Genomic DNA, 223737 nt, shown 5'->3' on the forward strand with positions numbered 1-223737 from the left:
GCTGGTCGGTGCCGCGCAGGATTCCATGAGCGATGAAATCGTGACGCGGTTGGCGGGCATGGCCAGCAATGCCATGTGCCTGCTCGACCGGGCTACCCGCACCGGCGTCATGGAGCGGATGGTGACGGTGGCGGAAAAGATGGATCAGGAGCATATCCTGACCGATTTCCTCCGCTGTCTGGCCGGGGCTACGGAAGAAGCGGCCCATGCCCCTCTTCCCAAAGGCGGCCTCACCGGACTCTGGGAACTGATAAAACAACCGGAAACCCAGCAAACCATCCAGTTCCTCATGCTCCTCGGTAAACACTTCCGATCCTGCCGACTCAAACACTGAGGCCCCACCTCAACCATTCCTTTTTAAAAGCGTTCTACTCGCCCCGCTTGTAGCTCCCTGATCTTCCGGGGGCTTTTTTTGTAGCTCCGCATGTCGGATGGCTGTAAACTAGGCTCACCGTGCCAGAAATATCATTGAGTGCGCGTTGCTGTTCAGATTGGGGCAGATCGGCCCCACGGCCGGGTCGATCTTCCGGAAGAAGTCGAAAGCTGGAGTATCCGCCAATAATGAATAATATACATTGGGATAAGATTTACACCGAGAAAGCATCGACCACGGTGAGTTGGTACTGTGACCATGATGAGACATCGTTACGACTGCTGGATGAGATGGATTTGAAACCACAAGACGCGATTATCGATGTCGGTGGTGGCGCTTCCACATGGGTCGATGACTTGATTGGGCGCGGATTTTCCAGAATCTCCATACTTGATCTCTCCGCTGCCGCACTGGCCGTGACCCAACAACGTCTTGGGAAGTATCCGGGCACCGTGAAGTGGATCGCCGGGGATGTGCTGGAAACGCCCCTGCCGCAAGCAAACTTCTCTTTATGGCATGACCGCGCAGTTTTTCATTTCCTGACGGACAAAAAACAGCGCCAACGCTACGTTCAGGTATTGAGCGACGCCTTAAAGCCAGGCGGCCATGTCATCATAGCCACCTTCGCAGAAGACGGGCCTACCCAATGCAGCGAACTTCCAGTGTGCCGTTATAGCCCTGAACAATTGCATTCTGAGTTTGGAACATTATTTACGCTTATTTCCCATGATCACGTGATACACCGCACCCCGGCAGGGAAAACCCAAGCTTTTACGTATTGCCATTTTCAGATCATTTGAAGCACCTGACCATGCCCTGATCTTTGCAAGGCAGGCCATACCTTTTGGATGCCAATTGTCATATATATGACATGCCACGTTCATCGTACTGTCACATTTCGTCTGTATGCTTAGGTGTTACATCCTACACGGATTGTTGTTTCTTTTTTTATACCGTTGCCGGTCAGCGGATCACTCTACTGGGATATTGGCACCTTACCGCTGCTCTGGGCGTTACCCATAGCGGTGATTCTTTGGTCGTCGGTCATGGCCACCCTGTTCTTCCGGCCCGAGCGGTTACGCTCCCTGGTTGAAACGCAGGAGACACGACTCGATGCGCAAACGCACGATCAACCTGCCAAAACGCGCTGGTCTGTCTCCCGGAATTGGCGGGCGTTGGCCCGATGGACACCACAGACGTGGAGAAACCCGCTTGTTTTGTACCCCATGGGGGTTCCCAGCGTCCTTCTGATAGGGACGGCGGGGGTGCTGCTGACGTTACTCACTTCGGTGATCGGCAGACAAATGACGCATCCCGAACTCTCTGCCGTTTTTATGCATCATGCCGTTATTCTGAGTGTGAGTATGGGCAGGACATTAACCGTTTTGCTCGTCAGTGCGGCGAACAGTCATTGGATTCAGCAGGACGCAGACTGGCGAACGGTTTTCCTGACCGGGCTATGGGGAAGCAAAACGCGATTCTGCCAGCAAGCCATGCGCCATCATGCACGTCAGAGCACCTTATTGGCCGGAGTGCTTGCGCTAACGATACTCGCCCTATCGACTTCGCTTCTGTCGTTACAGATTTTACAGGGCATAGCGCTCATGGCATTTCTATTTACGACGACACTCTGGTTGAGCTACGCCTTTTTCTTCGCCTATATGTTTGGCTTGCGCATTGCCGCTCGAAAAAAGATCATCCAATCGCTGGCGTTCGGATTATCCTACCTTCCGGTAAACCTCGGCCTGCTAGCGCTGCTGCAGTCATCAACCGGTTTCATGCTTTGGTTCCTGGGACTTTGCATGCCCTTGTTACTGCTTATCTGGGTGTTTTCCACCCATCGGCAGGCAGTATGCAAAATGGGGCGGGAAGACTGGATGCTTAATGCCACCGCTTAAGGGCATTTGCATTTTTCATTGGCTTGGCGACTGCCGGTCCAATTTTAAAGACGGCCGCGACACCGGACTCACCTCCTACCCAAAGGCGCTGCCTCACAGTATCAAGTGACAATACATGGCGCCGGTGGTTGGCAAAGCCGGAGGTGGATGACTGCCATTTCCTGACATAGGCGCGGGCCCTGGCCGGCCACGCCCTCGGCTGATATCACCGAGGCACATATCAGCGTCAGAAAAGCGGAGAGGGTCCCCACTGAGCAGAATGGTAGAAAACGGCATGGATTGTAGAAAAAGAAGGCAGGGAAAAATGTCCTAATCCTTTTGATTTATTGGTCGGGGCGAGAGGATTTGAACCTCCGACCACCTGAACCCCATTCGGTTACTCAAAATCCTATACAATAATAATTTCATTACGCATTCTCACAATTTGCTTGCTAATACCGTCTTTTGGAGAAGATTTGTAACATGTTGTTATTATTTGTGTTTATAGACATCGGTTAGCCGCATATTAGATGCCCTATAGTGGGTGAACGGTGAATCTACCTGTTTCGTATGATTCCCACAATGCCCGCTATAACCCCGACATGATACGCAAACCGATGAGGCTTTCCGTGAAAAACTACCTTGGATATCGTTTTTTCCCTTGGATCATGCCACCTCTGGTAATATCTGCCCTACTCCTCACCGGCTGCGCCCGCATGCATCCCGCAGAAACGGTTACCATGGCTGCATCTCCCATCAATCCGCCCCTAAATCGTGCCGCTGACAAGGTGGCGGATGCCTGGCACGTGTTGGCCGTAGAGAACGCCGCCGTGCATCCCCCGCTGGGCGGCTCGCCAGCATTGCCTCCCGCCTTGTCCCGCACCGTGCCCATCGCCTGGACCGGGCCGATCGCCCCACTGGTTCACAAGCTCTCCGCCTTCGCCGGTTATCATCTGCATATACAGGGAAGGACGCCACCGGCGGATATCATCGTCCATCTCTCGGGATCCCATACCCTGTTCGATGATTTCCGGGAAGCCGCCGTACAGGCCGGGAGCCGCGCGGATCTCACCGTCAACGCTACCACGCGAACCGTGGTGCTGCGCTACCTGGGGAGTTGAGCCATGTGGACCTTGCCGCAATTGGAACACCTGCGTCCGACCACCGCGCTGGCCGCGCACGCAGCCTCCCCCTTGCATTTGGAGCGCAAGGCGCTGGCACAGGAAGCGGAAACCTTTGGTGCGCAGGGCGGGCTCGCTGCGGAAACGCATATCATCAACCAGGTGCTGAACACCCAAAGCAAACGCCTCGATCAGGTCTTCAATTTCGCGCCACTGGTGGAAAAAGGCGGCATCCTGCCGCCCGTCATCATCCAGGGCAGCCGGCAGGCGCACTATGCGCCCAACGTGATCCGCATCGCCGATGCCGTCTACCTGATCGTCCGGCCTGCCTCCTTTCATTCCGTGACCCCTACCTGGCGATCCTCTCTCCTGCGCCATTTTCGGCAACCCTCCCTGCAGGACATTCCACCGGCCTTGTTGCCCCACACTACGGCACAGCGGGTGATCTGGACGCGAGCCGCCGCCCGGGGATGGGCCGCGGGACTGCAGGAAGCGCATATCCTGTACCGGGAGGACCTGGCCCGGCTGACCATGGACCTGACTGGCATGATCCGCTATCAGCGGCTGCTCCTGGAGGGCAAAGTCGCTCAACCGGTGGTCGCCGTCGCCCACCTCGGCGTGGAACGCGGTCAACGCCTGGATGGCGTACCGCAACGGATGGCCGTGGGGGTTGCCGAGCACCGCATTACCCGCCCCGCCGGTTTCCAGACGCCCCGCCACTGGCGAGTCTTGCCGAGATGAGCATTGCCCTGGCGGAGGAAACCTTTCCAGGTGTGCGCATGGCGCCGCCGGAAGTGCGCTTTCCCATCATCCGCAAAGAGGAACACATCCTCCAGTTCCTGGTCGGGCTGACCAGGGGGTCCCTAGCGGGCTTCTCGGATGTCGACTTCCTCACCGGCATGCCGCCCATGGTCATGCAGCATGGCCGACGCTACCTGCTGGATCGCGAGGTGGACGCCCGCGATACCGAAGTGCTGGTGGAAGCCTTTTACACCAATGGCTGGGGAACGCTACAAAAAACCCGGCGGGGTATCCGAACCCTCTTTACGGTCCCTGCCCAGGATGCGGAGGGCAATGCCGTCTTCCTCCGCTTCCGGGTCAGCGTGGTCCTGGTGCGCGTCCCGCGCTCCCCCAACAATACCTCCATGGGCGTGCAAATCTCGCTGCGCGCCATCGCGGACAAGCCACCGGCCTGGCAGGAACTGGATCTGCCGGAGGTGCTGATCCGCAACTGCTTCTTCCGGGATGGCATCGTGCTGGTCACCGGTCCGACGGGCAGCGGCAAGAGTTCCACCCTAGCCGCCATGATCCGCTTTGCCCTGGAAGAAGCACCAGAATTGATCGATCACAAGTTCGTCACCCTGGAGGCCCCGATCGAGTTCGTGTATGACCATCCGCGCGTCAGCCAGTCCCAGGTGCCGGAGCACATCGAGAGTTTTGCCCAGGGGGTGGTCGAGGCCATGGTGCGGCGGCCCAACGTCATTCTGGTCGGCGAAGCCAAGGATCAGGAAACGATCCGCGCCGCCAGCGAGGCCGCCATGACGGGGCACCAGGTATTCACGACCGTCCACACCACGGGTGTGGCCAATGCCGTGGGCCGCATGATCCAGCGTTTTGATGGCGCCGAAGCGCGGAGCATGGCCGCCGATCTGCTGGAGTCCCTGCGCCTGGTGCTCTCGCAACGGCTGGTGAGCACCCCCAACGGACACCTGCAGGCAGTGCGCGAATGGCTGTTCCTGGATAGCGCCATGCGTATCCGGCTGCTCCGCACCCCGTTGGAACAGTTGACCGCCGCGATCACCGACGAATTGCAGGCCCATGGCCACAGCTTCGCGCAGGATGCCGATGCATTGCTGGCGGGGCAACGAATCACCCCGGAGGCCCATGCCTGGGTCATGAGTGGCTATGCTTGATGCACCCATTTTCGATTCACCATAGTCGTGTCCCATCGAGATATCGTAACGAGGAGATCGCCATGAACGAGAAAGCACCAGAACAGACCCAGGAGAACCAAGAAACCACGGTCGAGTTGACGCCGGAGCAACAGGGATGGCAGGAGATCAGTGCGCAAGAGATCGATGAGACAGGCATCGACCCCTGGCACCCTGGCATGGGAGAGGATGACCTCACCGCAGTAGACCAGGACGGCCACCCCATCCGCGCGCAGTAATGGAGGCATGCATGTACGGGAAACACCTGGTCCTCGCCGCCGGCATTGCGGCCCTCGCCGGGTGTGCCGCTCATCATCATCTGGGTCCCTACGGCGGCCATAGCACAAGCTGGTATGCCCATCATGTCCATCGCGCGGAACTCGAGAACAAATGGTGCGACGACATCACCGCAACGCGCCAGGAGATCGGCTACGTCAAGAACAACTGCACGCGCTCCTATCTGGGATGGGGGGATTACATGCACCAGCACCATCTGCAGATTTACAACGACACCATGGGGTAAACTCTGCCAATCAACAAGCCCTTGGGACAGGAGGTTTTCATGAAAATGCGTCCATTCGCATGGATCGCCATCGTTGCGCTCCCCTTGGGGGGCTGCGCCAACAACCCCTATGCCAGCAACGCCACTACCGCGGACACGGGCGGCGGCGCCCTCCTGGGCGCGTTGACCGGGGCGGTGATCGGTAATCAGACGGGCGCGCCCCTGGCGGGTGCCGCCATTGGCGCCGGCGTGGGCGGTCTGGCCGGGTATGCCGTGGGGCATAGCGGAAGCCAGCAGCGGCAATACCAACAGCCGCAGCCAGGATATTACGCACCGCCGGCGAATACGCCTTGCCCGCCGGGCTATACCTGTGTCCCCACGGCCCCGCAATACCAGCAGCCCTGCCCGCCCTGGTATAACTGCATACCGAGCAACTAAAGGATCTATCGCATGAAAGATTTTGAAACCGAGCGATGTCCCGATCCGGTAGACGCGGCATCCAATAACGAGATGGAAGCCGTCGCCACCGCGCTCAGGAATCGCACGATCGAAGCCCAGCAATCGCGGGAAGCTCCGGATGAGGACGAGCAGGGCAATCGCTATTGCCTGGATTGCGGAGAGACCATTCCGCCGGCGCGCGTGGAGGCAATCGCAGCGGTACGCTGCGTGCATTGCGCCTCCCTGCGCGAAAGGCAAGGCCGGGTCGGGCGGCAAAAAGGCGGCGCGGGGCGATCTTTTGGCGAGGAGATGTAGTGCTCTTCATCGAAGCCCCACACCGACTCCGATCATTCAGGTCATCGAGGATCCCCGCCACATGATCGTGTCTGCCGCCGCGGCGGGCGGCCACCCTTTATCAATGCGCCATCAGGCTAAAACCCCCCTTTTCAAGGGGGGGATAAAGCGGCGCTTGGCTTTTGAGCCCTCAATGGGCGATAAAGCCAATGCTTTGCGGTGTGGAAGCCCCGTCCTTCCCGCTCTCAAGAGCGGCAGCCGCAGGCTGAGGGCGGGGAGGACGTCCACCCTGTCCCTACCCAAAAGCCGCTGTCACGGCGGCAACCCAACCACCCAAGCATTCATAAGGAGCATCTTTCTCGCCATGTTACCCGTTTGCGGTAAAAACGTTCTCGCCTTCATCGCTTTTTCGTTCGCTGTTACCGCCAGCTCGATGACCAATGCGAACGCCGGGCTGTTCGGCCACATCATCGAACATGCCGCTGCCTATGCGGCCGGCGGGGTGGCCGCGCACGAAGTGGAAAGGCATCTGGATCAGCGCAACCAGGGTGATCGGACCAATGCCGGCGGGGTCGCAGCGGAAGGCCGCTATGCCGTGGTGTTCCCCTTATCAGAGGCGGAGCCCAATCCCAGACTGACCCCGGGTGCCCTCAACCCGGCGGTGACTCAGGCGAATATCCGCGAAACCATTTGCCGGCGCGGCGGCTATACCAAATCCATTCGCCCTCCCGAGGATTACACGGAAAAACTGAAGCGCGAGGGCATCAGGCAATACGGCTATACCGATCACCGGTTGCGGGACTATGAGGAGGATCATCTCATCAGTCTGGAAATCGGCGGCTCTCCGGATTCCCCCCGGAACCTCTGGCCGGAACCGCATCATGTCATCGGCGGCTGGGGAAGCTACACCAAGGACAAGCTGGAAAACCGCCTGCATGCGCTGGTCTGTCATGGCCAAATCAGCCTGGCCACCGCCCAGCGTGACATCGCCACCCACTGGATTGCCGCCTACAAACAATATGTGGGCCCCCAACCGGACCAGACGCGCAGCCATCATGGTGGATACCAGTAACGCAATGTGCGCCCTATCCGCCGTTTTCCCCGGAGGCTACCTTCCCATTGCGTCGGACCTGCCGTCAGACGGGACGTCCGACTAGACCCCATTCCGTAAGACCGTCCGACAACCCCCTATAACCCTGCTGACCATCTGATGCAGGGAGTATGACAATGCTGGATGAAGACAGCGACGAGATAGCCAATTTCTGGCGCTTCGCCTCACAGGATCCCAAGCTCTGGCAGCTCGACGGCAACGGCTTCTGGCCGATCCTGCTAATGCTCTTTCCCCCGCACGCAATCACCTTCTGGATCGGCTTGATCACCATCGCGGCCTTGTTCGTCCTGCGCCACTTCGGCTACGGCGCCCAGGCCGCGGGGCGGCGGATCGTCCGCTTCATCGTTGGGAATCTGCGTCCCAGGGGCAACGGATGAGCCTGGATAATCGCCTGACGCTGCGCATCACGGACACCCACCTGAAACGGGCCATCCGGGAACTGGAGTGCAGCGGCAAGGAGCGATCCCAACCCACCCAGCAATTCATGAAAACCGGACTGCTCGACCTGCTGCTCCGGCAACCGTTCCTGCTGGCCATCCAGGAAAGTGACCAGGAAGTCCGCGCCATCCTCACCCGCGTCCTCTGCGATAGCCGTTGCCTGGAAGTCCCGCTGCTTCCGGCCCCGGCGGACAGGCCGCAACCGGTTCTCCGGCCATTGGCCGGATCCATCATCGGCGGGCCGGCATCGAAGGGCTTGGTTGAAAAACCGTTCCTGGCGTCCCCCGCCATCCAGCCGGCACCGCCACCTCCGGAACGGAATAGGCTGGCATCCGCCCCTGACGAAGCTACGGGGAATCCAGCGGCCAGGAATTCGGATTCCGCGTCATTATCACAGCAAGCACCGTCGGCAACCTCCAGCAGGGCCCAGCAAAAAAAGACCTCGGAGTCATCCGAAAGCCTCAGAAGTAAAATTGACAAGGCTCGTGAACTACAGCGTTTGCTCGGGTCCGGCCTCCAGAATCAGACCCCATCCAACCAAGAGGATTAACCCATGAGCATAACCTTGTTTTCCTGTGATGACGGCTTTGGCGACATCAAAATTTTGCATGGAGATCCCGGCCACCGGTTCCGCCACACCCTGCCCTCCCGGGCACAATCCGGAGACTGGTATCAAGCGGGATTGGGCACCACGGCGGAAGAAAGCGCCGTTTATGAGACGGAGGGCGGCACCTTCACGGTGGGCGAGTCGCTCCAGGCGGAAGACACCCGCTTTTCGGATTATGCGGTGTCTCCCCTGAATCGGGTGCTGGTCGCCCACGCCTTGCACCACGCCGGGGCACGGGCACCTTTCGCCCTGGCCGTAGGGCTTCCTCTGAGAGACTACTTTCGCGCCAATGGCACACCCAACGAAGGACGCATTATCGCCAAGCGGCAGAATCACCTGACCCCGGTGCGCCTGCGCACCATCGACGGTCCCGTGGATCTGCCCGTACCCCAGATAGTGCATATCCTGCCCCAATCCCTGGTCGTCGCCATGAGCGCCGACATCGGGGACGAGGAGGACGCGCCGGTGGCGGTCGTGGATATCGGCTCGCGGACCACGGACATCACGGTGATGCAGCAAGGACGCGTGGATTTCACACGCTGCGGCACCTTGCCGGATCTCGGGGTGGCGGCCGCGATCGACCGGTTCCAGGGAGCCGTCGAGGATGCCACCGGCCAGCGGCTGACCCGCAACGTGGCCCAGAATGCCCTCATCCACCGCAAGCCCATCAAGCTCTATGGCCAGGCGGTCGCGGTGGATATCGTGAACCAGGCGCGGGCCAAGGCCATCCAGGCCATTGCCGCCAGCATGACCCATGGCGTCGAACAGCAGGCCCGCACCTTGGCGGATTGCGCGGCGGTGATCCTGATCGGTGGCGGGGCGTATCTGTTTGCAGACGCCTTCCCCTGGCCCCATGCCCGGGCGCATGTCGATCCGGTCTTTGCCAATGCCGACGCCTGGCATGTGCTGCTGGAGGCGCAGAACCCATGAGCGATCTCGGCCCTCAGGAGTCCGCCACCCTGCCCGGCCTGGCGGATGAGTTGCAGCAGCATGTTCGCGGCCTCTTCGAGATCGATCGGGAAGAGCGGCTCCTGCACCACCGGCTCCTGAAGGAGGATTTCGTTCGGCGATTGCAAGAGGCCGCGCACGCCGTGGAAAAGGTACTCCAGCAACTGGGCGATACCGACGCCGACCCGCTCAAAACGCTCCTGGAGTCTCTGGGGAAAGCCGTCGCCCACGCCAACGCGCTGGACACCAAACTGAACCAGCTCAAAGAGGAGATAGACCACCTCCAGCGGGATCTCCCCGAGGCGGCCAAATCCGTGCGTCAGTTTCAGGTGCTGGCGGAAGAAATCAAGGTGCGCCTGGAGCATCTCACCCAGGCGCAGAACCAGCACACCCAGGCCACCCAGGGGGTGACCGGCAGGGTGTTCCTGGGCGCGCTCCTGGGCAGCGGCATTGCCGCTTTGGGAGGGGTTTTTCTGATGTATTACCTTCAGGTCCATGGCCATTGACGGAGGATTCCATGAGTGACCCATCCGCAGCATTACATCGGACCGCCGCGGCACCCGATCAGCAAGCCGCATCCGGCCTGACGGCCACCATGCGCCGCCTGCAGGAGATCGAGAAGAAAACCGAGATCCAGACAGCGGTATTGGCCACGCTGGATGACCGCTTGCGCGGCGTACTGACGATTACCAGCGAAATCAGCCAGGCCATCATCGGAATCCTGGAGAAACTCCACGAAAAGGGCGTGCGGCAATATCAAGCGGCACTGGACCAGCTCCCGCAGAAAATACGGGAAGTCACCGGCAGCGATGCCCTCGATCGTCTGACCGACACTATCAAGGCCCTCGAGGCACCGGTTGAGGCGCTCCAGGCCGCAGCGGAGAGCCCGGAGTGGATGAAAAAAATCCAGTCGATGGCGGAACGCATGGGCCGATTGGAGACGATGGGAAACCGGCAATCTGCCGAACTCGCCGATATCAAAGTGAAGTTGCAAGGCAGTCAGAAAGCCATTGACGGGCTGTACAACGTTGTCATTGGTATCGCGGAAAAAATTGATCGGGGGCACGACCATCTCCCCGCATAGGAAATGGTCAACTGCGTGAGGAGGAACCCTATCATGCCGACACCCGCATGGATGACCGAAACCAAATGGGCCGTGAAAGACCGCTGGCTCGATGTCCTGCCCCGCCTGGGGATCGACTCCAAATGTCTGTGTAATCGCCATGGCCCCTGCCCGGGTTGCGGAGGCACGGATCGCTTTCGCTTCGACCCCAAGGAAAAGGGCGGCACTTTCTATTGCTCCCAGGGCGGGAGCGAGCTACTGAAGGGAGACGGCTTCTCTCTCCTGGAACACGTCCATGGCTGGAACTTCAAGCACGCCATGGAAGAAGTGGCCCGCGTGCTTGGCACCCTGCCAGTGGATTACGATCTCGCTCCGGCGCAGCGCGCAGCACCTGCCCAATCTGCCAAAACTTCGGCAAAGTCTTCCTGGAGTGAGAAGGACCAAAAGGAAGCCACGGAACGCGCGCGCAAGACGGTCGCCAATCTCTGGCGGCAAACCTTGCCTTTGCGCGAATGTCCGCAGGCCATGGCCTATTTCGAGAATCGGCACATCCCCTTTGGACTCATAGCCGACGCTCAGGACCTCCGCGCGATACCGGACCTGGGCTACTGGATCCAGGGGAAGGACGGCAAACCCCGGCAGATCGGTTCGTTCCCCGCCCTGATCGCCGTATGCCGAGGCCCCAACCACCAGGTCCTGGCCCTGCATCGGACCTGGATGCAGCCGGATGGCAGCGGCAAGCTCATTCTGCCGGACCCGGAGCGGCCCAATGTCTTGCTGGACCCACGCAAACTCACCACCCCCATCGTCCGCAAGGTTCCCTTGCACATCGTACTGCGACCAATGACGACCGATGGCGTGCTGGGGGTCGGCGAGGGCATCGAGACCGCGCTTGCCGCGTCCTTCCTGCACAATGGCGTAGCCGTCCATGCCACGGTCAACAGCGGCAATATGGGCGGGAGAACGATCGACGATCGCCCGGACCGCATTCTGGGTGGTTATACGCCGCCGCAGAGCTGCAGCAGGCTGATGGTTTTCGCAGATCCGGACTCCGCCGGCCTGGAGGCTGCAGGGCGGCTGCAACGCCGCATGCAACTCACGCGCAAGGAAATGGCCGTGGAGATCCGCACGCCCCGCATCGATGGCGACTGGAACGACGTCCTGGATCTCGCCGCGCAGCAATTTCCGCAACGCATCGATGACCGGCGCCGGGGCATGGGCCTGGAACCCGGCCCGAGCCTGCCCGTCATCGTGCCGGAGATTCTGCGACCCGCCCACCCCCGGGAATCTATTCACCAAGCATCCCCGGCCACGCACACCCCTGGCAGAAGACGGTGATGGAAGGAGTGGCGATGAAGCTGCGAGCCAAACAGACTTAACTCATGTGCCATGTCTGGGTCAACATTTACCTCTTGCTTGTCAACCCAATTCACAGATGTCCCCTTTTGAGCAAAGCAGAAATGTCCCCTTGGGGTGTCGTCATGGTGTGGATCCGGAGGGAGGAGTTGTCGAGGAATAACGCCGCCAGGGGGGCTGGAGCGGGGACGGCAGGCGGCAGAGGAAAGGTTCCCGTTAGCTCACCCAATTTTCCAACTGCAACCCCTCGACCCGGCTAAACTCCTGAGTGTTGTTGGTAACCAGTACCAGATTCTCGCTGAGTGCATGCGCTGCAATCCAGAGGTCGTTATTGCCGATAGGCTTTCCCATTTTTTCCAGTCTTGCGCGGATTTGCCCATAGTGCTGGCCCGCAACCACTGGTATTTCCAGAACCTGAATGCTGGATCGAAGCTGGTCAAGGACCTTTAGCGCTTTGTCCCGCACCTGGCTTTTTTCCGCACCGTACATCAGTTCTCCGAATGTCACTACCGACATACCCACCTCGACTGCCCGGTGTTGAGCGAAACGTGCTCGCACCTCAGGAGGATGGTGCTTGGTGATATAGATACAGATATTGGTGTCCAGAAGGTATCCCTGCGACATCACAGCCCTTCGCGTTGTTGCGGGATAGTATCTTGCCGGCCCTCTGCCAGGAAATCATCGGGCAAGCTGACCAACAGATCAAATATTTCTGACGCGTCGCCCGCGCGCTCGCGCAACACTATCTCGTCACCACGTCGGAAGATAGCAACCTCCTCCGTACGAAAACGGAACTCTTTGGGCAGCCTGACGGCTTGGCTATTCCCAGACATGAATACGCGCGCTTTGGTCATGATCGCATCCCTCACCTTCACCTACCGGATATACGTAGAGTATATATTGTCGCCTGGCGTGGCGCCATGGAAGGCGACAATAGTGGGCGGATCCCCAGCACATTGAGAGTGGAAGGTAGATCTGGCATGGGTCCGACAGTGCGTCAGGCAGCATGGCGAACCACGGGTTGACAGAGGAGAGGATCGTCTGACACTCCTGTCCGACTTGAGGGGGAGGACGTCGGACGATATGTCTGACAGCCGTCGGACAGAGCGTCAGACCTACCGTCAGACAGTCTGTCAGACGCATTTTTTGCTCTTTTTTCTCACCACACCTGACGCACCAGAGGTGCAGTTTTTGGACCCGGTCCAAGCAAGCAAGGCGTCAGATGCTTCGCAGCTTTCCCAAGTGCCATAGAAAATCGACACCGCCACCATTGGTATCTACCGTGCTTATCCGGTTGTCACAGACACCCACTAGATGTAGTAAGCCGTGATTTTTCTGAACCGCCCCGGGTTTCGTGGAGGCCATTTGGTTTAAGTGCAGGCCGTTAATTCGGTCTGTTCGGCGAGTTGCCGATAGTAGTTTGCCTCAGCTTCTGCCGGAGGGATATAGCCGATGGGTTCGAGCAGCCTGACATGGTTGAACCACGCCACCCATTCGAGGGTCGCCAGTTCCACCGCTTCCCGTGTCTTCCACGGGCCGCGCCTATGAATCAGTTCCGCCTTGTACAGCCCATTGATCGTCTCGGCCAGGGCGTTGTCATAGCTGTCGCCCTTACTGCCCACGGAGGGTTCAACACCCGCTTCGGCGAGACGCTCGCTGTAGCGGATGCTGACGTACTGCGAGCCCCGGTCTGAGTGATGCACGAGGCTGCCATCGCATTCGGGCTGACGGGCGTAGAGCGCCTGCTCCAGTGCGTCCAGCACGAAGTCCGTCGTCATGCTTCGACTCACTCGCCAGCCAACGATGCGCCGGGCGAACACGTCGATCACGAAGGCCACATACAGCCAGCCCTGCCAGGTCGAAAGTAGAGTAAGAGACGGGGCGTAGTCGAAACTATTTCCCCGCCTCTCCTCCCCGAACCGGACTTGCACCTCTCAGCGCATCCGGCTCTCCGTTCAAGTGTTGCTCATAGCAAAGGCGACATCATTATATCTCGACTCGATGGTACAGCGTATCTCGTCGCGCATGATGTACGGATTTTCCGAGGGATTACGCCATGTAAAGCGACCTTTTCGACTGGTAACCAGGCGCCGAAGCGCCACCGCCCCATACCATCCCCGACTATTCTGGCCCTGCATCACCCAGGTCTTAGCCCGCCCTGGCTCCGGCGCCCGGATATGGTCACGCATCAGCGACCTAAAACCTCGCCGATATTTTCGCGCGAGCCAATGACCGAATTTCCAGAAGACGACGCGGTCCAGACGGCTAAACAGGGTCGCAGTGTAGTCGGTGTATTGGTAAAAGGCAGCCCAACCGACAAGTTGCCGATTCAGGCTTTCCACCAGATCCATCCGGTTCATGCTGTAATTGCCCGACAGTTGTTTGGTTAACCGCGCGGCAAAACCCCGATACTTCTCCCACGGAATGGTCGTCACAGGCCGCATGCGGCCGCGTGGTCCGCGCTTGCGGATAATTCGGTGGCCAAGAAAGACGAAGCCATCGTTCACATGCGTTATATGGGTCTTTTCCATATTCAGCGTGAGCTTCAATCCGCCTTCGAGGAATTCCCGGCATGCCTCACGTATGGTTTCGGCATGCGCCCGAGTTCCCTTGACCACGATGACAAAGTCATCTGCATACCGACAGTAGGACACCGCTGGTTTCCACTGCCGGTTCTCTCTCGCAGCGATAGGCCGTTGCTTGAGAATGCCGAAGTTCCACGCCCACCGGTCCTTCCGCACTTTCTTGTTCAGATAGTTCGCTTCCATCCACACATCGAATTCATGCAGCATGATGTTGGATAATAGCGGCGAGATGACACCGCCTTGCGGAACGCCTTCACTGGCAGCACGAAATAAACCGCGATCAACGCACCCTGCTTTGATGAACTTCCAGAGCAGGGCAAGGAAGCGCTGATCGGCAATCCGTTTGCGGATTCCCTTCATTAACAAACGATGGTGAACCGTGTCGAAGTAGCTGGCGAGGTCGCCCTCGATAACCCAGCGTCCAACGGTACTCTGCTCGTCACCGTCCTGTAATTGAAGCTTCACCGTGCGGATCGCGTGATGTACGCTTCGGGCCGGTCTGAAGCCATACGAGGCCGGGTGGAAGTCGCTCTCCCAGATCGGCTCCATCGCCATCAGCATGGCCCGTTGCACGATGCGATCCCTGAGACTCGGGATGCCGAGCGGTCTGAGCTTGCCGTTTGCTTTGGGGATATATACGCGCCGTGCCGGTAGCGGGCTATAGGTGCCCATCATCAGCTCTTCGCGTATCGTCGTCAGCTCCTGCTGGAGGTTTCTCTCCATCATGCGCTTATCGACCCCATCCACACCCGGTGTGCGGGCTCCGCTGGAGGCCAGCGTAATGCGAGCCGCTTCACTCAGCCAATCCTGGCCAGCAATCAGTCTCAGGAGTCGATTGAACTTGCGCCCTTTGTTCTCCGTCGACCATATCGCCAGTTTGCTTTGCATTTCACTGATTATCAAAGGTCTTCACCTCACTATGATCAGTTAATCTACCCAGCAAACCACTTCAACTGCCCCCCTTCGCCATGTGACCGGCTTTCCCGGCCTCGGACTACTACGGGGGCTCCGCCAGCCTGCACAGCATCGGGGACACACTCCCTTGGCATCTATGCAGACCTTCCCCAGTTCACATGTTGGACTCAACGCATGGGTGAGGTTGCCTGTCGCAGTCTTTATCCTTGCTTGCCGCAAGTCGTCGCGGGCACCACGGTCTAGCTGCGTGCTCACCGTGGTTCCGTGCTGTCCGGCATACATATCCAGCCAGCATTCGCATCGCCGAGACCTACGTGTACCCAGCGACAGCCCGCGCCCTGCCTGATAAGCGGTGTAGGCAGTGGTGACATTTCAACCCTCAGATGCGTGTAAACAGGTTCGTGTTCCTCAACCGTCCCATGCTCAGCCTAGAGGCTCATCTTGGCGTAACCGCTTCGCCGCAAGCCCCGTTTCCCACGGACTTCGTCACCTTGCCAGTGTCAGCAAGTCACCGCCGCTTCGGCTCACTTCCTCTCGCAGCAGAGAAAGGGCATACCCAGGTGCTACAATACCAATTACACTGGTTCTGCATTCCAAACATGCTCAAGCAGCTTTACCCCCAAAAGGGCGGGCTACGCTGGCTGGGCGTACCATAGGTGAAATCCGAGACCCAGAGCTGGTTCGGCCGATCCGCCTTGAACTGGCGGTTCACCCGATCCAGCGGGCACGGTTGTTTGGAGTCGGGTACCGTCGTGCGCACGCTTTTACCCCGCACCGCGCCGCGCAATCCTAGGCGGTTCATCAGGCGCTCGACGGTGCAGCGCGCGACCTCGGTGCCTTCGCGCTGCATCTGCCGCCAGACCTTGTCCGCGCCGTAGACCTGAAGATTGGCCTGCCAGACGCGTTCGATCTTGGGTATCAATACATCGTCGCGTTGCGCACGCGCACAACGCAGTGCGGGATTGCACTGGCGTGCGGCATGAAGCCGGTAGCCCGACGGGGCGATCTGCAAGACATGGCAGATCGGCTCGACCCCGAAAGCATCACGATGCATATCGACGAAGGTGTTCATGACTTCAGACGGCGGTCGAGCTCCGCCTGGGCAAAAAACGCACTTGCCAACTTCAGGATTTCGTTGGCACGGCGCAATTCCTTGACCTCACGCTCCAGCGCCTTGATACGTTCACGCTCTTCGCTGGTGACGCCGTCGCGCAATCCGGTATCGACTTCATGCCGTTTAACCCATTCATGCAAGGTATGGGGCGAACAGCCGATCTTAGGAGCAATAGACTCCACCGCCGCCCAGGGCGAGGAATACTCGCCGCGGTGTTCCTGCACCATGCGCACCGCGCGTTCGCGAACTTCAGGGGAATATTTGGGTGTTTTAGCTTTGTTCATCATGGCTCCATTCTCTTGGAAAAAGGAGCCTCCTCAAAATCCGGGGCGGTTCATTCTGCGTAGAGCTCGGTATCTACAATGGCACGATACAGTGTGTACAAGGCGCATTAAAGATGCGAACTACAGCCACGCTTGATGATGCACTCACCGGCGAAATCGCTGTTAATTGGGTGAGGCATCTGCTGCGTGGCAGTTTCCTGCTCGCTGCAGCGACGCTATGCCGGTTTACGGACAAATGTTGAATGAATGCGCCTAGGCCCATATGATTCAATCACTTTGGGCAAAGACATGCGCGCAGAATGCCGGCATACAATCTTGGCATCCGCTGGTGCTGCATGTCCTCGATGTTGCGGCGACTGCTGACGCAATTCTTCAAAGAGAACCAGAAAGCACGCGGAACCGATTGGCGCAAACCTTGGGGCTGGATTGGCGCAAGGCGCGCCCTTGGCTGCTTTTGCTGGTTTCCTGCCACGACCTCGGCAAAGCCTGCCCTGGCTTTCAGTGCAAGTGGCAAAACATCTCCGGGCTGGATGCTGGCCCCAGCCCCGACACCACAATCAACCATGCATTTGTCAGCCAACTTGAACTGCGTGATATGCTTGTCGAAACGGGCTGGCCGGAAGCACTGGCGGATTTGGCGGCGGATGCGGTGGGCTGTCACCACGGAGAGCGCGCTAAGCCGACGACGCTGGCTGCTCTGGAAGGCAACCGCCGGGCGCTTGGCAAGTCTCAGTGGCACGAAGCCCGCAGGGCCATTTTCGACGCTTTGCTGCAAGTCTTCGCGCCAACCGAACCGCCAACTAAACCCACTCTGACTGGTCCCGATTTTATGTTGATCGCCGGATTGACCAGCTTTGCCGATTGGATCGGCTCGATCGAGATGCATTTTCCCTTCGGTGAGTCCGAGGATTGCGGCGATCTGTCACGCTGGTTCCAGACACGGCGCGATCACCACGCCGAAGCAGCGCTCAATACGACGGGCTGGATGCCGCGGCTACCGCTGGTTGCGTCGTACAGCGCCTTTGGCGAGGTGTTCGGCTTCCCAGCGCGGCCCTTGCAGCAGGCAGTGGTCGAAGCACTGCCTAATATCTGGCAGCCCGCGATCACTGTGTGTCGCACTGCCCACCAAGGCGACGGGCAACGCCATGTTCCGGCGACTGCTCAAGTTCCTACGCAGTCAGAACTGCGAGCGCCCGATCGACCTGCAATTGCTGCACGGCCCAGATGCGGTAGCGTTTCTCGCCGACCATGGCGATGGCCTCGTCTTTGCGCTCCTCCAGGCGGCGGCGTTCCCAGTGGATGAGGGTCTGGGCGTAGTGGGGGCGGAGGTTTTCCACGTCCAGGACTTCCAGGTGTTGGCCGGCCATTTCGCGGACCACCCGCCAGAGGTGGGGGATCTCGCCGTCGGGAAAGACGTATTTGTCAATGAAATCGCTGCCTTGGTGATGGCCGTTCTCGTCATCCTGTTGCGGGGCGGTAATGCCGTGGTTCATGGCCCAACCACCCTCCTTGAGCACCCGGCGGATGACCCCGAAGTACTCCCCCAGCTTGGTCCGCCCCACATGCTCGAACATGCCCACGGAACTGACCTTGTCGAAGGCCCCTTCCTCGGGGATGTCGCGATAGTCCTGGAGACGGATCTCCACCCGGTCGGCGAGCCCTTCCCGTTCCATGCGTTCCCGGGCATAGGCGAACTGTTCTTCGCTGAGGGTCACGCCCACCCCGTGGATACCGTAATTCCGCGCCGCCCAGGAGAGTAGCCCACCCCAGCCGCAGCCGATGTCCAGCAGCCGCTCACCGGGTTGCAAGTGGAGTTTGCGGCAGATGTGATCCAGCTTCTGTTCCTGGGCCTGATGAATGTCCTCGCTGCCGGTTTTGAAATAGCCGCAGGAATAGACCATGTTGCGATCCAGCCAGAGGCCGTAAAAATCGTTGGAGACGTCGTAATGGTAGCGGATGGCCTCGGCGTCGCGGGCCTTGCTGTGGGCCTGGGCCCAGCCCCAGCGGGAGAGAAAGCCCTTCCCTCCGGCGGATTTCTTGCCGGGAAAGGCGTCGCTCACCGCCTCGGCTACGGCGGGGAGGTCCTGATAGCGTCCCTCCATGCCGACGTCGCCTTCCACATAGGCCTCCCCCAGCACATCCAGGGCGCTGCCCATGACCATCCGCGACAGGATTCTGGCCGAATGGATGTGCATGGTCACCAGCGGCGTGGGCGAAAAGGCATATTCATGTCCGTCCCAGAAGACGATGCGCAGCGGAATGGCGGGTCCCTGGAGATGTTTTTTCAGATGATCCAGAAAAGTACTACGCAAATCTTTCACGGATAGCTCCTCCTGCTTGAGTGAAGACGGAGTTCCGAACCGCTAATCCTTCGCTGGCTGGGTTGGGTAATTCAAGGTTCCCAGCCAATGGTGTCCGCCATCCCCTTGCCTACTCATTTCCCCAGATGGTTCCGCTTTTCAAGATATTCATCACGCTCAATTTCGCCGCGCGCATAGCGCTCACCCAGGAGCTTGAGGGCGGCACTCCCACTGTCATTCATGCCGCTCCTGCACCCATGGCGATGCCAGCAGACAAAAGCCATGCGTGTCAGGAACGCGAGGCCGAACACCACCCCCACGATAGCCAGCAGGCACAGCAGTCCCCAAAACAATCCGAAACCGCCCATCATATCAGGACCGTAATAGCCGGGGCCCCAAGCACCCATCATGCCCGAGCCATAGTAGAAAGGTACGGCCGGCCCCCACGGTGCCGTCGGCGCTTGGCCCGACGCGGTGGCGGCGACCGTTTGCGCCAAGGCCAATATCGGCGCCATCATTAAGCCCATGGCCGTAGCGGCCATGGGGATTCCCTTTTTTCGCTGTAATGCACCCATGCTGTTCATCAGCAGATCTCCTGTCGCAGGAACGCCTTTTCCCACTGCAAGTATAGTTGCAGAGTCGCTGTGATGCTTTCGCTATGAAACGTAAGCCCAGTTACAAAATTTGGATGGCCTTGGGCAGGAAAGAAGCAGAGCGGGCGGGCCATAGTCGCCTTCGAGGGATAGGCAGTGGAAGTTCCATAGTTTGCCAACAATACCGAGAAGTTGGTGCATTATGGCTATGGGATGTGAGACTATGATTGGATAGAAAACCCGGAAACGGGCCGACAGAACCCGAGTTCGGCCATACGCAGTATTCCCATGCGCCTTGGGAAGGTGGTCTTGGGTTCAGCTCTTTTGTGTTTTCTTCGGCAGCCCGCTGAAAAAAATCGGGCATGCGCTGATAGGACAACTTAGAAAAGGGCTTTCTGAAGCTTCGGTGTTGGCGGATGATTTGCAGCATATGGGAAGGCAAGGACAGGAAAGGCGTTTTCACGAGGCAAGTTGTCAAGGGAAAGCGGACATGAACAGCAAGGGACCATCATCGGCCGAACAGTTCTCCATTCGCGATCTGCACCGCCTGAGCCACATTCTCGGGGTCGGGGTGAAGCTGGGATGGAGGCATTATGTGGATCAGTTACACCTTCAGGGGTACCTTCCCCATAGACATGTGGAAACAATATCGCCAACGCTGAGCGATGCCCAGCGTCTACGCCTAGGCTTGGAAGAACTCGGCCCCACTTTTGTTAAGTTCGGCCAGATGTTGAGCATTCGCCGAGATCTGTTCCCGGATACGGTGATCCAAGAGCTGCAAAAGCTCCAGGACCATGTTGCGCCATTCCCCGCAGAGCAGGCGCATCGTCTCATCGAAGCCGAGCTGGGCCAACCCGTATTGCAGCTATACGCCACCTTTGATGACACACCCTTGGCTGCTGCTTCCATCGCCCAAGTGCATATCGCCACCCTTCCCGATGGTACCGCAGTGGTCGTCAAGATCCAGAGACCGGACATTGAACTATTGATCAAAACAGATCTGGAGATCCTTTTCCTCCTCGCCCGTCTGCTCTACCAGCACATCCCCGAGAGTCGCCGTTTCGATCCCATTGGCCTCGTCGAAGAATTTGCCGAGACGGCGACCCGGGAACTGGATTTCCGACGGGAAGGCCACAACGCGGATCTATTCCGTGAGAAATTCGCCGACGATCTCTCCCTTTACGTCCCCGAAGTGTTCTGGAAGCTGTCCAGCCGTCGCATTCTGACCATGGAGCACAGCCCTGGCCATCACCTCAGCGCCGACTACCCGTCCGAACCAGCCGAACGCCAACGCCTTGCCGAAAATCTGGTGCAGCTCTATCTGGTGCAGGTTTACGAGCACGGTTTCTTCCATGGCGATCCTCACCCGGGAAACCTTTTCCTCCTGCCGGATGGGCGCTGGTGTTTCCACGATTTCGGTATCGTCGGCCGTCTTTCTTCCCGAGATCGGGAAGACCTGAGCCAACTCTTTTTGGCCGTCATTGCCCGAGATCCCGAATGGGTGGCCGACGCCTATCTGGCGATGGGCGGCGCTGCTCCCGGCGCGGATCGGGCCGCGTTCACACGGGATATGGGTGAAGCTTTGGAGCAGTACTATGCCGTGGCGGCGGATCAGGCACCTTCCTTCGCTGAAATCGTGAACCAGTTCAGCCGCTTGGGCCAGCGTTACCAACTCCGAGTACTGCGTCAGTTCTTGCTGGCTTTCAAGGCTTTCATCATGGTGGAGTCGGTAGCGCGCGATCTGGACACCCGTTTCAACATGCTTGCCACCTTACAGGCATTTACGCCGCATTTGCTTGCCCGGCAATTCCTCCCCGATATGACAGAAGCCCTTCCCGGCACCTACCGGGCGCTCTTCACTTTGCGCCGGACCCTGACAGGATTGCCTGTGTCACTCACCCGTGTATTACAGCAGTTGACCAAGGGGGAACTAACGGTAACGGTTGCCAATGCCCCTATGGACGAGATCCCGCAACACCTTGATCGCGCCAGCAACCGTCTCAGCCTGAGCCTGATCATTTCCGCCGTCATTATCGGGTCATCCCTGGTCATGGCCTTCCACACCGGTCCCCACTACTTGGGGATTCCTCTTCTGGGCCTCATCGGCTACTCGGTAGCCAGCGCACTCGGCCTGTGGTGGGTGACAGCGATCCTGCGCTCGGGGAAGTTCTGATCAGTGACATGCTGGCTGCTTGCCGATCCATGCGCTAGGCGGTGAGCCGAACCTTCTGAAGGAGCTTGGCGTTGATGGAGACGATCACGGTGGAAACGGACATCAGGGCCGCCCCCACCGCCGGGGAAAGCACCAGGCCAATGCTGTAAGCTACCCCGGCAGCAAGGGGGATCGCCACGATGTTGTAGCCGGCGCCCCACCACAGGTTCTGGACCATCTTGCGATAGGTGGCGCGGGAAAGTTCCAGGATGGCCACCACGTCCCGGGGATCGGAGCGGACCAGCACGATGTCCGCCGACTCGATGGCGACGTCCGTGCCTGCCCCGATGGCGATCCCGACGTCCGCCTCCACCAGGGCGGGCGCATCGTTGACACCGTCGCCAACCATGGCCACGCGCAACCCCCGCGCCTGCACTGCCTTGATCTTCTCCGCCTTTTGATCCGGCAGCACTTCGGCGAAATAATCGTCAAGCCCCATTTCCTGGGCCACCCAGCGGGCCACCGCTTCCGAGTCCCCGGTCAGCATCATCACCTGCACGCCCATCCCCTTCAGCCGTGTGAGGGCTTCCCGCGACTCCGCTCGAATGATATCGGCCAGCGCGACCGCCCCCGCCGGTTTCTCATCGACGAGCAGGTATACCACCGTTTTGCCCTGGGATGCCAAGGCCCCGATCCGTTCATCGCTGACATCGAGGCCATGCTCCTTGAGATAGCCGGGGCTTACGACCTTCACATTGCGCCCATTTACGACGGCTTGTGCACCCTTGCCGGGGATGGCCTTGAATTCCTTGGGAGGCTCGAAGCTGATGCCCCGCTCTTTGGCATCTGCCACGATGCCGGCGGCGATGGGATGCTCCGACTGACTTTCGAGGGCTGCGGCAAGCCGCACGACCTCATCTTCGGCGTATCCGCCCAGCACGACCACGTCCGTGACGCCAAACCGACCCTCCGTCAAGGTCCCGGTTTTATCGAACACCACCGCCTGCAGTTGGCGCGCCCGCTCAAAAGCGGACCGGTCCCGGATAAGCAGCCCATGCTGCGCCGCCATGGCGGTGGACACGGCGACGACCAGTGGAATCGCCAGGCCCAAGGAATGGGGACAGGCAATCACCATCACCGTCACCATGCGGGCCAGAGCGAACTCGAATGGCTGCCCAAGGACCAGCCAAGTGGCAAGGGTAAGCCCCCCGACGCTCAATGCGGTAAGGGTCAGCATCAGGGCCGCGCGGTCGGCCAGGTCCTGGGTCCGGGAGCGAGACTCCTGCGCCCGGCGCACCATCTCGATGACTTGTGAAAGATAGGTTTCACTGCCGGTCTTGTGGACCTCGACGGTGATACTGGACTCCCCGTTGACCGAACCGCCGATGACTTCGTCACCGCCGCCCTTCTCCACGGGCTGGCTTTCGCCGGTGAGCATGGCCTGATTGACGGTGGTTCGCCCTTCGACGATACGCCCGTCCGTAGGAATTTTTTCGCCGGGCTTCACCAATACCTGGTCGCCGCGCTGCAGATCCACCACCGGCACATCTTTCATACCCTCCGGGGCCACGAGATGGGCCTCGGAAGGCATCATCTGCACCAGTTTTTCCAGTGCACCAGAAGCCCCCATGACCGATTTCATCTCAATCCAGTGGCCGACCAGCATCACATCGATCAGCGTGGCGAGTTCCCAGAAGAACACCTCGCCCTGCACCCCGAACACGACGGCGCTCGAGTAAAAATAAGCCACGCTGATAGCCAGGGCGATCAGTGTCATCATGGCTGGCTTGCGAGTTTCGAGCTCGGCAAACAGCCCCTTTAGGAAGGGCCAACCGCCGTAGAAATAAACCCCGCTCGATAGCACGAAAAGCACATAGGACGATCCCGCAAAGGCAAGAGCAGCCTCCAGCCCCAGCAGATGCTGGATAAGCGGCGACAAAAAAAGGATAGGGATCGTCAGGGCCAGCGATACCCAAAACCGTCGCCGGAAATCGGCGATCATGGCGGCATGGTTGTGACCGCCGTGCGCACTGGGATGAGAGGTACCCATCCCATGTTCCTGATGTCCCGAATGGTCCATAGAATCCTCTCTATTTTACCGCCGCAAGAGCCTACAACGCCGGTTGCCGACCTTGGCCCTTAACCAACGAGACAAGCTTTCCACCGCTGCCCCACCTGTTGGTAGCGCATCCGGACCAGCTTCGGCGGATGGGGAAGCGCTATTGTTCCAGGTCGCGGCGCCTTTCCAGGTACTCATCCCTTCCAATTTCCCCACGAGCATAGCGCTCGTGGAGTACATCCAGCGCGGTGGTTTTCTCGCCACCCCGACTCCCGCGACCTGGCAAGAGCCGCACCAGCGACACGATGCTGGCAACAATGGCAAAAATCAGCAAGAGGCAAAGCAAACCCCAAAACAGGATCATGAATACCGACCCGGCCCAATCGTAACCATTGCCAAAACCACCCATCATGTAAGGCCACATTTTCTGTTCCTCGTCGTTCACTCGCTACGCTACGGACCCAGAACAAACACTCGTCGATGACCAGATCATTCAACGCCACTTCAGTGTAGCAGGCTGTGTCCACATTATTCCATTTTCTTTCAGGCTACCCAATGGGTAGAAAAAGTCGTGAATAAGGGGCGCACCAGAAAGGGCGAGATGCGCGGCGATCAGTCGCAGCAGCATTGACATTTGATGATCGTTGAGTTGTGATAGCCCGACTAACGTCTCGAGATTGGGGTACTGTGCGCGTTTTTCGCCCGTTCGTTCGCCGGATAGCCTTTATGGCCCTGCTTCTACTGCTGCCTTGGATATTGGCACCCGTAGACGCTGCCTCGGCGCCGTGTGCTCTGTCGATGACAGGGATGTCCGCGCACGGCACACAAATACCGCGTTGCGAGCAGGCCCTCGGCGCTCCGGCCCAGCAAGGCACCTGTCTGACTGCCTGCTGCCACCACGACATGACGCTGGTGGCGGAGGGCGCCCGCAACATCACCCCCGCCATGTCGGCCCTCGCCGTTTCCGTTGCGTCCTGGATTACCCTCCCTTCTCCTAAGCCCATTCCCCACTTTCTCCGCGTTGCGGTCCAGACTACTCTTCCCCCACTCTCTGCAGTTCGTTTTCTCATTTAGCCTCCCGCCTGAATCCGTAGCCCCGCGCGCATAGGCGCGCCGGACAGGAAATTCGCGTCTTCGGCCCTAATTCGGGCCGCATGTGGAGACTATATGACCGATGTGAAAAGAAGTTCTGGAAATAAATATTTTCTAAAGTGGATTGCGGCCATTCGCAGGGACACAGGGCTACTCTCCCTTCCCATCATGCTGATGATGGTGTTCAGCCCTTATGCCAATGCCGCCCCATTAAGCCTACAGGATGCGGAGGCGATTGCCCTGGGGCAAAATCCTGGTCTCGGCGCCCTGACCCAAAAGATTGCGGAACTACGGCACAAGGCCGTGGCGGTAGCCCAGCTACCCGATCCGCACCTCGCCCTCGGCGCCGTGAACCTGCCCCTCAACAGCTTCTCCATGAACCAGCAACAGATGAGCATGCTGAGCGTGGGCCTGAGCCAGACTTTTCCCTCCTTTGGCAAACTGGGGCTGGAAGGACAGCAGGCGGGGATCGAGGCCCAGGCGGCCGCCGACACCCTGCGCGGCCAGTCCGCCGAGCTGGTGTTGCTGCTGCGCCGCGCCTGGCTGCAAGCCCTCTATGCCGACGATGCCGTGGCAACGGTCCGGTATCAGGAACAGTTACAGGCAGAGAGTGTGCAAGCGGCGCTGGCGCTCTACCGGTCCGCTCAGGGGTCCCAGGCCGATGTGCTCCGCGCCCAACTGGCGCGTGACAGCCTGGCCAATGATATCAGCAAGTTGCAAGCGGAGCGGGCAAGCGATCTCGCGCAAATCGCCCAGATCCTGAATCTGCCGGAACCGCCGTCCATAGAGCATCAATGGCCAAACCTGCCACCCCCGCCCACCCTGGCTCAGGCGGAAGCCCGCCTCTCCGGCCAACCCCTCCTGCGCGCCGCCCAGGCACAAACCCGCGCGGCGCAAATGGGCGTGCAGGTAGCCAAACGTGGCTATTGGCCGGAAGTCACGGTCAGTGTCGATTATGGTCAGGATTTCTACCCCGGCAGCCCCAACTGGCTGTCAGCGGGGGTTGACCTGAGCCTGCCCATCTTCCCGGGAGACCGCCAGGATCAGGACGTTGCCGCCGCCCGGGCCAAGGCCTTGCAGGCGCAATATCGCTACGACGATCAGCATCTGGCCCTGACCCAGCAGGCGCGCGCCACCTTCGCCCGCTACGCAGCCCTCAAGACCGAGTTGGAGCGTACCGACCAACGCCTGCTGCCTACCGCACGGGATGCCTTTTCCGCGACGCTCGCGGCCTACTCGGTGGGACGTGCCGAACTGAGCGCGGTGCTGCGTACCCAGAAGGACGTGCTGGACTACGCCCTGACCCGCCTGCAATACCGCCGCGACCTGGCCCTCAGCGCCGCAGAACTGGATTTCCTCACCACCGAAGGGGGAGCACAACCATGAAGTCACGCCACTGGATCATCGGTGCCGGCTTACTCGTCCTTGGCGTAGCCCTTGGGGCGGGTGCGGTGTGGTGGCTGCGGGTCCCCGCCGCCGCGCCTAGCGCCAACTCCACTGCAACCCATTCTCCGAAAAGCACGCCCAAGGGACGGCATATCCTCTACTGGGCTGCCCCCATGGACCCCAAGATTCATTCGGATCACCCGATGAAGGACAGCATGGGTATGCCTTATATACCGGTGTATGCCTCCAGTCCGAGCGCGCAAAAGGCGTCCGGCCTCAGCATCGATCCGCGCCTGGCGCAAAACCTGGGGGTGCGTCTCGTGGATGTCCAGCACCGTCAGATGGGCCACGCCATCCACACCGTGGGCACCGTGGCGATGGACGAGAATCGTGTCTATTCCGTCACTCCACGTTTCTCCGGTTGGGTGACACGCTTGAACGTCCGTGCCGTGGGCGACCCGGTGCAGCGCGGCCAGGTGCTCGCCGAGGTGTATTCTCCCGAGCTGTATAGTGCCCAACAGGAATATCTCATTGCCCGCCGCCAGGGCGGGACGACGGAAGACCCCGCACTGCTGGCGGCAGCCAGGGCAAAATTACGACGGCTGGGCATGCCGGAAGACCAGATCGCGGCGCTCGCCCGGCACGGCACAGCGGAGCGGGACGTGCCGCTCCTGGCGCCCGCTTCCGGGGTGGTCGAGACCCTCGATGTGCGCCAGGGTGGCTATGTCTCGCCGCAAACGAATCTCTATGAAATCGCCAATCTCGACCGGGTCTGGGTCAATGTGGCACTCTACTCCTATCAGTTGCCCTGGGTACGGATCGGCAACCCCGTGCGCCTGCATCTGCCAGCCTATCCCGGCAAATCCTGGGAGGGACGCCTGAACTTTCTCTACCCGACCCTCGACCCCAAAAACCGGACGGTGACGGCCCGGCTGAGTTTTCCCAATCCGGGCGGAAACCTGCGCCCCGGCATGTACGCCGACGCCACTATTTTAGCCAGCCCCGAGGAGACCCTGGCGGTACCCAGCAGCGCCGTACTGCGTACCGCTCAGGGGGATTACGTGATGCTGGGTGAGAGTAACGGGCATTTTCTGCCGGTGGAGGTCGCTCTGGGGGCGGAGGCCGACGGCTGGATTGCCATCGACAAGGGCCTTAAGGCGGGGGATCGGGTGGTGGAGAGCGCGCAGTTCCTGCTCTATTCCGAGTCTCAGTTCCAGTCCGTCAAGGCCCGTATGCTGGGGGGCAACACGGCGCCCACCAAGAGTGCCATGCCGGGCAGTGGAAATTCCCGGTCGCAGAACAGTGGCCTGACTCAGGGCCGGGAGCCCCCGGCGCCGGCCGCTCCCGCCGGGGATGCCGGTGCCCCACCGACGCCACCGGCCTCATCCGGTCCGGGCGCCATGGCCGGGATGAACATGGATCAGGGAGGTCAATCCCATGATTAGAGCGATCATGCGTTGGTGTATGGAAAACCGCTTGCTGGTCATGATCGCCGTCCTAGTGTTGATCGTCGGCGGTACGTTGGCGGTGATCAATATTCCCCTGGAGGCTATCCCCGACATCTCGCCCACCCAGGTCATCGTCAAGACCTCCTACCCTGGTCAGGCTCCGCAGATCGTTCAGGATCAGGTGACCTATCCCCTGGAGACCACCCTGCAGGAGGTACCCGGTGCCCAAGCCGTGCGCGGCTACTCCATGTTCGGGGACTCCTATGTCTATGTCCTCTTCAAAGGGGGCACCAGCATCTATCAGGCCCGCAACCTGGTACTCCAATACCTGAGCCAGGTGCAGTCCAAGCTGCCGCCGGGGATCACCCCGGCCCTGGGGCCGAACAGTTCGGGGGTGGACTGGATCTTTGAGTATGCCCTCACCGACCCCGGCGGGACCTTGAATCTGGCCCAGCTCACCACCTTGCAGAACTGGTTCCTCAAGTACGAACTGCAGGGCATCTCCGGCGTTGCGGAGGTGGCCACGCTAGGGGGCATGGTGCAAGAATACCAGGTGGTGGTGGATCCGCAGAAACTTCTCGCCTACCACCTGACCCTGCCGGCGGTGGAGGCCGCCATTCGGGCGGCTAACGGGGAGACCAGCGGCTCGGTGGTGGACATGGGAGACGCCAGCTATATCGTCCGCACCTCGGGCTATATCCATTCCCTGAAAGACCTGCAAGATGCGGCGCTGGCCGTACGCAACGATGTGCCCATTACGCTGCGGGAGGTGGCCCGGGTGCAGTTGGGTCCACAATTGCCCAATGGCGTCGCCGAACTCGACGGTAAGGGTCAGGTGGTGGGCGGTATCGTGATGATGAACCAGGGTGGCAACGCCTATGCCCTCATCCACCAGATCGAGCGCAAGCTGAAGGACATCCAGCCCTCCCTGCCCAAGGGCGTGCAGGTCGTCACGACCTATAGCCAGGCCCCGCTCATCCAGCGCAGCATTCATACCCTGACCGGCAAGCTGCTGGAAGAATCCCTGGCAGTGGCACTCATCTCCCTGCTCTTCCTGCTGCGCGCGCGTTCGGCGCTGGTGGCCCTCGTCGCTCTGCCGCTGGGCATACTGGCCGCCATCCTCATCATGTGGGCCATGGGTGTCCCCGCCAACATCATGTCCCTGGGCGGCATCGCCATTGCCATCGGCGTGATGATGGATGCCCCCGTGGTCATGATCGAAAACATGCACAAGCATTTGGAACACAACCCCGGTGGCGACCCCTGGGCGGCGGCGATGGCGGCGGCGGAGGAGGTCGGTCCGGCACTGTTCTTCTCGCTGATTATCATCGCTGTTTCCTTCCTGCCGGTCTTCGCCTTGGGTGGCGAGGAGGGCAAGCTCTTCGCGCCGCTCGCCTTCACCAAGACCTTCTCCATCGCCGCCGCCGCCATCCTTTCCATAACCGTGGTGCCCATTCTCATGGCCTGGTTCATCCGCGGCCGCATCCGCCCGGAAAACAAAAATCCCCTGAATCGGGTCCTGGCTTTCCTCTACCGTCCGGTCATCCACGCTGTCCTGCGCGCCCCCTGGATCATTTTGGTCCTTGCCCTGCTGCTCACAGCCACCCTTTACTACCCCTGGAAGCGCCTGGGGTCGGAGTTTATGCCCCCCCTGAACGAGGGGACGCTGCTCTACATGCCGGTCACCCAGGACCCGGCGGTTTCCATCGGTGAGGCAGCCACGCTCCTGCAGCAGACCGACCGCATCCTCAAGACCTTCCCCGAGGTGAAAACGGTCTTTGGCGAGGCGGGCAGGGCCCAGACGGCGACGGACCAATCGCCCCTGTCCATGTTCGATACGGTGGTGAATTTAAAGAATCCCGACCAGTGGCCAGCCGGGATGACGATGCACAAGCTGCAAAGCAAGATGAACAAGGCCCTGCGGATCCCTGGCCTGTCGAATATCTGGACACAACCGCTCAAGGGACGGGTGGATATGCTGACTACCGGCCTCCAGACACCGTTAGGCATTAAAATCGGGGGAACGGATCTTGATACCCTGAACCGCCTGGGGCAGGAACTCCAGACCGTCCTGCGCAAGGTACCCGGCACCCAGAGCGCCTATGCTGCTCGGGTCACCGGCGGCCGCTACATCGTCATCCACACCGATCGCGCCAAGGCCGCCCGGTATGGCCTTTCGGTGGCGGATGTGAACCGTCTCGTGGAAACGGCCATCGGTGGCAAGGTCCTGACCACCGCAGTACAAGGGCTGGAACGCTTCCCGGTGGATCTCCGTTACCCCCGGGAACTGCGCCAATCCCTGTCCACCCTGATGGAAAGCCGCATCGCCGCTCCCGATGGTGCCCAGATCCCTCTGGCCCAGGTGGCCGATCTCCGGATCGAGGGCGGGCCTGCCATGCTTACCAGCGACAACAGTCGCCTGAACAGTTGGATCTATATTGACCCGAAGCCCGGCACCAACATCGGTGCCTATGTGCCCCGTGCCAAAGCAGCCATTGCGAAAGCCGTCCATCTCCCAGGCGGTTATACTGTCTCCTGGGTAGGCCAGTATCAGGTCATGGAGCAGGCCGCCAAGCGCCTGGAACTGGTCATTCCTGCGGTGATTCTGCTGATCGCCCTGCTCCTCTACTTCAATTTCAAAAACTGGGTGGAGGTGACCATCATCCTGCTCACCCTGCCCCTGTCCCTGGTGGGCGGTTTCTGGCTCGTCTACTGGCTCGGCTACAAACTCTCGGTGGCCGTGGCGGTGGGTTTCATTGCCCTGGCGGGCGTGGCGGCGGAATTCGGGGTGGTGATGCTCCTCTACCTGGATCAGGCCCTCATTCGGCGGCAGGCCCGTGATGCTTTGCAGACCTGGCATGACCTTCGGCTTGCCGTCATCGAGGGAACCATGCTGCGTCTACGGCCCCTGGCCATGACCTTGACCCTGGTGGTGGGTGGCCTCTTACCCATCATGTTCAGTCATGGCGCCGGTGCCGATGTGATGAAGCGCATTGCCGCCCCCATGGTGGGCGGCATGTTCAGCGCCGCGTTACTGGCGCTGCTGGTGATCCCTGCCCTTTACGCCCTGTGGCAGAAGCGGCGATTGGGCCTACGATGATGAGACTACGGATGAGGAGGAAGTAATGATGTTGGCAACGGACACCCGCTATATCCTGCACCCTGTTTGGGACCCGCTGCTGCGAGCACTGCATTGGTGGATGGCGCTTGCCATGATGGCGCAATTCACCTCAGGCGCTACCCTCCTGGCCTTGGGTAACGACATGTCTGACACCCTGATGGGGAAGATCGACATCATCCATTATGTCGGCGGCTATGCTTTCGCCGCCGGGCTGGTGGTGCGCATCATCTGGCTCTTTGTCGGCCCGCCGACGGCGCGCTGGCGCGACCTCCTGCCCCTGACATCAGCCCAGCGCCGCATCTGGCGGGAAACCCTCTCCTGCTATCTGAGCGGCTTCCGCCGCCCGATTTCCCCTTATCAGGGGCATAACGCTTTTGCCGGTCCTGCCTATCTCGCCTTTTTCCTGATTGCCGTGGTGCAGATCGCCTTGGGTATCAGCCTCTCACTCATGCCGGATAGTGAAGCGATGAACTCCCCGTTGATGGTGATGCATGAATGGGGTTTCTTTCTGTTGCTTGCCTTCGTCATTGTCCATGTGGTGCTCGTGATGGCGCACGAGATCGCGGGCCGCCACGGTTTGATATCTGCCATGATCCACGGCCACAAGGGATTCACCGAGTCGGAACACCAAGCCCTTCATGCCGATTGGGACGCTGCGCTCAGTGTCCAGGCTGACCCGAGCGGCGGGACGGAAGGGCTGGACGATATTACTTCAAATAACGGAGATGACACGAAAACCAGGCATGAGTGATAAATAGGCGAGTGGTACGGACGCGCAATTTCGCCGTGGGCGGAAAGGAGGGACACCGGAAATTGTTGCCATAACCAAGTGTTTAAACTTTGATAAACGAACAGTTCACCAATAGCAAGGAGACAAACATGAAACGTTTTTATTTCACCCTCATCCTGGCGTGTTCGGCGGCGGTCACGCTTCCGACATATGCGGCCACGGGCAACATGCCGGGCATGGACAATATGCGCACCGTGTCGGGCCAAGCGACCCAGGCCCAAACCTTCATGGGGCATGGCAAAATCAACAGCATCAATCCTGATGCGAACATGGTCAACATTGCCATGGGCCCCGTCAAGGCCCTTGGTTGGCCCAGTATGTCAATGAATTTCCTGCTCCAGAACACGGCTATGCTCAACGGCTACAAGGCCGGAGAAGTGGTGAATTTCAGTTTCGCAAAAGATACCGCCGGGGGGTACGTCATCACCAGGATCACGCCGGTCAAACAATGAAAACACGGAGTAACCCTGTAACCCGGCCAAGTCGGCCCCTCGGGAAACGGCACTGGCATATTATCGAGTCATATCATCCACTGGATCGCTACTAAATTTATCTGAATCAATACAGGAGGATTCACCTTGACACTGGGAGCATCTCACCAGGAGATATGCAAAGAAAGTCAGATCATGGCAATCGGACTTCGCCATGCTGCCCTACGGGGGTTTATGATGACGATCCTTTTAACCGCGCCATTATCTGTCTATGCACGCGAATATCATGCGCCAACCAATCCGAGGTATGAAACAAAAATACTGACAGACAAAGCAGAATATTTAACGTACACCATGATTGTAGAGATCAAGGATGGTCGCTGGAAGGAAGTCGTTAAGGACGCCCAAAAAGTTGCCGAGATCGGTAAGCAAATACAGGCAATAAACGCTTATTGATCTGGCCGCGGGTGCCATCAGAACTTCGTGACAGGCAGGAGCGCTAGCATCTACCGGCCGGATGGCTTGGTGTAACGGGATGACGCTTTTGTGGGGGACGGTCGGGCGGAAACACACTGGACGGGCACGGACTACTTGCGGTACTACTGCAGAACCGCAAGTTCACCGTCATCAGGTAAAGGCTGCTGGGGATCCGACCAGCCGTGCGTTGCGGCTTGTTGGCGTAAGGCGCCTAACTTCTTGCGCCCCATGAGTCCAGAACGGGTAATCACCACATCTCCCTGGCGCATCTGCACCAGGATTTGGCGAATCGTAAACATCTCAAACCTCCGATTACTCATGGTCACCTCCCAAAAGCTGGGAGGATAACCGATCCAAGGAAGTTCAAGACCCTGCTGAAGCACCATGTGGGTGGCACCATTACGCCGACTACGATTTGGCTCCATATTGCCGATCCGTGACACCCCTTGCGAGGATGTTCTGTGCCGCATTCACATCGGCGTGCGCCTCATGCCCGCAGTGCAGACAATGGAACTCGGCTTGTGTCTGGCGATTCCCGGCATCCACCACACCGCAAACCGGACGTCCATCCCATTGCTTACTCTCTGGTGGCATTTCTACTTTGACGAGCCATTCGAAATCATTGACACTCTTTAGCACGCATAATGCGACACCCGCATCCTGCAGGCCCAGGCGAACCAGGAGCCCTTCCTGGACACCTTCTCCATGATCTTGCAGGATGAACTCGACCGGCGCCGATCAAGCCTGATGGAGCGCCGTTACCACAAGTCCGGCCTGGACGAACGCGCCACGCTGACCGACTTCGACTGGCGCTTCAATCCAAAATTGCCCCGTCAGGCCTGCTTCGAACTGCACACCCTCAAGTTTATCGCCGAAGGTCAAAACGCCCTGATCATCGGCAAGCCTGGCACCGGCAAGAGCCACATCGCCAAGGCCGTGGCCTACCAGGCGACCCTGCAAGGCCACGACGTGCGGTATCTGGAGGCCGACGGCATCTTCGCGCGATACGCGCTGGACAGCGGCGCCGATCAGGAGCACCAGCTGCGTCCATTGCTCAACGCCGACCTGGTGGTGCTTGACGACCTGTTCCTGGCTAGGCGTATCAGCGACAGCACTGGCGAGTTGTTGCAAACGCTGATCCACCAGCGCTACAAACTGCGGCGCAGCATCGTCGTGACCTCGAACCGTGTGGTACAGGATTGGGGCAAATACCTGGGAGACAACACGATGGCCACCACCATTCTCGATCGATTGATGCACCGATCGCATTTGCTTGAGTTCGAAGGCAAAAGCTATCGGCTCAAAGAGGCTGTCACGCGACTTGCACAAAACCCCTCAGTCAACTGATAATCTACACGTCCTGCCTGGGGGATTTTGGGTGACCAAAGGTGGGGGATTTTGAAGTGGCCAACGGGGTCCAGCCGGGACACCGGTTGATCCGATATGGGCCGTACCGCATAGTGCGCCATCCTTCTTATACTGGCGCACTGTTGTGTTTTTCCGGGCTGGCTTTGTCCGTAGGCTACTGGGGCACCACCCTCATTATTCTGGTGCCCGTCATTTCGGCCTACCTCTGGCGAATCGCCAAGGAGGAACGCATTCTGACGAATGCCTTCGGAGTTGCCTATCAGGAATATTGCGATCGCACCTACCGGCTCGTTCCTGGGGTCATTTAGCGGTTCCGCATGCAGCCTGCTCCGGCGGATAGCCAGGGCTCCGCCAAAGTCTTCCATAACCCATTGATTCGTCTTATTCCCAGGCACTTCGGATTCACTACAACCTGATGAATACATGGAGGATTCAACGCCGGTCATCGCAAATACCATAGAAATGCGGGAATAAATTCAACCAACCAAAGAGATAGGCGTAAACTTGCCGTAGCCCTGACACTGACCACCTCAGTCGCTCTCAGACTGAACAGTCACCAATAAGGTACCATTGCAGCAACTGGGTGGCTCAATAAATCAGCCTTAACCCCAGAGCTTGGCCGCCATCAGCAGTATGATGATTGCCATCATCACTTTGACCCACAGCTCACCACGCCGACTCATCGTAAGCCCCGTAGCCAACCGTGCGCCTATCATGCCGCCCATGGCGATGACCAAGCCGAGTCTCCAGTGAACTTGCCCCATCCAGGCGAAGATAAGGATAGTAGGCAATGTGTACAACGCGACAATAAGAGTTTTGTAAGCATTCACTTGCGCTATATTCTTGGTGAGCAAATGGCGCAGGGCAAAGATGAAGAGGAAGTCGATACCGAGCTGCATAAAGCCACCGTAAAAGCCCAGCCCCAGCATGGTGGGATACAGCCATGGCGACACCACGCCATCGGAACGTTCAGATTTTTCTGTGGCCTTCGTTGAAAAAAACAGGCTGACCGTCCCCCGGTGTCAGGGTAGTTGTCGCCTCTCTGAAATGGAGTAAGGCATAGACCGGGGGCGGAAAGTTGGTCGATATGAAGCATTATTCAGTAGAACGTAAGGCCGCCGTACTCCGGAAGATGTTGCCGCCCTTGAACCTGTCTGTAGCGGAGTTGGCCCAGCAGGAAGGCATTTCTGACGGGACGCTCTATCATTGGCGCAAGCAGGCAATGGCGGGGGGCGACATGAGTGCGGTGAGCAAGAGGAAGTCCGAAGGCTGGTCTGCCGAGTCCAAGTTGGCGGCGGTGGTGGAGACGGCACTGCTGTCGGAGGTGGAGTTGAGCCAGTATTGCCGGGAGAAGGGACTGTATCCCGAGCAGGTAAAGGCATGGAAGCAGGCCTGCCTCGTTGGGCAGCAGACAGCCTCACAGCGGCAGCAGACGGAGGGTGCCCAAGCCCGCGCGGACCAGAAACGGATCCATGAGCTGGAGCGGGAACTGTGTCGCAAAGACAAGGCCTTAGCCGAGGCAGCAGCGATATTGATCTTGCGAAAAAAATTGAACGCCCTCTGGGGGGACGACGCCGGGGAGAATTAACCCCGGTCCCGGAGCGGCAACAGTTGGTCGCATGGATACAGGAAGCTGCTGACGGTGGAGCCAGCCGGTCGCGGGCCTGCGCAGAAGCAGGCTTATCATTACGCACCGTCCAGCGATGGACAGAGGAGTCGGGAGTGGTGAAGGCAGATGCTCGCACGACGGTCGAACGACCGGCACCCAACAACAAACTCAGTGAGATTGAGGTGCAGGCGGTATTGGACGCCTGCCACCGCCCAGATACCGCACACCTGCCACCGACCCAGATTGTGCCGCGGCTGGCAGATGTGGGGGTTTATCTGGCATCCGAATCCACCTTCTACCGGATCCTCAAGGCCGAAGGTATGGACGCACGACGGGGTCGTGCACACCCTCCCCGTAAGGTGAAGTTACCCACCACCCATACGGCCACCGCAGCCAACACCGTCTGGTCTTGGGATATCACGTACTTGCCGTCGCCGGTGCGTGGGCAGTACTACTACCTCTACCTCTTTGAGGACCTTTACAGCCGCAAGGCGGTGGCCTGGGAGGTCCATACAGAGGAGAGCGGCGACCATGCCGCTGCGCTCATCCAGAGGGGCTTTACGGCGGAGCAATGCTGGCGGCAGCCATTGGTCTTGCACTCCGATAATGGCGCCCCGATGAAATCATCCACCCTACTGGCCAAGCTCTATGATCTGGGGATCACCCCATCCCGGGGCCGACCACGGGTTAGTAACGACAATCCGTATTCAGAGTCGCTGTTCCGGACGCTGAAATACTGCCCACAGTGGCCGGAGAGCGGCTTTGCGAGCCTTGATGCTGCCCGGATCTGGGTGCGTGACTTTATCGCCTGGTACAACCATGAGCATCGTCACAGCCGCATTCGCTTCGTCACCCCCGCCCAGCGTCACCGGGGCGAGGATCATGCACTGCTGGCGAAACGTCATGCGCTCTATGAGGCGGCTAAGGCGAGAAACCCTGCGCGCTGGTCAGGCGGCACACGAAATTGGACACCCGTCGGTGCGGTAGATTTGAACCCGCAACGGCAGGATAAAAAGGCTGCTTAAAAAATGGGTGACGCGACAACTACCTTGACAGACGCCGCCGTGCTGAACGCCAATACGATCACCATAATGCGCTGAAACCAGAAATTGCCGATACGAACACCTGCAATAGCCCCGAGTATGGCTCCTGGCAGGGTCCACAGAGCCAGTTTCACCCCTTTTTTCAAATCCACCAAGTTATGGTGGTAGAAGGTGCGAGCGGCGGTGAAGTTTTCCAAAAGGATGCCAATGCGGTTGGTGCCATTTGCGGTGATGGGGTCGAGGCCCACGAAGATGAGTATCGGTAGGGTCAACATGGATCCAGCACCAGCCAGGACGTTGATAAACCCGGCCCCTACCCCGACAGAAAACAAGACAGGGAGGAGCCACCATTCCGTAGTTAGCGATGGTGTAAGCAAATGTCAGCCTTGGATAGCGTTGACGTAAAGGCCATGATACAGGCTCTGTTTAAACGGAACATAGAGCCATTAAATTCGTTAGTGTCTGCACGGCTACAAATACCGAAGATAAAAAATGAATATTCGTTCAAATGCTTCTTTTACCAAAATCAAATTCTTCGAACGTCGCGGAAAGATATTTCGAAATGGGGGCCTACCATCCTCCGATCTGTGTAGCCACATGGCGTCATTTTTCATGTCCAGTATACAGGAAAGCTCCTGTCTATAAAGATTCACTGGTCCCTTACCACTTAAAACCGCTTTCATATTTTTTGCCGCCGCGCGAGCTCGGAGTTGAGCCATATGGGCTTGATGCGGCACCCATGGCGGTGGGTTTTCGTGATTGGCACAATCTCCTGCGGCAAAAACATGAGCCAACCCCTTTACCTGTCCATATTTGTTTACGTCAATATGGCCGCCAATGGACATGGGAAGGCATGACTTCTGCACAAGCGTTGGTCCCGTTATTTCAGGCGAATAAAGAACTAAATCAACCTTCCTAAACGTGCCATCCTTATCAATCATCCCTCCATCTAAAAATTCTGCCGGCTCATACCCATCGTCAAGGATAATCCCGCGTTCAAGAAGCCGATCGGTTATTGCACCCTTCTCTCCCGGACTTCTATCTGGAGAGAAGAAATGAATCTCGAAATTATCTCTTACCCCTCTTTCTCTCAATGCGTAGTCCAAGAGGCAGGCGCATTCATACATGGGTCCGGGACGTCCGGCAACGAAACCATCCCTCCGGTTAATCCTGTAGCCGACATATATGATACCACCGCTCAGGGATTCCAGCTTTTTTACAAACCCCTCCATATCATCCGGACCATAACATGGCGAATATGTGTAGTCTTCTGTTCCAGGAATATCGTCTTTCCTAAAGGCCGGCCCTATACCAATAAATAGATAATCATTCTTGTATTCTCCATCGTGGGTAATCACGGTTCGTCCGCCGTCTTGTATGTCGATAACCGTGTCCTCAACAAAGCGAATGTTTCGCCGCCTAAGGAATGGACGAATATCAATGGTGACATCTGCTTTGTTTCGCTTCTTGGTGAGAAATTCTGGAATTGCTGGAAAGTAAATAAACTTACCATTCCCGATGACTGTAATATCGTATTTGGAATATATCCTTCGAAGAAAATATGCGATAATGGGAAAGATTGGGATGACAAGAAAATACCCAATGAAAAATAGAGACGCGAATCCATTGCCTATAATCGTGATTTGTTTTTTCATAAAACGCCCGTTCTAGTTGAAGAAAGTGGAGAATTGCGGGCCTATTTCAGGATGCGAACTGACTATAGCCTGCTTGGCGGACTTTCCGACTGAAATATTTGGGATCATTCAGACGGTTATGGCAAACTGCGGCAAAAAACGTTACGAACCATGGAAATGGGTACAGAACGACCGTAAAAACATATTTTTGATATTTTCGGTCATGCCCGCCAGTTTTGATGGCGGCTTTTCAGCAACCTCCTAGTGTCTTGTAGCGCCAAGGTTTACGAGCGCCTCTGCGTGGTTCGGATTGACAGTAAGCGCCTGCAGAAAAGCGGCTTCGGCTTCCTCTGGACAGCCACGCTGGCGAAGTGTGACCCCAAGATTCACCAGTGCGTCAGGCTGGTCCGGTTTGATAGTAAGGGCCTGTCTGAGAATGGCTTCAGCTTCGTCTAATTGGCCTTGTTTGCTGAGGACTGCACTCAAATTTATCAATGCGTCAGTGTACTCTGGTTTAATGGCAACGGCCTGTCGGAGAATGATTTCTGCTTCGTCCCAACGTCCCTGTTTATTGATTGTGACACCCAAGTTTACCAATGCTTCAGCATTGCCCGGCTGGACAGCGAGCGTTTGTCGGAGGATGGTCTCGGCTTCGTCTAAGCAACGCCCTTGTTTGCTGAGGGCGGCACCTAGGTTCATTAATGCCTCTGGATAATCCGGCTTGAAAGTAAGTGCCTGCCGGAGGAGGGTTTCAGCCTCTTCCCATTGGCCTTCATGGCCAAGTGTGACGCCCAGATTCATTAATGCCTCTGGATAATCCGGTTTGATAGCGAGAACCTTCCTGAGGGTGGTCTCGGCCTCATCCATGCGACCTTGATGGCCCAGCGCAACACCGAGCCTCATTAACGCTTCCAAGTAATCTGGTTTGATAGTCAGGGCTTTTCGGAAAGTGGCTATCGCCTCATCCACGCAGTCTTGGTCGCTGAGTATGGCTCCGAGGTTCATTAACGCTTCCGGGTATGCAGGTTTAATGGAAATAGCCTTCCGGAAGGCTATTTCGGCCTCCGAAAGGCACCCCTTTCCTACAGATATTACGCCCAGTATAAATATACTTTCAGCGTTGTCTGGCATTAAAAGTAAAGCCTTCATAATTGTATGTTCAGCATCCGAGTATCTATTCTGATAAAGTAGCAGAACTGATAAATTATGGAGCGCTGCCACATTGCTTTCATTAACATTAAGAGCCTCAGTGAGAACACGTTCGGCATCCAATAAATTACCTTGCCGACGAAGCACTTCACCTAGCATGGCCATTTCAGTTGATGGGTCATTTTTTATGGAGATCAAATTACGTAAAATGTTTTCAACATCTTGCCAGCATTGTAAATTCAGTGCTTGGTTATAAACACCTTCAAACATCAAGGAAAAGTTTTTGTCAATTGCCAATGACCGTTGCAGGGCGTGACTGGCCTCTTGAGTGCGCCCTGTATTGTAAAGCAATACCAGATAATTAGCCCAGGTTTGCCCATTTTTTGGATCCAAACTCAGCGCCGCCTGAAAAAAATCTAACGCTTCATTGACGCGGCCCGTTTGGCTTGCCAGCACCCCCATATTGCTATTAATCTCAGCAGCGTGATTCGGTTGCTCCACAAGAATGTTTCGGTAAAGCTGTTCGGCCTCTTTCAGCCGACCTGTCTGATGATAGTGCACAGCAAGTGACAGCTTTTGACTTGTGATAACAAGTTTTTGATCTCTCTGTTTGCCGGTTGGTGATGAAGGCATCAGTAGCTCCTTCCTGCTAGTAGACGTGTAGTGTTGTAGCATACCCCACCTCATTGTTGCAAAGGCATGCTACAGATCAACGCTGACTCGCTGCTTCTTAAAATAGAAACCCGGTTTCGACAAGGGCCCTAGCCTGTGTAGGATTATTTCCCTGCGGACCAAAGACGTCGCCCTGGGTGTAACTGCTTGCCTGTACGTAGGAGAACTCGGCGCGGGCGAAGAAGTCGTGATCCTGGTAGGTGGGCGTCATGGTGATGGACCATGCCTTACTGCCAGGCCCATACATCAGGTTGATCGCGCCATCGGTGGCGTTGCCGGTGCTCGCAATGTATTCGGCCCGGGCGGCCAGGGTAATGTGGGGGGTGAGGGCATAACTCGCCAGGAGAGCCGCGCCCCTGGTCCCCGTGCTGCGTCCCACGCCGATAGCGGGGTTGGCGGGTACTTGGGTGTACTGGAGGTAGGGCTGAATCATCCATGGACCCGAGCTATAGGTATAGATCAGGTTGTAGATGTCGCTGTTGTTTTGATAAACCGGGGTAGCGAGCGTGGAATAACCCGTCTGCCCCGCATTGCCCATGCCCACGAAGCTCACGGTGTTGGCGGAGTTGATGGCGTAGGACAGGTCGCCGGAAAGCCAGTTGAAGCGATTGGAATAGAAACCATCACTCCATGCGAGAGAGGCGCTCAACGGCCCTACGCTGTAGTTGACTTGCACCCCGCGATTGACGGCGTTTTCCTGATTCCACAACAAACCGCGCTCGATGTTCATATTCTCAAAGGTGAAGGTGTATTCCGCGCCGATCAGGGTGGGGAGTTTGCCGATCAGCACCGAGAAATCCTTGGTGGGGGCGATCTTCAGATAGGCTTGCGGCAATGCGCCGTAATAATCGCTGGTGGTACTCCCCGTAGAAAGGAACGACGTGCCCAGGGCGGGCATGTTGTAGGCACCGGCCTGGAGGAAGAACTGGATCAACCCGTGCGTCTTCTGGATGAATATCTGGCCATTGCTGATATCGGCGCGGGTGAACCGGTCGCTGGGAACCGGGTTGTCCTGCCAGACGCCCATGCCGCTCATTACGCCGGTGATATCCAGCTTTCCGAGTGGACCGGCATCAAACTGAAAAGGAGACGGCGACTGCAGCGGGCCGGTCATCGCTGGCATCGGCAGGGGCGCGGCTTGGACTGTGTCTGGCACCAGTGCCAATGTGGACAAAAACGCGACAGCAAGAATTGTTGAACACTGTTTGCCACTTATGTGGGGATGCTTTGTGGTGGTGAACGTACGCATTAAGGTTGCTCCTTTTTCGTTAAATGACAGAATGCACTAAGCACGATTTGTGCCATATACAACAATACTGTTTTTCAGAGTTGTTAACCTGCAAAAAACAAAGCTTGGAGATGCTTAGTGATGCCGTTGGCGAACCGACATAGATCAAGAGTGCACCGTTGTGGTGATGAATGCACTATTATGGTGCATCATTCTTGGGCAAAAGAGAAACCACACGGGCAGGCACTCCGGGTATCGTCTACCGGGTAGACGATCGATACGATGCAGATACACGCCATCCGGCGTGTTTCCCAAGGGCGCCAAGAGTGTGCGACAAATATCTGGCGGGAACGGCTGGCGAATGAGCTGTCCAGCCCCGCCAGGGAGCGCTGCGCCACGGGAAAGCGGTACGGCTGCTCGGAATTGTGTACCATGTGGCAGATTGACCAAGACAACCCAGGCAAAAAATAAGTGGGGTATCCATACAAATGCGGCGATGCTAGCATTTTCGGATGGAGAGCCCGAAGCTGCAACGTCGGCCAGTGGCCGGTAAGGATTACCCCAAGAACTACGCAGACTTTCTCTGCTGGTTCCCTGATGATGCCGCTTGCCTCAATTATCTTGACTGGCTCCGTTGGCCGGACGGCTTTTCGTGTCCTGAGTGCTCCGGCAACGCAGGGTGGCGCATGAGCGATAGCCGATGGTGGTGCAAGGCATGTCGGCGCCGTGTATCTGCCACGGCTGGCACCATCTTTCATCACACGAAAACACCCCTTACGGTATGGTTCGCGACCGCCTGGCACATGACTGCGCCGAAGAACGGGGTGTCCGCCAAAACCCTCCATCGCCTTCTTGGATTCGGCTCCTACCAGACTGCCTGGGCGATGCTTCACCGCTTCCGCTCCGCCATTGGTCACGCCGAGCATGATCGACTGTCCGGCGATGTCGAAGTGGATGAGACCATGATTGGCGGCGTTCGGCCTGGGAAGCGCGGCCGCGGGGCTGCTGGCAAGGCCCTTGTCGCGGTGGCGGTTGAACAGACGCAGCCCAAAGGATTTGGCCGGTGCCGAATTCAGGTCATCCCCAATGCCGAAACTGACGCTCTGCGATCCTTTCTCCTGGCTCATGTTGAGCCCGGCTCCACGATCCATACTGACGGACTGGCATCCTATCCAGGAGCAGCCGGGATCGATTACGCCCACCAAAGTACCCCCATCAAGGGTTCCGGCAAAGATGCGCACGAAGTACTCCCAGGAGTGCACCGAGTCGCCGCTCTCGTAAAAAGGTGGCTGATGGGCACCCATCAAGGGTCGATTGGCGCCGACCACTTGCAGGCCTACCTGAATGAATTCGCCTTCCGCTTTAATCGCAGAGGATCGCGTGCCAGGGGAATGCTCTTCTACCGGCTTCTTCAGCAGTCGGTTGCCATGCACCCGATGTCCTTTCGCGACCTCGTGGCCAACCCAAAGCCAAGAAAGGCTGGGCAAGATCGGCCAGTGCCGCCCGGCGTGCGCCGCGCAGCCCCCCCGTCGCTGCATGTGCCGACACCGACAAATCCTTGGCGTAGCTAAATCGCCGCATTTGTATGGATACCCCACAAAAATAATGACTTTCTCCTATGACGCCACGATAGAAAAGCTTCGGCAAACCCCGGCGGGGCGAGAGGCTTCCATGTATGGACCCCTTCGTGACCTGTTTGTCCATGTTCTTGGTTATCCCGCCACGGATATCGATATTGATACCGTCGGCGAAATGGGGCGGCCTGACTTGACGGTCGAGGCGCCTTACGGCTTTGTGGACGCGATGGGACGGGAAGCAAAGATAGGGTGGATAGTTGTGGAGGTCAAAGATGAGCGAGGCTGCTTCAGACACGGATCAGCCCTGCGCCACCGGGCCAAGCGCCGCGACACGTTCGGCCACTGTCTGCGCAACGCGGATCAGGGCCTCCACCAGCGCATCGTCCACATCCAGATCGCCTTCGTATTCGGCCAAGTTGCGCTTGTTGTGCGCCTGATCGAGCACCCGCCATTGCGCGGCTTCCAGCGCGAGCGTGTGCGTCAAGCACTGGAACACCAGATAGCGGTTCTCGGAACGGTAACCACGCCAGCGCAGCGCCGCCAGCGACAAGGCATGCGCCGCGTTGTAGGCCAGATCGAAACGGCTCTCGAGGGAAAGCGCGGCATTCTCCGCATCGCGCAGGCGCACCTGGCCCGAACGAACCAGGCCATCGAACTCCGCCTGTGCCGGCGGTTCAGCCTTGAGCTTGCCGATGCGAACCAGGTTATCCAGCGGCGAGGAGGTCATCGTGGTCTTCCGTCAGTCGGATTGTTTCGCCGGCCAGCACTTTGGTGAGAAAAGGATTATTGCTTGTCTGGCGGCGGCGGAACTCCGCCACGCTATACAAGGTCGGGCTGACGCGGCGGCCAAGCTGCTGCTCCACCGGCGTCAACACCGTATAGACCAGCTCCAGCGTCAGCACGTCGGACACCAGCAACAGATCAATATCGCTGTGGGCCGTGTCGCTGTGGCTGGCCACCGAGCCGTAAACCAGCGCCAAGCGTATCTGGTCGCCAAGCGGCACCAGCGCCGCGCGCAACACTTCCACCGGTCCCAGCGTCTTGGTCACGATGCCGCACAACTCCTGGAAAATTGGCGCCGCCGGATTGGCTTGGTAATGCTTCTGGCTGCCGAGTCGCGTCACCGTCACCAGCCCGCTCTCAACCAGCCGCCGAACCTCGCGCTGCACCGCGCCCGACCCGGCGCCAACCAAGCCGATCAGCTCGTTGGTAAAGAAACTGCGTTCCGGCTGGCCAAACAGCAGCGCCAGCACACGCTGTTGCGTCGCCGAAAACAGCGCATCGGCAAGACCAGTCCGCGCCCGAACAGGTGCGCGCTGCCCGACGGAACGCGGTTTGAGAGGCTTGATTGTGTTTTTTATACCCATTTCGGGCATGTTAATACCCTTTTTGGGTATAAGACAAGGGTTCCAGCCCACTTTATATTCAAGTTTTTTGAGGGGGTTTACCCCCTGACCCTCACGCCACGTGACCGTCAGCATATCCAAAACCATCAATATCTCTGACCGTACCCAGTTGGATATGGTCAGAGTTTCACGCGCTTCTTGGTCGGTGTTGAAGATCTCCGGTACCCCATAACGACGAAGGACCTCTTGCAGGGGCATTCACGCAAAAGCTTCGTGGGGCGGTTGTTGATTTGCTCTGCTACCTGCTGTCACGGGTCGCCAATACATACCGATATCTAACCGGCAGACAGCCCAGCTCCCTATAACCTTCATGTCAACCTACGGAGATCCCTATGCTTTCCATTCACGCCAAAAAAGGCTCCACCGCCGAACACGTCGCCCAGATCGCGGACTACCCCGACGAACAGCTGGAGCAGCGGCCCGAGCAGCAGAACCGTCCGGGGGCCGGCACTGGTGCCATCGAGGATTACTACAGCCAGAGCAACGGCGGCACGCCCAGCATCTGGGTCGGCTCCGGCGCGGAGGCCATTGGCCTGGCTGGCCAAGCCGTGGAACACGAGACCATGACCCGCCTCCTGCAGGGCCTTCATCCCGATGATGGTCGGGCTCTGGTGGACAAGGCTGGCCCGCAGCGCCGCTATGGCTATGACCTGACTTTTTCCGCACCCAAGAGCGTATCGATCGTCTGGGCGGTGGCCGATCGGGATCTCCGCGAGGCCATCGCCGCCGCCCATGACGCGGCCGTGGCACAGGCATTGCGGCACATCGAGACGCATCTGCCGGTCGCCCGCCGCGGACACGCCGGAGAGGAACGCGAGCTCGCGCACCTGATCGCCGGTGTCTATCGCCATGCCAGCAGCCGCGAACAGGATCCGCAGATCCACTCCCACGCCCTGCTCATGAACCTGGCGCAACGGCTGGACGGGACCTGGGGCGCCATCGAATCCTGGGAGCTCTACCGCCACAAGATGGCCCTGGGCGCCCTCTACCGAGCCGTCCTCGCACAACGGCTCCAGGAAATGGGCTTCGGTATCGAGCGGGATGGGGACAGCTTTCGTATCCTGGGGGTTTCCGAGGATGCGGAACGGGAATTTTCCCGGCGACGCCAGCAGATCGAGAAACTTCTGTTGGCGCGCGGGCGCAGCAACGCCGAAGCCGCCGCGTTGGCCACCCTGGATACGCGCCGGCGCAAGGAGGTGATCGACCGGGCCATCCTCGCCGCCGACTGGCGGGAGCGTGCCGCCCATTATGGCCTGAGCGCGGAAACCGTGCAGGCATTGCGCCAGGGCTTGCTCGCCGCTTCCTATGACCGAGCCGCGGTATTGCGGGATCTCACCGCCCATGATTCGACCTTCGAAGAGCGGCACATCTGGCACCGGGTGGCCGTCGCGGCACAGGCCTGCGGCATGGGCTATGACGAGATCCGCGCCGAAGTGGCGCAGCTCCGGCGGGATGCCGAGATCGTTCCCCTGCAAGCCCCCGGACCGGCCCGTTTCACGACCCGGGAGATGCAGGCCATCGAGCGGCGGATGGTCACCGATGCCCAGGCATTGGCCGCCGTGGACTGGCACCTGGTGGACGGCGCCACGGTGCGGCGCGCCATCGAGGAGGCCGACCGGGACGCGCGGCAAAAAGGCTTCTCTCTCTCGGAGGAGCAGCGCCGGGCCATCTGGCATATCACCCACCGGATCGGCGCCCTGCAGATGATCCAGGGCCACGCCGGCGCCGGCAAGACCACCATGCTCGACGCCGCGCGGCGGGCCTGGGAGGCCGCGGGGTTTCGGGTGCACGGCGCCGCCATCGCCAAGAAAGCGGCGCATGGACTTTTCCATGGCGCCAATATCGACAGCCAGTCCCTGGCGGCCCTCCTGCTGTCCCTGAAGCCGGGCGAGGATCCGGTCACCGGGGAACCGATCCCGCCTACGCGCACCTTGGGCGCCAGGGACGTGATCGTCATCGACGAGGCCGGCATGGTCGGTTCCCGCATGATGCAGGCGCTCCTCGCCCAGGTGCGGGCATCCGGCGCCAAGCTGGTCCTGGTCGGCGACATCGCCCAACTCCAGGCCATCGACGCCGGCGGGGCATTCCGGGCGCTCCAGAAAACAGGCACGGATGCCGTGGCCTACCTGAAGGAGAACCTGCGACAGCGGGGAGAAAAAGCGGAGGACATGAAGAAAGTCGTGGCGCTCACCCGTCAGGGCGATGCGGCAAAGGCACTGGAAATCCTTGATCGCCATGGCCTCATCGAAATCGCCGACGGCTGGCCGGAGGCGGCGGCCATGGCCGTCGGGCGATGGGCGAATCTCTACGATGCCGGGCGGCCGCAGGAGGCTTTGCTACTGGCGGCCACCAACGCCGCCACCGAAACCCTCAATGCACTCGCCCGCCATGCGTTGAAGAGCCGGGGCCTGCTCGATGACCGCCCAGCCGTCACCATCACCGTGCGCGACCGCCAGGGCAAGAGCCTCGGCCAGCGCGAGATCGCCCTGGGCGAGCGTCTGGTCTTCCGGGCCAACCGGAACCATGCCGGGATCCTCAACAACGAGGCGGGGACCGTTACCGCGCTCAGCGAGGGCTTTCATGGCCCGGAGATCACCATCCGCAAGGACGACGGCGGCGAGATCACCATCATTCCCGGACAGCCCGTCCCGGAGGGTCGGCCGGAGCGGCAAATCTCGCCAGGGGCGGGCTACGCCCAGATCGAGTACGCCTACGCCGGCACCACCCACCGCAATCAGGGCACCACCGCCGATCACGTCGTGGTCTTCGCCGACGGCAGCATGGAGAGCCGCGAGAAAGCCTACGTGGATCTGTCCCGCATGCGGCACACCACCGCCGTGGTCTTTGCCCGCCCGGACATCGAGAATGACCTGGCGGAACTCGGCATGGAGCCGGAGGTGCAGGGTTTCGATGCCATCAAAAAGATCATTGGCGCCATGAGCCGGTCGCAGCAAAAGGATACCAGCCTGGACTATGCGGGAACCGATAAGCTTGAGCTTGAGCCTGAAACAGGCGCGACAGAACCGACTCTGGCATCCCTGCCGCATCGGGGACGCGCCGCTTTGTGATATCGGGATTGCGGGAGCAGTGGAACGTACAACCCGGCCCAACCGCTCCCGTCACTGCTGATGCTCGACGAACCGTTGCCGGATCACATCGGCGATCTCGTTCTGGGTGGAAAGCGGCAGATGCGTCAGGATAGGCCTCCGCCCAACGCCGGGAAGGCCATCGCGATCAGCAACCAGGCGAGGCAGAACAGGGATATCATTGCGGCCATCGGCGCTGGCGCGAAGCGCCCCCAAGCCACCCGATGCCAGAGCTTGGCAACGAGCCAGCTCAGCGCCCCCGAAACGAGCAGACTCTTGGACGCGGGATGCGGGATGGGGAGCACAAGCCACCTGAAAACCAGCAGCGCGCCCGCCAGCCATAATATCCATGGGTTGTTGCGCAGTATCCATTGTATCATGTCCGTCCCTCCTCCTCCGATCCCGTGCCGTGTTCCGCTCCGGACTACTGCCCGCCCGTCTGGGACGGCTTCCGCCTGGGCCGGAACTGTTGCTGAATGTTCCCCTTCGTTTTCTCGCCACCGCCGTGCGTGTCCTGGGTGGCCTTCTTCCCGCCCCGGTCGCCGCCCGATCCGCCGATCCAGGTCAGAATCCAGGCCGGCAACTCGTGGATGAGACCGAAGGACATGGTGGTGATCACCACCAACAACACAATATATAGTATGGCTTCACCGATCGCGTCAAACAGGCCCATGAAACCGCCCGAGCCATTGACGAAGGTCGAGAGCACCGCCCCGCCGATGGTCCTGTCGAGCAGCCAGGAGGCCCCATACAGGATCCCCGTCCCGGCCATCAGGCCGATGACCATCAACACCGGCGTCAGGACCACCGTATTCAGCATCATCCAGCCCCGGGCGCCCATGCCGACGACCTCGTGCCCTTCCGGACTGGCATGGAATGCCGCCCACAAGGGTGCTGCGAAGACGGCCTCCACAAACAGGATCAACAGACTGATGATGGCCGTGATCCAGATGAAGAACGGAATGAGCGGGATCCATACCGAGAGGAAAACGCCCAGGGCGAACAGCACCTCCGCGAGAGTCTGCAGGAGATTGAGTATCGGCTTGGCCATCTTGGCCGCGGCCCCGGCAACCTGGCTCACCAGCGGGACATCGCCGGTGATGCCGCTCTCGGAACCTTCCGCCGCGCCTTTCGCGCCGTCTCCCGCGATCGCCATGGAAAACGCCTCCTCGCCCGCGGCTTCCAGCAGATAGCCTTCATTCTGGATACCGACCAGCGGATTGACGTTGCGCGGCTCCTTCGCCGCCCAGGTGAGCGACTGGGCGATGCGGTAGTCCAGATAGGTCGCGACACCGCTCAAGCCGCCGGGCGTATGCATGGCGCCCATGCCCGCGGTTCCCGTGTTCTGGGGCGCCAGATAACTGTCGCCGTTGTCCATGATGAAATGGATGAGGCGCACCTGGGAGCTGTGATAGCGCCCGTCGAAGAGCAATCCCCCCAACTCTCCCGGTCCCCCGAGCGTATTGTAGGTGCCGGTGTTGTTGATGGCGTTCTGGGCCACTTCGTTGAGCTTCATCATCCGCCACCACCACTCTCCGGCGGTGGCGAAGCCCTGGCTGTTCACCTTGGCGATAAATCCCTGCTCCACGGGCTTTTCGATGGCATCGATCTCCTGCACGCCTTCGGTCACCAGGGAGTTGGCATAGCTGTCCAGGGCGCTGTCATACGCCGGCACCGAAGGCGTGCCGCCCATCACGATCGCTTGCGCCACCGGATTCAGCTTGCTGGCCAGTTGCGGGACGAGCTGGGCGTTGATCCGGTAAATGGCATTGTCGATCTGGGCGTGGGTGCCGTTCCCGCTGGCGCCCGACGCGTAGGTCACCGATCCGCAGACATCCGCGAAGGGCGCATCGAGCGCGCTGGCGATGGTCATGGACGGCAGGGTCCAGACCTGGGAGGTGTAGGCCGTTGCCCAGGGATGCGCGGTCTGGCCATAGCCGACGGCATCCGCGATGTTGCTCAGGGAGTTCCAGACATCGGCGCTGGCATCGGCGGCGAAATTCGCGCGCGTTTGCTGTTCGACGCCACCGCCGTTCCCGGTCGCGAACGCCGCGACGCCCAACAGCGCGTTCGTCCGGATATTGTAGTTGACGGCGGCTGCGCAGCTTTCCGCCGTCATGATGCCCACCGCCAGGTTCCGGACATGGGATGGACTGACCACGACGCCGCCGATGGGATCCTGGACGATGTATTTGGCCGACAGACTCCAGGCATTGTCGGCGACCCCCACCGCGTTGCCCTCCAGCCAGATCATGATGCCCTGCACCGCCGAATAGCCGCCGTTGAAGACCGGCAGGATCATCGCCACCGCGAGGGCCATGCGGAACGAGATCCACAGGGCCGACCAGCGTTTGCCCATCCACTGCCCTTCGTGCGCGGTCTTGAGGATGCCGACAAAGATCACATAGGCCACCCAGAAGCCGGCGAAGAACAGGACGATCTGGTTGAACCAGCCCAACAGGACCGACACCGGGGTGGTGGTGCCGTTGCCGATGCCGGTGGCGTCGTGGACGATCGGCCCGAGAATCCAGGACAGGGTGTTCATGAACAGGTCCGTGGAGGGCGGCGCCCAATACAGGCTCGCGGCCTGGGTGGGTCCGGAGAGGCCGATCAGGCCGACCAGCAGTAATCCCGGAAACCAGCGCGAACGTTTACCCGGCAATTTCATGCCTCACTGTCCTCGCGGCCGCTGCCCGTGAACCGCTCCATACACCGGGGACTCCGCCGTGGGCGCGGGGGCCGGCGCAGGGCCCAGACCGGGCTCCGGTGCGGGATCCGTGGCCGGCTCCGGTGATGGCCCGGCGGCCGCTTCCGAACCCAGCAGCAGATCCAGCGCCCAGCCCAGATGCAGAATGCCCCCCGTCGGCAGGATGGCCTCCTCGATCAGGCCTTCCGGACCGGATTCGCCGGGCTTCGCCTCTCTCGATGGGGTGTCGCGCGGGTCGTTCTCGTTCATGATGGTCCTCCAGCGGTCGGCAGGATGAGATGGGGAGACAGCGCAAAAGAGCCGATGGCCAGGGCGGCCGGATAGCCGTTGTCGCCGATGCTCGACCCGGCCCCGGGCGGCATCTTGCGCCACACGACGCGCACCGTGGTCTCGTAGGTGTGCGTGACGAAACTTCCGGTCACGCCGCGGCCGACCGTCACCTGCAGGGGAAAGATCACCTGCCAGTAGTACGGCTTCCGCCGTACCGTCACCGGCGCGTCGAACGGCAACGAAGCACCGATCTTCAGGCTGTGCGGGCGATTGCTGACCCGGGCATCCCGCAAAAACGCGCGGTACCGTTGATACGCCTGCGGCGTGAAATCCCGCCGCACGGCCCGCTGCATCGCGTGCCAGCCGAAGGGCCCGCCGATCTCCAGCGCCGTGTTGCTGATGCTATTCTCGGCAAAATCGATGATGGTCCGATCACTGATGGTTTTCGGGATGGGGAGAAGCCCGACAGAGCCTCTCGATGCCGGCGCGGTGATGGCCAACGGCGGGACGGCTTCCGCCTTCTGCCGTTGATCTGGCCAAAGCGCTACCGCGCCCGCGATCACCGCAACCGCGGCGCCTGTGATACCCGTGATCCATACCCATTTTTTCATATCCAATCTCCGTTTACTGAGGCGGGTCACTTTTTATGGAGGTGCATGACCGGCCAGCGCGGGGCTGCCAGCGCGGCCTCGATGACCAGAGCCATCAGCACGACGCCGGCCACGCCAACCGCAAAAACGGGAATCCAGGCGATCGCGTTCATGCAGGCTCCTTCATTGATTGCCGCCGTTGTTGGCGGTGATGCGGTTCATGGTGTTCACCACGGGGCGATATTCGACTTCGGTCTGCTGGGCCAGTTGTGCCGCCTCCAGCGCGGCGAGCTGGGTACGCTCCTGAAAGGCGATGTACTGGTATTGCAGGTTCTGCGCGAGCAGCAGGACGATCTCGCGCTGCAGAGCGGCCCCGGAAAGCTTGGCGATGTCGAGATACCATTGCGGGTTGCCCACTTCTCCCCGGTACTCATAGGCAAAGACCTGATCGAGGGAGGCGTTCTTGGGGAGCTGGACGCCCAGGTGCTGCAGCGATCGATCCAGGGATTGCCCCAGGCCGTGAATAGGCGTGTGCAGCGCTGCGATCTGGCGCAACGTGGTTTGCGCCAGGCTCATGCGCGCGGCATAGGACAGCTTCATGCCCACGGCGGCCTTGCCGGCCGGCGTTTGGTAGGTGTTCTTGTTCAGCACCCGGACCGGCAGGGTGTCGGTCAGGTTGTGAATGAGCGCCGCCCGGGCGATGGCATCCGTTTTGGGATTCTGCGGTGCCTGCAGTCCGTGGGTGCCGAGCAGCGTGGTTCCGGCGATGTCCGCGTTGGGATCCACCGCGGTCGGCTGGTCGCAGATCCCCTCCCCTGCCTCGACCTGGCTGCAAAAATACAGGTTGTGGAGATTCCAGGACTTGTCCGGACCGGCGGTGGCATGCAACACCGTCAGGCCCGCCGCCGCGGATTGCGCCACGGACTGCGCGCCGGAAATGGGATTGCCATCACCAAAGGCCCCGTTCGCACCAGCCACCGAAGACGACAGGCTCTGCGCCGAACTGCCCGAGCACGGGACATTCGCGGGCATCTGGCTGTTCGCCTGCTCCTTGGCCATGGCCTGGGCGGTACTGGCGTTGCGGATGTTGCGGGACAGGGTATAGCCCAGCCAGGAGATGTCGGCGCGGATCTGGTGCCCCAGGGCCTGGATGTTCTGTTGGGAGGCGAAGCCGCCGCCGCCCGTGAAAATGTTGGTGCAGCCGCCGCCTTCCCCGACGGGATAGCACTGTACCTGGCCAGAGACTCCCGACGTGGAGGGGATGTATCGGGAATACGGCGGATTGCCCAGGTAGGTGATGCTCCCGCCCCAGTTGCCAAAACTGGCTCCGCTGTCGGGCACGGGATTCCCCGTTACCGCTCCCGGCGTTCCGGCCCAGGCCAGGGGCATTCCCAGCGCAAGGGCCACCGCCGCCGCTAATAGGGTCTTATTGGAAGAGATTCTGGAAATTCGCATTGCCGGCGCCTCCCTGGGCATCGTTGATGGCAGTCTGGACTGCGGACGGGTTCGTGAGCGCTGTCCATTGCACAGCGGTGGCATTGATGCCGACGGTGCCGCCCGTGCTGCCGCACGCGCTCTGGGCGGAACCGAACAGCGTTTGCAGGAGCTGAACGATCTGGCTGCCGCCGTTCACGTTGCCCAGCAACTGGTCGAGTTCATCGAGCATCGTCCCGTAGTTGCCGAGCTGGTTTTCACAGGCGACGTTCTTGTAGACATGCGTCACGCTGTTGGCCGGGATGGGCTTTTGCGCATCGATCTGGGTCAGGGCCTGCTGCATCGCCGCCGCCTGGGCGGCCTGGCAATTCGCACAGTCACACGCCAGGGCATCGGGCGTGGTGAGCAAAGCCGTCAGAGGCAATATCCAGTACCACCAGTATCCGCGGCGCTTCATGTCCCCGCCTCCGGTTGCAGCTGCAACGCCTTCTCGATCATCCTGGTGATCTCCGGTTGCCGCATCTGCTCGACCTGCCGCAGGATCAACAGGGCGTCCCCTTCGGACTTAGCCACCTCGCGTGCCGCCGCGCTCCCCCCGGCCGGCACGGCGCGCGCCAGCCGCCAGCGTTTCTGAAAATCCAGGGCCACATGGACCGGGGCGTAGGCCGCCAAGGTCTTGAAGTCCCCGCGCCGGTCATCCGGCAGGGATTGCAGCGTGGAAAGGGAATCCGCCAGTACGGCGGGGCCGTCATCGTCCGGCATGTCGGGATGCATCGCTTCCTCCTGGTCAGCAGCCATACTGCTCACAGTAGTCATCATGGAAGACGGGCAATCCGCCGGTGTAGCCCTTTGCAGGGGACGGGCCCTTGGCAGCGAATGATCCTTTCGCAGGGTGCGATCCCTGTGTGGATTGCTGCAGCCTCTGGGTGGATCCCGTGCCCTGCGCGGGCGCATGCTTCGGCAGTGCGGGGCCGATGCGGAAGAAACCTGGTCGGCCGGCGATGCCGGACAGGGCGATTCCGGTGATCGTTCCGCTCCCCGCCACGATCGCGGCTTGTGCGCTCGCGGGACCCATCGCTAGCGCAAAAACCAACGCTATCCCTTTGCCGGGCACGAGCCCCTTGCAGGGGTGCATCTCCTTGCGGGGAGCGAATCGTTTCATTTTCATTACCTCCTGCGGACGGAATGTCTTGCAGAAGTTATAGGGCCGCTACGGGTGAACGAACGAAACCGGCTGTGTCCGACGGGGCGCATGGGGTGTGAGGCCCTATTACCCTTGTCAGATCCCTTTCTGATGGAGACTCCGATGAGCCAAGTCCTGGATCAACTGCGGCTGCACGCCAAAGACCTCACCGGCCGGGAACCCCCGGTCTATCTCGATCGCCTGGAACACCTCCCCGCCTGGCGGGAGGCGCTATCGCTCTGGCCGCAACTGACCAGCGCGGAACGGCAGGACGAAGCGACCCAGAAACTCTTCGCGGCCAGCCCCGATGCCTGGTGGCCGGGGTCGGTGTTGAACCGGTTGAACGAGTGGGACCGGCAACCGGAACATGTCGCCGACAACGCCCTGGTTACCCGCTACGCCGCCCTGGCCGGATCCCTGTCGCATGCAGACCAGTTTGCGGATCTGCGCGATATCCAGCTGCACCGCACCACGGAGATCGCGCCGGAGACGGCGCTTTTTGCCGAACAGGCGCTTGCCCTGGAACATGCCATGACCCAGGGGCGTCCGGACCGCCTGGACCCCGCGCTGGTGGAGAGCGTCGCGGTGCTGCGCCGGGAACGGCAGGACGGTGTCACCCCGGGCGGAGAAGGTAGCGTATTCCAGTTCCGCGGGGACAATGATTACCAGCGGGGCGATTTCGCGCGCTGGTTGGATACGACGCGCGCCTATGAGGCCAGCATGCTCGGCTTGCATCTGATACCGGCCATAGAGACGCCAGGCCCGGAGAAAGCTTCGGCGCCGGCGAATGCCCAGCCTTCCGCCGAAAACCAGGACCATGTGGCGCCCGCGATGAGTGAAGCGGAATGGGAAAGCCTGCAACAGGCATATGCGGGCGAAGATCCCCATACCTCTTCGGCCCCGCCGCTGGACCTCCCCGACGATCAACAGGCCGCCGCGTTGACGGCACAGCGGGATGCTGAGGAAAAGGCGCTGCAAGCCATGGTCGATCCGCGTCCCTTGCCAGAAGATACGCCGCAGAAAACCCTGTCGGAGGCCCCTGTCAAGGGTGCCGTGGATCCAGCGCCAACGCCACCGCCACCGCCCGGTCCCGCCCCTACGACCCAGAATAACCGCCCCGCCGCATCACCAACCGGGAGCGGTCAGGCTCCCGGGCAGCAGCAGCCCCGCGCCCCGGTGCAAGCCCAAACCGTCGTGATGCGCTCCCCGGGACTCCTTGCCCAGATCGCCCAGCGGCTGATTCCTACGAAAGCGGATCACCAAGCCGCGGAGGGCGCCAAGGAACAGGCCAGCCAGGCCGACAAGGCGCGCGAGGCATTCAGTGCCCTACATGAGCACCTGGCCGATTTGAAAACAGAAGGATGGAAACTCTCCCGGCACCCCATGATGGACGTGGTGCGCAAGATGAGCCCGGACGGGCTGGAAAACACGACCGATCAGCAAAAGGCCGCCGTCATCGCGCTCCTGCAGAAGACGCCGGACCTGCGGAAAGGACTTCAGCGGTTGCAGGAACATGCGCTGAAAATAGAGCGACATGTAGATGCCATACAGACCCAGGCTCATCACCTCCCGGAGGCTGAGCGGAGCTCCTGGGAATCCATCACAGAACACCGGCTGCGGGGTGTCGAGGAATCCATCCGGAAGCTGCCTGATCCGGAATCGGGCGGGTCGCTTTGGGATCGCGTGAAAAGCGGATTACGGCGCCTTGGGCAATGGCTGGGACTCGTCGGCACGGAACAGGCCATTGTCGTCAAGCAGGAAGTTGGAGCCGCACCCAGCCCGGCACCTGCCGAAGCGCCTGCGGCCCCCTCCGCTCCACCGCCAACCTACCATCCCGCACCAGGTATGCGGCACTGAATCCATTCCCCGGATAGAGAGGCCATTGGGCAGCCCTCGGGCTGCCTTCTATATTCACTTTGGCTATGTGCAAAAACTGGTTGGAAACCGGCGGCTTTTGAGCCAACGCACCTGCTGCCGCAAAGGTGGCGAAGGTTGGAATAGAGGGACCCGAAGGCGACCGTTTCCAGAAGGCCGGTTGGACCATCGGTGTTGCACTTCATCTTTGAGCGCGCCCATTATAAATGCGTCAGCCTTATGCAGCAGATTTTGGTATGCTTCGGTCATATTGATTTCCAAGGATACCCTACCGTTGGCCTTGATCCCGAAAGATCTCCATTCTCTTGATGCCGATACACGAACTGTCGCAGATGCCATGGCACTGCTCTGGACCTGGCGCCCCCGAACAGCCGTATACGAACTGATCCAGAAGTGGGGCTTAAAAAATCACGCCGGCAAAGCCTTTACGCAGATGGCCGTCAAGGATGCGTGGGAACAGTTCCGACGCGCTGGTCTGCTCGTGGAGCATCCTCGACGTCCAGGCTACGCCCAACTGCATGACAATATACGCGGTCAGGTTTATCGGGAGCTTTTGACGCAACATCCGATTGCTCAGTTGCGCAGCGCCCTCCATCGCAGTGCGAACCATGACCCGAGCCGCAGCCATTACGGCTGGCCGCTGTGGGAAGGTGCAGACACCATCGCCATACTGCGTCTGGCGGTTTTTTCCGGCGCGCCAATCAGCGATTTGGAGGCCATGCAGAAAGAGATCTCCGGACGTAATGACTGGGGCACCATTTTTTATGCGGCGTGCATGGAGGCCTTCGACCCCGTACTGATGGACCGGGTCACTCCGGAATGGCGCTGGCGAATGGCTACGGGCGCCTTGGGTAATCTCTGTCAACGAGTAGATCCGGAACGCTTGCCTTTCTTCCACTGGACCATGGAACAGGTGAAGACCGGACGAGAGGTCATCCCAGGACCGCTACGATTGCAATTGGCCGAGGTGTTGCTCCATCGAGGCGAAATCAGCCAAATGGTAGATGTGCTCAAGCCAATAGAAAAAGATGCTGCGGCCGATGTGCTGCGAGCGGGGATACGCATACAGCAGGGCCAATGGGCTCCGGCGCAGGCCGAAATGGAAGCGGCTGTGAATCCTCCCACGACTAAGCCAGGGCTGTAGTCGTGGGAGGATTCACAGATGTTTTCAGCCTCGGATGACCATGAGCGTTGTTCTCGAAAATTCGCCCGGTGTGGGCATCCCCTTCATTGTCTGCGCTGCGGACCCTTCGGTGCAACCCTCAGCAGTTGAGTCTGCAACGCTTCCCCTTCGATGTCCATGGACACCGGCGCGCCGGCCAGTTTCTCCTTCAGAACCCGCTCTATAGCGGCTAGCAGCGATGCCTCCTCCACCAGAGCATCCGCCGGCATCCCCAGTAACTCTCCCATCACTCGCAGGCCGGAAGACTCCAAGGCCAACTGCCTGTGGATCTTCTCGTTGGATACATTCGTTCCGCCGCCATCGGCCTTCACGATCGATTCGCCGGACGACGGCGCTGGTTTGGGCGCGCGCCCCGCCTCGTGGTCTTGCGCCAGCGCGCCCTCGGAGATCAGGCTGTAATCCGCCATGGAAAGCAGCGGCATCAGATGGTTCAGATGGATCGCCGGAACATCGAAGTCCGGCACGTAGAAAGTATTGATCCAGACCCCGCGCTGGATCTCGCCGCGCTGCGTCTGGATCGTGGCCACGAGCAGGGCCTGCCCATCCCGTTGCGCCTTCACGGTCATGGGATCCAGAAAGGCGTCTTTCTGCAAGGTCGTGCGGTTTTCCTGCACCGGTTGCAGGGCGCCCGGCTGGTACCCGCCCGGCACACCCCGCCAGACCTCGCCGGTGAGCTGCCGTGCGAGATCCAGAGTGTCCGGGTCCTCCAGACCGAGAAACAGCTTGGTCCGGGTCGCGGCCCCGGCGATGGCATCGGCCACGGTCTTGAGCTTGTCCAGCATGTGCTTGTGACTCTGCGCCCCCGGCGCCATGCAGAAACCCAATGACCGCGCCTCCTGAAAGATCACGTCCTCTCCCGGCACCATGTAGGCGGGCTTTTCATCCTCGATGATGTAGTAGGGATGGTCGGCCCTGGTGATGCGCGGCTCGGGATGCTCGCCCACCCGGCGCTCGGTCTTGCTCCCGAGAATGCGCGCCATCATGCCCTTGAGGTTGGCGATGACGATGCGCCCCAGACTTTCCGCGCCCTTTTCGGACTTGCCCAGGGCTGGCAGGATGACCACCACGATGCGCCGGTGCACGGCCACGTCCAGCCAGTCCACTTCCGGATAGGGGGTGGCGGAGATGTAGCCGTACTGGTCGGCGAGCAGACCCAGGCTGTTCACGAGCTGCTGGGCCACATAGCTGTGCTGTTCGCCACGGGAGGCCATCTGCAGCTGCAGTTGGCGGGCCGTCTCCGGATCCACGGCGTCGCCCGACCCCTTGGCCGGTGCCTGGGGATCGAAGCCGCCGGGCAAGGTGCTGAGGTAGGTCAGCACCCCGCCCATCAGGTCCGGGGGCATGCGCGCGTCGCGGGCCAGCTGTTCGAGGGTGGTCAGGTCCAGGTACTTGCGCACCACCTTGGGCGACAGGGGCTCGATGCCCTCCTCCCGCCGCCAGACCAAAGGCGGCATGATCGCGCGGATGAAACTCTCGCAGCGCCCGATCCAGTAGGGATCGGAAGCCTCGTTCTGGTCCTGCAGGGCCATCATCATCTCGGTCAGCGAGGAGGAGTCCCACAGCGCCATGGCGTTGTCGGTGTTGGACATCCGCCGCTGGGGCGTTTTCTCGAACACGTCCCTGCCGCCGGTGGCATAGGAGACCAGCAGGAGATCATCCTCGCGGCCGAAGCGGCGGACGATGGCGTAGTCCTTCTCCCAGGTGGTCAGTTCCCCCTTGCCGTCGATGTTCGTGGCGGCCGAACCCTGCATCAGGGCATTGAAGAGCATGCCATGGAACATCTGCGTCTTGCCCGCGCCGGAAACCCCCACGGGATAGAGATGCGCGCGCAGATCGGGATCCGTCAGCCACACCCCGCCGGATCCGTCCCGAGCCTGGCCGATATAGTAGATGCCCGCAGCCTCTTTCGGATGGCCATAGGGGTCCAGATCCTTGGGATCGGGGCAATGGGCGAAGAACGGGGCCCGTAGCGGCCAGCCGGCGCGATGGACGTGAAACCGGGCCAGTAGAAAGAACAGCACCCCCACCGGGAAGATCAGATCCGCCCAGCCCTCGCCGATGGGACTGGCACAGGCCACCGCCAGCATCAGCAGGATCAGGCTGCCGCCGTGATGGACGAGAAAATCGCGGAACCGGTCCCCGTTGCGGCGGATGTCCACGGCGACCTGGCGCGTCTCCAGATGGGGGGTGGTGCTCACTCGCGCACCTCCTGCAAGGCCGCCCGCAGCCCATGGACGGCAGCGTCGATCTGCGGGTCCAGCAAGGGCACGCCCGCCGCGCATTCCGCGCGGTAATGCGCGAGAATGCCGGCGCCTTCCACATGGCAGCGATGGCCGCGGCCCAGGCTGTTGACGGCATACCAGAGGGGACGGTCCACCGCCTTGAGCCAGAGCAGGTGCGCCGATGGCAGCAGCGCGCGCTCCCCCGCAGCCTCGAACAAGGCCAGAAACTGACAGCGCGCGAACCGATGCCGGACCACCAGGCTGTCCCAGATCCGTCGCTCCGCCGGGGTTGGCGTCCATGCCACCGCCTGCATCCGGACGACGCCACGCAGATCGGCATGGTCATAGGCCAGATTCGCCAGGTCGATCAGTCGTTGGTGGGCCGTTTCGTCGTCGCCGTGGACCTGGGGCAAGAGGGCCGCGACCAATGCCCGCACCGCCACCGGCAGCAGGGCGATATCCGTGGGCCCGAGTTGCGCGATGAGCGCGCGCTCCACCGCCTCGACGGCCATGTGCAGCTTCGCATCGGGATGATCCGCGTCCGGTTCCCAGTAGGCGGCTTGGTGCGCCCGAGCAAAGTCCCAGGGGCGTTGCGCCAGGGCCCAGGGTCCGGCATGCGGGTCCTGCAGATGGATATCGTGATTCCAGACCCTGCCCCAGGGGAAGCGTTCCTTGACCATTTCCACCAGAGACTCGGGGGTATGCACCCGGGTCCTTTGATAGCGGGACCAAAAGAGCCGGATCGCCAGGACGCCCAGGGGAACGGCCAGCACCGGACCAAGTACCGTGCCGACGCGGTGGTTGACCTCCGTAATGGTCGCCCAGTGTACGCGGGACAGGAGATGTTCGCGCTGTACGAGGACCAAATGCTGCTGCAGCGCGACGAAGCGGCCCGGCAGGATGCCGCGAATCATCCAGATCTCGCCCCGCTTCACCCAGTCCCACCAGGTGACCAGGGCGGTATGGCCGACCAGCCAGACCGCCAGGGCCAGGACACCCAGCGCCACGACGATAAAGACCACTTCCCCTCCCGAACCCGTGGTGCCGGCATTCGGGTCATTCGTGGACATGCGGGCCTGCCTCGGGCCGGTCCTCTGGCGACGGCGCGAGCGCACCGCCGTGGTCCGGAATTCCGGCTTCTTCTTGCACCGGTCGCCGCCGGGCCCGGGACAGGAGCCAGATCCCCAGCAACGGCAGGGCGCGGTGTTCCAGGCAATCGATCTGATACAGGCTGTAGAGACCCAGGGCGAGCACCGCGGGCAAGAGGACCAGCGCGAGCGGATGCACCGCGCCCCAGAGGAGCAAGGCGGCGCCCACCACGGCCAGCAGCATCAGCTGGCGGCGGGATCGCCGCAAGCGATCCTCCAGATCCCGCTCGCTCAGGCCTTGCCGCGCGACCACCCGGGCGAAGCGATCGCGGGCGCGTTGGGCATGCTCCCGTCGGCGCAGCAACGCGCGGGTTTCCCCGATGCGCAGCTGGTCCATGGGCGGCACCGCCGCCCGGGCGGCGCGGCTCGTGCCCCGGATGATCCACCAGATCGGCAGCACCCCGGACACCACGCCCGCGACCGTCCCCGCCCCTTTCCAGAAGCCCGTTTTCATCGTGGCCGCCGGGGATATGTGGCGGCCGGCTCCGCCTCGGACTCCGGCGCCGGCGTGATCGCGCTTTCTCCGACCGGCTGCACTCGTACGGCGGGGAGGGCCTCTTCGGGAGGGGGAGACTGGACGGGATCTACCGCCGGCTCGGACAGGCACAGCCGCTCGATCTGTTGCAGACGGTCGAGCAATTGTCGTTTGAGGTCGTAGGCATTGTTGTGCCGGGGTTCCGGGATCAGCAAGGCGCCGGCCGCGACCATGCCGGTGGCCAGCCAGGGCAACAACGCCGGCGGCAGGGCCTCGCAGCCGTTGACCTCCAGACGGTCGAGACCTTCCCGATAGCTGGGCTGGCGCAGATCAAAACCGTGCAGCAGGCCGGCCAGGGTGCCTGCGTCCGGCGTCTGCGCGGCCAATCGCCGCAAGGCCCCCACACTGCTTTCCAGCATCCGCCAGGACAGTTCCAGGAGCAGGCCGGCGACCGCCCCCAGTTCATCCGGGATCAGGGAGGGCGGCATGGCATCCCCTCTCAAGGCATCCGGCGGGGCGGTATATACCCGCGCCATCCCCATCGCCAGACGGGCCACCTGCCGGTTCATGTCCATCAGTAGTGCCTCATGGCAAAGGACTGCCGAACACGGTGGCCATGCGCAGGGCGAGGTCGGCGAGCCGCGCGTCCATGCCCACGCTCATGGCCGGCGCCCGCGCGACTGGACCGGAGGATGCGCCGGGGCAGGCCGTGTTTCGTGCGCCTCCGGCATGCCCCGCTCCGCCTGGGGTTCCTCCGCCGTCCGCAAAGACACCCGGGTTCCCGCCGGAACCAGGGTGGATCCCGTGTCGTCGCCATCCGGATCCCCGAAGCGGATGCGGACCGGATTTTTCAGGCCCACCCGATCGCCCGGGAGCTCGACGGAATGCACGGTCATCCAGTGATTCCCTTCCCGGATCCGGTCACCGGGCTGCAGGTGCTCGACGGAGATTTCCCTCGAATCGCCCAGTTCCCTCTTCGGGCCATGATCCGCCACCTGCAGGATGCCCTCGGGGTTGGGCGTGACCGTGACGGTGTGGCCGATCAGATTCCGTATTTCCGCCTTGTGGCGGGCATCCGGCTCGCGGCCGGAGACCAGCAGGGGCTGTCCCGCGCTCTGGATTTCCAGCACGTTGGTGTCGTGAATGTGGATCAGCTGTCCACTGAGCTCCCCCGCACCTTTCTGTTCCATGTTTCTGTACGGCATCAGGCCAAAGGGAATTGCGGGGGAAGCGAAAACATCCCTGGCGGGGGTGACGCCCAGTTCCGGATTATGGACGCTCAATACCCGGCCATCGCCGCTGATGGACACTTCGATGGGTTTCCCCAGGGACTTGCGCAGATAATCGTCCCCCAGGGAATCCGCCAGGAACGGCTTGCCGATCTCGACGCTGACCGGGCCGAATTCCCGGGTATCCAGCAGCACGGCGTACTTCTCGTAATCCCGCAGCACCCCGGAAATGCCCTGGCGGGGATGCGCCTGAATTTCCAGAACCGGCTTGTCGGGATCGATGGGTTCCTGCCGCACATGATCCTGCAGGTCGGTGCGATGGGTGAGGATGACCTTGTGATGGATCTGCTTGTTCGCTTCGGAATGCGGTCGCAGAAGGACCGGGTCGGTTACGCCGCGCGCGGTTTCGACTGCGGTGAGCACGGCGTGCTCCGCCCGGGCGCGCGAATCGTCCATGCCCATGGTGCGTTCGTAGGCATCGGTCCGCGGATCGATGGCGTCCAGATCCGGCCCTAGTTGGACGGCGCCGGGGATGTGCTCCACCAGATGGTCCGGCAGCGCCGTGGGCATGATGTGGTCCGCCCCGTCCATGCCGGGGGTGCCGTTGGGCCACCGGTAGATGCCCCTCGGCCGTGTCGGTTCGCCGGGCTGGGCGGCGTCGAGCACCACGCCTTCCCGCTCTATGCCGGTCTCGTCCAGGTACCGCACATAATCGCCGCGGGATACTGCCGGGCCTTTGGCTTCCCGGGCAGATTCCGGGGCCTCATAGTGTGGATAGTTCCGGATCGGAGAATCGTCCCCATCATCGACACCACGGGAGATTTCCGGCCAAGTGAATTCCTTGCCCAGGGCCTTTTCCAGGGTGGTGATGAACAGGTGCGCATCCCGATCTTCTTCGAGAAAGACCCGGTTGCCTTTCTGGTACGAATAGATGCTGATCTCACCCTCGATGCCTAGCGCTTGCAGATCCGAACGAGACACTTCCAGCCAGCCATGACCGGCGTCGCTGTGGAAGGTGTACCGATCGCCAGCGTCGATGTCGATGGACAGACGCGGGCCTTCCGACGCTGCGGGGGCCGGTTCCCGGAGACTGCCGGATAGTGTCTGCTGCCCGGGCAGGGTTTTCTGCACCGCTTCGAGCTTTTGCGCGAATTCCGGCGTGACCAGATGATCCACCGCCTGTTGCGCCAGTCGCGCCGTCTCGAAGAGCAGCTTCGGATCGCTCTCCACGGCGGCGCGCAGGCTCCAACCCTTCAGATAGCTGGCCGTCTGCTCCGCATCCTCCGGCGCGATCGGCACATTGAGCCGCCGGGCCAGGAGCAGCATGCCGATCTCGGCCGTCAGCTCCTCGGCCGCATAGGCCTGATCCCGGTCCATGCCCTTCTTCTGGTAAAAGGCCGACCGGTCCAGGGCGGGGCCGGTGCTGTGCACAGCTTCATGCAGCAAGGTGGCATAGAAGGCGGAAGCGTTGGGAAAACGTCCCTCCACGGGCAAATGGATCAGGCGCTCCGATGCGCGAAAAAAGGCGCGATTGCCTGCCCCCCGCTCGATGCGCATGCCCGTTTCGGCGACCCGCTCTTCAAAGAGCGCGCCGGCGCGTTCCGGGGACCAAGTGGCCGGCGGCTTGGCCGCCTCGAGGAGATGCTCCAGCCCATCCGTCTGGGCAATGTTGAAGACGGCATAGGTGCGGGCGAAGAGCCGGGGCGGCGCATCCTCGGTCGCAGACTCCTGCGGTGCGCCCGATTCCGGCGCGTTCTGGTCTTCCTTGGGCCGCCACTCCTTCCAGACGATGATCGGCACGCCCTGCTCCCCGCCGCGGACCTGGCCACCGTGTTCCTGGATCTGTTTGTAGGTCGCAAAGAGCGGCAGATCGTGAGCCATACCCGCGAGAGTCAGAGTAAAGGCATTGCCGCCCTGGTACACGGCTTGCGTGAACGGGTTGTGCGGACGATCCGGCCAGGGCGGCGGGGTCCAGGGCTTGCGCCACGGCGGCAAATCCCCTTCCGCCCAGCGCTTCAGCAGCCAGGAGACGACCTTTTGATAGGATGCATCCTTGGTGTCATGGGGTTTCTGCCGATCATCGCGCATTTGGGTCCTCCTTTCTCACCTGGGCCATGCATACCCAGGGATGGGTGCGATCGCCCGGGATACCGTTTCCTGTTTCATGCCGCATCCTCCGCGCGATATCCCAGCGTGCGCAGGGCCTTGAGCACCCAGTCCCGGTTCCAGGTTTCCAGGACTTCCCTGACCAGCCGGTCCGCCGCCACGCCTTCCACTTCGTCGGCGGAGTTCACCCGCAGGCCCTGCCGCGCGATCCGCTCCAGCAAGTTTTTTGCCGATGCCCCAAAACGGGCGGCCGCCACGGATCGGGCCTCGCCCGGCGTCATGTGGGTCTGCAGCCGGTTCAGTACCGCCCGGTCCTCGGAGGTGGTCGAAAAGGCCCAGAGCCACTCCGGCGGCACCGGGTCCGAGCAAAACAGCCGATAGGGCCCCTCGCGCGTGTCGAACAGCGCCAGGATGGGCGAGCCATGCGGGCCGGGGCCGGTCAGGCGCTTCAGCTCCTGCTCCTCCGCAGCCGTCAGGTGAAAACGCTCGGCCAGCGCGGAGGTGTCGTCCGGCGCCGAGAGGATGAAGCGCGTGGCCACATGCTCGTCGATGAATTCCCCATCGAAATCCAGTACGGATTGACTGGACAGGGCCAGCCGCACGTTGAACTTGCCGCCCTCGCGCGCGTCGCGATCGACGACCCGGCGTACCGCGCGGGCGCCGCCGGTGCGGTGAAACTCGTCGTAGATGACGAATTTCGGATCTTCCCAGGTTTCCCGGATCCGTTCCTCGTGAAACGCCCGGTAGGCGTCCGGCGTTTGCGCGAGATCGTCGGGATGCACATACCAGCTCCCGGTCAACGCCCAGCGTGCCGTGAGATACAGGATGGAGGTGCGCTTTTCGGCGTCCGGCCCGGTGCCGGCGGTGACTTCCGCGAGATCCAGCACGGTCCCGCGCGCCGCCCCGAGATTGAAGGCCGTGGGCGCGTTCAGAATCGGGTAATCGCGCGTGGCTTCCGTGAGGAAACGGGCCATGAGGTCGGCCGCGCCTTCGCGCATGCCCGCGAGCCCCGCCTCCTTGTAGAGCGCGTAGATCTCATCGTCCCGCACCAGGCCGATCAGGTCCTGCAACAATGGCATGGCGTAGCGTTGCGCCGAGATCGCCAGATCGGGACGCCGCTGCTCCAGGGCCAGCCAGTCCACGATCGCCCACCAGCTCGGGCGGCGGGGTAATGCTGCCCGGGCGATGGCGTTCTGGACCATCCGGTCCACCTCCGCCATGCCCTCCCGCTCGGGTTCCCATTCCTTGGGCGTGCCCAGGCGGTTGTGATCGGAAAAGCGCCGGTAGGCCAGGTCGACGAGCGGTCCCGCCATTTCATAGATCCCGGGAGCGGGATCCTTCTGTCCCATGGGCGTGCCCACCATCGCCAGCAGATCGAGCAGAAAGGCGCGATGCAGGGGCAGCGGTTCGCGCATCCCCAGCAGGGTGTCGAAGGGATTGATGGCATGGGCCTCGTCGTTGCGCAGGCGCTGCGACTGCACGAGATAGTCCCGGCGTCCCAGCAGTTCCCGGATCAGGGCGGCCAGCCCCATGCCGCCATACCCCACGTCGAGAAAGGCGAATCGCGGCAGCCGCGCGCGGCCCGGTTCCAGCAGATGGGCCAACAGCAGCAACAGGGCGAGCAGAACACTCTTGCCGGAGCGGGTCGCGGCAAAAATGGCGATATTGAAGTTTTTCTGCAGACTGGAGCCGATGGCGATGGGCAGCGGCTGCCCCTGGGGACCGCGCAGCAGGCAGGGGCCTTCGCTCCAGGGAGAGGCCTGCGAAGCGACCGGGAAGAAAGCGCAGGCATCCGACAGGTTGAGCAGATGGGTGCGCACCGGGCCCTGGGTCATCAGGCCGGGAATGGACGCGAGCCAGGCCGGCAGGGGATCGCCGAATACGTCTTCCACCATCACCCCGCCCCAGGAGCCGATCCGCTGCGCCAGACGCCGGGCCCGCTCGCCCGCTTCCTCCGGGGTTTTGCCCCAGGTGGAAAACATAATTTGCATGGAACAGGCCGGATCACCGGCCTGGGAACGGGCCAGCACATCACGGCGCGACGCATTGATCAGCCGGTTGGCGCCGTTGCTCCAGGTGAGAATCGCCGCGGCGAGGGTCTTGAGTCTGCCGCCGCCACTCCATGGCGCGAGATGGAGGGTATACCGCATGGGGAGATCCGCGGGCAGATGATCGTAGAGATCCCGGAAATCCACCGGGTGCGATGGCCCCAGGGTCATCGCCAGCATGCGCACGTAATGCCCTCCCGCCTGGATGGTCTCGCCCTGGCCGACCCGGGCATAGGGCGGCAGGACTTGCGCCGCGACCTGGGGGATGTGCGGGCCGAAGGGATCGGCCATCAGGGGGGGATGCCCGGCATCATAAATGGTCGCCAGCGCATCCCCCTGTTGCGGGTCGGCGCCGCGATCGGGATCCAGCATCTCCCGCCAGGCGAGCATGGCCTCGCGGGTGTTCATGGGGACGATGCGCAGCCCCAGGCGCTGGGGTCCTACCCCGAGTGCCGCCAGCAGCGCCTCGCAGGCGGCGGCATGGGTGGGAATCAGACCGCCCAAGGCCAGTCCGGGCACCTGCCAGGGACCCCACGCGACTTGTGCTTTTTCGAGCTTCCGGTTCCGGGCCTGCTTCTCCAGTTGGGCGTCATGCGGGGTCAGGATGTTGGGGCCGGTCCAGAGGGCGAGATAGGCGCGCTCCGGCAAGAAATGCCCCTGGAAGCGATCCTTGGGCGGACCGTCGGTGAAGCCCTCCGTGTCCATGCCGATCCGCCGCGCCTGGCGTTCCAGGCCGGAAAACTGCCGCTCCACGACCGGGTGCGCCCAGGCGGGATCCCGGGCCACCGTCCATTGCAGACGATGGCCCGGGGTCAGAAAGAAAGCGGGCAAGGCCCGATAGATGCGCTCCATCCATTCGGAGCCCTCCCCCCGCGCGTACAGGCGGGTGAGCCCTTCTACCCGGAAGAGGCTGACCAGCGCCCCGTCACCGGTGGCGAAACTGGTGTCGTCCTGGACGGAATGCACCGCGAGGTGTTCCGCCAGGGTCGGCATGAGCAGTCCCATGTCAGCGCCTCAACCGTACGGGCCGCCCATCTGGATCTGCTGGACCTGCGCGGAAGAGGCTGACCAGCGCCCCGTCATCGGTGGCGAAACTGGTGTCGTCCTGGACGGAATGCACCGCGAGGTGTTCCGCCAGGGTCGGCATGAGCAGTCCCATGTCAGCGCCTCAACCGTACGGGCCGCCCATCTGGATCTGCTGGACCTGCGCGCCGGTGGTGTTGTGGAAGACGGTGCCCTCGTAGTGATAAGCCAGCGCGGGCAGGCCCATCAGCCCCGCCGCCACCATGGCGTGGGTGGCGACGTGGCTCCACTTGGCATTGCCCTGCCCATGCTGCTTGTGCGCTTCCCAGGCCTTCAGCATCGAGGACCCGCCGAAACCCAAACCACCGACGAAAGTGCCGCCCAGCACCAGATTGACGATATCCTGGAGGACACTGGACGCATTGTTGGCCATGGTGCCGACGTTGCCGCCCAACGCCCAGGCGTCTCCCGTTACCGCCAGGGCCATCAGCCCCGCCCCGATGGCCAGGCGCCGGCGGGCGATGCGCCGGAACTGGCGACGCCCTTCCCCATCCTCCGCCAATCCCACCGAAACCCCATTATGCAACTGCACGGTCCGACGATTGCTTTCCATCACCGATTCTCCTTGCCTGTGTGAAAACGGATTTGTCCCGTGCTGCGGTTATAAGCGAAAGCCGGAGGGGGAAGCGGTCTGACAAGCGGACTGATTCCGTGTCGTCTGACGCGTGCCCGGCGATCCACGAGACATCTTCAAGGGAGGTAATAGGACAGACGGCGGAGGAGGCTCTGTCGGACAAATCGAGGGGGTATGTGACTTCAGACGGCCATCAGGTAATTTCAGGTGAAACGGAGAACGATCCGGCCATCGGACCTTTCTCGATCTACCCGGCGAGATCGTGGCAGCATGACCAAACGCGCAGGGTAGGTCCCTGATTTTCGGCTTGGGGCAAGCAAAAGCCAGTCATGCGCCCACGATACCGAGATGGTTTCACACCTGGCTGGTCGCCGGTTGTTGCGTTACAAAAAAGATATCCTGGCGTCTGATGTCATCGCTACGGGCGCTTCATATCAACGGCGGCAAGGCAGCGTTAACCGGCCATTCATCTGCCACTCTCGACCACTTATCCCGGTTTTCCATTCCGGTGAGCCTCAGTGGCATATGTTCAGCCGTCTTGGAAATCGCTGTCACTCGGCGGGACGAGTTTCATCCTGGGTATTCTGGCCTTGCAGTTACCGTAGATCTGCTTCGCTGTGACTCTGACATAGCGCTGTGCGAGGGGCCAGATGTCGATATATTTTGTCCTGTTCTCAAGAATCTCCGCATGCCCGTTTAAGCGCACACGTGTTATGGTCTGAAAATCGATAAACAGCATACCCACGTGGGGATTGACGAGGATGTTGCCAAAGGAATTGAACAAATTGTTGCCTCGATAATCTGGAAATATCACGGTGTTGGCATCAAGCACTCGAAGTAGAGGTAACTGCTTTCCCGATGCATTAAACTCGCAACCTCGGTAACTGCAATCACACTCGCCCTGAGCGTTTGACGTGGCAAGAAAGAAGAAGGGCAATCCTTCGATGTATTTGGCCAGACCGACAGAAATGGTTTCGTGGAACATGGCATTGAGATTATGCACATTCCAGATACCGTCCACACCGAAGCGGCTTTGGGCTTCGCGTTCGCCGGCATGGAGTAGTTCATCCATAGCCCGGTAGCTAGGCAATATCTTTTCAGAACCGTCTATTTTCATGATCATTTCCTTTTTGTCGAATCGCTCTAAATGAGGCCATCCGTAGCGCCGAAGCACTGCTCTGCGTCCATTTGGCCTCGCAGCGTGGCCTCAGATGATTCAGCCCGTAACCATGCTTCCGCCGCTTCACTGGCCAGTGCATGCTCCGTCTCCGTCCAACTGGACGAATCTGGTCCCACAATCCGGCTCAGGAGAGCCACGGCCTTGAGGGCGATCTCAACATCATTTGGCGAATTCATGGCACCCACCTCCGTGCTTATCCGGTTGTCTCCCAAAATAACGCTCCACCCACATACAAAAGCTGTGCACCAGAAAATGTCGCTACACCACTCACAACCACGTTCCTTTTGAGGATGCATGATCACCCAAGACACGTTGATGCGAGGGTGGGTTGGAATGTCTCTGATTTATCCTTGAGGCACCTACAAGCCGAGCGCGCTCAAACCTGGGTGATCATCGGGTCTTCTGCCCAGCGGCCAGTGATATTGCCGCTCACTCTCCCGGATAGGCAGATCATTGATGCTGGCCAATCGGCGTTGCATCAATCCCATTTCATTGAACTCCCATAACTCATTGCCATAGCTGCGGTACCAGTGACCGGAATCGTCGTGCCACTCATAGGCGAATCGCACGGCCATCCGATGGTCACGAAAACCCCAGAGCTCCTTGATCAGGCGATAGTCCAGTTCCCTGACCCACTTGCGCTCCAGGCAGGCTTTGATCGCCTCCCGTCCCACTGGAAACTCCGCGCGATTACGCCAGACCGTATCTTGGGTATAGGCTTGAACGACCCGTTCAGGATCGCGAGTATTCCAAAGGTCTTCGGCCAACCGCACTTTCAGCAAGGCAGATTCTTCTGAAAATGGGGGAGTCAGCGTATTGCTTTGCATGGTGGGTGCTCTCCTATGTTTCGGGATTACTCAAAGTAGACAGTTCTGTCTACTGCGGGCAATTCTAGACAACATGGAACGATCTGTCTACTATGGCGTAATGGATAGACATTCCAATCCCGCGCTCATGGACCAGACCAAGCTATCTGCGCGTGAGCGCATTCTGCTCACAGCGCACACGCTCTTTTATCGTGAAGGCATTCGCAGCACGGGCGTGGATCGCATCATTGCGGAAGCGGGCGTCACCAAGGTGACCTTTTATCGCCACTTCCCGAGTAAAAACGACCTGATTGTGGCTTTTCTGGATTATCGCCACCGTATATGGATGTCCTGGTTTCAGGATGCACTCCAAAGGCACGGCAACAATCTTCTGGCCATTGCACCGGTTTTACAGGAATGGTTTACCGACCCGGCTTTTAGGGGATGTGCCTTCATCAACGCGCTGGGGGAGATGGGGGGGTCAATGCCCGAAGTCGTGCATAGAGTAAGTCAGCACAAAGCGGAACTGCGCAAAGTGATTGAGGGCCTGCTACCTGGGAATTCTGATCGGGAAGATTTGGCGAGCGCCGTCGCCATGGCTATAGATGGTGCCGTAGTCCGGGCCGAGTGGGGAGAGCCGACAGAAGCGATTCATGTATTCAACCACCTAATAGAGGGCATGTACTGCCTCAAACCGCAGACGTGACGCGCCCATGCCCTATAAGTATTTCGGTGAACAGACCAACTGTTTGATCTGTCACTCCGGTATCTATCGGGCGAAATGAGCCCTCATTGCCGCAGCGATCACATTCATATCGTGATCGCTAATGACGAAAATCCCAAAGCGGAATTGGTAGCCCCAGGTTTGTTTTCCGGCTGAGAACTCCATCCTCCCAAGGATGGGCCGAATAGGGGCTTCTTCGGCAGGGAGCCAGCACACGTCCCGTCGATAGGGTTGGAATCCCCCGCCCAGTTCCACCTGGTAGGGCTCACCATGCTCTACAATGCCAATTGCCGTGAAAGCCTGGAATTTATTCTTACCGCCAAATTCAACGGTTGGCGAATAGTAGGCAACACGATCTCCGGGTTTTATGCGACGAAGGGGTGCCGCTTTACCGTGACAGACTTGCATAAATCCGGCGGCACGTCCGATTCGTACGTGCTCTGCGGATGCCACGGCAACCCAATTGCGACTCACGGCGTCGTGGGCGCGAACACGCGAAGCCGATGCCCATCAGGATCGAGTGCCACGAAAGTATGGCCAAAATCCATATCCGTCGGTTCTTGTTCAATGACCAGTCCACGCTGTGTCCAGTCAGTGAATAGATTACCAACGACATCGCGACTCGATACCGAAAACGCGATTTCCCCGCCACCGCCTGCCGCGGTTGCGGCGGGCTCCACTACGTGTTTCGACCACACCCCCAGCATCACTCCAGAATCCAGTGCGAACATGGCAAAATTCGGCGATGTCTGAATAGGCGGTTTTTTCAATAGACGGGCATAGAAATCGGCGCTGCGCAGCGGATTGTCTACATACAAAATGATAAAATTCGGATCTGGCATGGTTTTCTCTATAGTGTTGGTAGATACCCGAGAAATTTCCTTTCTGCGGGAGTCCAGAGAATACCCACCACAGCTGTCAGATTCTGTCAGTAGTGTTTGCTTACTGCGGAGGGATGCCTTCCATTTCACGCCATGCCTTCAGCAGCGATTGTCGGCGTCGCGGGTAGCGCTGTTCTTCTACGGCAAATGCTGAAATGCGATCCGTCCGGAAGTGCCGGAACCCTTGACGCAGTTCACACCACGCGACGAGGACGCGCACGTGATCAAAGTACCCCAGCGCAAATGGCCAGACAGTCCGTTTGGTTTCTGTCTCCTTGAGATCCCGATAATGGATGGTGACCTTGCGCTCGGTGCGGATCGCCAGGCGGAGTTTAGGCAAGTCGGCCGCGCCCGTAGGGATAGCCTTCCCAGGCCCAACCAGCAGCGCAGAAGCGTCCAGCATATCCCGCAAATCACTGGGTAAAACCGCTGCAATTTTGCTGACAGCACTCCGGGCGGCAGCACCAAGCCGTTCATCTCCACGATCAGCTACCCAGCGAGCCCCAAGGACCAGTGCCTCGATTTCCTCTTCCGAGAACATCAGCGGCGGAAGCATGAAGCCAGGCCGTAGAACGTAGCCCATACCGGGCTCCCCTTCTATGCTTGCGCCTTGTTCCTGTAATGTGGCGATATCTCGGTAAAGTGTGCGCAAACTGATCCCGAGTTCTTCAGCGAGATTCGCCCCGGTAACCGCGAATCGATGCCGGCGCAAAATTTGGATCAGGGTGAGGAGGCGTTGGGCGCGTGACACGAGGGAATTTCCTGTAATTGCTCACTGATAAGAGGCATTGTGCCCGGCGATCCTCTCGAATCCACCTCTAACGCCAGACAATGCTCAGGGGATTTCAGGTGGTCCATCCGCAAGACATTGGCCCCGCAAGCTTCCACAAACGCAGTGTCATGGCTCGCAAACAGCGCCAAACCCTCCAGACCACGTAATCTGATGCGCTGGGCTAAGAATTCTCGGGCATGGTTGTCCAGTCCATTGCTCGGCTCATCCAGCAGCATCACCTGCGGCTCGCCGATCCAGGCCGCGCTGAGCATGAATTTTTTCTGCGTGCCCAGCGACATGGCACCAAAACGGGTCTGCAGGTGCGGGTCCAGTCCGAATTGGGCGACCAATTCCAGAATATCCGATCCGACCTTGGTCTTCTTGGCCATGGCGACGAAATCCAACAGATCACGCCCAGTCATGAAAGGATAAATGGGGCTTTCATCCGGCGCGTAGGACAACCCTTGACGCGCCGGCAATGGTGTCGTCTGGAGGCTGACGTCATTTATCCAGACCTCGCCCGCGTCAGCCGCAATGGCCCCCGACAAGATGCCCAGCAGCGTGGACTTACCGCTGCCGTTCGGCCCCTGCAGGGCATAAACGCCTGGGGCCAGTTCGCCACGGATGTCCTGGAAAATCCGGCGCCAGCCAAAGGACTTGGTGATCCCCTCGAATCGCAACATCGTCTTACTCCTATCGAACCACGGCCATCGCCGCGCCCGACCATGTACCGGCCAGAATGACCCCTAGCAAGACCGCTTGTCGTCCCCCATGCACCAGGGGCAAACGCAGCAAGGCCAATAGGACAAAGTAGGCCAAGACGAGTGCGAGTGTCGTGTCGACAGACGCGTTGAGATAGATAAACATCGGGGCCATCAAAACGGCCAAGGGTAAGGCACCGAAAGCGGCGACAAAAGCCGTATCCTGCAGGGCCCAGAACCTCTTTGGCAGCGGGAGCGCATGGAGATAGGGCTGTACCGGTCGATGTGCGGACTGCAGGATGCGATACAAGCCACTGGCGATCAGCGCGATGGCCGCCATGCCGAGAATGGCTGTGGGCAGGGCGCGAGTATCGAACGCGAACCGCTGCATCAGCCAGTCGGCCGCCAGGGCTAGGGCGAAAACGCTCACCGTGCGCAACACCGTGCCTCCTGGATGCCGCACCCAGAGCGCTTGCGCCTGGATACGCCAGGCTGGAGGCAAGAAGGAGAAAAGTCGCCGTCCACCGGGAAGCGATTGGGTTACTCGACGGCGGACCCACGTCTGGAGACTGGCCTGAAGGGGATGCCGCAAGACGAGAAACGACGCGCCAATCAACAATGTGCCACTCAGAGCAAGCCAGCTTGCCGGATCGACCGGGCGGCTCAGGCTCCAGCTCAGCAGGGCATCAGCCAACCCGAACGTTAAAAGTGCGGCAAGCTGTCGCTCCAGTTCGGCGAGTTCGGCAAGCAGCACCAATCCAGTCAGTCACCACGCATACCGTGGCAACCAGGAAAGGGGTCGCCGTTGCCCCGAGCAAACCAGTTGGCGCGACGGCGAGCAGCGCCACAACGGGGACCAGCAAGAGACTGTTGGCAGGGAGGAGCACCGACAGATCAGCCCGACGCCGCTGATTGACCGAGAGAGGCAGGGATCGCGCATAGGCCATGAACGCGCCACCGTCGATGTGGCGGCGTTGCACCATGACCCAGGCCAGCGCAATCCCCTGGATGGCCACGAGGCGCCACCAGTGCCATAGCACATCGTGGCCAACGTGCAGTACGGCCAACAGGGGATAGCCCAGGCCCATTAACAACTTGCCGATTGGTGTCCCGCCGGGAACCAACGCGCCCGCCAGCACGAATACCTGCCAATGCCGCACCAGCACGCGGCCCGTGGCACTGGCATACCAGCGCAGGCGCAATAAGGTCAGGTGGCGATACATATTCCAGGTTGTTCAAGCGGTCTTGCCGTTGCCATGGCCATGCCTCCTGCTGGCATGCGGTGGTAGGAAAATCATAGTGCAATTCTAGCGGCCAAACCACCGCCCGCTACGCGATCGGCATCGGGATGCCACATTGACAGACCTCGCCGCTGCATTGTCGCGCAATCATTGACAACCAGTTTCCTTATGTGGAAACTAGTTGTCACTCTGTGGGCGGCCATATCACTGACGTCCTCTGGCTGGGAATAACGCGAATTTTGGAAAGGTCCTTATGAACATTCAACAAAACCCGAAGGCCGCCATCTTGACCGAGATCATGCTGGCCGTATTTCGCCTGCAGGGCCGTCTATTGAAGAAAGGCGATGAACTGGTCAAGCCCCTCAATCTCACGAGCGCCAGGTGGCAAGTGATGGGCGCCGTTGCGCTCGCCGGGAAACCCCTCTCCGCACCTCAAATTGCCGAGGCTATGGGGATCACCCGTCAAGGGGCGCAGAAACAACTCAACAAAATGGAAAAGGATGGCTTTTTCGAGCGATGCCCGAATCCATACCACCAGAGCTCCCCCCTCTATGCTCTGACCGATCTGGGCCTCCGCTCCTTTTCTGATGCGATGGCCCTGGAGACGGTCTGGGCTGACGGTCTTGTTACCGACCTTTCCCTGCAACGCCTCCATGAGACCCTGCAAACCCTGAATGTCATCCACGAACAGCTTGATTCCCCTGTACCGAAAAAAGGAGACCGCTGATGAAACCCGTCTTTCATGCCCTTGCAGGGACTACAGCGATGCTCATCATCGCCAGTTTCTGGACCTCCACCCTGGTTTCAGAACTTTTTATGGACCATGCCGCTGTCGCCGCTGTCAAACTGAGCATAGTTTATGGCCTCATCCTGCTAGTGCCTTGCCTTGCCGCTACCGGCGGGTCCGGTTTTGTGCTCGGCAAGTCGCGCAAGGAGCGGCTCTTGGATCAGAAAAGGAAACGTATGCTCATCATCGCCGCCAATGGCTTGCTCGTGATGATTCCATCGGCACTCTTTCTTAACTACAAGGCTGCTGCCGGTGAGTTCGACGTATCATTCTACGCTGTGCAATTTGTGGAATTGACAGTCGGCGCCGTGCAGATCACTCTAATGGGTATGAATTTCCGTGATGGGCTCAGTCTTGCCGCCAAGCAAGACGCGCCAACCTCCTGACATTCAAGTTTTAATAATTTGTTGAGTTGATAGAAAAATTAAATCATGCACCAGAAACCTGCCTTGCGACAATCCCCCGGTCTATGCCTTACTCCATTTCAGAGAGGCGACAACTACCTGACACCGGGGGCGTCCTTGCCTGATTAAAAGCCGAAAGCACTACCCGGCACCCCCACACTCGTTACCTAAAGAGGCAGAAAAGTTCGTCGAGCCAACGAGAATTGACGAATTGAAGGACATCCAAAAGGAAAAATTTGACACTGCCAAGCTCTGTCAAATACTGGTTGAACTTAATCGTGCCTATGCCGGACAATCATTTTTATCCTGCGCCTTCTTGATTCGTTCGGTCATTGATCACGTTCCGCCTATTTTTGGGTTGAATTCATTTACCGAGGTTGCGAACAATTACGCAGGTGGTGGTCGGTCCTTCCGCGAGGCTATGCAACACCTAGAAAACGCCTCCAGAAAGATCGCGGACTCGTTTCTCCATTTGCAAATCCGGGCTGCGGAAAGCATTCCTACCAAGACTCAGGTGGAGTTCCGTGCCGACCTTGACGTTTTACTTGGTGAGGTAATTCGTGTTCTCCGCCCAAAGCCCTAACCTTATTCGTTAAGCTGATGCTGATGCTGTGTATGTAGTTTGTGATTGTAGGTCAATTATTTTCAGGTTCGGATTCATGAAAGTTTCACTATGCGTTCTCGGAAGCTTCCCGTTCTTCATTTTTCCCAGCAATTCATCTGATGCCTTTTCTAGATCTTGAAATAATCTTTCGCAAACCAGTATTAGTCTCCTCGTGTTGTCGTCAAGGTCTTTTATTGTTAAATGTTCGTTACCGTTAACGTCATCGTGAATGTGGGTGAAGGAAATTCCTTTTCCCGGTCGTCCGATATGGGCCATTCCGCATCGCAGATTTTTGTATAGGTCGTGTGGACAATCTTTCTCATTATACTTTCTATATTCTGAAAAGGCATCCAGTTCATTTATTGCTTTTCTGAACCGCTCCCTAGAAAGTCCGCTTTTAAAAAAATCTTCCCTATCAAAACAAGCGCCAAAAAATTCAACCATTGATGACATTATACCAAAGCTTAAGTAATGAAGACCGTCAGTTTGGGTCATCTTTTTTAAATTGTTCTTGACAATTTCAGAGATGAAGTTCTCTATGGTTGCCATATCATGCTATCCCTTCTTTTTTCGTCTGTGTTCAAGACTAAACCCCTAGGAGATTCACATCAAACCAATGACCGCTTCCAGTCTTCAGCCGACGATCAAGTGAGGTGGCCCTGACGATAGTGGACAACTCCGTTTCAAGCGGCCAGCCGTGCGAACATAGTGGGGGCCAGGAAACCAATCCGCGAATGCAGACGTTGGCGGCTGTAGAAAATCTCAATGCACTCCCTAATGGCAGATTCTGCCTGGGCACGGGTCCCGAAGCGATAGTGGCTAGCTTCTCAGCTCGATGAGCGTCTCGCCCTGATTCAGTCTATCCAGCATTTGTGGCCATAGGCGGGCAAAGCCATCAAGCAGTATCTGCCTTCGGCAGTTGGGAGTGCGTAACCAGATAATAGTGGGGCCATCGGGATGTATCGTGCGGAGTATAGCGAAATCTTCATCCTTGTTTATGATGATAGCGCCATCCCGATATGCACGATCCCATATTTCCGGATCAAGAGCGCTGGCGATACCTATGTCGGCAACATGGCAGGCTGGATAACCTTGCGCACTGATCCATCGGGCCAGAGCGGGTGGTAGCTGCGCATCCACTAAAAACTGCATCAGGCCACATAAAGAATGGCGTGGTCCGCTTGCTGCGCAGCGTAATGAAGGCTGGCGGCGATATCTTCGGGCTCTAGGTAGGGGTAATCTTCCAGAATCTCTGCGGTCGTCGCTCCTGCCGCCAAGAGTTCGAAAATGTCCAGTACCCGAATACGCAGCCCTCGAATACAAGGCCGTCCGCCACATTGCTGGGGATTGATAGTGATGCGCTCAAGGTGCATGGTGGCTCCTCCTCATGGCTGCAGCGAAATAGTATAGGCAAATTGGGCAAGTATAACAGCTTCCGGAAACAACCTCATTTCAACTGCCATTATAAATAGTCAACAGCAAAATAAGCCATTGTTTTCATGGAATAGTCTTGGCGTGGCATGACCAGCAGGTAGAGCAGCGCCTACAGGGGTGGTGCTGGAGTAGCTGCATAACGCGAAACGGCTGACGAATTGCAAGGGGCACAGGCAGTATTGCTGCTCCTGGATTTGGAGTTGAGCCTGGAACAGAGCGGATGATGTAGCCATTTCGATTCCCATTTGCGGAATTTAACCCGCGCCGGCAACGACGCCGCGGCAAATAGCATCACTAATAACCGCATAATATACGGTGAATGGCTTGCGCATGCGGAGAATGTGGACCATAATCTCCGCATGAATGGCAGCGATCACACCTACATCTGGCAGGCCAGCGACTGGCCGACTTGGCGCTACGACCTGGCTGTACTGGCCCGGTCGTTGGCCGATGTGAGCCGAGCCCAAGGGCTGCTGATGGGGCGTCTTGCCGATGTCGGCATGGCCTTGCGCGACCAGGCCAGCCTGTCGGTGCTCACCGAAGACGTGATCAAGACCAGCGAAATCGAGGGCGAACGGCTTGATGTCGAGTCCGTGCGTTCGTCCATTGCCCGCCGCCTCGGCGTCGACATCGGTGCTCTGGCGCCGGTAGACCGTCATGTGGAAGGCGTGGTCGAGATGGTGCTCGACGCTACAATCCACTGCAATGCCCCGGTCACATACGATCGGTTGTTCGGCTGGCACGCCGCCCTCTTTCCCACCGGCTACTCTGGCCTTGCCCGGATCAAGGTGGGTGGCTGGCGTGACGACACAGGCGGCCCGATGCAAGTAGTGTCCGGCCCTCCTGGTCGGCAGCGGGTACATTTCGAAGCGCCTCCGGCCGGTCGCCTCGCGTCCGAGATGGATCGCTTTTTCGACTGGGTCAACGCATCGTCCAACGACCCGCCGCTGATCAAAGCGGGACTCGCCCATTTGTGGTTCGTCACATTACACCCATTCGACGACGGCAACGGCCGTATCGCACGCGCCATCGGCGACCTGTTACTGGCGCGAGCCGACGGCAGCCCGCAGCGCTTCTACAGCCTGTCCGCGCAGATCCAGCGAGAACGCAAGGCCTACTACGACATCCTGGAGCGCACCCAAAAGGCGTCGCTCGATGTTACCGAGTGGCTTGCCTGGTTTCTCGACACCCTGCACCGCGCCGTCGACCAGACGCAGCACACCCTCGATGCCGTGCTGACCAAAGCGCGGTTCTGGCAACGCTGGGCCACTACGCCGCTGAATGAGCGCCAGGTGAAGTTACTCAATCGGCTGCTCGATGGCTTCGAAGGCAAGCTCACCAGCAGCAAGTGGGCAATGATCGCCAAATGCTCGCCGGACACGGCGCTACGCGACATCTCCGAACTGCTGGCACGTGGCGTGTTACGGAAATCTGCGGCGGGCGGGCGTAGTACCAGCTACGAGCTGAACGACCCACCGGGGTAACCCACCTTTCAAATGGGCAACGTCAACCCAAAGGTGTGCCCCAGGGCGATGGCCGTACCCACCACATTGGCCGCCAGCGCTCCACCGATGATGTGCACGAAGGCGGTATCCGAGCTCTCCCGCGTGGTGCCGTCGCCGACTCGCTTCAGAATCACCAGCCCGCGAAACACGGCCAGCCAGCCGACGAGCTGCACGAAGTTCTCGATCACCATCACCGCGAGGCCCACGTGCGCGCCGCCCGGACCGGTGTAGGCCAGCGGCGATGGCTGTCCCTGGCTGAAAAAGGTGCCCACGTCATGGAGCACGAACACGGGCATGGCCATCAGCAGAGCCCCCGTCGCGGCGGTGATCGGGATCCGGCTTTTGTGGATCCGCGGGTCATTGCTGACACGGACCATCAAAAAGACGCTGTCCGCCACGAACCAGAGACCGACGACGAAGGAAAGACCCACGGTCAGCACGAACATGGGACCGAGACTCTGGCCCATGTTCCCGATCATCTGGATGGCGGTCAGCATGCGTCTCTCCTCCCGTCAATAGCCGATCGTGCCCTGGCTCGTGATGACCGCGTCCGGAGTGACCCGTAGGATCCGCAGGTCCTCCACTTGGCTCCCCGCCTCGACCACATGGGTCTGCCCGCCGGGCCCCTGGATCCATGCCTCGTTCGCGCCGATGGATTCCACGGACCAGCCGGGCACGCCGTGCCGCTGCGCCGCCGAGGCAAGGGCGATTCTTCGTGGAGGTTCCCGATGCGTGCCGGGCGTGGACCTGGCTTTGGAACGTATTTCCTGATCGACCACCGCCAGCCGTTCATTCGTGTGCCGTTGCGCGGTGGCCAGCACGCGCAGGTCCGCACCGATCCTGGCCATGGCCTGCGCCAGATCCGGCGCGGCCGGAGAGGTGACGGATGCCGTCACCCCGGTGGCCGGGGTCGCGGGCATCGGCGCAGTCTGGACTACGGATACGGTCCCCGCCGCAGTGGGTGCGGAGGCTGTCGGCCATCTTGTCGGCGGGGTGGCCGGAGGCAGCGTGCCGGAAGGCGCGGATCGCACCGCCCGAACGGGGGCAGTAGAGGCGAACGGGTTTGTCGCCGGATGCGGGGTTTTCGGGGCGAAGTCGAACTCCCAGGTGGTAAACCCGATGCCCAGGATCACTACGGCCACGCCACCCACCGCCAGATAGAATTTCATATTGTCATGCATCGAGGTCTCCTGTCATCGTCATAGGGGCACCGCCGTATAACCGCCTGTCGGACGTGCCCATCACGCTGCTGCTACTTCCCTCAGCGGGTTTTCCCCAGAATGCCGTGCACGGCGGTTTCCAGGCGCACCTCCATGCGCTGCCCGCGCCGCGCCGTCATGCCCAGCCGTTCCGCCGCGGCCGCAATGGTCAACTCTTCGCCATAGCGCAGATGCACCCATTCGGCGAGATCGTCCGGCAGACCGCGCATGACCGCCCCGACCCGCTCCGGGCTCCAGTCCACCGCCACGTCCTCGGTCACCGGCGATGCATCGGGATCCCCCTGGTCCCAGTCCTCCAGCGGCACGGTATCCACCTCCTTGCGTCCCCGGAACACGGAAAGCTCTCCGCGCAGTTTCCAGTAACTCCAGGGCGCAAAATGACCCTGCGCGGGATCCCAGCTATGCAACGCAATGGTGACCGCCAGGCCGATGAACTGCTCCGCATCCTCCCGCGGCACCCCCATGGCGCGCGCCTGGCGGGCCGCCCCCGCACAATATCGCCGCATGATGCTCCATAGTTGGTTGCCGGCCGCCGGGTTCCCGGAGCGGGTCGCCATGGCCAGCTGGTCGATGTGATTCAGGTTCTGAAGCGCTTCCATGGTCCCTCCCCTACCCCAAGCCGGCCTTCACCGGCGCCATGAACAGGATCCCGATCCCGCTGCCCGCCTTGACCCGGACCGTGGGCGGGGTGTTGAAACGCTGGGCCATGATCGGCGCGAGCGTCTGCCCCACGTTGCCCACCGCCGACAAGGCGATCTGTCCGTTGCTCAACTGATGCGTGACCACGCCCAGACCGGAGCCGGTGAGATAGGTGTTGGTGTTGGCGGAGTCCAGGGCGTTATTGAGGCCCTGCAGGAGGCTGGCCCCGATCAGCCAGCCATAGCGATAGAGCGTGTGCCGGTTGACCGAGGTCGCGAGCGCCGTGCGTGCCGTCGCCAGGGTGATGGCGTAGGCCCGGATGGATATCGTCTGGTGGTGCAGTGTCAGGGAGGAGAACTGGACCAGGACCCGATCATGCACGCGGGTGAAACCACCCAGCAGGCGGGCGCCGGCGAAACGTCCGGTCTCGATCGTCGCCAGCACCGGTCCGGGCTCCGTGGACTTGATGCTGGTATCCAGCACCGCGAAAGAGATATGCCCGGCATTCACCAGGGTGGGAGCGGCGATGCCCCCTGTCGATGCGGTCACCGCCGTGACCTTGCCGGCCTTGGTTCCCTGGAGCGTGCCGTTGGCCACGAGAACGGCGACGGGCGGCTGCTCCAGCTTGAGGATCGCGGCCACCTCGGCGTTGATCTGATGCGCATCGGGATTCGGCGCGTAGCGCACCGCCGTCATTCCCAACGAATCGACGGGCCGATGATGGATGACCGGGCCGATCGGCCGGGCCGCGCCGGATTGACCCGTGGTGGCTTTGCGGATCGCCCCGACGGTCGGCAGGGAAGAGAGCCCCGCCTGCAAGGCTTTTACCGCCTGTTTCTGGTTGTATTGGTTCAGGTCTGCGTTGTAGACGGGCGTTCCCGGACCACCGGGCGTGTTCCGCATCTGAGCCACCTGGCCACCGGCCGAGATCGGTACCGCCGGGGCACGGGGCCAGAGCAGGATCGTCAGAAACCCGATCACGCCGACACCCAGGGCGGCGCCACCGACGATCAGGGGTCGCCGTGCCGGGTCGCCCAAGGCGCTACGGACCCCATGCAAGATGCCTGGCGCTTTGGCGGTCGCGAACGGATCCAGTGCCGGAACGGTGGACCCTGCAGGAGCAGATGTCCCCGACGGACCTGGCATAGCGATTGTAGGCGTCTGTGGTATCTGCGTTTCATCCACCATGGCGGGAGCCCTCCAGCAAGGGGTTCAAGGTCAAGGTGCGCGCATGGCCATTCTGGCTGACCGTGACCGCTGGCACGTCGGGCAGGACATAGGTGCGTATGCCGGCCGCGCCATCCATGCGCGCCACCCAGGCGGGAGCCAATACCGGCATGGGGGTGCGCAGGAGCAGACGGCGCCCGTGGGAGCCCGTCCATGACCAGGCCGTCACCCTGGGAGGATTGCCGACGACCTGCAAGGGCTGCGCGCCCGCCGGTGGCAGGTCCTGGACCAGCTTCAACAGCACCTGGGTGTAATTCCCATTGGGTACGCCGCTGCCCCCGACAGGCGGCGGCAAGCCCGGTTCGATGGCGTTCACCCGGACACGCACGCTGTAATCCGCCACCATGCCGGAGGGCACCAGGGCCAGGAGCACCGGCTGCGATTCGCCCGCGAGCCAGACCGCGAGGTTGCTTTGGGCGTAGGGCTCCAGGACCGACAGCATCAGGGAATCCCCGGCGAACTGCGCGGCGAAGGCGGCCTTGTCGCCGATGCCCACATGGACGATCGGCCAGGGCCGGCCATAGGCATCGGTGAAGTTCAGCGTCGTGGCGTAACCACTGTGCATCGCGATGGCGGGCGGACTCCCCGCCCCCAGCCGCGCCGTCACGGCGGTGAGTTTGGGTATCACCGCGGCCAATGGCGCCTGCTCGGCCTGACGGTTCCGGTCGATGCGTTGCCGCAGGGAGCGGATATCCCCGCCGGACAGGGGCATGTGCGCCTGCACCGCCTGGTGGAACGCCTGGTTATCGGGCAAGGGGGGCAGCGCCATGACCGTGCCGTTGGGTCCTTTGACGTATTGGATCGTCCGGCCTTGTGCCTGGGCCTGCCGGACTGCCTGATCCTGGGCCGGATCGACCGTTTGCCACTGTCCGGACGTGGGCGATCCCGAAGCGCCGGACGCCGTGGAAGCCGTGGGCGTAGTCACCGGGCTACCCGCGGGCTGACCCAGCAGCGTGTCGGGATTCATCGGCTGGGCGAAAGCCGGAACCACCAGCGATGTACCGGCGAGCAGTACGATGGCGGAGCGGAGGGCATGACGTGTCTGGAACATGTGGATTCCCCTCTATGGGACCAGAAAATTGAAACTCTGGATGGCGACCCCGGCGGGATGGGCCAGATTGTTCACCCGCACCATGGTGATATTCGCCACGAAGTCCTTGCTGTTGATGCCGTTGGAATTCTGGTAGATCAGCCGGATAGGCATCTGGATCTGCCAGCCGTAGTCGCCGTTGGCCAGCACTTGTTGATGCATCACGGCGGGCGCGCCGGTGACCGCCAGCGTCATGTTGAGCCGCCGCTCGCGAACGGCCGCGATATCGCCCGTCTCGACCAGGGTCGCCTGGTAGCTCCGGTAACCGGCCGCCGTGAAGTATTTCACCGCCTGTTGTTCATCCTGGCGCCAATTCACGTAGCTGATGTCGAAGGCGGAGGTCATCCCCTCCTGGGCGCGGGTCAGCACGGCGGAATCGTTCAACAGCGGTTCCCGCAGCGGGACCAGCCGGGTGATGACCCCATTGGGCGAGGTCGCGAAATACACCACCCGCGCCGGACGGGTCGCCACGATGAACAGGGCGATGGCCAGGACGGCGGAGATGCCGGCGAGCACCAGGTTGGCGAGGAACGACAACCGCCACAGCCGCCGCCAGGCCTCGATGCCGATGCCGATCTGTTCCAGGGGGGTGTTCATGGGTGTCCTCCTCCAGAAGCCCGCTCCAGGGGCCGATAAAAATCCTGCTGCGCAAATTTCGCCACCCGCTGCCGGTACTGGTGGTTCCAATGGGGGATCGCGCTGTTGTAATCACCGACGTGCCGCCAGAAGGCGCGGGGATGGGCAAATGCTTGCGCCCGAGACGGATGACCCGCGAGTTTGCGGGCGAGGATCCAGGCGCCTACCGCGACATTCTGGCAGCCGTTGTCGAGGACTTCCGGGCGGGTGATGCCATAGTGGGCGAGCACGGACAGCCACAGGGAGTTGATCCCCATGGGCCCCATGTCGTAGCTGCCGTTGGCGTCGTGCACCGTCTGGCCGACGCGGGTGTCTTCGGTGGCGAGGATGCCGTAGAGGAGACCGACCGGGACGTGGTAACGCTCCGCGGCCGCGGCGACGCAATAGCGGTGAACTGGCGTCAGGGGATACGGTGGCAGCAAGTGGATCATGGCTCAGCCCGCCATCACGTAGACCCGGTGTTGGGTCACGACGATGAGAATCCCGCGGTAGCGGGCGATGTGGTAGAGGGCGACCGAAGCACTCCCCGCCGGCCAGGAAACCGTTGGCAGCATCAAGCCGGGGTGGATACTGATCCGGTGTTCCGGCACCAGGCGCTCGATGGCTGTCCGCAGCGCGCCATGCCCGGCGGGCACCCAGCGGTTCGGATTCCAGCCGTGCAGGTTGTGGGCCAGCACGCCACTCAGCAGGCCCCGGTCCTGCAACGTGGACAGATGGGGGAAAGACGCGGAAGAGACGGCAGACTCGGTAACGGCGGGGACCCTGCCGAGGTCCGGCGCCGTGGGCAGGGTCAGGTGCACCGAGCGGCTTGCCGGTGCCGGGCCGATATAGGTCCAGGCGGCCCAGGCCGGAGTGGCCGCCAGAGCGGTCAGCAACGCGGCCGTCCAGAGGGTGGATGCTTTGGGCTTCATGGTTCGGCGCCCTCCCCTTGCGTTCCCTTGCGCCGAAAACTGGGCCACTGACAGTGCAGCAGCGTGCCCCGATGGCAGAGGCGATCGAAAGCGGCGGAGCCGAGATACTTTTCCAGCTCCGTCAGGGTCTCGTTGCTGAGCAGGATGGTCGGCCGCGCCCGGTAGCGGCTGTCGATGACCCTGAACAGGCTCAGCCGCTCGCTGGGCGAGCCGTGCTGTTTGCCTACTTCGTCCAGGATCAGGAGATCGACCTCCGCAAAGGCCCCGATGACGGCGCTCTCGGACGGGCCATCGCCGTTGCGCCAGGTCGCGCGGATCCGTTCGATGACCTCCCAGACCATGGCTTGCAGGACGGTCCGTCCCTGAGCCAGCAACGCATGCGCGATGGCTGCGGCGAGATGGTTCTTGCCGGTGCCGGGGGGACCCAGGAGGATCAGGGCGCGTCCGTCGGTGTTGGCCGCGAAATCGGCCGCATAGGCCCGGCAGGTCTCCACCACCCGGGCCTGCGCCGGGGTGGATATCCGGAAGCTGGCGAAGTCGCAATCGCGGTAACGCTCCGGGATGGCCGCGCGGTCCAGGAGTGTGGCCAGTTGCCGCTCGGCGCGGCAGCGCGGGCAACCGGCCGGGGTGATGAAGCGCACCGTCCCCTGTTCGTCCACCAGAGACTCGGGGTACCGGCCATGCTGCTCGCAGTGCCGGTACTGCGGATGCCGGTCCGGCAGCAGGGCCACGTTGGATGCCTGCGGCAGGCCATGGCGGCGCAGGATCTCCGTGGCCAGATCCCTCAAGGCAGGAGTCTGGCGTGACGGTTGTGGCGATTTTGGCAGGGTGGACATGACGGCGCTCCTCACAGGGCGATGACCACGTCATCGGGATTCAGGGCGGCAGACGGACTCACCCGCCGCTGCTCGGCGCGCTTCCACAGGGTCCGCAACTGCTCGCAGTGTTTGAGCAGCGCACCGACCGAGTGGCCTTCGCGGCGGTAGTACGGGTCTTCCAGGTCGAGGTAATAGCGGGCGACCGCCGGGGCTTCATCGCCCAGGCGGCGCACCAGATGGGCCAGCTGGCCGTTGATCGTCGAGTTCCGCACCGGGGCGACGCCGTAGCGTTCCTGGTAGGCCGCGCTGTAGGCCGCCCAGGCGGGGGCCGTGGATACCCGTGGTTTGGCGACCTTGGCCTTCGGTTCCGGTGGTGGAGCGGTGTTGCTTAGCGCCACTGGCGGCAGAAGCGGTGTCTGGCAGTGTGGCTCGGTAGGCGGTGGTCCCTGAGTTCGTGAGCCAACGGGTGACGGTGACACCGAAGCGTCAGCTTCGGTGTAAGGCTTTTTATCTTTTATTTTACCGGATACCGGATGTAGGGGGCTCATCCCTTCCAAGGTCTCGGGTGTTGATCGGGGGCTCATCCGGGGGCTCATTTCGCTGGAGGCAACGGATTTATTAGGTTTATGTTGGGTGTCCGTCCGGGTGCTCATGGTCGGGTGCTCATCGGGGGCTGATCGGGGGCTCATCCGCGAGACAGACCTATCCTTGTGCGCGCACGGCAATCGAAAAACGAGTTGCTTGTCATAGGGTAACTGCTCTATGACCCCACACTTTTTCAGGACCTCCAGCGCATGCCGTACCCCGTCCATCGTGATCGTGGCCTGCTCATCACAATGTCTTCCGCGCTGCTCAGGAACCTCCAGTTCTTCCCGGATGGAGCGTCGACTGATGCGGCGTTTCAGGCCGACAATCCTGGTGGTGTAGTCCATATAGGGGCGTATGGCCCGAAAATAGGCCAGCTGAGCAGACCATGGCTGCCCATAGAGCATGTCCAGTTCGTCGTCAGTAATGAGATAGGACGTCATCTTCAATCCTCCAGAATCAACACACCGTTGCATGCGGGCACCGGGGCGAGGGGTAGGCGCAGATGCACCTCACCATTGGGCATCCGGGTCCGCTCGATCAGCCCGCACCGCTCCAGGTCGTCCAGAGCCTCGTCCACCATCTCCCGGGTGATGGCCTGCCGTAGGAAAGGCTGCGCCCCTCGTCGTTTCGCTTGTTCCCGCCGCTTGCGTTCAGCTTTCGTCATCACGCGTCCTCCTGATCCAGTCCAATGAAGCGGGTTTCCAATACCCGCCGCCTTGCTCAAAGAAAAGTTCCAACCGGGACCGCGCTAGTAGCCAGTCGGCCATGTTCATGTCGCCGATCCGCGCCAAAACGGCATCGTCGTCGGGAACAAGACCGTGCTTCTGGGCGTAGAGCAGCAGCAGGAACAGGGCGGCGTGTTCTCCCGGCCGGAAATCGGACGTCTCCGCCATGTACTCCGGGACGGAAATCGCCAGTCCCCGGGGCTTGCTTCCACAGTCCAAAACTTCACGCCCTCCTCCCGTCGATCACGCAACGCCCGGCCTCAATGCGCAGGTGGCGGCCGCCGCGGCTGACCAGTACCGTGCCAGGACTGCCGGGATGCATGGCGCAGGCCTGCATCACGGCGCCACGGGCGGACCGAATAGCATGCGCTCCCACCACCAGTTTCCCGTCCGGCCCCCAGACCGACACATCATCGGCATGGACGGCAATGGTGCGCAGGGCCACCGGCAGCAGCCATCCTCCCGGTCCATAGACCCCATCGACGTTATAGGTGGAAGCCGCCCGGGAAAACGGAGCCGGTGACACGCCCGGCAGATCGCCTTCGCGCCAGAGCCAGGCCATCAGCGGCAGCGACAGCCCTACGGCCACCGCGATGGCCAGGCGCTTGTGGCGGCGCGCGGCCCTGATCCGCACGGCTGGTTCCAGTACGCTCATGACCTGAACTCCTTGCCGACGGGATTGGCGAGGAGGTAGCCGTTGGCCGCGAAGATCCGCAGGAGTTTGGTGCCGGGGGGAAAGAGGTCAGGCACTTGAATGGAATTTATGGATTCCATATAATTTGATTCATGGAGAAACGAAAAGCCCACTACTCCCTGCCAGAGATCAAGGCATCTGTTGCTCACCTTGGAATTGGGGCTTTTACCGCTACCGCTTTGCAGGGACTGGGTCTGATGGGTCTTTCTCCGCCCGACGGCCTGGCCGTTGTGTTGGGCCTGCAACCGGAAATGGAAATGCTGTTCAAAAGCATGACCACTTACGCGGATAGCCAGGTATGGCAGGATGTTTATCACGCCATCTGTCCCAACGGGAAAACGGCCTACATCAAAATCACGTTGCGCCCGGGGACCGTGGTGATTCAGTTCAAGGAGCTTTGACATGACAGAAAAACGCTTTTGCTTGCAGTGCGACGACGGCACGGAACTCGTGCATGAGCGCAAGGACATGATCATTTCCGTGGATGGCTTGACCGTTACCGTACCGGCCATCGCCGGATGGCATTGTCCGGTCTGCGGAGAATGCGAATTTGATGCGGGTGAAGCGCAGCGGTATGCAGACGCGTTGAGCGCGTTGCGCAAGGATGCCGCCACCCGCCAGGGGCAGGCGTTACGCGCAGCGCGTAAACGTCTGCACCTGAGCCAGAAAGATGCCGGACTGCTTTTCGGCGGTGGCGTATCCGCGTTTTCCGAATACGAGCGCGGCAAGACCCAACCCCATAAGTCTACGGTCCTCTTGCTAAAACTGCTCGAAAAGCATCCGGAACTCATGAACGAGATCAGACGGGCGGGATAAGTTCCAAACCTGTCAGGAATAGGGACTCCAAGGTGACGGGTTTGCGGCTGCGCGCTGAAATGGCTCATGGCTGACCCCCTCCCCATCCGTTGCGACGGCAGTCTCCATGGGAACCAGTGGGCAGACACGGGATGCGCCGGGCGCTTACGGTCCTCATTCCTTCCCATCCTTCCGGGTTCGAGCCAGACGAATCAGGCGGCCGCGCACCGTCAATATGTGCGGTTCGGTGCCTGTAGACTGACGGAGGTCCGCTGCGATCCCTGCTGCATCCGCTTCTGTGACCAGACCATGGGTCCAGTCGGGCATCTGGAAGGCCCGACCCTGCGGGGTGCCGTCAGGGTAACCGCAGATCCAAGTCATCGTTTTTCCTTCTCGCGCGGAAGCTTTAGCTGGTGACCAATAACTCCTTGACGCGTCAAGTGCGCCATGAGGTCTTCGATGCGCTTAATCCCTGGGTTGGTGATCTTTCCGTTTGCAAATTTTGTAATCCAGGAATAGCTGATACTCGATTCGCGGGCTATTGCTGCCCAAGAACCTCTTTGGCACTGAAGGATAGTGATAGCTTTGCTATATAGAGAGTTCGTCATGGCCAACAAAGCTAGCACTATATTGCTATCCTCGCAAGCAACATTTTGCTGGCTCATTGTCGTACAGTTCAGACATGGATAAAAGAACCAAGATGGCTATTGCTGAAAACCTAGACAAGCTGATGAAACATCATGGCTTATCACAGAAAGACGTCGAAGGGCGATCAGGCGTATCTCAGCGCACCATAAGCAATATCCTCAACGCTGATGCAGACCCTCGCTACTCGCCTACAATCCATGTCATCGAAAAGCTGGCAGCATCATTTTCCTTGCCTGCTTGGCAACTGCAAGTTCCTGATCTACCAATAGAAGTTCTTACATCTCATAATCTCGCAAAGATTGTGGATGCCTACTCCACGATTGACCAAAATGGTAGAGACATGGTCAGCCGCATCTCTGAGGCAGAGGCTCGTTATAGTAGCCAGAAGAAATCTGACCAGAAAATAAGGTCTCACAAGGCGTAGCCGTCATGTCCTGACGCCCACCCAAAGGAGAGGCGTGGTTTTCTTTCTTTGTTATCTAGCAATATTTTGCTTGACAACCTCGTCATGAAGTAGCAGGTTATTGCTATATCCCGATGAGGGATCGGCAATTTTGCTGCTTAACATGAGGAGCCCACCATGAGGAACCCCCTCACCGAACATCAGTACATCGCCCCGCAGATGGCCTACCGGTGCCGCTCCCTAGAGGGTATCGCCAAAGAGCTGGGCACCAGCGAGGCCCAGGTATACCGCACCTTGCGGCGCATCAGACTGGGAATCCTGCTCGACATCAACTACCCCCAGCCGCCCGTCTTCGAGAATGAACAGCAGATGGAGGCACCCCATGCCCTCCACTAAGCTGCGCCAGCTCACCATCCGCCAGATCCAACTCTTAAAACTGGCCCAGGCCGGATGCAAGACCAGCGTCATCGCTCGCGAACTCGGCATCCAGGAGGGCACCGTCCTCGCCAAACTGCGCGACATCAACCGGGGCGCGCGGCGCGGAATTTATGAAATACCGCCCGAATTGGATATGCCCCTATTCCAGGAGGATGGCCACCATGGCTCGTATTGATCTCAACAAGGACATCAAGGTAGCGGACATGCAGGCGGTGCTTTCCGCGATCCGGTCGGAAGCCGCCGTTCACGGGCTGCGCCTGGAACTCGCACCGGATGAAAACAACGTGTGGATCATTCGCCCGGCGCCGCAGAAGACCGAATCCACAAGCAAAGGAGCCCTGCAATGATGACCACTCAGGAAAGCTGCACCGGGACGATACCGGGAACGGAAGCGCACGAGGTCCAGGACCATCCCATCGCCATGGTGCCCAACAAAGGCGTGGCTACCATCCAGGTGGCGCTATGGGACCGCTTCGCCCCCATCCCGGAGTGCCGGGATATCATGCCGCTGCGCCTTGCGGATCGGCCTGAATACCTGCGCCTCTTTGATTTGATCAAGACCCATGGCGTCACGGACCCCATCAAGGTCACTCCGTTGGAGGACGGGCGTCTCGGTGTGCTGGACGGGTATCTGCGGGTCGTCGCCGCGGAACAGCTCGGCTTGGAGGTGCCCTATGTCATCATCCCCGTGGAAAGCCTCTATGACGCCACGCTGAAAACCGCAGAATTCAACTTCTCCCATCGGCAACTCACTGATTACGAAAAAGTCTGGGTGATCGGGAACCATTATTTGCAGGCCAAGCGGATGCATGGCGGGGATCGAAAAAGTGGGAAACAGGATCAAGTGCTAAATTTAGCACTTGATCCTGGCAACCAGCCTGACGCCGCGAAAACCTGCGAACGGCTGGCGGCCATTTATGGTGTTGGCCAGGCGACCGTCCGCAACTACGCCGACGCCGTCACCCTGATGAACTCCATCGTCAGCGCCCTCACCCTGCATCTGCACATGCCGGAGGAAACGATCCGGCTGCACTTCTTCAATACCAACGCCGATCCGGAGGCCAATGTCGAGCTCGCCACGGTCTTCGCCATCCTGCGCTACCTCAAGGCCCAGGGGAAATTCCAGGAAATGGATCGCTGGGTGAGCTTAGCCGTCCAGCGCTGGGCCAAGGCCGTAGCGCTTTCGCCGGACAGTCTGCCATCGGTCTCCCCCGCCAACTGGGTGGCGGCCACTTGGCATGTCTTGCCGGACGTGATCCCGATGGACGATCCGCAGATGGTGCATGACGTGGAGATCATCACCGGAAGCCGCAGTGATGGCAGGGGTTCCGCATCTTCCATGGGCAGTGGAAGGTCTCCTGGTTCCGGTATCTCCGGAGGGTCGGCCCGCTATGTGAACGTCGCAACGGCCGAAGCCACCGTGATCGATACGGCCGCCCTGGATTACGAAGACGCCTACTGGACCAAGGTCGGCGAGAGGAGCCGCTACTTTTTGGAAAATCTGGCAGAGTTCCAGAGGGCTTTGGGGGAAGTCGTCGATCAGCATCTGCCCGCTTTGATGCGCATGACCCGGGAGATTTACGAGGAATTACAGGACGCCCCGGATCATGCGGAATCCGTGAAGATCGATCTCCGCAGGCCGGCCTGGACATCCATTTCACGCTTCTACAAGGAACTGAACCGGATCAAGAGCGTGGCCCTGACCGGCAGCGATCGCCACCGTGACAGCGCTGTGCAATGGCTCACGCTGTTCCACCAACTGGGGGAACGTTGCCAGGAAAAGATGCCTCGCACGACGAGAGATCTGTTTTGAAGCAATGACACGCTTTTCCCTTAGAACCGCAGGAAAGCTGCAAGGAGATTCCCATGCATCTGGACGAAAAAACCAAAAGCATCATTGAAGACGTACTGAACCGCAAGGCAAAGATCGCCCTGCAGAAGGAGGATATTCGCGAGGACATCAAGGTCGTTGCCGAGCGGATGGGAGTCACGCCCGCAGCGGTGAACCGGATCATGACCCTCGTGGATAAGGAGCGCAGCAAGGGCGATATCCTCCATATCGAACGGGAGGTCATCGATGCGGCGGAGATCCTGGCGGGCGTCAATGACCACGATGAGAACCCCTCCCATGCGTGAATCATCCGTCGGGATTTTGGAAGAGTGCGCGGACTGGCTGGAGAGTGAGGCCCAGGGATACCGCAATCGCGCCCTGCATGCCCTCAAGATGGGCCAGAAAGGATCGGCGGATGCGCTACTGGAGCAGGCGGGCCGCTTCCAAAAATACTCTTTGGTCATCCGCCAGCAGCATCATGGCGGGTTGCAAATCACCAGGGAAGAACTTTGCCATGCAAGGTCAAACCACGTTCATCACGCCTGAAGAAACCGAAGAGCTAACCGGATATGTCAGGCGCCCGGCACAGACCCGGTGGCTGGAACGGCATGGTTTCAGCTTCGCCCTAACACGCTCCGGCCGTCCGATTGTGCTTCGTGCCGAGATGGAGCGCCACCTTCTGGGCAACGGACATACCATCACGCCAACAGAGGACTGTCCACATTGGGACAGAATCGCCTAACATATGGGCATGGGACGCAAGCGCACAAAGGATAAGGGGCTGCCACCGCGGATGTACAAACGCGGCGAAGTCTACTATCACGCCTGCTGGATAGACCGCAAGCTGAAGTGGACACGACTATCCGCGAACAAGGCCGAGGCGCTGACCTTGTGGGCTGACATAGAGGGCCAATCCACGGTCCCTGGTGAAAAGACCGGAACCATAGGAGCCGCGATTGCCCGGTATGAGGGGGAAATCCTCCCTGCGCTCCGCCCACGGACCCAGGAGGACTATCACCGCATCCTCAAGGCACTCAGAGATGTGTTCGGGCACATGCGCATTGAATCCCTGCGTCGCCCTGACGTCGCCGGCTATCTCGATAGGCGTAGCGCCAAGGTGGCGGCAAATAGGGAAATCGCCGTATTATCCAGCGTCTTCGCATATAGTATCCGCTGGGGATGGGCTGAGGAAAACCCCTGCCTGGGTGTGCGCCGCAACAAGGAAAAGCCTCGCAAGAGGTATGTTACCGATGCCGAGATGGAAAAGTTGCGTCAATGCGCTGATGAACAATGGAAGTGCATCATCGATTTGGCTTATCTGACGTCCATGCGCCGTGGTGACATCATGAAATTACGACTAGACCAGTGCACAGAGGAGGGGCTTTTGGTCGCGCAGGAAAAAACGGGCGCTCGCGTCCTTTATACCTGGACACCGGCCTTGCGGGCAGTGGTTTCAAAGGCGCGAGGGTTGCGGCGCAGGATAGGATCCCTCTCGTTGTTTGCATCCCAGGATGGGACACCTTATACCGTCAGCGGATGGAACAGCGCATGGCGCCGGTTGTTGGCAAAGTCGGAGGTGGATGACTGCCATTTTCATGATATACGCGCAAAGTCGCTGACGGATGCCTCCAAGATTGGAGGCCGCGACTACGCTCAAGCCCTGGCCGGCCACGCTGATGGAAGCATGACTGAGGTCTATATTCGCGACAGAGAATTTACTCATGTACGGCCGCTTCACTGAAAATATTAGCAGGCTTGCTAATATCACGATCAATGCCAAGCAGCGGGGTTTCATAACCATTTGATTTAATTGGTCGGGGCGAGAGGATTTGAACCTCCGACCACCTGAACCCCATTCAGGTGCGCTACCAGGCTGCGCTACGCCCCGCAAGAGGTCGTAATGTACAGCGGAAACGCTACTTGGGTCAATGCCTGCGACCGCATAAATCCAATAATTCCGATAACTCCTGGCGCAGGTATTGCCAACGTTTGCGGACCTCGATAACACTGATGGATGCGCCACCCACGTCCAGACTCAGTTGCCGCTGATTTTCATCCGGGGACTCGCGGTGCGGAAAGCGCCCCCGCCCCTGCAAACGCTCCCGCGCACCGTGAATGGTGTACCCTTCTCCATAGAGAAGGGTACGAATCTGTCTCGCCAACAACAGGTCGTGGCGCTGGTAATAACGCCGGTTACCCTTTCTTTTGAGTGGACTAAGCTGCGGAAACTCCTGCTCCCAGTAACGCAGCACATGTGCCTTCACCCCGCAGAGCAGGGCGGCCTCGCTGATGGAGAAATACCGTTTTTCCGGTATATCCGGGAGCGGAGCGAGGTCTTTGCTCGCCTTTTCCCTATGCGTTGTCTGGTTCGCTACCATTCACGTAGGCTTTGAGCTTCTGGCTCGGATGGAACGTCACCACGCGCCGCGCCGTGATGGTAATCTCCACACCGGTCTTCGGGTTACGTCCGGGGCGGGGGTTTTTATCGCGTAACGTAAAATTGCCAAAGCCGGATAGCTTCACCTCCTCGCCTTTGGCCAGATTCTCACGGATGCCGTCGAATAGGGCCTCGACGATACCTTTGGCTTCCCGCTTGTTCAGACCCATACTCTCAAACAGCATGTCTACAATTTCAGCTTTGGTAACGGCCACATTATTCTCCTATGCCCTGAGTTCGATGGAACCGAGTTGCCGCACGGCAACCAGCAACCGGTCCATTTCTGCTTGTACCTCTGTATCCGTCAGCGTCCGCCCCGCGTCCTGAAGGAGCAGCGCAAAAGCCAGACTGTACGTTCCCGCCACCAGGGAAGAACCCTGATAGCGATCAAAAATGGTGATGCTCCGCACGATACCCGATGCAGCGGCCCGCATGGTATCGAGTACCGTTCCTGCCAGTATGTCATTCGGGATAACCAACGCTATATCCCGCCGCAATGCCGGAAATGGCGACAGGGATGAAAACCTGGAAATGCTCGTCAGATTACCCAGCCACTCCACATCCAAGTAGAAGAAAAACGGTGACTTGTCAAGGCCATACTCTGCGGCCTGGGTTGGATGAAACGCACCGAGCACGCCCACCCGCCGATCTTCCACACAAATTTCTGCAGCCTGTCCCGGATGCAGGGCCGGGTAGGCGTCCAGCGGCCGGAAGGTAAAGTCCGTACCCGGCCAAAGCGCGAGCAAAGCACTCACGTCGCCTTTCAGGTCATAGAAATCAACCGCGCGCAGGGGTTCCGCCCAGCTTTCCCGATCCACCGTCCCGACTATACAGCCGCCCAGCACGAGGCGCTGCCCGTGGGCGGAAAATACGCGCCCCAGTTCAAAAATGCGTACCCGTTCCTGCTGCCGTTTCATGTTGAATTGAAGCGCTTGCATCAAACCCGGCCAAAGGCTGGCGCGCATGACGGCCAAATCTGCGGACAGGGGGTTGAGCAGCGCTGGCGCGTCGGCATCCGGTGTGAACAGGTTTTGCGCCTGACGGGAGATAAAACTGTAGGTGATCACCTCATGATAATCCCGCGCCTGCAAAACACTGCGTAAAGTGGCTGCCTGCGGTCCCTGCTTCATGGGCAGCGGTTGCAGGATGCCCTCAGGGCGGTGGGCGGGCAATCGCTCATAACCATGGATCCGTCCCACCTCTTCGATCAGATCCGCCTCGATGCGGAGATCAAAGCGGTGACTCGGGGGAATCGCCTGCCAGCCATCGGGGACCCTGTTGACATGCAGCCCCAGACGAGTGAGAGCCGTTTCGACCACATCATCCTCGTAATCCATTCCCAGGATGCGTGCCAGTCGGGCACGGCGCAAGGGGATCGGCTGATGCTCCGGCAACTGACCCAGAATGGTGCAGGATCGTTCTGTTCGCAAACGTGCCATACCTAACGTGGCGAAAAGCTGCAAGGTACGGGTGGCCACCACCGGCCCCAAGGTGAAATCGACGCCGCGTTCAAAGCGCATGGCAGCATCCGTCTGCAGGCCCAGGCGGCGTGCGCGCCCCTGGATAGCCCCCGGCTGGAAGAAAGCGGACTCCAGGACAATGGAACGCGTCTGTGCTGTCACCGCAGTGCGCCGCCCACCAATAATACCCGCCAGAGCCACCGGACCCGCGTCGTCCGCAATCACCAACATATCGGATTCCAGCGGCAAGTCGCGGCCATCCAGAGCATCGAGAGTCTCCCCAATCTGCGCCCAGCGCACGGTGAGATTCCCTTGCAGCGTTTCTGCGTCAAAGGCGTGTAGAGGCTGTCCCGTTTCGAGCATTTGCAGATTCAGCAGATCCACTACGGGATGGATGCAACGCTGACCTGCACGACGCAGACGCTCACGCAAATAGTCCGGCAACCGTTCCGGAACACCCTCTATCCACAGGGCGGTGTAGGAACGACAGGCGTTTTGCGCGTCTGCGGCAACATGCGGAGCAAAGCCTCCATTACCGGGGACCACATCGCCCGGGCGCACGACCGCCCATGCCGGTACCGGGATAGCCGCCGTGGGGAGGGACAACGCTTCAGCCCCGAGGGCAAACAAATCCCTGGCGACTCCAGCTACGGACAGCGCATCGCCACGATTCGGAGTGATCCCCAGGGTCAGTATCTGGTCATCCAGACCGAGGTAAGCGCGCAGGTCGGCTCCCACCGGCGCATCCGCGTCCAGAACCAGCAAACCGCTGCTGCCGTCATCAAGCCCCAGCTCCGCGGCTGCACAAAGCATTCCTTCCGAGGATATCCCGCGCAGCATAGATGTGGCGATGCGGTGTTCTCCAGGGAGCAGCGCACCGGGGAGGGCCAGAGGCACCCGCTGACCTGCTGCCAGGTTGTCCGCCCCACAGACAATCGTGCGTAGCCTCCCGTCGCCCGCATCCACCTCTGCCACCCGCAGCTTATCGGCCTGCGGATGGGGTGCCACGGACCGGACGGCAGCGACGACCACTCCGCGAAAAGACGGCGCGGCATCCTCAATCGCCTCCACCTCGATACCGCCCATGGTCAAACGCCGGGCGATCTCCTCCGTATCCCAGGAAATTTCAAGCAATTCACGAAGCCACTGAACACTGACACGCATGGCGGGTCCTCAGGAAAACTGTTTGAGGAAGCGCAGATCGTTCTCGAAGAAGAGACGTAGATCGTTCACTCCGTAACGCAGCATGGTGAGACGCTCGACACCCATCCCAAAGGCAAAGCCGCTGAAACGCTCGCCGTCGACACCGGCACCCGCCAACACCGCCGGATGCACCATACCGCAGCCCAGCACCTCCAGCCAGCCGGTCTGCTTGCAGACCCGGCAGCCGGAACCGCCGCAGATGACGCAGCCGATATCAATTTCAGCGGAAGGCTCCGTGAAGGGGAAGTAGGAGGGACGGAAGCGTACCGGGAGATCAGGCTTTGCGAAAAACCCGTGCAGAAAATCCGACAGCAAACCGCGCAAATCGGCGAAACTGGCCCGTTCGTCGAGCAGCAAGCCCTCCACCTGGTGAAACATCGGCGTATGGGTGATATCTGAGTCGCGCCGGTATACCCTGCCGGTGGCGATCATACGCAGGGGCGGCTGATGGGATTCCAGAAACCGGATCTGAACTGTCGACGTCTGGGTGCGCAAAAGACGTGTTGCGTCCAGATAAAAGGTGTCATGCATCGCCCGCGCAGGGTGGTCTTCCGGAATATTGAGTGCGGCGAAGTTGTGATAATCGTCCTCGATTTCGGGGCCATCGCTGATCTCAAAACCCAATCCGAAAAAATAATGCTCTATCCACTCCAGAGTCTGGCGAATAGGATGCGCGCTACCACACGCTTCCCGCCGTCCCGGCAGCGTCACATCCAGATGTTCCTGCTGAAGACGTGCATGAATAGCGGCCGCTTCAAGCTCTGCCTTGCGTTCCTGCAAAAGCGACTGCACCTCGGACTTGCGCTCGTTGAGCAATTGCCCGGCTTCCCGCCGCGCTTCGGGTGACAACTGCCCGAGTTGCTGCATTGCCTCGGTAAGAACGCCCTTCTTACCGAGCCACCGCAGGCGGATCCGTTCCAGGGTGTTCAGGTCGGAGGCCGCCGCGACTTCCTGGGCAGCCTCCGCGATGGAGGCCATGGATTGAAAAGGCATCGCCACAGCCTCCGCCACCGTCAGGCTGCCAACTGGCCCTTGACCACCTCAACGAGACGGGAAAAGGCCGCCTTGTCACGTACGGCTATGTCGGCCAGCACCTTGCGGTCAAGCTGGATACCCGCGCGCAACAAGCCATTCATGAAACGGCTGTAGGTCACGCCCTCAGAACGTGCCGCGGCATTGATACGCACAATCCACAAACTGCGAAAATCGCGTTTCTTGGTCCGGCGATCACGATACTCATAGGTCAGAGCCTTCATCACCGCCTGATGGGCAATGCGATAATTGCTCTTGCGCTGGCCACGAAAGCCCTTGGCACGGGCCAGAACTTTCTTGTGCCGTGCATGGGCGGTTACGCCACGTTTTACTCTAGACATGGTACTGTTCCTTTATCATCAACCGTAGGGGAGCATTCGCCGCAATGCGGCCTGGTCGCTACCCGAAGTAACCAGCGTATGGCGCAGGTGGCGCTTCCGCTTGGTCGTTTTCTTGGTCAGGATGTGGTTCAAAAACGCCTGACGATGCTTGAATTTACCGGAACCGGTGCGCTTGAAACGCTTGGCCGCCCCACGATTGCTCTTCATTTTTGGCACGATTGTCTCCTATTTTTTCCGCGGCGCGACAATCATCACCATTTGTCGCCCTTCCATGCGTGGCCGTTGTTCAACCACACCCACTTCCGTTAAATCCTGTTCTACCCGATTGAGCAACTCCATACCCAATTCGGGATGCGACATTTCACGACCGCGAAAGCGCAACGTAATTTTCGCACGATCTCCATCTTCAATAAAACGCAAAATATTGCGCAACTTGATCTGGTAGTCAGCATCATCCGTACGAGGGCGGAATTTAATTTCCTTCACCTGCGTCTGTTTCTGCCGGCGTTTTGCATCATGCTGGCGCTTACTTTCCTGAAAACGAAACTTTCCGTAGTCCATGATCCGGCATACGGGAGGATCGGCTTGCGGGGCGATCTCAACGAGATCCAGTTCAGCCTCTTCAGCAGCCGCGATGGCTTCCATAAAAGATAACACACCTAACTGTTCTCCCTCGACACCTATCAACCGGACCCGCGCTGCGGTAATTTCCCGATTGATATTCACTTCTTTCTCTGTCGCGATCGCCTTGTCCTCCTCGCTAGCCTTGCCACTCCAGGGTGTTCACCCGCGCCTGGTCCATTTTCTGCAGGGCGGTGCCCACGGCGTCTATGGTAAGCGTGCCGAGATCCTGGCCATTTCGATCCCGCACCGCCACCGTACCCGCTTCTTTTTCCCGTTCCCCGACCACCAGCAGGTAGGGCACCCTACGCAAAGTATGGGCGCGTATCTTATAACCTATCTTCTCGTTTCTCAAGTCCGTTTCTGCCCGGATGCCGCGTTTCACCAATATGTCACTTACCGACTTGGCGTATTCCGAGTAATGCTCGCTGATCGGCAGCACCACGGCCTGTACCGGAGCGAGCCAGACCGGAAACTTGCCCTCATAGTGCTCGATGAGTACACCGAAGAAGCGTTCGATGGAACCGAAGATGGCGCGATGCACCATGATGGGCACCTTGCGCGCACCGTCTTCCGCCACATATTCCATGGCGAAGCGCTCCGGCAGATTAAAGTCGAGCTGCACGGTACTGCATTGCCACTTACGACCGATGGCGTCCTGAATCTTCAGATCGATTTTAGGTCCGTAGAACGCGCCCCCACCTGCATCCACCTGATATTCCAGGCCTGCGCGCTCCAGGGCATTGCGCAGGGCCTGGGTGGCAGCATCCCAGATCTCGTCACTGCCCACCGAATGCTCGGGACGGGTGGACAGATTGATTTCATACTGGTCGAAGCCGAAGGTGCCGAGAATTTTTCGCACCAGTACCAGCACCGCACCGATTTCCGCCTCTATCTGGTCGGGTCGACAAAAGACGTGGGCGTCATCCTGGGTAAAGCCCCGCACCCGCATCAGTCCGTGCAGGGCACCCGACATTTCGTGGCGGTAAACCGTACCCAGTTCCGCCCAGCGAATCGGCAGATCCCGGTAGGAATGCAGCTTGTCCTTATAAATGAGAATATGGAATGGACAGTTCATGGGTTTGAGCTGGTAGGGCTGCCCCTCGTCCTGCATCGGGTCGAACATGGATTCACTGTAGAAATCCTTGTGCCCCGAGGTATACCACAGCTGCTCATGGGCGATATGCGGCGTATAGAGCAGATCGTAACCTGCTTCCACGTGGGCCGCCCTCCAGAAATCCTCGATGACGCGTCGCACGCGCGAGCCCATGGGATGCCAGAACACCAGGCCGCCACCGGCATCTTCCTGAATGGAGAAGAGCTCCAGTTCAGTGCCGATACGCCGGTGATCCCGCTTTTCGGCCTCCGCCAGTTGCTGGAGATAGGCGTCAAGGTCTTTCTGCTGCGCCCAGGCCGTGCCATAAATACGTTGCAACATGGGATTGCGCGAATCCCCGCGCCAATAGGCGCCCGCCACCCGCTGCAATTTGAATGCCCCGAGAACACCAGTCGATGGCACATGGGGACCGCGGCACAGGTCCACGAAATCCCCCTGCCGATACAGGCTCAGTGGTTCACCTTGGGGAATGGCGCGGATAATTTCGACCTTGTAGTCTTCGCCCATCTTTTCAAACAGCGCCAGGGCATCTTCGCGGGAGAGCATCTCGCGTTGCACCGGAAGATTTTCTTTGACCAGTGCGTGCATCCGCGCTTCGATCGCTTCCAGATCTTCTGGCGTGAAACCACGCGGGAAAGCAAAGTCATAGTAGAAACCGTTATCGATCACCGGCCCGATGGTGACCTGAGCTTCCGGGTAGAGGGACTGCACCGCCTGCGCCAGCAAATGCGCGGTGGAATGGCGGATCACCTCCAGACCATCTGCGCTGTCGCGGGTGACGATCGCCACTTCCGCATCCTGATCCAGCACCGCCGAAAGATCCTTGAGGATGCCGTTGACCCGCATGGCTATCGCCGCCCTGGCGAGCCCGCTGCCGATCGTTCGCGCCAGCGTCAGCCCGGTCACGGGCTCCGCAAACTGACGATGACTACCGTCCGGCAACTGGATATCTGGCATAGCCCCTCCAAAGAAAAAGCACCAGCGAAGCATTGCCCCTCTGGTGCGGGATTTGGTAGGCGCGGGCGGTTTCGAACCGCCGACCTCTACCGTGTCAAGGTAGCGCTCTCCCCCTGAGCTACGCGCCTGCAGCCCGAAATGTACCGGCTGGCGGGCTATACGTCAAGAACTGCGCGGGATCGGAGGAAACAGACCCGATCACGACCATTGCGGTGCAAGGCCAGCGCCCCGCCCGCCTAGACGTCGGTCAGATTACCCCCCGCATGGCGTAGAAACAAAAGGCCATCAACGGCCCCGGCAGGATACCCAGCACCAGCAGCGCCAGGCTGTTGATGCTTAATGCCATACTGGCCAGGTCATCACGTACGATCAAACCCGCATCCGGCGCCGGCTTATCAAAATACATCACCTTGACGACACGCAGATAATAAAATGCCCCGATCACCGCCAGCAGGACGCCGACCACGGCCAACCACACGTATCCCGCCGCCACCACCGCCTGAAACACCGCGAGCTTGGCATAAAAGCCCACCGTCGGCGGCACACCCGCCATGGAAAACATGACGATCATCATCAAAAAAGCGTACCAGGGCTTGCGCTGCGCCAAGCCCTTGAAGTCATCGATACGTTCCGCCTCAAAACCCGCCCGGCTCACGAGCAGAATCATGCCAAAACCCGCCAGAGACATCAGCGTATAGACTACGATATAAAAAAATGCATTGGCCAGCCCCGCCTCCGTACCCGCCACGATCCCCAACAACATAAATCCGATATGACCGATGGTGGAATACGCCAGCATCCGCTTGATGTTCTGCTGGGCGATGGCGATCACGTTACCCACCACCAGCGATACCACGGTCAGTGCGACAAAAATCTGCTGCCAGGATTCCTGCATGCCGTAGCCACCATCCACCAGCAGGCGAATGATCAGGGCAAAGGCGCCGATTTTGGGCGCCGAGGCAAGAAAGGCGGTCACCACCGTAGGCGCGCCCTGATATACGTCGGGTATCCACATATGAAAGGGCGCCGCGCCCAATTTGAAGGCAATACCTGCGGCAATAAATACGATGGCAAAGACCAGTACCAGATTGCCTGTGGTCATATTCACCAGATCAGCGGCAATATCCCGCACATCCAGGGTACCCGTCAGCCCGTAAAGAAGCGACATCCCATAAAGCAGCAAGCCCGAGGCCAGCGCTCCGAGAACGAAATATTTCAGCCCCGCTTCCGTCGCCATCACACTGTCGCGGTAAAAGGCAACCAGGGCATATTGGCTCAGTGCCAACAGCTCCAGCCCGAGGTAGACACTCAGCAGACTGCCACCGGAAACCATTACCATGATTCCCAGCAGGGCGAAAAGCAACAGCACAAACACCTCGCCTCGGTAAATCCCCCGGTCCACCAGATAGCGCCGGGAGTAGAGCACCACCATTAACACGGCCAGATAGCTGAACAGCTCTGCAACGTTGGTGAAGCGGTCCAGCACGAAAAGGCCCGCAAAGGTGGTACCGCTCTGCCCCATCTCAAAAACGGTCAGCACGGCCGCGCCGCAGAGGGTCAGCACCGTCAGCACCGCAGCAAGATCATGCAGGTCGTCGCCCCAGAACAGGTCTGCCAGCAAAACGGCGCAGGCCATCGTCAGTACCCAAATTTCCGGGATGGCGTAAGTCCAGTGCATAAGGAATGGATTCATAGGCAAGGTCCTTTACGCCGGAATCTTGGAGAGAGACACCTGGGTCACCAGGTGCTGTACCGAGCTGTGCACGATATCAAGGAAGGGCGCTGGCCAGAGGCCGAGCAGCAGGGTAAAGGCCGCCAGGGTACCGAGCACCAATACCTCCCGGCCATCGAGGTCTTTCAGTCTGGCCACTTCGGGCTGGACGACACTGCCGAAAATCACCCGCTTGAAAAGCCAGAGGGTATATCCAGCGCCGGTAATCAGGCTGGTGGCCGCCAGAATCGCCAACCAGGGGTTTACCTGATAGGTTCCGAGCACCACCATGAATTCGCCGACAAAACCCGACGTCCCCGGTAGGCCGACATTAGCCATGGCAAAGAGCATCATCAGTGCAGCAAAAACCGGCATGACATTGACCACTCCCCCGTAAGCTTTGATATTGCGGGTATGCATCCGGTCATAAAGTACGCCGACACAGAGGAACATGGCTGCGCTGACAAAGCCGTGAGATAACATTTGAATGATACCGCCCTCGATCGCCACGCTATTGAACACAAAAAATCCCAGCGTCACGAAACCCATATGAGCGATGGAGGAATAGGCGATCAGCTTTTTCATATCCTCCTGCACGATCGCCACCAGCGCGACATAGATGATGGCGATGAGGGACAGGACAATCATCAGCCAGGCCAACCTGTGACTCGCGTCGGGCACAATCGGCAGGCTCAGGCGCAGGAAGCCGTAGGCGCCCATCTTGAGCATTACCGCCGCCAGGATGACGGAACCCCCGGTGGGCGCCTCGACATGGGCGTCCGGCAACCACGTATGCACCGGCCACATGGGAATTTTTACCGCGAAGGCAAAGAAAAAGGCCAGGAAGATTAGCGTCTGCGCGTTCATGCCCAAGGGAGTTTTCTGAAACTCTAACAAACTGAAACTATCTCCACTATGGAAGTAGAGATAGAGCAGCGCCACCAGCATCAATACCGATCCGAGAAAGGTATAGAGAAAGAACTTGATGGTCGCGTAGACCCGCCGCGGGCCGCCCCAAACCCCGATGATCAGAAACATGGGGATGAGCATGGCTTCCCAGAACACATAGAACAGAATGGCGTCCAGCGCACAGAAGACACCAATCATCAGCCCCTCCATGATCAGGAAAGCCGCCATGAATTGTGCTACCCGCTCCTGCACGTTTTTCCAGGAACTGATGACCACCAACACCGTCAGAAAACTGGTGAGCAGGATAAACCACAGGGAAATTCCGTCGATCCCGAGGTGATAAAAGATATTCAGGGAGGGAATCCAGGCGACCCGTTCGCTGTACTGCATCGCCGCCGTATGGGTATCGAATCCGGTAAATAGGGGAATGGTCACGGCGAAAGCAGCCAGCGAGACCACCAGCGCCAGCCAGCGCGCGGCCTCCGCACGCCGGTCACCCACCGCAAGGACCAGCAGACCACCGATGATCGGCACCCAGATCGCGTAACTGAGGAGAGGGGAATGCGTCATGCCTTATCCTCTCCAGACCACAAAATAGCTCATGAGCAGAATCAACCCGATAATCATTGCGAAAGCATAGTGGTAAATATAACCCGTCTGGACGCGCCGCCAGGATAATGCCGCCTTACCGATTTCACGGGCCGTACCGTTGACCATGATGCCGTCGATCAGACGTTCGTCGCCCACATGCCAGAACAAAGCGCCAAGCTGTAAGACGCCGCGTACCAGAACCGTCTGGTTGAAGGCATCAAACCCGTATTTGCGCTGCAGCGCCCAGATAACGGGGCTGAGAAACCGGGTCAGCGTTGCCGGCAGGCCCGGCCGCAACCAGTAGAACCAGGCAGCGACGGCAATACCCAAGAGCGCCAACCAGAACGGTAAGGTCCCCAGACTGTGCAGCACGAACGCGCCCGCACCCTGCCACTGGGCACGGATCTCCCCGATGGTATTCCACTGCGGGGCAACGACCAGGGAGGAATCCAGGAAGTGCCCCAGGCCGACGGGCCCAATATACGCCCAACCCGCGTAAACCGCGGGGATCGCCAGCGCAATCAGGGGCACGGTAATCACCCAGGGTGACTCGTGCAGATGTGCGCGGGTGTGGGCATCCATGCGCGGAGTGCCATGGAAGACCAGGAAAAACATCCGGAAGGTATAGAGCGCCGTGACGAAGGCGCCGGCCACCAGCATCCATTCCGCCCAGCCCGCCCCGGGCAGGGTAGAGAGCCCGACAGCCTCGATAATGAGGTCCTTGCTGAAGAATCCGGCGAAAGGCGGAATCCCGCACAACGACAGGCTGCCGATCAGAAAGGTGACATAGGTGATGGGCATGACCTTGCGCAGCCCGCCCATTTTGCGGATATCCTGCTCGTTGGACATCGCATGGATCACTGAACCTGCGGCCAGAAATAGCAAGGCCTTGAAGAAGGCGTGAGTCATCAGGTGAAAAATTGCCGCAGAGAAGGCGGAAGCGCCCAGCGCCGCAGTCATGTAACCCAACTGGGAAATGGTCGAATAAGCGATGATGCGCTTGATATCGTTCTGCACCAGACCGACGAGCCCCATAAAGAACGCCGTTACCGCGCCGATGACCAGCACCACCGAAAGGGCCGTCGCGGACTGTTCAAAAATCGGCGACATCCGTGCGACCATAAAAATACCCGCTGTGACCATGGTCGCCGCATGGATCAGGGCGGAGATGGGGGTCGGGCCCTCCATGGATTCCGGCAGCCAGACATGTAAAGGCACCTGCGCGGATTTACCCATGGCGCCGATAAACAGCAGCAGGGCAATCCAGGTCAGCACACTCCAGGGATGTCCCGGTATGATTTCCAGTGTTTGTCCGGTCAGATAAGGTACGGCCGCAAATACCGTACGATAATCCAGACTGCCAAAATAGTGGTATACTGCGGCAATACCGATCAAAAAGCCGAAATCACCGACACGGTTGACGATAAATGCCTTGATCGCGGCGACATTGGCACTTTCACGCTGAAACCAGAAGCCGATAAGCAGGTAGGAAACCAGACCCACCGCTTCCCAGCCAAAAAAGAGCTGGAGAAAATTATTGCTCATCACCAGCATGATCATACTGAACGTGAACAAGGCGATATAGCTGAAAAAACGCGCGTAACCCGGATCGCCATGCATATAACCAACGGTATATAGATGCACGCACAGAGATACAAAAGTGACAACGACCAGCATCAATGCCGTCAGGCTGTCGATGTCAAAACCGACGGATACCGGCAGATGACCCAATACCGCCCAGGTATAGATATCTCCATAAAAGGTTATACCGTGACCGGTTTGCCAGAGCACGGCCAACGATAGATAGAAAGCAATGGCCACCCCGATGATCGGTGCCCAATGCGCATGCTCCCGGAGCTTCCAGCCCCAGAAGCCGGCCACGAGTGCACCCACCAGTGGCGCCACGGGGATAACCAGATACACGGCGAGGGGAGGGAAGGCGTTTAACCAGTCAAAAACCCACATATCAGCCCCTCAACTCGTCGATATCATCCACATTGATGCTATGGCGATTGCGGAAATAGGCGACCAGTATCGCCAGGCCAATCGCCGCTTCGGCAGCCGCCACCGTAAGAATAAAAAATACGAATATCTGCCCATCGAGATTGCCGAGATAACGGGAAAATGCGACCAGATTGATGTTTACCGCCAGCAGCAGCAACTCGATGGCCATCAGCAGAATGATGACATTCTTGCGATTGAGGAAAATACCAACCACACCGATGGAAAAGAGCATCGCTCCGAGAATCAGGTAGGCCGCCAGGGTCGGTTGTCCAGCATTCATCATTCAGGCTCCCGCAAATCCACCAGTTGTACCCGGTCTTTGGCCCGCACGGCCATCTGCGCGGCAATGTTCTGGGTTTTGGTACCAGTCCGGCGCCGCAGGGTGAGGGCAATCGCGGCGATAATCGCCACGAGCAGAATTACTGCAGCTATTTCAAATGGATACAGATACTTGGTATACAGTAGGACCCCCAGTGCCCGGGTATTGTCGGTATTCGCCGGAAGTGCGGCGGGTGCAGGGATATGGCCCAGGGAAGACGTCCAGAAAACAATCGCCAGCTCCAGTACACCGAGGATGGCAATAGCGAGGCCCAATGGCAGATAACTGAGAAAGCCTTCCTTGATACGCGCCAGGTTGATATCCAGCATCATCACCACAAAGAGGAAAAGCACCATCACCGCGCCCACATAGACCAGAATCAAAATCAACCCCAGGAATTCAGCTCCCAACAGCATGAACAGGGCGGCAGCATTAAAAAACGCCAGTACCAGATACAGGGTCGCGTATACCGGATTACGCGCCGTAATCACCAACGTTGCAGAGCCCAGCAATATGGCAGAGAAGATATAAAACAGAATCGTGGTTACTGGCAGCATGGCATCTGTTCTCCGTCAGCGGTAAGCGCGATCAGCATCGCGATCGGCAGCCAGCTCCGCTTCCAGGCGATCGCCATTGGCCAGCAGCATGTCTTTGGTATATATCAGGTCGCCGCGAATTTCTCCATGATAAGAGAGCACCCGGCTTTCGACGATGGAGTCTACCGGACAGGATTCTTCACAGAGTCCACAAAAAATACACTTGCTGAGATCGATGTCGTAGCGCGTCGTCCGCCGCGTTCCATCACTACGGACGTCGCTTTCGATGGTAATGGCCAGCGCCGGACACACCGCCTCACAGAGTTTGCAGGCAATGCAGCGTTCCTCACCGTTCGCATAGCGGCGCAAGGCGTGCAGGCCGCGGAAGCGGGGCGATTGCGGCGTCTGTTCTTCGGGGTATTGCACGGTGATCTTCCGCGCAAAAAAATAACGGCCGGTAAGCTGCATGCCGCGCAGCATCTCCGTCAGGAAAAAAGTATTAAACCATTGCCTTGGGCGAAATTGCATATGGTTCTCCTCAGCGCAAAATGGCACGCAGGGGCGTTTCCAGAGCAACGCCGACTACGACAATCCAGACAATGGTCACCGGGATAAACACCTTCCAGCCCAAACGCATGATCTGGTCATAGCGATAACGGGGAAAAGTAGCGCGAATCCATAAAAATACATACAGCAGGAAAGCGGTTTTCAGCAATAACCAGACGACACCCGGTATCCAGGTGAGCCATGGTGTATTGATCGGCGCATACCAGCCACCGAGAAAGAGCACCGTCGACAACATGGAGACGAAAATCATGTTGGCATATTCCGCTAGAAAGAACAGTGCGAAGGCCATCCCGGAATACTCCACATGAAATCCCGCCACAATTTCCGACTCGCCTTCCGCTACGTCAAAAGGTGCGCGGTTGGTTTCGGCCACGCCGGAAATAAAGTACACCAGAAAGAACGGAAATAACGGCAGCCAATACCAGGACCAGAAACCGCCGCCCGCCTGGGCTTCCACGATTTTGGTGAGGTTCAGGGTCTGGGCAGCCATCAACAACCCCACCAGGGCAAAGCCCATGGCAATTTCGTAAGCCACCAGCTGAGCCGCCGCCCGCATGGCCCCCAGAAAGGCATATTTGGAATTGGATGCCCAGCCCGCAACGATGATGCCGTATACCCCCAGTCCGGCGATGGCCAGCACATAAAGGAGACCGGCGTTCATGTGGGAGATGGCCATATCCGGACCGAAAGGAATGGCCGCCCAGACCAGCATTGCCGGCACGAAAGCCAGCACCGGTGCCGCCAGGAACAGAAACCGATTAGCGTTGGTGGGGATGATCACTTCCTTGAACATCAGCTTGACCGCGTCGGCGATCGGCTGCAACGATCCCTTGAAGCCCACGCGATTGGGACCCAGACGTACCTGTATATAACCAATCACCTTGCGCTCGGCCAGGGTCAGATAGGCCACACCCAACAGTAGTGGCACCAAGACAACGACAATCTTGATCACCGACCAGAGGATCGCCCACCACGCCGTACTCTGAAAATCATGCATGGTGTTGCCTCCTAAGTACCGGTCGCAGTGACGGCCCGCGTCGCCGTGCTCACCGAGCAGGCCGTATAGGCTGCACCCAATATCGCCGTCTCAGCATATCCCATAGGCACCCAGACGGTACCCATCGGAATCCCGGCATCCACTACCAGAGGCAGGCAGACCTTGCCGCCGGGGGTGCTGATTTCCACGAAATCCCCCTGCAGGGCCAGCGCCCTGACCTGATCCGGATGCATTTTCACCACAGCGGGCTGGGTGAGGGGTATGGCACGTCGCACCAGCGGGTCGCCCCGGAAAAGAGGCCAATCACCCAGACGGCGCAATCCGTCGTCTGCATACGGGGACACCGGAACTGGTTCCAAGACCGGGAAGGTACGGAAAGGCGGCACATCCAGGGCATACTCGCCGATTTCACGCTGCCACATGGCCGTTACTTCACTCAGTTCATTGAACTGGAATCCTGGCAGATTAAGGCCATCACCGAGTACACGCAGTATCTTCCAGGCAGGACGTGCCTCCTCCGGCGTTTTTACCGCGGCGCGGAAGGTTTGCAGACGTCCTTCGTTGTTGATGAACGATCCAGCCCCCTCGGCAAAGGCCGCCATGGGCAGAATCACATCGGCATACTGTTTCGCCTCGCCCGCAAACTGCGCGATGCTCAGCACAAACTCCGCATTTTGCAACGCCGCCAGTGCGGCCGCGCCGCGCATCGCGTCCACACCCGGCTCTGTACCCAAGAGTATGAAGCCCCGCATATCCGCATCCCAAAACGCATCCGCAGGCAACCCTATCGTCTGCGCCCGATGTCCCCCCGGCAGACGGTGCGGTACACAACCACTCAGCCAGGCGCCGGCGCTATTGGCGTCTTGCGCCAGCCAACCCACCCGCGCGCCCGCCAACCCGGCAAGAGACTCGATCTGTGCGATCATCGCCGCCGCCTGCGGGTGATGCAGCAAGGCACTGCCAATGAGGATCAGGGGGTTATCTGCCGCCAGCAGGTCACTCGCCACACCCGCCAGAGACTCCATGCCGCCGGTTTTCCCGGCGTGACCGGACAACTCGCTGCAGAGCGCCGCATAAAGGGCCAGGTCGGCGCCTGCTTCGGCCACCAGTTGGGTGACGGGATAGTTGAAATCCTGACGCAGGCTGTCGATGGCAATCACCTTGCCACCTTGCAACACCGACTTGCGCAAACGATGGTTGGTCAGCGGCTGCTGTTGCCGCGGAAAGGCATGGCAGAGCAATATCAGCGGCTCGCGCTCCAGATCTTCCAGAGCCATGTTCAGCGCCGGATAGACCGGCATTGCGGCATCCGCGCGGAAATCCTGCTGACGCAAGCGATGGTCCACGTGAGGGCTGCCCATGCCGCGCAGCAAGGCCTGGAAAAGGAACAGTTCTTCATTGCCGGACTGCGCCGAAATGAGTCCGGCCAGCCGTTCCGCACCATGCCGGGCAATCACCTGCTCCAGACCCGACAAGGCGACATCCAATGCTTCCGCCCACGAGGCCTCACGCCATACGCCGTCGACACGCAGCAAAGGCCGCGTCACGCGGTCCTCCGCTTGTAGGCCGGTATAGGCATAACGCCCCTTGTCACAAATCCACTCTTCATTCACCGCCTGATTGGCACGCGGCAGAACCCGCAACACTTCGCGGCCCAGGCTCTGCACGTCGGTATTACAGCCCGTCGAACAGTGCGGGCAAAGCCCGGGCGTGTGCTTCAGTTCCCAGGAACGGGCCTTGAAACGAAAAGGCTTGCTGGTCAATGCGCCTACCGGACAGAGATCAATCATGTTGCCGGATAATTCAGACTGCACAGCCTTGGCGACGTAGGTGCCAATAGCCATATGTTCACCACGCCCCGTCGCTCCCAGTTCCATGATTCCGCCGATTTCCTGACCGAAGCGCACGCAGCGGGTGCACTGGATGCAGCGCGTCATTTCCGTGGCAATGAGCGGCCCGATGTTCGGGTCCTGCACGACCCGTTTCTCTTCGGCGTACTGGCTGTGCGGATTGGCATAGCCCATGGTGATGTCCTGCAGAGGACATTCGCCACCCTGATCACAGATGGGGCAATCCAGGGGATGATTGATGAGCAGAAACTCCAGCACACCCTGCTGCGCCATCTTCGCCTTGCGCGACGCTGTGGCGACCTTCATACCGTCTGCGACAGGCGTCGCGCAGGCCGGCAACGGCTTGGGGGCCTTTTCCACATCTACCAGACACATGCGGCAATTGGCCGCTACCGACAGCTTGGGGTGATAACAAAAGAAGGGAATATAGATCCCCAAAGCCTGGGCTGCCTCCATGATGGTGGTCCCTGGGACGACCTCGATGGACTGTCCGTCGATCTCGATATGCGGCATCAGGCAGCCCCCCCATTCACCAAACAGTGTTTATGCCGAATGTGGTATTCATATTCTTCACGAAACAGATGCACAGAGCTGACCACGGGCGCCACACCACCATCCGCCAGGGCACAGATGGTGCGGCCCTCAATGCGTGATCCCACATCCAGCAGTAGTTGCAGGTCCTCTTCGCGGCCCTGACCATTTTCGAGGCGATGCATCACCCGCCACAACCACCCCATGCCCTCCCGGCACGGGGTACATTGGCCGCAGGACTCGTGCATGTAAAAACGGGCGATACGTTCCACCACCTTGACAATACAAACACTATCGTCGATGACGATGACCGATCCTGCCCCAAGGGCGGATCCGGACTTGGCGATGGAGTCATAATCCATGGTGACCGCCATCATGGCCTCGCCACCCACCATGGGAGTACTGGTGCCGCCGGGAATCACCGCCTTGAGTTGACGCCCCGGCCGCAGCCCTCCGGCCATTTCCAGGAGTTCTTTGAAAGGGGTACCCATGGGAACTTCGTAGTTACCCGGCCGCTGCACGTGGCCGGTCACCGAAAAGATCTTGGTGCCGCCATTGTTGGGTTTTCCCAGATTGAGGAACCACTCGCCGCCCTTGGCGATGATGCTCGGCACCGAAGCAAAGGTTTCCACATTGTTGATGGTGGTGGGCTGACCATAGAGACCATAGCTGGCGGGAAATGGCGGCTTGAAACGTGGCTGCCCTTTCTTCCCCTCCAACGCCTCCATCAACGCCGTTTCCTCACCGCAAATATACGCACCCGCCCCCCGATGCACGTACAGATCGAAGGAGAAATCGGTGCCCAGGATATTCTGCCCCAGATACCCCTTTGCGTAGGCCTCTTCCAGCGCTCTCTCCACAATGTGGATCGGCTCCACGAACTCGCCGCGGATAAAAATATATCCGGTACTCGCCCCCATGGCGTAGGCACCGATAATCATGCCCTCGATCAGGCGATGGGGTTCATAACGCATGATGTCCCGGTCCTTGCAGGTACCTGGTTCACCCTCGTCGGCATTGCAGAGCAGGTATTTGGTACCGGTCACGCCCTTGGGCATGAAACTCCACTTCAGCCCGGTAGGGAAACCGGCGCCCCCCCGGCCACGCAGTGCGGATTTTTTTACCTCGCTGATAATCTGATCCGGCGCCATGGAGTCCAGCAGCACCCTGCGCAGAGCATCGTAGCCGCCAGTCCCCGCATACACCGAAAGGCGGTGGGAGTCAGGCAACCCACGGTTCTGCAACGTAACGCCGTTAACGAACATCGTCGGAGTCCCCCCGTAATTTCGCCAGCAAGGCATCCAGACTTTCCTGCGTCAGATTCTCGTAATAGTGATCACCGACCTGCAGCATCGGTGCGTCTTTACAGGCACCCAGACATTCCACTTCCTGGAGGGTGAAGAGACCGTCCGCGGTCGTCTCACCAGGGCTCACACCCAGGCGCTCGCGCAGGTGTTGAAGTACCGCGTCGGATCCATTCAGAAAGCAGGAGACGCTACCACAGACGCAGAGTTTGTGCCGCCCCACCGGCTGGAGTTCGTACATGCTGTAAAAAGTTGCCGCTTCATAGACCTGAATCGCCGGGATGTCGAGCAGACCGGCGATATGCTCCATCACCGCGTCACTCAGATAGCCGTGCTCCTCCTGGGCGATGCGCAGTGCCGCCAACAGGACGGAACGCGCCTGATCCGCCGGATATTTAGCCCGCTCACGAGCAATTTCTGCCAGAGACTTTTCCGATAACATGGCTTACCTGTCGATCTCGCCGAAAACAATGTCCATGGTGGATAAAATAGCCACCACGTCCGCGATCATATGTCCCCGAGCCATCTCGTCCATAGCGGCGAGATGCGGGAATCCGGGTGCCCGGATTTTCATCCGGTAGGGTTTGTTGGCACCATCCGAAATCATATAAATGCCAAACTCCCCCTTGGGAGCCTCCACCGCGGCATAGACTTCACCCGCAGGAACCGCCATGCCCTCGGAGAAAAGCTTGAAGTGATGAATCAGCGCCTCCATGCTGGTTTTCATCGTTTCGCGGGACGGCGCGGCAATCTTGAAATCATCGGTAATCACCGGGCCGGGATTCTTGCGCAGCCAATCCACACACTGGACAATGATCCGGTTGCTCTGCCGCATCTCTGCGACGCGGACCAGATAGCGATCATAACAGTCCCCGGTTTTACCCACCGGAATATCAAAATCCAGATCGGCATACGCTGCGTAGGGTTGGGTACGCCGTAGATCCCAAGCCACACCGGAAGAGCGCAGCATGGGGCCAGTGAAGCCCAGTTGGATGGCCCGTTCCGGCCCCACCACACCGATACCCACAGTGCGCTGCTTCCAGATCCGGTTGTCCGTCAGCAGGGTTTCATACTCGTCCACGTAGGTAGGGAACCGGCGCGCGAAGTCCTCTATGAAATCCAGCATGCTGCCCTGCCGGTTGGCATTGAGCTCTTGCAGGCGCTGGGCATCACGGTAAGGAGACGGCTGGTACTGTGGCATCTGTGCAGGTAGGTCGCGGTACACCCCCCCCGGGCGATAGTAGGCGGCATGCATGCGCGCGCCGGATACCGCTTCATAGACATCCATGAGGTCTTCCCGCTCGCGGAAGCAGTAAAGAAAGACGCTCATGGCACCGACGTCCAGGGCATAGGCACCCAACCAGAGCAGATGATTGAGAATGCGGGTAATCTCGTCGAACAGGGTACGGATATACTGGGCACGAACCGGCACTTCGACGCCGAGCAGTTTCTCCACCGCTAGACAGTACGCGTGTTCGTTGCACAGCATCGACACATAATCGAGCCGATCCATATAAGGCAGGTTCTGCAGATAGGTCTTGTTTTCCGCCAACTTCTCGGTAGCCCTGTGCAGCAGACCGATGTGGGGATCGGCGCGCTCGATCACTTCACCGTCCAGTTCCAGTACCAGACGCAGCACACCGTGGGCAGACGGATGCTGCGGCCCGAAGTTCATGGTGAAGTTATTGATTTCGGGCATTGTAGCGACCCTCCCCTGCTTCACGGATGATACGTGGTACCACCACGCGCTCCTCGGTGCGCGTCGGCTCGTAGACCACCCGGCCCTGGTCCGCGTCGTAACGCATTTCCACCGTACCGACCAGGGGAAAATCCTTACGGAATGGATGGCCGACAAAGCCGTAGTCCGTAAGGATGCGCCGCAAATCGGGGTGACCGTCAAAAAGAACCCCGTAAAGATCAAAGGCCTCACGCTCAAACCAGTTGGCGGCTGCCCAGACCTCCACTACGGATGGCACGATGGGCAGATCGTCATCGGCAAAAATACGTACCCGCAGGCGCTGGCGGTGCTTCAGGGAGAGCAGATGATAGACCACCGCAAAGCGCGGCCCCTCCCAGAGCCCTTCGCCATAGGCGGAGTAGTCCACTCCGCAGACATCTACCAGCAAGTCAAAGGCGCAGGCCGCATCATCCCGAAGCAGGAGACATGCCGCAGAAAAGCCCTCACGGGACAACTCCACGGTCAGTTCGCCGCGATCCAGGCGCGCGGTTCGCAGTGTCGCGCCCAGTTCATCGCTGAGATGCTGGAGCAGATTTTCGAGTGCGTCAGTCATGGCTCACCTGGCAATGGTATTGGTGCGGCGGATTTTTTTCTGCAACTGGATCAGGCCGAAAAGCAAGGCCTCAGCAGTAGGCGGACAACCCGGTACATAGATATCTATCGGCACGATGCGGTCACAGCCCCGCACGACGCTGTAGGAATAGTGATAATAACCGCCGCCGTTGGCACAGGAACCCATGGAGACCACCCAGCGCGGCTCCGGCATCTGGTCATAGACCTTGCGCAAGGCCGGGGCCATCTTGTTGACCAACGTCCCCGCAACGATCATCACGTCGGACTGGCGCGGACTGGGACGGAAGACGATACCGAAACGATCCAGGTCGTAACGCGCGGCCCCGGCGTGCATCATCTCCACTGCACAGCAGGCGAGGCCGAACGTCATGGGCCAGAGGGAACCGGTACGGCCCCAGTTGACTACCGTGTCGATGGTCGTGGTGACGAAACCCTTTTCAAGAAGGCCCTCTATTCCCATTCCAGCGCCCCCTTCTTCCATTCATAAATGAAACCGACCACGAGAATGGCGAGGAATAGCATCATGGCCAGAAAACCCGTCATCCCGATCTGGTCAAAGACCACCGCCCAGGGGAAGAGGAAGGCAATTTCCAGATCAAAGAGGATGAAAAGAATGGCAACGAGATAGTAGCGCACGTCGAATTTCATGCGCGCATCTTCAAAGGCCTCGAACCCGCATTCATACGGCGAGAGCTTTTCGCTGTCCGGCCTGTGTGGCCCCAGCGAAGAACCCATCAGCAGCGAGGTTACGCCAACCACCAATGCGACGAGCAGAAATATGAGCACTGGCAAATAGTGGTTCAACATCTCCAACCCCTCCACCCGATACGGGCCCCGGAAAACACATCCAAAGCCGCTGATAAATTATTTTTTTAGTAGATAAATCATATCTCTGGATGATATCAGAGATAAAAAAACAGCCCGTAGGGCTGCAATTTGGTGCCGAAGACCGGACTCGAACCGGTATAGCTTGCGCCGCCGCCCCCTCAAGACGGTGTGTCTACCAATTTCACCACTTCGGCCTGATAACTATTAAAACTCTCTCATGATGCGCTGGCGACGTCAAGGCTTGACGGGGGTCTTTTCTGCGACGACAGAAGAAGCCGCACTGGTCACCGGGCCCGCTGCGCTTGCTACCGACTGCGCCGGAGCAGCAACGATGGGAGCTACGGGCGCCGACGTCGTCACCGGCGCCTTGCTGGGCAGAGCGATGCCGGAAAAAACACTGCTGCCGGAGTGATCGGAAAGATAGGCCAATCCAAGGCTGTTCAAAAAAAACAGCGCGCCGATCACGGCCGTAGTATGGCTCAGAAAATTCCCCGCACCACGCGCTCCGAAAATCGTCTGAGAGCCACCGCCCCCGAAGACCGCGCCAATATCGGCACCCTGCCCCTTCTGAATCAGGACAAGGCCCACCAGAACAAGACAAATAATGATCTGGAACACCAGCAACACCGTGTACATCGACTCAGCCTCCTCGCCCTGCCGACTCGGCAGCATGACAAATTTGGATAAACTCACCCGCCTGCAGGGACGCGCCACCCACCAGGGCCCCGTCGATGTCCGCCTGGTCAAAAAGCGCGGCGGCGTTGTTGCCTTTCACACTTCCGCCATAAAGCAGCAACAGACGCCTGGCAAGCTGCGCCGAATACGCGGCTGCCAACTCGCGGATGAACACATGAACCGCCTGTGCCTGTTCAGGGCTGGCGCTCAGACCTGTGCCAATGGCCCAAACAGGTTCATAGGCAATGATCAGGTTGGGTTGGCTCGCCTCAAGATTCAGCAGGGGCAGCACGGCTTCGAGTTGGCGGCGTAATACCGCATCTGTGAGACCCTGCGCACGCTCCGCCTCTGTCTCACCCACGCAAACCACGGGAATGAGACCTGACAGCAATGCTGCTTTAATCTTCTGGACGATCTGTGCGTCGCTCTCCGCAAAAATCTGCCGCCGCTCGGAATGCCCGATCAGCACATAACGGCACCCCATATCACGGAGCATGGCCCCGGATATTTCTCCGGTATAGGCGCCGCTGGCTTCCCAGAAAAGGTTTTGCCCCCCCCAGCGCAAGGCGCTGCTTTTGGCCTCCTGGGACACTGCGTGGAGCAGGGTAAAAGGCGGGAAAATCACCACCTCCGGGCGCATCGGCTCTAGCCCTGCATGAAGAATGGCCTGGGTGAGATGCACGGCATCCCCACTCAGGCCGTTCATCTTCCAATTTCCTGCTACCATAGTGGGACGCACGGCGGTTCTTCCTTATGATCAGCGTCTGCGACAACCTCACCGTCCCCTGGGGGTGGCCGACAGCCCAGTAATGTAGGCGCCAGTGTAAAGATTCAGCTTCGAATGGTCAATTTCGTGGTCTTGGGACGGCACCGGCAAGAGCCAGCTTGGTTAAACCACTGGTCAGCGCTGCGGCTACATCCGCCGCCATATCAGCGGATGCTGCCTCGACCATGATCCGTAATACCGGTTCCGTACCGGATGGCCGCACCAGCAGGCGCCCGCTTCCTCCCAGACGATCCTCCGCATCCGCAATGAGTTGGTGTGCCGATGACTGATCGAGCAGCGTTTGTGCCCCAGCCATGCGCACACTTTTCAGCACCTGGGGGAAAGCGCTATAGCCTTCCCGCAGGGCTGCCAGCGCCACACCGCTGCGGCGCAGAATGGCCAGTATCCGCAGCGCGGCAAGGATGCCATCGCCGGTAGTGTTCGCGGGTGTGATGATGTGCCCCGACGACTCCCCACCCAGCGGGTAGCCATGGCGGCGCATGGCTTCCAGTACGTAACGGTCACCTACGGGCGTGCGCAGCATGGGCACACCACAGCCGGCCAGCGCCTGCTCCAGGGCCAGGTTGCTCATGACCGTACCCACCACGCCGGAGAGCCCACCGTTCTGGCACATATTTCGCGCCAGCAGCCAAAGAATTTCGTCACCGTCGAGCAACTCACCCCGATCGTCCACCAGAAGCAGGCGATCACCGTCACCATCAAACGCAATGCCCATATCGGCGCCGGTGCGTAGCACCGCAGCACGCAGCGCTTCAGGGTGAGTGGAACCCACCTGATCATTGATATTGATGCCGTTGGGCTCCGCTCCCAGCAAGTCCAGTGTGGCTCCCAACTCCCCGAAAATCATGGGCGCTACTTTGTAGTTGGCGCCATGCGCACAGTCCAGCACCAGACGTATTCCGCGCAGATCGAGGTCGGCGGGAAAGGTGGTTTTACAGAACTCCACATAACGGCCCGCCGCATCATCCACCCGCCGGGCCTTGCCCAGCCGTTCCGAGGCCGAGAGCGCCATCGGCCGGTCCATCCATGCTTCGATGGCCTCCTCCTGGGCATCCGGCAACTTGTAACCGTCTCCGGAGAAGAATTTTATGCCGTTGTCCTGATAAGGGTTGTGCGAGGCGCTGATCACAATACCGGCATCCGCGCGCAGGGTACGGGTCAGATAGGCGATGGCCGGCGTCGGTAAGGGGCCGACCAGTAGAACATCGACGCCTGCCGCCGCCAACCCGGACTCCAGGGCAGACTCCAGCATGTATCCGGACAGACGGGTATCCTTGCCGATAACTACCCGGGGCCGACCTGGCGCGTCGGCGGTGAGTACGTGCCCCGCAGCCCAGCCCAGGCGGAGTACCCATTCCGGGTGAATAACAGAATCACCGACCTGACCACGTACTCCGTCGGTCCCAAACCATTTTCTGGCCATCGTTTGCCTAACTCCACATAGGAACAGCGGTCTTCAAATCAAGCCAATCCGCGCCAGACCCGCAATGCCTGCACCGTTTCTGCGACGTCGTGGACGCGTACGATACTGGCGCCGCGCGACACGGCCCAAAGTGCCGCGGCAACACTGCCCGCCACACGCTCAGAAGCCGATTCTACGCCAGAAAGCTCACCGATCATGCGTTTGCGGGAAAGACCGACAAGCAGCGGCGCCTCTAGGGACGCAAGGTCATCCAGATGGCGCAGCAAAGTACGATTTGCTTGCAGATCCTTGGCAAAACCAAAGCCGGGATCTACCAGCAGATGGTGCCGGGGAATGCCTGCGGCGACACACTGTGCTACACGCTCGAACAGGAAATCCTTCACCTCTGCCACGACATCGCGGTAACGGGTGTTCTCCTGCATATTCTGCGGGGTACCCCGCATGTGCATCAGACAGACGGGAATACCCAACCCTGCGATGGTCTCCAGCGCCAGCGGATCAGTACGCAACGCGGTCACGTCATTCATGAGCCCTGCGCCCAGAGACCAGGCTGCACGCATGACAGCGGCTTTGCTGGTGTCAATGGAAATGGGCAGCGGCACCTCCGCCGCCACCGCCTCCAGCACCGGCAGAAGTCGCCGCAGCTCTTCCTCCTGCGTCACCGCCGGCGCCCCAGGGCGGGTGGATTCCGCCCCGATATCGATGATATCGGCACCCTCCTCCCACATCCGTTGGGCGCGCCCGAGGGCGGCATCCACAGACAGATAGGTACCGCCATCCGAAAAGGAATCAGGAGTGATATTGAGCACTCCCATAACACAAGGGCGCCCAAGAACCAGGGGGCGCCCGTTGCAATCCAGCGTCAGGGTCAAACCGGATGTTCGCCGGGGTTGAGGCCGGGCAACGACTGCCCGCCGGATTTGTCGGCCGTTGTGACATTGCCGTCGGGGATGGAAGGATAGCTTCCCGTTCCCCCTTCCACCGGCGGCTGCGGATCATGCCCCGCCATGATAGCGCTCACCTGTTTTGCGTCCAATGTCTCATACTTCAGCAGGGCCTTGGCCATGGCCTCAACCTTGTCGCGATTTTCTTCGATCAGCTTACGGGCAATACCGTAGCGCTCCTGAATAATATCGCGCACCTCTCCGTCCACGGTCCTCGCCGTCTGCTCGGAGATATTGCTGTGCTTGGTCATTTCCCGACCAATGAATACCTCTTCCTCTTTTTCACCAATGACCATCGGCCCGATGCCGGACATACCCCACTGGGTCACCATGCGCCGCGCCAGGTCGGTGGCACGCTCGATGTCATTACCTGCGCCGGTCGTCATCTGGTTGAGAAATACTTCTTCGGCGATGCGTCCACCCATGAGAATGGAGATATTGTTGAGAATTTCCTGACGCTCGTAGTTGAAGCGATCCTCCGTCGGCAACTGCATGGTGAGCCCCAAGGCCCGACCACGCGGGATAATGGTGACTTTATGCACGGGGTCCGTGCCCGGAAGCAGCTTGGCCACCACGGCATGACCGGACTCATGATAGGCCGTGGTCTCACGCTGTTTGTCGCTCATCACCACCGACTTGCGTTCGGCGCCCATCATGACCTTGTCCTTGGCATCTTCAAAGTCAATCATGTCCACCAGACGCTTGCTTCTACGAGCGGCCATCAGCGCCGCCTCATTGACCAGGTTGGCCAGATCGGCGCCGGAGAAGCCAGGGGTACCGCGGGCAATGACCTTGGCGTCCACGTCGGGGGCAACCGGTACCTTGCGCATGTGTACCTGCAGAATCTGCTCGCGTCCGCGAATGTCAGGCAACGGGACGGTGACCTGCCGATCGAAGCGGCCGGGCCGCAACAACGCCGGATCCAGCACATCCGGACGGTTGGTAGCCGCGACGACAATGATGCCCTCGGTGCCCTCGAACCCATCCATTTCCACCAGCAACTGATTCAGGGTCTGCTCGCGTTCATCATTACCGCCACCCAGGCCAGCGCCACGCTGACGACCCACTGCGTCGATTTCGTCAATGAAGATAATGCAGGGGGCATGCTTTTTAGCCTGCTCAAACATGTCGCGAACCCGCGACGCGCCTACGCCGACAAACATTTCCACGAAGTCGGACCCGGAAATGGAGAAGAACGGTACCCGCGCCTCTCCGGCGATGGCACGCGCCAGCAGGGTCTTACCGGAACCCGGCGAACCCATGAGCAGCACACCCTTGGGAATACGCCCGCCGAGGCGCTGAAACTTCTGCGGATCGCGCAGGAATTCAACAATCTCGGCCAGTTCGTCCTTGGCTTCTTCAACACCTGCCACATCGGCAAAAGTGACCTTGTTGTTTTCCTCGGTCAGCATCCGCGCCTTGCTGCGGCCAAAGGTCATCGCGCCGCGACCACCGGCGCCACCACCGCCCATCTGGCGCATGAAGAATATCCACACGCCGATCAGCAGCAACATCGGGAACCATGAGATGAGAATGGAGAGCAGCAGCGACTGCCCCTCCGGGGGCTTGACCGAGATCTTCACTCCCGCAGCCAACAGTTGGGGAACAATCTGGGTATCGTTTGCCGGGGTGTAGACACTGAAATGCTGCCCAGAATTCAGGCTGCCTTCCACATGATTACCGTTGATGGTGACATCCGCGACCTGACCTTGCTTGATACTACTCACGAAGGTCGAAAAATCCATGGCCTGGGCCGGGGTAGAACTGCTCGTATTGAGGTTCTGGAACACCAGCATCAGGATAACACCGATCGCCACCCACAACAGTACATTTTTTAAGACATTATTCATTAGCTCACCCCCCGACCGGGAGAATTTAGACTGATTATAAGACCAATATATCGTCCGATCTTAACCTTCTCAAGACCACCTGACAAGAGCAGCTTCCTCAACCCTGCGTTCCCCCCACCGTCAAATCACGGATTTTCAGCGTCGGCTGTCCAACACCTACCGGTACACTCTGGCCATCCTTACCACAAGTACCCACTCCTGTATCCATCTGGAGGTCGTTGCCGATCATTTCAACCCTGGTGAGCACATCCGGGCCGTTGCCGATCAGGGTCGCGCCCTTGACAGGCCTGGTTATCTTACCGTTCTCGATCAGATATGCTTCCGATGCGGAAAAAACAAATTTGCCATTGGTGATGTCCACCTGACCGCCACCAAAGTTGACGGCGTAGAGTCCGCGTTTGACGCTGGCGATGATTTCCCGAGGATCGCGGTCCCCGGCCCGCATATAGGTATTGGTCATCCGCGGCATCGGCAAGTGTGCGTAAGACTCGCGGCGTCCATTACCGGTCGAACGCGTCCCGGTCAAACGCGCATTCAGGGTGTCCTGCATATAACCTTTGAGAATGCCATCCTCAATCAGCGTCGTACACTGAGTCGGGGTCCCTTCGTCATCGACATTCAGACTCCCGCGGCGACCATCGAGCGTACCGTCATCCACGACAGTGACACCCGGCGCGGCGACCCGCTGGCCGACCCGACCGCTGAAGGCGCTGGTCCCCTTGCGATTGAAGTCCCCCTCCAGTCCGTGGCCAATGGCCTCGTGCAGCAGCACGCCCGGCCATCCCGGCCCGAGGACCACTTCCATAGTGCCGGCTGGGGCCGCCTCCGCCTCCAGATTGACGAGCGCCTGACGCGCGGCTTCCCGGGCGAAGCCTTCGGCCATGTCGCCCTGAAGAAAGGTCTGATAATCGTAACGGCCGCCGCCACCGGCACTACCCTGCTCACGCCGCCCGCCCTGCTCGGCGATGACGGAGACGTTGAGGCGCACCAAGGGACGCACATCGGCAGCCAGCGTACCGTCGAGACGCGCCACCAGCACCGCCTCGAAGCGGGCAGTGAGGCTGGCCATCACCTGGACAATGCGCGGATCGCAGGCCCGGGCGGCCCGTTCCACCCGTTCCAGCAGGGCGATTTTCTCGCTGTTGGAAATGGAAGCCAGAGGATCGACCGGCGGATATAGTGCCAGCCCCGGACGCTGCTGCCAGACCAGTCCTTTCGTCTGACCCGGACGATGGACAATGGCGCGCGCCGCATCCGCCGCCGTCAACAAGGCATCAACCGCGATTTCGTCAGAATAGGCCAACCCCTGACGCTCACCGCTCACCGCCCGCACGCCCACTCCCTGTTCAATGGAGTGACTGCCCGACTTCACGACCCCTTCTTCCAGGCTAAAGCCCTCGCTGCGGCTGTACTGAAAATACAGATCCGCATCATCCAGGGCGCGATGGGAGAGGCGACCGAACACCTTTTCCAACGCCCCCTCGCAGATTCCGCCAGGTGCAAAAAGGGTAGCGCGGGCAATTTCCAGGGCTGAGGCAGTCATGACGTTCCTTTCTGACAGATTAAGATGGTCAGTATGCGCCCAACCCATGGTTTAGAACAAGTCCAAACCATCTGTTGCGCCTGCTACAGAGCAGGGTTGTCGGCAGCCAGATCCGCACCGCCATCCACCCGCCGACCGGGACAAAATTTCGTCGTGAAATGATACCGCTGGTTCGGTTATCCACATCTTTTGCACCATTTGCGCACCATATTATGCACAAGATGTAGTTGACACTGACAGAAACGAGTCTATATTTAGTATTCAGGTGCCACGCTTTCCGCTATCGCTGCTTGTCCTCACCACCGCCCTGATCTGGAGTCGCCCATGTCTAAACCTACCACCCAGACCGTCATCGGCAACCCTGCCTACGACCCTTCCGAAGCCAGCCGTTACAAAGTCATTCGTCGCAACAACGCGATGGTCAATTTTGACGCCAGCAAGATTCATATCGCCATGACGAAGGCTTTCCTGGCCGTGGAGGGCGGCAGCGGGGCGGCAAGCGCGCGCGTTCGTGACCTCGTCAGCCGCCTGACAGAACAGGTGATCGAAGCACTGAAACGGCGCCAGCCGGGGGGCGGCACCTTTCACATCGAAGACATTCAGGATCAGGTGGAACTGGCGCTCATGCGTGCCGGCGAACACGAAGTCGCCAGGGCCTATGTGCTTTATCGCGAGGAGCGCGCGCGGGAACGCCGCCAGCAAGCTGCGGAGGAAACCCCAGCCGATGTCCCGGTTATTCAGGTCAGCTATCCGAATGGCAGCCGACGGGTTCTGGACATGGTACGATTGCGCGCCGTTATCGAAGAAGCCTGCAGTGGCCTAGGCACCGCCGTGTCGATAGACGCCATTCTCGGCAACACCGTCAAAAATCTCTACGACGGTATCAGTGAGGATGAGCTGTTTCAGGCCCCCATTCTGGCCAGCCGGGTGCTGATCGAGCGCGATCCCGCCTACGCCTACGTCTCGGCACGTCTGCTTCTCGACCGCGTGCGCTGGGAAGTACTCGGTGAAGCCGCGACGCAGGCAGAGATGACCGCACGTTATCCCCAGTATTTCCGCGACTATCTGCAAACCGGCATCCAGAATGAGCTGATCGACCCGCGCCTGGGGCAGTATGATCTGGAACGCATCACCGCCGCGCTCCGGCCGGAGCGGGACCTGGACTTCCAGTATCTGGGCATGCAGATTCTGTATGATCGCTACTTTTTGCATGTACGGGAGCGTCGCATCGAGTTGCCGCAAGCCTTCTGGATGCGGGTGGCCATGGGTCTGGCGATGAATGAAGTCGACCGCGAAACCCACGCCATCGCCTTTTACGAAGTGCTGTCGAGCTTCGACTTCGTCAGTTCGACACCCACCTTATTCAATGCCGGAACCTTGCGCCCGCAGTTGTCCAGTTGCTTCCTGACCACGGTGGGTGACGACCTGGATGACATCTACGAGGCCATCAAAGAAAACGCCATGCTCTCCAAGTTCAGCGGCGGGCTGGGGAACGACTGGACGCCGGTGCGTGCGCTGGGCTCCTTCATCAAAGGCACCAATGGCAAGTCGCAGGGCGTCGTTCCCTTCCTCAAGGTGGTCAACGACACGGCGGTGGCGGTCAATCAGGGCGGCAAGCGCAAAGGCGCGGTCTGCGCCTATCTGGAAACCTGGCACATGGATATCGAGGAATTCCTCGAACTGCGCAAGAATACCGGCGACGACCGCCGCCGCACCCACGATATGAATACCGCCAACTGGATCCCCGATCTCTTCATGGAGCGCGTGGAAAGCAACGCGATGTGGACACTGTTCAGCCCCAATGAAACACCGGATTTGCATGACCTTACCGGGGCGGCGTTCCGGGAGCGCTATGAGCACTATGAGCACATGGCAGATGCGGGCACCATCGGGTTGTTCAAGCGCATACCAGCCGTTCATCTCTGGCGCAAAATGCTGACCATGCTCTTCGAGACCGGCCATCCCTGGATCACCTTCAAGGACCCCTGCAACCTGCGCAGCCCGCAGCAGCACGTCGGAGTAGTGCACAGTTCCAACCTCTGCACCGAAATCACCCTCAATACCAACGCCAAAGAAATTGCCGTCTGTAACCTGGGGTCCGTCAACCTGGTAGCCCATTTGCGGGCAGTGGCGGACGCCGACTCCGGCGCATTGCGCGAGAACAGCGCACCGGAAGAACTGCTCGCCATGATGGATGGGGAAAAGTTGCATCACACCATCCGCGTTGCCATGCGGATGCTGGATAATGTCATCGACATGAACTACTACGCCGTTGCCAAGGCACGTAATAGTAATCTGCGGCACCGGCCGGTGGGCCTGGGGCTGATGGGCTTCTCCGATGCCTTGTTACAGATGCGGATTCCTTACGCTTCGGCAGCAGCCCTCGCCTTTGCCGACATCAGCCAGGAAGTCATTTCCTACCATGCCATCGATGCATCGGCCGATCTGGCCCGGGAACGGGGCAGTTATCAGAGCTTCCCAGGGTCCCTGTGGAGTCAGGGTATCCTGCCCATCGACAGCATCGAACGGCTCGCGGCCAGCCGTGAGCACGGCGTGGACGTGGACCGCAGCCAGCATCTGGACTGGGCAACACTGCGTGGCAAGGTACAGGGCGGCATGCGCAACAGCAATTGCCTGGCCATTGCGCCCACCGCTACCATCTCCAATATTGTCGGTGTCAGCCAGGGTATTGAACCGATTTACCAGAACCTCTATGTCAAATCCAACCTGTCCGGCGAGTTTACGGTGGTGAACAGCTATCTGGTCCACGACCTGAAACGCCTGGAACTCTGGGATGAGGTCATGGTCAATGATTTGAAATACTTCGATGGCTCGGTCATGCCCGTAGACCGCATTCCGGCGAGCATCAAGCCCCTATATGCCAACGCCTTTGAAATCGATCCGGAATGGCTGGTGGAAGCGGCGGCGCGGCGGCAGAAATGGCTGGATCAGGCCCAGAGTCTCAACCTCTATTTCGGCCAGCCTTCCGGCAAAAAAATCGACGAGATCTACCGGCTGGCCTGGAAACGCGGCTTGAAGACCACCTACTACCTGCGTTCACTGAGCGCCACGGCAGCCGAAAAATCGACGGTGCAGACGGGCACCCTCAATGCTGTTGTATCGGGTCAACCCAAAGCCTGTGCGATCGATGATCCGACTTGTGAGGCCTGTCAGTGATACGGGAATTGTTAAAAATAAGGAAAGCATCATGTTAAGTTTTGAAGAAAATCTTCGTAAAGAATCCATTCTCAATGGACCGTTAGCGATGCGTCCGGAGCATGTTGGTGGCATCGAGGAGACTGACATGAACAGTTTTGAACGGGTGCGCGCTGAGGACAAGCGCATCATTAACGGCCACGCCGATGTCAACCAACTGGTGCCCTTCAAATACCAGTGGGCCTGGGACAAATACCTCGCCGCCTGCGCCAACCACTGGATGCCGCAGGAAATTCAGATGTCCAGGGACATCGCCCTGTGGAAAGACCCCAAGGGGCTGACCGAGGACGAGCGGCGTATCGTGAAGCGCAATCTGGGCTTTTTTGTGACGGCGGACAGTCTGGCGGCCAACAACATCGTGCTGGGCACGTATCGTCATATCACCGCCCCGGAATGCCGCCAGTATATGCTGCGCCAAGCCTTTGAAGAGGCCATTCATACCCACGCATATCAGTACATTGTCGAATCCATCGGCCTCGATGAGGGCGAGATATTCAACATGTACCACGAGGTACCCTCGGTACGGAATAAGGATCAGTTTCTGATGCCTTTTATCGACATTCTGGCGGACCCCCATTTCAAAACCGGCACCCTGGAAAATGATCAGAAATTATTACGCTCGCTGATCGTATTTGCGGCGATCATGGAAGGCACCTTTTTCTATGTGGGTTTCAGCCAGATTTTGGCGATGGGCCGGCAGAACAAAATGGTGGGCGCGGCGGAGCAGTATCAATACATCCTGCGCGATGAATCCATGCACTGCAATTTCGGTATCGATATGGCCAACCAGATCAAGGTGGAAAATCCGCAGCTCTGGACAGAGGCTTTCCAGCAGGAAATCATCGACCTGATCCGCCGCGGCGTAGAACTGGAATGTGCTTACGCCGACGATACTATGCCCCGCGGCGTGCTTGGCCTGAATGCACCGGTCTTCAGGGAATACGTCAAATATATCGGCAATCGCCGTCTGGTGCAGCTCGGTTTGCCGCAACAGTATCCGGGCGTACAGAATCCCTTCCCGTGGATGAGCGAAATGATGGATCTCAAGAAAGAGAAGAACTTTTTTGAGACGCGGGTCACCGAGTATCAGACCGGCGGGGCGCTGAGCTGGGAATAAGCGGGTTCGTTCGTTGGGCGACACATAAAGTGAGATCAAATGAGACCAGTCAGCCAAACGTAGGCTGCCTCTTCTTAATGAAGAGGCAGCAAAAGACAAAAACCTCGTCTCGCGCGTAATGCCCAACCATAATTCGAATGTCCACAGTGCAGCGTTTGCAGTCATTCTCGCCCAGCTTTGAAACGTATGCGTTAGAAACATCGATAACTAACTGCATTGCAAACCTAATCGCGGGAAGGGGAAAGTGATGAGTATGTACACGATTAAAATCGAAAATTGCCCGATGCGGGTGGCGACTTGATGAGCAGGTATTGCTCGCCACGCTTTTCGTAGGCGCGTTCCTGCATCGGCCGCATCCCCAGCGCATTGGCCTTGGTCGACGCGCCGTTACGGGCGTAGGTGACGGAGACGGAGGGGATGCTTTTCCCCATATTCATTCAATTTTCCCCATCGGTCTTGGCGAACAGCGCCACGCAAGGCAGCCCATCGAAATGCGCATCGCAGGTGAGCAAGGTCGCGCCCTGACGCCGCGCCGTCGCGTAAACGATGGCATCGGCCGTGGCCAGCTTGTATTCGCGGTGCAAATCTGCCGCGAGCAGCGCGACGGCGGTGTCCAGGGGCACGACGACGCATTTCTGCGTATAGGCGATCACCTGGTCGGCCTGTTCCTCGCCGACTTCACGCACCAGCCACTTCGACAGTTCAAGCTGCACGATGGTCGGCACAATGCACTGCGGCCTGTCCGGAAACTGCTTTCCCAGACGCTTGCCCAGCGCGGTGTCGGCAAGCCATTCGATCCATGCCGAGGTATCGACCACGCAAGGCGCTGCCCCCATCAGTAGCGATCCTTGCGATCACGGACATCAGAGGTGGCAGCACCCTTGGCGATGCCGACCAACTGCGCCATCTCGGGCACAGGCATCACCAGCACACCCTTGCCCTTGGGAATGAACACGAACTCCTGCCCTGCCTCCCAGTGCTGCTCTTCGCGCACGGCCTTGGGGATGGAAATCTGGAACTTGCTCGACAAGGTGGCTGTAGCGGTCATGGTTCGCACTCCTGTGGAATCGATGCGTATTTGGTAAGAATACCTGACTCCAGCCCGGGATGCCAGGCAATTTCACAGCCCAAGCGTTGACTCTGGGTGTTTCGCACCCGCCTTGCGCTTGCTGCCCTTGGCCGGTGCAGCCGCAGCGGTCATCTTGGTGTAGAGATCGAACAGCTTTTCCAGCCGCTCGGTGTCGTTCTTGAAGCGACGGCCGATGTAGATACGCTCCAGCACTCGTAAACAGGATCTCAGGCTAGCCACTTAAAACGTCGAGGAACCCAGGAAGTTTTACAGATTGAGCCTTTCCCGCGATTTTCTCCTTTCTCCTTACGTCATCTCAAAATTGCGAGATAGCCGAAAACTCGCGGGAGACTTCTGAGCGATTATCGTCCCTCCGCCCGCTCACTTGTCAGGTGTTCTGTGATGCTGTGCCCAAGTCTTGGCAGCCAATTGGGTGTAGGTGGCTTTTTGTGCGGGATTGAGCAATGCATAGCCTTGGAGATGGTAAGGAACCATTTCCCATCCTAATCGCATTTCTGCTTTCCCAACGCGGATGATGTCACCTTTTATCGTTGCCAAGGTCGGATGTGCGGTAGCGGCGTCCTTTTCGTACTTGTCATATGCCTGCTGCAGTGCCCTGTCATCCTCGATGGTGTGCATAGCCATCTCATCCTTGATCTGGCTTTCCCTCTGGATTTGTCCGGGTGTCAAATGAAACGCAGATTTATTCTTTAGTATCCAGTAAGGTCCAGGATGATATCTTTTGAAAATTGAAGAAAAACCCAGGGAATGAGTTCGAAAATACTGTTGGGCCTGTTTCTTTTGACCAGGGCTCATTGTTTCAAGCTGACCTAAAGACAAGGCGTAGGCAGAGGAAGTGCTCAACAACAGAATGGCTGTGATACTCGATAGCAATACTTTTACAGATTTCATTAGACAATCCTTATAACAGTAAATATCTCCAGGTAAAAACTAGGAGATTTGGTTCGTGAACCGCTTAAAGCAGATTGAAGAGAAGCTAGTACGCCTCCCAATCCACAGTCTAATCCAAGTCGGTTTCCTTTGCATAAAGGAGGTATAAAACGCGATATTTAGGAATCAGGCCGTGCCTGATCTCTTGATACCATTTTTTTCCCCGTCTTCCCCACGCATGTGAGGGGAAGACGGGGGTTGCTGGGTGCTTACCCTCGTTGCGTGAAGGGCGCACCCTTAATTGCCTACGTAACCAAACTCTCCGCGCCATTGTCCATGTTTAATATCCAGACTCAGCCAACGCGCCAGGAACGGTTCCACTCGCTTGATGGGGAAGGTTTGCAGCTCGGGTACCGGTTGGTCGGATATCAGGCAGGTCTTCGTGCCGACGGCGCGGAACCCGATCCGTACTTGCTGCTCGCCGCCATCAAGCAGGAGAGCGTCAGGATGTTCTGACTCCAGGAACAGCACCTGTTTGCGAATCATGCAACTGAACAGCAATTCGAGATGTACGAGCAATGGTGTCTCACGTTGCGCGAGCGCGCGTCGAGCGGCGGCGGTCAGGCGCAGTTCGATTGTACCGGCGAGTGTGCTGCTGGATTGCGCCGAGGTGACATCACTCATTGGCGTTGTCTCCTGTGGATTCCCGCAGGGCCTGGCTGACCACTTGGACGCCCAGGTTGTAAGCCGGCATGCCGCCGACGATGGCTGCCGTTTCGCACACGCCGTGCAGCTCAGGCGCGTCTGCGCCTGCCTGGATTGCGGCACGTGCATGCAATAGAGCGGGTGCCTCACGGCCAAGTACCAGAAGCATACCCAGATGGACAAGCTGCTGGGTTTTGCGTTCAAGCGGATTGTGATGGATTAACGTGTCGCGCAGGTGCTCGATGGCCTCGAGAGCGGTCTCACGGCCGGCCATGCGTGCCAGATCGATTCTCATGCGTACGCCATCGGGGATATATCCGAATAGTTCCTTGTAACGTGTCTCAACGGGAGTTTCATTCATTTAGCGGATTCCTTAAGTGCTCGTGCGTTGCGGGCCGGCAGCGCAGCGCATCGTAGCGTTGGATAAAGAGATCGAAGGCTTGGCGGCGGTGCGCAATGTCCTCGTGCCAGTCTGCCAATTCGTCAAGACCCACTGGTGTGATCTGGTAAACGCGGCGTGCCGCTCCAGAACCGACAGTGCTCCACTCCGAACGCAATGTGCCGCGCGCCTCCATCTCCCGCAGCAGGCGGTACAGATTGCCGGCATCCACTTTGAGCCCTTCCGGCAGCAATTGATTGATGCTGCGGTGAAGGGCCAGGCCATGTGTCGGCTCCTCTGCACAGAGGAGCAGCGCGAAGCTTGCCAGGTGTCGGCCCTGGCGATTGGACTCTCTGGGTCTCAAGACGCCTTCCGAAAACGTTGCATGCGTTCCGCCACTTCGCGATAAGCGGCATCGGGCAGTGCCTTTTCTCCGCCTAGCACGCGCGCATGCAGTACCAGTTCTGCGGCCTCTTCCAATGCCGTCAGGCGGTTCAGTGCCACTTCAGGCGTATCGCCCGTCACCAGTACGCCATGGTTGGCCAGCAGTACGGCTACCGTATCGGGCCTGTCGAATGCCTCGAGTATTCCATTTACCGAGGCGCTCGAACCGCGCGGCGCCCAAGCGACGACGGGCACATCGGTATGCATGCCTTGGCGCAGCATCGGTTCGTAAACTGCGGGCACGGACTGCTGGGCGACGGCGAACGCTGTGCTGTGGGTCGGGTGGCAGTGAATGATCGCGCAGATGTCCGCACGATGCCGGTAAAGCCGGGTGTGCATCTCGATGATTTCGCGATAATTGGCATCAAAATCAGACTGCAGGCCTTCGGCCGCGACCGGAAGCCAGGAGAGGTCTTTTTCACCCAGATTGGCGACCGAACCGCCACGAGTGATAAGCAGGCGGTCGTCCTACCGCGCAGAAAGATTGGCGTGTGCACCACGGAACAGCAGGCCGCGCTCACGCAGCGCATTGGCGGTACGAATCAGTTCCTGTGCCAGATTTAGTGTGCTGTCAGTCATGAATCACCTCACAGTTAGATGTTTATTGGTAATATATGTAAATCACATATACATGACACGAGAATACTCTTGGCTGTGAAGCAGTGCAAGCCATTTAGAACGTGAGGCGCATGCCGGCGGAGATGCGGCATTTGTCGGGGGTATGAAGGTTGCCATAACTCGATTAGCGGTATGGGGATCTCTCTGCAAAAAGGTGCCAAAAATCACGCAGGAAACGCCGCATTACCCTAAATTCACAGGAGACACAGGTATTCTGGCATTCCCCGCCCCCGGTGTCAGATACCGTCTTGAACCATTGGGATGGCGTGCTCCGCTGGTTCGAGAGCCAGATCAACAACGGCATTCTCGAAGGCTTCAACAGCCTCATCCAATCCGCCAAGGCCAAGGCTCGGGGTTACCGCACCCACAAAAACTTCATCAACATGGCCTACCTGATCCTGGGTAAACTGGATCTCAGGATACCCACTTAAAACGTCGAGGAACCATTTGCCAAGTAATGACAATGGAATCGAATTAGGTAAGCAAATCAGTCAGTCTGGCACAACAGTGCCAATTGTTTTGAATGATTTAATTACTACTATTCACGTTGCACCAACTGCTCCAACATGGCTTGTCGATCTAGTCGCTGAAGTGAGTGCAAAGTACGAAATATCGGCTGTAGTAAGAAAATCTGACTTGTACTCTGAACCAGTATTCTAATCTAATGGCTAACAAGGCAAATGCACTCGGGCGGAAAAAAGCGCCGCTCGTTCCTCGCTCTGCTATTTGCCGCCGTGATTTGCGACGTTATGCCTCAAGGAACGCCAATGAGTGATCACCCGCCAATTTCAGCAGAACTCAACGTTGACGCAGTAGAAATTCTCTAACGACTCGGCCGATCCGTGGCCAAAGCCGGATTTAGGAGAATAGCGGCCATGCGTTCATTGCGCTGTTACAGCGTTGTATGCAGCCAACTGGTAAATATAGGTCGGATAATGTCATCTGCCTCCCGCGGTTGAACGACCGCAATCAGTCTGCTGCTGTCCAACAGGCTTTGACCGCAGCAGGGCGTCAAATGGGGACAAGGAGTGCTTCATGCATAGAGCAACCGCCCGCGTGGCTCTGGTATGGGGCGCCCCAGCTCCGTTGCCGTCTCGACCCATTCACCAATCACCCGTTCCGCATTGGCTACCGCCTCTTGATAAGTGGCGCCATCGGCCATGCAGCCAGGGAGTTCAGGAACTTCCACGATAAAAGCACTGTCTTCGTTACTCCAATAAATGACCAGTTCATACTTACTCATCGTTATTAATCCCTAGGTGATACTTGGTGAGTATGCTGCGCGCTTGCTTCACTTGGTAGGGCTTCGCCATGCGTCCTATGGGTTGGAGATTGATGATCTCGGCCACCCCTTCTATGGTAACGACCGCTTCCAGTCTGCTGCGGCCATCCCGGCTATCGCACCCATGGCTCTTGACGAGGAGCCCCATCCTCATCAATGACTTCCGTCATGCTGTCAGTTGGGCTTGTGGATACGTCAGTCGACTGCAATGATTTGACGAAGTGGTAGCCGATGATCTGGTAACCGTTGCGCTGATAAAACCTGTGCGCAGGATGATTGGTGACGTAAGCATCCAGCACCATGATTTCGCAGCCCTCTTTGTGCGCGTAGGTCTCTACCCAATCCATAAGCTGTTGACCAATACCGACACCCCGATACTGCGGATCGACGATCACGTTGTCGACATCCAGATAGCGTCCACACCAAAAACGCGTGCCCAGCCAAATGCCCGCCACACCGATACAGCAATCATCCGCAAGCGCGGCGGCGCAGCGATATCCCTGTGCGGTCATATCCTGAAGTCTTTGCGCGAGCACGTCCGGCGGCACGCCAGGATTGAGCTCCTGTACCAGCGGCAAGATCATGGCCAGTTCATCCTTCGCCAACAATCGAATCACCATCTGAGGTAGCAATGGTCTACGCCCCACAATCATCCCCTTCGTCTTGCCCTTGATTCATTCCGCTGGAGGACGTGTTATCCACTGCCCAATCATCCGCTCACGTTCGGCGCGCAATGTTTCGGTGTGGCGCCGGACAACCTCCACGATATCCTTGGGGGCATCCTCCGGCCTGCCGGCCTGGAAAGGCGGCTCCGGCGCATATTCCAGGGCAAGCTGAATTTCTTCCGCTGCGGCTTGACCGCGCAGCGCTGCGACCAGCACGAGACCAAAGTCTATTCCGGCGGTAACACTGCCGCCAGTGATCAGATTACCATCCCGAACCACACGCTCCTGTACAGGTATGGCGCCAAATTTGGCGAGGAGATCATGATAACGCCAATGCGTCGTCGCGCGCCGTCCAGCGAGTAATCCCGCGGCGCCAAGCAGCAGGGCACCGGTGCAGACAGAGGTGACAAACTGCGCTGTCGACGCTTGGCGCTGCACCCATCCCCGTACTTCTTCATCGCATAGCAAGGGGTTGATGCCGACGCCGCCCGGAATGCAAAGCACGTCCACCAGCGGCCCATCGTCAAGGGTGGTCGTCGGGTAAATGCGCATACCCGCTGAACAGGCCACCGGCTCCCGGGTTTTCCAGAAAAGATGTATCTCGCCATCCGGCAAGGCCGAAAAAATCTCATAAGGACCCGCCAGATCCAGCAGTTGAATGCCCGGAAACACCAGAAAACCCACCGTAATCGTCATCCGGGATGGTCCTGTTTGCCGTCTTTCAGGCTGGCCAGAACATATTCAGCCATGGACCCGGAGTCAGGCTGGTTTTGCTGCTCCAGGTGTGCGACGACACTATCACGGTTACCAAACGGCTGGTTCTGGCTGACCTTCCACTTACCCATCCAGCGGGAGATGGGAATTTCTATGCCCACCACCTGCCCAATAAGCCGCTCCGTAAAGTCCCGAGGCGCATCATCCACCTGCCAGGGCAGGGTAAAGCCACTCTCCTGCTGCGCGGTCAAGGCGACCATCTGTTGCCGTACCCAAGCGGGATCGTCTCTGACCTGCAGCGGACCGTAAGCATGGACGACGGCATAGTTCCAGGTTGGGACCACCTTGCCGGTTTCCGCCTTGGTCGCGTACCACGAGGGGCTGATGTAGTGTTGCGGCCCCTGAAAGATGACCAGCACCTCATCGTCCGGGGGCGCCTCTCGCCACAGCGGATTAGCGCGTGCCACGTGTCCCTGCAGCACCGGTTGCGGTCCTTCTCCGGGTGCGAGATACAAGGGAATATGATTTGCCTCCAAACCATTACCGCCCATGCTGACCAGTGTTGCGAGAGGGTAACGCTGAATCAGCGCCCGCAGGATTTCCGGGCGGTTTTCTGCAAATGGCTCAGGACAATACAAGTTCGGCCTCCTGTCATTCCATGTTCGGCGCTGCAGACTCACTTGCGCACAAATCCGCGGCGGGTGGGCAGGCGTCAATGGGATGGTTCCGATACTGCGATATGTTTTGCAACTTCCCCATGGCGGCGAGCAAGTCTGGCCAGGGCTCTGCCCAAATATCCGGATAGGTCCGCTCGCCGTTATACATAGTCGGATAGGCCAGGTTCTCTTGTCCGGGCGTGAATTCGCAGCGGATCCCGGGTTTGCTGTTGCCGCGCGCATCACAACGATACCAGCCCCGGTCATCCAGCCAGACCGCGGTGAAGCCGTGTGTGCAGTAAGGCGGATTGGGGCCATCCAGCGTCAGCCGTTGATAGCAAAATCCTGCAGGGATTTGGTTGGCGCGCCATAAGGCCACGAGCAGATGACTTTTCGCGGTGCATAGGCCAGTGCCTTGCTGCAACACATCCGACGCGGCGCAGGTCACTTCTTCCCGGTGGAAATCCATGCTGTGCGCAATGTGATCGCGTACCCATTCGAAGCAATGCCTGGCGGTTGCCGTTGGATCGTCAGAAGACAGCGCGGCTGCCAACTTGCGGATATCGGCATGCGTATAATCTACGGTGGCACTTTCCATCAGGAAGTGCGGCGACGGCTGGCTATCAAATTTTGCGAGTTTCATAGGTTTCCTGTCATTCCTGCGTGGATTCGCGCAACACACGGATATCTGCCATATCCACCAGATTCCATTCCCCATGATTACGGTACAGGCGTTTATGCTGATTCGGGTAATCCGCGACGTCCTGATCCAGGCGCTGACCGATGACCAGGCACTCGAGTGTTTCCGTCCCATCGTTGATGATGCTGTGCGCGGCTGCATGGCAAGGAAAACCGACGAAGTCACCTGGGGCGATGAGATACTGATCACCCCCCATGGTGAGCGTGCCCTTACCAGACAGCACGTACACGGCTTCTTCTTCATAATGATGCAGGTGGTACTCGGTACTCTCTTTACCCGGCTCTATCTGGATGAGATGTATACCCATGTGCCGTAGGCCTACCGCATCGCCTAAAGACTTATTGATACGAACGGCGCCGGGATTGAGGAAATGGACCTTATGTTCGCCCTTCATCTGACTGATTTCCTGCGCGGTGAGCAGCAGTTTTCGGGTATCCATATCAGTACCACTCCTTTACGTTCACTGCGCGATAGCCAGACCAATGCCGGAGGTGGCGCCGGTAACCAGTGCGACGCGCGAATTACCGGTCATGACAGTTGTATCGGCTGATCATACGTGGCCACCTCCAGCAAATTGCCATCGGGGTCCCGAAAATAGACAGAGGTGATCGGCCCCGTGGCTCCAGTGCGGGGCACCGGACCGGCTTCCAGGGCGACTCCGCAGGTCTGCAGATGGGCGAGCATTTCTTCGATACCACCGGCCACGATGAAGCATAAGTCCGCCGACCCGGGAGTGGGACTGGCCGCATGCGGAGCAATAGGACGCCCTGCCGAATGCAGGTTGATTTTTTGCTGCCCAAAGGCCAAGGCCCTTCGCTGGTCACCAAAGGTGATTTCCTGCATGCCCAATACCCGTGAATAGAAGGCGATCGTAACAGATATATCCACCACGGTCAGGACAACATGGTCCAGGAGGTCTATGCGCATAGCGTGATCTCAGAAAGTGTTCGTGGAGTGGGACGGGGCCAAGGGCGATTCCAGCGTAGCAGTGATGAAGGGTAGATAAAACCAATGGTACTATGTTTTCGGACACTATTGTCTAGCTGTCGGTTTCGACTATGTGCCTGGCTCAAGGAAAGCATCACCTCGCCCGTCGCCAACGAAAACGGATGACCGCTTTCAGTCTCCGCTGGAGGGCATATGACCGACGCATTCTTCACGCAACAGCAAATCACGACGGAGTTCAAGCACACAAGCGCCGACGACAATTGGGAGTCAATCTTGGTGATCGGCAAAGGCACCCGCAAAAAAGGAGCCAGATGTATAACGTCGCAGCCAAACGAGGCGCCCAAAAAGATCAATTTTTTCTGCTGCTTAATGTCTGCAATCAGCCTGTTGCTGTCCAACGGGCTTTGACTGCGGCGGGGCGTCGAATGGGGATAAGGAGTGCTTCATGCATAGAGCAACCGCCCGCGTGGCTCTGCTATGGTGCGCCCCAGATCCGTTACAGATGGCATGGATGCCTCCCCCTACACAGGACCGGCAGCGGGGAGTTTCAGAAGGGAGTCCTCGCTTGAACCGGACGGCATCAAGGTGCCAAAGTGGAAATTTACCCACGCGAAGGACAAGGAGGACTCATCATGGAGATTACAACCTATGGACTGGATTTGGCAAAGTCGGTCATGCAGTTGCACTGGGTAGATATGGAGACTGGTGAAATCCACCGCAAACAGTTGAAGCGCCGTAGGCTCTTGGAATTCTTCGCCAACCGACAACCCGGCGTCGTTGCCATGGAGGCCTGCGGAAGTGCGCACTATTGGGCGCGCGAGTTGCTAAAGCTCGGCCACGAGGTGCGTTTGATAGCCGCGCAGTTTGTGCGCCCCTTCGTGAAAACCAACAAAAACGATGCAGCCGATGCTGCGGCCATCTGGGAGACCGTACAACGGCCGGACATGCGCTTCGTGGCTGTCAAAACTGAGGAACAGCAATCGGTCCTGGCGCTGCACCGCATGCGGTCACAACTGATCAAGGTCCGGACGATGCAGGTGAATCAGATCCGCGGCTTACTTTACGAATTCGGTGCCGATTTGCCGCAAGGTCGCCAACGGGGGCTGAAAGAGGTTCCAGATGCTTTGACCAATCTGGAAAACTCTATATCGCCCATGATGCTGGACACGATTCGCCAGCAATTAAAACGCCTCGAAGAGATGGACAAGGATATTGCAGAGATCGAAAAGCGTTTAACGCTGTGGAAGAAAGACCAGGAGGCAGTGACGCGATTGATGGCCATCCCCGGCGTGGGGCTGCTTACGGCAACCACCATCATCGCCACCGTGGGGGATATGAAGTCCTTCCGTTCAGGACGGGAGTTTGCGGCGTTTCTGGGGCTGGTTCCCCGCCAGAGTGGGACCGGTGGCAAGGTCCGGCTGCTAGGCATCAGCAAACGGGGGGACACCTATCTGCGATCTCTGTTGACCCATGGGGCACGGGCGGTAGTGAACTTCCAGATCAAGAACCGGAATCCCTGGATCGACAAGCTCCTCAGCCGACGGCCACACAATGTGACGGTGGTGGCATTGGCCAACAAGATGGCCCGAACCATCTGGGCACTGCTAGTGAAAAATACAGAATATGTGGCAAGTCACACAATGAATGCGGCTTCCATATCGTAACTGTTACAGAATTGTTGAAGTTCAACAAAAGGAGTTGCGCAGGCTGATAAACGATTGATGGCAAAACAGGTCAGACCACGGAAGAGAGAGCCTGGCAGTTACTTGTCCTTCGAGGACGTGTTACAGATAAGGACTTTTCCGGCGGATTCCATCGGGGCCAGCAGGCTTATCATCCTGCATCAAAGGCCGGATATAAGACAGCAACCCGACCTCAATATGCCAGACATCAAAATCATCTTGCACACATGGAGGCATCCATATAAGTATGGAGGCATCCATATAAGCTACAGTCCGAGCATTCCCATGAGTTCCAAAGCATTGCGGGTGGCGTAGGCGGCCTGGTCATTGTCGAAGTAGACATAAACGGTGCGCAGATCCCAAGTCCGGATGCGCGCCGCCCAAGCCCTAAGGGCCTCAGTCGTGTAACAGCCGGCATAGGCGGAGAGACTGGGGCCGTGCAGCCGGATATAGGCGAAATCGGTCGTCAGTTGGATGGGAGATTGAAAACCCGCGATGTCGAAGATGCAAAAGGCGGCGTTATAGGCCTTGAGTAGCGCGTAGATCTCTGGATGATGCCAGCTTGGGTCGCGCATCTCGAAGGCGTAGCAGTGTCCAGAGGGCAGCACCCGTAAAAATCTCTCCAGGCGCTTGGCATTCCGTCTCCAGTGGGGTGGCAGTTGGAAGAGCACGGGTCCCAGTTTCTCCCTCAGGCTTTCCGCGCGCCCCAGGAGCCGGGCTAGTGACGCCTCGGAATCCTTGAGCTTTTTCATGTGGGTGATGAAGCGGCTAGCCTTGAGGGCAAAGAGGAAGCCTGCGGGCGTGCCGTCATGCCAGGCACGCAGGCACTTCTCGCCGGGCAATCGATAGAAGCTGTTGTTGATCTCCACCGTATGAAAGCGCCCGGCGTAAAAGGCCAGCCGGCGTGTCGAAGGCAGGTCAGGCGGATAAAACGCCCCGACCCAATGGGCGTAATGCCAGCCGGAGCAGCCGATGTGGTAAGGCGATGAAACCGGCTTTCCCACGCCGACCTCCTCCATCATGGGGGGCCTGGAAAAGTCCATGGAAGCCACCAGTGCCTCCTCACCGCTGCCGAGATCCTGCTGCAGGTAACCCGTATGAGGTCCATGGGCCATGTCACTCGCGGGGACGCTTCGGATATCGGCCACGGGCCAGCCGCTACCAGCGATGATGTGATCCAGCAGGGTACGCAGCTTGTGCGCTTGTCGTTGCCGATCTCGGAGTCGATCCGGACCGAACGGGTTGCCCACATCTGGGCGAGGTTGGCCATCATGGCAAAGCCCCCCGCTACCGCGCCCTCGCAGGACTCTTCCAGAGTCCTGCCCCGTATGAAAATACCATCAATGGCTACACTCCATCCTCGTGCTCGCCTTATGGACGACGAGGTCAGATCATCTGGCCCTTGAAAGTATAGGACAGATGAATGACGACCAACGACCATGTGTGAGCGCCGCATGGTCTGATGCAACAAGGCTGTTTCTATAGCCCCAGCGAAATATTCGACAAGACATGACCACCTGCTGGATCTCGATTTCCCACAGCCAAGAAGACCATGCCGGCATAAAAAACCACCGCCGCCATTGACCGCCACTTTTTATGTTACTACACTAAATCTAGTGGCCAGAGGCCGGATTTTCGCGATGCGGATTGGCTGCCGGAGTCCCGCTATCGTCTCGACGTTCCGGTGGTATGGAATAGCGAAATGCGGCTTCGGTCCCTTGCCTATGTGTTTGAGCTGTTCGCCGTGCTTTCTTTGGCGCATGCCGAGCGCGGCGAGGAATCTCGCCTCATCAGCTTTCGGAAAGCCGGCGCGGAAGGACGGGAGTGGTACCATGAGTGGCTTGAAAACGACTTCACAGACTGATTTGGCGCGGCTCCGGGCCACCGGCGACTTTGCCTGGGATGGAACCGACGAAGGCGACCGCCCGCTTTCGCGGGAAGAGATGCAGGCTGGCATCGATGCCCATCGCAAGAAGCGGGGGCGACCCGTGGGAGCGCTCAAGGAATCCACGACGATCCGTTTCGATCGCGATGTCTTGGAAATGTTTCGCGCCTCCGGCCCCGGCTGGCAGACCCGCATGAATGCCGCCTTGCGCGACTGGCTCAAAACCCATTCTCCGACGCGGAGATCCTGATCATGTCATCGGCTGGGTATGGCTTGATCGTGCCACGTTCCACGGTGGTCTGATGACCGAGCTGCGCCAGAACGCCAGCATCGACTGGACGGTTAGAGAAAGTGCGCGCGCCGGGATCAAGGTGATGGTCAGGCGCATCCTCAAAAAACAGGGTTTGCCACCGGACTTGCAGGACGAAGCAACCCAAACGGTGCTGGCCCAGGCGGAGTTGCTGTCGGCGATCTGGGCGGCGGCGTGACGCTTGGCCGGGCTAGCGGTGACCGCATAAACGTCAGCGAGCTGTGGGGTCATGCCGTCGCCAATATCACGCCGTCGGCCATGCCGGCCGTCACGATTTCTCTGGTGGCCATACACGGCGGCTCCTTTACTTGGCTGGCCTATGCCCTTATCGGCGTGCTGATGACCCTGGTGGCCTTGCAGGTAGGCATTCTGGCCAGACATTTTCCCTCCCCCGGCTCGCTGTTCTTTTATTTGAGCAAAGCCCTGCATCCGATTTCCGGCATGGTCGCGGGCTTCACCATGATGGCCGGGTACTTTGGCGCTTTGGCGGCGGCCCCGCTGCTGGGCGGGCTATTTGTGGAGCAGGCACTGCACTTCTTCTGGCCGGTTTCCGGGGTGGGCTGGATTGCGGGGATTGGGGTGCTCTATCTGCTGGCGGCGTGGCGACTGGCCCTGCGCGGCATCGAAATTTCCGCGCGCTGGGGGCTCTGGGTAGAAATCTTCTCTATCCTCTGCATCGTCTTCATTGCCGCGGCAACACTCTGGCATTTTGGCTGGCGCGATCCGGCTCAGTGGAATTTCCAGCGCCTGCACACCGCGCCACTGGCGCGGGCGTTGATTCTCTCGCTGCTGGCTTACGGCGGCTTTGAGACGGCGGGCAATCTGGCGGGTGAGACCAGCGCGGCACGCACCGCCATCCCGCGCGTCATGGTGCTTTCCGTGCTGATGGTTGGCGGGTTTTTCGTCGTCATGGCGTATATCGAGGTGCTGGCTTTTGCCCACCTTCCTACCCCTCTGGGCGACAGTGCGGCCCCGCTCAATGCCATCGCCAAGGCCATCGGTCATCCCTGGCTCGGCATTTTTTCCGATCTCGCCATGGCGACGGCGGCATTTTCCGCCACGATTGCCACCCTCAACAGCATCTCGCGGATTCTTTATAGTATGGCCGGGCACGGGGTCATCCCGCGTTTTTTCCATCACCGAGATGTACGCCACGGCACCCCGGCGCGGGCGTTGCGGGTACTCGCCATCAGCGTGCTCATCAGCATGGCGGTGGTTACCCTGTGGAAAATCCCCATATTATCGGTGGTCGGCACCTTTGGCACCTTTACCGGGCTGGCCTTTCTGCTGATTTATGGCCTGGCCAACGTCGCCACGCCCTGGTTCCTGTTTCGCCAGCGCCATGCCTGGCGCTGGCTCAGCCTGATCATCGCCGGCATCAGCCTGCCGCTCCTGATCAAAGTAATGGCGGTCAGCCTCTGGCCCTTGCCGGTCGGCGGTGAAGGCGCGGCCACTCTGCTGTTTGTCGCGCTGGTGATGGTCATTTTTTTCTGGGGACTCTACTGGGCGGCGTTTCGGCCGGAGCGTTTGCGGCATATCCTTGTTGCCGTGGACGAACCATAAGCCTGCCAATTTCCACCGGGAAAATGGCCCGCGCACCAACAAAGCGATGGATGCCTGCTCCTCCGAGCAGGCCGATATCGCCTATACCAAAGAGCCTTTACCCTGAGCCGCTTTCAAGCCTTCGGTAGGGTTACGCCACTCTGGCCCTGATACTTGCCGCCGCGGTCGGCATAAGACACCTCGCAGACCTCGTCCGACTCCAAAAACAGCACCTGCGCCACACCTTCATTAGCGTATATTTTCGCGGGTAAGGGCGTCGTATTGGAGAATTCCAGGGTCACATAACCCTCCCACTCCGGCTCGAAAGGCGTGACATTGACGATGATGCCGCAGCGGGCATAGGTGGATTTACCCAGACAAATAGTCAGCACATTACGCGGGATACGGAAGTATTCCAGCGTGCGCGCCAGGGCGAAAGAATTCGGCGGGATAACGCAGGTATCCCCGGTAAAATCGACAAAAGAATCTTCACTGAAATTCTTCGGATCGACAATCACGCTACGGACATTGGTGAAGACCTTGAACTCCCCGGCACAACGGATATCGTAACCATAGGAAGACAGGCCGTAAGAGATAATGGAATTTCCCTCGACGTGCCGCACCTGCCGCGGTGAAAAGGGTTCGATCATCCCGTGTTCTTCCGCCATGTGACGGATCCAGCGATCGGATTTGATGCTCATGGCGGAAACTTCCTGTAGGCGGCTGGAAATCAGCGGTTCTGGACGACGATGTTGGGGAACTTGTGGCTGTGATCGACCGCCTGGATCGCCACCCGTCCCGCCACATGGCGCGCCAGTTCCAGATAGATTTTGGCGAGACGGGAATCCGGCTCCGCCACCACCGTCGGCGCGCCATTATCGGCTTCGTTGCGAATGCTGCGGTCGAGCGGTATCGCCCCCAGAAATTCCACCCCGTCCTGCTCGGCCATGGCCGCACCACCGCCATGTCCGAAAATATCGTCCTCGTTACCGCACTTCGGGCAGATATAAAAACTCATGTTCTCGATGATACCGAGAATAGGTACGCCCACTTTCTCAAACATCTTCAGACCCTTACGGGCGTCCAGCAAGGCGATGTCCTGTGGCGTCGTGACGATCACCGCACCGGAGACCGGCACCTTCTGCGCCAGGGTGAGCTGGGTATCGCCGGTACCCGGAGGTAGATCCACCACCAGATAATCCAGCTCGCCCCAGCGGGTGTCGGAGAGCAACTGCTCCAGCGCCTGCATGACCATGGGGCCACGCCAGACCATGGGCGTTTCGTCGTCGATGAGAAACCCGATGGACATCGCCTTGATGCCGTGTCCTTCCATGGGCTCCATCTTCTTGCCATCTTTACTGGTCGGTTTGCCGGAAATGCCCAGCATGCGCGGCTGGCTGGGGCCGTAGATGTCGGCGTCCAGCATGCCCACTTTGGCGCCTTCTTTGGCCAGCGCCAGTGCCAGATTGACGGCAGTGGTGGATTTTCCGACCCCACCCTTGCCCGAGGCAACGGCAATGATGTTTTTGATGCCTTCCATCAGCTTGACGCCGCGCTGCACCTGATGCGAAAGAATGCGGTGCCCGACGGTGACCTGCGCGCTGATGCCATGATCATTCCGGATTTGGCGGGCCACCTCCTCGCTCAAACTGATGGCCACCCCCAGGCTGGGGTAAGGCAATTCCAGTTTGACGACAGAGTCATCGACCCCCTTGAGGACCCCTGCTGCCGCCAGATCTTTGCCCAGATAAGGGTCCTGCACCGCGCGCAGCGACTGCACGACCTGTTCCCGCGTTAATCCTGTCATGACATTCTCCGCTCTCAGCGCGACTCTTCAGAATGGATGATCACCTCGTGGCGCTCGATACCACCGCCCTCGCCAAAAGCTTCTTTGGGCAACGGATTGGTGTGGGCGGTCTTGAAGTCGGCACTTTTCATCCAGGCCTCAAAGGCCGCCTGATCGACCCAGTGGGTCAGCACCACATACAGACCGTCATCGTTCACCGGACGCAGGATCTCCATACGCACGAAGCCCGGCTGTTTGTCCACCTCGCCCGCCCGGCGCCGAAAGCGCTCCTCAAACTCTGCACGATACTCCGCCTTGACAGGAACCCGGTTCGCTACGACGTATTGCATGATGATGCTCCTCGTATATCAGATGGTGTTCATTGTAGGGCCGTCAAATCTTTCAAGCCAAGAACATCCTGCATATCATACAGGTTTGGTGCCCTGTTCCGCAGCCAACTGGCGGCACGCAAGGCACCCTCCGCAAAATTGAGACGGCTGGACGCGCGATGAGTCAGCTCCAGCCGCTCTCCGGTCCCGGCCATCCATACCGTATGTTCACCGACCACGTCCGCACCGCGTAGCGTCGCAAAGCCAATACTGCCCGCCATCCGGGGGCCGGGGATACCATTGCGATCCAGACACTGGACCTCATCCAGCCGCTGGCCACGTCCCGTCGCCACTGCCCGCCCCAGAGCCAGGGCAGTACCCGAAGGCGCGTCCATCTTGTGACGATGATGGGCCTCGACGATCTCCACATCGTAGCCCTCGCCGAGGACTGCGCTGATGGCGGGCAGAAAGGCCAGCAATACATTGACGCCAACACTCATATTCGGGGCCAGCACCAGCGGAATATGCCGGCTGGCGTTTTCCAGTTCCGCACGCTGGTCCACGGAAAACCCCGTCGTGCCCACCACGACCGGTTTCGCTGCCGCCACACAGGCCGCGATATGTGCCAGAGCGGCCTCTACCGGACCAAATTCAATCAGCACGTCCAGATCCGCCAGCGCGCCCACGAGATCAGCGGTAACCGGCAGACCCAAGGCCTGAACGCCGGCCAGACGGCCGGCGTCCTCCCCCAGATAAGCAGCCCCGCTGCGTCCTATGGCTGCCACCAATTGCAGTTCAGGATGAGCGACAATGGCCTGCACCAAGGCCCGGCCCATTCGGCCCGCCACCGCAGTGATGCCGACGCGCCATACCCCCGCCATCAGAGGCCCATCCGGTCGAAAAAGTCTTTGACCTTATTCCACCAGTTTTCCTGCTGAGGATGCTGGATGTTATCGCCGCCTTCCCGGGCGAACTCCTCCAACAACTCCTTTTGCCGGGCAGAGAGATGTACCGGCACCTCCACCTGGAGCTGGCAATGCAGATCGCCATTGAGCTTGCTGCGCACCCCCTTGATGCCCTTGCCACGCAGACGGAATACTGTGCCCGACTGGGTACCCGGAGCAATCTGCACCTTGGCACGCCCGGTCAGGGTCGGCACTTCCAGTTCACCGCCCATGGCCATGGTCGTAAAGTGTACCGGCACCGCGCAGTGCAGATCATCGCCGTCCCGCTCAAAGAGCGCATGGGGCAACACCCGCACCTGAATATACAGGTCTCCCGACGGGCTGCCCCGCTCGCCCGCTTCGCCCTCACCGTTCAGACGGATACGGTCCCCCGTATCCACTCCGGCGGGGACTTTGACCTGCAAATCGCGGTTCTTGCGAACCCGACCATGACCATGGCAGTTCGTGCAGGGCTCCTTGATGACCTTGCCGCTACCATTGCACTGCGGGCAGGGACGGGTAACGGAAAAGAAGCCCTGTACCATCCGGACCTGACCACGGCCGCCACAGGTGCTGCAATCCTCCACCGCGCTGCCGGGCTTGGCGCCACTACCGTGACACACCTCGCAAGTGGCCGAACTGGGAATCTGAATGGTGACTTCTTTACCCAGAGCCGCTTCTTCCAGCGTAAGCTCCAGTTCGTAACGCAGGTCGGCACCGCGCCCCGAATCCTGGCCGCGAAAACCGCCGCCAAAAGCCTGTTCGAAGAGATCGCTGAAAACGTCGCCGAACCCCCCGCCGCCGCCACCAAAGCCGGCACCCGGCCCACCGCCATTCACTCCGGCATGGCCAAATCGATCATAGGCCTGCCGTTTCTGCGGGTCGGAGAGCACCTCATAGGCGGCGCTGATTTCTTTGAAACGCTCTTCCGCACTCGCATCACCCGGATTGCGATCCGGGTGATAACGCATCGCCAGACGCCGGTAAGACTTCTTGATCTCACCGTCGTCTGCCGTGCGAGAAGTTTCCAGTACTTCGTAGTAATCCCGTGTGGCCATCATCTTTCCTGAAACGGGCAAGGGGACAGGATAACAAATCCCGCCCCCTTGCGACCGATGATCATTTTACTTCTTGTCGACTTCTTCGAACTCGGCATCCACCACGTCGTCCGGCTTGGCATTGCCCTGGGCACCTGCACCAGGTTCTGCCTGGGCCTGACTGGCAGCGGCACTCTGCAACAGTGCCGACATGGCGGCCATCAGGGTAGCGACAGCCCCCTTGATCGCTTCCACGTCCTCACCCTTGGCGGCGTTTTCCACTGCGGAGATCGCTTCCGTCACCTTGGTCTTGTCGTGCTCAGGCGCCGCTGCATGTTCCTCCACCGCCTTGCGCGCGCCGTGTATGCTGGCATCCGCCTCGTTACGCGCCTCGATCAGCGCACGCGCCTTCTTGTCATCCGCGGCGTGGGCCTCGGCCTCCTGAATCATCCGCTTGATTTCTTCCTCGGACAGACCAGAGCTTGCGGTGATCTTGATGGACTGCTCCTTGCCGGTCTGGTTATCCTTGGCCGAGACATGGAGGATGCCATTGGCGTCGATGTCGAAGGTCACTTCGATCTGCGGCATGCCCCGTGGGGCGTTGGCAATATCGGTCAGATCAAAACGCGCCAGCGACTTGTTATCCCGCGCCAGTTCGCGCTCACCCTGCAACACATGCACTGTCACCGCCGACTGGTTGTCTTCCGCCGTCGAGAAAATCTGCGACTTGCGGGTCGGAATGGTGGTGTTCTTCTCGATCAGCTTGGTCATCACGCCACCCAGGGTCTCAATGCCAAGGGACAACGGCGTCACATCCATCAACAGCACATCTTTCTTTTCACCGGACAATACCGCGCCCTGGATGGCCGCACCGATGGCCACCGCCTCGTCAGGGTTCACATCCTTACGCGGATCCTGACCGAAAAAGTCTTTAACCTTCTCCTGCACCTTGGGCATCCGGCTCTGGCCACCCACCAGAATCACGTCGGTGATCCGGCTCGTCGCCAGATTGGCGTCCTTCATGGCCACCCGGCAAGGCGCCATGCTGCGGTCGATCAAATCCTCCACCAGCGACTCCAGCTTGGCACGGGTCAGCTTCATGTTCAGATGCTTCGGTCCGCTCTGATCCGCCGTAATAAAGGGCAGATTGACGTCGGTCTGCTGCGCCGAAGACAACTCGATCTTCGCCTTCTCCGCAGCCTCCTTCAGGCGCTGCATGGCCAGGCGGTCGCCGCGCAGATCAATACCCGATTCCGCTTTGAAGGAATCCGCCAGGTAGTTGATGACGCGGGTGTCGAAATCACCGCCGCCGAGGAAGGTGTCACCATTGGTGGAAAGCACTTCAAACTGGTGTTCACCCTCCATTTCCGCGATCTCGATGATGGAGATATCAAAGGTGCCACCCCCCAGGTCATACACCGCAATTTTGCTGTCGCCGGGCTTCTTGTCTTCGCCAAAGGCCAGCGCCGCCGCAGTTGGTTCATTGATGATGCGCTTGACCGCCAGGCCAGCGATACGGCCCGCATCCTTGGTCGCCTGACGCTGTGCATCGTTGAAGTAGGCGGGCACGGTGATGACCGCTTCGGTAACTTTTTCACCAAGATAATCTTCGGCCGTCTTCTTCATCTTCTGCAGGATGAAGGCAGAAATCTGCTGCGCGGAATACTTCTTGTCGCGCACTTCCACCCAGGCATCGCCGTTGTCGGCCTTGATGACCTTGTAAGGCACATGCTTGAGATCCTTCTGGACCTCGGCATCGTCGAACTTGCGGCCGATCAGGCGTTTGACCTCATAAACGGTATTTTCCGGATTGGTAACGGCCTGGCGCTTGGCCGCTTCACCCACCAACACTTCGCCCTCTTCCGTGATGGCGACGATAGACGGCGTGGTGCGCTTGCCTTCGCTGTTCTCGATCACCTTGACCTTGTCGCCTTCCATCACGGCAACGCAGGAGTTGGTGGTTCCCAAATCGATTCCTATTACTTTTGCCATTTTATCATCTCCTGAAATATGCAAAATCTGTCCGGTGTGCGTGGTGTTATTCTGCTGCTTTAGTTGCTTTGGAAACGGAAACCATGGATGGCCGCAACAAGCGGTCATGCATCAGATAACCTTTCTGATGCACCGCCAGGACCCGGTTTGCGTCCCCTTCCGTTTCCACCATGGCAATGGCCTGATGCAGATGGGGATCAAAACGCCCTTCGCCCATTTCTATGGGGGCGATGCCGGCCTTTCCCAAGGCCTGGGCGAACAGCGTCAACGTGTTTTCCAAACCCTGCCGCAATAGTGCGATGCTCTCCGCGTCCTCCACCGGGCTGGCCAGCGCCAGCTCCAGGCTGTCGATCACCGGCAGCAATTCGCGGGCAAAACGATCCACCGCATAATTGCGGGCATCTTCCATCTGCTTTTCATGACGCTTGCGCAGATTTTCGATATCCGCCAGGGCGCGCAAATAATCGTTGCGGTAGCCTTCCGCCTTCTCTTCCCAGTTCACCACTTCTGCACTGGCAGATTCTGCTTCAGTGGACGGCGATTCCTGCTGCTCTTCTTCATTCATGTGCAATCAACCCCCGAAAGTTTGAGTCCAAGACCATATGGGGAAAGGGTTGGGGTATTTCAAGGCCCGGCACTAGCCGGATTGCGACAGGGCGCGACCAAGCAATTGCGCCGTGCCGCCTACCAGCGGAATGATCTGCTGGTAGGGCATCCGCATCGGCCCGATCACCCCCAGCACCCCGACCACCTCCCCATCGACACTGTAGGGCGCCGATACCACGCTGCAATCACTGAGCGGCGCATAGCCCGACTCTTCGCCGATAAAAAGACGCACTTCACTACCGCGCATACTCTCATCCAGCAAATGCACCAGATCTCGCTTCTGCCGCACGGCGGCCAGGAGTTCACGCAGGCGTTCACTCCCCGCCAGCTCCGGCAGGTCCAGCCATTGGAATTCGCCCTCGATGAGCATGCGTTGCTGATCCTCCTCCAGCATCTCCTCACCCAGCTCCATGGCGCTGCGCAGAATGAGGTCCATTTCGTGACGGGACTGCTGCAGATCCCGCTGCAAATTATGGATGACATCCTGCAATGGTCGACCGCCATAGGTGGCATTGAAGAAATTGGCCGCCTGCGTCAGCTCTGCCGCGCCGAAGGGGTGCTCGGTGCGGATCAGGCGGTTTTCCACGTCCCCCCTGTCGGTGACGAAAATAGCCAGCACCTCATGCTCGTGCAGGGCGATAAAGTCCACATGCCGCAAAATGCGTGTTGCCCGCCGCGGCACCCGCACAAAACCCGCCATATGCGTCAGTTCAGAAAGGATGCCGGTGGCGGCGTGCAGCACCTGCTCCACATCCGGAGCGCGAAAACCGATGCGATGAATGAGCAGGCGGTTGGATTCCGCCGACAGCGGCACCACCCGCAGCAGGGCATCGACAAAAAAACGATAACCGACACGGGTGGGGATGCGCCCGGCAGAAGTGTGGGGGGAGATCAGGTAACCCTCATCCTCCAGGTCCGCCATGACATTACGCACTGTGGCGGGACTGATGTTGAGGCCGGCATCACGGGCCAACTGGCGACTGCCGACCGGCACGCCTTTGGCGATATGCTGTTCGATGAGGGACTTGAGCAGGTGACGGGCACGTTCGTCCATGACCGTCTACAACCCTCGCCAACATGCGCAGAGCGGCCCACCCCGTGCAATGGGCGAAGACAGTGGCTGCATGGCGCAGATCAAGAAATAAAACATGGCGGGAGAAATCATCCTTAGCACTCAACCATCATGAGTGCTAGTAATTTAGCAAAAAATGATGGCGGAGCAAAGGATATCGTCCGGCCCCTCCCGAAGATTCAGGGCAGACCACCGGGAGGCAGACCGAAAACGGGTGTTACTTGATCTTGTCTTCCCGGTACATGACATGCTTCCGGACCTTGGGATCGAATTTCTTCATTTCCAGCTTATCGGGCTTGGTCTTCTTGTTCTTGGTGGTGGTGTAGAAATGACCGGTACCGGCCGTGGAAACGAGCTTAATCTTGTCACGCATGATTCAATCCTCAGATCTTTTCGCCGGCGGCGCGCAGGTCAGCCAGAACGACGTCAATCCCTTTCTTGTCAATGGTACGGATACCCTTGGTGCTTACCCGCATACGCACCCAGCGGTTCTCGCTCTCCACCCAGAATCGGTGGTACTGCAAATTGGGCAGAAAACGGCGGCGGGTCTTGTTGTGGGCGTGGGAAACATTATTCCCTGCCATGGGCTTCTTGCCCGTCACCTTGCATACTCTGGACATCGGTTAATCTCCCTGAAAAAAGGCGCTCTTTATACCATAGATGACCGCGGTCTGCCAGTAGTCGTGGTGGCATTGCCTGCAAGCGTCTTCCCCTGTAATTTATCCGCACCATGAAACGACGCATACTGATCACCAGCGCCCTCCCCTACGCCAACGGCCCCATCCATCTCGGGCATCTCGTGGAGTACACCCAAACCGACATCTGGGCCCGCTATCAGCGCCTGCGGGGCCACGACTGCGTCTATGTCTGCGCCGATGATGCCCATGGCACGCCGATCATGCTCCGTGCCCAGAGCGAGGGCATCACACCGGAAGAACTCATCACCCGCATGCACGGCGATCATCTCCGCGACTTCACCGGCTTCGGCATTCAGTTCGATCTGTATCACAGCACCCACTCGCCGGAAAACTTTGAAATTTCTCAGAGTATCTATCGCGTCCTGCGGGCGGCGGATTACATCAACGTCCGCGAAATCGAACAGGCCTACGATCCCGTCGCCGGCATTTTCCTGCCCGACCGCTTCATTCGCGGCACTTGCCCGCGCTGCGGCGCGGCGGACCAGTATGGGGATAGCTGCGAGATCTGCGGCGCCACCTACAGCCCCACCGACCTTATCAACCCTGTTTCCGCGGTCTCCGGCGCCGTACCCGAGCGCCGCAGCTCGGAGCACTACTTTTTTCAGCTTGGGGATTTCAGCGACTTCCTCCGGCGCTGGATTCACAGCGGTACCCTGCAGGAAGAAGTCGCCCACAAGCTCGATGAATGGTTCAGCATCGGCCTGTCCGACTGGGACATCAGCCGCGACGCCCCCTACTTCGGCATTCCCATTCCCGACGCGCCGGGCAAATTCTTTTATGTCTGGCTGGATGCATTGCCCGGCTACATGGCCGCCACCCAGCACTGGTGCGCGGCCCACGGCCGCAATTTGGCCGATTACTGGGGCCCGGATTCCACGGCCGAGATCTACCATTTTATCGGCAAGGACATCATTTATTTTCACGGCCTGTTCTGGCCGGCCATGCTCAAGGGTTCCGGACACCGCCTGCCGACGGGCATATTCGCCCACGGACACCTGACGGTAAACGGCGCCAAAATGAGCAAGTCGCGCGGCACCTCCATTACCGCCGGGCAGTATCTCCAGCACCTGAATCCCGAGTTCCTGCGTTATTACATCGCCACCAAGCTCAACAGCCATGTGGAAGATATCGACCTCAATCTCGAAGACTTCCTGCTCAAGGGCAATGGCGACCTGGTCGGCAAGGTGGTCAATCTGGCCTCGCGCGCGGCGGGTTTCATCCACCGCAGCTTTGCGGGCCGACTGGCCGCTTCCCTGGGCAAGGATCAGGCCTTTTATGACGGGCTGCTGCAGACCCAGGAGGCCATCGGCGAGGCCTACGCCGAACGGGAATATGGCAAGGCCATGCGCGACATCATGGCGCTGGCGGATCAGATCAACGCCTATGTGGACCAGAACGCCCCCTGGACTTTGGCCAAAGACCCGGCCCAGCACGAGTCCCTGCACCGGGTAGTTACGGTCACTCTGAACGGCTTCCGAGTGCTGATCACCCTGCTCAGCCCCGTTCTGCCGGAACTCTCGCGCAAAGCGCTGGAATTCCTGCAGTGCGAACTGGACTGGGCGGGCCTGACCAGGCCGCTTCTCGATCACCAGATCCTACCCTACACCCATCTTTTACAACGTATGGAAAAAACCCAGGTGGACGCCTTGATCCAGAATCCCGCAGAAAGTCCCGCGACAGCCCCAGGCATGGCGACGGCGCCAGTGCCCACGCCCGTACCTGCCGAGGCCAGGGAGGAGAACCCCGTTATCGGCATGGACGACTTCAGCAAGGTGGATTTGCGCATCGCGCGGATCGTTGCCGCGGACAACGTGGACGGCGCGGACAAACTACTGCACCTCACCCTGGACATCGGCGAGGGCACCCGCTCGGTCTTTGCCGGCATCAAGAGCGCTTACGATCCTGCCAGCCTCGTCGGCAGGCTGACCGTGATGGTCGCCAATCTGGCCCCCAGAAAGATGCGCTTCGGCCTGTCCGAGGGCATGGTGCTCGCCGCCAGCGGTCCGGAGGGCGGCCCTTTCCTGCTCTCTCCCGACAGCGGGGCCCAGCCCGGCATGCGGGTTAAATAGAGGTCTGCGCGGCTGCCAGCAACCGGCGTTCTTCATAGGCTTCCCGGGCCAAACGCACGTCTTCCAGGAACCACGGTAGTTCTTCCAGCAGCAGGGCCTGCGGGCCATCCACCAGCGCCGTCGCCGGATCCGGATGGAAGTCCACCAGGATCATGTTGGCACCCGTCGCCACGCCCTGCGCGGTCACATGAAACACATCCATGATGCCATCCGGCCCCGCATCGCGGCTGCCCACCGAGTGCGACGGATCGATGCAGACGGGCATCCGGGTCAGCCGCTTCACGACCGGCACCTGGGCGAAATCCACGAAGTTGCGGTGCGGATCGCCCAGATTCGTCTTCATGCCGCGCAGCCCGAAGACCACTTTCGTGTTCCCCTCCGAGGCCAGATACTCGGCGGCATTGAGGGATTCTTCCAGGGTGATGCCGAAACCACGCTTGAGCAGCACGGGGAGTTCCTGCTGCCGCCCCACCGCCTTCAGCAACTCGAAGTTCTGGGTATTGCGGGTACCGATCTGCAGCATGACTCCGGTCGGATGGCCGGTCTTCTCCAGCGCCTCACGGATCTCATCCATATGCGACTCGTGGAGGATCTCCATGGCGATGACGCGCATGCCGTATTTGCCGGCCAGTTCAAAAACCCAGGGCAGGCAGTCCTTGCCGTGCCCCTGAAAGGCATAAGGACTGGTACGGGGTTTGTAGGCGCCCATGCGGGTGCATACCTGGCCATTTTCGTGCAGCGCGCGCAGCATCCGCTCGACGTGCTCCGGGGTATCCACGGCGCAGAGCCCGGCAAACACGTTGAGATTATCCTGGCTGAAACGCACCCCGTTGTAATCAAAACCATGGGTACGCTGATCGCCGGTATGGCGGCCCAGCAACCGATATTCCCGGGATACGCGAATGGCCCGCTCGACACCGGGCAGGGCTTCCATGTCTTCTATCCGCAACGGCTTGGTATCACCGATCAGGTAGATTTCGCTGAGCACCTGCTCCGCACCCTGTTCCTGATGGACCCGAAAGTGAATACCGGAAAAGCCGCGCAGATGGGTCAGCAGTTGCTGGAAGATCGGCGATTGTTCGCCGAGGTCGGCCTCTAAAATCAAAATCATGATCAATCCCCTTCTGATGTCTGCATGGATTCCGACGTTCTGGTGGCAGTTTACTCAGGCAAACCAGAGACACAAGCACTAAAGCATCGCCTCCGGACGCAGATGCCGGTCGATATCTTCGCCGGAAAGATAACCCAGCGCCAAGGCGGCTTCGCGCAAGGTGCAGCCTTCGCGATAGGCATGCTGGGCGACAACAGCAGCTTTCTCATAACCGATCACAGGCGTCAGGGCCGTGACCAGCATCAGCGACTCTTCCATGTTCCGGCGGAGCTGGCCTTCTACGGGCTGCAAATCGCGCAGACAGTGATCGCTGAAGGAACGGGCAGCATCGCCCAGCAGTACGATGGATTGCAGGATATTGTAGGCAATCAGCGGCTTGTAGACATTCAGCTCGAAATTACCCTGGGAGGCGGCAAAGGCGATGGCCGCGTCGTTGCCGTAAACCTGCACGCAGACCATGGTCAGGGCCTCGGCCTGAGTGGGGTTCACCTTGCCGGGCATGATGGAGGAACCGGGTTCGTTTTCCGGGAGATGCAGTTCGCCCAGACCGGCCCGTGGGCCGGAGGCCATCCAGCGGATATCGTTGGCGATCTTCATCAGGGACATGGCCAGGCCACGTAGCGCCGCACTCAATTGCAGTAGCGCTTCATGTCCCGCCAGCGCGGCGAACGCATTGGCGGCCGGGCGAAAAGGCAGGCCCAGCTCGGCATGCAAACGCGTAGCCACTGCGCTGGCAAAATCCGGGTGGCAGTTGAGTCCGGTACCGACCGCCGTGCCGCCCAGTGCCAGGGCATAAAGACCGGGCAGAGTCTGCTCCAGGCTGCGAACACCCTGCTGCAATTGCGCCAGGTAACCGGAGAACTCCTGCCCCAGAGTCAGTGGCACCGCATCCATCAGATGGGTACGCCCGACCTTGATGAGGTGGGCAAAATCCTCCGTCTTGCGCTGCAGTGTCCCTTCCAGGTGCGCCAAGGCGGGCAAAAGTCCCTGATGCACCGCCAAAGCCGCAGCAATATGCATGGCCGACGGAAACACATCGTTGGAAGACTGGCCCAGATTGACGTGATCGTTGGGATGTATCGGCATCTTGCTGCCCCGGGGCTGCCCCGCCATTTCATTGGCCCGGTTGGCGATGACCTCATTGACGTTCATGTTGCTCTGGGTGCCACTGCCCGTCTGCCAGACCCGCAGGGGAAACTGCGTATCCCAGCGCCCCGCGACGACTTCCGCCGCAGCATCGCTGATCTTTTCGGCCAGCGTCGCATCCAGCAGACCCAGCCCGGCGTTCACTGAGGCGGCCGCGCGCTTGATCCGCGCCAGGGCGTGGATCACCGGCAGGGGCATCTGCTCCATACCAATGGCGAAATAACGCAGGGAGCGCTGGGTCTGGGCGCCCCAGAGGGCGTCGTCTTCCACCTCCATAACCCCCATGCTGTCCGTTTCCTGACGCATATCAGCGTACCCCCGCCAGTCTCTCGGCTTCATCCACCATCCCGGACATATAATCCAGCGCCCGCGACCAGATGTCCGGATCTTCCAGATCGATGCCCGTTGTCGCCACCACCTCGGCGGGCGCTTTGCTGCCGCCGAGTTTCAGCATGGCGGTATAACCGGGCACGAACTCCGCCGGGGCAGCCCGCTGGCGCTGAATCAGCGCCAGCGTCAGCAGTTCCCCAAAGGCATAGGCATACACATAGCCCGGCGAGCCGATGAAGTGGGGAATATAGCTCCACCACCAGCGATAACCGGGGCTGAACTGGATACTGTCGGCAAACTGCTCCGTCTGGGTTTGCATCCACAGCTCCGCCAGGCGATCTTTGCTCAGCTCGCCCTCGGCGCGGCGAGCGCCATGCATCACCACCTCAAAGCGGTGCATGGCCATCTGCCGGAACACCGTGGCAAAGGTGTCCTCGATTTTGCCGCAGAGCAGGCCGAGACGCCGCCGGGGATCCTGCTCCTCGCGCATCAGCCGCTCGAAGGTCAGCATTTCACCAAAAACGGAGGCCGTTTCCGCGGTGGTCAGGGGGGTGTCGGCGTTCAGGTAACCCTGCCCGCGGGCGAGATACTGGTGGATACCGTGCCCCAATTCATGGGCCACCGTCATCACATCCCGCACCGTGCCGGTATAGTTGACCATGAGGTAGGGATGCACGTCGGGAGTCACCGGATGGGCGAAGGCCCCGCCCCGCTTGCCCGGCGCCAATGCTGCATCGATCCAGCCCTCGTCGAAGAAGCGCTGGCCGATGGCCCCCAGTTCCGGCGAAAAATCCGTCACCGCCGCCAGCACGATGCGTCGGCACTCCGCCCAGTCGTAGCGCCGGTCACTGCCGGGCAACGGCGCATAGCGGTCATAATCCATCAAGGGCGAGAGGTTCAGCAATTTGGCCTTGAGCCGGTAATAGCGGGCCACCAGTCCGTAGCGTCCGACCACGGCCCGTTCCAGCGCCTCAACCATGCCGTCGGAGATTTCATTGCTCAGATTGCGTTCACTCAGCCAGTGGGGATAGCGGCGCAGACGGTCATCCAGGGCCTTGTCGGCGAGGATGGCGTTGAAACAGGTGGTAAGGGTATGCAAACGCCCTTCCAGCCCGTTGCTGAGGGATTCCGCCGCATCCCGGCGCAACTCCCGATCGGGATTGGACAACAGTGTCAACACCTCCTGCTCGCTCATCTGCTTGCCGCGCAGAGGAAAACGCATTTCCGTCAACGTCTCGTCAAAAAGCCGTTCCCAGAGCCCCCGTCCGGTCACCCGTTTTTCCGACAAGATCTGCTCTTCACTTTCACTGCGCAGGTGATCACGGTACTTGCGCCAGTTGCGCAGCAGGTGCGTCCAGTGTGCCAGCGCGGGATCGGCCAGCAGGGCACCGGCCCTGGCGTCGTCCACGGCGTTCCAGGCGATATCGAAGAAGATCAGTTGATTCTGAATGGCCGTAGCCGCCTCCTCGTAGGCCTGCAGAGCGGCGCCATATGCCGGCTGATCGGCATGAGTCACATAGCTGAGGTAACGAAAGGTACCCACCCGGCCGATGCGTTGGCGGATGGCTTCCAACTGCTCCAGGGCCGCCGCCAGTTGCGCCGCGTTCAGCCCCCCCAGGCCGGGACGATAGACCTCGGCGAAACGCGTCGCTGCGCGGTCCGCCCAATGGAGGTCCTCCGCCAGCCGTGGGTCGTCCACCCCGGCATAGAGATCTTCCAGACGCCAATGTACCTGCTCCGCGCCCGTCGCCGTCTGATTTCCGCTCTCCATCATGCTGTTGTTCTCCATCCGAGTCATGTTCGATTGGTGTCGCCGCTCAGCCCACCCTTTCCGGCAAACCCAGCCCGCGGCGCACGCAAGGCAATAGTGCCGCGGGTTCAGGGGCCCGCCTGGTCCTCTGAGCCTGCCACATCATTTCTCCCAGACAGTCCACGAAAAGATGTTCGGCGCCGGCTTCACCCAGCTTGCGGCGCGCGCTGTCGAAGAGGTCCACGATACCCGCAGGCTGTCCCAATGCCAACATCTCCTCCAGCCCGACATGCAGGGACATGTGCATATAAGGGTTGGTCCGTCCCTGCTCGGGCGGGAAATCCTGTTCCAACCCCTGCTGTGCATCGTCGAGCAGGGCATGATATTCCGGATGGCGGAGAATGACGGCGACAATCCGCGTCTGCACCCCTTCCAGCGGCCGGCCCTCCTGGTAGGCCCGCCAACTGTCCAGAAAGACCTGTCGATATGTTTCTCGTTTAGTGCCATAAAGCATAATGATTAGCCTGTCAGAACATACCGGAAGATCATAGGGCACACCGGCACGGGTGGGAAAGAGGGGTCTTTTGTGGTAAACAGGTCAGATTCCGGAGGCCTGACCAGGCTTGACCAAAAGCATTTATCGCGACATTCATTTTCGGCGGGAGAGCAGCGCAGACATGGCTAATGCAAATGCAGTATCGACAGCAGCAGTAATCAACCTCAATGAGCGCCAGTGGGAGGGGCTCGGCAAAGTCGGCGACGCCGCCCTGCAGGTGCAGAACCTGCTACAGATGCTGCGCGACATCCTCAATGAACTGCCCCAGGCCATCGATACCGACAAGCTCATGGAGACCATGAAGCCCTATCTGGAACAACTGCAGCGCGTTTCGGAGTCGCTGCAGGCCTTTATCAAAGGGGATTCCGATGAAGAGCCGCTGGATCGCCTGCGCACCATGCTGACCGAGGTCCAGAACGCCGAACTCGACAAAACCCTGAAAGAAGTTCTGCAACTGCTCGGCAACCTGCAGCGCGCCGGTTTCTTCAGCTCCGTCACCGCCCTCAGTGCGGAACTGAAATGCCCCATCATCGGCGAAAGCCCCGAAGACATGGTGCAGAAAATTCACGCCGCCACCGCCAGCCTGCAATACTGGATGGAGAGCGCACGGCAAGGTGCCGGGGTCATCGGCAACATGGTCGGTCAACTCGACCTGCCCGATCGCCTCGACGAAATTCAGGAAATGGCTGACCAGTGGATGCAGATGGCCCGGCGGGCGCAGCGCCTGGTGCAGGGCGACGCGCCCAGCCTGCAGGCCCGCCTGAGCGCCATGCTCGATATGGCGGAGATCCTTGGCGGGCAGATGAACATCGCCATTGGCACCCTGCGCGACACCATGCCGGAAGTGCTGGAAAGCGCTGACATGAGCGGCGCGTTCGCCACGATCGGTGCCGGTGGCAGCCGCTGGATGCACATCGCATTGCGGGTCAAGGCCCTGGCACAGGGTAACTCCGAAAACCTCGCCCAGCGGGTGGAAGGTCTGCTGGATCAGATCGACCACCTCGCGGGCTATGCCGCGAGCGCGGGCTTCTTCATTCAGGCGGGCAAGGATGGCGTGGGTGCGGTCCGCAATATGCTCACGGATATCGACCTCCCGGAAAAGCTGGATGACCTCGCGGAAGAAGCGGAAAAGTGGCTGAAAATCGCGAAGCGTGCCAAGCTGCTGGCGCAAGGTGATGCCGGAAGTCTGGCCGACCGGGTCGGCAGCCTGCTGGGCATGGCGGAAACCGTCAGCGGTTCATTACAGGCCGCGGCCAGGGCCTTGGAAGACAGGGGCATCCATCTTCAGGAACTGATCACTCCGCACGGCGACCTCAGTGTCGCGTTGGGTACGGTTGCGGATATGGTGGGCGAATTCTGGCAGGATGGCACCATCCGCCACATCATCATCACCGTCAGCCAGGGCGCCATGGCGTGGCTGGAAATCGCGAAAATTGCGACCGCCACCGTAAAAGGCGACGCGGAAAGCATCAACGCCCGGATCAAGGAAATCGTCCAGGGCCTGCAGGATGCCCACCTCATGGAGATGCTGCCCGACGTCTTCGCACTGCTCGGCAACCTGCAAAAGGCCGGCCTGATCAGCAAGGTGAACATGGTGATGACCAAGGTCGTCCCCATGATCCCCTCCGACGAGGTCTTTGCCAGCGGCGTGAACAAGGCCATGCAGGCGCTGGAGCAGACCCGCGCCGGAATGAAGGACGAGAACAACAAGGGTGGAGGCCTCTTCGGCCTGATGAAGATTTTCTTCGCCAAGGACACCCAGTTCGTGCTGAAGTTTGCCGTGCGCTTCGCCTCCATCTTCCTGAAGGCGCTGAAACAGGGCTGATTTTCCAGCACCCGCAAAAAGGCCCCGGTCCTTGTGGTCCGGGGCCTTTGCGTCGTAGGAAAGGTACTAAGCCCCGCGCTGTCCCCACCATGTCTTCGCCTTCTCCGCCGCTGCCCTGGCCGCTGCCGGTTCGTTCAGCCAGGCCTTCGCCAGATCGATGATCTCCGCATTATCCTTTGCCCATACCGCGGCGCCAGCGGCCAACAAGCCCTGACGTACCGCGTCATCCGGCATTTTCGGACCGAGGATGAGGGGACAGCCGTCGGCGATGGATTTGGCAAGATCCACCGTACCACCCGTCAGGGTGCCGCCGGGCACACAAAAATCCGCGCATCGGTAGAAGGCATCGCGCTGCGCCACCGTCTCCACAAAGTAAACACGCGTCTTGATGGGCACGAAGCTGGTGAACAGCCGGCTGTGGCGGATGGTCTGCAGGTGGTATTTCAGCGCATCCCGATAAACGGGTTCATAGCGCTCTTCCCGATCCGGCGCCAGCACCATGATCCCCATCCTCACCCGCATCAGGGAGAGAAAAATCCCATAGGCCTCCGCATCTTCGCCCTCGTGCAGGTTGGGGAAGTACACTATGCAACGGTTCCGGTCCCGGAACTCCTTAAAACGTTCGCACCAATCCATGCGTCTCACTCCGTAGCGGTAGTCGTGGGTTTTTCCATCCGCCGATGATAGGCGACGCCGGGACATCATTCAAAATTTGCATGGCATCGGCGCTTGTAAAGCATACCGCGCTGATGTGTTATATTAGCAACATCGTTTTACCCAAGAAGAATACACCATGTTGCGAACACTTTTCGTATTTTCGGAGATGGCACCCTATTCCAAGACGGGCGGCCTCGCGGATGTCGGCGGTGCCCTACCCGTGGCGTTGGGGCAGTTGGGCGTCGACACCCGCGTGCTGGTGCCCTACTACGGGTGTCCCGCCGTGGGCGAGATGGACTGGCGTTGCGCGGTCAGCGTGCCCTATACCGATGAAACGGCCGAGTTATGGTCGCTGGCGGAGCGGCCGCAGATTCTTTTCCTGCGCTACCCCCCTTACTATGAACGCGACGGCGGCCCTTACCAGGATGCGCAGGGCGAAGACTGGCCGGACAACGACCGGCGCTTTGCCCTGCTCAACCGGGTAGCCGTGGAAATTGCCCAGGGACGCGTGTCGGGGCTCGACTGGCGTCCGGACATTGTTCATGCCAACGACTGGCAGACCGGGCTGATACCTTACCTCCTCGACCTGGAAGCGCGCATCGGCGCCGCGCGGCCGCCGGTCCTTTTCACCATTCACAATCTGGCCTATCAGGGCCGCTTCCCGCCCCGCGCCATGGCGCCGCTGCACTTACCTGCGGCGGATTTTCACTGGCTCGGGACCGAACATTACGGAGCCTTTTCCTTCATGAAGGCGGGCCTGGCGTTCTGCGACCAGATCACCACCGTCAGCCCCACCTATGCCGCAGAGATTCAGACCAGCGCCTTCGGCATGGGACTGGATGGTCTGCTCCGGTCCCGGTCTGAGCATCTATCGGGCATTCTCAACGGGATCGATACCATCCACTGGAACCCTGGGGCGGACCCCTATCTGGCCGCTCATTATTCGCCGCAGGACCGGCAGCCGGGCAAGGCCCAGTGCAAATCGCACCTGCAGAGCAGTCTTGGCCTCTATCCCGAACCCGGCGTCTTCCTCCTCGGCATGATCAGCCGTCTGGTGGAGCAGAAGGGGACGGATATGGTGCTCGACATTCTCCCGGATCTGTTGCGTCGCGGCATGCAGGTGGTGGTGCTGGGCAGCGGCGACAAGTCTTTCGAGCGGCAACTGCTGGAGATGGCAGCGGCGCACCCCGCGCAAATGGCGACGCGCATCGCCTTCGACGAGGGACTGTCCCATCGTATAGAGGCAGGCGCAGATGCCTTTCTCATGCCTTCCCGTTTCGAACCCTGCGGCCTGAACCAGATGTATAGCCTGCGTTACGGTACCATTCCTATCGTCCACCGCACGGGCGGGCTGGCCGACACGGTCACCGATGCCGACGACTTCCGCCACCCGTTGCAACGCAACGGCTTTGTGTTCGACAGCCCGCAAGGCGACGCCCTGCACCATGCCGTGCTGCGCGCGGAGGCGTTGTTCCGCCAGCCTGCGCTCTGGTCGCACCTACAGGACCAGGCCATGGCGGGCGACTATAGCTGGCAGCACTCCGCACGCGCCTATCTCCAGCTCTATTACGAGGTGCTGGCGCGGCACAGAGGCGGCCACTGAGTTTCCCACCATCGATTCGCTCTACGAAAAAAAGGAGAACCACATGGAAATGCAATTTTATGGTGCGGCGGGAGGGGTTACCGGGTCCTGTCATTTTCTCCGCGTGGGCGACAAAAAGCTGCTCATCGACTGCGGGATGTTTCAGGGCGGGCATGACCTGGAAGAAGAAAATCGCACCGAGTTCGGCTTTGACGCCAAGGATATCGACTATCTGCTGCTGACCCATGCCCATCTCGATCACTGCGGGCGCATTCCCCTGCTGGTCAAACGCGGCTTTCGCGGCGAGATCATCACCACATCAGCCACCCGCGAACTGGCGCGACTGGTGCTCATGGATGCGGCGGGGCTGGCGGCGGAAGAGGCGCGACGCTCCAACCGACGTCACCAGCGTCAGGGCGGGGCCGAAACCACGCCCATCTATGACATCACCGACGTCCTCGATACCATGGATCGCTTCGGACGCAGCGCGGATTACGGACAAAAAATAGAGGTCTGCCCCGGCGTCAGCGCGACTTTCGGAGACGCCGGGCATATCCTTGGCTCCGCCTGGATACTGGTGGAAGCCAGCGAAGCGGGCAGGCAGCAGCGCATCGTCTACTCCGGCGATCTGGGCAACCGCGGCAAGCCGATCCTCAACCCGCCCACCCCCGCCCCCCAAGCGGACGTCATCGTCATGGAAACCACCTACGGCGACCGCCTGCACAAGGCCATCGGACCTTCGGTGGACGAGTTGCGCGATGCCATCCTCGACACCCTGAAACGTGGCGGCAACACCATCATCCCCACCTTCGCCCTGGAGCGCGCGCAGGATTTGCTGTATTACCTGCGGGAAATGATGAACGACAACCAGATCCCCACCAACCTGCCGGTCTTTCTCGATTCGCCCATGGCCATTTCGGCCACGGAGATTTTTCGTCGCCACCCGGAGTGTTTCAACCCCGCTACCCGCGAAAACCTGCAGCACGGCGCCGACCCCTTCGCCCTGCGCAACCTCCATTTCACCCGCGAAACCAGCGAATCCATGGGCATCAACCTGATCAAGGGCGGTGCCCTGATCATGGCGGGATCGGGCATGGCGACGGGAGGGCGGGTTACCCACCATCTCCGGCATAACATCTGGCGTGAGGACAGCAGCGTGGTCTTCGTCGGTTATGCCGCCCAGGGGACGCTGGCGCGGCGCATCATCGACGGGGCCAAAACGGTGCGGATATTTGGTGAAGAAGTGCATGTCGCCGCCAGCATTTTCACCATCGGCGGTTTCTCGGCCCATGCCGACCACGATGAACTTCTCGCCTGGTATGGTGACCAACGCCCGCCGCGCACCGTTCTCGTCCATGGTGAGGACAACGGCCGGGAAGGCATCGCCAAGGTGCTGCGGGCGCGGGGTTTGCAGGTGGATTGTCCGGTCATTGGCGATCGTTATTCCCTCTAAAAAAGCTTTTGCGTTGCGCCGGGACCATAAACGGCTACAATGCCCCGAAGGCTTTTACACCCGCATGCAGGAGGAGTCGTACGATGTCAGGTCACTTTCCTTTTTCCGGCAAGGCCAACCGCGTTTCGGTCTACGCCTTTTTTGAGGCCCACGACTGGAGCCTTGAAGCGCAAGAGAAATATTTTCAGGCGTGGTACCAGTGGACGAAAGACTACGTCATGAATGACGCCGATCTGAAAGCCGCCAAGGGCGTGCTCTTCAGCGGCGACCATTTTGGAACGCACGCCGACCACGATTTCCATCTGCACGGTTACGCGGTCGCCACGCGCATGCTGGAGCTCGGGGAACTCATCAAGGGCAGCATCCTGCCGCGGCTGGACCACGACATGCTCCACGCCCTCGAACATGACCATGAAGAGTGGATTGCGGCGGCCAACGCCGTTGCCACGGAACATCCCCGCCCTCAGGCGCCGGAGATCGGCCGTTATCGTCACGTCTGAATGTCCGGCAACGGTGCCGGGGCGGGTCGCATACCCGATCTCCGACACCGCGGCCCTGCATCCCGACAGCCCGCAACATCGCCGTGGATGACGCAGCGTGGACCCACAGCACGTTCATCGCTGTTTTGCCGCCCTGCGCGTCGCCATTCCCGAACCCAAAACCGAGCTGAACTATCACTCCCCCTTTCAGCTTCTGGTCGCCGTAGTGCTTTCCGCGCAAAGTACGGACAAAGCCGTCAACGCCTGCACCCGGATGCTCTTTGCGGTGGCACCGACTCCCGAGGCGATGGTGACCCTCGGTGAAGACGGCATCAAGGCCCACATCCATCGTCTGGGACTGTTCAACGCCAAGGCCCGGCATGTGCATGCCCTGGCCCGGCAACTGCTGGCCCTGCATGATGGCGAGGTACCCGCCGACCGGAAGGCGCTGGAAGCGCTCCCCGGCGTCGGCCGTAAAACCGCCAATGTCGTCCTCAATACCGCGTTCGGGCAACCCACCATTGCGGTGGATACCCACATCTTCCGGGTCGGCAACCGGACCGGCATCGCCCCCGGCAAGACACCCCTGGCCGTGGAACAGGCCCTGCTCGCGGCGGTGCCCGCCGAATACCGGCAGGACGCCCACCATCTCCTGATTCTCCATGGCCGCTATACCTGCACAGCCAGGCGGCCGCACTGCGGCCACTGCCCGATTTTTCAGTGCTGCGAATGGCCGGACAAGCATCGGTGGGCAGCGAAGTCACCTCCTGGCGGCGCTTAAAGACCGGACAGACTCCGCCACCGAGGCGAGCACATCATCCCATACACCCGCCCTGGCCTGCCGGAACAGACGCATGCCCGGATACCAGGGGGTGTCGTCCCGGTCCAGCAACCAGCGCCAGCATTGTGGCGCCACCTGTGGCCGCGACGAAAATGCGGCTTTGGTGCTATTGCGGTGGCTGGAAACGAGATTAACCGGTGGTTCCGGCTCCCGGCGGAAACCGTCCGAGATGTGGAGCGTTGGAAGTTTCGCCGCGATGAAGCACGAAACTCACGCCATAGCCGTATAGGCTTGGCGGGAGCAGTTCATGAATATCCCGGTGTCCAGCATCGCCCGCAAGACGCTTTGTCCGCAGCGTATCGACCCCCGGCCAACGATGTTACTCACTCCGTTACGCAACAACACCGGATACGTATCACTTTTTATTACGTGATGCCCATAAACAGACACTTATCTTCTTAATTTTCTGGCATGGATATTGCGTCTACCAAGCGCCGACGGACAACCGTCCTTTTTGGACCATACCGTCTTGGCAAGGATACCAATTTTCAACCATCTAATTTAGGAGTGATTATTATGGGACTTAACGTTGGCGGTCTTCTTAGCACGGTAACGGGTTTGGTGGGCGGCATCCTGGGTGGCTCAGCCCCCGCTGGCCTTTCCATCAGCGATGTCAACACCCTGATGACGAATGGCGTTACTGCTGCCACCAATCTGGACAAAGCGGTTACCACCGATGCTTCCACCCTCGCAGCCAATATGACCAACGACATCACCACCGCCGCGCAGGGCACTCTGTCCATGGCCGTAAATGGTGCCGCAGCACTCAGCAAGAGCTTTTTGTCTGACTCTGCAAAGACCATTACCTCCTTGAACACGGCCGTAGGTGGTACCCTTGCCGGTGCGTACACCGCAGATGTGGCTGGTCCTCTGGCCGCAGGTGTGGGCGGTGGTATCAGTGGCATGCTGAGCGGCGTAGGCACGGGCGTGGGCAACGCCATGGCGAACATGGCCACCAGCATCCCGGCAGCCACCGCCTCCATCGTCGGCTCCCTGGGTGCGTCCACCCTGACCGCAACGGGCCTGAGCGCCGTATTGGGCAGCGCCACGGTGGTGGGCAGCAGTGCTGCCCCCACCGGCTTGCTGAGCGGCTTGCTCTAATAATCGGCGTACAAAGCAAAGCCGGTTAAGTAACGCGACAGCGCGGGGAGACTCGCGCTGTTGTCTTATCATCATATCAGGTCTATCGATTACAAGGAGTCCACAGATGGGCGTATTGAGCAGCCTCCTTTCGGGAGTATTGGCCACACTGGGCTTAGGCGGTTCGGGTGGGAGCAGTCAACCCGTTGCGACGGTGGAGACGGTGGCCAGCACCACCGCGGCAATGAATCAGGCGGTAGCGGCATCCATCAACCAGGCGGCCGGACTGACCAGCGGCGGCATCGGTTATGCCAACGGCGAACTGACCACCACCTTGACGCAGGCAACATCGAAGCTGATGAACGGCATTTTGACCACGCAAACGGCGATCCCGGCCATGCTGCAGGGCACCAGTGCCCTCAGTCCCACAGGTATACTCAACACCCTCAGCGCCGACGGCGCACAGGCCGGGATGATGGTGGCCGGTTATGCCAGCCAGATGCCGGCGAACGTCGCCAAAAGTATCGCCGACGCGGTCGGTAATTATCCGACTGTGGTCATGCCGACCGGTATTTCCGGCCAACTCTTTTACTGAATTTCAGGAATCGGAACCCAACAGGGCCTGGGACAGGCTTCCTGACAACCCTTGGGTAGGCATGATGCCTGCGCCGCCCGATGCAGAGGGCTGGGATTGGGCTCCGACATCACCGTTCAGGAAGTTCATCGTACAACGGATTACCAGTTTATTGGCCTGCCGGGCCAGATCCTCGGGGAAAGGGGCGAACGGAGAAGCCGTGCGGATCATGCGAACCGCCTTATCGGCTGCGCTGGTCGGCAGGGTCGACCGGACGACGGACAACTGCGCCAGATTGCCGTTGCGGAACACGGTAACCCGCACCTGTATCTCGCCCCCTCTTTCTATGGGCCCCTCGCGCGCGCCCCTGCTCTCCACCTGCCGTATCCAGTACGTCACATAACGGCTGATGAGACTCGCCTTATGGGGCGTGGAAACCGTCCATGCCGGCGGCGGATAGGCCGCATGGGTCATGGCCGGCGGCGCTGCTGGCTGGGAGGGCGGGGGCTTTGGGAGGCCATGCTTTGCCGGAAGCGTCCCGGTCTGGCGGGCGGAGGGACTACTGGACGCCAGCCGGGATGCCTTTCCGTGCAGGTCGACAGGGGCCATTTTTGCCGGAGGCACCGGCGCGGCGGGAGCCGGAGGCAATGGCGGCACCCTGACCATACGGAAGGCCGAGGGCGCCGCAACGGTTCTGGTGACCTCATGACGGATGGTGCGATAGATTAAAAAGGTGAGCGAGGCGACGCAGACCGCCGCGCCGATCAACCACAAGGTCAACCGGTCCCTGGAAAAAACCACCCTGAGCCGTTCACGCGTGTTCAGCGCCCGCTCCCGAAGACGACGGCGCGGCATTGTCGGCTTCTCCAGCCTGTGTTTTCTGGAGCAGGCTGTCGGCGACATGCCGCGGATCCACCATGGCGTACAACATCCAGCGGGCCACTTGCAGTTGCGCACGGGCGTCCCGACACGCATCCTCAGCATTCATGGTTTTGATTTGCGCGGCGTGCCGATCGGTTTTGCTGATGCGCCCGTGTGCATAAAGCTCTTCCATCAGTTTCTGATTTTGCCGGGCACGGGCATAGATGCTCTCCAGCGCGGCCAGGCGGGCGGTGCCGGCACGCACTTCCTCCTGGTTCACTCGCAGTTCCTGACGCCCTTCCTGCAGCGCCCGCTGATAGCGGATCAGCGCCGCTTCCGACCGCGCCTCCGCGGTATCCAGCTTGGCCATATGGCCGGTGAACGGTGCGAGAGTCTGGGTAATGGAAATGCCCACCGTATAATTACTGGGCGACGTGGAGCCGATCGCCCGGCCAAACCCCTGACTGGACGTGCCGATCCAGTTGTACCCCGTCTGCAGATTCACATTCGGGAGAAAGGAACCGCGCACCGCATCCACCCGATCCCGGGCCTTGCGCAGTGCGGCACGGGCGACCTGCACGCTCGGCAGGTTTTCCACGGCGGCCCCCTCCACGGTCGCAACATCGAATTCCGGCGGGGTGGGTATGCTGTCATGCACGCCGGACTGGAGCAGATCGAAAGCGCCGGTTTTGCCCGTGAGCAGAGCGAGGTTCGTTTGCGCCTTGACCAGTCGCTTTTTCGTATCCTGGCGCTGTGCTTCCAGATTCGCGACCTGACTCCGCATCTGGTTCAAATCGATTCGACTTTCGTTTCCCTGCCGCATCCGCTGCTCGGCCAGGGCGAGGTCCTGACGCATGAACACCAGAGACCGCTGGATCGCCCGCAACTGCCACTGCAGACTTTGCAACTCTTCATAGCCAGCCAGCACATTCAGAGCGGTGCGCCTGCGCCGCTCAGACACCTGCTCGTGACCGGCATGGACACCCTGACGGGAAGCCGCCAGATTGGCGATCCCCTGTCCGCCTTCGAACAGATTCAGGCTGGCCATCACACTGAGATAATTGGAATAGTTATTGCTTTGGGTCACCACGATGGTGGAGCCGATCAAGGACACCGCTGGATGGTTGGTCTGATTACCGTATAACTGGGTTTGCGCCTGAAAATTCAGATGCGGTAAAAACTGCCCGAAGGCGTCCAGTGACTCGGCCTGCGCCTCGCGCAGCGACTGATCGGCGAGCCGGATATCGGAATTATTGGCCAGGGCGGTAGCCAGCAACTCGTGCAGCTTGCTACCGCCGCCCGCCGCCACGGCTCCCACCGGCGCCGCCGACGAATGGGCCGTGGCATGGAGGTCCGGCAGAGCAGGTGCGGATGCGCGCGGCGCCATAATGGTTACGGCGGCCGCATGATCCGCCGGATGGGTGCCCGCGTCCGCAGCGGAGTTGCGGACTTTGGTTACCCCATGCCCGGAGGACAGCGCCAGCGCAACAGTAGTCGAGGGGACCACATGGGACAACGCCGCTGGTGTCCGGATCGGCGCCGGAGGCGTTGGCGTGGATCCGACCGGCGAACGCTTTTTCACCGCCCGCCGAGCCTGTGCCTGTGCTGGTGGGAGCAGGCCTGGGGCGACGGTTTCCGGTGATGCCGGCAATGCGTTCATCAACGCCGAACCCAGTCCGGCGCCATCCGCATCATTCTGCGTCAGCGATCCCGCGCAGGCCCCCGGCAGGATACCGATCATCATCCAGCAGGCCAGTACCCAACGGGTACTTCCCGGATGCCGCGCAGGAATCCGCCAAGGTAAAGTCCGCTTCCTCATCGAACCGACAGCCCTTCATCCCAGTCGCGGAACAAGGGGCCCAGGAAAAACTGGATGATCCGACGCCTGCCGGTGTTGATGTTGGCGGATACGGTCATGCCCGGACGCATTTTCACGGACACCCCGTGTACCATCAGATAAGGGTGAGGGACGGTGATGTGCACCCGGTAGGATAATCCCGCACCAGCCAGGGCCTTACCGGACCCGTTCGGAGAAACGGCATCGGGGCTGATTTTCTGGACAACCCCTTGCAGGGCGCCGTACTGCTCGAAGGGATAGGCGGAGACTTTTACCCGCGCTGTCTGACCGACATGCACGAAAGCCATGTGGGCATCCGGCAGATACGCCTCCACCACCAGCGGTGTACCGCTGGGGACGATACTGACCACCGGTTGTGCGGCGGTCACCACCTCGCCCACGTTGCGCACCGCGAGGTCCTGCACGATGCCGTCCACCGGCGAACGTAATTCGTGCAGGGATAGATCGTGGCTGGCGTGGGTTTGTTGCGCCTGCAACGAAATCAGCGACTGGGCGTTTTCTCCGAGGCTATGCAGCAGGGTGGCGTGATAACTCGCCTTGATGCCCTCAATATCTTGGCGGTATTCCACCTGCCTTTGCAGATAACGGGCGATATCTCCCTGGTTCTGGGCGATCTGGCTTTGCAGGCCGAGTTCCTTTTGCCGCGCATTTTCGTATTCCATGCGGGGGATGGCGCCGCTTTGCGCAAGGGATGCATCGGCGACGACCTGGGGGTGCAACAGCGCCTCCTGATTTTGCAGACTCTGAGCCAACGCCCGTGCTGAGTTCAGTGCCGTGGCGTTCTGCTCTGCACGCGACTGCGCCGCCTGCAGACGGCTTTGATAGTCGGCCTCCTGGGCGGCCTGCAACGCCTTCTCCATCCGTATGTATTCAGGGTTGGTGCCCGATGCGGGTGCAATGGCGCTTCGCCCGCTCAGTTGCGCGTGGATACGCGCCTGCTGCAGATTCCGGAAGGCCAGCTCCTGCTGGGTGGCCTGCAGATTCGCCCGGGTGATCGCCGGATTGAGCGATACCAGAAGTTGTCCCTTGCGCACCGTCTCGCCGTCATGCACATAGATGCGTTCGACGGTGGCCGTGGACAGGGGCTGTACCACCTTGACCCGCCCGTCGGGGATGAACTGCCCGGTCGCCGTTGCCACGATATTGATTTTGCCCAGATAAGACCACAGCAGCGCGGCGAAGAGCAGCGCCAGCAGTGTCCAGAGTATCCAGTGCTGCCAAGGCGCCGGCGGCCGCTCCTGAATTTCCAGCAATGGCGGCAGAAACTCGTTTTCGAGCTTTTTCAGGGCCGCCTGGCGGTTCCGTTCCCGGGCCTCCGCCAAGCTGCCGCGCAGGTTGTTGCCGAGCTGCCCCATATCAGGCCTCCTCTTCGTCGCGGGCCAACAGGGCATAGATCCCTTTCTGGGCCATCAACGCCTGATGCGCGCCATATTCCGCCAATCGGCCATCATCCAGGACGAGGACGATATCCGCCGAGCGAATGGACGCCAGGCGGTGCGCCGCCATGAACACCGTCCGCCCCTGGCAGATTTTGGAGAGGTTTTTCCAGATGATGCGCTCCGATTCATAATCCAGCGCACTGGTGGCTTCATCAAAAATCAATATCCGCGGATCGCCCAGCAGCGCGCGGGCGATGGCGATGCGCTGCCTCTGGCCTCCCGACAGCGAATCGCCCCGTTCGCCTACCTTGGTGTCGTAGGCGTCGGGGAGCTTGCTGATGAACTCGTGGGCGCCAGCGAGTTCCGCCGCCGCGATGATCCTGTCCAGCGGCGCCTCGGGATAAACCATCGCAATATTTTCCCGGATGGTCCCCGAAAACAGAAAGTTATCCTGAAGCACCACGCCGATCTGGCGGCGCAGCCAATTGGGCTCCACATGGCGCAGATCGACGCCGTCGATCAGCACATTGCCGGAATCCGGCAGATACAAACGCTGCAACATCTTCGCCAGGGTGCTCTTGCCGGAACCGCTGCGCCCGACGATGCCGACAAAGGAGCCCGCGGGAATATCAAAGCTGATGCCCTTGAGCACCTCGTCACCGTCCGCCGTATAACGAAAGTGCACATTTTCCAGGGTGACCCGGCCATGCAGCGCACCCGGCGAGGCCTTGCCGATATCGATGACCGGCTCCGCCGGCGTATTCATCAAATCGCCCATACGGCTCACGGAAACCCCGACCTGCTGAAAATGCTGCCACAACTGCGCCAGACGGAGGATGGGGCCGGTCACCTGGCCGGAGATCATCTGAAAGGCGATCAGTTCGCCGACACTGATGTCTCCGGACAAGGTAAGTTTGACCCCCACCCAGAGAATCGTCAGCGTCCCCATCCGTTGAATCATTTGGGTCAGGGAGCCGGTGATTCCGGCCAGACGGTCGACGCGGTAGGAAGCCATCACATAGCGCGACAGACTCTGCTCCCAGCGCTGGTAGATGCGGGACTCCACAGCCAGCGCCTTGACCGTCTGAATACCGGTGATGGTCTCGACCAGAAAAGACTGGTTTTCGGCGCCCCGGTCGAAGCGCTCTTGCAACAACTGCCGCAGCATGGGAAACACCAGGAGGGATATGCCGACCATGAAGGGAATGGTAGCCAGCACCACCAGGGTCAGGCGCACACTGTAAAAGAACAGTACGACGAGGAAAATGCCGACGAACCATACGTCGATGAACGCCATGAGGGTGGGTCCAGTCAGAAACTGCCGTACCACCTCCAGTTCCCGCACCCGCGCCACGGTCGAGCCGACGGTCCGGGATTCAAAATAGCGCATGGGGATACGCAGCACATGGGCGAACAGACGCGCGCCGAGAGTGACGTCGATACGATTGGTCGTATGGGTCATCATCAGCGTTTTGAGCACGTTCAGGGTGGTTTCGAAGGCGATCACCACCAGCATCCCCACCGCCAGAATGTCCAGGGTGGGCAGGCTGTGATAGACCAGCACCCGGTCGATCACCAACTGGATGAACAACGGCATGGCCAGACCGAACATCTGCACCACGAAGGCCGCCACCAGAACTTCGATGACGGGCTGCCGGTATTTGAGAATGATGGGAATGAACCAGCGCAACCCGAAGCGCTGCGCCGCCGCATTCCACTCGAAGCGCGGCTTGATGAGCAACACCCGTCCGGTCCAGACCTGGTGGAGGGTGGCTTCATCCAGTATCAGTTGACCGCGCTGCGGATCCACCGCGACCAGGCGGTTATTCTCGAAACGGGCCAGCACGAGGTAATTGCCATCCCGCAACTCGGCCATCACCGGATACGTCTGGCGGGCCAGATCCGTCCATTTCAACTGAACCGCCTTCGCCACCAGACGCACTTCGCGGGCCGCCAGAATGATTTTGCCCAGCGGCAGAATGGGTTCGGACATACCCAAGGCGCGCGCCAACTGCTCGGCGTTACACGGCCGCTGGTAATATCCGGCGATCAGCGCGAGGCATTGCAGCCCGCTGGAGGCAATGCCACCGGCCTTGCCTTGAGCGGCGGGCCCGGTGGCACCGCCATGGTTTTCCTCCGCCGTCATGGATGCGCAGTAGCCCGCACCTGAATCTTCGGCTTCTGGTGGGGGGTGACCCCGACCGGAGCAGACGCTGAGGGAAGCGTTTGCAGATCACCCAGAGACGGGCCTTCCTGCGCCTTGCTCTGCAATCCGGCAATCGCGGCATTGGTTTGGTCCAGTTGGCGTTGCAGTTCCTGGCGCCGGGAATTCAGCGCCTGGGCTTCGGAGAGAAGCTGGCTCTGGGCCGCGGTTCCCGCCTGCATGACCTTTTGCTGGGCGGATATCTGCTGCTCCAGTTCCGCTTCGCGCTTTTGTTGTGCCCGCAGGCTGCTGCGTGCCACCGCAATACGCGCATCCAACTGAATTTTGGCGATGTCCGGGGCAGATAAGCGTATGGTTTGCGTCGCCAGTTTGGTGTACAGCATTTCCGCCTTGTGACCGTCGGCGGTTTGTCCAACCCACCAGAAATCGTGGTTCTTGAGCAGGACGACCGTATAGTTGAGCGTACTCGGATTAAAGAACATGGCCGCCGCGAAAGGGCCGTTATAGATGGTCCGCAGCTCCACCAACCGGTGTTCCTTGATCGACTGCAACACATGCTGGGTCAGTACCGGGGCCTCTGCCGGCGCGGTAGACGGCACGGCCTGCCGGGCACTCACGGGTGCGGACGGCGCAGCGTTGCTGCTGCTGTCAGTGCCCGCCCGGGCCACGCCGGTGACGGGCAAGGCGCCCATGACGACGGCGAATACCGCCATCCGGATACTCTGTTTTCCGTTTTGCTTTTCCATATCTCGCATCCTGTTTCTCCCTGTAAAAACGCGTAATGGCCTTGCGGCCGCAAACCGGTCGTTCGACGGATCCTTGTCGCTGCTGCTGATATGCCGACTGTGCGTCGGCTCGGTGTTACCCAGATAGCCCGTATTTTTTCATTTTGAGCCACAACGTCTTGCGGCTCCAGCCCAGCGCCTCTGCCGTTTCCAGTCGGCGCCACTGGTTTTTTTCCAGCGCGTCCAGGACTTGGCTGCGCTCCTCTGCCCTGGTGGAAAAATCCGGCGGAGTGCAGACCCCGGTGGTTTCGCAGTCGATTTCTCCGGCGCGCAAAAGATGCATGCATTCGGCCTGCTCCAAAGCCCCGTGGCCGAGGTAAAAGGCGGCAAGCCGCGCCGCCCGGTTGAATAATTCACGCACGTTACCCGGAAACTGGGAAGTATAAACCCAGTCCTTGAGCCAGCTCGGCAGTTCCGGAAAGGGGACATCGTCGTCGGAAAACTTTTTCAGGGCCAACCGGAAAGCGTGGGTGAATAGCAGCCACTTTTCGTCCCCGCCACGTTCCTGCAGAGTGGGTATATAGAGTTCGACCACACTGATGCGATGATAGAGGTCCAATCGGAAAGTCCCGTCCCGGATCATGTTGATGAGCGGCCGATTGGTGGCGGTGACCAGGCGGAAATTGATCCGCATCGTCTCGTTGCTGCCCACCGGGTGGATCACCCCGTCCTCCAGCGCGCGCAACAATTTCACCTGCTGATAAAAAGGCAGGTCACCGATTTCGTCCAGATACAGGGTGCCGTTATTGGCCTCGCGCAAAAAACCCGGATGATCGCGTACGGCGCCCGTAAATGCGCCCCGGACATGCCCGAAAAAAAGCGACTCGAACAGCGCATCGGGAATGGCCGCGCAGTTCACCGGCACAAAGGGCCCGGAGCGGTACTCGGGGTGGGAATCCGCCACCAGACGGGCGACATATTCTTTTCCGGTACCGCTGGCACCGCGGATCAGCACATTCACCGACAATGCGCCATAAAGACGGGCATTTCCCACCAGGCGGTGCATGCAGGGCGACTGATAGACGAAATCCCCGTCTTTAGCCATGGGCAACTCGGAGAGCGGGATGGCGTCATCCGCCGGTAGTTGCCGGGCTGTTGCGCCCTGCGTCACCACATGCAGGGTGTGTTTCAGTACCGCAGACAGACTCGCGCAATTGAAATAGGCGGGCAACACGACCCGTTCGGATAGCGGCGTCGTCGCATAGATGCTCTGTTCTCCGCTGCCCACCCAGATCACCGGTACGCCTTCTATCCGTTTCCAGGCGAGGTGGTTTTTTTCATAACGCCGCAGCGCGGTGGTGCTGATGAAAACGATATCCACGTCCATGGCTTCCGTGCTGGACGGATGATCCACCTCGTCATCGTAGCGGATGACCTCGGCGTCGGCATGCTGACTCAGACAGCGTTCCAGACGCTTGGCGAAATCATGCTGTCCTTCCCAGACTAAAACACGAATCATGTTCATCAGTACACCAGAACCGGGGGGATGGTGCCGCAACTGAGGGTCGTGTACGTCACCTTGGCATTACCGAGCGAGATACCGAGAACCTTTAATACCGGGGCAAGGAGGTCGTCCACTATTGGATTAAGCAGACCGTTCAGTAAAGAACCCAAATTTAATCCTAGCAAGTTGAGATTAAGGTTTAGCGGTGCCTGCCCAGCGCTTGTCGACCCGATGTCCCAAGGCTGATTGCCTGAGTTTGACGCAGTTTGGGGGATCGGCAGGCCGGTGAATGTATGATTCGAGAAATTCTGGGGAAGCACTACCGGCGTATTGGTTTGCGGGGCGAGAACGCCAATGGACGCGGTCAACAAACCGGTCCCCGCCCGAACGCCTACCTGACTCTGGCCTTGCGGCATCGTGCAGACAACGTTCGTGAGATCGGCGATCGCCGGGCTTGCCTGCAAATCGACCTTGACCAGGGAACCCAAAACCTGTAGCTGTAGGGCCACCTGTGCGGTCTGCGCCTGGGTTTTCCAGGTGCCGTCCGGGTTTTGACCGGGCTCGCCGTAGGCCAGCTTGGGTGGTGAGATGATGAACAGTTTTAAGCTGGCCAAGCCCAGCACGTTGACGCCGGGAACATCGACAAAGTGCTGCTGATTGGCCAGTTGCGCCGATGCAGTGATCAAACCCAGGAGATTGACCTGCGCATTGGCGGCGGCGTTTTTATCGGCCAGCCCCAGATTCAGAATTTTTCCTAACTGAATATTGGTACTGTTGGTGGTCGAGCCGATGATCTGCTGCAACGCACCCGTTGCGTTCTGACTATTGAGCAGGCCACCGTTGGCTTGATTGCCCAGAACCGTCAGTGCCCCCTGATAAAGTCCGGGCAGATTCAGGTTGGTGGAAAGCAGATGGTTCACGGTTCCCACATTCAGGGTTTGCGCGAGTTGCCCCAGCGAAACCGTCGTACCCAGCAGCGCATTATAGCCTGCTACACTTAAATTCAACGACGTGCCCAGCAATCCGCCGAGGATACCATTAAGCAGAGCCGACTGCTGGGTATTCAGATTCAGCACCTGGCTGGAGATCGAAAACCCCGCCGCCGGATTGGGCACCCAGGCGATGGCCTGGGCTTGCACGGTTTTCTTGGGACCGAAAAAGAAGAAATAGGGCACGCTCTCGGACAATTGCACCTGTACGGCATTGGCCTGATGGCCATAGGGCACGGCGGTGGAAAAATAAGTGGGACCCGTCTCGATCTGCGGATTCCAGTTGCCTTGAGTGGCCGTTATGTGCGTGGACGACGACGTCTGCAGCCCGTTTTTGACGGCGTTTTCCTGCGCCAAGGACTGGGCGTTGGGAATATCTTCCGCGCCCGCGATGGCCGCCATATCGGCAATCTTCTGCAGATTGCGCTGTACGTAGGTCATATGACCGATGTCGATGCCGAAGGCCAGCGCCAGGATCATGATAGGCATGACGATGGCGGCGATGATGGCGATATCGCCCCGCTCGCCCCTTCCGGCACGCCACCGGCGCGGATCAATACCCTGAAGCATTACCACCAGACTGGCCATTGCTCATTCCTTGCAGGGCGACGTTGCTCCCCGCGTTTTTCGTTGCAGACGACGATGTGGAACCGGAACTGCCCGTAAAGGATTTCAGGTAGTTCTTGAAACTCTGCCGAGCCTCGGCGCCAAGAATCGGCTGAAAGGTCCCGGGGTCCTCGCCTTCGCTCTGGAAAGCCAGCAACCTTTGCACGGAACTCTGGCGTTGCGCCGCCGGGGGCGCGGGCGGGGGCGGCGGGCTGGTGTTCGCCACCGGCGCGCTATGGATCACCGGCGGAACGACCGCTTCCACGGCCGGAGGCGGCAGTGCGGGTGCGGGTGGCTGCGGCGCCGGTGGCGCGGGGGTACGCACGGGAAGGGCGGCGGCTGGCGCGGCTGGCGTTGCGACCACCGAGGCCACCGACGCTGTCGGCGCAACCGCGGCCGGTGCCACCGCCTTCGGCAATTCATGCCAGCCGAGGATCGGGGGCTGCAGGTAATCCGAAGCACCATCAGCGGCGGCGAGGGGCATTACCCCAAAGGCGCAAAAGGCCAGCAGCATCTGCGGCAGGCGGTGGGAAAGGTGGGGGTTGCGGTTCATGGCACGCTCCTGGGTTCAGTGGCTGGCCCGGCATTACCGGAAGAAAACAATTGCGTCAACGGCGGATTGGGGAATGCGGGCATCACCGCTCCCGAGGGCGCGGTCGCCGCTGCGGGAGGATGGTCGCCGGCGGAAGTGGGCACGCCCGTCATCTGATTGGCTTCGCGGCGGATGCGCTGCGAGACGGCCCAACTGAAATGGTGCGCACCCATGATCTGCTGCGCCCGGAAGCCATCGCCGCGCAGCAGGTAGTACAGGGCAATATTGCTCCACACCCGCTCGTCCTGCGGGGCAAGCTCTCCGGCGCGGAACAGGGCATTGCGCGCGACATCCCAGTTCTTGCCCTGCAGGGCGGCGTAACCCAGATCATTCAGTATCCCGGCGTTCGTGGGATCCTCCCGTGTGGCGCGCTGGAACAGCCGGATGGCGCGGGTGACGTCGCCGCCGCGCGCGGCGATGAGGCCCAGACCCTGGTACCCCTGCGCGGCGAGGGGCGTATGCAATACCCGCTGAAAATAGCGCTCGGCCTGAGCCGGCTCACCCGTGGCCGCAAGGGCGCGGGCGCGCAACAGATCGGTCTGATCCGAGGCCGGCCATTCCTTCAGGTAGCGGTCCAGATAGGAAATTGCCGCATACCACTTCTGCTCGGCCTCCATTTTCTGGATCAGCTGCAGACTCAACCCCCGCAGATTGGAGGAGGAAACCTTCGGCTCCGGCGCGTTGGTGACGACCGGCGCCGACGGATGGGTGGCGCACCCCCCGGCGGCCAGGACGCAGAATGCGGCCACCCCCCCGCTCAAGTGCCGGATTCCACGGACACGGTTCCAGGCGGTCATCTTCATCCCATCTTGTCGAAGAAACGCAGCAACGCGAGCACCGCAGGACCGGCCGTGATCAGCAACAGCGCCGGCAGCATGGTCAGGGTCATCACCGCCGTCATTTTGACGTTGAGTTTTCCGACCCTTTCGCGCAGGGCCATCTGCCGTTTTTCCTGAAGGCGGCCGGCGAAATCCCGCAGGGGCTGGGCCACGTCGCCGCCAAAACGTTCGATCTGACGGAGCATGTTCACCAGTTCCGCGAAATCCGCGTCGCCCAGTTGTTCCGCCAGCTTCTGCATCGCCTCCACGCGGGGGCGGCCAATGGCGATATGCTTGCTCATTTCGCGCATCTCGCCGGCGAGCAGCGGGATTCCCGCCTCGCTGGTCTGCGCCAGGGAGGCGAGACTTTGCTCCAGGCTCAGGCCGACGCCCTGCAGAAGGGCCAGCATGTCCACGAAAAACGGGATTTCCGCGTTCACCGCGTCCCCGCGACTTTTGGCCTTGCTCTCCAGGATGAATTTGGGGAGCAGGTAGCCAAAAATGGCCGCCGCCAGAAGGCTCATCCAGAAGGTGAGATGGAGCAGGTGCGGCGCCAGCAGATGTTCGGTCAGTCCGGTCACCACGACAAGTACGGCGGCCAGCAGAAAGCGTATCGTGTTGAAAATACTGGGGGCGGCAGGCCTCCGGTAGCCGGCTCTCAGGAGCAGGCGGGCATCCTCGCTGCTCCGCCAGCGATCCAGCAGATCCCAGCGCACGCTGGCCTGCTGCCCCCGCTCCATCTGCGCGGCGACTTCCGACGGTTCACTGCCGGCTTCCAGCTTCGGGGCGACGCGATCCATGGCCGAGCGGGCGCGGGCGACCATCACCAGACGGTACGCCCAGAAGAAGACGCCCAGCAGTACCGCCAGGGCGAGGCTCGCGACGGCCAGAGCGGTCAATAACGCATGCAGGTTCAGCATGATGGCGTCACCTCAACCTGGCCATACGATTGAGCAGGACCACTCCGGTCACCAGCAGGGTTCCACCGGCGATCAGGAGCATGCGCCCGGTCGACACCACCCACATACCCTGCAGGTAGCTGTGGTTCATCAGCACAATATAGAGGGCGAGCCCAGGAATCATCAGACTGAGAATGAGCGCCCCCAACCGGGTTTCGGCGGACAGGGCGTTAAACTCCGCCTGGGCCATCACCCTCCCCCGCAACCAGTCGGCGATGCGCTCGAGCACGACGTCGGTACGCCCGCCGTAGCGCATGTTCAGGCGCAGCACCGTGGCGATGATCGCCAGTTCCTGCATCTGGTAGCGTTTGCCGACCGTCAGCATGGCCTGGTCGATGGGGGTACCGGATTGCTGGCGGCGCATGATCTGGTTGAACACCTCCCGCACCGGCCCATGGGCATCCTTGGTGGCGCTCAGGAGAGCGGCGGGCAGGCTGGCGCCCACCCGCGAGGCGCGCACCACCGCATCCAAAAAACCCGGCAGGGCGAGAATCGCGGCGCTACGTCGCAAACCGATCCAGTAGCGAACCTGCCCCCACAGGGCCAGGGGATAAAAGACGAGGAGGAACGCCAGCGCCAGCCAGCCGCTGACCAGAAACGCCAGCAGCAGGGTGATCAGCAGGCCGACGATGGCGGCCTTGGGAAGATAGGTTTTCGGTCGCAACCCCGCCTGCCACAGCCATTCCTTCGCCTGGAGCAGGAAGGATTCCTTTTTGTAGCGGGCGGCATGGTCCAGCAGATCGTCCTGGGCAGACTCTGCATGCCCCGCTTCGCCCTGCTGCGCGTCGAAGGCCCGCAGGCGCTCGCGCAGGGCGTCCGGAAACGGCTGCCGCTGCCGGAAGGAGAGCCAGACGCCCGCCGCGATGCCGAGAAGCAACAGGGCGAAAACGATCAGACCCAGGGCCATCATTGCTGCCACCCGAACTGATCCTTCTCGGAGGATTCTGGACGATACTTAGCGAGTTTCGGACTGCGCGGATTGATGCCCGTGGATGTCCAGCGGTCGACCGTCTTGTTTTCCCGGTTCACCTGGGGTTCGTAACGGAAATGCTCCTGGGTGGCGATGATGTTGTCGCCGACGCCGGTCACCTCGGTGACGGAGGTGATGCGGCGCCGCCCGTCGGGAAAACGCTCGATCTGGACGATGAGGTCGATGGCCGAAGCGATCTGCCGCCGCATGCTGGATTCATTGCCCGGAAAACCGCCGAAGCTGAGCAGGATTTCCAGGCGCTGCAACGCCTCCCGGGGGGAGTTGGCGTGGATCGTGCCCAGTGAACCGTCATGGCCGGTGGTCATGGCCTGCATCATCTCCAGGGCCTCGCCGCCGCGCACCTCACCGACGACGATCCGGTCGGGGCGCATGCGCAGGGTGTTGCGCAGCAGATCGCGCACGTTGACGGTACCCGCCCCGTCATGCCCGCCGGGACGGCTTTCCAGACGCACCACGTGCCTGCTCTGCAGTTGCAGTTCCGCCGTGTCTTCGATGGTCACCACCCGCTCCTCATCGGAGATATAGCTGGCGATGACGTTGAGGAAAGTGGTCTTGCCGCTGCTGGTGCCGCCGGATACCAGGATGTTGCAGCGCGCGCGCACCGCGAACTCCAGAAACTGGAGGATGGGCGCATTGAGCGTGGCCGTCTCGATCAGGTCCTCGGCGCGCAGCGGATGCGCCGGGAAGCGCCGGATGGAAATGACCGGCCCGTTCAGGGCCAGGGGCGGAATCACCACGTTGATGCGCCCCACGTTGCTCAGACGCGCGTCCACGGTCGGCGACGACTCGTCCACCCGTCTGCCGGTGGCTCCCAACAGACGATAGATGATACGCATCAGATGGGCTTCATCCTGAAACACCAGGTCGCTGTGCTCCAGCGTGCCTTTCCGTCCCAGATAGATTTCACGAGGTCCATTCACCAGAATATCTTCGATCTCAGGATCCTTGAGGGCCGTTTCCAGCGGGCCGTAGCCGGTCAGTTCATCGGTGAGTTGGTTGATGAGCACCTCGGTTTCTTTTTCGTTCAGCGGATAGGGGCGCTCCGCCATCAGGCGGTCCAGTTCCAGCGAGACGAAACGATAGACGGCACCACGGCTCAGCTCCGCGAAATCGGCGCCGATCTCTTCGACCCGGTCGATGAGCCGCAGATGCAGATAACCTTTGAACTGCTGGTAGGCATCCTGCTGGTTCAACGCCTTCGCGGTGGCCATGTCGAAAGGCTGCGCGCCAAAGGGACTGTCGTCGGTCATGCCATCGTCCTCCACCGGCGCAACCAGCCGGCCGCTCCACGGGTTCCCTCCGGGTTGCTGTCCGGCCAGATACGGCCCGCCAGCAACCCGGCACATTGTTGCACCGCACGACTGTAGGCGTCCTTCGGGAGGGCATCGACCGCCAGTGCGCCGCCGTTCATCGCCTGAATCAGGGGCAGGCGCCGTTCGGGGATGATGCCCTGGCCCAGCAGGGGCAACCCCAGCGCCTCCCCGACATGCGCCGCGTCGACACCCAGCGCAGGCTCGTAATGATTCACCGCCACACCCGCCTGCAGGCGAGTGCCGATTTTTTCCCGCAGATTGGCGGCGATTTTTTTCCCTTCGAGAATGCCTGCCACCGACTGGTCGCAAACCACGACGATCTCGTCCGCCGTCTGCAGCAGATACTGGCCGACCTCGCTGAACACCGCCCCACCGATATCGGCCACCACCAGATGATATATCGACAGGATGATTGCCAGCATCTGAAAGACTTCGCTGAGATTCAGTCCGCGCAGGTCCCGGGCCGCGGCGAACAGCGGCAACACCCCGAGACCACGGGTATTTTGGGCAATGGCCGTGTCCAGATACGTCTTGTCGCAACGCTCCAGATTGCGCACCGCCTCGGCAAAGGCGACGCGCGGCGCTATGCCCATATAGGTGGCGGCGGTCCCGACCGGGGTGCCGAAATCCAGCAGCAGCTCCGCGCTCTGCGGGTGGAGTGCGGAGAGGGACGCCGCCAGATTGCACGCCAGGGTGGTGCAGCCGCTGCCGACACTGCCCGCCACCACCACCAATTTACCGGCGCGCGCGCGCCGTTGCCGGGTCTGGGACAGGATGCGCCCCACCGCCATGCGCAGGGGTTCCGGCGCGCCGCCGCTTTGCACGAAGTCCACCGACTGGGCGCGCATGGCCGCCAGCAGCACCCGCTGATCGGCCACCGGCGCTATGCCGATCAGCCGGAGATCCGGGAACGCCTGATGCAGGCCGTCGAATACGAGGCCGAAATCGTCATTCTCCGCGCCGAAGTCCACGATCAGCAGCGCGGCGCCGCTCTGCCCGATGGCGGCGGAGATTTCATTCTGCCGGGCATGGACCGGCAGCACCGTGGCCAGACCATCGAGTGCGTGCCGTATCCACGTCAGGCATTCCGGGCGCCGGGACAGAGCCAGCACGACCACCGGGCCGGTGGCCTGTTCAAAGCGGGCGGCGGGTTCTACGCTCATTGACTGTATCCGGGACCGTTGTCGGGCTGATCATATTCCGAGCCCGGCAGCAATACCGCCTTGCCCAGATTGAAGCGGGAATGGGCAAAGGCCGCTCCCGGCAGTGGCGGGAGTTTGGCTCCGGCGGCGATGGGGCGCACCAGACGCGGGGTGACGATGATGGCGAGCTCCATGTCCTGCTTGGAATACTGGATGGAGCGGAAGAAGGCGCCCAGTATGGGCAGATCCCCCAGGATCGGCACTTTGCTGATGTTCTGCTGCATCTGGCGGTCCACCAGACCGCCGATAACCAGACTCTCGCCATTGCCGAGGGTGACGGTGGTGTCGGCCTGACGGACCAGCAGGGCGGGCACCGAATAGCCGTTGAGGGTGATGGCGTTGGTATAGTCGAGAGAACTGACCGACGGCGCCACGTGCAGGGCGATCCGGTGGGCGCTGAGGATGGTGGGGGTCAGATCGAGCTGCACGCCGTATTTTTTGTACTGGATGGTGATGGTGGGGGTGCCGACCCCGCTGCTCTGGGGTACGGGGATCGGGATTTCGCCACCGGCGAGGAAGCTCGCCTGCTGGCCGTTCATCGCCACCAGCGTCGGTTCCGCCAGCACCCGGAGGATATTATTGCCCTCCAGCAGGCTGAGGTAGCTGCTCAGGCCGCTGTTGCCGACCCCGCCCACCAGATTGAAGGCCTGGGTGAAGGGCGCCACGCCGGTGAGCGCCAGCGCCCCTGGTCCGCCGCTCGCGAGGGATACCGGATAATTGGCCGAGGTCAGGGTGGAGGGGCCGAAGGTGCCCAGGCTGAACCCGCCGGTGCTGGAGAAAATGTTGATGCCGACATTCTTCAACTGCGCCTTGCTGAACTCCACCACCTTGACGCCGACCTGCACCTCGTCATCCACCGGGATCACCGACTGGTCGATGACCTTGCCGGTTTTGCCGGCGGCCAGCGCCGCCGCTTCCAGGGCCGCTTCATGTTTCACCTGGTCCGCCACCGCGCCGGACAGGGTGACGGCGTCGCCCTGGGCGCGCACTGTCGGCATGCCCGGCGCCGGGGCCGCCAGCGGCGCCGCGGGCACCGGCACGCTGACCTGAAGCTGCCAGACCTTCGGCGTCTTGTGGCCGAGGTTCCAGACCAGCAGGCTGGTGGTGCCGGTACTGAGGCCGGTGATCAGAAACTGGCGGCCGCCGGAGCGCGGCAGCGGCGCCACCGATGCCGTTTTCGGGTTGCCGACGGCCACCCGGTAGGCCGGCTCGGTGAAACTCAGGGTCTGCTGGGTGCCCACCGGGATATTCAGCGCGCGATACCCGCCGCTCTGGTGCGCCGCCCAGGATGGATGGGCGCCGCCCTCCGTCGCCGGCCCTTCCGCCCAGGCGCCCTGGGAGCCCAGCGCCGCCAGGGTCACCACCGCCAAACTGCTCATCATCCATTTGCGCATCGTTCAGGCCTCTTCAGTAGGGTACCGCTGTTTTTTGTCCACCCTGATAGATCTCCATCATGGGCGGCGGAGGCAACGGATGCATCGCGCGCTCGGCCGCCTTGCTCTTGCCCGCCAGACCCGGCAGGGTCAGACCGGCATAGGCCCGGTTCTCCGGCTTTGCCAGTGCCGCCTTGCGTTGCGCGACGGGTAGTTCCGCGGGCGGCAACGCCGGCGACGGGGTCGGGAAGGCCCCAGTATCGGGCAAGGCATGGTCTTTGGGATTGCGCAGCGCGAGCAGGAGATGGCCCTGACCGCTGGCCAGCGCCAGCGTCGCGGCAGAGGCGACGGGCACTTGCAGCACCACGGTGCTGGGCGGCTCGCGGGGCGGCTGGTTGCTGGAGCCCGCCGAACCGGCCGCTGGACCGAAGGCCGACGGCTCGCCCTCGGCGACATGGCGCAGCACCGTCTGCGGCCCCACCGCCAGCACCCGCAGATCGGCCAGCAGCAGGCGGCTCTGGGTCGGCCAGCCGCCGTGCATAGTCATCTGGTCACCGGCCAGGGTGGTGAAGACATCGACGAAATCGCCGGGCTGCAGATGGTCGCCCACGGCGATGGCCTTGTTGACGTCGATGGCCATAGCCACATCTCCTTCGGGCACCTGGGTAGCCAGACCGGACAACAGGTTGCTGGACATCACCGGGGCGCCCATGCCGATGTTCACCTGCGGCACCTTGCCGACGACGTGCACGGCCTCATGGAAGGCGCCGGCGGGAAATTCGGGGTAATGCAGGACCTTGACCCCGTCCGGCGGGATGGGGAACCCCGCCGACAGGGTTTTGGCCGCCACCACCACGGCCACCCCCGCCGCCGGCTGCTGTGGCGCTGCGGCGCTGGTTTTGCTCTGCACCACCGGACTGGGCTGGCTGACCATGTAGGCGGACACCCCCAAGGCGATGGCCAGCAAGACCAGTATCGCGATCACGATCTTCGCGGTATTTCCCATGCTACGTTTCCTCCCCGTGGTAGCCTCGCCTGGGCGGGCACCCGTCTGTGTTCTGAATGGCCTGATGGCCGACGTGATGAATCATTGCTGGACCGAAATCCGACCGCCTCAACCCCCCGGCAACAAATTGCCCGGATCCACCTGCATGGTCGCTTTGCCCACCAGTTGCGTGGGCGCGAACAGGCCGAAGCCCGGAAAAGGCGGAATCAGCGGATGCTGCGCGTAGGGATAACTGATCTGCACATGAAAGCAGATCAGGTTGGCGTTATAGGTGCAGGGCGCGGAAGTCGCCGTGAGATAAGCCGCCGGATCGTAGGCAGGGGTGAAGTTCTGCAACCACTGTACGGTCTGGGTCGCCATGGTCGTCGCCGCCGTGATTCGCGCAGCCGTGGCGCCTGCTGCGGTGGTGGCGGGCTGGTAACGCAGGGCCGCCCGCGCGCCGTTTTCAGCCGCCAGGGTCAGGGTGTTCTGGGCGGCGAAAATGAAGCCGAAGGTAAGGATGCCCCAGAGCATGGCGAAAAAGAGCAGGAAGACGATGGCGAACTCGATGGCCGCCTGACCCCGCTCCGCCGACTGGTCACGGGTCCGTGTCATGACGCAGGTCATGGCCGCCGTCATGACAGGGGCCAATGCAGGGCCAGCCGCCAGTGACCGAGCACCACCAGCGCGCAGCCCAGACCCAGACCCACGCCATAGGGGTACTGCCGCTGCACCCTGCCCGTGAACAGGCGGTCGCGGGCCACCAGCGCCAGGGTGATGACCCCCGCCGCGAGATAGACCGGGAACAGCACATCCACCCCGCCGAGGGCGCCCATAGCCATGAAAAACTTGACGTCGCCCGCCGCCACCAGGCGCCAGACATAGGCGGGCAGCAGGGCGAGAAAAGCGGCTGCGACCCCCAGCAGGGCGGCGCTCCACGGCGCGCCCAGGAGGCAGCGCCCCGTCAGCGGCAGCACCGCCAGCCCCAGCGCCAGGGCGCTCAAAGTCAGGCCGTTGGGCAGGCGCTGGCGACGATAGTCGCCCTGCGCCCCCCACACCGCCCACAGGGCCACCCCGATTTCCTCCCATCCCACATCTCCTCCTGTTTGTTCTTATTCTGAAAAATCCCCTGCGGACTACCGCCCCCATGCGGGGGAAGGGATTTTTCACAATGCCGCTGAACGGTGAGGCGCTCTCGCGCCTCACTAACAACTACTTACGGTAATTTAGAAGCAATTAAGTTAAAGACCGCATTTAATTTCGTACCCAGGGTCGTTACCGCTCCAATAATCACCACTGCAATCAAACCGGCAATCAGGCCGTACTCGATGGCGGTGACCCCTTCTTCCTCCCGCACGAAGCGGGCTACAGCGTGCTGCAACATCTTCATCGCTCGTTCTCCTTCATAATCCACCCAAGAAAATATCCGTTCCCAACGGCAGAGTCCCATCCGCCCGACCGGCAGCCGACAACTTGCAAACTGCGTGCCAAACCCATTCCTACCGACCGGCCTTTACTTGATGGGGGCATCAAGGAAACCTTGCCATCGGGTACACGCACCTTAACATGATAATATTATGAGAGGAAGTGTATTTGTATATAAACATATGCTTCTATTATGAAGTGTCCAATTCCATATCTGGTCCAGAAACAGCGTGGAATATTTTGCGACGCCCGTTACACGCTGTTACAGACAACGAAACCAACCATACTAGCCTGCCGCAAGGCGCGGGGCCGGGGGTTGTGCCGGATGGCGGCCTCGGGAATCGCCCGAGGCCGCCATCCGGCCAAGCAGCCACGATATCCAACCTGCCTGAAAGCAGGCGGCAACATTGCGGTGATACCGCATTGCGTTTCCTGGGTGGACGACGCACCCAGAGCTATGCACGAGTCGTGCCACCCCGGAATCACCAGAATAGGCGCATACAAAACAAAGCGATGGGCATATCCAAAGATGCTGAAGGTTACCAACGCCGTATCCATCAACCCCAATGGGTAACCAACATTGACCCGTTGCCCGCCTTACCGCCGGGATATTCCGCCGGCGCGGGGGATGCGCTCCTCCGGGCGCGGGAAGAACTGCGTAACGCCATTTCCCGTGATGTCACCAAAGTCATCTTCATATAACAGATTATTCTCATGTACCAAACTTGGTCGCGACCCGCTTATCCGGACATTATCAACACGATAGAAAGGAATGATGAATCCCCAAAAAGAACTGGCATGCAATATGCTGCCCGCTGCTGTCCCTGCGCGGCAGGGGCGCGAGCAGGACACGTAACCTACTGACTATGGAGAAATGATCAATGTCAATTTTGAACCTTGGTAGCCTGTTGAGTGGTTTGTTGGGCGGCGGCAGCGCGGCGGCCTCCGGTACCGGCGGCCTGTTGTCCGGACTCCTGGGCGACGTGGGCGGAGCGGCTTCCAGCGTCAGCGGCATTCTGTCCGGCGTCGCCTCCACGGCGACCTCCACCCTGGGCGCGGTGGAAGGCGTGGCGGGCGGTCTGGTGAGCACCCTGGGCAGCGCCGTCAGCGGCGTCACCACCGATGCGGAAAGCCTCCTAAACAATGTGACGGCCAATGTGGGCAGCACCGTGGCCACCGCCACCTTTGCCGCCGGCGCGCTGATGGGCGGCACCGAAGGCCTGCTCAGCAACGTGGTGGGCAACGCCGGCAACGCCTTGGCGGCGGTCAGCTCCACGGTGCCCAGCCTGCTTTCCGGCACGGTGGGCGCCCTGGCACCGGTCACCGGCGCGGTCACCGGTCTGGCGGGCGGCAGCACCGGGCTGCTGAGTGGCCTGTTGGGCAGTCTGTAAGCAGGAAGACGGCACGGGGGGGCCATGCCGGCCCCTCGTGCCGGGCCGTTTCCGGGTGTAAGCAAAGGAAAACCATCTCGAGGAGAATGACATGAGTGGATCAACAGGGATATTCGCCAATGTTCAGGGCACCGTCGGCGGCTTGCTGGCGGATCTGGTCAACACGGTGGGCAGCCTGCTGGGCGGGGTTACCGGCCAGGGCAACGGCGCGCAGGTCCAGGTAGACAACTTGGCTTCCGTCTCCATCAATACGCCGGGAGGCAGCGCCAGCATCGCCCAGGTGAGCGCCACCACGAGCAACGGCAGTGCCGGCGGGGCCCTGGCCGCGGACGTGCAGGGCCTGCTCGGCAGTCTCGCCGGCGGGGTGGTGAATGACCTCGGCAGCCTCCTGGGCGGACTGGGCGGCGGTCAGGGTTCGGGCTTCGCCCTGTCGCTGGGCGGTCTTATGTCCATCGGCATCAACCAGACACCGGCACAGGCATCCTTGCTGTCCCTCGGCATCAACACCTCGTCCACTGGCGCAGGCGGCCTGTAGACCCTCCGCGGGCGCTCACGGCCCGCAGACCACTTTCGGCAGACCAGTGGCGGCGCGCCGGTTGCCGTGATCGGCCCCCTTTTGCGCCCGTTGGGCCAGCAACCTTCGTTCCACCGCCTTCTCAGTGCCCCATCAGCACCAGCGCCATCGCCAGCAAGGCACCACTCACGGCAAGGGCGATCCTCCCCGGGCGCAACGACGGGTGTTCGTCTCCGCAAACGTAGTTCTGCGCCGATTTCCCGACAAATATCATGGGGCTGGACCAGCGTGCCTGTTTCCAGACCTGCCACCAGAACACTCCCGTCCATCCCAGCAATCCATTTAGTAACAGAAGCCTGCGCCAATACGCATGACGGCAGCCGTTTTTCCAGGCGCGGACGGACGGGAGGAAATACATCAGGGTGACCACGCAGATGAATGCCATGGGAATACCCCGGTACATGCGCCCGCCTTGCGCTTATGAGAGAGCGCCGAGCGTGGAACGTGGCCATTCCGGGAACGGGATGCCGGGCCGGGCGGCCTCTGGTCCGGTGAGATCCTGTGCCAGCTTGCTCAAGCGCGCTTCCAGAAAAATCAGCGAGAATATCCACTCGTCCAGTTCGGCGGGTTCGCCGCTGGCCTGATGAAAGCGCAACTCCGCGGCCAGATGCCCCAGCTCCCTCTGTACCAGACGAAGCTCCTTGAGCAGGGGCGGTGAATCCGGCGCGGCGCCGACTGGCGCGGCACTCCGGCGATTCGAGCTTTCTGCCAACTGGTCCGGCGCTGTATGCACGACGATGCTCTCCCGAATGTACGCGATACGCTGTACCGGCCATATGCAATTTTTGCGCTAAACCGGGCGGGTGGCCAACTGCCGGTATTTACTGGATTACCCGCGGGTCCGATTTTCGCAACGGGGAAAAGGATGTTACGGAACGCAACAAAACGTTACCGCATGGCATTGATATACTGAGGTTCCCTGCAGTTCACCGGGTTTGACAGATCGCCCAGCCTGCCCCAGAGTAACCGCCGCTTACGGAACCGTCCGGGCGTTCGTCGGCCCCCTTGGGGAGGACGGTGCAAGGATCTTTTGAACAGACCATGGGGGTATTGGATCGTGCCGGCAATCCGTCCTGCAGAAGCAAACTATGTGAACATGCCGCCCGCGTACCGCCCCCGATTCTTTGCGGGGCTGGTGGCCTACCAGACGACGCAGTTGCAGCAGGCGATGGGATATTCCCAGGATGTGGCGCACGATCTGGCTTACCGTCAAATTCAGGGCATCCAGCAGGACGACGCGGGCCTGCCCCACCGCCATCTGGTCGCGGCGAAGTGGAAAAAGAACATCATCGGCGGCGCGTGGTATGTGGCGGTGCCCGAGCGGGCATCCTCCCTGCTGTGGATCATGATCGAGGACGCGCACCAGGGGCAGGGCCACGGCCGCAGACTGCTGGCGCACGTGGCGGAGCAGGCGCGGGCGGCGGGGGCCACCGGCCTAGTGCTGCACGTATTCACCGCGAACACCGTGGCCGTCACCCTGTACCAGAAGCTGGGGTTTTCCGACATCGGGAAGGAAATGTTCCTCCCCTGGTGAGAAAGGCCGGGCTTGCAAATCCGGCTTTCAGTCCCCCTGCCCGAGCGCGATCAGCAGCGGCGCGAGCTGCTCTGCGTACGCTTCCCATTTGCCGATAGCCGAACGGTAGATGGGCTCCTTGACCTGCAGGCGGCTGGCCGTCTGCAGCGTCCGGGTGTTTTCGGCAAAATCCAGGCAGCGCGGGTCGTATTCCAACTGCATGAATCGCAATATTTCCCGGATGCCGCTTTCGGGGTCGGCAACGAGGTCTTCATAGCCTACGGTAAGGACGTCCTCGGCCATGCGGGATTGCCATTGCACGAGGGTTTTCCGGTGCGCGCCATAGTATTTCCCCAGGCTGTCGAGGTCGTGGCTGTAGGCATGGTCCCCGATCATGTGCTGCTGAAACAGGGAAAGGCAGTTGTCGCGCGCATCGCGTTGGCAGTAAACGATTTTTGCTTCCGGGAACAGGAGTTTTGCGCTGCCCAGAAACAGAAAGTTGCTGGGCAGCTTGTCGATAAAATATCGGCCTCCGGTCCATCGGTGCCGGATCCGGTCCAGGTACCATTGGCGGATTGCGCCGATCTGATCCGCCAGGTTTTCGGAATCGAGGGGCAGGCTCCGCAGCTTGGCGGCGGCCTGGGGAAGATGCCGGAGTTCCCCAAGGCCGTCGATGTCGGCGTGCATGTCCAGCATCTGATGCAGCAGGCTGGTTCCGGACCGGGGCATGCCGACGATGAACAGGGGGACCGGACTGTCGGGCGTCGCCACCGCCACGTTGCCCTTCCAGCGATCATACCGGTCCAGGTCGTTCCGCAGGGTATCGGCCATGGCCTGGGAATCGAAGGACTCGATCTTTTGCAGCAGCCGATGTCCCTGACGGTAACAGGCGAAGGCCTGGGCGTATTGGCGTTGGCTGTGGTGGTGGTTTCCGGCGATGAACCAGGCGTTGACGGCGCAATTTTCCCGATCTTCGCCGCTTTCCCAGGACAACAGCGGTTCTATCAGCGCGAAAGATTCCGCGTGATTTTTCTGCCGTTGGAGTATCTCGGCGAGGGCGACCCGCACCCGAAGGTCGCTGGGCGCCAGATTCCCGGCCTTCCGCAGAGTCGTTTCGGCAGCCTCGACCTCGCCCAGTTTCTCCAGGCAGACCGCCAGGTTGACCAGCGCCGCGCTGTTGTCCGGCTGTTTTTCGAGCAGCTTGCGGATCATGCCCTCCGCCGTCCGGCATTCTCCCAGGTGGATCAGGGCCACGCTCAGATGAAACTGCGCCTCCGCAGACTCCGGCAGAAGTTCCAGCGCTCTGTGGAAGGTCTCCACCGCTTCATCCACATACTTCAACTGAAACAGTGTCCGCCCTGACAAGACGAGGGCATCGACATGGTCAGGTTTCAGGTTCAGCGTTGTCAGCAGCACTTCCAGGGTTTCGGGATAACGACCCTGCTGGAACAGCAGGGTACCCAGAGGATAGTGGAGAGCGTGGCTCTGGGGATGGTCGGCGATGGCGGAGCGAATGTACGCTTCGGCTTCCCGTTCGCGTCGCTGTGCGACGAGGTTCCGGAAAATATAATGTCCGACGTCCGCATGCGCGGAATAGGTATCGGCGGTTCTTCTGAATATTTCTTCCGCTTCGGTCAACCGGCCCTGTTCCTGCATGGCGATTCCCAGACCGATCAGCAGCGACGGATTTTCGCCGTACAGATGAATCCGCCGTCGGAACAGGGCTTCGGCGCCGCCATGGTCGCCGCTGGCCAACGCGAGCATATTCCGGTGATGCAGGGCGACGGCGTGGTTGGGATCCATATCCAGCGCCTTGTCCAATAACACCCGCGCGTCTTCCTGCCGGCCTTGCTGCGCCAGGGTGACGCCCAACTGGACGAGGCAATCCAGACATTCCGGGCAGTGCGCCAGTGCCGCGCGAAAGGCGCGTTCCGCTTCCGGGATACGCTGGCCGGCGAGGAGCAGGAGTCCGTAATTATATAATGCGGGCACGAAATCGGGCTTGGACGCGATGGCGGCGAGGTAAAGCTCTTCGGCGGCCACCGGTTTGTTCTGATGAAACAATATGAGGGCGAGATTACTGAGGGTATCCGTGTGGTGACCATCCACGGCAAGCGCCGCCCTGAATGCGCGTTCGGCCAGGTCCAGTTTGCCACTTCCGGCCGTGGTCTGCCCTATCGTGGTGAGGAGGTTTATTTTTTCCGCCGCAGGAATGGCCGTCGCCTGTTCGATCAGCGTGATCGCGGCGTCGTATTTTTGTTGGGAATAGTGGTTTTTAATGGCTTCCAGGGCGATAGGAGCGGCGTCTTTTCCCGAGGGATCGCGTTTTTTGAACATCTTACATTCCTGTCCTGGCAGTCGTTGGCGTCTGATGCGAATGGGGCATCATACCTTATCCGGCACAGGAGGCGTCAGATTCATTCCGGGCCCGTTCTTTACGGCCTGCGCCAGGGCAGAACGGGCGGCACCTTCCACCATAGCAGCAGCACGCCGATCCAGATCAGGACATAGATCGAGGTGAAAAAGGACATGGGCAGGCGCCAGAACAGCAGATGATCGACCCAGGTCTGGATCAGGGGCAGACGGTAGCCCTGCCGCCCTGCCGCTTCCTGCAGTTCGCTCTGCCAGATGGTCAGAAAGCAGGCCCTGCCCAGCAACGCCTGTACCGCCACCACCAGGAGCGCCGCGAGGTGGAGGGCCCGCCACCAGAAGATGCGCACCCACCGCCAACCCCGCCAGGCACCCAGCGGGATGGCGATCAGGCCAAAGACGTTGAAGGCGATGATCAGGATATGAACCACCAGAATCACCTGAGCCAGCCAGAGTTCATTTTGCATGTCCGGTCTCCGTTGCGGAACCATTGTACACCCCGACTGGCGGTGACCTGCCAGTACGGGCTGACCCTGCCGACCCTGGGGATGATCTCAGTTCCACTTTGCTGTTGACGAACCCAATATATGTGCTAAATTATCTATTGAGATGTCTATATATTGTGGTCTACCGTCCCGAGACGCGACAGCGTCGGTTCGGTGCCGGTCGGGAGAAGATGGCGATGAACGATCTTTCGATGTTGAAGCGAAACGGCGCAAGGGTGCCTTTTGATCCAGGTCGGATCTGCTCGGCTATCACCCGGGCGGGACGTGCGAGCGGCGAATTTGACGACGGCGTTGCGGAAAGAATCACCGACGTGGTTCTGGGCGCCCTGGCACCTGATGCAGCCCATCGCGAACCCACGATTGAGCAGATTCAGGATCTGGTCGAACTGGCGCTGATGGACGAGGGCTTTTATCGCACCGCTCGCGCCTATATTGCCTACCGCGAACAGCACCAGCGATTGCGCGGGGATCGCCAGGCGATGATAGACGCCATCACTTCCGTCAATGAATACCTGGATCGGGAGGATTGGCGGGTCAACGCCAATGCCAACCAGGGTTATTCCCTCGGCGGCCTGATCCTGAACATTGCCGGAAAAGTCACCGCGAATTACTGGCTGAGCCATGTCTATCCCGAAAAAATCGGTGCCGCCCACCGCGAGGCGGACCTGCATATCCACGATCTCGACATGTTGGCCGGTTATTGCGCCGGATGGTCCCTCCGCACCCTTTTGCAGGAGGGGTTCAACGGCGTACCGGGGAAGGTAGAGGCGGCACCGCCGCGTCACCTGTCGAGCGCCGTCGGGCAGATGGTCAACTTCCTCGGCACCCTGCAGAACGAATGGGCAGGCGCACAGGCCTTCAGTTCCTTTGATACCTATCTGGCGCCGTTCGTCCGCAAAGATGGCTTGTCCTACCGGGAGATACGCCAAAACATCCAGGAATTCATCTATAACCTGAACGTCCCTTCGCGCTGGGGTGGCCAGACGCCGTTCACGAATGTCACCTTCGATTGGGTTTGCCCCGACGATCTGAAGGAACAGGTTCCCGTGATCGGCGGAGAGGAGATGCCTTTCCGCTATGGCGATCTGCAGGCAGAAATGGAACTGATCAATCAGGCTTATATCGAGGTGATGAGCGAAGGCGACGCCAGGGGACGGGTTTTTACTTTTCCTATACCCACCTACAACATAACGCCTGATTTTCCGTGGGATTCGGCGAATGCCGAAAGACTGTTCGCCATGACGGCCAAATACGGCCTACCCTACTTTCAGAATTTTATCAATTCCGAACTGCAGCCCAACATGGTGCGCTCCATGTGTTGTCGCCTGCAACTCGACCTGCGTGAACTGCTCAAACGCGGAAATGGTCTTTTCGGGTCCTCGGAACAGACCGGTTCCATCGGCGTGGTGACCATCAATTGTGCCAGACTGGGCTATCTCCATAAAAACGATTCGGAAGGTCTTTTCCGTCGCCTGGACGCGCTCACGGAAATGGCAAAAGAAAGTCTGGAGATCAAACGCAAAATCATCCAGAGACAAATGGACACCGGCCTTTTCCCGTACTCCAAGCGTTATCTGGGTACCTTACGCAATCATTTCTCCACCATTGGCGTGAACGGTATCCATGAAATGATCCGCAACTTCACCGATGATCGCGAAAACATCACCACCCCTGCCGGATATGCCCTCGCCATTCGTTTTCTCGACCATGTCAGAGAACGCATGGTGGCTTTTCAGGAAGAAACCGGACACATGTATAACCTCGAGGCGACCCCTGCGGAAGGCACCACCTATCGTTTCGCCAAAGAGGATCGGAAGCGCTTTCCCGATATCTTACAGGCAGGTCTCCCGGATAAGCCGTACTACACCAACTCCTCACAATTGCCCGTAGGCTTTACGGACGACCCTTTTGAGGCCATGGAACGCCAGGAGGCGTTACAGGCGAAATACACCGGCGGAACCGTTCTTCACCTGTATATGGGGGATCGCGTCTCCAGCACGGAAGCCTGCAAGCGCCTGGTGCGCCGCGCACTGGAACGTTTTCGCCTGCCCTACATTACGGTTACGCCCACGTTTTCCATCTGCCCGGTGCATGGATATCTATCGGGGGAACATCCGTTCTGTCCGATCTGTGATGAAGAACGACTTGCTGAAAAACGGCGGCATTCCGCCTGAACCGAGAAAGGAGAATATCATGTATCCTGAAATAATGAACCAAAATCCTCTTGAAATAAAACTGGCGGATGACGAAAGGCAACCCTGCGAGGTTTGGACGCGGGTCATGGGTTACCACCGACCGACTTCTTCTTTCAATATCGGCAAGCAAAGCGAGCATTCCGAGCGCAAATACTTTGTGGAGACCGGGACGCCGGATACGGGCGTGTCGCGGCCGGTGCATTGACGCGGCGATGAGCGAAGCAGCCAGCACGGTGGATATCGGGTTACAACCCCTACCCCCATTGGGCGGTTTCGCGCGGTTCAGTACGGTGGATTATCCCGGACATTTATGCGCCGTGATATACACGCAGGGCTGCCCATGCCGCTGCCGCTACTGCCATAATCCGCATCTGCAGCAGGGGCGCGGCCAGTCCGGCATATCATGGCCGGCCATCATGGCCTGGCTGGCCACCCGAGCGGGATTACTGGATGCGGTGGCGTTTTGTGGTGGCGAACCCACCGCTCATAAATCGTTACGGGCGGCGCTTCAGCAGGTGCGGGAACTGGGATTTGGCACCGCCCTGCACACATCCGGAATCTATCCCTACCAATTTTCGCAAATGTTGCCCTATATCGATTGGGTAGGCTTTGACATCAAGGCGCCCCCCGCCCGTTATGCCGCCGTCACCGGCGTGCCGGGAAGCGGCGCCCGGGTGCAGGACTCCGTAGAATGGTTGTTATCCGGCAAGGTGGCTTATGAAATCAGAACCACGGTACACCCGGCCATACTCGATACCGCGGACCTGATCGCGATAGCGCGCTGGCTGAAGCTTCTGGGAGTTTCCCGCTGGGTACTGCAATCTTTCAACCCGGCAGGATGCGTGAATGGGGATCTGGTCACTAGCTACGCGCCGATCGACCATGAACTGCTCGATGAGTTGCGTGGATACGTGCCCGATATCTCGGTGAGATAGTCCAAGGCTAATGACAGGCGTTGCTCTGATGCGCGATATGGATCACCTTTGTCGCCACTTCCAGATCTATTGCGGATTCGGCCACGAATTTACCAGAATATGCCGCCTGCTCCTGCAGGAGCTCATAACAGTTGGCACCCGCTATATCCAACAACAATGCCGGAATACCTGCCGCCCTGAACGCGTCTTCATGCTTGATATAAAAATTATTGCAGCACATTCCGATATAGCATCGGGCATCTTGCACCTTGAGCGTTTTCAGTGTCCGTTCCAGATGCTCAAAGTTTTTTACGGTGGTGACCTTTAATCCCTGCCTTCCGGCCAGGTCGTATATTTCACCGACGTCACATTTTCCGCAGCGGGAGCATCCATCCCTATGCCGCCATTTGCACCATGCCGGCTTGGCACAGTATGGCACCAGCACCGCCTCCGCCTGCGCGGCGATTTCCATGGCGTCCATATCTCCGTCAGGATCATGGACCATGAACGAATTGGCTGCAGACGCAGTTATGGCAAGTTGCTGCGCTATCCGGCTGCGCTCGAACAGTCTGTGAAATAATTGTAGGACCTGTCCGGGGGTAAATCCGGACATCTCCCACCGTAGATCATAAAGGAGGCTTTCCATGCGCTGTGATATTTCACCTTCCGACGCGCCGTACCATACAGACTGAATTTTTTTAAAGAGGTGGTGTGGCATGACGTAGACATTGCCAGCGATTTTTGCGGAAGATATCCTGAGTTCGTCGTCCAGAGTGATGCTGCCGTGGAGAACGCCACCGGATGTCGCCAGAAAGCCGCTATAGGTGCGGCCGTGGTCTGGTTCAGGAAATTGCTCCTGAGCGCCGCGCGGGCTGTGGGATACGCTGTCTATCCACGGCGTAGGTACGAGGGTTTCCAGGTTGCACATTTGTGCCATGAACCGCGCCAGGGATTCCTTTAGATTGTCCAGATCCGCTGCGCTCCGGTTTTGTAGCGTAGTGAAGTGGAGACCGGCGGCATGTATGCCGTCCACTGTCAGCTTCTCTTTGGGCACGCGCAACGCGCGAAGCATCGTACTGATGTCCAAGGATCTGTATAGCGTGCCATTCGCGACGATGACATCATCCTGCATTCCGACGTAGACGCTGCCCAGCTTCCGGTTGTTTGCGTAGATATCGTTTGGTTTATGGAAATAGACATTTTCGTATCCGCTATTGCTCAGGCCGTTGCAAACCGCCATACAAAGCCTTTCCAACCATTGTGCCATACTGAACTCCTGCGCCTGTATGGTCAGGCTCCAGGCAACCTGGTCAGGATACAGATATGCCGTTCCGCCCCCTGTTATGCGGCGGATAACCGGTATGGACCTGGCCCGACAATAAGCCATTCGCACGGCAAAGTCCTGGTCCTCGAAGGCGCCCAGGGCCACCGCGTGGCGATTTTCATAAAAACGCAATAATGGTAGCGATTCCATGCGCGTAACGATCATCTGATGCGAGTCGAGAATGATATTATCTGCGGCATCACGAAGCCCGCTATCTCCCCATAACAGCTTATCCATAACACCTCCTTCCTCAATGTCCCGGCACAGGACCGACAGGACTGAACTGCATGCCGGGTTTGCCGTACCAATAGCCGTTACAGGCTGGCGAGCCATATTCAACCGGGGGGCTGATTTCTCCATTCAACACGGCATGGAATGCCCGTATGACGGACTCCGTGTCGGCAAGTTGCGGGGATATGCGGACGATATCTATGCCCATTTCCGACATGGCCACCGTCTCATTCAAGAGGTTGCACGGAATACCGGACTGCAGCTGAATGCCGTTGATGGTAAACAGGCGTTCCTGCTCCTGGGTGAACAGCGCCCGCCCCTCCGGATCACTGATGCAGCGCAGTTCACAGGCATCCTTACCGACGTTATCCGCGCGGGCGGTGAAACAGCGGGCTGAAAATGACAGCGGCAGATAACCGTAGGCAAACACCTCGGTTTCCAAGGTCTCAGGCCGCGTGTCTTGTAACATGGCAATGGTCGTGGCCGACAACTCCACCGGAGGAACCCATCGCCTGGCTCCCAGATCGGCCAGGAGCGACAATGTTTCGGCGTTATAACCATTGATATGGGGTCCGATGACGAAGGGACCCCGCCCCGCCAGCAGATGGACCGCCGCCATGTCGTTGGCTTCCACTAGGTAATGGACGTTCGCACAAATCCTTTCCAATTGCAGAAGGTCTGAATGGGCTTCCAGAAGGGCCAGTGTGGACAGCACGACCTCCTTGCCCGCGTCGGTCAGACGCGCCGCGATGTCGAGCCAGTCGGCGCTGCGCAGGGCGCGTCGTTTGGCGCACACGGTCTCACCCAGATAGACGATGTCCACCGGCCAGTGTTCCGCGCGCCGGTAAAACTGCTCTATGTTTTCCTTGGACCAGTAATAGTGGATCGGGCCTAGCGAGATCTTCATTCTCCACATCTCCTTATTGAAGGGCGCTGTCTTGTTGGGTAAAAATCCATCAATGCCAGGGCCGGTGATAGGCCCCGAGCGTATGCGTCTGCCCTTCGGAAAGACGATCAAGCACCGCGGTCCAGTGGTTTCTGACCAGATATCGTGCCGGATCGGCGGCGCAGGTATCTATGGCTTCGCGCAGAACGCGGGCGACGGACGCCACGTAGGCCGGACTTCGCTGGCGGCCTTCCACCTTGATGGCGGCTATGCCGTGGTGCAATAAATCCGGCAATATATCCAGAATATTCAGGCTGGTAGGCTCTTCTATGGCGTAATAGGCCTGGGCGTCCGTGTAGTAACGCCCCTTGCACAAAGTGGGGTAACCGGCCGCCTCGTTCAGGCCGTGACGGTCGATCAATACGCCGTTGAGGCGAGACTCGCGACCCAGGGCGGTCTCCTCCCAGCGTACAGACTCGGCTGGCGAACAAACGCCACTGGCATTCGGGGAGCGTCCCGTAATGTACGATGACAAGGCGCAACGGCCTTCCACCATGACGCACAGACTTCCATAGCCGAATACTTCGATCTCCACCGGGCTGTTGGCTATGGTGTGCCAAAGCTGTTGCAAGGACAGGACCCTGGGCAGAACGGCGCGCTGAATGCCAAATCGCTGGTGGTAGAACTCCAGGGCCTTGTACGTGGTGGCGGATGCCTGCACGGAAAGATGCAAACGGAGATCGGGGTGGTGGGTTGCGGTATAACGCAACAGTCCCGGGTCCGCCATGATCACGGCGTCTATCCCCAGTTCCGCGGCGCGATTCACCGCAGTGGTCCAGACCGCCCAGTTATGTGCCTGTGGGTAGGTATTGATGGCGAGAAGCACCTTTTTGCCGGCGCGATGCGCGTATTCCAAGCCGCGCGCGGCCTCTTCCGGACCGAAGTTCAACCCCGGAAAATTGCGGGCGTTGGTATCGTCGCGAAAGCCGATATATATGGCGTCTGCACCATTATCGACCGCAGCTTTCAGGGCAGGCAGTCCGCCAGCGGGGCAGACCAATTCGGGTTTGCGGTGGTTCATGTGAAATCCTTTCCGGTGTCGGGCCGATAGTCAGGGTTGCAGCGCACGGTCCAGCATGTCGTGCAGGTGTCTGTCGGCATGGGTCTTGCGGATGGCGTGGTCGATGGCCTGTCTGATTCGGGGGCCGAGCGGGGCAGGCAGGTAGCCGACCGGAGCCAGCCAGTCCAGGTCTATGGAATCCAGAATATTCTTGAGTTGGAGTCCAACGGAGGTTTCTCCTTCCAGGACCAGACGGCGCGCGAAGAACAGGGTATCCGGATCTTCGAGACGTAGCGCGAGGCGGCAAAGATCTTTCGCATTTCCGGCGATGCGCAAATCGACCGGACCGGCACGGGTCGGGGCGATTCTTCCTTGCCTTATCACCAAATGTAGTGATTTCCCAAGGTCGGACACCTCGACCACGATACGCCGCCCTTCTATCGGCAAGAAATCCGCTGGATACCTCGCCAGAACCCGGTTAGCCAAGCCCATGAAAATGGTCATGATTACCGGGTCCATAAGAATAGTTGTTGCGGCGATAAATGGACGTGTTAGGGTGCGTCCGTGTTCCATGAAGGTTTTCATCATAATGTTTTGGGGGGAAACCAAGCATTATTGCCAGGGGGGAATAGCGCTGCGAGCGTAAGACTGCCCTCCCCTTCCCCATTTCTCCTTTATCGGTTGCTGCGCGCTATCGGTAGCTTAATTGCGCTGTTGACATTCGTGCAAGAAAGCGGTACAAAAGCATCGTACCAAACAATAAACAGATGTGGAAGTATTTTGTAACATGGTCGCTCACGGGCGCAGATGAGGTGGTTGAGATGGACTTGCCATACCTGAAGATCAAAGGACGGTCCCTACTCCCGGTGATACAGGGGGGTATGGGTATTGGCGTTTCTGCACACAGCCTGGCTGGGGCGGTGGCGGCGGAAGGGGCGGTCGGAACGATTGCCAGCGTCGAGTTGCGGCGTTTGCACGAGGACCTGATGCAACACCTGCGACGCCTGAGAGACCCTGCAGCCTCGGCCCAGGCGAACCTGATCGCACTGGATCGGGAGATTCAGGAAGCGCGGCGAATTGCCGGCAAAGAGGGGTTCATCGCCGTCAATGTCATGCATGCCATTTCCGGCTATCGGGAGCACGTGCTTCAAGCCATCAGGAGTGGGGTGAACGCGGTGATCGTGGGCGCGGGCCTGCCCCTGGACCTGCCCACGCTGGCGGCGGAATTTCCCAACGTCGCACTGATCCCGATCCTTTCGGAAGAGCGCGGCGTGCAGGTGGTGCTGCGCCGCTGGATGCGCCAAAAGCGCCTTCCGGACGCCATCGTCATCGAGAACCCGCAGTTCGCGGGCGGGCATCTGGGCGCCACCCGTCTGGAGGACGTTTCAGATTCCCGGTATGGTTTTGCCCATGTTTTGCCCGCGATTCGCAAACTGTTTGAAGAATTGGGCCTGAAGGCCGACCAGATTCCGCTCATCGCCGCCGGAGGGATCTCTTCCTTTCAGAAAATGCGGGAGATATTTTCTCTCGGCGGCAGCGGCGCCCAGTTGGGCACCCCCTTCGCCGTAACCACCGAAGGTGACGCACACATCAACTTCAAACGTGTCCTGGCGGACGCGATGCCTAAAGATCTCGTGACATTCATGAGTTCGGCGGGTTTACCCGCGCGCGCGGTGCTTACCCCCTGGTTGCGCCGCTACCTGGGACGCGAGCGGAGGCTGCGCGCCTGCGCGAGTCCCGATCACTCGCAGTGCCCCAGCCAGACGGAGTGCCTGGTTCATTGTGGTTTCAAGGATGGTCATTCCTCTTCCGGGCAATTCTGCATCGAGGCGCAGCTCGCTGCCGCGCAACGCGGTGACGTAGAGCATGGGCTGTTTTTTCGCGGCGCCGGACAGTTACCCTTCGGGCAACAGATCAAAAGCGTTCGGGAGCTTTTTGCCACGCTGCTGGGTGAAACTGCGCAGACCTCCGTGGATGAGTGCATATCCAGGGTGGCTGTATGACCCCACCCTTCCGGCAAAAACAGGTCGGCGCCACCGGTGCGGTTTTTTTGGGCAATGTCCATCAGTTAATCACCAGGTTGGTGCATGCTAACACGCTAAAAAATAGCCACCCAACGTCTGGAGCCGTTTCTATGTCGATGATTCATCTTTTAACGGCGCGGGGCAGATGGAAAAACCCTTGCGTTTCAGCGTTGCACCATAATAATTCATGCACCGTGTTGCGTGCCGGGTTAATCAGCAATCCGTTGCAGGATACCGACGCCGTTGCGCATTTGCAAAATCATTTGTTGCGTCATGGCGTTATGGTCCCACAAAGCGCGACTATGGGCCCACAAGGAATATGAATGGCGCACTGGCAAACATCATCTATATAATGTTCTTAGAGAGGTCCTTCCTGTGAATATGTAATCAGGGTTTTTGTTTATAACCGGCCCATAACTATCAACAAGCGGTAAAAGGAGATTGATAGTTGCCAGCCCTAACAACCAAGGTGCCACATATGCTACAAAAAAAACCGCTTTTATCCGTTATCCCACTATTCTCTATGGCAATGGTCATGGCTTCGGCGGCCTATGGCTCCCCTCTCGCCAAGACGGTCTCCGGCGCCCCCACAGCGGCTACGGCCAGCGCTGTCAGTAGTGTTACCGCGACGACGGCGTCCGTCACCGCAAGCGGTATCCCCACGGTGGTGCAGTCCACCTGCATGGCCTGTCATGGCATGCAGGGCATAGCGGCTGACGGGGGCATGTTCCCGAACCTGGCGGGGCAATGGAAGCCCTACCTTTTGCGTCAGCTCGATCATTTCAAAACTCATGTCCGCGCGGACCCGCAATCACCCATCATGTGGGGAATGGCGGCTCCGCTGACGGCCGCGCAGATGCAGCAGGTCGCCGACTACTTCTCCTCTCAGAAACCCGCGTCTGGACACGTTTACGATCCCAAGCTTGTGGCCGAAGGGAAAAAACTGTACTTCGGTGGTCTGCCCGACAAGCACATGCCGGCCTGCATGGCCTGCCATGGCGCCACGCTGGCCGGGCTGCCCCCTTATTTCCCCAGACTGGCCGGGCAAAAACGCACCTATGTGATCAATCAACTCACCTATTTCAAATCCGGGCAGCGGGTCGCCACCCACAAGGGCATCATGCAATACGTGGCCTCCAGACTGAACCCGAAGCAAATCACGGCACTGGCCGCTTACATACGGTCCCGGTGAGCGCCATGACGGAAAATGATTATACCCGGGCGAAAGGCGACGGCACCCTGGACGGAAAAACGATACTCGTGACGGGTGCGGGAGATGGTATCGGCAGGGCGGTGGCCATCGAGTATGCCCATCAAGGCGCTACGGTCATTCTGTTGGGCAAAACGAAGCGCAATCTGGAAGGGGTCTACGATGAAATCACCGACTATGGCTATGCCGAACCGGCCATCCTCGTGGTGGACCTGGCCGACCCGGCAAGCGACGCATTCAAAACCATAGGCGCCGCCATTTCCAGCGAGTTCACCCAATTGAATGGCATCGTGCACAACGCCGCCGAACTCGGGATGCTGACCCCTCTGGAGAACTATGAAGGGGCATTATGGGACCATGTATTTCAGGTCAACGTAAAGTCTCCCTTGCTGGTGACGCAGCAGTGCCTCCCGTTACTGAAAGAGGCGCCATACGCATCCATTATTTTTACCACCGATGAGTCCGGCGTTAAGCCCAAGGGCTATTGGGGCGCCTACGGCGTGAGCAAAGCGGCCATATTGCACATGGCCCGCATGTGGGCGATAGAGTATGCCAACACGCATATTCGGGTAAATATCGTAGACCCGGGTCCGTGCCGAACGGGACTACGCCTGCTCACGCATCCCGGCATGCCGATGAAGCGATATACGCCGCCTGAAGCCATCACCAGTATCTATACACAATTAATGGATTGTGACGTTCTGGGTCATAACGGCGAGCTGTTTTATGCCCAAAATTTCATCAATCCCGATCTGGACGACAGAACGGAAAAGGATTTGGCAACTTCTACGGTGTAGTCCATCAAACAACAGACAGGAATCAATATCATGTCAGACGAAACGCAAGACAGCAAACATGCTCCCAATGTAACCCGCCGGCGCTTTCTCACGGCCCTGGTCACGGTATCCGGCGCCGCCGTGGCGGGCACCATCGCAATACCCATGGTGAAATCACTGGACCCGACCGCCGCAGCCGCGGCATTGGCCACCACCACCATCGATCTGGGCCCCATCGAGCCCGGTATGCAAATGGTGGCGTTATGGCAGGAGAAGCCGGTCATCGTAGTAAACAGAACACCGGAAATGCTGGCCACCCTGGATGAGGCAGAGCAGAAGGGCATATTGAAAGATCCCAACTGCAATGTTCCGCAACAACCCCCTTATTGCAAGAATAAGTATCGGTCACGCGTACCGGAATGGTATGTGGGTATAAAAATTTGCAACCATCTGTGTTGCATACCGCATTACCGGCCGAAAAAAGCCAGTGTCGCTCCGTGGTGGCTCGGCGGATTTCATTGCCCCTGCCATGGCTCCATGTACGATCTTTCGGCACGCGTAATCAAAGGATCACCTGCTCCCCATAATATGGCGGTTCCCGAATATGACATCGATGTGGCCAAGAAAACCGTCGTTGTCACCAAAATGTATCCGCTCGCCCATTTGTGCTGAGCGAGGTAGCCGATAAAGGAGGCTGATATGAGTTTCAAAGAATGGTTTGTCAAACGTTCGCCGCTGCCCGAAATGTGGCGCGAGCACATGGCTGAATACTACGCGCCAAAGAACTTCAATATTTTCTACTACGCCGGATCGTTACTCTTGCTGATGGTCGTGCTGCAGTTCCTGTCGGGATTCCTGGTGCTGGCACATTACATACCTACCGCCAAAGGTGCCTACGACTCTGTTTATGGCATCATGTACGACGTGCATTACGGTTGGCTGATGCAGTACATGCATGTGGATGGGGTATCGCTGATATTCGTGCTGCTGTATGTGCATATGGCGCGGGGCATGCTGTACGGTTCCCACCGATCACCACGGGAACTCGTCTGGATCATCGGCTATACGACCTATCTGGCTTTCATGGGGGAGGCATTCTTCGGATATGTGTTGCCTTATTCAAACCTCTCCTACTGGGCCGGTACGGTAATCACTTCTTTATTGAAGTCCATTCCGTTTATCGGTGGCTGGGTTACCACCCTGGTGCGCGGTGGGCCCGGCATGAGCGGCGACACGCTGGACCGGTTCATGGCGCTGCACGTTACATTGGTGTTTCTGGTCATCGTCGGGCTGATCGTTTTTCACATCCTTTATCTCCATAAAGTCGGCTCCAACAATCCCGATGGCATCGAAATCAAGGCTAATAAAAGGCCTGATGGCCATCCCGTGGACGGTATTCCGTTTCACCCCTACTACTCTGTAAAAGATTTGTTTGGATTCGGCGTATGGCTGATCATTTTTGGCGCGATCATCTTCTACGCGCCGACGTTTCATCATATTTTCCTGGAACGTACCATGTCTACGCCGGCCAATCCGCTCAAAAGTCTGCCGGATGTCACGCCGCCGTGGTATCTTTCACCTTTTTACGCGATGCTGAGATCCATACCCAACAAGACTGGCGGCATCCTATTAATGGTGTTCGCGGTGCTGGTCCCATTCGTACTCCCATGGCTGGACAGAAACCCGGTGAAATCGACACGATATCGTCCGGTCACCCGTGTCCTGCTGATCATATTTTTCATCAACTTCTTCGTGCTTGCCTATCTTGGAGAGCAGCCTCCGCTGCCGAAATATTTTTTCATGGAAAGATTGGGGGCGTTCATCTATGTGGCGTTCTTCCTTTTGCTGCCGTTCGTGAGCAAATTTGAACCGACCAGGACACCGCCGGCGCGCGTCCGTTTCCATGCCCACTGAGTTCGGGCAGAGAGGAGGAGTTATGAAAAAGTATGTTGTGTGGGCAGGAATGGCTCTGGGACTGTTTGCTGGCAGCGCATCTGGTGCATTCGCGGACGGCGAGCCACAATTATTGACACCGCATTATACCTATAATGCAAAAACCATCATTAGTGGCGCAAGGTTGTTTGCCACCAACTGTATGGCATGTCACTCCATAAAATTCATGCGTTATGAGTTTTTGACCCATGACCTGGGCATGTCCAGAGCCGATGTGCAAAAACAGATCATGTTACCGACAGGATCGACATTCAAGGATAACATGATCTCCGCCATGCCGACCCAGATGGCGCATAAATGGTTCGGGCTCCCCCCGCCGGATCTCAGTCAGATGGTTCGGTACAAGGGTCAGGACTGGATCTACACTTATCTGCTCTCTTTTTACCAGGATCCCAAGCGCCCGTCGGGGTGGAACAACCATGTATTTCCCAATGTAGCCATGCCGGACGTGCTTGCCCCGTATGGCGGGATCGTCAATGAACAGGGGAAGCTGCTTCGGGCAGGGGACGAATCTCCCCAGAAATTCAAGGAACAGGTCACGGATATCGTCGCATTCTTAAGATTCGTGTCCGATCCATCCGTTGTGCAACGACACGACGACGGGCCCTGGGTGCTCGGGTTGCTGGCGTTTTTTACCATAGTGGCCTATTTCCTCAAGAAGGAATACTGGAAGGAGGTAAAGTGATGGAAGGTTATTTGGATCTATGAAGTAGTATTCCGCTGATCGTAGTGAGGCAGGCTGTAAAACTGTTCATCTGAAGGAGCGATATCATGAGTGAGAAACTGAAGGAAACCGGAAATGCCAAGGCTGGGAACATAAGCCGTCGTGACATGTTGAAAGGTATCGCCATTACGGCCGGCGTCGTGGCTGCGGGGACGGTGGTCGGAGTAAATCCCATCGGTGCCGCCCATGCAGCGGGTAATTGCCCGGGGACCACGCCCAAGGCGGAAGTACAATATCAGCCACACCCCAAGGGGAAGGATCAGTGCTCTGTCTGCGCCAATTTTATTGCCCCGAAGTGCTGTAAGGTGGTAGCCGGACCCGTCGCACCCGACGGGTATTGTATCGCGTTCACGCCGATGCCCGCATAATCACATTTTGCCTGGAGTTCCTCCTGCTTCTCCCCTTCTCTGAAGGGGAGCTTTTATTTTTTCACGTACCATGTATGCTGCGGCTTCGTTGCCCACCGGAATCCGGAAAATCGTTAGATTGCTGCAGATGTTGGTGGTACCCTGTGATCATACTACTGGATACGGGAGTCAAGCATGCCTGGGCAGCAATATGACCTGAAATCAAACCCTGCCATGGTGTTGGCGGATGTTACCGTCGCCCAGTCGGCATATTGGGGTTCGCTGATCATATTTATCTGCAGCTTTCCATTTTTATTCCTCGGCACCGGATTTTTCATCGTCATTGGTGCAGTATTCATCGTTTTGGCATTTATTGATGCCGCCAACATAGCCACGCTCACCTTTACTACAAGCTGTGCTGCAGACAATGGCCAATTGATTGTCAGATACGGACTGATCCGTCCGATAAGGGCGATCATTCCCGCTTCGGCCATTCGCCATATAAACGTTGATCAGAGCTGGATCGGGTCAAAACTCAAATATGGCTCGATCATCATTCTCGGAGATGACCTTGGTATTCGCTTGCAGTATATAAAGGACCCGCAGAACGCACTGAGCGCGATGAAAAATTCGATTGGACTATCATGAGTTATAAGGAATATTGAGATAGACCCGTATACGGCAGGAGCGGCTTCCTGGAAACTCGTATCTGTTACCTTGATTTTATCGACAGCGAGGAGCAGCAAGAATGGCGCTTAACGACCACAGCGTTGCAAGCGAAAGCGGCGCACACGATTTTGACAACACTACCAAGATCATCCATCTGGCCATGGCCATCGTCCTGACGCTGCAGATGGGTATTGGCCTGCTGGTCCATGATCCGCAGACCAGGTTCTTTTTATACCTGCATGAGTATGTCGGCATACTGTCGGCGCTGGTCATTTTCGTCGAGTGGTTATGGATCTATACCGCATCGCAGTTTTCCGTTTTATTTCCATGGAACCGTGCCGGTATATCACTTGTTGTGAAGGATATCAGAAACCTGGGGAGACATAGGCTTCCGGAAGGTGGCGATACCGTGGGACTGTCCGGATTTTGGCATGGCATTGGTATATTGTCGTTTACGTTTATGGCATTGACCGGAACCATCCTGCTTTTTGTTTTGCCCGGCGGACATTCCATACTCGGACTGCACTCGACGGATTTTGTATTATACACCCGCATTTCCCTATATCACCGGCTGGTGTCCTATCTTGCATGGGTATATCTGCTTGGACACGTTCTTTTCGCCATTTTTCATCAATTGACCGGGAACGATATATTCGGGAGAATTTTTCTTTTCCGTCGGGATGGATAATCTGGTATCCGCACCACGGCGGGAAAGAGAAAAGGCCAGGAATACGATCCCAGACCTTTGCGGGAGTTGGTGCGCAGTACTGGAGTCGAACCAGTGACCTTCGGCTTCGGAGGCCGACGCTCTATCCATCTGAGCTAACTGCGCGTGGGCCAGATTATAGGGAACTCGCCCCACCGTTGTCCAACCTTTCCTGCGCAACTCCCTGAAAGTCCAGCGCCAGCCAGTACTGCTCCGTGGAGCGCGCACGGGAGGCCTCCGGCTTGCGCACCACGATCTTCTTGAAGTCCCGGCGCAGCGCCCGGCGCAACTCCTCCGCGCCGGACCCCATAAATACCTTGATCAGCAGCGCTCCGCCCGGCACCAGCCAGCGATGGGCCATGTCCAGAGCCAGCTCTGCGAGATCAATGGCGCGGGCCTGATCGACACTGGCAATACCGGACATGTTGGGCGCCATGTCACTCATGATCAGGTCGGCGCCGCCCGGTAGGGCTTCCTGGCAGGCAGCCAGTATGGCGTCGTCGTAGACGTCGCCACAGATTACCGTGGCATCCGCCACCGGGTCCATTGCCAGACGATCCACCGCCACCAGCCGCCCCTTCCTGCCGATCAACGGCGCCGCCACCTGCGTCCAGCCCCCCGGCGCCGCGCCCACATCCAGCACCCGCATGCCCGGCCGGATCAGGTGATCCTTCTGCTGAATCTCCAGCAATTTGTAGCTCGCCCGCGAGCGATACCCCTCTTTCATGGCGCGCTGCACAAATGGGTCTTTGAAATGTTCCTTCAGCCACTTCTCACTGGATTTACTTCTTGCCAAAACGCACCTCCGGGCCAGGCTTTGACCCCCGCCCTCTGCAAACGTACACTCTGCCGCTACACCCATAGCGGCCCAACCAGACTGACGAGGATACCATGCTGGACGCGAAACATAGACAAGCCCTGCGTGGACAGGCACACGCCCTCAAACCCGTCGTCATCATCGGTGCCCACGGCATCACCGACGCCGTTCTCGCCGAACTGGAGGTCGCCATCCACGCCCACGAACTCGTAAAGGTACGTCTACCCCAGGTATCCCATGACGAACGCGATGACATGATAAGGACCTTGTCTACCACCAGCCATGCCGACATTGTCGGCCACATCGGGCGCGTGCTCATTCTCTACCGCCCCCGCCCGGCTGCGGCGCCCAAACGCTGATCGGTCCGCCGGTATAGCTTGGCAGCCCACCTCAAGACCGTTAGACTGTTTCTGAATCGCAACACCGACCAGCGGACCGGAGCAGACCCATGGAAGACCAGCCCCCCACAGAAATCCAGATCAGCGTCGAGACTCGCTATCTGCCGGAGCAATCCAGCCCGGAGCAGGAGCACTTCGCCTTCGCCTATCAGATCACGATGCTGAATAACGGCCCGCAGACGGCGCAGCTCCTCAGCCGTCACTGGATCATTACCGATGCGGAAGGTCATATCCAGGAAGTCAAAGGGCCCGGCGTGGTTGGAGAACAGCCCACGCTGCAGCCTGGACAACGCTTCCGTTATACCAGCGGGTCCGTCCTGTCCACGCCCGTAGGCAGCATGCACGGCACTTTCGAGTGGGTCAGCGATACCGGCGAAAGTTTCGTGGTTCCCATCCCCGCCTTTCGCCTGGCGGTGGCGACCGTCTTCCATTGAGCCGCCAGAGCCTGCAGCGCGCCTATGCGCTCTGGGCGCCCATATACGATTCGGCGGTGCGCAGCTTCTCTGCCCCCCTGCGGCAAAGCAGCCTCAGCCATATTCCGCAAGGACCCTGCCGCGTCCTGGTCGATGGCATCGGCACCGGGCTGGACATTCCTTATCTGCCCGCCCACTGCGAAGCCATCGGCATCGACCTCACCCACAGCATGCTCCGCCGCGCCCGCAGATCATCGCCTCATTTTTCGCTGGTCCAGGCAGATGCCGAGGCTTTGCCCTTCCCGGACGGTTGCTTCGACGTTATCGTCATGCATCTCATACTGGCCGTCGTACCCCATGCCGGCCTGGCATTAGCGGAGGCCAGCCGCGTCCTCCAACCCGGCGGCCGGATACTGGTCCTCGACAAGTTCCTGCGCCCCGGTGAACGCGCCTTCTGGCGACGCCTGCTTGCTCCCCTGTCCGGCCCCGTTGCCACCCACACCGACCTGGTGTTTGAAGACCTTCTGACCCAGCGCCCGGAACTGCACCGCTGCAGCGATACACCGGCCGCTGTCGGCGGCTGGTTCCGTCTGATCGTTCTGGAAAAATCTGACACCATGTGACATGGAAATGGCCCGAAGCCTTCTATCGGCTCCGGGCCATTTCCGCTCATTCCTCTACGGCGACGTTCTATCCGCCGCCACGCGACGCCTTCTTGCGCTCGTTCTCCGTCAGATAACGCTTGCGAATACGAATGGACTGCGGCGTCGCCTCTACCAATTCATCGTCCGCAATGAACTCCACCGCCGCCTCCAGCGTCAGCTTGATCGGCGGCGTCAGCATGATGTTTTCGTCTGAGCCCGATGCCCGCATATTGGTCAGCTTCTTTTCCTTGAGCGGATTGACCACCAGATCGTTGTCGCGGGTATGGATACCAATGACCATGCCCTCGTAGACCTTGTCGCCGGGGCTCACAAACATCCGGCCGCGTTCCTGCAGGTTAAACAGGGCGAATCCAACCACTTCGCCCTCTTCCGCCGAGATCAGCACGCCGTTGTTACGGGAAGGGATGCTGCCCTTTACCGGACCGTAGTTATCAAAAATATGGCTGATGACTCCGGTGCCGGACGTGGCCGTCAAAAATTCGGTGTGGAAACCGATGAGACCCCGTGCGGGAATCCGGTACTCCAGCCGCACGCGGCCCCGGCCATCGGGAATCATGTCCTGCAATTCGCCGCGCCGGATACCCAGGCGTTCCATAATGGTGCCCTGATGCTGTTCTTCCAGGTCGATGGTCAGCGCTTCATAGGGCTCTTCCCAGACGCCGTCCACCTGGCGCTGAATCACCCGGGGCCGTGATACCGCCAGCTCGTAGCCCTCGCGGCGCATGTTTTCTACCAGAATGGTCAGGTGCAGCTCGCCGCGCCCGGAGACCATGAACACATCGGCGTTGTCGGTATCTTCCACCCGCAGGGCGACATTGGTCAGCAACTCGCGATAAAGACGCTCGCGCAACTGGCGACTGGTGACAAACTTGCCTTCCCGGCCCGCGAAGGGGCTGGTATTGACCTGAAACGTCATGTTCAGGGTGGGCTCATCGATGGGTTTCCACGGTAGGGCATCCGGCGCTTCGGGCGCCGCGATGGTGGCCCCGATGGAGGGCTCTTCAATGCCGGTTACGGCGACAATGTCGCCCACCGTAGCACTTTCCCACGGCACCCGCTTGAGGCCGTCGAAGCCGAGGAGCTGAAGGATGCGCGCCTTGGTCTGGGTCTTGTCGACACCGTGAATCAACACGATATCCTGACCGGGACGCATGCTGCCGCGACGGATGCGTCCTACCGCAATACGCCCCACATAATTGGAGTAATCGAGGTCGGCAATCTGCATCTGCAGAGGGCCATCGGGATCTCCTTGCGGGGCCGCCACCTTATCGAGGATCATCTCAAAGAGGGGCTTCATGTCACCGGAGCGGACTTCGGGATCTTCCCCCGCGTAGCCCTGCAGACCGGAGGCATAGATCACCGGAAAATCCAGTTGGTCTTCCGTCGCACCCAGCTTGTCGAAGAGGTCAAAGGTGGCACTGATGACATAGTCGGCGCGGGCGCCGGGGCGATCCACCTTATTGATGACCACGATCGGCTTGAGGCCCAGTTCCAGCGCCTTGCGGGTGACGAAACGGGTCTGCGGCATGGGGCCTTCGACGGCATCCACCAGCAGCAACACGCCGTCCACCATACCCAGCACCCGTTCCACCTCGGCGCCGAAATCGGCATGGCCGGGGGTGTCGACGATGTTGATGTGGGTGTCGCCCCACTGCACCGCCGTATTCTTGGCCATGATGGTGATGCCGCGCTCCTTTTCCAGGTCGTTGCTGTCCATCACCCGCTCTTCCAGTTGCTGGTGGGCGGCAAAGGTACCGGACTGGCGCAGGAGCTGATCCACCAGCGTGGTCTTGCCGTGATCCACGTGGGCGATGATGGCGATGTTACGGATTTGACGAGCCACTGATATTCCCCAAAAAACGGTCATAAGAAAAAACGCCGGGGCCACAAGCCCCGCAGCGGGCTTTCTTATAACGGTATACATCCCAAAAAGCAAATAAAAACCGCCCCCGAAGGGGCGGCAATGGGGCCACCGAAGCGGCCCGAAGGCTTATTTGAACTTAGAAGCCGGCCTGGAACTGCAGCATCAGGGTGTTATAGGCAACACCGTTGATGGGGGCAATGCCGTTGCTGGAGGTACCATAAACATTATTGATGGAACCGCCACGGGTCGCCAGAATGTAGTTCAACTGCACTTCGGCGGCGTGGGGATTGTTTGGGTTGACGTAGTAGTTCAAGCCCACGGTGGCATTACCCAGGGTGCCCTGACCATGGACCGCATACTGGTCATAGCGCGCGGCAGCCTCGACGTCCAGCCAGTCGGGGGTCAGCGTCATCTCGTACAGGTTGGCGGCGAGTTCCGCATGCCAATCGGTAGCGGAATAAGTGACCGGGGCATACGACGGGTTGGTATTCAGGTAAGACCATGCGGGCACGCCGGAAGCCTTGGTGAATCCCGCACCGTAGTGGATGCCCATCATCCCGCCCTGGACGCCAACGTTCCAACTGGTCAGGTTGTCGGTACCACGCCCGGTCGCTGTACCCATACTGCCGCTCAGTTCCGCGGTCAGCAGCGGGCCCATGCTGTACTTCAACATGCCGGAAACGATGTACTTGCCGTTGCCGTTGAGGAGTCCGCTCTGACCACCGCCAAAGGTGTTGCCGTTACTGAAGACGGTATAATTGTCCAATGAGGTATTATCAAACATACCCACGGCATAGCCGATGCCTGTACCCATCACGTCGTCGGCATGGAGCATGGCGCCAGCGGAGCGTCCGGGCAGCAGGGACTGGTTCATATTGCGGTAGATGAACATCAGTTCATTGCCCGCGGTGCCGGTGTATTCCAAACCTTCCGGGGTCTTGAACTTGCCGACCTCCAACTGGGCGAAGGGCACCGGCGCAAAGTTGATCCAAGCATCCATCAACTGTGCCTGAGCGCCGCCTATGACATTGCCGCCGAGGCCGTTGTTGAGCAAGCCACCGGAATGCGGGAACAGAGCGTTTGCGTTGCCGAGGCCCGCCTCGTCATAAGCGCCCTGGATGTAATAGGTCACGCCGGGAACCGCTTCGCCCTTGAAACCCAGACGGACGCGGTTGCCACCAAAAATGAGGCCATTGGAACTGCCGGGGCCGGTGCCAAACTGCTGGGCGCCGGTGATCTGGGCATAACCGAACACCACAGGGCCGGTGTCCGCGTTGGAAGTGTCTGCGGCGAAAGCGACGCCGGGGACCACAAAAGCCGCTGCTACGGCCAAAGCTACGAGATTCTTCTTCATGACTAGGCTCCTCCTCGAGAGCAGTGTTTCAAATACTACAGTGCAAGTTATAGCACCGGTGCGAACACGTTGCAACATTTCCACAACACCTTTTTTGCAACGCGCCGTCAATTTTATACACCGATATGCTTATCGAGGTCCACGTTTGACACAGATAGTCGGCCACGGCTATTATTCGCCCCTGTTTTGGGGGATCGTCTAGCGGTAGGACCGCGGACTCTGACTCCGCTAACCGTGGTTCGAATCCACGTCCCCCAGCCAAATAAAAACGCTGACGCGTACTGTCCTCCCTGGACAGACATTGCTAAACTCATGGCATGAACCATTCCCATACGGATTCCGCGTTGCCCGCCCTGCGTTTTACCAAAATGCAGGGCTTGGGTAACGACTTCGTCGTTTTTGATGGCATCCGTCAGCGCGTCGATCTACCCCCAGAGAGGATCCGCGCCATCGCCGACCGCCACTTCGGCATCGGCTGCGATCAGATCCTGCTGGTGGAGGCCGCCGCATCCCCCGATTGCGACTTCCGTTACCGCATCTTCAATGCCGATGGCGGCGAGGTGGCGCAGTGCGGCAATGGCGCCCGCTGCTTTGCCGTCTTCGTGCGCCGCGCCGGGCTCACCGGCAAGGACATCATCACCGTCGAGACTCGGGCGGGGCGGCTGATCCTGCATCACCGGGGGAACGGGGATATCACCGTCAATATGGGTGTTCCACAACTCGTCCCCGCCGATGTCCCCTTCCGCGCCGATGAAGAATCTCCCGAATACCTGCTGTCCGCGGGGAAGCACACCCTGCGCATCGCCGCCGTTGGCATGGGCAACCCCCACGCAGTGCTGCGTGTCGCGAGCGCGGCGGAGGCCCAGGTAGCCACTCTGGGTCCGCAGATCGAAACACACCCGGCCTTTCCCGAGCGCTGCAACGTGGGCTTCATGGAAATCCGCGACCGCAACCATATTCAACTGCGGGTCTGGGAACGCGGCGCGGGTGAAACCCTGGCCTGCGGCAGCAATGCCTGTGCGGCCGTGGTGGCGGGCATCCGCTGGGATGAACTGGATCATGCGGTGGCGGTGGCCCTGCCCGGCGGCACTCTGGAGATCGAATGGGCGGGTCCTGGACATTCCGTGATGATGACCGGTCCGGCGCAGGTGGTTTTCGACGGCGTCTGGCCGCTACCGGCAAAGATCCAACACATTGAAGAGGGATCATGACATGCGGGATACGACATTGGAGGCGGTTGCCAAGGGTTTGAACAGTGATACGGCGGCGTTGGCCTTTCTGCACAAACTCGATGATGAGGAAGGTGAAACGCTGGCGCGCCTGATCGCTGCGCTGGAGGTTCACGGTGCCTCGGAACGCTACAGCGATACCCACTGGGAGGATGACTGAGTGGCTACGGAGCCTGAACTGGAAACACAGGCGGATCAGGTCCTGGCCTATCTCCGTCGGCATCCGCAATTTTTGTGGGACCAGGAAGACCTGCTCCTCACCCTGACCCTGCCCCATGTCGGACGTGGTTCCGCTTCGTCCCTGCTGGAACGGCAGGCGCAGGTGCTGCGCGAAGAAAACCTCCGGCTGCAGCAGCGTATCAGCGCACTGCTGGGTGCCGCCCAACAGAATGCCGCACTCGGCCTGCACCTCTCCGACCTGGCTACCGAACTGTTGCAGACACCCGACTGTACCACGACCGTCAATACCGTCATCACCCGTCTGCGGGAGGGTTTTCAGGTGGAGGAAATGGCCCTGATCGCCCGCGCACCCGTGGCCGGATTGCCCCAGTTTCTACCGTTGGAGCAGGCTGATTTTCAGGAGATTCTGAACGGCCTGCCGTTGTTGCGCGCCGCGACCGGGCTGACCCTGAGCCCGACCCTGCGCAGCACCCTCTTCGGCGCGGCGGGGGCGGGACTGGCATCTTTTGCCCTGATCCCGCTTGCCGGTCAGCATCTGCAAGGAGGGATTCTGCTCGGCAGCCAGCACCCCGACCGCTATGCCGAGGACGCCGGGGCCGACCTGCTCGACCAGATTGCCCGTCTGGTCACGGCGGCACTGGATCGCTGCCTAGCCCCATGCTGATCGAAACCGCCGTTGCCCAATTCATCGAAACGCTCCGGCAGGGCGGCGGGGCCAGTCCGGCCACGATCAGCGCCTATGGCCGCGACCTACATGCCTGGGCGCGGTTTTCGCTACAGCGCGGGCAGACGGAGATCGCCCAGATCGATCGCGGCAGCGTGCGCGCCTACCTCCTGGCGGAGCGCAGCCGCGGAGTGTCCATCCGCAGCCTGCGCCGACATTTCGCGGCGTTGCGCGCCCTCTATCGCCATCTGCAGCAGGATGCGCCCGAACTGCGCAATCCGGTGTCGGGGCTCGCCATGCCCAAAGCGGAGCAGCGCCTGCCCGACTGGCTGACGGTAGATCAGGCCCGCCTGCTGATGCAACCTGCCGCCTTATCCGACGTGGAAGCGGCGCCGCAGGATTTCACCGGGCTGCGGGATCAACTGATCCTGGAGCTGCTGTACTCCAGCGCCCTGCGCGTCAGCGAACTGGCGGGACTGAATCTGGGCGATCTGGACCGTCACGCGGGCACGGTACGGGTGCTGGGCAAGGGGCACAAGGAACGTATCGTGCCGGTAGGACAGCCCGCCTGGGCAGCGCTTCGCGCCTACCTTGCGGCGCGACCGGCCGTGGCGGCCAGCGGCGAGCCAGCCCTCTTCGTCAACCGGCGCGGCCAGCGGCTCACGGTGCGCAGCATTCAGGTGCGGGTCAAAAAACTCGGCGATGCGCGGCTCGGGCAGCCGCTGCATCCCCATACCCTGCGCCACAGCGCTGCCAGCCATCTGCTGCAGTCGTCCGGCGACTTGCGCGCGGTGCAGGAATATTTAGGCCATGCGGGTATTGGCACGACTGCTATCTACACCCATATGGATTATCAGCAACTGGCGCAGGTCTACGACCACGCGCACCCGCGGTCGCGACGTGGTGACCAGGACATGAAGCACTTTGAGGGAAAAACATGACGGATTCGCAACAAATGCACGGCACCACCATCCTCTGTGTGCGGCGGGGCGCCAACGTGGTCATGGCCGGAGATGGCCAGGTGACCTTCGGCAATACGGTCATGAAGGGCAATGCCCGCAAGGTGCGCCGTATAGATCCGGGGGTGCTGACCGGTTTCGCCGGCGCCACCGCCGACGCCTTTACCCTGCTGGAGCGTTTCGAGGCCAAACTCAAGGCCCACCCCGGCCAGTTGGCCAAGGCCGCCGTGGAACTCGCCAAGGAGTGGCGCACCGACCGGGTACTGCGCCGTCTGGAGGCCATGCTCGCCGTCGCGGACGATAAACAAAGTCTGATCATCAGCGGGCAGGGCGACGTACTGGATCCCGAATACGGCATCATCGCCATCGGTTCCGGGGGGCCTTACGCCCTGGCGGCGGCGCGTGCCCTGCTGGAAAACAGCGATCTGCCCGCCCGTGAAGTCGCCGAACGCGCACTCGGCATCGCTGGCGATATCTGCATCTATACCAACCACCAACATACGATCGAAGAGCTATGAGCATGTCTGAAATGACCCCCCGCGAGATCGTCCAGGAGCTGGACAAGTACATCATCGGCCAGTCCGAGGCCAAGCGCGCAGTGGCCATCGCCCTGCGCAACCGCTGGCGGCGCGGGCAGGTGCCGCCGCCGCTGCATCAGGAAATCACCCCCAAAAATATCCTCATGATCGGGCCGACGGGGGTAGGCAAGACGGAAATCGCCCGGCGTCTGGCACAACTCGCCAATGCCCCCTTCATCAAAGTGGAAGCCACCAAATTCACCGAGGTGGGCTATGTGGGCAAGGATGTGGAATCCATCATCCGCGATCTAACCGAAACCGCCGTCGACATGATCCGCAGCGAACGGCAGGTCGCGCTGCGCCAGCGCGCCGAGGAATTGGCCGAGGAGCGGATTCTCGACATCCTCATTCCCGGTCCGCGCGACAGCAGCGTACCGCGCAGCGACGAGGGTACGCGCCAGAAGTTCCGCAAAATGCTGCGCGAAGGCAAGCTGGATGCGCAGGAAATCGAGATCGAGGTGAGCGCCCCCAAGGGCGGGGTGGAGATCATGGCCCCGGCCGGCATGGAGGAGATGACCAACCAGCTCCGCGAGATGTTCTCCAACATGGCGCCAGGGAAGACCAGCACACGACGCGTCGCCGTGAGCGAAGCGCAGCGTCTGTTGACGGACGATGAAGCCGCCAAGCTGGTCAATGAAGAGGAAGTTCGCGCCCTGGCACTGGAACGGGTACAGTCCGGCGGCATCGTCTTCATCGACGAAATCGACAAGGTGGCGGTGCGCTCCGGCACTCAGCAGGGCTCGGATGTCTCCCGGGAAGGGGTACAGCGCGATCTTCTGCCACTGGTGGAGGGCTCCAATGTGAGTACCCGTTACGGCGTGGTGAAGACCGATCATATCCTCTTCATCGCCTCCGGCGCCTTCCACCTCAGCAAACCCTCCGATCTGATCCCGGAACTGCAGGGCCGCCTGCCTATCCGCGTGGAGCTGGAGGCCCTGAGTGCGGCGGATCTGGTGCGGATACTGCAGGAGCCGGAGAATGCGCTGGTCCGGCAATACGGTGCGTTGCTGGCCAGCGACGGGCTGGCTTTACACTTTACCCAGGATGGCGTGCAGCGTATCGCCGAAATTGCCCAGCAGGTGAATGAACGGGTGGAGAACATCGGCGCCCGGCGCCTGCATACGGTCATGGAGCGGCTGCTGGAAGAGGTGGCTTTTGTCGCACCGGACGGCAGCACTACGGCCCTGGAGGTCAACGCCGCCTATGTGGACAGCCGTCTGAAAGACCTGGCGCAGGACGAGGATTTGTCTCGTTATATTTTGTGACGGGGGTAACTGTGTACAGCGTGGTCAGGGCTTGATGTAGAGGGCGCCGGCCTCCTGGGCATCCGCAATGGCGATGATGCCGGCGGCGACCAATTGGCTGCCCGCAGGCCGGTCGTCAGGGTTCAACCCCATGTTACGCAAGCTATTTTCACAAAAATCGACCTGCACTCCGGCACTGATGCGCTCTTCGATCTCGCGCCGCCAGTGGCCCTTCGCCCAGAGGGACACGGGTGCCTGACCATTCGCGATGACCCGCAGGCTTTGCGCCGGCGCCGCTGTCTGGGCATTACGCAGATTGGCCAGCAGATTGGGCCAACGCCCGGCATCGTCCACGTGAAAAAGCAATACGGCGCTCAAGCTACTGCCGCCGTCGTCAGCATTTGTTGACGCAACTTGCCCATACTGCTTTTTTCCAGTTGCCGCACCCGTTCCGCCGAAACACCCAGTTCATCGCCCAACACCTGTAAGGTCTTGGGGTCGTCGCTCAGCCAGCGGTTTTCAATGATGTAGCGATCCCTCTGGGGCAGGGCCGACAGCGCCGTATGCAAGGCCTTGTGCTGCTGCTGATCCCAGTCCCGCTCCACCAGTTGCTCGATGGGCGACCCGGTGGGATCCGCCAGATCCAGGACACGTCCGCCCTCCCGTTCCTCATCCGGTTCGAGGTTGAGCGAGTAATCGTAACCGGACATCCGCCCTTCCATCTCCAGCACCTGGGCCTGGGTGACACCCAGATCGTCCGCCATGGCGGCACTCTCCTCACCGCTCATCCAGCCGGTATGGCTGCGGCTGGAACGGAGGTTGAAGAACAGCTTGCGTTGCGCCTTGGTAGTGGCCACCTTGACAATACGCCAGTTGCGCAGGATGAATTCGTGAATCTCCGCCTTGACCCAATGCACTGCAAAGGAGACCAGACGTACGCCATGATCCGGGTCGTAGCGCTTCACCGCCTTCATCAGGCCGATATTGCCTTCCTGAATCAGGTCGGCTTCCTGCAAGCCATATCCCCGATAACCCCGCGCCACCCGCACCACGAAGCGCAGGTGGCTGAGCACCAGATCCTTGGCCGCATCCACGTCGCCATGATCGCGCAGGCGCCGGGCCAGATCACGTTCTTCTTCCGGCCGCAGCAGCGGTTGGGCGTTCACAAAACGCAGGTACCCCGCCAGCCCGTCGGGGCTGACCAAATCTCTACTGGCTATCGCAAGTTCCTTCATGGCAATCCTCATGCACCGTCCTGCGTACTTGGACTCCGAACACGGCCGCACGTTCCGTCTGGTGGATTCTGATTCACGACACATCACCCGGCATATGGAGCCACCGGCGCGCTGTTTCAAGGACGGGCCGCAAAAAATCCGCCCTCAGGAAAAAGTATGGTCGAGGTGCCGCCCGACTGCAAGGCGGGATCCCAGCCAGCCGAGAAGCGCACTGGCCGCAATGAGAACAAGGCCCTGCCCGGAACTCAGGCCCAGCAAATGAAAGCGGGTACCGTAGAGTTCCGCCAGCCGTTCCACAGGCCCCTGCAAGGCCCATACCGTGATGGCGACTATCATCCAGGCCAGCAGCCCGGCCACTGCCCCCTGAAACAGGCCCTGGTAAAGAAAAGGGCGGCGGATGAAGGCGCGAGTGGCCCCCACCAGACTCTCCACATCGATTTCGTCGCGCCGCTGGGCGATGTGCAGACGAATGGTGTTTCCCATGACCAGAATAACGCCCACCGCGAGCAATCCGGTGAGAATCCAGACCGCGCGCTGACCCAGCGAAAGTATCGCCTGCAGACGGGCCACCCAGCCCAGGTCTGACTGTGCGCTGGCCACCCCCGGCTGCCGGCCCCAATAGGCCACCAATGTCTGCAGTGACGACGGGCTCTGGGCCAAAGGGTTCAGCTCGACCACGAAAGAGGCCGGCAGGGGATTTTCGCCCAGGGTCTGGATGGCCGCCGTCATGCCGGCGGTGTGCTCGAACTCCGTCAAGGCGGCGGCTTTACCCACATAACGCACGCTCACCACCCCGGTGCCACGTTCGAGCAGGGTCTGGAGGTTCTGAATCTGGGCGGCGGAGGCTTCCTGGTGCAGAAAGAGAGAGATCTGCGCCTGATCCTGCCAATGTCCCAGCAGTTGCTGGAGATTGTTGAGGGCCGCGAAAAGACCCACCGGAAGCGCCAGAACAATAGCCAGCGCGAACACGGTCATGAAGGTGGCCACAGGCTGTCTGATCAGCGTGTTCAGCGCATTTTTTGCGGCTTCCAGGCGAACATGAAGATTCACGCGTTGTCCTCCCCAGGCGTGTGCAGATGGCCCTGTTCCAGGTGAAATACCGGCAGGCCGAGGCGGTTGACTTGCGATTGGTCATGGGTCGCCACCAGCACTGTCGTTCCGTGGTGATGGAAGTCGCGGAAGAGGTCCAGGATCTCCGTGCTCAGAGATTGGTCCAGATTTCCCGTCGGTTCGTCGGCCAGTAGAATTTCCGGGGTATGGACGATGGCGCGGGCGATACCCACCCGTTGCTGCTCGCCCCCGGACAGGATCGCTGGAAAATCCTGTGCGCGATTCCCCAACCCCACCTTCTCCAGCGCCGCCCGTACCCGGCTTTGCACTTGCCGGCCGCTGAGACCTCCGACCTGCAGGGTCAACGCCACATTGCTGAACACATCGCGATCCATCAGCAGCTTATGGTCCTGAAAGACCACGCCGATCCGCCGCCGGTAGGCGGGAATATGGCGGCGCCTGAGGGTGGAGACATCGATACCGTTGACCATCAACGTCCCGTGACTGACATCTTCCAGGCGCAGAAGCAACTTGAGGAGTGTACTTTTGCCAGCACCGGAAGGTCCAGTCAGCAGGGCCATCTCCCCTTTACGCAAACGCAGATTCACCTCGCGGAGGACATGATGTCGTCCCGGATAATGCTTGGTGACGTTGATGAACTCGATCATGACTTCGACTCCGCAAATAAGGCATCGACAAAAGATTCGGGGTCAAAGGGGCGTAAGTCTTCGACCTGCTCACCGACACCAATGTAGCGAATAGGGATGGGCAGGGCCTTGGCGATGGCCGCCACCACACCCCCCTTGGCGGTGCCATCTAGCTTGGTGATGCAAATACCTGTCAGCCCCACCGCATCATGAAACTGACGCGCCTGATTGAGGGCGTTCTGCCCGGTCCCGGCGTCCAGCACCAGCCAGATCTGCTGCGGCGCCTCCGGGTCCTGTTTGCCGAGAACCCGCCTGATCTTCTTCAGCTCTTCCATGAGATGGCCCTGGGTATGGAGGCGCCCGGCGGTATCGGCGATGAGCAGGTCGTTGCCACGCGCGCGGGTCGTGGTCAGCGCATCGAAAATCACGGAGGCGCTGTCAGCGCCCGTACCCTGCGCCACCACCGGCACCTGCGCGCGCCTCCCCCAGCCCTGCAACTGCTCGACGGCAGCGGCGCGGAAGGTGTCGCCAGCAGCAAGCACTACCGTGAAACCTTCCGCTTTCCAGCGTGCCGCCAGTTTACCGATGGTGGTCGTTTTGCCCGCGCCGTTGATACCGACCATGAGCAACACCTGAGAATGCCCCTTCTCGGGCGACCAGGGTTGTGCGCGGGGACGCAGGATATCCAGAAGCGACTCGCGCAGTGCCGCCTGGAGCGCGGCGGGGTCCGTGAGCTCCTTGCGACGCACCCGTTCCGTGACGCTGTCCATGACTTCCCGGGTTGCGGCGCTGCCGAGATCCGCCTGTAGCAGTAGGGCTTCCAGATCTTCCAGCAGATCCGCATCGATCACCTTTTTACCAAGTACCAGACGCCCTACACCCCCGGCCAGTTGTTCCCGGCTGCGGGCCAGACCTTGCCGAAGACGGGAGAAAAGTCCCTTGGGGGCGTCTTCCGGGATAGTCGCCACAGTGGCAGGGGGCAATGCCTCTTCGGCGAACGTTTCCCCCGCAGGGAGGCTTTTGTTACGCTTGAACCAGTCGAACACCATTGGGTTAAGCAGACCTCAGACGCCATGAACCTTTACATTATCCACCGAAGGGCGGAATCGAACAATGCGCGGGGTGCCCGCACACCCCTCGCGGGACGATCCCCGCTGCCGGGCCGCTGCGCATGAGCATCTCCATCATCGCGGGGCGTCATCGCGGGCGACGCCTGCTGACTCCAACCGGCCGTACCCTGCGCCCCACGCCTGGCGCGGTACGAGAGAGGCTGTTCAATTGGCTGGAGGGGCAGGTGGCCGGGGCGCGGGTGCTGGATCTTTTTGCCGGTAGCGGGGCGCTGGGACTGGAGGCCTGGTCACGCGGCGCCCAGGAAGTCGTTTTTGTCGAACAGGACCCTGGTCATCGCCGGCTCCTGGCCCGGAATCTGGCCGCCTGCGGCGTAGCGGCACAGCAGTTGGCGGGAACGGACGCGCTGGGGTACCTGCAACAGTGTACCAGACCCTTCGATATCCTTTTCGCGGACCCGCCTTTCGATCAGGGCTGGCCAGCCCGGATGGCTCATCTGCTGTGGCAGGACCGGACACTTGCTGCGGGAGGCTGGCTCTACCTGGAAACCTCCGCTGCGGAGCAATGGGACGACGCCCTGATCCCTCGCCACTGGCAAGCCCACCGGCGGGGCCACTGCGGTACCGCACACTATGTTCTCTACCGGACCTTGCCGGAGCACCCCCATGACTAAGCCCAATACAGAGCGCCGGATCATTTATCCCGGCACCTTCGACCCCATCACCAATGGCCATGAGGATCTGGTGCGGCGAGCCGCGGCACTGTTCGACGAGGTCGTCGTCGCGGTAGCCGCCCAAACGGCAAAGACTACCATTTTCCCTCTCGCCGAACGGGTCGCGCTCGCCGAGGCGACTTTAGGCGCGATTCCGGGGGTGCGGGTACGCCCCTTTCCCGGACTGCTGATTCATCTGCTTCAGGAAGAAAGGGCCCATCTCATCCTGCGCGGATTGCGCGCCATATCGGATTTCGAGCATGAATTTCAACTGGCGTCCATCAACCGGCGTATGGATGCGCGGATCGAGACGCTCTTCCTGATGACCTCCGATCAGCATACGTTTCTCTCATCCAGCCTCGTGCGGGAAATCAGCCGCCTGGGGGGGGACGTAGGTGCCTTTGTCCAGCCCCTGGTGGCTGCGGCCCTGAAGCGGCATTTTCGTATCGGCATGGACCCCGGTGCCGTAGAAACGTAGAATACCGGGCCACCCTGAGGAGAACACGATGTCCCTGCTCATTAACGATCAGTGTATCAATTGCGATGTCTGCGAGCCGGAATGCCCCAACAACGCCATCAGCATGGGCACGCGGATCTATGTCATCGATCCCGACCTTTGCACCGAGTGTGTCGGTCACTACGACACTCCGCAATGCAAAGAGGTCTGCCCCGTGGACTGCATTGTCAGCGACCCTGACCATGCGGAATCGCCGGAGGCCCTGCAACAGAAATTTCTGCGGCTTATCGGGCAGTGCTGAACGGCTCCCGCAACAAGCGGAGCAACGGCGCCGCGTGACGGTCAAGACGGGCCGCCTGTTCCTCCGCGGCTTGCAGGTTCTGCCGTAACTGCTGAATGCGGGTGTCAATATTGCCCATCGTCTGGACAATACTTTGCAACGCCGTGAGTTCTTCTTCGGCGTTATCGTGATAAACCTGTAACTGCTGGTTCAAGACTGCCATGATCTCATCCACCCAAACCTCTGCCTCTCGCCTGGTTTCCACGACAAAATCCCGGGTCCGCCCGGCTACGGTGAGGAATGCCTTGCGCACCACCGCACTCTGGGTATTCACGGCGATCTCCAGCATCATCCCGAATCGCTCATAATTTTCCGCCATGTCGATGAGCTCCGCCCGCCGCGGCATGATGGCATAGGGCACTGCCCTCAGTGCGGGGAGACGATAGTGCTTCTGCAGCGCCTGATACTCCCCGGCCACCAGTTCCGATACCTGCTGCGCACCCTGCAGCGCAGTATCGAAGTGGGCTATGGCCTCCGCGAAGAAACGTCTGAAGCGTTCGACGATACCGGCCGTCGTCCAGGCGGAAAGCATTTCCGCTTTGGCGTTGCTGATCACGAAATCAAAGGATGCGGGCGCCAGGGGGGCCAACAGAAGCTCTTCAACCGCCTGCCGGAAAACCGCCTTTTTCCCTTCGAAGGCCTGCCGGTCAGCCTCAAAACTCCCTAGCAACCGACGATGTTGCTCCACCAGTTCAGGCACCTTCTCTGCAGTCCGGTCCTTGAGGCTGCGCATGCTCTCCATCTGCACCGTGATTCTGTTCATTTGCTCACGCAGCAGCCTCTTCTGGTCCATGACGACACGCTCTACCAGCGCCCGGCATTTAGCCTGAATGGCCGCCTGCCGTGCGGGCAGCAGCACTTCGGCGATGGAACGCTCCAGGGCAGCCATCCCACTGCGTTCCAGCAGTTTCCGGTCCCGGCGGATCCGGGCAACGAGCCCCTTCTGGCCGGAAACCGGGATCACCTGTTCACGGAGCACATGCAGTCGTTCCGCCGTTTTGTCCACCTGCTGTTCAATTTCCGCCACCACCCCGGACCAGTCACGCAATTCGTCCCAGAGGGTATCGATCTTGTTGAGCAGCACGATTTGCTTCTGGTGCGCATTGCGTATCAGATACTGTTCCCAGATGGTCAGGTCGCTCTGGGTGACGCCGGTGTCCGCGCCCAGCACAAAAATGATGGCGTCAGCGTCGGCAAGCATGCCAAAAGTCAGTTCAGGCTCTGCCCCGATGGCGTTGAGGCCGGGAGTGTCCAGCACCGTGAGGCCGGCGTCCAGCATGGGATGCGCCAGATACAGCAGGGCATGACGCCAGCGCGGAATCAGCACCTTACCGAGTCCACAGGATGGACAAACGGTGCGTTCGCGGTCCTTGGGCGTACGATTGAGCGGCGGGCACAGCCCGATGCGACGGGCATCCTCTACCGTCACACAAACCGTTTCCGTAAGATGCAACAGCGTCTGGTTGAGTTCGCTTTTCTCTTCCAGCGGCAGCGGCAGGCGCGTCCACGCGCTCCCCGCCCTCTTGAGTTTTTCGATACTGACATCCAGACTACGGCTGGCAATGGGTAGCAGTTGCAACCCCGGTCGCCCCTGTGGCGCACCACGGATCTCCACCGGACACATGGTGGTCTGGCCGGAACCGGAGGGCAGCAGCCGCGTCCCCATATCCGAGAAAAAGAGCGCGTTGATCAGCTCGGTCTTGCCGCGGGAAAACTCGCCGACAAAGGCGATACGCAAGCTGTCCTGCTCC

248 protein-coding genes, 5 tRNA genes, 4 pseudogenes and 1 other annotated feature (2 of these 258 cut by a window edge) are annotated in these 223737 nt (G+C 59.9%); of the genes and pseudogenes, 95 read left to right on the plus strand and 162 right to left on the minus strand.

All coding sequences use genetic code 11. The features are described 5' to 3' along the window. The 17 genes from F6A13_RS11605 to F6A13_RS11685 all read left to right on the plus strand — a co-directional run. Positions 1-334, plus strand: partial view of a hypothetical protein gene (locus tag F6A13_RS11605; RefSeq protein WP_126604330.1) — the 3' portion only. 293 nt of this gene lie to the left of the window's left edge; only the last 334 of its 627 coding nucleotides appear in the window; its start codon lies beyond the left edge, outside the window; its stop codon occupies positions 332-334. Positions 335-561: 227 nt separating this feature from the next. Further along, positions 562-1173, plus strand: a complete 612-nt coding sequence (locus F6A13_RS11610; RefSeq protein WP_126604331.1) for a class I SAM-dependent methyltransferase — start codon at positions 562-564, stop codon at positions 1171-1173. A 114-nt stretch (positions 1174-1287) separates the two neighbouring features. Beyond that, complete coding sequence (locus F6A13_RS11615) at positions 1288-2271, plus strand: hypothetical protein (protein ID WP_225981815.1); 984 nt, start codon at positions 1288-1290, stop codon at positions 2269-2271. Positions 2272-2990: 719 nt separating this feature from the next. Then, positions 2991-3371, plus strand: coding sequence for a DotD/TraH family lipoprotein (locus tag F6A13_RS11620; RefSeq protein WP_192796461.1), 381 nt, complete (start codon positions 2991-2993; stop codon positions 3369-3371). Positions 3372-3374: 3 nt separating this feature from the next. Beyond that, the gene (locus tag F6A13_RS11625; RefSeq protein WP_151528250.1) at positions 3375-4112 is read left to right on the plus strand and encodes a type IV secretory system conjugative DNA transfer family protein; all 738 of its coding nucleotides are present in this window, start codon (positions 3375-3377) and stop codon (positions 4110-4112) included. After that, complete coding sequence (locus tag F6A13_RS11630; protein ID WP_151528251.1) at positions 4109-5284, plus strand: type IV pilus twitching motility protein PilT; 1176 nt, start codon at positions 4109-4111, stop codon at positions 5282-5284. The genes F6A13_RS11625 and F6A13_RS11630 overlap by 4 nt, the downstream gene beginning before the upstream one ends. Positions 5285-5346: 62 nt before the next feature. After that, positions 5347-5541, plus strand: a complete 195-nt coding sequence (locus F6A13_RS11635; RefSeq protein WP_151528252.1) for a hypothetical protein — start codon at positions 5347-5349, stop codon at positions 5539-5541. An 11-nt stretch (positions 5542-5552) separates the two neighbouring features. Then, a complete protein-coding gene (locus F6A13_RS11640; protein WP_151528253.1) occupies positions 5553-5825 on the plus strand; it encodes a hypothetical protein in 273 nt (90 codons plus the stop codon). A 39-nt stretch (positions 5826-5864) separates the two neighbouring features. Continuing rightward, positions 5865-6242, plus strand: a complete 378-nt coding sequence (locus tag F6A13_RS11645) for a glycine zipper domain-containing protein (RefSeq protein WP_225981816.1) — start codon at positions 5865-5867, stop codon at positions 6240-6242. A 12-nt stretch (positions 6243-6254) separates the two neighbouring features. Then, the gene (locus tag F6A13_RS11650; protein WP_225981817.1) at positions 6255-6557 is read left to right on the plus strand and encodes a TraR/DksA C4-type zinc finger protein; all 303 of its coding nucleotides are present in this window, start codon (positions 6255-6257) and stop codon (positions 6555-6557) included. A gap of 343 nt (positions 6558-6900) precedes the next feature. Beyond that, entirely contained in the window at positions 6901-7608 is a 708-nt protein-coding gene (locus tag F6A13_RS11655; protein ID WP_151528254.1) for a hypothetical protein, read from the plus strand. A 155-nt stretch (positions 7609-7763) separates the two neighbouring features. Continuing rightward, positions 7764-8024 carry an IcmT/TraK family protein gene (gene icmT / locus F6A13_RS11660; RefSeq protein ID WP_151528255.1) on the plus strand — a complete coding sequence of 87 codons (261 nt, stop codon included), beginning with the start codon at positions 7764-7766 and terminating at the stop codon, positions 8022-8024. Beyond that, positions 8021-8635: a hypothetical protein gene (locus tag F6A13_RS11665; protein ID WP_151528256.1), complete on the plus strand. Its 615-nt coding sequence runs from the start codon at positions 8021-8023 to the stop codon at positions 8633-8635. Before icmT ends, F6A13_RS11665 begins: the two co-directional genes overlap by 4 nt. 3 nt (positions 8636-8638) lie before the next feature. Next, positions 8639-9622 (plus strand): ParM/StbA family protein, encoded by a 984-nt coding sequence (parM, locus tag F6A13_RS11670; RefSeq protein WP_151528257.1) that lies wholly within the window; start codon positions 8639-8641, stop codon positions 9620-9622. Continuing rightward, positions 9619-10146 (plus strand): hypothetical protein, encoded by a 528-nt coding sequence (locus F6A13_RS11675; protein ID WP_151528258.1) that lies wholly within the window; start codon positions 9619-9621, stop codon positions 10144-10146. The genes parM and F6A13_RS11675 overlap by 4 nt, the downstream gene beginning before the upstream one ends. Before the next feature lie 11 nt (positions 10147-10157). Then, a complete protein-coding gene (locus F6A13_RS11680; RefSeq protein ID WP_151528259.1) occupies positions 10158-10724 on the plus strand; it encodes a hypothetical protein in 567 nt (188 codons plus the stop codon). Between the two features lie 33 nt (positions 10725-10757). Then, positions 10758-12041 (plus strand): primase-helicase zinc-binding domain-containing protein, encoded by a 1284-nt coding sequence (locus tag F6A13_RS11685; RefSeq protein ID WP_192796462.1) that lies wholly within the window; start codon positions 10758-10760, stop codon positions 12039-12041. Between the two features lie 234 nt (positions 12042-12275). Here F6A13_RS11685 and vapC read toward each other — a convergent pair whose 3' ends face one another. From vapC to F6A13_RS11710, 5 genes and pseudogenes are all read right to left on the minus strand, one after another. Beyond that, positions 12276-12683, minus strand: a complete 408-nt coding sequence (gene vapC, locus F6A13_RS11690; RefSeq protein WP_151528261.1) for a type II toxin-antitoxin system tRNA(fMet)-specific endonuclease VapC — start codon at positions 12681-12683, stop codon at positions 12276-12278. Beyond that, positions 12683-12913, minus strand: a complete 231-nt coding sequence (locus F6A13_RS11695) for an antitoxin (protein ID WP_151528262.1) — start codon at positions 12911-12913, stop codon at positions 12683-12685. Before F6A13_RS11695 ends, vapC begins: the two co-directional genes overlap by 1 nt. 516 nt (positions 12914-13429) lie before the next feature. Continuing rightward, positions 13430-13930: pseudogene (locus F6A13_RS11700) on the minus strand (IS3 family transposase); the annotation flags it as partial. A gap of 84 nt (positions 13931-14014) precedes the next feature. Continuing rightward, a complete protein-coding gene (gene ltrA / locus F6A13_RS11705) occupies positions 14015-15547 on the minus strand; it encodes a group II intron reverse transcriptase/maturase (protein ID WP_225981818.1) in 1533 nt (510 codons plus the stop codon). A 664-nt stretch (positions 15548-16211) separates the two neighbouring features. Next, positions 16212-16957 (minus strand): annotated as a pseudogene (locus tag F6A13_RS11710) (IS3 family transposase); the annotation flags it as partial. Continuing rightward, positions 16557-16673 (minus strand) — a sequence feature (AL1L pseudoknot). It overlaps the preceding pseudogene by 117 nt. A 262-nt stretch (positions 16958-17219) precedes the next feature. Here F6A13_RS11710 and F6A13_RS16030 point away from each other — a divergent pair. Beyond that, a pseudogene (locus F6A13_RS16030) lies at positions 17220-17786 on the plus strand (CRISPR-associated endonuclease Cas3''); the annotation flags it as partial. 165 nt (positions 17787-17951) lie between these two features. Here F6A13_RS16030 and F6A13_RS15450 read toward each other — a convergent pair. From F6A13_RS15450 to F6A13_RS11725, 3 genes are all read right to left on the minus strand, one after another. Next, on the minus strand, positions 17952-18104 hold the full coding sequence (locus F6A13_RS15450) for a hypothetical protein (protein ID WP_192796494.1): 153 nt from the start codon (positions 18102-18104) through the stop codon (positions 17952-17954). Between the two features lie 22 nt (positions 18105-18126). After that, the gene (locus tag F6A13_RS11720; protein WP_151528264.1) at positions 18127-19278 is read right to left on the minus strand and encodes an SAM-dependent methyltransferase; all 1152 of its coding nucleotides are present in this window, start codon (positions 19276-19278) and stop codon (positions 18127-18129) included. A 113-nt stretch (positions 19279-19391) separates the two neighbouring features. Next, a complete protein-coding gene (locus F6A13_RS11725; RefSeq protein ID WP_151528265.1) occupies positions 19392-19841 on the minus strand; it encodes an SHOCT domain-containing protein in 450 nt (149 codons plus the stop codon). Between the two features lie 499 nt (positions 19842-20340). On the opposite strand from F6A13_RS11725, the gene F6A13_RS11730 reads away from it, so the two are divergent. Further along, positions 20341-22023 (plus strand): ABC1 kinase family protein, encoded by a 1683-nt coding sequence (locus tag F6A13_RS11730; RefSeq protein WP_151528266.1) that lies wholly within the window; start codon positions 20341-20343, stop codon positions 22021-22023. 34 nt (positions 22024-22057) lie between these two features. Here the strand turns inward: F6A13_RS11730 and F6A13_RS11735 are convergent, their stop codons facing one another. Continuing rightward, entirely contained in the window at positions 22058-24052 is a 1995-nt protein-coding gene (locus F6A13_RS11735; RefSeq protein ID WP_225981819.1) for a copper-translocating P-type ATPase, read from the minus strand. Between the two features lie 169 nt (positions 24053-24221). Continuing rightward, entirely contained in the window at positions 24222-24485 is a 264-nt protein-coding gene (locus F6A13_RS11745) for an SHOCT domain-containing protein (protein ID WP_151528269.1), read from the minus strand. A gap of 302 nt (positions 24486-24787) precedes the next feature. Between F6A13_RS11745 and F6A13_RS11750 the strand changes: the two genes are divergently transcribed. From F6A13_RS11750 to F6A13_RS11780, 7 genes are all read left to right on the plus strand, one after another. After that, positions 24788-25135, plus strand: a complete 348-nt coding sequence (locus tag F6A13_RS11750) for a hypothetical protein (protein WP_151528270.1) — start codon at positions 24788-24790, stop codon at positions 25133-25135. 93 nt (positions 25136-25228) lie between these two features. Next, positions 25229-26539 carry a TolC family protein gene (locus tag F6A13_RS11755; protein WP_151528271.1) on the plus strand — a complete coding sequence of 437 codons (1311 nt, stop codon included), beginning with the start codon at positions 25229-25231 and terminating at the stop codon, positions 26537-26539. Continuing rightward, on the plus strand, positions 26536-27984 hold the full coding sequence (locus F6A13_RS11760) for an efflux RND transporter periplasmic adaptor subunit (RefSeq protein WP_151528272.1): 1449 nt from the start codon (positions 26536-26538) through the stop codon (positions 27982-27984). The genes F6A13_RS11755 and F6A13_RS11760 overlap by 4 nt, the downstream gene beginning before the upstream one ends. Continuing rightward, positions 27977-31087, plus strand: a complete 3111-nt coding sequence (locus tag F6A13_RS11765) for an efflux RND transporter permease subunit (RefSeq protein ID WP_151528273.1) — start codon at positions 27977-27979, stop codon at positions 31085-31087. Before F6A13_RS11760 ends, F6A13_RS11765 begins: the two co-directional genes overlap by 8 nt. 25 nt (positions 31088-31112) lie before the next feature. Beyond that, a complete protein-coding gene (locus F6A13_RS11770) occupies positions 31113-31859 on the plus strand; it encodes a cytochrome b/b6 domain-containing protein (protein WP_151528274.1) in 747 nt (248 codons plus the stop codon). A gap of 128 nt (positions 31860-31987) precedes the next feature. Continuing rightward, positions 31988-32350 carry a copper-binding protein gene (locus tag F6A13_RS11775; protein WP_151528275.1) on the plus strand — a complete coding sequence of 121 codons (363 nt, stop codon included), beginning with the start codon at positions 31988-31990 and terminating at the stop codon, positions 32348-32350. Positions 32351-32476: 126 nt separating this feature from the next. Next, positions 32477-32785 carry a hypothetical protein gene (locus tag F6A13_RS11780; protein ID WP_151528276.1) on the plus strand — a complete coding sequence of 103 codons (309 nt, stop codon included), beginning with the start codon at positions 32477-32479 and terminating at the stop codon, positions 32783-32785. Between the two features lie 143 nt (positions 32786-32928). Here the strand turns inward: F6A13_RS11780 and F6A13_RS11785 are convergent, their stop codons facing one another. Further along, positions 32929-33105, minus strand: a complete 177-nt coding sequence (locus F6A13_RS11785; protein WP_192796463.1) for a hypothetical protein — start codon at positions 33103-33105, stop codon at positions 32929-32931. A gap of 109 nt (positions 33106-33214) precedes the next feature. Then, positions 33215-33400 carry a transposase gene (locus F6A13_RS11790; RefSeq protein ID WP_225981820.1) on the minus strand — a complete coding sequence of 62 codons (186 nt, stop codon included), beginning with the start codon at positions 33398-33400 and terminating at the stop codon, positions 33215-33217. A 66-nt stretch (positions 33401-33466) separates the two neighbouring features. On the opposite strand from F6A13_RS11790, the gene istB reads away from it, so the two are divergent. After that, entirely contained in the window at positions 33467-34153 is a 687-nt protein-coding gene (istB, locus tag F6A13_RS11795) for an IS21-like element helper ATPase IstB (RefSeq protein ID WP_318833320.1), read from the plus strand. 41 nt (positions 34154-34194) lie between these two features. Further along, entirely contained in the window at positions 34195-34482 is a 288-nt protein-coding gene (locus F6A13_RS11800; protein ID WP_151528277.1) for a methyltransferase family protein, read from the plus strand. A gap of 294 nt (positions 34483-34776) precedes the next feature. Here F6A13_RS11800 and F6A13_RS11805 read toward each other — a convergent pair whose 3' ends face one another. Then, positions 34777-35178, minus strand: a complete 402-nt coding sequence (locus tag F6A13_RS11805; RefSeq protein WP_151528278.1) for a sulfite exporter TauE/SafE family protein — start codon at positions 35176-35178, stop codon at positions 34777-34779. An 83-nt stretch (positions 35179-35261) separates the two neighbouring features. Here F6A13_RS11805 and F6A13_RS11810 point away from each other — a divergent pair. Further along, positions 35262-36808, plus strand: a protein-coding gene (locus F6A13_RS11810; RefSeq protein ID WP_151528279.1) for an IS3 family transposase whose coding sequence is annotated in 2 segments (ribosomal slippage) — positions 35262-35724 and positions 35724-36808 — 1548 coding nt in all. Because the reading frame shifts where the segments join, the coding sequence is not laid out codon by codon here. Here the strand turns inward: F6A13_RS11810 and F6A13_RS11815 are convergent. From F6A13_RS11815 to F6A13_RS11830, 4 genes are all read right to left on the minus strand, one after another. Then, positions 36805-37158: a sulfite exporter TauE/SafE family protein gene (locus F6A13_RS11815; RefSeq protein WP_225981821.1), complete on the minus strand. Its 354-nt coding sequence runs from the start codon at positions 37156-37158 to the stop codon at positions 36805-36807. The genes F6A13_RS11810 and F6A13_RS11815 overlap by 4 nt on opposite strands. A gap of 138 nt (positions 37159-37296) precedes the next feature. Beyond that, complete coding sequence (locus F6A13_RS11820) at positions 37297-38481, minus strand: NAD(P)/FAD-dependent oxidoreductase (RefSeq protein ID WP_151528280.1); 1185 nt, start codon at positions 38479-38481, stop codon at positions 37297-37299. Positions 38482-38721: 240 nt separating this feature from the next. Next, positions 38722-40242 carry a tetratricopeptide repeat protein gene (locus F6A13_RS11825; RefSeq protein WP_151528281.1) on the minus strand — a complete coding sequence of 507 codons (1521 nt, stop codon included), beginning with the start codon at positions 40240-40242 and terminating at the stop codon, positions 38722-38724. A 97-nt stretch (positions 40243-40339) separates the two neighbouring features. Beyond that, on the minus strand, positions 40340-41530 hold the full coding sequence (locus F6A13_RS11830; protein WP_151528282.1) for a porin: 1191 nt from the start codon (positions 41528-41530) through the stop codon (positions 40340-40342). A 491-nt stretch (positions 41531-42021) separates the two neighbouring features. On the opposite strand from F6A13_RS11830, the gene F6A13_RS11835 reads away from it, so the two are divergent. After that, positions 42022-43080, plus strand: coding sequence for an IS1595 family transposase (locus F6A13_RS11835; RefSeq protein WP_151528283.1), 1059 nt, complete (start codon positions 42022-42024; stop codon positions 43078-43080). A gap of 304 nt (positions 43081-43384) precedes the next feature. Here the strand turns inward: F6A13_RS11835 and F6A13_RS11840 are convergent, their stop codons facing one another. Further along, positions 43385-43813: a hypothetical protein gene (locus F6A13_RS11840; RefSeq protein ID WP_151528284.1), complete on the minus strand. Its 429-nt coding sequence runs from the start codon at positions 43811-43813 to the stop codon at positions 43385-43387. Beyond that, positions 43791-44690: a hypothetical protein gene (locus F6A13_RS11845; protein WP_225981823.1), complete on the minus strand. Its 900-nt coding sequence runs from the start codon at positions 44688-44690 to the stop codon at positions 43791-43793. Before F6A13_RS11845 ends, F6A13_RS11840 begins: the two co-directional genes overlap by 23 nt. Before the next feature lie 134 nt (positions 44691-44824). On the opposite strand from F6A13_RS11845, the gene mobF reads away from it, so the two are divergent. Then, positions 44825-47560, plus strand: coding sequence for a MobF family relaxase (gene mobF / locus F6A13_RS11850; protein WP_151528285.1), 2736 nt, complete (start codon positions 44825-44827; stop codon positions 47558-47560). Positions 47561-47685: 125 nt separating this feature from the next. Here mobF and F6A13_RS11855 read toward each other — a convergent pair whose 3' ends face one another. The 9 genes from F6A13_RS11855 to F6A13_RS11890 are packed head-to-tail and all read right to left on the minus strand — an operon-like array spanning position 47686 to position 53741. Next, the gene (locus F6A13_RS11855; protein WP_151528286.1) at positions 47686-47958 is read right to left on the minus strand and encodes a hypothetical protein; all 273 of its coding nucleotides are present in this window, start codon (positions 47956-47958) and stop codon (positions 47686-47688) included. 44 nt (positions 47959-48002) lie between these two features. Next, complete coding sequence (locus F6A13_RS11860; RefSeq protein WP_151528287.1) at positions 48003-50246, minus strand: DotA/TraY family protein; 2244 nt, start codon at positions 50244-50246, stop codon at positions 48003-48005. A gap of 3 nt (positions 50247-50249) precedes the next feature. Continuing rightward, positions 50250-50534 (minus strand): hypothetical protein, encoded by a 285-nt coding sequence (locus F6A13_RS11865; RefSeq protein WP_151528288.1) that lies wholly within the window; start codon positions 50532-50534, stop codon positions 50250-50252. Beyond that, positions 50531-51166, minus strand: coding sequence for a hypothetical protein (locus tag F6A13_RS11870; protein WP_151528289.1), 636 nt, complete (start codon positions 51164-51166; stop codon positions 50531-50533). The genes F6A13_RS11865 and F6A13_RS11870 overlap by 4 nt, the downstream gene beginning before the upstream one ends. Before the next feature lie 26 nt (positions 51167-51192). Beyond that, the gene (locus F6A13_RS15860; protein ID WP_264158125.1) at positions 51193-51318 is read right to left on the minus strand and encodes a hypothetical protein; all 126 of its coding nucleotides are present in this window, start codon (positions 51316-51318) and stop codon (positions 51193-51195) included. A gap of 10 nt (positions 51319-51328) precedes the next feature. Next, positions 51329-52600: a hypothetical protein gene (locus F6A13_RS11875; protein WP_151528290.1), complete on the minus strand. Its 1272-nt coding sequence runs from the start codon at positions 52598-52600 to the stop codon at positions 51329-51331. Continuing rightward, positions 52572-53036, minus strand: a complete 465-nt coding sequence (locus F6A13_RS11880; RefSeq protein ID WP_151528291.1) for a hypothetical protein — start codon at positions 53034-53036, stop codon at positions 52572-52574. The genes F6A13_RS11875 and F6A13_RS11880 overlap by 29 nt, the downstream gene beginning before the upstream one ends. After that, positions 53033-53353 carry a hypothetical protein gene (locus F6A13_RS11885; RefSeq protein WP_151528292.1) on the minus strand — a complete coding sequence of 107 codons (321 nt, stop codon included), beginning with the start codon at positions 53351-53353 and terminating at the stop codon, positions 53033-53035. The genes F6A13_RS11880 and F6A13_RS11885 overlap by 4 nt, the downstream gene beginning before the upstream one ends. Before the next feature lie 13 nt (positions 53354-53366). Next, positions 53367-53741 carry a hypothetical protein gene (locus F6A13_RS11890; RefSeq protein ID WP_151528293.1) on the minus strand — a complete coding sequence of 125 codons (375 nt, stop codon included), beginning with the start codon at positions 53739-53741 and terminating at the stop codon, positions 53367-53369. Positions 53742-53885: 144 nt separating this feature from the next. On the opposite strand from F6A13_RS11890, the gene F6A13_RS11895 reads away from it, so the two are divergent. Both F6A13_RS11895 and F6A13_RS11900 read left to right on the plus strand, forming a co-directional pair. Further along, positions 53886-55619 (plus strand): hypothetical protein, encoded by a 1734-nt coding sequence (locus F6A13_RS11895; protein ID WP_151528294.1) that lies wholly within the window; start codon positions 53886-53888, stop codon positions 55617-55619. Positions 55620-55974: 355 nt separating this feature from the next. Continuing rightward, entirely contained in the window at positions 55975-56781 is an 807-nt protein-coding gene (locus tag F6A13_RS11900) for a hypothetical protein (protein WP_151528295.1), read from the plus strand. An 83-nt stretch (positions 56782-56864) separates the two neighbouring features. Here F6A13_RS11900 and F6A13_RS11905 read toward each other — a convergent pair whose 3' ends face one another. From F6A13_RS11905 to F6A13_RS11950, 11 genes are all read right to left on the minus strand, one after another. Continuing rightward, positions 56865-59018 carry a hypothetical protein gene (locus F6A13_RS11905; protein ID WP_151528296.1) on the minus strand — a complete coding sequence of 718 codons (2154 nt, stop codon included), beginning with the start codon at positions 59016-59018 and terminating at the stop codon, positions 56865-56867. Further along, positions 59015-60112 carry a hypothetical protein gene (locus tag F6A13_RS11910; RefSeq protein WP_151528297.1) on the minus strand — a complete coding sequence of 366 codons (1098 nt, stop codon included), beginning with the start codon at positions 60110-60112 and terminating at the stop codon, positions 59015-59017. Before F6A13_RS11910 ends, F6A13_RS11905 begins: the two co-directional genes overlap by 4 nt. Continuing rightward, positions 60099-60644 (minus strand): hypothetical protein, encoded by a 546-nt coding sequence (locus tag F6A13_RS11915; RefSeq protein WP_151528298.1) that lies wholly within the window; start codon positions 60642-60644, stop codon positions 60099-60101. The genes F6A13_RS11910 and F6A13_RS11915 overlap by 14 nt, the downstream gene beginning before the upstream one ends. Then, positions 60641-61240: a hypothetical protein gene (locus tag F6A13_RS11920; protein ID WP_151528299.1), complete on the minus strand. Its 600-nt coding sequence runs from the start codon at positions 61238-61240 to the stop codon at positions 60641-60643. Before F6A13_RS11920 ends, F6A13_RS11915 begins: the two co-directional genes overlap by 4 nt. Before the next feature lie 84 nt (positions 61241-61324). Continuing rightward, positions 61325-63982 (minus strand): ArdC family protein, encoded by a 2658-nt coding sequence (locus tag F6A13_RS11925; protein ID WP_151528300.1) that lies wholly within the window; start codon positions 63980-63982, stop codon positions 61325-61327. Between the two features lie 74 nt (positions 63983-64056). After that, complete coding sequence (locus F6A13_RS11930; RefSeq protein WP_151528301.1) at positions 64057-67053, minus strand: hypothetical protein; 2997 nt, start codon at positions 67051-67053, stop codon at positions 64057-64059. A 1-nt stretch (position 67054) separates the two neighbouring features. Next, positions 67055-67207, minus strand: coding sequence for a hypothetical protein (locus F6A13_RS15455; RefSeq protein ID WP_192796464.1), 153 nt, complete (start codon positions 67205-67207; stop codon positions 67055-67057). Between the two features lie 9 nt (positions 67208-67216). Further along, on the minus strand, positions 67217-67684 hold the full coding sequence (locus F6A13_RS11935) for a hypothetical protein (protein WP_151528302.1): 468 nt from the start codon (positions 67682-67684) through the stop codon (positions 67217-67219). A 550-nt stretch (positions 67685-68234) separates the two neighbouring features. Beyond that, positions 68235-68822: a pyridoxamine 5'-phosphate oxidase family protein gene (locus F6A13_RS11940; protein WP_192796465.1), complete on the minus strand. Its 588-nt coding sequence runs from the start codon at positions 68820-68822 to the stop codon at positions 68235-68237. A gap of 26 nt (positions 68823-68848) precedes the next feature. After that, a complete protein-coding gene (locus F6A13_RS11945) occupies positions 68849-69061 on the minus strand; it encodes a hypothetical protein (protein ID WP_151528304.1) in 213 nt (70 codons plus the stop codon). A 183-nt stretch (positions 69062-69244) separates the two neighbouring features. Continuing rightward, a complete protein-coding gene (locus F6A13_RS11950) occupies positions 69245-69712 on the minus strand; it encodes a DUF1348 family protein (protein WP_151528305.1) in 468 nt (155 codons plus the stop codon). Positions 69713-69785: 73 nt separating this feature from the next. On the opposite strand from F6A13_RS11950, the gene F6A13_RS11955 reads away from it, so the two are divergent. Continuing rightward, the gene (locus F6A13_RS11955; RefSeq protein ID WP_151528306.1) at positions 69786-70397 is read left to right on the plus strand and encodes a TetR/AcrR family transcriptional regulator; all 612 of its coding nucleotides are present in this window, start codon (positions 69786-69788) and stop codon (positions 70395-70397) included. A 63-nt stretch (positions 70398-70460) separates the two neighbouring features. Here F6A13_RS11955 and F6A13_RS11960 read toward each other — a convergent pair whose 3' ends face one another. From F6A13_RS11960 to F6A13_RS15680, 6 genes are all read right to left on the minus strand, one after another. Then, positions 70461-70889, minus strand: coding sequence for an EVE domain-containing protein (locus tag F6A13_RS11960; RefSeq protein ID WP_151528307.1), 429 nt, complete (start codon positions 70887-70889; stop codon positions 70461-70463). Further along, the gene (locus tag F6A13_RS11965) at positions 70886-71257 is read right to left on the minus strand and encodes a VOC family protein (protein ID WP_151528308.1); all 372 of its coding nucleotides are present in this window, start codon (positions 71255-71257) and stop codon (positions 70886-70888) included. The genes F6A13_RS11960 and F6A13_RS11965 overlap by 4 nt, the downstream gene beginning before the upstream one ends. Before the next feature lie 100 nt (positions 71258-71357). Further along, complete coding sequence (locus tag F6A13_RS11970) at positions 71358-72047, minus strand: helix-turn-helix transcriptional regulator (RefSeq protein ID WP_151528309.1); 690 nt, start codon at positions 72045-72047, stop codon at positions 71358-71360. Continuing rightward, positions 72017-72751, minus strand: a complete 735-nt coding sequence (locus tag F6A13_RS11975; RefSeq protein WP_225981824.1) for an ABC transporter ATP-binding protein — start codon at positions 72749-72751, stop codon at positions 72017-72019. Before F6A13_RS11975 ends, F6A13_RS11970 begins: the two co-directional genes overlap by 31 nt. A gap of 10 nt (positions 72752-72761) precedes the next feature. Then, complete coding sequence (locus tag F6A13_RS15675; protein ID WP_225981825.1) at positions 72762-73526, minus strand: hypothetical protein; 765 nt, start codon at positions 73524-73526, stop codon at positions 72762-72764. Further along, on the minus strand, positions 73456-73992 hold the full coding sequence (locus F6A13_RS15680; protein ID WP_225981826.1) for a hypothetical protein: 537 nt from the start codon (positions 73990-73992) through the stop codon (positions 73456-73458). The genes F6A13_RS15675 and F6A13_RS15680 overlap by 71 nt, the downstream gene beginning before the upstream one ends. Before the next feature lie 271 nt (positions 73993-74263). On the opposite strand from F6A13_RS15680, the gene F6A13_RS11985 reads away from it, so the two are divergent. From F6A13_RS11985 to F6A13_RS11995, 3 genes are all read left to right on the plus strand, one after another. Next, positions 74264-74737: a MarR family winged helix-turn-helix transcriptional regulator gene (locus F6A13_RS11985; RefSeq protein ID WP_151528310.1), complete on the plus strand. Its 474-nt coding sequence runs from the start codon at positions 74264-74266 to the stop codon at positions 74735-74737. Then, positions 74737-75183 carry a hypothetical protein gene (locus F6A13_RS11990; protein ID WP_151528311.1) on the plus strand — a complete coding sequence of 149 codons (447 nt, stop codon included), beginning with the start codon at positions 74737-74739 and terminating at the stop codon, positions 75181-75183. Before F6A13_RS11985 ends, F6A13_RS11990 begins: the two co-directional genes overlap by 1 nt. Before the next feature lie 229 nt (positions 75184-75412). Continuing rightward, positions 75413-75784 carry a hypothetical protein gene (locus F6A13_RS11995; protein ID WP_151528312.1) on the plus strand — a complete coding sequence of 124 codons (372 nt, stop codon included), beginning with the start codon at positions 75413-75415 and terminating at the stop codon, positions 75782-75784. Between the two features lie 9 nt (positions 75785-75793). On the opposite strand, the gene F6A13_RS12000 is transcribed toward F6A13_RS11995, so the two are convergent. The 3 genes from F6A13_RS12000 to F6A13_RS12010 all read right to left on the minus strand — a co-directional run bounded on the left by F6A13_RS12000 (position 75794) and on the right by F6A13_RS12010 (position 77178). Further along, a complete protein-coding gene (locus F6A13_RS12000; RefSeq protein WP_151528313.1) occupies positions 75794-76354 on the minus strand; it encodes a hypothetical protein in 561 nt (186 codons plus the stop codon). A 270-nt stretch (positions 76355-76624) separates the two neighbouring features. Continuing rightward, a complete protein-coding gene (locus F6A13_RS12005; RefSeq protein ID WP_151528314.1) occupies positions 76625-76957 on the minus strand; it encodes a DUF5615 family PIN-like protein in 333 nt (110 codons plus the stop codon). Beyond that, entirely contained in the window at positions 76957-77178 is a 222-nt protein-coding gene (locus tag F6A13_RS12010) for a DUF433 domain-containing protein (RefSeq protein WP_151528315.1), read from the minus strand. Before F6A13_RS12010 ends, F6A13_RS12005 begins: the two co-directional genes overlap by 1 nt. A 306-nt stretch (positions 77179-77484) precedes the next feature. Between F6A13_RS12010 and F6A13_RS12015 the strand changes: the two genes are divergently transcribed. Continuing rightward, positions 77485-78723, plus strand: a complete 1239-nt coding sequence (locus tag F6A13_RS12015; protein ID WP_225981827.1) for a Fic family protein — start codon at positions 77485-77487, stop codon at positions 78721-78723. 8 nt (positions 78724-78731) lie between these two features. Here F6A13_RS12015 and F6A13_RS12020 read toward each other — a convergent pair whose 3' ends face one another. The 14 genes from F6A13_RS12020 to F6A13_RS15865 all read right to left on the minus strand — a co-directional run bounded on the left by F6A13_RS12020 (position 78732) and on the right by F6A13_RS15865 (position 87372). Beyond that, a complete protein-coding gene (locus F6A13_RS12020; protein ID WP_151528316.1) occupies positions 78732-79241 on the minus strand; it encodes a hypothetical protein in 510 nt (169 codons plus the stop codon). A gap of 15 nt (positions 79242-79256) precedes the next feature. Further along, on the minus strand, positions 79257-79925 hold the full coding sequence (locus tag F6A13_RS12025; RefSeq protein ID WP_151528317.1) for a hypothetical protein: 669 nt from the start codon (positions 79923-79925) through the stop codon (positions 79257-79259). An 80-nt stretch (positions 79926-80005) separates the two neighbouring features. Next, positions 80006-80563 carry a sigma-70 family RNA polymerase sigma factor gene (locus F6A13_RS12030; RefSeq protein WP_151528318.1) on the minus strand — a complete coding sequence of 186 codons (558 nt, stop codon included), beginning with the start codon at positions 80561-80563 and terminating at the stop codon, positions 80006-80008. A gap of 10 nt (positions 80564-80573) precedes the next feature. Continuing rightward, positions 80574-81641, minus strand: coding sequence for a DotG/IcmE/VirB10 family protein (locus F6A13_RS12035; RefSeq protein ID WP_192796466.1), 1068 nt, complete (start codon positions 81639-81641; stop codon positions 80574-80576). 139 nt (positions 81642-81780) lie between these two features. Continuing rightward, positions 81781-82881, minus strand: coding sequence for a DotH/IcmK family type IV secretion protein (locus F6A13_RS12040; protein WP_151528320.1), 1101 nt, complete (start codon positions 82879-82881; stop codon positions 81781-81783). Positions 82882-82893: 12 nt separating this feature from the next. Then, positions 82894-83517 (minus strand): DotI/IcmL/TraM family protein, encoded by a 624-nt coding sequence (locus F6A13_RS12045; RefSeq protein ID WP_151528321.1) that lies wholly within the window; start codon positions 83515-83517, stop codon positions 82894-82896. Further along, positions 83514-83987: a lytic transglycosylase domain-containing protein gene (locus F6A13_RS12050; RefSeq protein WP_151528322.1), complete on the minus strand. Its 474-nt coding sequence runs from the start codon at positions 83985-83987 to the stop codon at positions 83514-83516. The genes F6A13_RS12045 and F6A13_RS12050 overlap by 4 nt, the downstream gene beginning before the upstream one ends. Positions 83988-83990: 3 nt before the next feature. Beyond that, complete coding sequence (locus F6A13_RS12055; RefSeq protein ID WP_151528323.1) at positions 83991-84467, minus strand: hypothetical protein; 477 nt, start codon at positions 84465-84467, stop codon at positions 83991-83993. Beyond that, the gene (locus F6A13_RS12060; protein ID WP_151528324.1) at positions 84464-85303 is read right to left on the minus strand and encodes an ATP-binding protein; all 840 of its coding nucleotides are present in this window, start codon (positions 85301-85303) and stop codon (positions 84464-84466) included. Before F6A13_RS12060 ends, F6A13_RS12055 begins: the two co-directional genes overlap by 4 nt. A gap of 11 nt (positions 85304-85314) precedes the next feature. Further along, complete coding sequence (locus tag F6A13_RS12065; protein ID WP_151528325.1) at positions 85315-86313, minus strand: hypothetical protein; 999 nt, start codon at positions 86311-86313, stop codon at positions 85315-85317. A gap of 2 nt (positions 86314-86315) precedes the next feature. Beyond that, positions 86316-86537: a hypothetical protein gene (locus F6A13_RS12070; protein WP_014027909.1), complete on the minus strand. Its 222-nt coding sequence runs from the start codon at positions 86535-86537 to the stop codon at positions 86316-86318. Next, on the minus strand, positions 86524-86817 hold the full coding sequence (locus F6A13_RS12075; RefSeq protein WP_014027908.1) for a DUF1376 domain-containing protein: 294 nt from the start codon (positions 86815-86817) through the stop codon (positions 86524-86526). The genes F6A13_RS12070 and F6A13_RS12075 overlap by 14 nt, the downstream gene beginning before the upstream one ends. 4 nt (positions 86818-86821) lie before the next feature. After that, positions 86822-87253: a hypothetical protein gene (locus tag F6A13_RS12080; RefSeq protein WP_151528326.1), complete on the minus strand. Its 432-nt coding sequence runs from the start codon at positions 87251-87253 to the stop codon at positions 86822-86824. Further along, positions 87250-87372 (minus strand): hypothetical protein, encoded by a 123-nt coding sequence (locus F6A13_RS15865; RefSeq protein WP_264158126.1) that lies wholly within the window; start codon positions 87370-87372, stop codon positions 87250-87252. Before F6A13_RS15865 ends, F6A13_RS12080 begins: the two co-directional genes overlap by 4 nt. Before the next feature lie 12 nt (positions 87373-87384). On the opposite strand from F6A13_RS15865, the gene F6A13_RS12085 reads away from it, so the two are divergent. Beyond that, entirely contained in the window at positions 87385-87693 is a 309-nt protein-coding gene (locus F6A13_RS12085) for a type II toxin-antitoxin system MqsR family toxin (protein WP_151528327.1), read from the plus strand. A gap of 1 nt (position 87694) precedes the next feature. Continuing rightward, complete coding sequence (locus tag F6A13_RS12090; RefSeq protein WP_151528328.1) at positions 87695-88108, plus strand: type II toxin-antitoxin system MqsA family antitoxin; 414 nt, start codon at positions 87695-87697, stop codon at positions 88106-88108. A gap of 153 nt (positions 88109-88261) precedes the next feature. On the opposite strand, the gene F6A13_RS12095 is transcribed toward F6A13_RS12090, so the two are convergent. Continuing rightward, positions 88262-88468 (minus strand): hypothetical protein, encoded by a 207-nt coding sequence (locus tag F6A13_RS12095; RefSeq protein WP_151528329.1) that lies wholly within the window; start codon positions 88466-88468, stop codon positions 88262-88264. Positions 88469-88769: 301 nt separating this feature from the next. Between F6A13_RS12095 and F6A13_RS12100 the strand changes: the two genes are divergently transcribed. The 9 genes from F6A13_RS12100 (at position 88770) to F6A13_RS12140 (ending at position 93148) form a co-directional block, all read left to right on the plus strand. After that, complete coding sequence (locus F6A13_RS12100) at positions 88770-89159, plus strand: helix-turn-helix domain-containing protein (RefSeq protein WP_151528330.1); 390 nt, start codon at positions 88770-88772, stop codon at positions 89157-89159. Between the two features lie 156 nt (positions 89160-89315). Continuing rightward, complete coding sequence (locus tag F6A13_RS12105) at positions 89316-89534, plus strand: hypothetical protein (RefSeq protein ID WP_151528331.1); 219 nt, start codon at positions 89316-89318, stop codon at positions 89532-89534. Further along, positions 89521-89751: a LuxR C-terminal-related transcriptional regulator gene (locus F6A13_RS12110; RefSeq protein WP_192796467.1), complete on the plus strand. Its 231-nt coding sequence runs from the start codon at positions 89521-89523 to the stop codon at positions 89749-89751. The genes F6A13_RS12105 and F6A13_RS12110 overlap by 14 nt, the downstream gene beginning before the upstream one ends. Then, positions 89738-89923: a hypothetical protein gene (locus F6A13_RS12115; RefSeq protein ID WP_151528333.1), complete on the plus strand. Its 186-nt coding sequence runs from the start codon at positions 89738-89740 to the stop codon at positions 89921-89923. The genes F6A13_RS12110 and F6A13_RS12115 overlap by 14 nt, the downstream gene beginning before the upstream one ends. Further along, a complete protein-coding gene (locus tag F6A13_RS12120; RefSeq protein ID WP_151528334.1) occupies positions 89920-91389 on the plus strand; it encodes a ParB N-terminal domain-containing protein in 1470 nt (489 codons plus the stop codon). The genes F6A13_RS12115 and F6A13_RS12120 overlap by 4 nt, the downstream gene beginning before the upstream one ends. A gap of 53 nt (positions 91390-91442) precedes the next feature. Beyond that, on the plus strand, positions 91443-91712 hold the full coding sequence (locus tag F6A13_RS12125) for a hypothetical protein (RefSeq protein WP_151528335.1): 270 nt from the start codon (positions 91443-91445) through the stop codon (positions 91710-91712). After that, complete coding sequence (locus tag F6A13_RS12130; protein WP_151528336.1) at positions 91705-91953, plus strand: hypothetical protein; 249 nt, start codon at positions 91705-91707, stop codon at positions 91951-91953. Before F6A13_RS12125 ends, F6A13_RS12130 begins: the two co-directional genes overlap by 8 nt. Beyond that, positions 91922-92149 carry a DUF4224 domain-containing protein gene (locus tag F6A13_RS16035; protein WP_151528337.1) on the plus strand — a complete coding sequence of 76 codons (228 nt, stop codon included), beginning with the start codon at positions 91922-91924 and terminating at the stop codon, positions 92147-92149. Before F6A13_RS12130 ends, F6A13_RS16035 begins: the two co-directional genes overlap by 32 nt. 51 nt (positions 92150-92200) lie before the next feature. Beyond that, entirely contained in the window at positions 92201-93148 is a 948-nt protein-coding gene (locus F6A13_RS12140) for a tyrosine-type recombinase/integrase (protein ID WP_192796468.1), read from the plus strand. A 70-nt stretch (positions 93149-93218) separates the two neighbouring features. On the opposite strand, the gene F6A13_RS12145 is transcribed toward F6A13_RS12140, so the two are convergent. From F6A13_RS12145 to tldD, 31 genes are all read right to left on the minus strand, one after another. Continuing rightward, positions 93219-93295, minus strand: a tRNA-Pro gene (locus tag F6A13_RS12145). Between the two features lie 37 nt (positions 93296-93332). After that, a complete protein-coding gene (locus F6A13_RS12150) occupies positions 93333-93785 on the minus strand; it encodes a MerR family transcriptional regulator (protein WP_126604332.1) in 453 nt (150 codons plus the stop codon). Beyond that, positions 93760-94029: an integration host factor subunit alpha gene (locus tag F6A13_RS12155; protein WP_215905525.1), complete on the minus strand. Its 270-nt coding sequence runs from the start codon at positions 94027-94029 to the stop codon at positions 93760-93762. The genes F6A13_RS12150 and F6A13_RS12155 overlap by 26 nt, the downstream gene beginning before the upstream one ends. Positions 94030-94068: 39 nt before the next feature. Then, entirely contained in the window at positions 94069-96468 is a 2400-nt protein-coding gene (gene pheT / locus F6A13_RS12160; protein WP_113526096.1) for a phenylalanine--tRNA ligase subunit beta, read from the minus strand. Positions 96469-96477: 9 nt separating this feature from the next. Then, a complete protein-coding gene (gene pheS, locus F6A13_RS12165) occupies positions 96478-97500 on the minus strand; it encodes a phenylalanine--tRNA ligase subunit alpha (RefSeq protein ID WP_113526095.1) in 1023 nt (340 codons plus the stop codon). Positions 97501-97520: 20 nt separating this feature from the next. Continuing rightward, positions 97521-97880: a 50S ribosomal protein L20 gene (gene rplT / locus F6A13_RS12170; RefSeq protein WP_012537291.1), complete on the minus strand. Its 360-nt coding sequence runs from the start codon at positions 97878-97880 to the stop codon at positions 97521-97523. An 18-nt stretch (positions 97881-97898) separates the two neighbouring features. Then, complete coding sequence (gene rpmI, locus F6A13_RS12175) at positions 97899-98096, minus strand: 50S ribosomal protein L35 (RefSeq protein WP_012537292.1); 198 nt, start codon at positions 98094-98096, stop codon at positions 97899-97901. A 9-nt stretch (positions 98097-98105) separates the two neighbouring features. Then, positions 98106-98624, minus strand: a complete 519-nt coding sequence (infC, locus tag F6A13_RS12180) for a translation initiation factor IF-3 (RefSeq protein ID WP_404813029.1) — start codon at positions 98622-98624, stop codon at positions 98106-98108. Between the two features lie 16 nt (positions 98625-98640). After that, on the minus strand, positions 98641-100575 hold the full coding sequence (gene thrS / locus F6A13_RS12185) for a threonine--tRNA ligase (protein ID WP_113526093.1): 1935 nt from the start codon (positions 100573-100575) through the stop codon (positions 98641-98643). A gap of 53 nt (positions 100576-100628) precedes the next feature. Then, positions 100629-100703, minus strand: a tRNA-Val gene (locus F6A13_RS12190). Positions 100704-100822: 119 nt separating this feature from the next. Next, on the minus strand, positions 100823-102268 hold the full coding sequence (gene nuoN / locus F6A13_RS12195) for an NADH-quinone oxidoreductase subunit NuoN (protein ID WP_126604333.1): 1446 nt from the start codon (positions 102266-102268) through the stop codon (positions 100823-100825). Positions 102269-102280: 12 nt separating this feature from the next. Continuing rightward, entirely contained in the window at positions 102281-103765 is a 1485-nt protein-coding gene (locus F6A13_RS12200) for an NADH-quinone oxidoreductase subunit M (protein ID WP_113526091.1), read from the minus strand. Between the two features lie 3 nt (positions 103766-103768). Then, a complete protein-coding gene (gene nuoL, locus F6A13_RS12205; RefSeq protein WP_113526090.1) occupies positions 103769-105751 on the minus strand; it encodes an NADH-quinone oxidoreductase subunit L in 1983 nt (660 codons plus the stop codon). A gap of 1 nt (position 105752) precedes the next feature. Next, a complete protein-coding gene (nuoK, locus tag F6A13_RS12210; RefSeq protein WP_113526367.1) occupies positions 105753-106070 on the minus strand; it encodes an NADH-quinone oxidoreductase subunit NuoK in 318 nt (105 codons plus the stop codon). Further along, the gene (locus tag F6A13_RS12215) at positions 106070-106666 is read right to left on the minus strand and encodes an NADH-quinone oxidoreductase subunit J (protein WP_113526089.1); all 597 of its coding nucleotides are present in this window, start codon (positions 106664-106666) and stop codon (positions 106070-106072) included. Before F6A13_RS12215 ends, nuoK begins: the two co-directional genes overlap by 1 nt. 15 nt (positions 106667-106681) lie before the next feature. Then, the gene (nuoI, locus tag F6A13_RS12220; RefSeq protein WP_012537299.1) at positions 106682-107173 is read right to left on the minus strand and encodes an NADH-quinone oxidoreductase subunit NuoI; all 492 of its coding nucleotides are present in this window, start codon (positions 107171-107173) and stop codon (positions 106682-106684) included. 10 nt (positions 107174-107183) lie between these two features. Beyond that, positions 107184-108209 carry an NADH-quinone oxidoreductase subunit NuoH gene (nuoH, locus tag F6A13_RS12225; RefSeq protein WP_113526088.1) on the minus strand — a complete coding sequence of 342 codons (1026 nt, stop codon included), beginning with the start codon at positions 108207-108209 and terminating at the stop codon, positions 107184-107186. An 11-nt stretch (positions 108210-108220) separates the two neighbouring features. Continuing rightward, positions 108221-110572: an NADH-quinone oxidoreductase subunit NuoG gene (gene nuoG / locus F6A13_RS12230; RefSeq protein ID WP_113526087.1), complete on the minus strand. Its 2352-nt coding sequence runs from the start codon at positions 110570-110572 to the stop codon at positions 108221-108223. Further along, complete coding sequence (gene nuoF, locus F6A13_RS12235; RefSeq protein WP_151528339.1) at positions 110572-111855, minus strand: NADH-quinone oxidoreductase subunit NuoF; 1284 nt, start codon at positions 111853-111855, stop codon at positions 110572-110574. The genes nuoG and nuoF overlap by 1 nt, the downstream gene beginning before the upstream one ends. Further along, positions 111845-112336 carry an NADH-quinone oxidoreductase subunit NuoE gene (gene nuoE / locus F6A13_RS12240; RefSeq protein ID WP_126604334.1) on the minus strand — a complete coding sequence of 164 codons (492 nt, stop codon included), beginning with the start codon at positions 112334-112336 and terminating at the stop codon, positions 111845-111847. The genes nuoF and nuoE overlap by 11 nt, the downstream gene beginning before the upstream one ends. 3 nt (positions 112337-112339) lie before the next feature. Beyond that, positions 112340-113593 carry an NADH-quinone oxidoreductase subunit D gene (locus tag F6A13_RS12245; RefSeq protein ID WP_126604335.1) on the minus strand — a complete coding sequence of 418 codons (1254 nt, stop codon included), beginning with the start codon at positions 113591-113593 and terminating at the stop codon, positions 112340-112342. Next, positions 113577-114185 carry an NADH-quinone oxidoreductase subunit C gene (locus F6A13_RS12250; RefSeq protein ID WP_113526083.1) on the minus strand — a complete coding sequence of 203 codons (609 nt, stop codon included), beginning with the start codon at positions 114183-114185 and terminating at the stop codon, positions 113577-113579. The genes F6A13_RS12245 and F6A13_RS12250 overlap by 17 nt, the downstream gene beginning before the upstream one ends. Before the next feature lie 3 nt (positions 114186-114188). Beyond that, positions 114189-114665, minus strand: a complete 477-nt coding sequence (locus F6A13_RS12255) for a NuoB/complex I 20 kDa subunit family protein (RefSeq protein ID WP_113526082.1) — start codon at positions 114663-114665, stop codon at positions 114189-114191. Continuing rightward, positions 114656-115012: an NADH-quinone oxidoreductase subunit A gene (locus tag F6A13_RS12260; RefSeq protein WP_113526081.1), complete on the minus strand. Its 357-nt coding sequence runs from the start codon at positions 115010-115012 to the stop codon at positions 114656-114658. The genes F6A13_RS12255 and F6A13_RS12260 overlap by 10 nt, the downstream gene beginning before the upstream one ends. Before the next feature lie 130 nt (positions 115013-115142). After that, positions 115143-115227, minus strand: a tRNA-Leu gene (locus F6A13_RS12265). A 40-nt stretch (positions 115228-115267) separates the two neighbouring features. Next, complete coding sequence (gene secG, locus F6A13_RS12270) at positions 115268-115669, minus strand: preprotein translocase subunit SecG (RefSeq protein ID WP_113526080.1); 402 nt, start codon at positions 115667-115669, stop codon at positions 115268-115270. A gap of 4 nt (positions 115670-115673) precedes the next feature. Continuing rightward, positions 115674-116435: a triose-phosphate isomerase gene (gene tpiA / locus F6A13_RS12275; protein ID WP_225982025.1), complete on the minus strand. Its 762-nt coding sequence runs from the start codon at positions 116433-116435 to the stop codon at positions 115674-115676. Positions 116436-116553: 118 nt separating this feature from the next. Beyond that, positions 116554-117918, minus strand: a complete 1365-nt coding sequence (gene glmM, locus F6A13_RS12280) for a phosphoglucosamine mutase (RefSeq protein WP_113526078.1) — start codon at positions 117916-117918, stop codon at positions 116554-116556. A 38-nt stretch (positions 117919-117956) separates the two neighbouring features. Next, complete coding sequence (folP, locus tag F6A13_RS12285; RefSeq protein WP_172959320.1) at positions 117957-118733, minus strand: dihydropteroate synthase; 777 nt, start codon at positions 118731-118733, stop codon at positions 117957-117959. Between the two features lie 53 nt (positions 118734-118786). Continuing rightward, positions 118787-120712 carry an ATP-dependent zinc metalloprotease FtsH gene (gene ftsH, locus F6A13_RS12290; RefSeq protein ID WP_113526076.1) on the minus strand — a complete coding sequence of 642 codons (1926 nt, stop codon included), beginning with the start codon at positions 120710-120712 and terminating at the stop codon, positions 118787-118789. A 97-nt stretch (positions 120713-120809) separates the two neighbouring features. Further along, complete coding sequence (gene tldD / locus F6A13_RS12295; RefSeq protein ID WP_151528340.1) at positions 120810-122255, minus strand: metalloprotease TldD; 1446 nt, start codon at positions 122253-122255, stop codon at positions 120810-120812. 324 nt (positions 122256-122579) lie between these two features. Between tldD and F6A13_RS12300 the strand changes: the two genes are divergently transcribed. Continuing rightward, positions 122580-125432, plus strand: coding sequence for a ribonucleoside-diphosphate reductase subunit alpha (locus tag F6A13_RS12300; protein ID WP_126604336.1), 2853 nt, complete (start codon positions 122580-122582; stop codon positions 125430-125432). 88 nt (positions 125433-125520) lie between these two features. Further along, a complete protein-coding gene (locus tag F6A13_RS12305) occupies positions 125521-126588 on the plus strand; it encodes a ribonucleotide-diphosphate reductase subunit beta (protein WP_225982026.1) in 1068 nt (355 codons plus the stop codon). A gap of 263 nt (positions 126589-126851) precedes the next feature. On the opposite strand, the gene F6A13_RS15460 is transcribed toward F6A13_RS12305, so the two are convergent. The 9 genes from F6A13_RS15460 to F6A13_RS12345 form a co-directional block, all read right to left on the minus strand. After that, on the minus strand, positions 126852-127025 hold the full coding sequence (locus F6A13_RS15460; RefSeq protein WP_172959301.1) for a hypothetical protein: 174 nt from the start codon (positions 127023-127025) through the stop codon (positions 126852-126854). Further along, positions 127026-127424 carry a type II toxin-antitoxin system VapC family toxin gene (locus tag F6A13_RS12310; protein ID WP_126604338.1) on the minus strand — a complete coding sequence of 133 codons (399 nt, stop codon included), beginning with the start codon at positions 127422-127424 and terminating at the stop codon, positions 127026-127028. It lies immediately after the preceding gene. Then, on the minus strand, positions 127424-127636 hold the full coding sequence (locus F6A13_RS12315) for an AbrB/MazE/SpoVT family DNA-binding domain-containing protein (protein WP_113526071.1): 213 nt from the start codon (positions 127634-127636) through the stop codon (positions 127424-127426). Before F6A13_RS12315 ends, F6A13_RS12310 begins: the two co-directional genes overlap by 1 nt. 72 nt (positions 127637-127708) lie before the next feature. Beyond that, positions 127709-127897, minus strand: coding sequence for a hypothetical protein (locus tag F6A13_RS12320; protein ID WP_126604339.1), 189 nt, complete (start codon positions 127895-127897; stop codon positions 127709-127711). Between the two features lie 141 nt (positions 127898-128038). Further along, complete coding sequence (locus F6A13_RS12325; protein WP_113526070.1) at positions 128039-128569, minus strand: hypothetical protein; 531 nt, start codon at positions 128567-128569, stop codon at positions 128039-128041. 276 nt (positions 128570-128845) lie between these two features. Then, positions 128846-129232, minus strand: a complete 387-nt coding sequence (locus F6A13_RS12330; RefSeq protein ID WP_113526069.1) for a hypothetical protein — start codon at positions 129230-129232, stop codon at positions 128846-128848. Beyond that, complete coding sequence (locus tag F6A13_RS12335; protein ID WP_113526068.1) at positions 129225-129614, minus strand: carboxymuconolactone decarboxylase family protein; 390 nt, start codon at positions 129612-129614, stop codon at positions 129225-129227. The genes F6A13_RS12330 and F6A13_RS12335 overlap by 8 nt, the downstream gene beginning before the upstream one ends. Then, positions 129607-129996 (minus strand): PadR family transcriptional regulator, encoded by a 390-nt coding sequence (locus F6A13_RS12340; protein ID WP_172959321.1) that lies wholly within the window; start codon positions 129994-129996, stop codon positions 129607-129609. The genes F6A13_RS12335 and F6A13_RS12340 overlap by 8 nt, the downstream gene beginning before the upstream one ends. Beyond that, positions 129993-130535 (minus strand): class II aldolase/adducin family protein, encoded by a 543-nt coding sequence (locus tag F6A13_RS12345; protein WP_226858178.1) that lies wholly within the window; start codon positions 130533-130535, stop codon positions 129993-129995. The genes F6A13_RS12340 and F6A13_RS12345 overlap by 4 nt, the downstream gene beginning before the upstream one ends. Before the next feature lie 392 nt (positions 130536-130927). Between F6A13_RS12345 and F6A13_RS12350 the strand changes: the two are divergent. Continuing rightward, positions 130928-131125 (plus strand): annotated as a pseudogene (locus tag F6A13_RS12350) (transposase); the annotation flags it as partial. Between the two features lie 602 nt (positions 131126-131727). Here F6A13_RS12350 and F6A13_RS12355 read toward each other — a convergent pair. The 7 genes from F6A13_RS12355 to F6A13_RS12385 all read right to left on the minus strand — a co-directional run bounded on the left by F6A13_RS12355 (position 131728) and on the right by F6A13_RS12385 (position 135638). After that, on the minus strand, positions 131728-131937 hold the full coding sequence (locus F6A13_RS12355) for a type II toxin-antitoxin system HicB family antitoxin (RefSeq protein ID WP_113526065.1): 210 nt from the start codon (positions 131935-131937) through the stop codon (positions 131728-131730). Positions 131938-132089: 152 nt separating this feature from the next. Further along, positions 132090-132560, minus strand: coding sequence for a GNAT family N-acetyltransferase (locus F6A13_RS12360; protein ID WP_225981828.1), 471 nt, complete (start codon positions 132558-132560; stop codon positions 132090-132092). Between the two features lie 90 nt (positions 132561-132650). Next, entirely contained in the window at positions 132651-133337 is a 687-nt protein-coding gene (locus F6A13_RS12365) for a DJ-1/PfpI family protein (RefSeq protein WP_113526063.1), read from the minus strand. After that, on the minus strand, positions 133334-133993 hold the full coding sequence (locus F6A13_RS12370; RefSeq protein ID WP_126604341.1) for an FMN-binding negative transcriptional regulator: 660 nt from the start codon (positions 133991-133993) through the stop codon (positions 133334-133336). The genes F6A13_RS12365 and F6A13_RS12370 overlap by 4 nt, the downstream gene beginning before the upstream one ends. A gap of 13 nt (positions 133994-134006) precedes the next feature. Further along, positions 134007-134654, minus strand: coding sequence for a transglutaminase-like domain-containing protein (locus tag F6A13_RS12375; RefSeq protein ID WP_126604342.1), 648 nt, complete (start codon positions 134652-134654; stop codon positions 134007-134009). Between the two features lie 10 nt (positions 134655-134664). Further along, on the minus strand, positions 134665-135150 hold the full coding sequence (locus F6A13_RS12380; protein ID WP_126604343.1) for a cupin domain-containing protein: 486 nt from the start codon (positions 135148-135150) through the stop codon (positions 134665-134667). 89 nt (positions 135151-135239) lie between these two features. Continuing rightward, a complete protein-coding gene (locus tag F6A13_RS12385) occupies positions 135240-135638 on the minus strand; it encodes a VOC family protein (RefSeq protein WP_113526059.1) in 399 nt (132 codons plus the stop codon). 213 nt (positions 135639-135851) lie between these two features. Here F6A13_RS12385 and F6A13_RS12390 point away from each other — a divergent pair, with 213 nt between their 5' ends. Beyond that, positions 135852-136067 carry a hypothetical protein gene (locus F6A13_RS12390; RefSeq protein WP_126604344.1) on the plus strand — a complete coding sequence of 72 codons (216 nt, stop codon included), beginning with the start codon at positions 135852-135854 and terminating at the stop codon, positions 136065-136067. Positions 136068-136291: 224 nt separating this feature from the next. Continuing rightward, positions 136292-137323 (plus strand): IS110 family transposase, encoded by a 1032-nt coding sequence (locus tag F6A13_RS12395; protein ID WP_113526057.1) that lies wholly within the window; start codon positions 136292-136294, stop codon positions 137321-137323. A gap of 284 nt (positions 137324-137607) precedes the next feature. Here the strand turns inward: F6A13_RS12395 and F6A13_RS12400 are convergent, their stop codons facing one another. Further along, positions 137608-138456, minus strand: coding sequence for a DUF72 domain-containing protein (locus tag F6A13_RS12400; RefSeq protein WP_225981829.1), 849 nt, complete (start codon positions 138454-138456; stop codon positions 137608-137610). A 717-nt stretch (positions 138457-139173) separates the two neighbouring features. Here F6A13_RS12400 and F6A13_RS12410 point away from each other — a divergent pair. From F6A13_RS12410 to F6A13_RS12420, 3 genes are read left to right on the plus strand one after another with little or no spacing between them, the layout of a single operon-like run. Further along, positions 139174-139476 (plus strand): BrnA antitoxin family protein, encoded by a 303-nt coding sequence (locus F6A13_RS12410; RefSeq protein ID WP_113526055.1) that lies wholly within the window; start codon positions 139174-139176, stop codon positions 139474-139476. Positions 139477-139528: 52 nt separating this feature from the next. Beyond that, complete coding sequence (locus tag F6A13_RS15690; protein ID WP_197722475.1) at positions 139529-139714, plus strand: type I restriction enzyme endonuclease domain-containing protein; 186 nt, start codon at positions 139529-139531, stop codon at positions 139712-139714. Beyond that, on the plus strand, positions 139711-141099 hold the full coding sequence (locus tag F6A13_RS12420) for an APC family permease (protein WP_225981830.1): 1389 nt from the start codon (positions 139711-139713) through the stop codon (positions 141097-141099). Before F6A13_RS15690 ends, F6A13_RS12420 begins: the two co-directional genes overlap by 4 nt. Before the next feature lie 113 nt (positions 141100-141212). Here the strand turns inward: F6A13_RS12420 and dcd are convergent, their stop codons facing one another. The 10 genes from dcd to rpmB form a co-directional block, all read right to left on the minus strand. After that, entirely contained in the window at positions 141213-141779 is a 567-nt protein-coding gene (dcd, locus tag F6A13_RS12425) for a dCTP deaminase (protein ID WP_113526052.1), read from the minus strand. 29 nt (positions 141780-141808) lie between these two features. Next, the gene (gene apbC, locus F6A13_RS12430; protein WP_126604345.1) at positions 141809-142885 is read right to left on the minus strand and encodes an iron-sulfur cluster carrier protein ApbC; all 1077 of its coding nucleotides are present in this window, start codon (positions 142883-142885) and stop codon (positions 141809-141811) included. A 14-nt stretch (positions 142886-142899) separates the two neighbouring features. Continuing rightward, complete coding sequence (locus F6A13_RS12435) at positions 142900-143214, minus strand: antibiotic biosynthesis monooxygenase family protein (RefSeq protein WP_113526050.1); 315 nt, start codon at positions 143212-143214, stop codon at positions 142900-142902. Between the two features lie 29 nt (positions 143215-143243). Further along, entirely contained in the window at positions 143244-144074 is an 831-nt protein-coding gene (gene dapB, locus F6A13_RS12440; RefSeq protein WP_113526049.1) for a 4-hydroxy-tetrahydrodipicolinate reductase, read from the minus strand. Further along, the gene (gene dnaJ, locus F6A13_RS12445; protein WP_113526048.1) at positions 144074-145195 is read right to left on the minus strand and encodes a molecular chaperone DnaJ; all 1122 of its coding nucleotides are present in this window, start codon (positions 145193-145195) and stop codon (positions 144074-144076) included. The genes dapB and dnaJ overlap by 1 nt, the downstream gene beginning before the upstream one ends. Before the next feature lie 66 nt (positions 145196-145261). Beyond that, complete coding sequence (gene dnaK, locus F6A13_RS12450; RefSeq protein ID WP_113526047.1) at positions 145262-147166, minus strand: molecular chaperone DnaK; 1905 nt, start codon at positions 147164-147166, stop codon at positions 145262-145264. 46 nt (positions 147167-147212) lie between these two features. Further along, positions 147213-147731 carry a nucleotide exchange factor GrpE gene (locus F6A13_RS12455; protein ID WP_126604346.1) on the minus strand — a complete coding sequence of 173 codons (519 nt, stop codon included), beginning with the start codon at positions 147729-147731 and terminating at the stop codon, positions 147213-147215. Between the two features lie 72 nt (positions 147732-147803). Continuing rightward, positions 147804-148826, minus strand: a complete 1023-nt coding sequence (gene hrcA / locus F6A13_RS12460) for a heat-inducible transcriptional repressor HrcA (RefSeq protein ID WP_151528341.1) — start codon at positions 148824-148826, stop codon at positions 147804-147806. Between the two features lie 235 nt (positions 148827-149061). Beyond that, the gene (rpmG, locus tag F6A13_RS12465; RefSeq protein WP_113526044.1) at positions 149062-149217 is read right to left on the minus strand and encodes a 50S ribosomal protein L33; all 156 of its coding nucleotides are present in this window, start codon (positions 149215-149217) and stop codon (positions 149062-149064) included. 10 nt (positions 149218-149227) lie between these two features. Then, positions 149228-149464, minus strand: coding sequence for a 50S ribosomal protein L28 (rpmB, locus tag F6A13_RS12470; RefSeq protein WP_009567983.1), 237 nt, complete (start codon positions 149462-149464; stop codon positions 149228-149230). Positions 149465-149574: 110 nt separating this feature from the next. Between rpmB and metG the strand changes: the two genes are divergently transcribed. Beyond that, the gene (metG, locus tag F6A13_RS12475) at positions 149575-151611 is read left to right on the plus strand and encodes a methionine--tRNA ligase (RefSeq protein WP_113526043.1); all 2037 of its coding nucleotides are present in this window, start codon (positions 149575-149577) and stop codon (positions 151609-151611) included. On the opposite strand, the gene F6A13_RS12480 is transcribed toward metG, so the two are convergent. The 4 genes from F6A13_RS12480 to F6A13_RS12495 all read right to left on the minus strand — a co-directional run bounded on the left by F6A13_RS12480 (position 151604) and on the right by F6A13_RS12495 (position 156462). Next, positions 151604-152722 (minus strand): 3-deoxy-7-phosphoheptulonate synthase, encoded by a 1119-nt coding sequence (locus F6A13_RS12480; protein WP_126604347.1) that lies wholly within the window; start codon positions 152720-152722, stop codon positions 151604-151606. The two genes, metG and F6A13_RS12480, sit on opposite strands and share 8 nt — an antisense overlap. A 78-nt stretch (positions 152723-152800) precedes the next feature. After that, complete coding sequence (gene fumC / locus F6A13_RS12485) at positions 152801-154174, minus strand: class II fumarate hydratase (RefSeq protein ID WP_126605664.1); 1374 nt, start codon at positions 154172-154174, stop codon at positions 152801-152803. Position 154175: 1 nt separating this feature from the next. Then, positions 154176-155972 carry a M3 family oligoendopeptidase gene (locus F6A13_RS12490; protein ID WP_126604348.1) on the minus strand — a complete coding sequence of 599 codons (1797 nt, stop codon included), beginning with the start codon at positions 155970-155972 and terminating at the stop codon, positions 154176-154178. A gap of 43 nt (positions 155973-156015) precedes the next feature. Then, positions 156016-156462 carry a DUF1841 family protein gene (locus F6A13_RS12495; RefSeq protein WP_126604349.1) on the minus strand — a complete coding sequence of 149 codons (447 nt, stop codon included), beginning with the start codon at positions 156460-156462 and terminating at the stop codon, positions 156016-156018. Between the two features lie 163 nt (positions 156463-156625). Between F6A13_RS12495 and F6A13_RS12500 the strand changes: the two genes are divergently transcribed. Next, entirely contained in the window at positions 156626-158329 is a 1704-nt protein-coding gene (locus F6A13_RS12500) for a hypothetical protein (protein ID WP_113526365.1), read from the plus strand. 66 nt (positions 158330-158395) lie between these two features. Here the strand turns inward: F6A13_RS12500 and F6A13_RS12505 are convergent, their stop codons facing one another. Beyond that, positions 158396-158965 (minus strand): 3-deoxy-D-manno-octulosonic acid transferase, encoded by a 570-nt coding sequence (locus F6A13_RS12505; RefSeq protein ID WP_126604350.1) that lies wholly within the window; start codon positions 158963-158965, stop codon positions 158396-158398. A 157-nt stretch (positions 158966-159122) separates the two neighbouring features. On the opposite strand from F6A13_RS12505, the gene glgA reads away from it, so the two are divergent. The 6 genes from glgA to F6A13_RS12540 all read left to right on the plus strand — a co-directional run bounded on the left by glgA (position 159123) and on the right by F6A13_RS12540 (position 165016). After that, the gene (gene glgA, locus F6A13_RS12510; RefSeq protein ID WP_113526037.1) at positions 159123-160589 is read left to right on the plus strand and encodes a glycogen synthase GlgA; all 1467 of its coding nucleotides are present in this window, start codon (positions 159123-159125) and stop codon (positions 160587-160589) included. Between the two features lie 43 nt (positions 160590-160632). Next, complete coding sequence (locus F6A13_RS12515; RefSeq protein ID WP_126604351.1) at positions 160633-162021, plus strand: MBL fold metallo-hydrolase; 1389 nt, start codon at positions 160633-160635, stop codon at positions 162019-162021. Positions 162022-162104: 83 nt separating this feature from the next. Then, positions 162105-162521 (plus strand): hypothetical protein, encoded by a 417-nt coding sequence (locus tag F6A13_RS12520; RefSeq protein WP_113526035.1) that lies wholly within the window; start codon positions 162105-162107, stop codon positions 162519-162521. A 97-nt stretch (positions 162522-162618) separates the two neighbouring features. Further along, complete coding sequence (gene nth / locus F6A13_RS12525) at positions 162619-163281, plus strand: endonuclease III (RefSeq protein WP_113526034.1); 663 nt, start codon at positions 162619-162621, stop codon at positions 163279-163281. 576 nt (positions 163282-163857) lie between these two features. Further along, complete coding sequence (locus F6A13_RS12535; protein WP_113526033.1) at positions 163858-164442, plus strand: hypothetical protein; 585 nt, start codon at positions 163858-163860, stop codon at positions 164440-164442. A 106-nt stretch (positions 164443-164548) separates the two neighbouring features. After that, entirely contained in the window at positions 164549-165016 is a 468-nt protein-coding gene (locus F6A13_RS12540) for a hypothetical protein (RefSeq protein WP_126604352.1), read from the plus strand. Between the two features lie 3 nt (positions 165017-165019). On the opposite strand, the gene F6A13_RS12545 is transcribed toward F6A13_RS12540, so the two are convergent. From F6A13_RS12545 to F6A13_RS12630, 18 genes are all read right to left on the minus strand, one after another. Continuing rightward, positions 165020-165850, minus strand: a complete 831-nt coding sequence (locus F6A13_RS12545; RefSeq protein WP_151528342.1) for an energy transducer TonB — start codon at positions 165848-165850, stop codon at positions 165020-165022. Beyond that, complete coding sequence (locus F6A13_RS12550) at positions 165807-167675, minus strand: TolC family protein (RefSeq protein WP_225981832.1); 1869 nt, start codon at positions 167673-167675, stop codon at positions 165807-165809. Before F6A13_RS12550 ends, F6A13_RS12545 begins: the two co-directional genes overlap by 44 nt. Next, the gene (locus F6A13_RS12555; RefSeq protein ID WP_151528343.1) at positions 167672-169069 is read right to left on the minus strand and encodes an HlyD family type I secretion periplasmic adaptor subunit; all 1398 of its coding nucleotides are present in this window, start codon (positions 169067-169069) and stop codon (positions 167672-167674) included. The genes F6A13_RS12550 and F6A13_RS12555 overlap by 4 nt, the downstream gene beginning before the upstream one ends. Position 169070: 1 nt before the next feature. Continuing rightward, positions 169071-171239: a peptidase domain-containing ABC transporter gene (locus F6A13_RS12560; protein ID WP_151528344.1), complete on the minus strand. Its 2169-nt coding sequence runs from the start codon at positions 171237-171239 to the stop codon at positions 169071-169073. Further along, positions 171236-172003: a DUF2968 domain-containing protein gene (locus F6A13_RS12565; protein ID WP_225981833.1), complete on the minus strand. Its 768-nt coding sequence runs from the start codon at positions 172001-172003 to the stop codon at positions 171236-171238. Before F6A13_RS12565 ends, F6A13_RS12560 begins: the two co-directional genes overlap by 4 nt. A 115-nt stretch (positions 172004-172118) precedes the next feature. Further along, positions 172119-173507: a sigma 54-interacting transcriptional regulator gene (locus F6A13_RS12570; RefSeq protein WP_113526029.1), complete on the minus strand. Its 1389-nt coding sequence runs from the start codon at positions 173505-173507 to the stop codon at positions 172119-172121. Further along, positions 173507-175063 carry a TadG family pilus assembly protein gene (locus F6A13_RS12575; protein ID WP_225981834.1) on the minus strand — a complete coding sequence of 519 codons (1557 nt, stop codon included), beginning with the start codon at positions 175061-175063 and terminating at the stop codon, positions 173507-173509. The genes F6A13_RS12570 and F6A13_RS12575 overlap by 1 nt, the downstream gene beginning before the upstream one ends. Next, positions 175029-175634 (minus strand): hypothetical protein, encoded by a 606-nt coding sequence (locus tag F6A13_RS12580; protein WP_113526028.1) that lies wholly within the window; start codon positions 175632-175634, stop codon positions 175029-175031. Before F6A13_RS12580 ends, F6A13_RS12575 begins: the two co-directional genes overlap by 35 nt. Further along, on the minus strand, positions 175631-176470 hold the full coding sequence (locus F6A13_RS12585; protein WP_113526027.1) for a tetratricopeptide repeat protein: 840 nt from the start codon (positions 176468-176470) through the stop codon (positions 175631-175633). Before F6A13_RS12585 ends, F6A13_RS12580 begins: the two co-directional genes overlap by 4 nt. A gap of 2 nt (positions 176471-176472) precedes the next feature. Beyond that, positions 176473-177411 carry a type II secretion system F family protein gene (locus F6A13_RS12590; protein ID WP_113526026.1) on the minus strand — a complete coding sequence of 313 codons (939 nt, stop codon included), beginning with the start codon at positions 177409-177411 and terminating at the stop codon, positions 176473-176475. 7 nt (positions 177412-177418) lie between these two features. Continuing rightward, entirely contained in the window at positions 177419-178360 is a 942-nt protein-coding gene (locus F6A13_RS12595; protein ID WP_113526025.1) for a type II secretion system F family protein, read from the minus strand. Further along, a complete protein-coding gene (locus tag F6A13_RS12600) occupies positions 178357-179691 on the minus strand; it encodes a CpaF family protein (protein ID WP_113526024.1) in 1335 nt (444 codons plus the stop codon). Before F6A13_RS12600 ends, F6A13_RS12595 begins: the two co-directional genes overlap by 4 nt. Next, positions 179688-180917, minus strand: a complete 1230-nt coding sequence (locus tag F6A13_RS12605; RefSeq protein WP_113526023.1) for an AAA family ATPase — start codon at positions 180915-180917, stop codon at positions 179688-179690. Before F6A13_RS12605 ends, F6A13_RS12600 begins: the two co-directional genes overlap by 4 nt. Further along, positions 180914-182350: a type II and III secretion system protein family protein gene (locus F6A13_RS12610; protein ID WP_113526022.1), complete on the minus strand. Its 1437-nt coding sequence runs from the start codon at positions 182348-182350 to the stop codon at positions 180914-180916. The genes F6A13_RS12605 and F6A13_RS12610 overlap by 4 nt, the downstream gene beginning before the upstream one ends. Before the next feature lie 13 nt (positions 182351-182363). After that, positions 182364-183335 carry a Flp pilus assembly protein CpaB gene (gene cpaB, locus F6A13_RS12615; protein WP_151528345.1) on the minus strand — a complete coding sequence of 324 codons (972 nt, stop codon included), beginning with the start codon at positions 183333-183335 and terminating at the stop codon, positions 182364-182366. Positions 183336-183443: 108 nt separating this feature from the next. Then, positions 183444-183929 carry a TadE/TadG family type IV pilus assembly protein gene (locus tag F6A13_RS12620; protein ID WP_113526361.1) on the minus strand — a complete coding sequence of 162 codons (486 nt, stop codon included), beginning with the start codon at positions 183927-183929 and terminating at the stop codon, positions 183444-183446. A gap of 20 nt (positions 183930-183949) precedes the next feature. Continuing rightward, positions 183950-184408, minus strand: coding sequence for a prepilin peptidase (locus F6A13_RS12625; RefSeq protein ID WP_113526020.1), 459 nt, complete (start codon positions 184406-184408; stop codon positions 183950-183952). Between the two features lie 122 nt (positions 184409-184530). After that, positions 184531-184704 (minus strand): Flp family type IVb pilin, encoded by a 174-nt coding sequence (locus tag F6A13_RS12630; RefSeq protein ID WP_113526019.1) that lies wholly within the window; start codon positions 184702-184704, stop codon positions 184531-184533. Positions 184705-185252: 548 nt separating this feature from the next. Here F6A13_RS12630 and F6A13_RS12635 point away from each other — a divergent pair. The 3 genes from F6A13_RS12635 to F6A13_RS12645 all read left to right on the plus strand — a co-directional run bounded on the left by F6A13_RS12635 (position 185253) and on the right by F6A13_RS12645 (position 186665). After that, positions 185253-185441, plus strand: coding sequence for a hypothetical protein (locus tag F6A13_RS12635; protein WP_113526018.1), 189 nt, complete (start codon positions 185253-185255; stop codon positions 185439-185441). Between the two features lie 179 nt (positions 185442-185620). After that, the gene (locus F6A13_RS12640; RefSeq protein ID WP_113526017.1) at positions 185621-186130 is read left to right on the plus strand and encodes a hypothetical protein; all 510 of its coding nucleotides are present in this window, start codon (positions 185621-185623) and stop codon (positions 186128-186130) included. 91 nt (positions 186131-186221) lie between these two features. Continuing rightward, entirely contained in the window at positions 186222-186665 is a 444-nt protein-coding gene (locus F6A13_RS12645) for a hypothetical protein (protein ID WP_113526016.1), read from the plus strand. A 121-nt stretch (positions 186666-186786) separates the two neighbouring features. Here the strand turns inward: F6A13_RS12645 and F6A13_RS12650 are convergent, their stop codons facing one another. Together F6A13_RS12650 and F6A13_RS12655 are read right to left on the minus strand one after the other, a co-directional pair. Beyond that, positions 186787-187089 carry a superinfection immunity protein gene (locus F6A13_RS12650; RefSeq protein ID WP_225981835.1) on the minus strand — a complete coding sequence of 101 codons (303 nt, stop codon included), beginning with the start codon at positions 187087-187089 and terminating at the stop codon, positions 186787-186789. 33 nt (positions 187090-187122) lie between these two features. Further along, complete coding sequence (locus F6A13_RS12655) at positions 187123-187437, minus strand: hypothetical protein (protein WP_113526014.1); 315 nt, start codon at positions 187435-187437, stop codon at positions 187123-187125. A 297-nt stretch (positions 187438-187734) separates the two neighbouring features. Between F6A13_RS12655 and F6A13_RS12660 the strand changes: the two genes are divergently transcribed. Next, positions 187735-188238 (plus strand): GNAT family N-acetyltransferase, encoded by a 504-nt coding sequence (locus F6A13_RS12660; protein ID WP_225981836.1) that lies wholly within the window; start codon positions 187735-187737, stop codon positions 188236-188238. A gap of 27 nt (positions 188239-188265) precedes the next feature. On the opposite strand, the gene F6A13_RS12665 is transcribed toward F6A13_RS12660, so the two are convergent. After that, positions 188266-190554 carry a tetratricopeptide repeat-containing sulfotransferase family protein gene (locus F6A13_RS12665; RefSeq protein WP_113526013.1) on the minus strand — a complete coding sequence of 763 codons (2289 nt, stop codon included), beginning with the start codon at positions 190552-190554 and terminating at the stop codon, positions 188266-188268. A gap of 98 nt (positions 190555-190652) precedes the next feature. Then, complete coding sequence (locus F6A13_RS12670) at positions 190653-191054, minus strand: DUF2784 domain-containing protein (protein WP_113526012.1); 402 nt, start codon at positions 191052-191054, stop codon at positions 190653-190655. A gap of 215 nt (positions 191055-191269) precedes the next feature. Between F6A13_RS12670 and F6A13_RS12675 the strand changes: the two genes are divergently transcribed. The 3 genes from F6A13_RS12675 to F6A13_RS12685 are packed head-to-tail and all read left to right on the plus strand — an operon-like array spanning position 191270 to position 194223. Then, positions 191270-193267: a ribonucleoside triphosphate reductase gene (locus F6A13_RS12675; RefSeq protein ID WP_225981837.1), complete on the plus strand. Its 1998-nt coding sequence runs from the start codon at positions 191270-191272 to the stop codon at positions 193265-193267. Between the two features lie 19 nt (positions 193268-193286). Further along, positions 193287-193493, plus strand: coding sequence for an anaerobic ribonucleoside-triphosphate reductase (gene nrdD, locus F6A13_RS12680; protein WP_113526010.1), 207 nt, complete (start codon positions 193287-193289; stop codon positions 193491-193493). Between the two features lie 7 nt (positions 193494-193500). Further along, positions 193501-194223, plus strand: coding sequence for an anaerobic ribonucleoside-triphosphate reductase activating protein (locus F6A13_RS12685; protein WP_126604354.1), 723 nt, complete (start codon positions 193501-193503; stop codon positions 194221-194223). 7 nt (positions 194224-194230) lie between these two features. On the opposite strand, the gene F6A13_RS12690 is transcribed toward F6A13_RS12685, so the two are convergent. Genes F6A13_RS12690 through ubiT form a run of 4 tightly spaced genes read right to left on the minus strand, consistent with a single transcriptional unit; the run spans position 194231 to position 198276 of the window. After that, complete coding sequence (locus F6A13_RS12690) at positions 194231-195763, minus strand: lipoyl protein ligase domain-containing protein (RefSeq protein ID WP_113526008.1); 1533 nt, start codon at positions 195761-195763, stop codon at positions 194231-194233. A gap of 13 nt (positions 195764-195776) precedes the next feature. Then, complete coding sequence (locus F6A13_RS12695) at positions 195777-196664, minus strand: U32 family peptidase (protein WP_113526007.1); 888 nt, start codon at positions 196662-196664, stop codon at positions 195777-195779. Between the two features lie 49 nt (positions 196665-196713). Continuing rightward, positions 196714-197724 (minus strand): ubiquinone anaerobic biosynthesis protein UbiU, encoded by a 1011-nt coding sequence (gene ubiU / locus F6A13_RS12700; RefSeq protein ID WP_113526006.1) that lies wholly within the window; start codon positions 197722-197724, stop codon positions 196714-196716. A gap of 30 nt (positions 197725-197754) precedes the next feature. Next, positions 197755-198276, minus strand: a complete 522-nt coding sequence (gene ubiT, locus F6A13_RS12705) for a ubiquinone anaerobic biosynthesis accessory factor UbiT (RefSeq protein WP_225981838.1) — start codon at positions 198274-198276, stop codon at positions 197755-197757. A gap of 248 nt (positions 198277-198524) precedes the next feature. On the opposite strand from ubiT, the gene F6A13_RS12710 reads away from it, so the two are divergent. From F6A13_RS12710 to F6A13_RS12755, 10 genes are all read left to right on the plus strand, one after another. Continuing rightward, positions 198525-199706 carry an NAD(P)H-dependent flavin oxidoreductase gene (locus F6A13_RS12710; RefSeq protein WP_113526005.1) on the plus strand — a complete coding sequence of 394 codons (1182 nt, stop codon included), beginning with the start codon at positions 198525-198527 and terminating at the stop codon, positions 199704-199706. Continuing rightward, positions 199703-200050, plus strand: a complete 348-nt coding sequence (locus tag F6A13_RS12715; protein ID WP_113526004.1) for a hypothetical protein — start codon at positions 199703-199705, stop codon at positions 200048-200050. Before F6A13_RS12710 ends, F6A13_RS12715 begins: the two co-directional genes overlap by 4 nt. Positions 200051-200262: 212 nt before the next feature. Then, positions 200263-200919 (plus strand): c-type cytochrome, encoded by a 657-nt coding sequence (locus F6A13_RS12720; protein WP_225981839.1) that lies wholly within the window; start codon positions 200263-200265, stop codon positions 200917-200919. Positions 200920-200924: 5 nt separating this feature from the next. Next, positions 200925-201734: an SDR family NAD(P)-dependent oxidoreductase gene (locus F6A13_RS12725; RefSeq protein ID WP_113526003.1), complete on the plus strand. Its 810-nt coding sequence runs from the start codon at positions 200925-200927 to the stop codon at positions 201732-201734. Between the two features lie 30 nt (positions 201735-201764). Next, positions 201765-202385, plus strand: a complete 621-nt coding sequence (gene petA / locus F6A13_RS12730) for a ubiquinol-cytochrome c reductase iron-sulfur subunit (RefSeq protein ID WP_113526002.1) — start codon at positions 201765-201767, stop codon at positions 202383-202385. A gap of 27 nt (positions 202386-202412) precedes the next feature. After that, complete coding sequence (locus F6A13_RS12735) at positions 202413-203627, plus strand: cytochrome b (protein ID WP_113526001.1); 1215 nt, start codon at positions 202413-202415, stop codon at positions 203625-203627. A gap of 22 nt (positions 203628-203649) precedes the next feature. Continuing rightward, positions 203650-204351 carry a cytochrome c1 gene (locus F6A13_RS12740; RefSeq protein ID WP_113526000.1) on the plus strand — a complete coding sequence of 234 codons (702 nt, stop codon included), beginning with the start codon at positions 203650-203652 and terminating at the stop codon, positions 204349-204351. A gap of 86 nt (positions 204352-204437) precedes the next feature. Then, on the plus strand, positions 204438-204758 hold the full coding sequence (gene iro, locus F6A13_RS12745) for an iron oxidase (RefSeq protein WP_113525999.1): 321 nt from the start codon (positions 204438-204440) through the stop codon (positions 204756-204758). 174 nt (positions 204759-204932) lie between these two features. Then, the gene (locus F6A13_RS12750; protein WP_113525998.1) at positions 204933-205385 is read left to right on the plus strand and encodes a PH domain-containing protein; all 453 of its coding nucleotides are present in this window, start codon (positions 204933-204935) and stop codon (positions 205383-205385) included. Between the two features lie 100 nt (positions 205386-205485). Beyond that, positions 205486-206094 carry a cytochrome b/b6 domain-containing protein gene (locus F6A13_RS12755; RefSeq protein ID WP_126604356.1) on the plus strand — a complete coding sequence of 203 codons (609 nt, stop codon included), beginning with the start codon at positions 205486-205488 and terminating at the stop codon, positions 206092-206094. 67 nt (positions 206095-206161) lie between these two features. Here F6A13_RS12755 and F6A13_RS12760 read toward each other — a convergent pair. Then, positions 206162-206238, minus strand: a tRNA-Arg gene (locus tag F6A13_RS12760). Between the two features lie 10 nt (positions 206239-206248). Next, entirely contained in the window at positions 206249-206908 is a 660-nt protein-coding gene (locus tag F6A13_RS12765; RefSeq protein ID WP_009561097.1) for a ribosomal RNA large subunit methyltransferase E, read from the minus strand. Between the two features lie 95 nt (positions 206909-207003). Here F6A13_RS12765 and F6A13_RS12770 point away from each other — a divergent pair, with 95 nt between their 5' ends. The 3 genes from F6A13_RS12770 (at position 207004) to F6A13_RS12780 (ending at position 208363) form a co-directional block, all read left to right on the plus strand. Next, complete coding sequence (locus F6A13_RS12770; protein ID WP_113525996.1) at positions 207004-207288, plus strand: YhbY family RNA-binding protein; 285 nt, start codon at positions 207004-207006, stop codon at positions 207286-207288. An 89-nt stretch (positions 207289-207377) separates the two neighbouring features. Next, entirely contained in the window at positions 207378-207761 is a 384-nt protein-coding gene (gene apaG / locus F6A13_RS12775; protein WP_113525995.1) for a Co2+/Mg2+ efflux protein ApaG, read from the plus strand. Next, positions 207758-208363, plus strand: coding sequence for a class I SAM-dependent methyltransferase (locus F6A13_RS12780; RefSeq protein WP_113525994.1), 606 nt, complete (start codon positions 207758-207760; stop codon positions 208361-208363). Before apaG ends, F6A13_RS12780 begins: the two co-directional genes overlap by 4 nt. 67 nt (positions 208364-208430) lie before the next feature. On the opposite strand, the gene typA is transcribed toward F6A13_RS12780, so the two are convergent. Together typA and F6A13_RS12790 are read right to left on the minus strand one after the other, a co-directional pair. Continuing rightward, positions 208431-210248, minus strand: coding sequence for a translational GTPase TypA (gene typA, locus F6A13_RS12785; protein ID WP_113526358.1), 1818 nt, complete (start codon positions 210246-210248; stop codon positions 208431-208433). Between the two features lie 157 nt (positions 210249-210405). Beyond that, positions 210406-211623, minus strand: coding sequence for a hypothetical protein (locus F6A13_RS12790; protein ID WP_113525993.1), 1218 nt, complete (start codon positions 211621-211623; stop codon positions 210406-210408). Positions 211624-211810: 187 nt separating this feature from the next. On the opposite strand from F6A13_RS12790, the gene F6A13_RS12795 reads away from it, so the two are divergent. The 7 genes from F6A13_RS12795 to hslU all read left to right on the plus strand — a co-directional run bounded on the left by F6A13_RS12795 (position 211811) and on the right by hslU (position 216498). Next, positions 211811-211884: transfer RNA gene (locus F6A13_RS12795), tRNA-Gln, on the plus strand. 56 nt (positions 211885-211940) lie between these two features. Beyond that, the gene (gene dapF, locus F6A13_RS12800; RefSeq protein WP_113525992.1) at positions 211941-212834 is read left to right on the plus strand and encodes a diaminopimelate epimerase; all 894 of its coding nucleotides are present in this window, start codon (positions 211941-211943) and stop codon (positions 212832-212834) included. A 1-nt stretch (position 212835) separates the two neighbouring features. Continuing rightward, positions 212836-213012 (plus strand): hypothetical protein, encoded by a 177-nt coding sequence (locus F6A13_RS15465; RefSeq protein WP_172959322.1) that lies wholly within the window; start codon positions 212836-212838, stop codon positions 213010-213012. Next, positions 213013-213696, plus strand: a complete 684-nt coding sequence (locus F6A13_RS12805; RefSeq protein ID WP_126604357.1) for a DUF484 family protein — start codon at positions 213013-213015, stop codon at positions 213694-213696. After that, positions 213690-214637, plus strand: coding sequence for a tyrosine recombinase XerC (locus F6A13_RS12810; RefSeq protein ID WP_126604358.1), 948 nt, complete (start codon positions 213690-213692; stop codon positions 214635-214637). The genes F6A13_RS12805 and F6A13_RS12810 overlap by 7 nt, the downstream gene beginning before the upstream one ends. Next, on the plus strand, positions 214634-215173 hold the full coding sequence (gene hslV, locus F6A13_RS12815; protein WP_113525989.1) for an ATP-dependent protease subunit HslV: 540 nt from the start codon (positions 214634-214636) through the stop codon (positions 215171-215173). The genes F6A13_RS12810 and hslV overlap by 4 nt, the downstream gene beginning before the upstream one ends. Positions 215174-215175: 2 nt before the next feature. Beyond that, the gene (hslU, locus tag F6A13_RS12820) at positions 215176-216498 is read left to right on the plus strand and encodes an ATP-dependent protease ATPase subunit HslU (protein WP_151528346.1); all 1323 of its coding nucleotides are present in this window, start codon (positions 215176-215178) and stop codon (positions 216496-216498) included. Positions 216499-216522: 24 nt separating this feature from the next. On the opposite strand, the gene F6A13_RS12825 is transcribed toward hslU, so the two are convergent. The 5 genes from F6A13_RS12825 to ftsY form a co-directional block, all read right to left on the minus strand. Next, positions 216523-216855 carry a hypothetical protein gene (locus tag F6A13_RS12825; RefSeq protein WP_113525987.1) on the minus strand — a complete coding sequence of 111 codons (333 nt, stop codon included), beginning with the start codon at positions 216853-216855 and terminating at the stop codon, positions 216523-216525. Continuing rightward, a complete protein-coding gene (rpoH, locus tag F6A13_RS12830) occupies positions 216852-217712 on the minus strand; it encodes an RNA polymerase sigma factor RpoH (RefSeq protein ID WP_113525986.1) in 861 nt (286 codons plus the stop codon). The genes F6A13_RS12825 and rpoH overlap by 4 nt, the downstream gene beginning before the upstream one ends. 144 nt (positions 217713-217856) lie before the next feature. Continuing rightward, positions 217857-218762: a permease-like cell division protein FtsX gene (gene ftsX / locus F6A13_RS12835; RefSeq protein WP_113525985.1), complete on the minus strand. Its 906-nt coding sequence runs from the start codon at positions 218760-218762 to the stop codon at positions 217857-217859. Next, entirely contained in the window at positions 218759-219430 is a 672-nt protein-coding gene (gene ftsE, locus F6A13_RS12840; protein WP_009568266.1) for a cell division ATP-binding protein FtsE, read from the minus strand. The genes ftsX and ftsE overlap by 4 nt, the downstream gene beginning before the upstream one ends. Next, positions 219427-220458: a signal recognition particle-docking protein FtsY gene (gene ftsY, locus F6A13_RS12845; RefSeq protein WP_126604360.1), complete on the minus strand. Its 1032-nt coding sequence runs from the start codon at positions 220456-220458 to the stop codon at positions 219427-219429. The genes ftsE and ftsY overlap by 4 nt, the downstream gene beginning before the upstream one ends. A gap of 122 nt (positions 220459-220580) precedes the next feature. On the opposite strand from ftsY, the gene rsmD reads away from it, so the two are divergent. From rsmD to F6A13_RS12860, 3 genes are read left to right on the plus strand one after another with little or no spacing between them, the layout of a single operon-like run. Continuing rightward, on the plus strand, positions 220581-221150 hold the full coding sequence (rsmD, locus tag F6A13_RS12850) for a 16S rRNA (guanine(966)-N(2))-methyltransferase RsmD (RefSeq protein WP_126604361.1): 570 nt from the start codon (positions 220581-220583) through the stop codon (positions 221148-221150). Then, positions 221143-221667, plus strand: coding sequence for a pantetheine-phosphate adenylyltransferase (gene coaD / locus F6A13_RS12855; protein ID WP_113525982.1), 525 nt, complete (start codon positions 221143-221145; stop codon positions 221665-221667). Before rsmD ends, coaD begins: the two co-directional genes overlap by 8 nt. Before the next feature lie 28 nt (positions 221668-221695). After that, complete coding sequence (locus F6A13_RS12860) at positions 221696-221947, plus strand: YfhL family 4Fe-4S dicluster ferredoxin (RefSeq protein ID WP_126604362.1); 252 nt, start codon at positions 221696-221698, stop codon at positions 221945-221947. On the opposite strand, the gene F6A13_RS12865 is transcribed toward F6A13_RS12860, so the two are convergent. Next, a protein-coding gene (locus tag F6A13_RS12865) for a dynamin family protein (RefSeq protein WP_126604363.1) crosses the window boundary here: on the minus strand, positions 221931-223737 show its 3' portion. 173 nt of this gene lie beyond the right edge of the window; the window shows 1807 of its 1980 coding nt (coding positions 174-1980); its start codon lies off the right edge, out of view; the stop codon is at positions 221931-221933. The two genes, F6A13_RS12860 and F6A13_RS12865, sit on opposite strands and share 17 nt — an antisense overlap.

The sequence above is a fragment of the Acidithiobacillus sp. 'AMD consortium' genome, assembly GCF_008926505.1.
Taxonomy (GTDB): Bacteria; Pseudomonadota; Gammaproteobacteria; order Acidithiobacillales; family Acidithiobacillaceae; genus Acidithiobacillus; species Acidithiobacillus ferridurans.

Bases quoted from the DNA above. Each gene is read 5' to 3' on its own strand.
- F6A13_RS12665 (WP_113526013.1), bottom strand. From the start codon at position 190,554: ATGTTCAAAAAACGCGATCCCTCGGGAAAAGACGCCGCTCCTATCGCC.
- iro (WP_113525999.1), top strand. From the start codon at position 204,438: ATGAGTGAGAAACTGAAGGAAACCGGAAATGCCAAGGCTGGGAACATA.
- metG (WP_113526043.1), top strand. From the start codon at position 149,575: ATGAAACGACGCATACTGATCACCAGCGCCCTCCCCTACGCCAACGGC.
- thrS (WP_113526093.1), bottom strand. From the start codon at position 100,575: ATGCCAGATATCCAGTTGCCGGACGGTAGTCATCGTCAGTTTGCGGAG.
- F6A13_RS11935 (WP_151528302.1), bottom strand. From the start codon at position 67,684: ATGGAAAGCAATCGTCGGACCGTGCAGTTGCATAATGGGGTTTCGGTG.
- nuoK (WP_113526367.1), bottom strand. From the start codon at position 106,070: ATGAATGCTGGACAACCGACCCTGGCGGCCTACCTGATTCTCGGAGCG.
- F6A13_RS12570 (WP_113526029.1), bottom strand. From the start codon at position 173,507: ATGAACATGATTCGTGTTTTAGTCTGGGAAGGACAGCATGATTTCGCC.
- F6A13_RS12330 (WP_113526069.1), bottom strand. From the start codon at position 129,232: ATGAGTGATGTCACCTCGGCGCAATCCAGCAGCACACTCGCCGGTACA.
- F6A13_RS12585 (WP_113526027.1), bottom strand. From the start codon at position 176,470: ATGACCGCCTGGAACCGTGTCCGTGGAATCCGGCACTTGAGCGGGGGG.
- ubiU (WP_113526006.1), bottom strand. From the start codon at position 197,724: ATGAACCACCGCAAACCCGAATTGGTCTGCCCCGCTGGCGGACTGCCT.
- F6A13_RS12670 (WP_113526012.1), bottom strand. From the start codon at position 191,054: ATGCAAAATGAACTCTGGCTGGCTCAGGTGATTCTGGTGGTTCATATC.
- F6A13_RS11865 (WP_151528288.1), bottom strand. From the start codon at position 50,534: ATGAACGAGAACGACCCGCGCGACACCCCATCGAGAGAGGCGAAGCCC.
- F6A13_RS15455 (WP_192796464.1), bottom strand. From the start codon at position 67,207: ATGGGACTGCTCATGCCGACCCTGGCGGAACACCTCGCGGTGCATTCC.
- F6A13_RS12640 (WP_113526017.1), top strand. From the start codon at position 185,621: ATGTCAATTTTGAACCTTGGTAGCCTGTTGAGTGGTTTGTTGGGCGGC.
- F6A13_RS12545 (WP_151528342.1), bottom strand. From the start codon at position 165,850: ATGCCGCGCCGTCGTCTTCGGGAGCGGGCGCTGAACACGCGTGAACGG.
- F6A13_RS15860 (WP_264158125.1), bottom strand. From the start codon at position 51,318: ATGAACGCGATCGCCTGGATTCCCGTTTTTGCGGTTGGCGTGGCCGGC.
- F6A13_RS11895 (WP_151528294.1), top strand. From the start codon at position 53,886: ATGAGCCAAGTCCTGGATCAACTGCGGCTGCACGCCAAAGACCTCACC.
- F6A13_RS12095 (WP_151528329.1), bottom strand. From the start codon at position 88,468: ATGACTTGGATCTGCGGTTACCCTGACGGCACCCCGCAGGGTCGGGCC.
- F6A13_RS11890 (WP_151528293.1), bottom strand. From the start codon at position 53,741: ATGAAACGATTCGCTCCCCGCAAGGAGATGCACCCCTGCAAGGGGCTC.
- F6A13_RS12535 (WP_113526033.1), top strand. From the start codon at position 163,858: ATGGGACTTAACGTTGGCGGTCTTCTTAGCACGGTAACGGGTTTGGTG.
- rsmD (WP_126604361.1), top strand. From the start codon at position 220,581: ATGAGCATCTCCATCATCGCGGGGCGTCATCGCGGGCGACGCCTGCTG.
- F6A13_RS11875 (WP_151528290.1), bottom strand. From the start codon at position 52,600: ATGCGAATTTCCAGAATCTCTTCCAATAAGACCCTATTAGCGGCGGCG.
- F6A13_RS12790 (WP_113525993.1), bottom strand. From the start codon at position 211,623: ATGAAGAAGAATCTCGTAGCTTTGGCCGTAGCAGCGGCTTTTGTGGTC.
- F6A13_RS12600 (WP_113526024.1), bottom strand. From the start codon at position 179,691: ATGACCGACGACAGTCCCTTTGGCGCGCAGCCTTTCGACATGGCCACC.
- F6A13_RS12695 (WP_113526007.1), bottom strand. From the start codon at position 196,664: ATGAAGATCTCGCTAGGCCCGATCCACTATTACTGGTCCAAGGAAAAC.
- F6A13_RS12105 (WP_151528331.1), top strand. From the start codon at position 89,316: ATGAGGAACCCCCTCACCGAACATCAGTACATCGCCCCGCAGATGGCC.
- tldD (WP_151528340.1), bottom strand. From the start codon at position 122,255: ATGACTGCCTCAGCCCTGGAAATTGCCCGCGCTACCCTTTTTGCACCT.
- F6A13_RS15690 (WP_197722475.1), top strand. From the start codon at position 139,529: ATGACCGAGCTGCGCCAGAACGCCAGCATCGACTGGACGGTTAGAGAA.
- dcd (WP_113526052.1), bottom strand. From the start codon at position 141,779: ATGAGCATCAAATCCGATCGCTGGATCCGTCACATGGCGGAAGAACAC.
- F6A13_RS12355 (WP_113526065.1), bottom strand. From the start codon at position 131,937: ATGAGTAAGTATGAACTGGTCATTTATTGGAGTAACGAAGACAGTGCT.
- F6A13_RS11925 (WP_151528300.1), bottom strand. From the start codon at position 63,982: ATGCGCGATGATCGGCAGAAACCCCATGACACCAAGGATGCATCCTAT.
- F6A13_RS12200 (WP_113526091.1), bottom strand. From the start codon at position 103,765: ATGACGCATTCCCCTCTCCTCAGTTACGCGATCTGGGTGCCGATCATC.
- hslU (WP_151528346.1), top strand. From the start codon at position 215,176: ATGTCTGAAATGACCCCCCGCGAGATCGTCCAGGAGCTGGACAAGTAC.
- ftsY (WP_126604360.1), bottom strand. From the start codon at position 220,458: ATGGTGTTCGACTGGTTCAAGCGTAACAAAAGCCTCCCTGCGGGGGAA.
- vapC (WP_151528261.1), bottom strand. From the start codon at position 12,683: ATGTCGCAGGGATACCTTCTGGACACCAATATCTGTATCTATATCACC.
- F6A13_RS12455 (WP_126604346.1), bottom strand. From the start codon at position 147,731: ATGAATGAAGAAGAGCAGCAGGAATCGCCGTCCACTGAAGCAGAATCT.
- nuoI (WP_012537299.1), bottom strand. From the start codon at position 107,173: ATGCAATTTCGCCCAAGGCAATGGTTTAATACTTTTTTCCTGACGGAG.
- ftsE (WP_009568266.1), bottom strand. From the start codon at position 219,430: ATGATCGAGTTCATCAACGTCACCAAGCATTATCCGGGACGACATCAT.
- apaG (WP_113525995.1), top strand. From the start codon at position 207,378: ATGGAAGACCAGCCCCCCACAGAAATCCAGATCAGCGTCGAGACTCGC.
- F6A13_RS11745 (WP_151528269.1), bottom strand. From the start codon at position 24,485: ATGTGGCCTTACATGATGGGTGGTTTTGGCAATGGTTACGATTGGGCC.
- F6A13_RS12080 (WP_151528326.1), bottom strand. From the start codon at position 87,253: ATGAGCGTACTGGAACCAGCCGTGCGGATCAGGGCCGCGCGCCGCCAC.
- F6A13_RS12675 (WP_225981837.1), top strand. From the start codon at position 191,270: ATGAACGATCTTTCGATGTTGAAGCGAAACGGCGCAAGGGTGCCTTTT.
- F6A13_RS11635 (WP_151528252.1), top strand. From the start codon at position 5,347: ATGAACGAGAAAGCACCAGAACAGACCCAGGAGAACCAAGAAACCACG.
- F6A13_RS12010 (WP_151528315.1), bottom strand. From the start codon at position 77,178: ATGCACCTTGAGCGCATCACTATCAATCCCCAGCAATGTGGCGGACGG.
- F6A13_RS11820 (WP_151528280.1), bottom strand. From the start codon at position 38,481: ATGAAAAAACAAATCACGATTATAGGCAATGGATTCGCGTCTCTATTT.
- dnaK (WP_113526047.1), bottom strand. From the start codon at position 147,166: ATGGCAAAAGTAATAGGAATCGATTTGGGAACCACCAACTCCTGCGTT.
- hslV (WP_113525989.1), top strand. From the start codon at position 214,634: ATGACGGATTCGCAACAAATGCACGGCACCACCATCCTCTGTGTGCGG.
- glgA (WP_113526037.1), top strand. From the start codon at position 159,123: ATGTTGCGAACACTTTTCGTATTTTCGGAGATGGCACCCTATTCCAAG.
- F6A13_RS12560 (WP_151528344.1), bottom strand. From the start codon at position 171,239: ATGACGGCGGAGGAAAACCATGGCGGTGCCACCGGGCCCGCCGCTCAA.
- F6A13_RS11755 (WP_151528271.1), top strand. From the start codon at position 25,229: ATGACCGATGTGAAAAGAAGTTCTGGAAATAAATATTTTCTAAAGTGG.
- F6A13_RS12120 (WP_151528334.1), top strand. From the start codon at position 89,920: ATGATGACCACTCAGGAAAGCTGCACCGGGACGATACCGGGAACGGAA.
- dapB (WP_113526049.1), bottom strand. From the start codon at position 144,074: ATGGCGGGGGTATGGCGCGTCGGCATCACTGCGGTGGCGGGCCGAATG.
- F6A13_RS12400 (WP_225981829.1), bottom strand. From the start codon at position 138,456: ATGGCCCATGGACCTCATACGGGTTACCTGCAGCAGGATCTCGGCAGC.
- F6A13_RS11620 (WP_192796461.1), top strand. From the start codon at position 2,991: ATGGCTGCATCTCCCATCAATCCGCCCCTAAATCGTGCCGCTGACAAG.
- F6A13_RS11730 (WP_151528266.1), top strand. From the start codon at position 20,341: ATGAACAGCAAGGGACCATCATCGGCCGAACAGTTCTCCATTCGCGAT.
- glmM (WP_113526078.1), bottom strand. From the start codon at position 117,918: ATGGCCAGAAAATGGTTTGGGACCGACGGAGTACGTGGTCAGGTCGGT.
- F6A13_RS12260 (WP_113526081.1), bottom strand. From the start codon at position 115,012: ATGTTGAACCACTATTTGCCAGTGCTCATATTTCTGCTCGTCGCATTG.
- F6A13_RS11825 (WP_151528281.1), bottom strand. From the start codon at position 40,242: ATGCCTTCATCACCAACCGGCAAACAGAGAGATCAAAAACTTGTTATC.
- F6A13_RS12650 (WP_225981835.1), bottom strand. From the start codon at position 187,089: ATGGCATTCATCTGCGTGGTCACCCTGATGTATTTCCTCCCGTCCGTC.
- F6A13_RS12505 (WP_126604350.1), bottom strand. From the start codon at position 158,965: ATGGATTGGTGCGAACGTTTTAAGGAGTTCCGGGACCGGAACCGTTGC.
- F6A13_RS11645 (WP_225981816.1), top strand. From the start codon at position 5,865: ATGAAAATGCGTCCATTCGCATGGATCGCCATCGTTGCGCTCCCCTTG.
- F6A13_RS12575 (WP_225981834.1), bottom strand. From the start codon at position 175,063: ATGGCCAGTCTGGTGGTAATGCTTCAGGGTATTGATCCGCGCCGGTGG.
- F6A13_RS11785 (WP_192796463.1), bottom strand. From the start codon at position 33,105: ATGTTTACGATTCGCCAAATCCTGGTGCAGATGCGCCAGGGAGATGTG.
- F6A13_RS11735 (WP_225981819.1), bottom strand. From the start codon at position 24,052: ATGGGTACCTCTCATCCCAGTGCGCACGGCGGTCACAACCATGCCGCC.
- F6A13_RS12305 (WP_225982026.1), top strand. From the start codon at position 125,521: ATGCGTCCGGAGCATGTTGGTGGCATCGAGGAGACTGACATGAACAGT.
- F6A13_RS12365 (WP_113526063.1), bottom strand. From the start codon at position 133,337: ATGACGATTACGGTGGGTTTTCTGGTGTTTCCGGGCATTCAACTGCTG.
- F6A13_RS11845 (WP_225981823.1), bottom strand. From the start codon at position 44,690: ATGCCCCTGCAAGAGGTCCTTCGTCGTTATGGGGTACCGGAGATCTTC.
- F6A13_RS12500 (WP_113526365.1), top strand. From the start codon at position 156,626: ATGGCTAATGCAAATGCAGTATCGACAGCAGCAGTAATCAACCTCAAT.
- F6A13_RS11830 (WP_151528282.1), bottom strand. From the start codon at position 41,530: ATGCGTACGTTCACCACCACAAAGCATCCCCACATAAGTGGCAAACAG.
- nrdD (WP_113526010.1), top strand. From the start codon at position 193,287: ATGTATCCTGAAATAATGAACCAAAATCCTCTTGAAATAAAACTGGCG.
- F6A13_RS12435 (WP_113526050.1), bottom strand. From the start codon at position 143,214: ATGCAATACGTCGTAGCGAACCGGGTTCCTGTCAAGGCGGAGTATCGT.
- F6A13_RS12025 (WP_151528317.1), bottom strand. From the start codon at position 79,925: ATGCATGACAATATGAAATTCTATCTGGCGGTGGGTGGCGTGGCCGTA.
- nuoG (WP_113526087.1), bottom strand. From the start codon at position 110,572: ATGCCGCATATCGAGATCGACGGACAGTCCATCGAGGTCGTCCCAGGG.
- F6A13_RS12635 (WP_113526018.1), top strand. From the start codon at position 185,253: ATGGGCATATCCAAAGATGCTGAAGGTTACCAACGCCGTATCCATCAA.
- F6A13_RS11765 (WP_151528273.1), top strand. From the start codon at position 27,977: ATGATTAGAGCGATCATGCGTTGGTGTATGGAAAACCGCTTGCTGGTC.
- F6A13_RS12490 (WP_126604348.1), bottom strand. From the start codon at position 155,972: ATGATGGAGAGCGGAAATCAGACGGCGACGGGCGCGGAGCAGGTACAT.
- F6A13_RS11775 (WP_151528275.1), top strand. From the start codon at position 31,988: ATGAAACGTTTTTATTTCACCCTCATCCTGGCGTGTTCGGCGGCGGTC.
- F6A13_RS11885 (WP_151528292.1), bottom strand. From the start codon at position 53,353: ATGCATCCCGACATGCCGGACGATGACGGCCCCGCCGTACTGGCGGAT.
- F6A13_RS12725 (WP_113526003.1), top strand. From the start codon at position 200,925: ATGACGGAAAATGATTATACCCGGGCGAAAGGCGACGGCACCCTGGAC.
- F6A13_RS11855 (WP_151528286.1), bottom strand. From the start codon at position 47,958: ATGATACAATGGATACTGCGCAACAACCCATGGATATTATGGCTGGCG.
- F6A13_RS12750 (WP_113525998.1), top strand. From the start codon at position 204,933: ATGCCTGGGCAGCAATATGACCTGAAATCAAACCCTGCCATGGTGTTG.
- F6A13_RS12030 (WP_151528318.1), bottom strand. From the start codon at position 80,563: ATGGAAGCGCTTCAGAACCTGAATCACATCGACCAGCTGGCCATGGCG.
- F6A13_RS11920 (WP_151528299.1), bottom strand. From the start codon at position 61,240: ATGGACATGAACCGGCAGGTGGCCCGTCTGGCGATGGGGATGGCGCGG.
- F6A13_RS12610 (WP_113526022.1), bottom strand. From the start codon at position 182,350: ATGCGCAAATGGATGATGAGCAGTTTGGCGGTGGTGACCCTGGCGGCG.
- nuoF (WP_151528339.1), bottom strand. From the start codon at position 111,855: ATGTTCGTTAACGGCGTTACGTTGCAGAACCGTGGGTTGCCTGACTCC.
- F6A13_RS15460 (WP_172959301.1), bottom strand. From the start codon at position 127,025: ATGAATATGGGGAAAAGCATCCCCTCCGTCTCCGTCACCTACGCCCGT.
- F6A13_RS11770 (WP_151528274.1), top strand. From the start codon at position 31,113: ATGATGTTGGCAACGGACACCCGCTATATCCTGCACCCTGTTTGGGAC.
- F6A13_RS12375 (WP_126604342.1), bottom strand. From the start codon at position 134,654: ATGAAACTCGCAAAATTTGATAGCCAGCCGTCGCCGCACTTCCTGATG.
- F6A13_RS12605 (WP_113526023.1), bottom strand. From the start codon at position 180,917: ATGAGCGTAGAACCCGCCGCCCGCTTTGAACAGGCCACCGGCCCGGTG.
- F6A13_RS12040 (WP_151528320.1), bottom strand. From the start codon at position 82,881: ATGTTCCAGACACGTCATGCCCTCCGCTCCGCCATCGTACTGCTCGCC.
- mobF (WP_151528285.1), top strand. From the start codon at position 44,825: ATGCTTTCCATTCACGCCAAAAAAGGCTCCACCGCCGAACACGTCGCC.
- F6A13_RS12115 (WP_151528333.1), top strand. From the start codon at position 89,738: ATGGCTCGTATTGATCTCAACAAGGACATCAAGGTAGCGGACATGCAG.
- F6A13_RS12630 (WP_113526019.1), bottom strand. From the start codon at position 184,704: ATGAAGATGTTGCAGCACGCTGTAGCCCGCTTCGTGCGGGAGGAAGAA.
- ftsH (WP_113526076.1), bottom strand. From the start codon at position 120,712: ATGAATAATGTCTTAAAAAATGTACTGTTGTGGGTGGCGATCGGTGTT.
- F6A13_RS11610 (WP_126604331.1), top strand. From the start codon at position 562: ATGAATAATATACATTGGGATAAGATTTACACCGAGAAAGCATCGACC.
- nuoL (WP_113526090.1), bottom strand. From the start codon at position 105,751: ATGTGGGTTTTTGACTGGTTAAACGCCTTCCCTCCCCTCGCCGTGTAT.
- folP (WP_172959320.1), bottom strand. From the start codon at position 118,733: ATGGGAGTGCTCAATATCACTCCTGATTCCTTTTCGGATGGCGGTACC.
- F6A13_RS12495 (WP_126604349.1), bottom strand. From the start codon at position 156,462: ATGCTTTATGGCACTAAACGAGAAACATATCGACAGGTCTTTCTGGAC.
- F6A13_RS12250 (WP_113526083.1), bottom strand. From the start codon at position 114,185: ATGACTGACGCACTCGAAAATCTGCTCCAGCATCTCAGCGATGAACTG.
- coaD (WP_113525982.1), top strand. From the start codon at position 221,143: ATGACTAAGCCCAATACAGAGCGCCGGATCATTTATCCCGGCACCTTC.
- F6A13_RS12055 (WP_151528323.1), bottom strand. From the start codon at position 84,467: ATGAAGCCCAAAGCATCCACCCTCTGGACGGCCGCGTTGCTGACCGCT.
- F6A13_RS11750 (WP_151528270.1), top strand. From the start codon at position 24,788: ATGGCCCTGCTTCTACTGCTGCCTTGGATATTGGCACCCGTAGACGCT.
- F6A13_RS11685 (WP_192796462.1), top strand. From the start codon at position 10,758: ATGCCGACACCCGCATGGATGACCGAAACCAAATGGGCCGTGAAAGAC.
- tpiA (WP_225982025.1), bottom strand. From the start codon at position 116,435: ATGGTAGCAGGAAATTGGAAGATGAACGGCCTGAGTGGGGATGCCGTG.
- F6A13_RS12245 (WP_126604335.1), bottom strand. From the start codon at position 113,593: ATGCCCGAAATCAATAACTTCACCATGAACTTCGGGCCGCAGCATCCG.
- F6A13_RS11650 (WP_225981817.1), top strand. From the start codon at position 6,255: ATGAAAGATTTTGAAACCGAGCGATGTCCCGATCCGGTAGACGCGGCA.
- F6A13_RS12100 (WP_151528330.1), top strand. From the start codon at position 88,770: ATGGATAAAAGAACCAAGATGGCTATTGCTGAAAACCTAGACAAGCTG.
- F6A13_RS11985 (WP_151528310.1), top strand. From the start codon at position 74,264: ATGAACATTCAACAAAACCCGAAGGCCGCCATCTTGACCGAGATCATG.
- F6A13_RS12595 (WP_113526025.1), bottom strand. From the start codon at position 178,360: ATGATGGCCCTGGGTCTGATCGTTTTCGCCCTGTTGCTTCTCGGCATC.
- F6A13_RS12020 (WP_151528316.1), bottom strand. From the start codon at position 79,241: ATGCTGACCGCCATCCAGATGATCGGGAACATGGGCCAGAGTCTCGGT.
- F6A13_RS12740 (WP_113526000.1), top strand. From the start codon at position 203,650: ATGAAAAAGTATGTTGTGTGGGCAGGAATGGCTCTGGGACTGTTTGCT.
- F6A13_RS11655 (WP_151528254.1), top strand. From the start codon at position 6,901: ATGTTACCCGTTTGCGGTAAAAACGTTCTCGCCTTCATCGCTTTTTCG.
- F6A13_RS12325 (WP_113526070.1), bottom strand. From the start codon at position 128,569: ATGAAATCTGTAAAAGTATTGCTATCGAGTATCACAGCCATTCTGTTG.
- F6A13_RS12685 (WP_126604354.1), top strand. From the start codon at position 193,501: ATGAGCGAAGCAGCCAGCACGGTGGATATCGGGTTACAACCCCTACCC.
- F6A13_RS11835 (WP_151528283.1), top strand. From the start codon at position 42,022: ATGGAGAGCCCGAAGCTGCAACGTCGGCCAGTGGCCGGTAAGGATTAC.
- F6A13_RS12315 (WP_113526071.1), bottom strand. From the start codon at position 127,636: ATGACCGCTACAGCCACCTTGTCGAGCAAGTTCCAGATTTCCATCCCC.
- F6A13_RS12645 (WP_113526016.1), top strand. From the start codon at position 186,222: ATGAGTGGATCAACAGGGATATTCGCCAATGTTCAGGGCACCGTCGGC.
- F6A13_RS11955 (WP_151528306.1), top strand. From the start codon at position 69,786: ATGGAACGATCTGTCTACTATGGCGTAATGGATAGACATTCCAATCCC.
- F6A13_RS12390 (WP_126604344.1), top strand. From the start codon at position 135,852: ATGACCGACGCATTCTTCACGCAACAGCAAATCACGACGGAGTTCAAG.
- secG (WP_113526080.1), bottom strand. From the start codon at position 115,669: ATGTACACGGTGTTGCTGGTGTTCCAGATCATTATTTGTCTTGTTCTG.
- F6A13_RS12060 (WP_151528324.1), bottom strand. From the start codon at position 85,303: ATGTCCACCCTGCCAAAATCGCCACAACCGTCACGCCAGACTCCTGCC.
- F6A13_RS12050 (WP_151528322.1), bottom strand. From the start codon at position 83,987: ATGATCCACTTGCTGCCACCGTATCCCCTGACGCCAGTTCACCGCTAT.
- F6A13_RS12515 (WP_126604351.1), top strand. From the start codon at position 160,633: ATGGAAATGCAATTTTATGGTGCGGCGGGAGGGGTTACCGGGTCCTGT.
- F6A13_RS12620 (WP_113526361.1), bottom strand. From the start codon at position 183,929: ATGACACGGACCCGTGACCAGTCGGCGGAGCGGGGTCAGGCGGCCATC.
- F6A13_RS11950 (WP_151528305.1), bottom strand. From the start codon at position 69,712: ATGCAAAGCAATACGCTGACTCCCCCATTTTCAGAAGAATCTGCCTTG.
- F6A13_RS12000 (WP_151528313.1), bottom strand. From the start codon at position 76,354: ATGGCAACCATAGAGAACTTCATCTCTGAAATTGTCAAGAACAATTTA.
- F6A13_RS11695 (WP_151528262.1), bottom strand. From the start codon at position 12,913: ATGACCAAAGCGCGCGTATTCATGTCTGGGAATAGCCAAGCCGTCAGG.
- F6A13_RS12310 (WP_126604338.1), bottom strand. From the start codon at position 127,424: ATGGGGGCAGCGCCTTGCGTGGTCGATACCTCGGCATGGATCGAATGG.
- pheT (WP_113526096.1), bottom strand. From the start codon at position 96,468: ATGCGTGTCAGTGTTCAGTGGCTTCGTGAATTGCTTGAAATTTCCTGG.
- F6A13_RS12690 (WP_113526008.1), bottom strand. From the start codon at position 195,763: ATGGATAAGCTGTTATGGGGAGATAGCGGGCTTCGTGATGCCGCAGAT.
- F6A13_RS11915 (WP_151528298.1), bottom strand. From the start codon at position 60,644: ATGAAAACGGGCTTCTGGAAAGGGGCGGGGACGGTCGCGGGCGTGGTG.
- F6A13_RS12735 (WP_113526001.1), top strand. From the start codon at position 202,413: ATGAGTTTCAAAGAATGGTTTGTCAAACGTTCGCCGCTGCCCGAAATG.
- F6A13_RS12150 (WP_126604332.1), bottom strand. From the start codon at position 93,785: ATGGTAGCGAACCAGACAACGCATAGGGAAAAGGCGAGCAAAGACCTC.
- petA (WP_113526002.1), top strand. From the start codon at position 201,765: ATGTCAGACGAAACGCAAGACAGCAAACATGCTCCCAATGTAACCCGC.
- F6A13_RS12045 (WP_151528321.1), bottom strand. From the start codon at position 83,517: ATGAACACCCCCCTGGAACAGATCGGCATCGGCATCGAGGCCTGGCGG.
- F6A13_RS12065 (WP_151528325.1), bottom strand. From the start codon at position 86,313: ATGACGTCCTATCTCATTACTGACGACGAACTGGACATGCTCTATGGG.
- F6A13_RS12155 (WP_215905525.1), bottom strand. From the start codon at position 94,029: ATGCTGTTTGAGAGTATGGGTCTGAACAAGCGGGAAGCCAAAGGTATC.
- F6A13_RS11625 (WP_151528250.1), top strand. From the start codon at position 3,375: ATGTGGACCTTGCCGCAATTGGAACACCTGCGTCCGACCACCGCGCTG.
- F6A13_RS12125 (WP_151528335.1), top strand. From the start codon at position 91,443: ATGCATCTGGACGAAAAAACCAAAAGCATCATTGAAGACGTACTGAAC.
- ubiT (WP_225981838.1), bottom strand. From the start codon at position 198,276: ATGGAACACGGACGCACCCTAACACGTCCATTTATCGCCGCAACAACT.
- cpaB (WP_151528345.1), bottom strand. From the start codon at position 183,335: ATGGGAAATACCGCGAAGATCGTGATCGCGATACTGGTCTTGCTGGCC.
- F6A13_RS12360 (WP_225981828.1), bottom strand. From the start codon at position 132,560: ATGATCTTGCCGCTGGTACAGGAGCTCAATCCTGGCGTGCCGCCGGAC.
- F6A13_RS12480 (WP_126604347.1), bottom strand. From the start codon at position 152,722: ATGATTTTGATTTTAGAGGCCGACCTCGGCGAACAATCGCCGATCTTC.
- F6A13_RS12255 (WP_113526082.1), bottom strand. From the start codon at position 114,665: ATGGGAATAGAGGGCCTTCTTGAAAAGGGTTTCGTCACCACGACCATC.
- F6A13_RS12755 (WP_126604356.1), top strand. From the start codon at position 205,486: ATGGCGCTTAACGACCACAGCGTTGCAAGCGAAAGCGGCGCACACGAT.
- F6A13_RS11870 (WP_151528289.1), bottom strand. From the start codon at position 51,166: ATGAAAAAATGGGTATGGATCACGGGTATCACAGGCGCCGCGGTTGCG.
- parM (WP_151528257.1), top strand. From the start codon at position 8,639: ATGAGCATAACCTTGTTTTCCTGTGATGACGGCTTTGGCGACATCAAA.
- F6A13_RS11680 (WP_151528259.1), top strand. From the start codon at position 10,158: ATGAGTGACCCATCCGCAGCATTACATCGGACCGCCGCGGCACCCGAT.
- nuoH (WP_113526088.1), bottom strand. From the start codon at position 108,209: ATGCATGATTTTCAGAGTACGGCGTGGTGGGCGATCCTCTGGTCGGTG.
- rpmG (WP_113526044.1), bottom strand. From the start codon at position 149,217: ATGCGTGACAAGATTAAGCTCGTTTCCACGGCCGGTACCGGTCATTTC.
- hrcA (WP_151528341.1), bottom strand. From the start codon at position 148,826: ATGGACGAACGTGCCCGTCACCTGCTCAAGTCCCTCATCGAACAGCAT.
- F6A13_RS12385 (WP_113526059.1), bottom strand. From the start codon at position 135,638: ATGCGCATAGACCTCCTGGACCATGTTGTCCTGACCGTGGTGGATATA.
- icmT (WP_151528255.1), top strand. From the start codon at position 7,764: ATGCTGGATGAAGACAGCGACGAGATAGCCAATTTCTGGCGCTTCGCC.
- F6A13_RS11900 (WP_151528295.1), top strand. From the start codon at position 55,975: ATGGCACTGCTCTGGACCTGGCGCCCCCGAACAGCCGTATACGAACTG.
- F6A13_RS11945 (WP_151528304.1), bottom strand. From the start codon at position 69,061: ATGAATTCGCCAAATGATGTTGAGATCGCCCTCAAGGCCGTGGCTCTC.
- F6A13_RS11640 (WP_151528253.1), top strand. From the start codon at position 5,553: ATGTACGGGAAACACCTGGTCCTCGCCGCCGGCATTGCGGCCCTCGCC.
- rpoH (WP_113525986.1), bottom strand. From the start codon at position 217,712: ATGAAGGAACTTGCGATAGCCAGTAGAGATTTGGTCAGCCCCGACGGG.
- F6A13_RS12540 (WP_126604352.1), top strand. From the start codon at position 164,549: ATGGGCGTATTGAGCAGCCTCCTTTCGGGAGTATTGGCCACACTGGGC.
- F6A13_RS11675 (WP_151528258.1), top strand. From the start codon at position 9,619: ATGAGCGATCTCGGCCCTCAGGAGTCCGCCACCCTGCCCGGCCTGGCG.
- F6A13_RS12770 (WP_113525996.1), top strand. From the start codon at position 207,004: ATGCTGGACGCGAAACATAGACAAGCCCTGCGTGGACAGGCACACGCC.
- F6A13_RS12140 (WP_192796468.1), top strand. From the start codon at position 92,201: ATGTACAAACGCGGCGAAGTCTACTATCACGCCTGCTGGATAGACCGC.
- dapF (WP_113525992.1), top strand. From the start codon at position 211,941: ATGAACCATTCCCATACGGATTCCGCGTTGCCCGCCCTGCGTTTTACC.
- F6A13_RS12715 (WP_113526004.1), top strand. From the start codon at position 199,703: ATGACCCCACCCTTCCGGCAAAAACAGGTCGGCGCCACCGGTGCGGTT.
- F6A13_RS12810 (WP_126604358.1), top strand. From the start codon at position 213,690: ATGCTGATCGAAACCGCCGTTGCCCAATTCATCGAAACGCTCCGGCAG.
- F6A13_RS12580 (WP_113526028.1), bottom strand. From the start codon at position 175,634: ATGAACCGCAACCCCCACCTTTCCCACCGCCTGCCGCAGATGCTGCTG.
- F6A13_RS12090 (WP_151528328.1), top strand. From the start codon at position 87,695: ATGACAGAAAAACGCTTTTGCTTGCAGTGCGACGACGGCACGGAACTC.
- F6A13_RS11665 (WP_151528256.1), top strand. From the start codon at position 8,021: ATGAGCCTGGATAATCGCCTGACGCTGCGCATCACGGACACCCACCTG.
- F6A13_RS11940 (WP_192796465.1), bottom strand. From the start codon at position 68,822: ATGAAAATAGACGGTTCTGAAAAGATATTGCCTAGCTACCGGGCTATG.
- nuoN (WP_126604333.1), bottom strand. From the start codon at position 102,268: ATGAATCCATTCCTTATGCACTGGACTTACGCCATCCCGGAAATTTGG.
- F6A13_RS12555 (WP_151528343.1), bottom strand. From the start codon at position 169,069: ATGGGGCAGCTCGGCAACAACCTGCGCGGCAGCTTGGCGGAGGCCCGG.
- F6A13_RS12335 (WP_113526068.1), bottom strand. From the start codon at position 129,614: ATGAATGAAACTCCCGTTGAGACACGTTACAAGGAACTATTCGGATAT.
- F6A13_RS11630 (WP_151528251.1), top strand. From the start codon at position 4,109: ATGAGCATTGCCCTGGCGGAGGAAACCTTTCCAGGTGTGCGCATGGCG.
- F6A13_RS11760 (WP_151528272.1), top strand. From the start codon at position 26,536: ATGAAGTCACGCCACTGGATCATCGGTGCCGGCTTACTCGTCCTTGGC.
- F6A13_RS12590 (WP_113526026.1), bottom strand. From the start codon at position 177,411: ATGCTGAACCTGCATGCGTTATTGACCGCTCTGGCCGTCGCGAGCCTC.
- apbC (WP_126604345.1), bottom strand. From the start codon at position 142,885: ATGACAGGATTAACGCGGGAACAGGTCGTGCAGTCGCTGCGCGCGGTG.
- F6A13_RS12395 (WP_113526057.1), top strand. From the start codon at position 136,292: ATGGAGATTACAACCTATGGACTGGATTTGGCAAAGTCGGTCATGCAG.
- F6A13_RS12860 (WP_126604362.1), top strand. From the start codon at position 221,696: ATGTCCCTGCTCATTAACGATCAGTGTATCAATTGCGATGTCTGCGAG.
- dnaJ (WP_113526048.1), bottom strand. From the start codon at position 145,195: ATGGCCACACGGGATTACTACGAAGTACTGGAAACTTCTCGCACGGCA.
- F6A13_RS12550 (WP_225981832.1), bottom strand. From the start codon at position 167,675: ATGAGGAAGCGGACTTTACCTTGGCGGATTCCTGCGCGGCATCCGGGA.
- F6A13_RS12720 (WP_225981839.1), top strand. From the start codon at position 200,263: ATGGCTTCGGCGGCCTATGGCTCCCCTCTCGCCAAGACGGTCTCCGGC.
- F6A13_RS12005 (WP_151528314.1), bottom strand. From the start codon at position 76,957: ATGCAGTTTTTAGTGGATGCGCAGCTACCACCCGCTCTGGCCCGATGG.
- F6A13_RS12565 (WP_225981833.1), bottom strand. From the start codon at position 172,003: ATGGAAAAGCAAAACGGAAAACAGAGTATCCGGATGGCGGTATTCGCC.
- fumC (WP_126605664.1), bottom strand. From the start codon at position 154,174: ATGCGTCAGGAAACGGACAGCATGGGGGTTATGGAGGTGGAAGACGAC.
- F6A13_RS11880 (WP_151528291.1), bottom strand. From the start codon at position 53,036: ATGAAGCGCCGCGGATACTGGTGGTACTGGATATTGCCTCTGACGGCT.
- F6A13_RS15865 (WP_264158126.1), bottom strand. From the start codon at position 87,372: ATGGAATCCATAAATTCCATTCAAGTGCCTGACCTCTTTCCCCCCGGC.
- F6A13_RS12085 (WP_151528327.1), top strand. From the start codon at position 87,385: ATGGAGAAACGAAAAGCCCACTACTCCCTGCCAGAGATCAAGGCATCT.
- F6A13_RS11930 (WP_151528301.1), bottom strand. From the start codon at position 67,053: ATGGGACTGCTCATGCCGACCCTGGCGGAACACCTCGCGGTGCATTCC.
- F6A13_RS11860 (WP_151528287.1), bottom strand. From the start codon at position 50,246: ATGAAATTGCCGGGTAAACGTTCGCGCTGGTTTCCGGGATTACTGCTG.
- F6A13_RS12520 (WP_113526035.1), top strand. From the start codon at position 162,105: ATGTCAGGTCACTTTCCTTTTTCCGGCAAGGCCAACCGCGTTTCGGTC.
- F6A13_RS15450 (WP_192796494.1), bottom strand. From the start codon at position 18,104: ATGGCGTTGCCCGTCGCCTTGGTGGGCAGTGCGACACACAGTGATCGC.
- F6A13_RS11975 (WP_225981824.1), bottom strand. From the start codon at position 72,751: ATGTTGCGATTCGAGGGGATCACCAAGTCCTTTGGCTGGCGCCGGATT.
- F6A13_RS11965 (WP_151528308.1), bottom strand. From the start codon at position 71,257: ATGCCAGATCCGAATTTTATCATTTTGTATGTAGACAATCCGCTGCGC.
- F6A13_RS12710 (WP_113526005.1), top strand. From the start codon at position 198,525: ATGGACTTGCCATACCTGAAGATCAAAGGACGGTCCCTACTCCCGGTG.
- rplT (WP_012537291.1), bottom strand. From the start codon at position 97,880: ATGTCTAGAGTAAAACGTGGCGTAACCGCCCATGCACGGCACAAGAAA.
- F6A13_RS12300 (WP_126604336.1), top strand. From the start codon at position 122,580: ATGTCTAAACCTACCACCCAGACCGTCATCGGCAACCCTGCCTACGAC.
- F6A13_RS12215 (WP_113526089.1), bottom strand. From the start codon at position 106,666: ATGCTGCCAGTAACCACGATTCTGTTTTATATCTTCTCTGCCATATTG.
- F6A13_RS12380 (WP_126604343.1), bottom strand. From the start codon at position 135,150: ATGGATACCCGAAAACTGCTGCTCACCGCGCAGGAAATCAGTCAGATG.
- rpmB (WP_009567983.1), bottom strand. From the start codon at position 149,464: ATGTCCAGAGTATGCAAGGTGACGGGCAAGAAGCCCATGGCAGGGAAT.
- F6A13_RS11725 (WP_151528265.1), bottom strand. From the start codon at position 19,841: ATGAACAGCATGGGTGCATTACAGCGAAAAAAGGGAATCCCCATGGCC.
- F6A13_RS12130 (WP_151528336.1), top strand. From the start codon at position 91,705: ATGCGTGAATCATCCGTCGGGATTTTGGAAGAGTGCGCGGACTGGCTG.
- pheS (WP_113526095.1), bottom strand. From the start codon at position 97,500: ATGCCTTTTCAATCCATGGCCTCCATCGCGGAGGCTGCCCAGGAAGTC.
- F6A13_RS11910 (WP_151528297.1), bottom strand. From the start codon at position 60,112: ATGTCCACGAATGACCCGAATGCCGGCACCACGGGTTCGGGAGGGGAA.
- nuoE (WP_126604334.1), bottom strand. From the start codon at position 112,336: ATGTTATCGGAAAAGTCTCTGGCAGAAATTGCTCGTGAGCGGGCTAAA.
- F6A13_RS11790 (WP_225981820.1), bottom strand. From the start codon at position 33,400: ATGCCACCAGAGAGTAAGCAATGGGATGGACGTCCGGTTTGCGGTGTG.
- F6A13_RS12070 (WP_014027909.1), bottom strand. From the start codon at position 86,537: ATGACGAAAGCTGAACGCAAGCGGCGGGAACAAGCGAAACGACGAGGG.
- F6A13_RS15680 (WP_225981826.1), bottom strand. From the start codon at position 73,992: ATGTATCGCCACCTGACCTTATTGCGCCTGCGCTGGTATGCCAGTGCC.
- F6A13_RS11840 (WP_151528284.1), bottom strand. From the start codon at position 43,813: ATGACCTCCTCGCCGCTGGATAACCTGGTTCGCATCGGCAAGCTCAAG.
- F6A13_RS15465 (WP_172959322.1), top strand. From the start codon at position 212,836: ATGCGGGATACGACATTGGAGGCGGTTGCCAAGGGTTTGAACAGTGAT.
- F6A13_RS12110 (WP_192796467.1), top strand. From the start codon at position 89,521: ATGCCCTCCACTAAGCTGCGCCAGCTCACCATCCGCCAGATCCAACTC.
- F6A13_RS16035 (WP_151528337.1), top strand. From the start codon at position 91,922: ATGCAAGGTCAAACCACGTTCATCACGCCTGAAGAAACCGAAGAGCTA.
- F6A13_RS11990 (WP_151528311.1), top strand. From the start codon at position 74,737: ATGAAACCCGTCTTTCATGCCCTTGCAGGGACTACAGCGATGCTCATC.
- F6A13_RS12410 (WP_113526055.1), top strand. From the start codon at position 139,174: ATGAGTGGCTTGAAAACGACTTCACAGACTGATTTGGCGCGGCTCCGG.